General features: G+C 67.1%; 220 protein-coding genes, 3 tRNA genes, 1 other RNA gene and 2 riboswitches (2 of these 226 running past the window's edge). Of the genes, 106 read left to right on the forward strand and 118 right to left on the reverse strand.

Translation table 11 applies throughout. The features are described from left to right. Positions 1–193: the beginning of a metallopeptidase family protein gene (locus AC3A5Z_RS17675; RefSeq protein ID WP_136791308.1), read on the reverse strand. The gene continues 212 nt to the left of window position 1, outside the view; 193 of the gene's 405 nt are visible here — the first part of the coding sequence; the start codon lies at positions 191–193; its stop codon lies beyond the left edge, outside the window. 111 nt (positions 194–304) lie between these two features. On the opposite strand from AC3A5Z_RS17675, the gene gltX reads away from it, so the two are divergent. The 5 genes from gltX to gcvP all read left to right on the forward strand — a co-directional run bounded on the left by gltX (position 305) and on the right by gcvP (position 6,786). Next, positions 305–1,630, forward strand: coding sequence for a glutamate--tRNA ligase (gene gltX / locus AC3A5Z_RS17680; RefSeq protein ID WP_487520638.1), 1,326 nt, complete (start codon positions 305–307; stop codon positions 1,628–1,630). Positions 1,631–1,796: 166 nt separating this feature from the next. Continuing rightward, positions 1,797–1,894: riboswitch (glycine riboswitch) on the forward strand. Positions 1,895–1,898: 4 nt separating this feature from the next. Next, positions 1,899–1,962, forward strand: a riboswitch (glycine riboswitch). 75 nt (positions 1,963–2,037) lie between these two features. After that, on the forward strand, positions 2,038–3,171 hold the full coding sequence (gene gcvT, locus AC3A5Z_RS17685; protein ID WP_487520639.1) for a glycine cleavage system aminomethyltransferase GcvT: 1,134 nt from the start codon (positions 2,038–2,040) through the stop codon (positions 3,169–3,171). Between the two features lie 11 nt (positions 3,172–3,182). After that, the gene (gcvH, locus tag AC3A5Z_RS17690; RefSeq protein WP_487520640.1) at positions 3,183–3,539 is read left to right on the forward strand and encodes a glycine cleavage system protein GcvH; all 357 of its coding nucleotides are present in this window, start codon (positions 3,183–3,185) and stop codon (positions 3,537–3,539) included. 4 nt (positions 3,540–3,543) lie between these two features. Beyond that, a complete protein-coding gene (locus AC3A5Z_RS17695; RefSeq protein WP_487520641.1) occupies positions 3,544–3,924 on the forward strand; it encodes a RidA family protein in 381 nt (126 codons plus the stop codon). A gap of 24 nt (positions 3,925–3,948) precedes the next feature. After that, the gene (gcvP, locus tag AC3A5Z_RS17700; protein ID WP_487520642.1) at positions 3,949–6,786 is read left to right on the forward strand and encodes an aminomethyl-transferring glycine dehydrogenase; all 2,838 of its coding nucleotides are present in this window, start codon (positions 3,949–3,951) and stop codon (positions 6,784–6,786) included. A gap of 39 nt (positions 6,787–6,825) precedes the next feature. On the opposite strand, the gene AC3A5Z_RS17705 is transcribed toward gcvP, so the two are convergent. From AC3A5Z_RS17705 to AC3A5Z_RS17745, 9 genes are all read right to left on the reverse strand, one after another. Then, the gene (locus tag AC3A5Z_RS17705; protein ID WP_487520643.1) at positions 6,826–9,027 is read right to left on the reverse strand and encodes a 3-hydroxyacyl-CoA dehydrogenase NAD-binding domain-containing protein; all 2,202 of its coding nucleotides are present in this window, start codon (positions 9,025–9,027) and stop codon (positions 6,826–6,828) included. A gap of 55 nt (positions 9,028–9,082) precedes the next feature. Continuing rightward, positions 9,083–9,553, reverse strand: coding sequence for a cupin domain-containing protein (locus AC3A5Z_RS17710; protein WP_487520644.1), 471 nt, complete (start codon positions 9,551–9,553; stop codon positions 9,083–9,085). Further along, positions 9,553–10,764 (reverse strand): acetyl-CoA C-acetyltransferase, encoded by a 1,212-nt coding sequence (locus AC3A5Z_RS17715; RefSeq protein ID WP_487520645.1) that lies wholly within the window; start codon positions 10,762–10,764, stop codon positions 9,553–9,555. Before AC3A5Z_RS17715 ends, AC3A5Z_RS17710 begins: the two co-directional genes overlap by 1 nt. Before the next feature lie 13 nt (positions 10,765–10,777). After that, positions 10,778–11,419: a glutathione S-transferase family protein gene (locus tag AC3A5Z_RS17720; protein WP_487520646.1), complete on the reverse strand. Its 642-nt coding sequence runs from the start codon at positions 11,417–11,419 to the stop codon at positions 10,778–10,780. Positions 11,420–11,552: 133 nt separating this feature from the next. Continuing rightward, positions 11,553–11,765 (reverse strand): hypothetical protein, encoded by a 213-nt coding sequence (locus AC3A5Z_RS17725; RefSeq protein ID WP_487520647.1) that lies wholly within the window; start codon positions 11,763–11,765, stop codon positions 11,553–11,555. Further along, entirely contained in the window at positions 11,765–12,211 is a 447-nt protein-coding gene (locus tag AC3A5Z_RS17730) for a GFA family protein (RefSeq protein ID WP_487520648.1), read from the reverse strand. The genes AC3A5Z_RS17725 and AC3A5Z_RS17730 overlap by 1 nt, the downstream gene beginning before the upstream one ends. Positions 12,212–12,256: 45 nt before the next feature. Beyond that, entirely contained in the window at positions 12,257–14,035 is a 1,779-nt protein-coding gene (locus tag AC3A5Z_RS17735) for an acyl-CoA dehydrogenase C-terminal domain-containing protein (protein ID WP_487520649.1), read from the reverse strand. A gap of 16 nt (positions 14,036–14,051) precedes the next feature. Beyond that, a complete protein-coding gene (locus AC3A5Z_RS17740) occupies positions 14,052–14,444 on the reverse strand; it encodes a MerR family transcriptional regulator (protein WP_487520650.1) in 393 nt (130 codons plus the stop codon). A gap of 124 nt (positions 14,445–14,568) precedes the next feature. Continuing rightward, positions 14,569–14,949, reverse strand: coding sequence for a MerR family transcriptional regulator (locus tag AC3A5Z_RS17745; protein ID WP_487520651.1), 381 nt, complete (start codon positions 14,947–14,949; stop codon positions 14,569–14,571). Positions 14,950–15,066: 117 nt separating this feature from the next. On the opposite strand from AC3A5Z_RS17745, the gene AC3A5Z_RS17750 reads away from it, so the two are divergent. The 3 genes from AC3A5Z_RS17750 to AC3A5Z_RS17760 are packed head-to-tail and all read left to right on the forward strand — an operon-like array spanning position 15,067 to position 17,325. Further along, positions 15,067–15,489, forward strand: coding sequence for a PaaI family thioesterase (locus AC3A5Z_RS17750; RefSeq protein ID WP_487520652.1), 423 nt, complete (start codon positions 15,067–15,069; stop codon positions 15,487–15,489). Next, complete coding sequence (locus tag AC3A5Z_RS17755) at positions 15,486–15,989, forward strand: PaaI family thioesterase (protein ID WP_487520653.1); 504 nt, start codon at positions 15,486–15,488, stop codon at positions 15,987–15,989. Before AC3A5Z_RS17750 ends, AC3A5Z_RS17755 begins: the two co-directional genes overlap by 4 nt. 13 nt (positions 15,990–16,002) lie before the next feature. Beyond that, complete coding sequence (locus AC3A5Z_RS17760) at positions 16,003–17,325, forward strand: MATE family efflux transporter (RefSeq protein WP_487520654.1); 1,323 nt, start codon at positions 16,003–16,005, stop codon at positions 17,323–17,325. On the opposite strand, the gene AC3A5Z_RS17765 is transcribed toward AC3A5Z_RS17760, so the two are convergent. The 12 genes from AC3A5Z_RS17765 to AC3A5Z_RS17820 form a co-directional block, all read right to left on the reverse strand. Then, positions 17,322–18,083, reverse strand: coding sequence for a TIGR02186 family protein (locus AC3A5Z_RS17765; RefSeq protein ID WP_487520655.1), 762 nt, complete (start codon positions 18,081–18,083; stop codon positions 17,322–17,324). The two genes, AC3A5Z_RS17760 and AC3A5Z_RS17765, sit on opposite strands and share 4 nt — an antisense overlap. Further along, entirely contained in the window at positions 18,080–19,000 is a 921-nt protein-coding gene (locus AC3A5Z_RS17770; protein WP_487520656.1) for a sulfite exporter TauE/SafE family protein, read from the reverse strand. Before AC3A5Z_RS17770 ends, AC3A5Z_RS17765 begins: the two co-directional genes overlap by 4 nt. 85 nt (positions 19,001–19,085) lie before the next feature. After that, on the reverse strand, positions 19,086–19,886 hold the full coding sequence (locus tag AC3A5Z_RS17775; protein ID WP_487520657.1) for a purine-nucleoside phosphorylase: 801 nt from the start codon (positions 19,884–19,886) through the stop codon (positions 19,086–19,088). Then, positions 19,887–20,852: an ABC transporter permease gene (locus tag AC3A5Z_RS17780; RefSeq protein ID WP_487520658.1), complete on the reverse strand. Its 966-nt coding sequence runs from the start codon at positions 20,850–20,852 to the stop codon at positions 19,887–19,889. Beyond that, positions 20,852–21,946 (reverse strand): ABC transporter permease, encoded by a 1,095-nt coding sequence (locus tag AC3A5Z_RS17785; protein WP_107663432.1) that lies wholly within the window; start codon positions 21,944–21,946, stop codon positions 20,852–20,854. The genes AC3A5Z_RS17780 and AC3A5Z_RS17785 overlap by 1 nt, the downstream gene beginning before the upstream one ends. Continuing rightward, positions 21,946–23,526, reverse strand: a complete 1,581-nt coding sequence (locus AC3A5Z_RS17790; RefSeq protein ID WP_487520659.1) for an ABC transporter ATP-binding protein — start codon at positions 23,524–23,526, stop codon at positions 21,946–21,948. Before AC3A5Z_RS17790 ends, AC3A5Z_RS17785 begins: the two co-directional genes overlap by 1 nt. Continuing rightward, the gene (locus AC3A5Z_RS17795; protein ID WP_487520660.1) at positions 23,527–24,522 is read right to left on the reverse strand and encodes a BMP family lipoprotein; all 996 of its coding nucleotides are present in this window, start codon (positions 24,520–24,522) and stop codon (positions 23,527–23,529) included. Positions 24,523–24,703: 181 nt separating this feature from the next. Beyond that, a complete protein-coding gene (locus tag AC3A5Z_RS17800) occupies positions 24,704–25,114 on the reverse strand; it encodes a GNAT family N-acetyltransferase (protein ID WP_487520661.1) in 411 nt (136 codons plus the stop codon). After that, positions 25,111–25,722, reverse strand: coding sequence for a tRNA (adenosine(37)-N6)-threonylcarbamoyltransferase complex dimerization subunit type 1 TsaB (gene tsaB / locus AC3A5Z_RS17805; RefSeq protein WP_487520662.1), 612 nt, complete (start codon positions 25,720–25,722; stop codon positions 25,111–25,113). The genes AC3A5Z_RS17800 and tsaB overlap by 4 nt, the downstream gene beginning before the upstream one ends. Beyond that, a complete protein-coding gene (locus tag AC3A5Z_RS17810) occupies positions 25,712–26,272 on the reverse strand; it encodes a NifU family protein (RefSeq protein ID WP_136793373.1) in 561 nt (186 codons plus the stop codon). The genes tsaB and AC3A5Z_RS17810 overlap by 11 nt, the downstream gene beginning before the upstream one ends. 225 nt (positions 26,273–26,497) lie before the next feature. Further along, a complete protein-coding gene (locus AC3A5Z_RS17815; protein ID WP_487520663.1) occupies positions 26,498–26,953 on the reverse strand; it encodes a universal stress protein in 456 nt (151 codons plus the stop codon). 57 nt (positions 26,954–27,010) lie between these two features. Then, complete coding sequence (locus AC3A5Z_RS17820) at positions 27,011–27,874, reverse strand: branched-chain amino acid aminotransferase (RefSeq protein WP_487520664.1); 864 nt, start codon at positions 27,872–27,874, stop codon at positions 27,011–27,013. A 359-nt stretch (positions 27,875–28,233) separates the two neighbouring features. Here AC3A5Z_RS17820 and AC3A5Z_RS17825 point away from each other — a divergent pair, with 359 nt between their 5' ends. After that, entirely contained in the window at positions 28,234–28,755 is a 522-nt protein-coding gene (locus tag AC3A5Z_RS17825; RefSeq protein ID WP_487520665.1) for a L,D-transpeptidase, read from the forward strand. On the opposite strand, the gene AC3A5Z_RS17830 is transcribed toward AC3A5Z_RS17825, so the two are convergent. After that, positions 28,752–29,759, reverse strand: a complete 1,008-nt coding sequence (locus tag AC3A5Z_RS17830; protein WP_487520666.1) for a hypothetical protein — start codon at positions 29,757–29,759, stop codon at positions 28,752–28,754. The two genes, AC3A5Z_RS17825 and AC3A5Z_RS17830, sit on opposite strands and share 4 nt — an antisense overlap. Before the next feature lie 53 nt (positions 29,760–29,812). Beyond that, a complete protein-coding gene (gene trpS / locus AC3A5Z_RS17835; protein WP_136793376.1) occupies positions 29,813–30,856 on the reverse strand; it encodes a tryptophan--tRNA ligase in 1,044 nt (347 codons plus the stop codon). 83 nt (positions 30,857–30,939) lie between these two features. On the opposite strand from trpS, the gene AC3A5Z_RS17840 reads away from it, so the two are divergent. Then, positions 30,940–31,626: a rhomboid family intramembrane serine protease gene (locus AC3A5Z_RS17840; protein ID WP_487520667.1), complete on the forward strand. Its 687-nt coding sequence runs from the start codon at positions 30,940–30,942 to the stop codon at positions 31,624–31,626. Here the strand turns inward: AC3A5Z_RS17840 and murJ are convergent, their stop codons facing one another. From murJ to AC3A5Z_RS17855, 3 genes are read right to left on the reverse strand one after another with little or no spacing between them, the layout of a single operon-like run. After that, positions 31,627–33,165: a murein biosynthesis integral membrane protein MurJ gene (murJ, locus tag AC3A5Z_RS17845; RefSeq protein WP_487520668.1), complete on the reverse strand. Its 1,539-nt coding sequence runs from the start codon at positions 33,163–33,165 to the stop codon at positions 31,627–31,629. Continuing rightward, positions 33,162–35,978, reverse strand: a complete 2,817-nt coding sequence (locus tag AC3A5Z_RS17850) for a [protein-PII] uridylyltransferase (protein WP_487520669.1) — start codon at positions 35,976–35,978, stop codon at positions 33,162–33,164. Before AC3A5Z_RS17850 ends, murJ begins: the two co-directional genes overlap by 4 nt. Further along, complete coding sequence (locus tag AC3A5Z_RS17855) at positions 35,938–37,116, reverse strand: penicillin-binding protein activator (protein ID WP_487520670.1); 1,179 nt, start codon at positions 37,114–37,116, stop codon at positions 35,938–35,940. The genes AC3A5Z_RS17850 and AC3A5Z_RS17855 overlap by 41 nt, the downstream gene beginning before the upstream one ends. Positions 37,117–37,203: 87 nt before the next feature. On the opposite strand from AC3A5Z_RS17855, the gene rsmI reads away from it, so the two are divergent. From rsmI to gshB, 3 genes are all read left to right on the forward strand, one after another. After that, positions 37,204–38,145 (forward strand): 16S rRNA (cytidine(1402)-2'-O)-methyltransferase, encoded by a 942-nt coding sequence (gene rsmI, locus AC3A5Z_RS17860; protein ID WP_487520671.1) that lies wholly within the window; start codon positions 37,204–37,206, stop codon positions 38,143–38,145. Between the two features lie 11 nt (positions 38,146–38,156). Then, positions 38,157–38,510: a YraN family protein gene (locus AC3A5Z_RS17865; RefSeq protein WP_487520968.1), complete on the forward strand. Its 354-nt coding sequence runs from the start codon at positions 38,157–38,159 to the stop codon at positions 38,508–38,510. A 65-nt stretch (positions 38,511–38,575) separates the two neighbouring features. Next, positions 38,576–39,520: a glutathione synthase gene (gshB, locus tag AC3A5Z_RS17870; RefSeq protein ID WP_487520672.1), complete on the forward strand. Its 945-nt coding sequence runs from the start codon at positions 38,576–38,578 to the stop codon at positions 39,518–39,520. A 6-nt stretch (positions 39,521–39,526) separates the two neighbouring features. Here gshB and AC3A5Z_RS17875 read toward each other — a convergent pair whose 3' ends face one another. The 4 genes from AC3A5Z_RS17875 to cobU all read right to left on the reverse strand — a co-directional run bounded on the left by AC3A5Z_RS17875 (position 39,527) and on the right by cobU (position 43,162). After that, the gene (locus AC3A5Z_RS17875; RefSeq protein ID WP_487520673.1) at positions 39,527–41,038 is read right to left on the reverse strand and encodes a YifB family Mg chelatase-like AAA ATPase; all 1,512 of its coding nucleotides are present in this window, start codon (positions 41,036–41,038) and stop codon (positions 39,527–39,529) included. A 45-nt stretch (positions 41,039–41,083) separates the two neighbouring features. Next, complete coding sequence (locus tag AC3A5Z_RS17880; RefSeq protein ID WP_487520674.1) at positions 41,084–41,947, reverse strand: glutathione S-transferase; 864 nt, start codon at positions 41,945–41,947, stop codon at positions 41,084–41,086. Positions 41,948–42,023: 76 nt separating this feature from the next. Further along, a complete protein-coding gene (locus AC3A5Z_RS17885) occupies positions 42,024–42,602 on the reverse strand; it encodes a histidine phosphatase family protein (RefSeq protein ID WP_487520675.1) in 579 nt (192 codons plus the stop codon). After that, on the reverse strand, positions 42,599–43,162 hold the full coding sequence (gene cobU / locus AC3A5Z_RS17890; RefSeq protein WP_487520676.1) for a bifunctional adenosylcobinamide kinase/adenosylcobinamide-phosphate guanylyltransferase: 564 nt from the start codon (positions 43,160–43,162) through the stop codon (positions 42,599–42,601). The genes AC3A5Z_RS17885 and cobU overlap by 4 nt, the downstream gene beginning before the upstream one ends. A 53-nt stretch (positions 43,163–43,215) precedes the next feature. Here cobU and AC3A5Z_RS17895 point away from each other — a divergent pair, with 53 nt between their 5' ends. The 7 genes from AC3A5Z_RS17895 (at position 43,216) to AC3A5Z_RS17925 (ending at position 49,454) form a co-directional block, all read left to right on the forward strand. After that, positions 43,216–44,094: an RNA polymerase factor sigma-32 gene (locus tag AC3A5Z_RS17895; RefSeq protein ID WP_487520677.1), complete on the forward strand. Its 879-nt coding sequence runs from the start codon at positions 43,216–43,218 to the stop codon at positions 44,092–44,094. Further along, entirely contained in the window at positions 44,091–44,900 is an 810-nt protein-coding gene (locus tag AC3A5Z_RS17900) for a ChaN family lipoprotein (RefSeq protein ID WP_487520678.1), read from the forward strand. The genes AC3A5Z_RS17895 and AC3A5Z_RS17900 overlap by 4 nt, the downstream gene beginning before the upstream one ends. Positions 44,901–45,043: 143 nt before the next feature. Next, entirely contained in the window at positions 45,044–46,234 is a 1,191-nt protein-coding gene (gene coaBC, locus AC3A5Z_RS17905; protein ID WP_487520679.1) for a bifunctional phosphopantothenoylcysteine decarboxylase/phosphopantothenate--cysteine ligase CoaBC, read from the forward strand. Between the two features lie 58 nt (positions 46,235–46,292). Continuing rightward, positions 46,293–46,760, forward strand: coding sequence for a dUTP diphosphatase (gene dut, locus AC3A5Z_RS17910; protein ID WP_107663455.1), 468 nt, complete (start codon positions 46,293–46,295; stop codon positions 46,758–46,760). Between the two features lie 9 nt (positions 46,761–46,769). Beyond that, entirely contained in the window at positions 46,770–47,801 is a 1,032-nt protein-coding gene (locus AC3A5Z_RS17915; protein ID WP_487520680.1) for a HesA/MoeB/ThiF family protein, read from the forward strand. Positions 47,802–47,864: 63 nt separating this feature from the next. Next, entirely contained in the window at positions 47,865–48,653 is a 789-nt protein-coding gene (locus AC3A5Z_RS17920; protein WP_487520681.1) for a transporter substrate-binding domain-containing protein, read from the forward strand. 6 nt (positions 48,654–48,659) lie between these two features. Beyond that, positions 48,660–49,454, forward strand: coding sequence for an amino acid ABC transporter permease (locus AC3A5Z_RS17925; protein WP_487520682.1), 795 nt, complete (start codon positions 48,660–48,662; stop codon positions 49,452–49,454). Positions 49,455–49,475: 21 nt separating this feature from the next. On the opposite strand, the gene dtd is transcribed toward AC3A5Z_RS17925, so the two are convergent. Genes dtd through AC3A5Z_RS17940 form a run of 3 tightly spaced genes read right to left on the reverse strand, consistent with a single transcriptional unit; the run spans position 49,476 to position 51,837 of the window. Further along, on the reverse strand, positions 49,476–49,913 hold the full coding sequence (gene dtd, locus AC3A5Z_RS17930) for a D-aminoacyl-tRNA deacylase (RefSeq protein ID WP_487520683.1): 438 nt from the start codon (positions 49,911–49,913) through the stop codon (positions 49,476–49,478). Further along, positions 49,913–50,833, reverse strand: a complete 921-nt coding sequence (locus tag AC3A5Z_RS17935) for a carbohydrate kinase family protein (RefSeq protein ID WP_487520684.1) — start codon at positions 50,831–50,833, stop codon at positions 49,913–49,915. Before AC3A5Z_RS17935 ends, dtd begins: the two co-directional genes overlap by 1 nt. A gap of 32 nt (positions 50,834–50,865) precedes the next feature. Further along, positions 50,866–51,837 (reverse strand): phosphoribosylaminoimidazolesuccinocarboxamide synthase, encoded by a 972-nt coding sequence (locus AC3A5Z_RS17940; RefSeq protein ID WP_487520685.1) that lies wholly within the window; start codon positions 51,835–51,837, stop codon positions 50,866–50,868. A gap of 1,149 nt (positions 51,838–52,986) precedes the next feature. On the opposite strand from AC3A5Z_RS17940, the gene AC3A5Z_RS17945 reads away from it, so the two are divergent. Both AC3A5Z_RS17945 and AC3A5Z_RS17950 read left to right on the forward strand, forming a co-directional pair. Next, complete coding sequence (locus AC3A5Z_RS17945) at positions 52,987–53,841, forward strand: DUF2189 domain-containing protein (RefSeq protein ID WP_487520686.1); 855 nt, start codon at positions 52,987–52,989, stop codon at positions 53,839–53,841. A gap of 184 nt (positions 53,842–54,025) precedes the next feature. Then, positions 54,026–54,733, forward strand: a complete 708-nt coding sequence (locus AC3A5Z_RS17950) for a phosphatase PAP2 family protein (protein ID WP_487520687.1) — start codon at positions 54,026–54,028, stop codon at positions 54,731–54,733. Here AC3A5Z_RS17950 and AC3A5Z_RS17955 read toward each other — a convergent pair. The 6 genes from AC3A5Z_RS17955 to AC3A5Z_RS17980 all read right to left on the reverse strand — a co-directional run bounded on the left by AC3A5Z_RS17955 (position 54,730) and on the right by AC3A5Z_RS17980 (position 61,558). Further along, entirely contained in the window at positions 54,730–55,827 is a 1,098-nt protein-coding gene (locus AC3A5Z_RS17955; RefSeq protein WP_487520688.1) for a TFIIB-type zinc ribbon-containing protein, read from the reverse strand. The genes AC3A5Z_RS17950 and AC3A5Z_RS17955 overlap by 4 nt on opposite strands. A gap of 1 nt (position 55,828) precedes the next feature. Next, positions 55,829–56,926: an SPFH domain-containing protein gene (locus AC3A5Z_RS17960; protein WP_487520689.1), complete on the reverse strand. Its 1,098-nt coding sequence runs from the start codon at positions 56,924–56,926 to the stop codon at positions 55,829–55,831. Positions 56,927–57,066: 140 nt separating this feature from the next. Continuing rightward, positions 57,067–58,023: a DUF2927 domain-containing protein gene (locus AC3A5Z_RS17965; RefSeq protein WP_487520690.1), complete on the reverse strand. Its 957-nt coding sequence runs from the start codon at positions 58,021–58,023 to the stop codon at positions 57,067–57,069. 11 nt (positions 58,024–58,034) lie between these two features. Continuing rightward, entirely contained in the window at positions 58,035–59,225 is a 1,191-nt protein-coding gene (locus AC3A5Z_RS17970) for a toxic anion resistance protein (protein WP_487520691.1), read from the reverse strand. 173 nt (positions 59,226–59,398) lie between these two features. Continuing rightward, the gene (locus AC3A5Z_RS17975) at positions 59,399–60,289 is read right to left on the reverse strand and encodes a 5-bromo-4-chloroindolyl phosphate hydrolysis family protein (protein WP_487520692.1); all 891 of its coding nucleotides are present in this window, start codon (positions 60,287–60,289) and stop codon (positions 59,399–59,401) included. Between the two features lie 162 nt (positions 60,290–60,451). Next, positions 60,452–61,558, reverse strand: coding sequence for a pseudouridine synthase (locus AC3A5Z_RS17980; RefSeq protein ID WP_487520693.1), 1,107 nt, complete (start codon positions 61,556–61,558; stop codon positions 60,452–60,454). A gap of 139 nt (positions 61,559–61,697) precedes the next feature. On the opposite strand from AC3A5Z_RS17980, the gene AC3A5Z_RS17985 reads away from it, so the two are divergent. Further along, the gene (locus tag AC3A5Z_RS17985; protein ID WP_487520694.1) at positions 61,698–62,150 is read left to right on the forward strand and encodes a nucleoside deaminase; all 453 of its coding nucleotides are present in this window, start codon (positions 61,698–61,700) and stop codon (positions 62,148–62,150) included. Positions 62,151–62,172: 22 nt separating this feature from the next. Here the strand turns inward: AC3A5Z_RS17985 and AC3A5Z_RS17990 are convergent, their stop codons facing one another. Further along, positions 62,173–62,865: a metal-dependent hydrolase gene (locus AC3A5Z_RS17990; RefSeq protein WP_487520695.1), complete on the reverse strand. Its 693-nt coding sequence runs from the start codon at positions 62,863–62,865 to the stop codon at positions 62,173–62,175. A gap of 58 nt (positions 62,866–62,923) precedes the next feature. Between AC3A5Z_RS17990 and AC3A5Z_RS17995 the strand changes: the two genes are divergently transcribed. The 9 genes from AC3A5Z_RS17995 (at position 62,924) to AC3A5Z_RS18035 (ending at position 68,251) form a co-directional block, all read left to right on the forward strand. Then, the gene (locus AC3A5Z_RS17995; RefSeq protein ID WP_487520696.1) at positions 62,924–63,580 is read left to right on the forward strand and encodes a ceramidase domain-containing protein; all 657 of its coding nucleotides are present in this window, start codon (positions 62,924–62,926) and stop codon (positions 63,578–63,580) included. 27 nt (positions 63,581–63,607) lie between these two features. Next, on the forward strand, positions 63,608–63,895 hold the full coding sequence (gatC, locus tag AC3A5Z_RS18000) for an Asp-tRNA(Asn)/Glu-tRNA(Gln) amidotransferase subunit GatC (protein WP_107664302.1): 288 nt from the start codon (positions 63,608–63,610) through the stop codon (positions 63,893–63,895). Continuing rightward, on the forward strand, positions 63,892–65,370 hold the full coding sequence (gene gatA, locus AC3A5Z_RS18005; protein ID WP_487520697.1) for an Asp-tRNA(Asn)/Glu-tRNA(Gln) amidotransferase subunit GatA: 1,479 nt from the start codon (positions 63,892–63,894) through the stop codon (positions 65,368–65,370). Before gatC ends, gatA begins: the two co-directional genes overlap by 4 nt. 38 nt (positions 65,371–65,408) lie before the next feature. Next, positions 65,409–66,155, forward strand: a complete 747-nt coding sequence (locus AC3A5Z_RS18010) for a hypothetical protein (RefSeq protein ID WP_487520698.1) — start codon at positions 65,409–65,411, stop codon at positions 66,153–66,155. Between the two features lies 1 nt (position 66,156). Next, on the forward strand, positions 66,157–66,819 hold the full coding sequence (locus tag AC3A5Z_RS18015; RefSeq protein ID WP_487520699.1) for an N-acetylmuramoyl-L-alanine amidase: 663 nt from the start codon (positions 66,157–66,159) through the stop codon (positions 66,817–66,819). An 11-nt stretch (positions 66,820–66,830) separates the two neighbouring features. Further along, positions 66,831–67,253, forward strand: an RNA gene (gene rnpB, locus AC3A5Z_RS18020) — RNase P RNA component class A. Positions 67,254–67,523: 270 nt separating this feature from the next. Continuing rightward, entirely contained in the window at positions 67,524–67,691 is a 168-nt protein-coding gene (rpmG, locus tag AC3A5Z_RS18025; protein WP_002722806.1) for a 50S ribosomal protein L33, read from the forward strand. 68 nt (positions 67,692–67,759) lie between these two features. Next, positions 67,760–67,990 (forward strand): hypothetical protein, encoded by a 231-nt coding sequence (locus AC3A5Z_RS18030; RefSeq protein WP_487520700.1) that lies wholly within the window; start codon positions 67,760–67,762, stop codon positions 67,988–67,990. Positions 67,991–68,017: 27 nt separating this feature from the next. Next, on the forward strand, positions 68,018–68,251 hold the full coding sequence (locus AC3A5Z_RS18035; RefSeq protein WP_487520701.1) for a GNAT family N-acetyltransferase: 234 nt from the start codon (positions 68,018–68,020) through the stop codon (positions 68,249–68,251). Between the two features lie 57 nt (positions 68,252–68,308). On the opposite strand, the gene AC3A5Z_RS18040 is transcribed toward AC3A5Z_RS18035, so the two are convergent. Next, positions 68,309–69,082 carry a Bax inhibitor-1/YccA family protein gene (locus AC3A5Z_RS18040; protein WP_487520702.1) on the reverse strand — a complete coding sequence of 258 codons (774 nt, stop codon included), beginning with the start codon at positions 69,080–69,082 and terminating at the stop codon, positions 68,309–68,311. 129 nt (positions 69,083–69,211) lie between these two features. Then, the gene (locus AC3A5Z_RS18045; protein ID WP_487520703.1) at positions 69,212–69,442 is read right to left on the reverse strand and encodes a YjiS-like domain-containing protein; all 231 of its coding nucleotides are present in this window, start codon (positions 69,440–69,442) and stop codon (positions 69,212–69,214) included. 140 nt (positions 69,443–69,582) lie between these two features. Between AC3A5Z_RS18045 and AC3A5Z_RS18050 the strand changes: the two genes are divergently transcribed. Then, entirely contained in the window at positions 69,583–70,446 is an 864-nt protein-coding gene (locus AC3A5Z_RS18050) for a LysR family transcriptional regulator (protein WP_487520704.1), read from the forward strand. Positions 70,447–70,530: 84 nt separating this feature from the next. Here the strand turns inward: AC3A5Z_RS18050 and AC3A5Z_RS18055 are convergent, their stop codons facing one another. Further along, complete coding sequence (locus tag AC3A5Z_RS18055; RefSeq protein WP_487520705.1) at positions 70,531–71,490, reverse strand: NADPH:quinone oxidoreductase family protein; 960 nt, start codon at positions 71,488–71,490, stop codon at positions 70,531–70,533. Between the two features lie 359 nt (positions 71,491–71,849). Between AC3A5Z_RS18055 and AC3A5Z_RS18060 the strand changes: the two genes are divergently transcribed. The 4 genes from AC3A5Z_RS18060 to AC3A5Z_RS18075 all read left to right on the forward strand — a co-directional run bounded on the left by AC3A5Z_RS18060 (position 71,850) and on the right by AC3A5Z_RS18075 (position 74,944). Continuing rightward, a complete protein-coding gene (locus AC3A5Z_RS18060) occupies positions 71,850–72,215 on the forward strand; it encodes a helix-turn-helix domain-containing protein (RefSeq protein WP_487520706.1) in 366 nt (121 codons plus the stop codon). Positions 72,216–72,293: 78 nt separating this feature from the next. Beyond that, the gene (locus AC3A5Z_RS18065) at positions 72,294–73,097 is read left to right on the forward strand and encodes an inositol monophosphatase family protein (RefSeq protein WP_487520707.1); all 804 of its coding nucleotides are present in this window, start codon (positions 72,294–72,296) and stop codon (positions 73,095–73,097) included. Between the two features lie 134 nt (positions 73,098–73,231). Then, positions 73,232–74,569: an 8-oxoguanine deaminase gene (locus AC3A5Z_RS18070; protein WP_487520708.1), complete on the forward strand. Its 1,338-nt coding sequence runs from the start codon at positions 73,232–73,234 to the stop codon at positions 74,567–74,569. Between the two features lie 60 nt (positions 74,570–74,629). Beyond that, positions 74,630–74,944 (forward strand): hypothetical protein, encoded by a 315-nt coding sequence (locus tag AC3A5Z_RS18075; protein ID WP_107663123.1) that lies wholly within the window; start codon positions 74,630–74,632, stop codon positions 74,942–74,944. Here AC3A5Z_RS18075 and guaD read toward each other — a convergent pair. Continuing rightward, a complete protein-coding gene (gene guaD, locus AC3A5Z_RS18080; RefSeq protein WP_487520709.1) occupies positions 74,914–76,218 on the reverse strand; it encodes a guanine deaminase in 1,305 nt (434 codons plus the stop codon). The two genes, AC3A5Z_RS18075 and guaD, sit on opposite strands and share 31 nt — an antisense overlap. Before the next feature lie 130 nt (positions 76,219–76,348). On the opposite strand from guaD, the gene mgtE reads away from it, so the two are divergent. Together mgtE and AC3A5Z_RS18090 are read left to right on the forward strand one after the other, a co-directional pair. Next, complete coding sequence (gene mgtE, locus AC3A5Z_RS18085) at positions 76,349–77,731, forward strand: magnesium transporter (protein ID WP_487520710.1); 1,383 nt, start codon at positions 76,349–76,351, stop codon at positions 77,729–77,731. Continuing rightward, entirely contained in the window at positions 77,728–78,285 is a 558-nt protein-coding gene (locus AC3A5Z_RS18090; RefSeq protein WP_487520711.1) for a 5-formyltetrahydrofolate cyclo-ligase, read from the forward strand. The genes mgtE and AC3A5Z_RS18090 overlap by 4 nt, the downstream gene beginning before the upstream one ends. 57 nt (positions 78,286–78,342) lie before the next feature. Here AC3A5Z_RS18090 and AC3A5Z_RS18095 read toward each other — a convergent pair whose 3' ends face one another. The 13 genes from AC3A5Z_RS18095 to AC3A5Z_RS18155 form a co-directional block, all read right to left on the reverse strand. Further along, on the reverse strand, positions 78,343–79,653 hold the full coding sequence (locus AC3A5Z_RS18095; RefSeq protein WP_487520712.1) for an ATPase: 1,311 nt from the start codon (positions 79,651–79,653) through the stop codon (positions 78,343–78,345). A 52-nt stretch (positions 79,654–79,705) separates the two neighbouring features. Then, on the reverse strand, positions 79,706–80,209 hold the full coding sequence (locus AC3A5Z_RS18100; protein WP_487520713.1) for a prepilin peptidase: 504 nt from the start codon (positions 80,207–80,209) through the stop codon (positions 79,706–79,708). Positions 80,210–80,211: 2 nt separating this feature from the next. Beyond that, a complete protein-coding gene (locus AC3A5Z_RS18105) occupies positions 80,212–81,072 on the reverse strand; it encodes a tetratricopeptide repeat protein (protein ID WP_487520714.1) in 861 nt (286 codons plus the stop codon). 27 nt (positions 81,073–81,099) lie between these two features. Next, positions 81,100–81,669 (reverse strand): tetratricopeptide repeat protein, encoded by a 570-nt coding sequence (locus AC3A5Z_RS18110; RefSeq protein ID WP_487520715.1) that lies wholly within the window; start codon positions 81,667–81,669, stop codon positions 81,100–81,102. 9 nt (positions 81,670–81,678) lie between these two features. Next, on the reverse strand, positions 81,679–82,656 hold the full coding sequence (locus AC3A5Z_RS18115) for a type II secretion system F family protein (protein ID WP_487520716.1): 978 nt from the start codon (positions 82,654–82,656) through the stop codon (positions 81,679–81,681). Between the two features lie 7 nt (positions 82,657–82,663). Continuing rightward, a complete protein-coding gene (locus AC3A5Z_RS18120; protein ID WP_487520717.1) occupies positions 82,664–83,632 on the reverse strand; it encodes a type II secretion system F family protein in 969 nt (322 codons plus the stop codon). An 8-nt stretch (positions 83,633–83,640) separates the two neighbouring features. Beyond that, complete coding sequence (locus AC3A5Z_RS18125; protein WP_487520718.1) at positions 83,641–85,095, reverse strand: TadA family conjugal transfer-associated ATPase; 1,455 nt, start codon at positions 85,093–85,095, stop codon at positions 83,641–83,643. Positions 85,096–85,121: 26 nt separating this feature from the next. Continuing rightward, positions 85,122–86,417 (reverse strand): CpaE/TadZ family protein, encoded by a 1,296-nt coding sequence (locus AC3A5Z_RS18130; protein ID WP_487520719.1) that lies wholly within the window; start codon positions 86,415–86,417, stop codon positions 85,122–85,124. Positions 86,418–86,648: 231 nt separating this feature from the next. Next, on the reverse strand, positions 86,649–87,284 hold the full coding sequence (locus tag AC3A5Z_RS18135) for an OmpA family protein (protein WP_487520720.1): 636 nt from the start codon (positions 87,282–87,284) through the stop codon (positions 86,649–86,651). Positions 87,285–87,287: 3 nt separating this feature from the next. Beyond that, positions 87,288–88,691, reverse strand: a complete 1,404-nt coding sequence (locus tag AC3A5Z_RS18140; protein ID WP_487520721.1) for a type II and III secretion system protein family protein — start codon at positions 88,689–88,691, stop codon at positions 87,288–87,290. A 209-nt stretch (positions 88,692–88,900) separates the two neighbouring features. Next, positions 88,901–89,737 carry a Flp pilus assembly protein CpaB gene (gene cpaB / locus AC3A5Z_RS18145; protein WP_487520722.1) on the reverse strand — a complete coding sequence of 279 codons (837 nt, stop codon included), beginning with the start codon at positions 89,735–89,737 and terminating at the stop codon, positions 88,901–88,903. Between the two features lie 40 nt (positions 89,738–89,777). Then, complete coding sequence (locus AC3A5Z_RS18150; protein ID WP_487520723.1) at positions 89,778–89,969, reverse strand: hypothetical protein; 192 nt, start codon at positions 89,967–89,969, stop codon at positions 89,778–89,780. Positions 89,970–90,096: 127 nt separating this feature from the next. Then, positions 90,097–90,291 carry a Flp family type IVb pilin gene (locus AC3A5Z_RS18155; protein ID WP_487520724.1) on the reverse strand — a complete coding sequence of 65 codons (195 nt, stop codon included), beginning with the start codon at positions 90,289–90,291 and terminating at the stop codon, positions 90,097–90,099. Positions 90,292–90,645: 354 nt separating this feature from the next. Here AC3A5Z_RS18155 and AC3A5Z_RS18160 point away from each other — a divergent pair, with 354 nt between their 5' ends. Further along, a complete protein-coding gene (locus AC3A5Z_RS18160; RefSeq protein ID WP_487520725.1) occupies positions 90,646–91,518 on the forward strand; it encodes a lytic transglycosylase domain-containing protein in 873 nt (290 codons plus the stop codon). A gap of 101 nt (positions 91,519–91,619) precedes the next feature. Here AC3A5Z_RS18160 and AC3A5Z_RS18165 read toward each other — a convergent pair whose 3' ends face one another. The 4 genes from AC3A5Z_RS18165 to AC3A5Z_RS18180 form a co-directional block, all read right to left on the reverse strand. Continuing rightward, on the reverse strand, positions 91,620–91,910 hold the full coding sequence (locus AC3A5Z_RS18165) for a GNAT family N-acetyltransferase (RefSeq protein ID WP_487520726.1): 291 nt from the start codon (positions 91,908–91,910) through the stop codon (positions 91,620–91,622). Next, positions 91,903–92,532, reverse strand: a complete 630-nt coding sequence (locus AC3A5Z_RS18170) for a 3-oxoacid CoA-transferase subunit B (RefSeq protein ID WP_487520727.1) — start codon at positions 92,530–92,532, stop codon at positions 91,903–91,905. The genes AC3A5Z_RS18165 and AC3A5Z_RS18170 overlap by 8 nt, the downstream gene beginning before the upstream one ends. A 13-nt stretch (positions 92,533–92,545) precedes the next feature. Beyond that, on the reverse strand, positions 92,546–93,244 hold the full coding sequence (locus tag AC3A5Z_RS18175) for a CoA transferase subunit A (protein ID WP_487520728.1): 699 nt from the start codon (positions 93,242–93,244) through the stop codon (positions 92,546–92,548). A gap of 77 nt (positions 93,245–93,321) precedes the next feature. Next, the gene (locus AC3A5Z_RS18180) at positions 93,322–93,969 is read right to left on the reverse strand and encodes an META domain-containing protein (RefSeq protein WP_487520729.1); all 648 of its coding nucleotides are present in this window, start codon (positions 93,967–93,969) and stop codon (positions 93,322–93,324) included. A gap of 97 nt (positions 93,970–94,066) precedes the next feature. Between AC3A5Z_RS18180 and AC3A5Z_RS18185 the strand changes: the two genes are divergently transcribed. Then, a tRNA-Leu gene (locus tag AC3A5Z_RS18185) sits at positions 94,067–94,152 on the forward strand. 207 nt (positions 94,153–94,359) lie between these two features. Here AC3A5Z_RS18185 and AC3A5Z_RS18190 read toward each other — a convergent pair. Next, positions 94,360–95,388, reverse strand: a complete 1,029-nt coding sequence (locus AC3A5Z_RS18190) for a Gfo/Idh/MocA family protein (protein ID WP_487520730.1) — start codon at positions 95,386–95,388, stop codon at positions 94,360–94,362. 64 nt (positions 95,389–95,452) lie between these two features. Then, positions 95,453–96,475, reverse strand: coding sequence for an acyltransferase family protein (locus tag AC3A5Z_RS18195; RefSeq protein WP_487520731.1), 1,023 nt, complete (start codon positions 96,473–96,475; stop codon positions 95,453–95,455). A gap of 528 nt (positions 96,476–97,003) precedes the next feature. Between AC3A5Z_RS18195 and AC3A5Z_RS18200 the strand changes: the two genes are divergently transcribed. Then, positions 97,004–98,161 carry a GGDEF domain-containing protein gene (locus tag AC3A5Z_RS18200; RefSeq protein WP_487520732.1) on the forward strand — a complete coding sequence of 386 codons (1,158 nt, stop codon included), beginning with the start codon at positions 97,004–97,006 and terminating at the stop codon, positions 98,159–98,161. Positions 98,162–98,231: 70 nt separating this feature from the next. Here AC3A5Z_RS18200 and phnE read toward each other — a convergent pair whose 3' ends face one another. From phnE to AC3A5Z_RS18215, 3 genes are read right to left on the reverse strand one after another with little or no spacing between them, the layout of a single operon-like run. Continuing rightward, a complete protein-coding gene (phnE, locus tag AC3A5Z_RS18205) occupies positions 98,232–99,032 on the reverse strand; it encodes a phosphonate ABC transporter, permease protein PhnE (RefSeq protein WP_487520733.1) in 801 nt (266 codons plus the stop codon). Then, the gene (locus tag AC3A5Z_RS18210; RefSeq protein WP_487520734.1) at positions 99,016–99,819 is read right to left on the reverse strand and encodes a phosphonate ABC transporter ATP-binding protein; all 804 of its coding nucleotides are present in this window, start codon (positions 99,817–99,819) and stop codon (positions 99,016–99,018) included. Before AC3A5Z_RS18210 ends, phnE begins: the two co-directional genes overlap by 17 nt. 46 nt (positions 99,820–99,865) lie before the next feature. Then, complete coding sequence (locus AC3A5Z_RS18215) at positions 99,866–100,714, reverse strand: PhnD/SsuA/transferrin family substrate-binding protein (RefSeq protein ID WP_487520735.1); 849 nt, start codon at positions 100,712–100,714, stop codon at positions 99,866–99,868. A 95-nt stretch (positions 100,715–100,809) separates the two neighbouring features. Between AC3A5Z_RS18215 and AC3A5Z_RS18220 the strand changes: the two genes are divergently transcribed. Genes AC3A5Z_RS18220 through phnA form a run of 3 tightly spaced genes read left to right on the forward strand, consistent with a single transcriptional unit; the run spans position 100,810 to position 103,913 of the window. Continuing rightward, positions 100,810–101,928 carry an alpha-D-ribose 1-methylphosphonate 5-triphosphate diphosphatase gene (locus AC3A5Z_RS18220; RefSeq protein ID WP_487520736.1) on the forward strand — a complete coding sequence of 373 codons (1,119 nt, stop codon included), beginning with the start codon at positions 100,810–100,812 and terminating at the stop codon, positions 101,926–101,928. Next, the gene (phnF, locus tag AC3A5Z_RS18225; protein ID WP_487520737.1) at positions 101,921–102,688 is read left to right on the forward strand and encodes a phosphonate metabolism transcriptional regulator PhnF; all 768 of its coding nucleotides are present in this window, start codon (positions 101,921–101,923) and stop codon (positions 102,686–102,688) included. Before AC3A5Z_RS18220 ends, phnF begins: the two co-directional genes overlap by 8 nt. A gap of 1 nt (position 102,689) precedes the next feature. After that, entirely contained in the window at positions 102,690–103,913 is a 1,224-nt protein-coding gene (phnA, locus tag AC3A5Z_RS18230; RefSeq protein ID WP_487520738.1) for a phosphonoacetate hydrolase, read from the forward strand. Positions 103,914–104,051: 138 nt separating this feature from the next. Here the strand turns inward: phnA and AC3A5Z_RS18235 are convergent, their stop codons facing one another. Further along, complete coding sequence (locus AC3A5Z_RS18235) at positions 104,052–104,507, reverse strand: Lrp/AsnC family transcriptional regulator (protein WP_487520739.1); 456 nt, start codon at positions 104,505–104,507, stop codon at positions 104,052–104,054. Positions 104,508–104,617: 110 nt separating this feature from the next. Here AC3A5Z_RS18235 and putA point away from each other — a divergent pair, with 110 nt between their 5' ends. The 3 genes from putA to AC3A5Z_RS18250 are packed head-to-tail and all read left to right on the forward strand — an operon-like array spanning position 104,618 to position 109,165. After that, entirely contained in the window at positions 104,618–108,034 is a 3,417-nt protein-coding gene (gene putA / locus AC3A5Z_RS18240) for a bifunctional proline dehydrogenase/L-glutamate gamma-semialdehyde dehydrogenase PutA (RefSeq protein WP_487520740.1), read from the forward strand. Between the two features lie 31 nt (positions 108,035–108,065). Then, on the forward strand, positions 108,066–108,812 hold the full coding sequence (locus AC3A5Z_RS18245; protein ID WP_487520741.1) for a rhomboid family intramembrane serine protease: 747 nt from the start codon (positions 108,066–108,068) through the stop codon (positions 108,810–108,812). Continuing rightward, on the forward strand, positions 108,809–109,165 hold the full coding sequence (locus AC3A5Z_RS18250) for a GFA family protein (RefSeq protein WP_107662802.1): 357 nt from the start codon (positions 108,809–108,811) through the stop codon (positions 109,163–109,165). The genes AC3A5Z_RS18245 and AC3A5Z_RS18250 overlap by 4 nt, the downstream gene beginning before the upstream one ends. Before the next feature lie 54 nt (positions 109,166–109,219). On the opposite strand, the gene AC3A5Z_RS18255 is transcribed toward AC3A5Z_RS18250, so the two are convergent. Then, positions 109,220–110,005: an inositol monophosphatase family protein gene (locus tag AC3A5Z_RS18255; RefSeq protein ID WP_487520742.1), complete on the reverse strand. Its 786-nt coding sequence runs from the start codon at positions 110,003–110,005 to the stop codon at positions 109,220–109,222. 161 nt (positions 110,006–110,166) lie between these two features. Between AC3A5Z_RS18255 and AC3A5Z_RS18260 the strand changes: the two genes are divergently transcribed. The 3 genes from AC3A5Z_RS18260 to map all read left to right on the forward strand — a co-directional run bounded on the left by AC3A5Z_RS18260 (position 110,167) and on the right by map (position 112,661). Beyond that, on the forward strand, positions 110,167–110,364 hold the full coding sequence (locus tag AC3A5Z_RS18260) for a CsbD family protein (RefSeq protein ID WP_487520743.1): 198 nt from the start codon (positions 110,167–110,169) through the stop codon (positions 110,362–110,364). A 164-nt stretch (positions 110,365–110,528) separates the two neighbouring features. Next, entirely contained in the window at positions 110,529–111,803 is a 1,275-nt protein-coding gene (locus tag AC3A5Z_RS18265) for a DUF2254 domain-containing protein (protein WP_487520744.1), read from the forward strand. A 96-nt stretch (positions 111,804–111,899) separates the two neighbouring features. Beyond that, positions 111,900–112,661 carry a type I methionyl aminopeptidase gene (gene map / locus AC3A5Z_RS18270; protein WP_487520745.1) on the forward strand — a complete coding sequence of 254 codons (762 nt, stop codon included), beginning with the start codon at positions 111,900–111,902 and terminating at the stop codon, positions 112,659–112,661. An 84-nt stretch (positions 112,662–112,745) separates the two neighbouring features. On the opposite strand, the gene AC3A5Z_RS18275 is transcribed toward map, so the two are convergent. After that, entirely contained in the window at positions 112,746–113,651 is a 906-nt protein-coding gene (locus tag AC3A5Z_RS18275) for a LysR substrate-binding domain-containing protein (RefSeq protein WP_487520746.1), read from the reverse strand. 92 nt (positions 113,652–113,743) lie between these two features. On the opposite strand from AC3A5Z_RS18275, the gene metF reads away from it, so the two are divergent. Both metF and AC3A5Z_RS18285 read left to right on the forward strand, forming a co-directional pair. Further along, entirely contained in the window at positions 113,744–114,610 is an 867-nt protein-coding gene (gene metF / locus AC3A5Z_RS18280; RefSeq protein ID WP_487520747.1) for a methylenetetrahydrofolate reductase [NAD(P)H], read from the forward strand. A gap of 59 nt (positions 114,611–114,669) precedes the next feature. Further along, the gene (locus AC3A5Z_RS18285) at positions 114,670–115,431 is read left to right on the forward strand and encodes an HpcH/HpaI aldolase family protein (RefSeq protein WP_487520748.1); all 762 of its coding nucleotides are present in this window, start codon (positions 114,670–114,672) and stop codon (positions 115,429–115,431) included. Positions 115,432–115,445: 14 nt separating this feature from the next. Here AC3A5Z_RS18285 and AC3A5Z_RS18290 read toward each other — a convergent pair whose 3' ends face one another. The 4 genes from AC3A5Z_RS18290 to AC3A5Z_RS18305 form a co-directional block, all read right to left on the reverse strand. After that, positions 115,446–115,988: a biotin transporter BioY gene (locus AC3A5Z_RS18290; RefSeq protein WP_487520749.1), complete on the reverse strand. Its 543-nt coding sequence runs from the start codon at positions 115,986–115,988 to the stop codon at positions 115,446–115,448. Between the two features lie 31 nt (positions 115,989–116,019). Then, entirely contained in the window at positions 116,020–116,613 is a 594-nt protein-coding gene (locus tag AC3A5Z_RS18295) for a CbiQ family ECF transporter T component (protein WP_487520750.1), read from the reverse strand. Then, complete coding sequence (locus AC3A5Z_RS18300; RefSeq protein WP_487520751.1) at positions 116,588–117,331, reverse strand: energy-coupling factor ABC transporter ATP-binding protein; 744 nt, start codon at positions 117,329–117,331, stop codon at positions 116,588–116,590. Before AC3A5Z_RS18300 ends, AC3A5Z_RS18295 begins: the two co-directional genes overlap by 26 nt. Positions 117,332–117,440: 109 nt before the next feature. Further along, positions 117,441–118,718 (reverse strand): 4-aminobutyrate--2-oxoglutarate transaminase, encoded by a 1,278-nt coding sequence (locus AC3A5Z_RS18305; RefSeq protein ID WP_487520752.1) that lies wholly within the window; start codon positions 118,716–118,718, stop codon positions 117,441–117,443. A 203-nt stretch (positions 118,719–118,921) separates the two neighbouring features. On the opposite strand from AC3A5Z_RS18305, the gene dprA reads away from it, so the two are divergent. Together dprA and topA are read left to right on the forward strand one after the other, a co-directional pair. After that, entirely contained in the window at positions 118,922–120,073 is a 1,152-nt protein-coding gene (dprA, locus tag AC3A5Z_RS18310) for a DNA-processing protein DprA (protein ID WP_487520753.1), read from the forward strand. A 111-nt stretch (positions 120,074–120,184) separates the two neighbouring features. Then, a complete protein-coding gene (gene topA, locus AC3A5Z_RS18315) occupies positions 120,185–122,872 on the forward strand; it encodes a type I DNA topoisomerase (RefSeq protein ID WP_487520754.1) in 2,688 nt (895 codons plus the stop codon). A 4-nt stretch (positions 122,873–122,876) separates the two neighbouring features. On the opposite strand, the gene choV is transcribed toward topA, so the two are convergent. From choV to choX, 3 genes are all read right to left on the reverse strand, one after another. Further along, entirely contained in the window at positions 122,877–123,905 is a 1,029-nt protein-coding gene (gene choV / locus AC3A5Z_RS18320) for a choline ABC transporter ATP-binding protein (protein ID WP_487520755.1), read from the reverse strand. Beyond that, the gene (gene choW, locus AC3A5Z_RS18325; RefSeq protein WP_136791675.1) at positions 123,902–124,738 is read right to left on the reverse strand and encodes a choline ABC transporter permease subunit; all 837 of its coding nucleotides are present in this window, start codon (positions 124,736–124,738) and stop codon (positions 123,902–123,904) included. Before choW ends, choV begins: the two co-directional genes overlap by 4 nt. Positions 124,739–124,818: 80 nt before the next feature. Further along, positions 124,819–125,745, reverse strand: a complete 927-nt coding sequence (choX, locus tag AC3A5Z_RS18330; protein WP_487520756.1) for a choline ABC transporter substrate-binding protein — start codon at positions 125,743–125,745, stop codon at positions 124,819–124,821. An 83-nt stretch (positions 125,746–125,828) separates the two neighbouring features. Between choX and betI the strand changes: the two genes are divergently transcribed. The 5 genes from betI (at position 125,829) to AC3A5Z_RS18355 (ending at position 130,549) form a co-directional block, all read left to right on the forward strand. Continuing rightward, positions 125,829–126,413: a choline-binding transcriptional repressor BetI gene (gene betI, locus AC3A5Z_RS18335; protein ID WP_136791677.1), complete on the forward strand. Its 585-nt coding sequence runs from the start codon at positions 125,829–125,831 to the stop codon at positions 126,411–126,413. Continuing rightward, positions 126,410–127,861 carry a betaine-aldehyde dehydrogenase gene (gene betB, locus AC3A5Z_RS18340; protein WP_487520757.1) on the forward strand — a complete coding sequence of 484 codons (1,452 nt, stop codon included), beginning with the start codon at positions 126,410–126,412 and terminating at the stop codon, positions 127,859–127,861. The genes betI and betB overlap by 4 nt, the downstream gene beginning before the upstream one ends. Before the next feature lie 9 nt (positions 127,862–127,870). Then, positions 127,871–129,517: a choline dehydrogenase gene (gene betA / locus AC3A5Z_RS18345; RefSeq protein ID WP_487520758.1), complete on the forward strand. Its 1,647-nt coding sequence runs from the start codon at positions 127,871–127,873 to the stop codon at positions 129,515–129,517. 61 nt (positions 129,518–129,578) lie between these two features. Further along, on the forward strand, positions 129,579–130,229 hold the full coding sequence (locus AC3A5Z_RS18350; protein ID WP_487520759.1) for a thermonuclease family protein: 651 nt from the start codon (positions 129,579–129,581) through the stop codon (positions 130,227–130,229). Positions 130,230–130,303: 74 nt separating this feature from the next. Then, entirely contained in the window at positions 130,304–130,549 is a 246-nt protein-coding gene (locus AC3A5Z_RS18355) for an HP1242/YdcH family protein (protein ID WP_487520760.1), read from the forward strand. Positions 130,550–130,552: 3 nt separating this feature from the next. Here the strand turns inward: AC3A5Z_RS18355 and AC3A5Z_RS18360 are convergent, their stop codons facing one another. The 3 genes from AC3A5Z_RS18360 to AC3A5Z_RS18370 form a co-directional block, all read right to left on the reverse strand. Then, on the reverse strand, positions 130,553–131,950 hold the full coding sequence (locus tag AC3A5Z_RS18360) for a helix-turn-helix domain-containing protein (protein ID WP_487520761.1): 1,398 nt from the start codon (positions 131,948–131,950) through the stop codon (positions 130,553–130,555). Between the two features lie 47 nt (positions 131,951–131,997). Continuing rightward, positions 131,998–133,218 (reverse strand): multidrug effflux MFS transporter, encoded by a 1,221-nt coding sequence (locus AC3A5Z_RS18365; RefSeq protein WP_487520762.1) that lies wholly within the window; start codon positions 133,216–133,218, stop codon positions 131,998–132,000. 62 nt (positions 133,219–133,280) lie between these two features. Then, positions 133,281–133,631 carry a DMT family protein gene (locus AC3A5Z_RS18370; protein ID WP_487520763.1) on the reverse strand — a complete coding sequence of 117 codons (351 nt, stop codon included), beginning with the start codon at positions 133,629–133,631 and terminating at the stop codon, positions 133,281–133,283. A gap of 130 nt (positions 133,632–133,761) precedes the next feature. Between AC3A5Z_RS18370 and AC3A5Z_RS18375 the strand changes: the two genes are divergently transcribed. The 6 genes from AC3A5Z_RS18375 to AC3A5Z_RS18400 all read left to right on the forward strand — a co-directional run bounded on the left by AC3A5Z_RS18375 (position 133,762) and on the right by AC3A5Z_RS18400 (position 139,318). Beyond that, positions 133,762–135,294, forward strand: coding sequence for an acyl-CoA carboxylase subunit beta (locus tag AC3A5Z_RS18375; RefSeq protein WP_487520764.1), 1,533 nt, complete (start codon positions 133,762–133,764; stop codon positions 135,292–135,294). An 83-nt stretch (positions 135,295–135,377) separates the two neighbouring features. After that, a complete protein-coding gene (locus AC3A5Z_RS18380; RefSeq protein ID WP_487520765.1) occupies positions 135,378–135,767 on the forward strand; it encodes a DUF6497 family protein in 390 nt (129 codons plus the stop codon). A 214-nt stretch (positions 135,768–135,981) separates the two neighbouring features. Then, positions 135,982–136,116, forward strand: a complete 135-nt coding sequence (locus tag AC3A5Z_RS18385) for a hypothetical protein (RefSeq protein ID WP_107662777.1) — start codon at positions 135,982–135,984, stop codon at positions 136,114–136,116. 81 nt (positions 136,117–136,197) lie between these two features. Continuing rightward, positions 136,198–136,596, forward strand: coding sequence for a hypothetical protein (locus AC3A5Z_RS18390; RefSeq protein ID WP_487520766.1), 399 nt, complete (start codon positions 136,198–136,200; stop codon positions 136,594–136,596). Between the two features lie 319 nt (positions 136,597–136,915). Continuing rightward, positions 136,916–137,200: a hypothetical protein gene (locus AC3A5Z_RS18395; RefSeq protein ID WP_487520767.1), complete on the forward strand. Its 285-nt coding sequence runs from the start codon at positions 136,916–136,918 to the stop codon at positions 137,198–137,200. Between the two features lie 117 nt (positions 137,201–137,317). Then, the gene (locus AC3A5Z_RS18400) at positions 137,318–139,318 is read left to right on the forward strand and encodes an acetyl-CoA carboxylase biotin carboxylase subunit (RefSeq protein WP_487520768.1); all 2,001 of its coding nucleotides are present in this window, start codon (positions 137,318–137,320) and stop codon (positions 139,316–139,318) included. Between the two features lies 1 nt (position 139,319). Here the strand turns inward: AC3A5Z_RS18400 and AC3A5Z_RS18405 are convergent, their stop codons facing one another. Continuing rightward, positions 139,320–139,757 carry a DUF4174 domain-containing protein gene (locus AC3A5Z_RS18405; protein WP_487520769.1) on the reverse strand — a complete coding sequence of 146 codons (438 nt, stop codon included), beginning with the start codon at positions 139,755–139,757 and terminating at the stop codon, positions 139,320–139,322. 92 nt (positions 139,758–139,849) lie between these two features. Between AC3A5Z_RS18405 and scpA the strand changes: the two genes are divergently transcribed. Beyond that, positions 139,850–141,979: a methylmalonyl-CoA mutase gene (gene scpA / locus AC3A5Z_RS18410; protein ID WP_487520770.1), complete on the forward strand. Its 2,130-nt coding sequence runs from the start codon at positions 139,850–139,852 to the stop codon at positions 141,977–141,979. Between the two features lie 74 nt (positions 141,980–142,053). Here scpA and AC3A5Z_RS18415 read toward each other — a convergent pair whose 3' ends face one another. The 9 genes from AC3A5Z_RS18415 to AC3A5Z_RS18455 form a co-directional block, all read right to left on the reverse strand. Beyond that, positions 142,054–142,443, reverse strand: a complete 390-nt coding sequence (locus tag AC3A5Z_RS18415) for an AAA+ family ATPase (RefSeq protein ID WP_487520771.1) — start codon at positions 142,441–142,443, stop codon at positions 142,054–142,056. Between the two features lie 36 nt (positions 142,444–142,479). Next, positions 142,480–143,490: an endonuclease/exonuclease/phosphatase family protein gene (locus tag AC3A5Z_RS18420; protein ID WP_487520772.1), complete on the reverse strand. Its 1,011-nt coding sequence runs from the start codon at positions 143,488–143,490 to the stop codon at positions 142,480–142,482. Beyond that, complete coding sequence (locus AC3A5Z_RS18425) at positions 143,487–144,170, reverse strand: TerB family tellurite resistance protein (RefSeq protein ID WP_487520773.1); 684 nt, start codon at positions 144,168–144,170, stop codon at positions 143,487–143,489. The genes AC3A5Z_RS18420 and AC3A5Z_RS18425 overlap by 4 nt, the downstream gene beginning before the upstream one ends. A gap of 32 nt (positions 144,171–144,202) precedes the next feature. After that, positions 144,203–144,691, reverse strand: coding sequence for an N-acetyltransferase family protein (locus tag AC3A5Z_RS18430; RefSeq protein WP_487520774.1), 489 nt, complete (start codon positions 144,689–144,691; stop codon positions 144,203–144,205). Beyond that, positions 144,688–145,299 (reverse strand): VOC family protein, encoded by a 612-nt coding sequence (locus AC3A5Z_RS18435; protein ID WP_487520775.1) that lies wholly within the window; start codon positions 145,297–145,299, stop codon positions 144,688–144,690. Before AC3A5Z_RS18435 ends, AC3A5Z_RS18430 begins: the two co-directional genes overlap by 4 nt. Continuing rightward, positions 145,296–146,852: a Ppx/GppA family phosphatase gene (locus AC3A5Z_RS18440; protein WP_487520776.1), complete on the reverse strand. Its 1,557-nt coding sequence runs from the start codon at positions 146,850–146,852 to the stop codon at positions 145,296–145,298. The genes AC3A5Z_RS18435 and AC3A5Z_RS18440 overlap by 4 nt, the downstream gene beginning before the upstream one ends. A gap of 67 nt (positions 146,853–146,919) precedes the next feature. Then, positions 146,920–149,106, reverse strand: coding sequence for an RNA degradosome polyphosphate kinase (locus AC3A5Z_RS18445; RefSeq protein ID WP_487520777.1), 2,187 nt, complete (start codon positions 149,104–149,106; stop codon positions 146,920–146,922). A gap of 63 nt (positions 149,107–149,169) precedes the next feature. Further along, entirely contained in the window at positions 149,170–149,847 is a 678-nt protein-coding gene (locus tag AC3A5Z_RS18450; protein ID WP_487520778.1) for a P-loop NTPase family protein, read from the reverse strand. Then, positions 149,844–150,923 carry an AI-2E family transporter gene (locus AC3A5Z_RS18455; protein WP_487520779.1) on the reverse strand — a complete coding sequence of 360 codons (1,080 nt, stop codon included), beginning with the start codon at positions 150,921–150,923 and terminating at the stop codon, positions 149,844–149,846. The genes AC3A5Z_RS18450 and AC3A5Z_RS18455 overlap by 4 nt, the downstream gene beginning before the upstream one ends. Before the next feature lie 202 nt (positions 150,924–151,125). Between AC3A5Z_RS18455 and proS the strand changes: the two genes are divergently transcribed. The 4 genes from proS (at position 151,126) to AC3A5Z_RS18475 (ending at position 155,049) form a co-directional block, all read left to right on the forward strand. Next, complete coding sequence (gene proS, locus AC3A5Z_RS18460) at positions 151,126–152,463, forward strand: proline--tRNA ligase (RefSeq protein ID WP_487520780.1); 1,338 nt, start codon at positions 151,126–151,128, stop codon at positions 152,461–152,463. Positions 152,464–152,541: 78 nt separating this feature from the next. Continuing rightward, on the forward strand, positions 152,542–153,828 hold the full coding sequence (locus AC3A5Z_RS18465) for a lipoprotein-releasing ABC transporter permease subunit (RefSeq protein WP_487520781.1): 1,287 nt from the start codon (positions 152,542–152,544) through the stop codon (positions 153,826–153,828). Further along, the gene (locus AC3A5Z_RS18470) at positions 153,821–154,498 is read left to right on the forward strand and encodes an ABC transporter ATP-binding protein (protein ID WP_487520782.1); all 678 of its coding nucleotides are present in this window, start codon (positions 153,821–153,823) and stop codon (positions 154,496–154,498) included. The genes AC3A5Z_RS18465 and AC3A5Z_RS18470 overlap by 8 nt, the downstream gene beginning before the upstream one ends. 152 nt (positions 154,499–154,650) lie before the next feature. Further along, positions 154,651–155,049 (forward strand): c-type cytochrome, encoded by a 399-nt coding sequence (locus tag AC3A5Z_RS18475; protein WP_487520783.1) that lies wholly within the window; start codon positions 154,651–154,653, stop codon positions 155,047–155,049. 275 nt (positions 155,050–155,324) lie between these two features. Here the strand turns inward: AC3A5Z_RS18475 and AC3A5Z_RS18480 are convergent, their stop codons facing one another. From AC3A5Z_RS18480 to AC3A5Z_RS18510, 7 genes are all read right to left on the reverse strand, one after another. Further along, positions 155,325–155,996, reverse strand: coding sequence for a DUF1194 domain-containing protein (locus AC3A5Z_RS18480; RefSeq protein WP_487520784.1), 672 nt, complete (start codon positions 155,994–155,996; stop codon positions 155,325–155,327). Between the two features lie 43 nt (positions 155,997–156,039). Next, positions 156,040–156,351, reverse strand: a complete 312-nt coding sequence (locus tag AC3A5Z_RS18485) for a BrnA antitoxin family protein (RefSeq protein WP_487520785.1) — start codon at positions 156,349–156,351, stop codon at positions 156,040–156,042. Then, positions 156,327–156,599, reverse strand: coding sequence for a BrnT family toxin (locus AC3A5Z_RS18490; RefSeq protein WP_136792628.1), 273 nt, complete (start codon positions 156,597–156,599; stop codon positions 156,327–156,329). The genes AC3A5Z_RS18485 and AC3A5Z_RS18490 overlap by 25 nt, the downstream gene beginning before the upstream one ends. A gap of 83 nt (positions 156,600–156,682) precedes the next feature. Continuing rightward, the gene (gene parE, locus AC3A5Z_RS18495; RefSeq protein ID WP_444668279.1) at positions 156,683–158,638 is read right to left on the reverse strand and encodes a DNA topoisomerase IV subunit B; all 1,956 of its coding nucleotides are present in this window, start codon (positions 158,636–158,638) and stop codon (positions 156,683–156,685) included. A gap of 76 nt (positions 158,639–158,714) precedes the next feature. Then, a complete protein-coding gene (locus AC3A5Z_RS18500) occupies positions 158,715–159,089 on the reverse strand; it encodes a type II toxin-antitoxin system death-on-curing family toxin (RefSeq protein ID WP_487520786.1) in 375 nt (124 codons plus the stop codon). A gap of 35 nt (positions 159,090–159,124) precedes the next feature. Then, positions 159,125–159,373, reverse strand: a complete 249-nt coding sequence (locus AC3A5Z_RS18505; protein WP_487520787.1) for a hypothetical protein — start codon at positions 159,371–159,373, stop codon at positions 159,125–159,127. A gap of 88 nt (positions 159,374–159,461) precedes the next feature. Continuing rightward, entirely contained in the window at positions 159,462–160,121 is a 660-nt protein-coding gene (locus AC3A5Z_RS18510; protein WP_487520788.1) for a glutathione S-transferase family protein, read from the reverse strand. 143 nt (positions 160,122–160,264) lie between these two features. Here AC3A5Z_RS18510 and AC3A5Z_RS18515 point away from each other — a divergent pair, with 143 nt between their 5' ends. The 4 genes from AC3A5Z_RS18515 to AC3A5Z_RS18530 all read left to right on the forward strand — a co-directional run bounded on the left by AC3A5Z_RS18515 (position 160,265) and on the right by AC3A5Z_RS18530 (position 165,266). Next, positions 160,265–162,016 carry a bifunctional helix-turn-helix transcriptional regulator/alpha/beta hydrolase gene (locus AC3A5Z_RS18515; protein ID WP_487520789.1) on the forward strand — a complete coding sequence of 584 codons (1,752 nt, stop codon included), beginning with the start codon at positions 160,265–160,267 and terminating at the stop codon, positions 162,014–162,016. Positions 162,017–162,282: 266 nt separating this feature from the next. After that, positions 162,283–163,251 (forward strand): polyphosphate kinase 2, encoded by a 969-nt coding sequence (gene ppk2 / locus AC3A5Z_RS18520; RefSeq protein ID WP_487520790.1) that lies wholly within the window; start codon positions 162,283–162,285, stop codon positions 163,249–163,251. Beyond that, positions 163,248–163,850 carry an SAM-dependent methyltransferase gene (locus AC3A5Z_RS18525; RefSeq protein ID WP_487520791.1) on the forward strand — a complete coding sequence of 201 codons (603 nt, stop codon included), beginning with the start codon at positions 163,248–163,250 and terminating at the stop codon, positions 163,848–163,850. Before ppk2 ends, AC3A5Z_RS18525 begins: the two co-directional genes overlap by 4 nt. A gap of 63 nt (positions 163,851–163,913) precedes the next feature. Continuing rightward, positions 163,914–165,266, forward strand: coding sequence for an MATE family efflux transporter (locus AC3A5Z_RS18530; RefSeq protein WP_487520792.1), 1,353 nt, complete (start codon positions 163,914–163,916; stop codon positions 165,264–165,266). Positions 165,267–165,393: 127 nt separating this feature from the next. On the opposite strand, the gene AC3A5Z_RS18535 is transcribed toward AC3A5Z_RS18530, so the two are convergent. After that, on the reverse strand, positions 165,394–165,795 hold the full coding sequence (locus AC3A5Z_RS18535) for a hypothetical protein (RefSeq protein WP_487520793.1): 402 nt from the start codon (positions 165,793–165,795) through the stop codon (positions 165,394–165,396). Positions 165,796–165,804: 9 nt separating this feature from the next. Beyond that, entirely contained in the window at positions 165,805–167,007 is a 1,203-nt protein-coding gene (locus AC3A5Z_RS18540) for a pyridoxal phosphate-dependent aminotransferase (protein WP_487520794.1), read from the reverse strand. A gap of 108 nt (positions 167,008–167,115) precedes the next feature. Between AC3A5Z_RS18540 and AC3A5Z_RS18545 the strand changes: the two genes are divergently transcribed. From AC3A5Z_RS18545 to AC3A5Z_RS18555, 3 genes are all read left to right on the forward strand, one after another. Further along, on the forward strand, positions 167,116–167,517 hold the full coding sequence (locus AC3A5Z_RS18545) for a helix-turn-helix domain-containing protein (RefSeq protein ID WP_487520795.1): 402 nt from the start codon (positions 167,116–167,118) through the stop codon (positions 167,515–167,517). Beyond that, entirely contained in the window at positions 167,514–167,786 is a 273-nt protein-coding gene (locus tag AC3A5Z_RS18550; protein ID WP_487520796.1) for an FAD assembly factor SdhE, read from the forward strand. Before AC3A5Z_RS18545 ends, AC3A5Z_RS18550 begins: the two co-directional genes overlap by 4 nt. Before the next feature lie 95 nt (positions 167,787–167,881). Then, positions 167,882–168,376 (forward strand): MarR family winged helix-turn-helix transcriptional regulator, encoded by a 495-nt coding sequence (locus tag AC3A5Z_RS18555; protein ID WP_487520797.1) that lies wholly within the window; start codon positions 167,882–167,884, stop codon positions 168,374–168,376. Here the strand turns inward: AC3A5Z_RS18555 and AC3A5Z_RS18560 are convergent. From AC3A5Z_RS18560 to AC3A5Z_RS18570, 3 genes are all read right to left on the reverse strand, one after another. After that, on the reverse strand, positions 168,370–170,415 hold the full coding sequence (locus tag AC3A5Z_RS18560; RefSeq protein ID WP_487520798.1) for a capsule polysaccharide biogenesis protein: 2,046 nt from the start codon (positions 170,413–170,415) through the stop codon (positions 168,370–168,372). The two genes, AC3A5Z_RS18555 and AC3A5Z_RS18560, sit on opposite strands and share 7 nt — an antisense overlap. A gap of 2 nt (positions 170,416–170,417) precedes the next feature. Further along, entirely contained in the window at positions 170,418–171,557 is a 1,140-nt protein-coding gene (locus AC3A5Z_RS18565) for a polysaccharide biosynthesis/export family protein (RefSeq protein WP_487520799.1), read from the reverse strand. 90 nt (positions 171,558–171,647) lie between these two features. After that, entirely contained in the window at positions 171,648–172,937 is a 1,290-nt protein-coding gene (locus tag AC3A5Z_RS18570) for a capsule polysaccharide biogenesis protein (protein WP_487520800.1), read from the reverse strand. A 188-nt stretch (positions 172,938–173,125) separates the two neighbouring features. Between AC3A5Z_RS18570 and AC3A5Z_RS18575 the strand changes: the two genes are divergently transcribed. Both AC3A5Z_RS18575 and AC3A5Z_RS18580 read left to right on the forward strand, forming a co-directional pair. Next, complete coding sequence (locus AC3A5Z_RS18575) at positions 173,126–173,719, forward strand: riboflavin synthase (protein WP_487520801.1); 594 nt, start codon at positions 173,126–173,128, stop codon at positions 173,717–173,719. Continuing rightward, entirely contained in the window at positions 173,719–174,285 is a 567-nt protein-coding gene (locus tag AC3A5Z_RS18580) for a hypothetical protein (RefSeq protein ID WP_487520802.1), read from the forward strand. Before AC3A5Z_RS18575 ends, AC3A5Z_RS18580 begins: the two co-directional genes overlap by 1 nt. Positions 174,286–174,291: 6 nt before the next feature. Here the strand turns inward: AC3A5Z_RS18580 and AC3A5Z_RS18585 are convergent, their stop codons facing one another. Next, complete coding sequence (locus AC3A5Z_RS18585) at positions 174,292–175,347, reverse strand: phosphatase PAP2 family protein (protein ID WP_487520803.1); 1,056 nt, start codon at positions 175,345–175,347, stop codon at positions 174,292–174,294. Then, entirely contained in the window at positions 175,344–175,466 is a 123-nt protein-coding gene (locus tag AC3A5Z_RS18590) for a hypothetical protein (protein WP_487520804.1), read from the reverse strand. Before AC3A5Z_RS18590 ends, AC3A5Z_RS18585 begins: the two co-directional genes overlap by 4 nt. An 80-nt stretch (positions 175,467–175,546) precedes the next feature. Between AC3A5Z_RS18590 and ribB the strand changes: the two genes are divergently transcribed. The 7 genes from ribB (at position 175,547) to AC3A5Z_RS18625 (ending at position 181,208) form a co-directional block, all read left to right on the forward strand. Next, on the forward strand, positions 175,547–176,650 hold the full coding sequence (gene ribB / locus AC3A5Z_RS18595) for a 3,4-dihydroxy-2-butanone-4-phosphate synthase (protein WP_487520805.1): 1,104 nt from the start codon (positions 175,547–175,549) through the stop codon (positions 176,648–176,650). A gap of 3 nt (positions 176,651–176,653) precedes the next feature. After that, the gene (locus AC3A5Z_RS18600) at positions 176,654–177,187 is read left to right on the forward strand and encodes a 6,7-dimethyl-8-ribityllumazine synthase (RefSeq protein ID WP_487520806.1); all 534 of its coding nucleotides are present in this window, start codon (positions 176,654–176,656) and stop codon (positions 177,185–177,187) included. Further along, positions 177,184–177,654, forward strand: coding sequence for a transcription antitermination factor NusB (gene nusB / locus AC3A5Z_RS18605; protein WP_487520807.1), 471 nt, complete (start codon positions 177,184–177,186; stop codon positions 177,652–177,654). The genes AC3A5Z_RS18600 and nusB overlap by 4 nt, the downstream gene beginning before the upstream one ends. Before the next feature lie 181 nt (positions 177,655–177,835). Further along, complete coding sequence (locus AC3A5Z_RS18610) at positions 177,836–178,156, forward strand: hypothetical protein (protein WP_487520808.1); 321 nt, start codon at positions 177,836–177,838, stop codon at positions 178,154–178,156. Between the two features lie 216 nt (positions 178,157–178,372). Further along, on the forward strand, positions 178,373–179,236 hold the full coding sequence (locus tag AC3A5Z_RS18615) for a DUF481 domain-containing protein (RefSeq protein WP_487520809.1): 864 nt from the start codon (positions 178,373–178,375) through the stop codon (positions 179,234–179,236). 461 nt (positions 179,237–179,697) lie between these two features. Beyond that, positions 179,698–180,690, forward strand: a complete 993-nt coding sequence (locus tag AC3A5Z_RS18620; RefSeq protein ID WP_487520810.1) for a glycosyltransferase family 2 protein — start codon at positions 179,698–179,700, stop codon at positions 180,688–180,690. 44 nt (positions 180,691–180,734) lie between these two features. Next, positions 180,735–181,208 carry an MmcB family DNA repair protein gene (locus AC3A5Z_RS18625; protein ID WP_487520811.1) on the forward strand — a complete coding sequence of 158 codons (474 nt, stop codon included), beginning with the start codon at positions 180,735–180,737 and terminating at the stop codon, positions 181,206–181,208. Here AC3A5Z_RS18625 and AC3A5Z_RS18630 read toward each other — a convergent pair. Then, complete coding sequence (locus tag AC3A5Z_RS18630) at positions 181,192–181,410, reverse strand: DUF6324 family protein (RefSeq protein ID WP_107665284.1); 219 nt, start codon at positions 181,408–181,410, stop codon at positions 181,192–181,194. The two genes, AC3A5Z_RS18625 and AC3A5Z_RS18630, sit on opposite strands and share 17 nt — an antisense overlap. Positions 181,411–181,523: 113 nt before the next feature. Between AC3A5Z_RS18630 and AC3A5Z_RS18635 the strand changes: the two genes are divergently transcribed. The 9 genes from AC3A5Z_RS18635 (at position 181,524) to AC3A5Z_RS18675 (ending at position 189,695) form a co-directional block, all read left to right on the forward strand. Further along, complete coding sequence (locus tag AC3A5Z_RS18635) at positions 181,524–182,015, forward strand: GNAT family N-acetyltransferase (protein ID WP_487520812.1); 492 nt, start codon at positions 181,524–181,526, stop codon at positions 182,013–182,015. Between the two features lie 63 nt (positions 182,016–182,078). Further along, positions 182,079–182,155, forward strand: a tRNA-His gene (locus tag AC3A5Z_RS18640). Between the two features lie 213 nt (positions 182,156–182,368). Next, positions 182,369–183,631 (forward strand): glycerate kinase type-2 family protein, encoded by a 1,263-nt coding sequence (locus AC3A5Z_RS18645; protein WP_487520813.1) that lies wholly within the window; start codon positions 182,369–182,371, stop codon positions 183,629–183,631. Between the two features lie 58 nt (positions 183,632–183,689). Continuing rightward, positions 183,690–184,352, forward strand: coding sequence for a lysophospholipid acyltransferase family protein (locus tag AC3A5Z_RS18650; protein ID WP_487520814.1), 663 nt, complete (start codon positions 183,690–183,692; stop codon positions 184,350–184,352). Then, positions 184,349–185,293 carry a phosphatidate cytidylyltransferase gene (locus AC3A5Z_RS18655; protein WP_487520815.1) on the forward strand — a complete coding sequence of 315 codons (945 nt, stop codon included), beginning with the start codon at positions 184,349–184,351 and terminating at the stop codon, positions 185,291–185,293. Before AC3A5Z_RS18650 ends, AC3A5Z_RS18655 begins: the two co-directional genes overlap by 4 nt. A gap of 25 nt (positions 185,294–185,318) precedes the next feature. Further along, complete coding sequence (locus tag AC3A5Z_RS18660) at positions 185,319–185,960, forward strand: CDP-alcohol phosphatidyltransferase family protein (RefSeq protein ID WP_487520816.1); 642 nt, start codon at positions 185,319–185,321, stop codon at positions 185,958–185,960. Beyond that, positions 185,961–186,401: a YqaA family protein gene (locus AC3A5Z_RS18665; protein ID WP_107665278.1), complete on the forward strand. Its 441-nt coding sequence runs from the start codon at positions 185,961–185,963 to the stop codon at positions 186,399–186,401. 49 nt (positions 186,402–186,450) lie between these two features. Continuing rightward, positions 186,451–187,692, forward strand: coding sequence for a peptidase T (gene pepT / locus AC3A5Z_RS18670; protein ID WP_487520817.1), 1,242 nt, complete (start codon positions 186,451–186,453; stop codon positions 187,690–187,692). A gap of 248 nt (positions 187,693–187,940) precedes the next feature. After that, complete coding sequence (locus tag AC3A5Z_RS18675; protein WP_487520818.1) at positions 187,941–189,695, forward strand: hypothetical protein; 1,755 nt, start codon at positions 187,941–187,943, stop codon at positions 189,693–189,695. 66 nt (positions 189,696–189,761) lie between these two features. Here AC3A5Z_RS18675 and AC3A5Z_RS18680 read toward each other — a convergent pair whose 3' ends face one another. Then, positions 189,762–190,688 (reverse strand): dihydrodipicolinate synthase family protein, encoded by a 927-nt coding sequence (locus AC3A5Z_RS18680; protein WP_487520819.1) that lies wholly within the window; start codon positions 190,686–190,688, stop codon positions 189,762–189,764. Further along, complete coding sequence (locus AC3A5Z_RS18685) at positions 190,688–191,401, reverse strand: ribonuclease activity regulator RraA (RefSeq protein WP_487520820.1); 714 nt, start codon at positions 191,399–191,401, stop codon at positions 190,688–190,690. The genes AC3A5Z_RS18680 and AC3A5Z_RS18685 overlap by 1 nt, the downstream gene beginning before the upstream one ends. Positions 191,402–191,527: 126 nt before the next feature. On the opposite strand from AC3A5Z_RS18685, the gene AC3A5Z_RS18690 reads away from it, so the two are divergent. Then, complete coding sequence (locus AC3A5Z_RS18690; protein WP_487520821.1) at positions 191,528–192,394, forward strand: LysR family transcriptional regulator; 867 nt, start codon at positions 191,528–191,530, stop codon at positions 192,392–192,394. A gap of 185 nt (positions 192,395–192,579) precedes the next feature. Then, positions 192,580–194,130, forward strand: a complete 1,551-nt coding sequence (locus tag AC3A5Z_RS18695; protein WP_487520822.1) for a tyrosine-type recombinase/integrase — start codon at positions 192,580–192,582, stop codon at positions 194,128–194,130. Between the two features lie 105 nt (positions 194,131–194,235). Here AC3A5Z_RS18695 and AC3A5Z_RS18700 read toward each other — a convergent pair whose 3' ends face one another. Continuing rightward, a complete protein-coding gene (locus tag AC3A5Z_RS18700; RefSeq protein WP_487520823.1) occupies positions 194,236–194,430 on the reverse strand; it encodes a hypothetical protein in 195 nt (64 codons plus the stop codon). A 665-nt stretch (positions 194,431–195,095) separates the two neighbouring features. Here AC3A5Z_RS18700 and AC3A5Z_RS18705 point away from each other — a divergent pair. The 5 genes from AC3A5Z_RS18705 to AC3A5Z_RS18725 all read left to right on the forward strand — a co-directional run bounded on the left by AC3A5Z_RS18705 (position 195,096) and on the right by AC3A5Z_RS18725 (position 199,726). After that, complete coding sequence (locus tag AC3A5Z_RS18705; RefSeq protein WP_487520824.1) at positions 195,096–195,431, forward strand: hypothetical protein; 336 nt, start codon at positions 195,096–195,098, stop codon at positions 195,429–195,431. Beyond that, entirely contained in the window at positions 195,431–195,655 is a 225-nt protein-coding gene (locus AC3A5Z_RS18710) for a hypothetical protein (protein ID WP_487520825.1), read from the forward strand. The genes AC3A5Z_RS18705 and AC3A5Z_RS18710 overlap by 1 nt, the downstream gene beginning before the upstream one ends. Before the next feature lie 60 nt (positions 195,656–195,715). Continuing rightward, the gene (locus tag AC3A5Z_RS18715; protein WP_487520826.1) at positions 195,716–195,952 is read left to right on the forward strand and encodes a hypothetical protein; all 237 of its coding nucleotides are present in this window, start codon (positions 195,716–195,718) and stop codon (positions 195,950–195,952) included. Beyond that, on the forward strand, positions 195,949–196,350 hold the full coding sequence (locus tag AC3A5Z_RS18720; protein ID WP_487520827.1) for a hypothetical protein: 402 nt from the start codon (positions 195,949–195,951) through the stop codon (positions 196,348–196,350). Before AC3A5Z_RS18715 ends, AC3A5Z_RS18720 begins: the two co-directional genes overlap by 4 nt. 172 nt (positions 196,351–196,522) lie before the next feature. Continuing rightward, positions 196,523–199,726, forward strand: coding sequence for a DUF927 domain-containing protein (locus AC3A5Z_RS18725; protein ID WP_487520828.1), 3,204 nt, complete (start codon positions 196,523–196,525; stop codon positions 199,724–199,726). A gap of 747 nt (positions 199,727–200,473) precedes the next feature. On the opposite strand, the gene AC3A5Z_RS18730 is transcribed toward AC3A5Z_RS18725, so the two are convergent. Then, positions 200,474–203,416 carry a hypothetical protein gene (locus tag AC3A5Z_RS18730; protein WP_487520829.1) on the reverse strand — a complete coding sequence of 981 codons (2,943 nt, stop codon included), beginning with the start codon at positions 203,414–203,416 and terminating at the stop codon, positions 200,474–200,476. A 212-nt stretch (positions 203,417–203,628) separates the two neighbouring features. Here AC3A5Z_RS18730 and AC3A5Z_RS18735 point away from each other — a divergent pair, with 212 nt between their 5' ends. Continuing rightward, a complete protein-coding gene (locus AC3A5Z_RS18735; protein WP_487520830.1) occupies positions 203,629–204,309 on the forward strand; it encodes a recombinase family protein in 681 nt (226 codons plus the stop codon). 800 nt (positions 204,310–205,109) lie between these two features. On the opposite strand, the gene AC3A5Z_RS18740 is transcribed toward AC3A5Z_RS18735, so the two are convergent. Beyond that, the gene (locus tag AC3A5Z_RS18740) at positions 205,110–205,760 is read right to left on the reverse strand and encodes a hypothetical protein (protein ID WP_487520831.1); all 651 of its coding nucleotides are present in this window, start codon (positions 205,758–205,760) and stop codon (positions 205,110–205,112) included. Further along, positions 205,757–206,938: a PIN domain-containing protein gene (locus AC3A5Z_RS18745; RefSeq protein ID WP_487520832.1), complete on the reverse strand. Its 1,182-nt coding sequence runs from the start codon at positions 206,936–206,938 to the stop codon at positions 205,757–205,759. The genes AC3A5Z_RS18740 and AC3A5Z_RS18745 overlap by 4 nt, the downstream gene beginning before the upstream one ends. A 1,160-nt stretch (positions 206,939–208,098) precedes the next feature. Here AC3A5Z_RS18745 and AC3A5Z_RS18750 point away from each other — a divergent pair. Then, positions 208,099–209,106 carry a sugar transferase gene (locus tag AC3A5Z_RS18750; protein WP_487520833.1) on the forward strand — a complete coding sequence of 336 codons (1,008 nt, stop codon included), beginning with the start codon at positions 208,099–208,101 and terminating at the stop codon, positions 209,104–209,106. 533 nt (positions 209,107–209,639) lie between these two features. Here AC3A5Z_RS18750 and AC3A5Z_RS18755 read toward each other — a convergent pair. The 5 genes from AC3A5Z_RS18755 to AC3A5Z_RS18775 form a co-directional block, all read right to left on the reverse strand. Beyond that, positions 209,640–210,410, reverse strand: coding sequence for a DUF4145 domain-containing protein (locus AC3A5Z_RS18755; protein ID WP_487520834.1), 771 nt, complete (start codon positions 210,408–210,410; stop codon positions 209,640–209,642). A 238-nt stretch (positions 210,411–210,648) separates the two neighbouring features. Beyond that, a complete protein-coding gene (locus tag AC3A5Z_RS18760) occupies positions 210,649–211,179 on the reverse strand; it encodes a hypothetical protein (protein WP_487520835.1) in 531 nt (176 codons plus the stop codon). Positions 211,180–211,413: 234 nt separating this feature from the next. Next, positions 211,414–211,503 (reverse strand) — tRNA-Ser (locus tag AC3A5Z_RS18765). Positions 211,504–211,543: 40 nt separating this feature from the next. Then, the gene (locus AC3A5Z_RS18770; protein WP_487520836.1) at positions 211,544–214,687 is read right to left on the reverse strand and encodes an efflux RND transporter permease subunit; all 3,144 of its coding nucleotides are present in this window, start codon (positions 214,685–214,687) and stop codon (positions 211,544–211,546) included. Positions 214,688–214,694: 7 nt separating this feature from the next. Beyond that, complete coding sequence (locus AC3A5Z_RS18775; RefSeq protein ID WP_487520837.1) at positions 214,695–215,873, reverse strand: efflux RND transporter periplasmic adaptor subunit; 1,179 nt, start codon at positions 215,871–215,873, stop codon at positions 214,695–214,697. A gap of 248 nt (positions 215,874–216,121) precedes the next feature. On the opposite strand from AC3A5Z_RS18775, the gene AC3A5Z_RS18780 reads away from it, so the two are divergent. Beyond that, positions 216,122–216,793 (forward strand): hypothetical protein, encoded by a 672-nt coding sequence (locus tag AC3A5Z_RS18780; protein ID WP_487520838.1) that lies wholly within the window; start codon positions 216,122–216,124, stop codon positions 216,791–216,793. On the opposite strand, the gene glgX is transcribed toward AC3A5Z_RS18780, so the two are convergent. After that, positions 216,794–218,860, reverse strand: a complete 2,067-nt coding sequence (gene glgX, locus AC3A5Z_RS18785; protein ID WP_487520839.1) for a glycogen debranching protein GlgX — start codon at positions 218,858–218,860, stop codon at positions 216,794–216,796. It lies immediately after the preceding gene. Then, positions 218,857–219,620 carry the 3' portion of a sugar phosphate nucleotidyltransferase gene (locus AC3A5Z_RS18790; protein ID WP_487520840.1) on the reverse strand. Its footprint extends 481 nt past the window's final position, so 764 of the gene's 1,245 nt are visible here — the last part of the coding sequence; its start codon lies beyond the right edge, outside the window; the stop codon is at positions 218,857–218,859. The genes glgX and AC3A5Z_RS18790 overlap by 4 nt, the downstream gene beginning before the upstream one ends.

Below are 219,620 nucleotides of genomic sequence, written 5' to 3' on the forward strand. Positions count from 1 at the left end.
CGTAGAGGCCGGTCAGTTCGAACGGGTCGTCGATCTCCATCGAGGTCAGGATCTCGTCGGAGGGAAACTCCTCCACCCGCAGGAGGATCGCGGCGGCGGCGACGCGATACGGCTCCGGCAGCGCGCGGACCGTTTCCCGCGCGAGGTCTTCGATCAGGGCGAGGTCGGGCGCGAGCGCGTCATGCGGTGTCATGCGCTAAGGATAGCAGGACCGGGGCCGCAGGGAAGGGGCCGCAGGCGGGCTCCCCGCGATATGGACAATTTGCGCATGCTGTGAGACAGCAAAGGCGATCAGGAGAACGCCATGACCACCGTAACCCGTTTCGCCCCGTCCCCCACCGGATATATCCATGTGGGCAATCTGCGCACCGCACTGATGAACTGGATGATCGCCCGAAAGAACGGCGGCACTTTCATCCTGCGGCTGGACGATACCGATCAGGAACGCTCGAAGCAGGAATATTCCGACGGGATCATGGAAGATCTCGAATGGCTCGGCCTGACCTGGGACCGGGTGGAGCGGCAGTCGGCGCGGCTCGACCGCTATGCCGAGGCGGCGGATCAGCTGCGTGGCGCCGGGCGGTTCTACGAATGTTTCGAGAGCCCGGTCGAGCTGGACCTGAAGCGCAAGAAGCAGCTGAACATGGGCAAGCCGCCGGTCTATGACCGCGCGGCGCTGCGGCTGACCGAGGCGGAGAAGGCCGAGTTGCGCAAGGAGCGCGGCGGCTACTGGCGCTTCGAGCTGGTGCAGGAGCGGATCGAGTGGGAGGACGGCATCCTCGGCCCGATCTCGATCGATGCGGCCTCGGTGTCGGACCCGGTACTGATCCGGGCCGACGGGCAGGTGCTGTATACCTTCGCCTCCTCGGTGGACGATATCGACATGGGCGTGACCTCGATCGTGCGGGGGGCGGACCATGTGACCAACACCGCGACGCAGATCCAGATCATGCAGGCGATGGGCGGCACGCCGCCCGCCTTCGCGCACCACTCGCTGCTCACCGGGCCGCAGGGCGAGGCGCTGTCGAAGCGGCTCGGCACGCTCAGCCTGCGCGACCTGCGCGCGCGGGGGGTGGAGCCGCTGGCGCTGCTGTCGCTGATGGCGCGGCTCGGGTCGTCGAAGCCGGTCGAGGTGGCGTCGAGCCACGACGAGCTGATCGCGGGCTTCGATGTGTCGAGCTTCGGCGCGGCACCGACCAAGTTCGACGCCGAAGACCTGTTCCCGCTGACGCGGCATGTGGTGCAGGCGATGCCTTTCTCCCAAGTCGCGGACCGCATCCGCGCGCTCGGCGTGCCGGACGATCTGGCCGAGGGCTTCTGGCGGGTGGCCAAGGACAACATCACCGTGCTGGACGATCTCGGCGCCTGGTGGGTGCTGTTCCGCGACGGGGCCGAGCCGATGATCGAGCCGGAGGATGCCGAGTTCATCGCGCAGGCCATGACCCTGCTGCCGGAAGGGCCCTATACCCAGGCGACCTGGGGCGAGTGGACCGCGGCGGTGAAGGAGGCGACGGGGCGCAAGGGCAAGGGGCTGTTCATGCCGCTGCGCAAGGCGCTGACGGGCCAGGCGCACGGGCCGGAGATGGCCGATGTGATGCCGCTGTTGCAGACCGTGCGCGCCAAGGGCTGACGTTGGGAGATCTGGATGGACATGAGGGGAGGCCGTGAGGTCTCCCCTTTTGCGTGCATTCCGGGCGGCGTGGTCGCTTTTGCCGCAGCCGCATGTCGCCTTTTCCCGACGATGCGTCGTCTTTCGATTTGGGCTTGCCTTGCGCTTGTGGCGCGGGCTAGGTGGTCGCGTCAGTTCGGGAGAATCCGGGGCGGGAAACCGCGCCGGTGCCGAAGGAGCAACCGCCCCGGTAAACTCTCAGGCGCAAGGGACCGTTCTGACACAGGAACTCTGGAGAGTGGCGCCATGCGCGCCCGCCGACGGGATAACGATCTCAGGCGCAAGGGACAGAGGGGGCATCGTGGGACAGGCCGTGGCCTGTCCGGGCGGTGCCGCGCATTGGGCCGGCGCCATACAGGAGGGGCGGCGTGAGCGATCTTGACACGGGGCTGAAGCGGCTGGCGCTGCACGATCTGCATGTTTCTCAGGGCGCCAAGATGGTGCCCTTCGCCGGCTACGAAATGCCGGTGCAATACCCGATGGGCGTGATGAAGGAGCACCTTCACACCCGCGCCGAGGCCGGGCTCTTCGACGTCAGCCACATGGGCCAGATCCTGCTGCGCCCGACGCATGGCATGGAGGTGCTCTGCCTCGCCTTCGAGACGCTGATGCCGGTCGATGTGCTGGGGCTGAAGCAGGGCCGCCAGCGCTACGGGCTTCTGACCAACGACACCGGCGGCATTCTGGACGATCTGATGTTCGCCCATCGCGCCGAGGATCTCTTCGTCGTGGTGAACGCGGCCTGCGTTGCCGCCGACACCGCGCATCTGCGCGACTATCTGTCGGATGTCTGCGAGCTTGTCAGCCTGCAGGACCGCGGCCTGCTGGCGTTGCAGGGCCCCAAGGCCGAGACGGCACTTGCGCGGCTGGTGCCCGGGGTGGCGGCGATGCGCTTCATGGACGTGATCTCGGCGGAATATGAGGGCGCGGAGCTGTGGATCTCGCGCTCGGGCTATACCGGCGAGGACGGGTTCGAGATCTCGGTGCCCGAGACGGTGCTGACCGGCTTTGCCGAGGCGCTGCTGGCGATGCCCGAGGTGGCGGCCATCGGTCTTGGCGCGCGCGACTCGCTGCGGCTGGAGGCGGGGCTCTGCCTTTATGGTCATGACATCGACACCACGACCTCGCCGGTTGAGGCCGGGCTCGATTGGGCGATCCAGAAGGTGCGGCGGAGCGGCGGGCCGCGCGAGGCCAATTTCCCCGGCGATCTGCGCATCCTGAAGGAACTGGACGAGGGCCCCGAACGTCTGCGTGTCGGGCTGCTGCCCGAGGGCCGTGCGCCGATGCGCGAGGGCACCGAGCTTTTCGCCAGCGACGGCACGCCCATCGGCACCGTCACCTCCGGCGGTTTCGGCCCCTCGGTTGGCGCGCCGATCGCCATGGGCTATGTCGCCGCCTCGCATGCCAAGCCCGGCGAGATGCTTCTGGGCGAGGTGCGCGGCAAGCGGTTGCCCGTGACCGTCTGCCCGCTTCCCTTCCGACACTCCACCTACAAACGCTAAGGACGATGGCGATGAAATACACCAAGGAACACGAATGGCTGCGCGTCGAGGGCGATCTGGTCGTCGTCGGCATCACCGAACATGCGGCCGAGCAGCTGGGCGATGTGGTGTTCGTCGAACTGCCGGAAGTCGAGACCATGGTCGCCGAGGGTGACGAGGTGGCGGTGATCGAAAGCGTGAAGGCCGCCTCCGACATCCTCGCCCCGGTGGATGGCGAGATTGTCGCGGTGAACGAGAAGCTGGTCGACAGGCCCGGTCTGGTGAACGACGATCCGACCGCCGCCTGGTTCTTCAAGATCAAGGTCGACGATCTGGGCGTGCTGGACGACTTCATGGACGAAGACGAGTACCAAGACCTCATAGGGTGACATCATGAACATTCACGAGATCAACGCCCCGGACGCTCCGGCGGCGAACGGATACGCACAGGCCATGGTCGTGCCGGGCCCGGCACGCATCCTGTTCATCAGCGGCCAGATCCCCGCGGACCGCGAGGGCAATCTGCCCGAGAGCTTCGAGGATCAGGCGCGGCAGTGCTGGGCCAACCTCTTTGCCCAGCTGCGCGCCGGCGGCATGACGGTCGACAATCTGGTGAAGGTGACGGTCTTCCTGGCCGACGCCAGCCTCGTGCCCGCCAATCGCGTGGTCCGCGCCGAGATGCTGGCGGGCAAGCACATGGCGCTGAGCACGGTGATCGCCGGGCTGGTCGATGACCGCTGGTTTCTCGAGATCGAGGCCGTGGCTGCGGCCTGAGCCTCTTCGGATAGGATGAACGACGTGACCTACACCCCCACAGACTACAACGCCTACGATTTCGCCAATCGCCGCCACATCGGGCCCTCGCCCTCCGAGATGGACGAGATGCTGCGCGTCGTGGGGGTGGGCTCGCTCGACGAGCTGATCGGCCAGACCGTGCCCGACACGATCCGGCAGAAGGACCCGCTGATCTGGGAGCCGCTGGCCGAGCATGAGCTGCTGGCGAAGATGCGCGCCGTGGCGGCGAAGAACCGGGTGATGGCCTCGCTGATCGGGCAGGGCTATTACGGCACGGTGACGCCGCCGGCGATCCAGCGCAACATCCTGGAAAACCCGGCGTGGTATACGGCCTACACGCCCTACCAGCCCGAAATCGCCCAAGGCAGGCTCGAGGCGCTGCTGAACTACCAGACCATGGTGGCCGATCTCACCGGCCTGCCGGTGGCCAATGCCTCGCTTCTGGACGAGGCGACGGCGGCGGCGGAGGCGATGACCATGGCCGAGCGGTCGGCCAAGTCGAAGGCCAAGGCCTTCTTCATCGATCAGGACTGCCATCCGCAGACCATTGCCGTGATCCGCACCCGCGCCGAGCCGCTGGGCATCGCGGTGGTGGTGGGCGATCCGGCCGAGATGGTGGCCGCCGAGGTCTTCGGCGCGATCTTCCAGTATCCCGGCACGCATGGCCATGTGCGCGACTTCACCGCGGAGATCGCCGCGCTGCACGAGGCCAAGGCGATTGCCGTGGTGGCGACCGACCTTCTGGCGCTGTGCCTCTTGAAGGAGCCCGGTGCGATGGGGGCGGATATCGCCATCGGCTCGTCGCAGCGCTTCGGGGTGCCGATGGGCTATGGCGGGCCGCATGCCGCCTTCATGTCCTGCCGCGACGAGCTGAAGCGCTCGATGCCCGGGCGGATCGTCGGCGTGTCGATCGACTCGCGCGGCAACAAGGCCTACCGGCTGGCGCTGCAGACCCGCGAGCAGCATATCCGGCGCGAGAAGGCGACCTCCAACGTCTGCACGGCGCAGGCGCTGCTGGCGGTGATGGCGAGCTTCTATGCCGTGTTCCACGGGCCGAAGGGGCTGCGCGCCATTGCGGAGCGGGTGCATTTCAATACCGTCCGTCTGGCGCAGGCGCTGCGCGACGCGGGCGCACGGGTGGAGCCCGAGGCGTTCTTCGACACGATCACCGTCGAGGTGGGCGTGGGGCAGGCGGGGATTCTGGCCGCGGCCCGGCATCGCGGCATCAACCTGCGCAAGGTGGGTCGCGACCGGGTGGGAATCTCGCTGGACGAGACCACCAACGCCGATGTGATCGCCCGGGTGCTGGACGCCTTCGGCATCCACGAGGCGGCGGCGGCGACAGTGGGGCTCGGCTTCCCCGAGACGCAGCTGCGCCAGAGCGACTATCTGACCCATCCGGTCTTCCAGATGAACCGGGCCGAGTCCGAGATGATGCGCTACATGCGCCGCCTGTCGGACCGCGACCTCGCGCTGGACCGCGCGATGATCCCGCTGGGCTCCTGCACGATGAAGCTGAACGCCGCTGCCGAGATGATGCCGATCACCTGGCCCGAGTTCGGTACGCTGCACCCCTTCGCGCCCGCGGATCAGGCGGCGGGTTATCACGAGGCGATCGGCGATCTCTCCGCGCGGCTCTGCGAGATCACCGGCTATGACGCGATGTCGATGCAGCCGAACTCCGGCGCGCAGGGCGAATATGCGGGGCTCCTGACTATCCAGGCCTATCACCGGGCGAATGGCGATCACCGCGACATCTGCCTGATCCCGGTTTCGGCGCATGGCACGAACCCGGCCTCGGCGCAGATGGCGGGGATGAAGGTGGTGGTGGTCAAGTCGGCGCCGAACGGCGATGTCGATCTCGACGATTTCCGCGCCAAGGCCGAGGCAGCGGGCAACCGGCTGGCGGCCTGCATGATCACCTATCCCTCGACGCATGGCGTCTTCGAGGAGACGGTGACCGAGGTCTGCGCGATCACCCACCAGTACGGCGGGCAGGTCTATATCGACGGGGCCAACATGAACGCCATGGTCGGGCTGGTGCAGCCCGGCAAGATCGGCGGCGATGTGAGCCACCTGAACCTGCACAAGACCTTCGCCATCCCGCATGGCGGCGGCGGTCCGGGCATGGGGCCGATCGGGGTGAAGGCGCATCTGGCGCCCTATCTGCCGGGGCATCCGGAGACGGGGGGCGAGGAAGGGCCGGTTTCGGCGGCGCCCTATGGCTCGGCCTCGATCCTGCTGATCTCCTGGGCCTATTGCCTGATGATGGGCGGGGCGGGGCTGACGCAGGCGACACGGGTGGCGATCCTCAATGCCAACTACATCGCGGCGCGGCTGCGCGGGTCTTACGATGTGCTCTTCATGGGCAACCGGGGGCGGGTGGCGCATGAGTGCATCCTCGACACCCGGCCCTTCGCCGAGGCGGGCGTGACGGTGGACGATATCGCCAAGCGGCTGATCGACAACGGGTTCCACGCGCCGACGATGAGCTGGCCGGTGGCTGGCACGCTGATGGTGGAGCCGACCGAAAGCGAGACGAAGGCCGAGATCGACCGGTTCATCACCGCGCTGCTGGCGATCCGCGAGGAGATCCGGGCGGTGGAGGCGGGCGAGATCACCGCCGAGGCGAGCCCGCTGCGCCATGCACCGCATACGGTCGAGGATCTGGTGGCCGAGTGGGACCGCAGCTATCCGCGCGAGCAGGGCTGCTTCCCCCCGGGGGCGTTCCGGGTCGACAAGTATTGGCCGCCGGTGGGGCGGGTCGACAATGCCTATGGCGACCGCAACCTGATCTGCATCTGCCCGCCGTTGGAAAGCTATCTCGACGCGGCGGAATGAACGTGTGCGCCTGCCCGGGGTCCGGGCAGGCGCTACACCTTAGGCGGCGCGGCTCTGCGGGGCGAAGCGGCTGTAGAAGCTCTCGCCCTTGTCAGCCATCTCGCGCAGCAGCTTCGGCGCGGCGAAGCGGTCGCCATGCCGCGCCGCCAGCCCGTCGCACAATTCCACCGCCCGCGCAGCGCCCAGCATGTCGAGCCAGCTGAACGGCCCGCCCGACCACGGCGCGAAGCCCCAGCCGAGGATCGCGCCGACATCACCCTCGCGGATGTCCATCAGCACGCCCTCCTCCAGCGCCCGAACCGCCTCCAGCCCCTGCACGAAGAGCAGGCGATGTTGCACCTCGGTCAGCTCCGGCTGCGCATCGGTGACCGGCCAGAGCCCCTCCAGCCCGTCCCACAGCCCCTGCCGCTTGCCCGCCGCGTCATAGGTGTAGAAGCCCGCGCTGGCCTTCTTGCCCAGCCGCCCCTGATCGGCCATGGCGAAGAGCACCGGATCCACCGCCCCGTCGGGATAGGCGTCGCCCATCGCGGCGCGGGTGGCCTTGGCGATCTTCACCCCGAGGTCGATCGAGGTCTCGTCGACCAGTTGCAGCGGCCCCAGCGGCATGCCGACCAACTTGGCCGCATTCTCGACCAGCACCGGCTCCACCCCTTCGGCCACCATGCGGATGCCCTCGTTGATATAGGGGATGATGCAGCGGTTGGCGTAGAAGAAACGGGCGTCGTTCACCACGATGGGTGTCTTGCGGATCTGGCGCACGAAGTCGAGCGCCTTGGCTACGGCGCGGTCGCCGGTTTCCTTGCCGCGGATGATCTCCACCAGCATCATCTTGTCGACCGGCGAGAAGAAATGGATGCCGATGAACTGCTCCGGCCGCTGGCTGGCCTTCGCGAGGCCGGAGATCGGCAGGGTGGAGGTGTTGGTGGCGAAGATGCAGTCGGGGCCGACGGCGGCCTCGACGCGGGCGGTGACCTCGGCCTTCACCTTGGGGTCCTCGAACACAGCCTCCACGATCAGGTCGCAGCCTGCCAGCGCCGCGTAATCGGTGGTGGCGGTGATGCGGGCCAGAACCTCGGCCTTCTTCTCGGCCGTCACCTTTCTGCGCTGGATGCCCTTGTCGAGCAGCGCCTCCGAATGGGCTTTGCCACGGTCCGCCGCCTCCTGCGCCGCGTCGATCAGCACGACCTCGATCCCCGCGTTGGCGCTGACATGGGCGATCCCGGCGCCCATCATCCCGGCGCCGATGACACCGAGTTTCCTCACCGACTGCTCGGGCAGGGCAGGGCGCAGCGCGCCCTTCTCAAGCGCCTCCTTGTTGATGAAGAGCGAGCGGATCATCGCCGTGGAAGAGGGGTTCATCAGCACATTGGTGAACCAGCGCGCCTCGATCTTCAGCGCCGTGTCGAAGGGCACCATCGCCCCTTCATAGACCGCGCTGAGCAGCGCCTTGGCCGCCGGATAGACGCCCATCGTCTTCGAATGCACCATGGCCGAGGCGCCGACGAAGGTCATGAAGCCCGCCGGGTGATAGGGCGTGCCGCCGGGCATCTTGTAACCCTTCTGGTCCCAGGGCTTCACCAGATCGGCTTCCTTCGCCGCCAGCACCCAAGCCTTCGCCCGGGCGAGCAACTCGTCGGCCGGCACCACCTCATCGACCACGCCCGCGGCCTTGGCCCCCTTCGGGTCCGACAGCTTGCCTTCCAGCAGCAGCGGCGCCGCCATCATCGCGCCCATCTTGCGCACCAGCCGCGTCGTGCCGCCGGCGCCGGGGAAGATGCCGACCATGATCTCGGGCAGGCCGATCCTGGCCTTCGGGTTCTCGGCTGCGAAGATGCGGTGGCAGGCGAGCGGCAGTTCCAGCCCGATGCCCAGAGCGGTGCCGGGCAGGGCGGCGGCGATCGGTTTGCCGCCCTTCAGGGTCTTCGGGTCCATCCCGGCGCGCTCGATCTTGCGCAGCACGGCATGCATCATCATCACGCCCTCGAAGACTGCCTTGGCCGGCTCCGCGCCGCCCTCCTCCTTCATCCGGGCGATGACGTTGAGATCCATGCCCCCCGCGAAATCCTTCTTGCCCGAGGTCAGCACCACCCCCTTCACCGCCGCATCGGCCAGAGCGCGGTCGATCATCCCGTCCAGCTCGGCAAAGCCCGCCAGCGACATGACGTTCATCGACTTGCCCGGCACATCCCAGGTGATGGTGGCGACGCCCTCGGCATCGACGGCATAGGTGAAATTGGTCATCTCGTCCTCCTCGCAGCCGGGGCTGCACATCTGTCTCGTCACCCAAGGCCGCGGTTCAGCGCGGCCCCTGCCACTCCGTCCCGTCCTTGTAGGTCAGCCGCACCGCGCCCTGATCGACCTCCAGTATCAGGTCGTGGTCGGAATAGACGCAGGTCTCGCGCGGGGCCCTGCTGCCGACCACGAGAAACCGCGCCTCGCTGTCGCTGCGGTTCAGGAAATGGTGGCCGTCGGGGTTGCCTGCCGGAAAAGCCGCGCAGTCGCCCGCGCGCATCACCGTCTCGCCCGCGTCCTGCACCAGCACGCATTCGCCTTCGGTCACCATGACGAACTCGTCCTCGGCATGGTGCCAGTGCCGCAGCGACGACATGGCGCCGGGCTGCAGGATCACCAGGTTGGCGCCGAACTGCGTCAGCCCGCCTGCGTCGCCCAGCCGGATCGATGAACGTCCGGCGACCATTTCGGCATAGGGCGAAGGATAGAGGGTTCCGGTCTTCACCGGACAGTTTGCGATATCGATGATGGGCATCACATCCTCTCGATGATGGTGGCCGCCCCCATGCCGGAGGCGATGCAGAGTGTGGCGAGGCCGACGCCCTTGCCGCTGCGTTCCAACTCGTCGAGCAGCGTGCCGATGATGATCGCCCCGGTGGCGCCGAGCGGATGGCCCATGGCGATGGCGCCGCCGTTCACGTTGACGATGCCGGGATCGACGTCGAAGGCCTGCTGGAAGCGCAGCACCACCGAAGCGAAGGCCTCGTTGACCTCGAAGAGGTCGATGTCGGAGACCTGCATGCCGGCGTCGCGCAGGATCTTCTCGGTCACCGGCACCGGGCCGGTGAGCATGATCGTCGGGTCGGTGCCGATCTTGGCCGTGGCGCGGATGCGAGCGCGGGGCGTGAGCCCGTGCCGCTCGCCGAAGGCCTTCGAGCCGATCAGCAGCGCGGCGCCTCCGTCGACGATGCCCGAGGAATTGCCGGCATGGTGAATATGCTCGATCCGCTCCAGATGCGGATACTTCATCATCGCCACCTTGTCGAAACCGGGCATCACCTCGCCCATGTCCTTGAAGGCGGGTTTCAGCGCGCCGAGGCTCTGCATGTCGGTGCCGGGGCGCATGTATTCGTCGCGGGACAGGATCGGCAGGCCGTTCTGGTCGCGGATCTCGATCACTGACCGGTCGAAACGCCCTTCGGCCCAGGCGGCGGCGGCGCGGCGCTGGCTTTCCACCGCCAGCGCATCGGCGTCGTCGCGCGAGAAGCCGTATTCGGTCGCGATGATGTCGGCAGAGATGCCCTGCGGCACGAAATAGGTTTTCATGGCAAGGCTCGGATCGACGGCGATCGCCGCCCCGTCCGAGCCCATGGCGACCCGGCCCATCATCTCGACCCCGCCGGCGATGTAAGCCTCGCCCGCGCCGCCGCGCACCTGGTTGGCGGCGAGGTTCACAGCTTCCATGCCGGAGGCGCAGAAGCGGTTGATCGAGAGGCCGGGGATGCGCTCGTCGAGATCCGACAGCAGCACCGCCGAGCGGGCAAGGCAGCCGCCCTGCTCGCCCACCTGGGTGACGTTGCCCCAGATCACATCCTCGACCGCGTGACCGTCGAGCCCGTTGCGCTCCTTCACTGCGTTCAGGAGCTTTGCCGACAGCGCCACCGAGGTCAGCTCGTGCAGCGCGCCTTCGGGGCGGCCCTTGCCGCGCGGGCTGCGCAGGGCGTCGTAGATATAGGCCTCGGTCATGGGGTCCTCCAGATCACGCGGTCGCCCGGTCCGACGGATTGCCGGGCATCAGGTCGTAGGGATGTTTCCACAAGGGCAGCGCCTCGAGCCGGCCGAGCCAGGCGTCGATGTTCGGCCAGTCGGCGCGGGTGAAGCCGAAGGGCTCGGGGTAGAAGAGATAGCCGCAGCAGGCGGTGTCGGCGATGGTCACCTGATCTCCCACCATCCAGCTGCGGCCGGCGAGGTGGTCGTTCAGCACGGTATAGGCCGTCTTCAGCCGGCCCTGCTGGAAGGCGATCACCTCGGCCGGGCGCTTCTCGGGCGGCAGGAAGTTCATCAGGAAGCGGGTGGAGCCCGCCTGTCCCGAGAGCTTGTGGTTGTCCCAGAACACCCAGCGCAGCACCTCGCGACGTTCCGCCGCCGAGCGCCCGCCGAGCTTGCCGGTCTTGGAGCTGACGTAGTCCTGGATCACTCCGGATTGCGTCAGCACCAGATCGCCGTCGGTGAAGACCGGCACCTCGCCCATCGGGTTCAGCGCCCGGAACTCCGGCGTGCGCGCCGCGCCGTTGAAAAAATCGACGAAGACCGGCTCCCACTCCATGTCGGCCAAGGTCAGGGTCAGCGCCGCCTTGTAGGCGTTGCCGGATTCGCCGAAGCAGTAAAGTTGGGCAGTCATGTCAGTCCCCTCCGCACCGGCGTTGCGCCGATTGTTGTCGTTGCTCCCAAAGTGGGTATCTGGGCCAGTAAGATGCCTCGGAGAAGCCGCCCCGGCCGGCATTGGTCATGCCCCTTCCGGGCTTGGCACCTCCTCATCGCTTGCGCGCCTCCAGTTCCGAGTTGAACAGGCGCAGGCGGTGGGTGAGGTTCTCTTGATCGGTCACCGAGGAGAAATTCTCGAAGAGGAAGGACAGCGCCTCGCCCTCGTCGAGCCCGGCCTCCTGGGCGAAGCGGCGCAGGTTGCGGTAGCCGTCCTCGGTCATGGCGACCGGAAAGCGGCGGGTGAGGCGCAGGCGCTTCGGCATCACGACTCCTCCGACTGGTGGGAGGTGACGCTGGCGACGAGCTCGGGGCGGGTCTCGCGGTCGGGGAGGGCGGCGATGTGGTTGACCCAAGGCGTGCGCGCCTCGACCCCGTGGTTCGCGGTCGGCGTGAAGGTGAAGCCGGGGGCGAGGCTGCCTGCCATGATCTCGGTCGTGTCTCCGCTGCGGTAGAACAGAGGCGTGCCGCAGGTGGCGCAGAAGCCGCGCTCGGCGAGGCTGGAAGAGGCCCAGGTGGCGGGGGTGCCATGCCAGACCACCTCGGAACTCAGCAGCTCCAGCAGCGGCACGAAGGCATTGCCGCTGGCGCGCTGGCACATGCGGCAGTGACAGAGCGTCGCCTTCTTCGGCCCCGCGGGCAGGCTGTAGCGGACGGCGCCGCATTGGCAGCCGCCCTTCGCCGCGGGTTCATGGCTCCAGCCGTCTCTCATCCGATCCTCCCGATCTCCTGGCCCGATCCTCTGGCCGGACCGAGCCTAGAACGCCTCGGCGGCGAGCGCCATGACAGGTTCGGCCCCGCTGCGGATGCGGGCAAGATGCATCGCCGTCGCCGGAAGCTGGCGCGCCATGTAGTAGCGCCCGGTGGCGATCTTGGCCTGATGGAAGTCGCGGTCCGCCGTTCCGGCATCGAGCGCCTCGATCGAGGCCTTGGCCATCCGCGCCCACATCAGCCCGAAACAGACATGCCCCATCATGTGCATGAAGTCGTAGGAGCCCGACAGCGCCGCGTCGGGGGTCTTCATGCCGTGCTCGGCAAAGAACATCGCCGCTTCCTGCAGATCCTTCGAGCCGGCCTTCAGCGGGTCGAGGAAGCCGGGCTTCAACCGCGCCTCGGCCTCGTTCTCCTTGATGAAGGCCTTGACCATGGCGAAGAAGGCCATGATCGGCTTGCCACCCTCGGCCGTCAGCTTGCGCCCGACCAGATCAAGCGCCTGGATGCCATTCGCGCCTTCGTAGATCATGGCAATCCGGGCGTCGCGGGCGAACTGGCTCATGCCATATTCCTCGATATAGCCGTGGCCGCCGAACACCTGCTGCGCCGCCACCGCCATCTCAAAGCCCTTGTCGGTCTGGAAGCCCTTGATGACCGGGGTCAGGAGCGAGATCATCCCCTCCGCCTCGGCATCGCCCTGCCGCACCGAGCGGTCGATCAGCTGCGCCCCCCAGAAGGTGAAGGCGCGGGCGCCCTCGACGAAGCTCTTCTGGTCCATCAGGTTGCGGCGGATGTCGGGATGCACGATCAGCGGATCGGCGGGGCCCGAGGTGGTGGCACCGCCCGAAACCGAGCGGCCCTGCAGACGGTCGCGGGCATAGAGCGCGGCGTTCTGATAGGCGGCCTCGGCCACGGCATAGCCCTGCAGGCCGACGCCGAGCCGCGCCTCGTTCATCATGGTGAACATGGCTTTCATGCCCTTGTGCAGATCGCCCAAAAGCCAGCCCTTCGCCCCGTCATAGTTCATCACGCAGGTGGCATTGCCGTGGATGCCCATCTTCTGCTCGATCTTGCCGACGGTCACGCCATTGCGCGCGCCGAGCGAGCCGTCGGGATTCACGAGGACCTTCGGCACGATGAAGAGCGACACGCCCCTGGTGCCCTCACCGCCGCCGGGAGCCTTGGCCAGCACCAGATGGATGATGTTCTCTGCCAGATCGTGATCGCCCGCGGAGATGAAAATCTTCTGGCCGGTGATGGCATAGCTGCCGTCATCCTGCGGCTCGGCCTTGGTACGCATCATGCCAAGATCGGTGCCGGCATGCGGCTCGGTGAGGTTCATGGTGCCGGTCCAGTCGCAGGTGACCATCTTCGGCAAATAGGTGCGCTTCTGCTCTTCCGTGCCATGGGTGTGGATCGCGGAATAGGCGCCGTGGGTCAGGCCCTGATACATGTTGAAGGCCATGTTGGCGCTCACGAACATCTCGTTCACCGAGGTGTGCATGAGATAGGGCAGGCCCTGGCCGCCGTATTCGGGGTCGCAGTCGAGCGCGGTCCAGCCGCCCTCCTTCATCGCCGCAAGCGCCGTGTCGAAGCCCGTCGGGGTGCGCACCACGCCGTTCTCCAGCCGGCAGCCCTCGCGGTCTCCCACCGGGTTCAGCGGTGCCAGCACGTCGCGCGCCACCTTGCCCGCCTCTTCCAGCACCGCCGCGGTGAAGTCGCGCTCCAGATCGTCGTAGCCGGGAATGCCGGTTTCGGTCACTTTCAACACGTCGTGCAGGATGAATTGCATGTCCTTGGCGGGGGCAGTGTAGCTCGGCATCGGTGTCTCCCTGTGATTATTCGGCGGCGCGGCGGAAGGCGGCAAGCGCCGTCTCCCCCCAGGCAAGCTGGTCCTTGAGTTCGGAAATCGCCTCGTCCAGTTCGGCGCGCTGCGCCTCCATCTGGGCAAGGCGGGTGCGGGCAACCTCGTAGGTGCGCATCAGCTGCACCTCCTGGCTGCCGTCGCGGTCGTAGAGGTCGAGCAGCTGGCGGATGTCCTCGAGGCTGAAGCCGAAGCGCTTGCCGCGCAGGATCAGCTTCAGCCGTGCGCGGTCGCGCCGGGTGAACAGGCGTTTCGTCCCGTCGCGGATCGGGAACAGCAGCTCCTTCGACTCGTAGAACCGCAGGGTTCGCGGCGTCACTTCGAACGCCTCGCACATCTCGCGGATCGTCAGCACATCGCGGGTCATCATCTCTCTCGCAGCTCTCTGAAGGCCAGTATCGGCGATCAGATGGGGCTCCGGGACAGCGTTACCAGATCAGTTGACGTTTACGTAAACGTGACGTGACGTCAAAATGCCGCGTGACGTCATGTCAGCTGGAGGGGCTCTCCAGCGCCGCCGCCGCCTGCTCGCGCAGCACCCTGAGATCGGCGATGGCGAGGTCCAGTTCGGTGCGCTGGCGGGTCAGTTCGGCCAGCTGGCGGTCGGCCATGTTCAACCATTCCTCCATCTGCGGGCGGGTGCCCTTCTGCTGGTAGATCAGCAGCCACTGGCGGATTTCCTCGAGGCTGAAGCCGAAGCGGCGGCCGCGCAGGATCAGCGTCATCCGCGCCACCTCGCGCGGGCCGTAGAAGCGCGACCGTCCGTCCTTCTCGGGCTGCAACAGTTCGATATACTCGTAATAGCGCAGCGTCCGGGGCGTGACTTCGAACTTGGCGCACATATCCTTGAAGGTCAGGCGGGTGTCGGGCATGGCGATCCTCCTTGGCGCAGGTTACGGCCAACCGGCAGGGGGCGCAATCGCGTCGCTTTGGGGTTGCGGGCGACGGCGGATGGGCGATGATGCGGCATCTTCCGAAAGGTCAGCCGGATGCCAGACAAGACCGACTTCGCCCGCCAGTTCATCGAGAGCATTCCGCATTCGCGGGCACTGGGGATGGAGCTGGACGAGCTCGGCGAGGGCACGGCGGTGATCTCGATGGCCTATGACAAGCGCTTCGTTGGCGATCCGGCGACCGGGGTGATCCACGGCGGCGCGGTCTCGGCGCTGATGGACACGGCGAGCGGGGCGGCGGTGATGTCGCGCCCCGAGGCGGGAGGCGCCACGGCGACACTGGATCTCAGGATCGACTACATGCGGCCCGCGACTCCGGGCCAGCGCATCGTCGCGCGGGCCGAATGCTATCACGTCACCCGCTCGGTCGCCTTCGTGCGCGTCACCGCCACCGACGAGGATGTGGCGCGCCCCGTGGCCACCGCCACCGGCGCCTTCACCGTGGAGCGCGGGGCATGAGCCGGCCTGCGCCCGAGCCGGTGCAGGTGATCAAGCAGCGCCGCGACGCCGCCCTGCGCGCCCTGGTCGGCGGCGTGCCCTACATCACCTATCTGGGCATCCAGTTCGACCGGCGCGGCGACGAGTTGACGGCGATCCTGCCCTTCGACGAAAAGCTGATCGGCAACCCGATCCTGCCCGCGATCCACGGCGGGGTGACGGCAGCCTTCCTCGAGGTCGCGGCGATCATCGAGCTGAGCTGGTCGACGCTCTGGCAGGAGATGGAGCAGGGCCGGCTCGACCCCGCCACCATCGAGGCGCATCTGCCGAAGCTGCCCAAGACCATCGATTTCACCGTCGACTACCTGCGCTCCGGCCTGCCGCGCGACGCCTACGCAAGGGCGCGGGTGAACCGTTCTGGGCGGCGCTATGCATCGGTGCATGTCGAGGCCTGGCAGGACAATCGCAGCCGCCTTTTTGCCCAGGCGACCGGGCATTTCCTGATGCCCGACCCGGCCTGAGCCCGGCCAGCCCATGCAGCCCGCGTCCTCCGAAGCCATTACCCATGCCCGCGTGCTGCGCATGGCGGTGCCGATCGTGCTGTCGAACGCGACGGTGCCGCTCCTCGGGGCCGTCGATACGGCGGTGGTGGGGCAGATGGGGATGGCCGCGCCGATCGGGGCGGTGGGCCTGGGCGCGGTGGTGCTGGCGACGGTCTACTGGATCTTCTCCTTCCTGCGCATGGGCACCTCGGGCCTTGCCGCTCAGGCGCATGGGGCGGGGGACGAGGCCGAACGCTCGGCCATCCTCTTGCGCGCGCTGATCATCGGCTTCGGCGCCGGGCTCTGCTTCATCCTCGCGCAGGTGCCGCTGGTCTGGGCGACCTTCAAGGTCGCCCCCGCCTCGGCCGAGGTCGAGGCGCTGACGCGGCAGTATCTGGCGATCCGGCTCTGGGGGGCGCCCGCGACCATCGGGCTTTTCGCCGTCACCGGCTGGCTGGTGGCGCTGGAGCGGACGCGGGGCATCCTGCTTTTGCAACTGTGGATGAACGGGCTGAACATCGGCCTCGACCTCTGGTTCGTCATCGGCTTCGGTTGGGGCGTGCCCGGCGTGGCCGCGGCCACGCTGATCGCCGAATGGAGCGGCCTCGCGCTCGGTCTCTGGCTCTGCCGCGAGGCCTTCGGGCCGGTGCTGCGCCGGGCCTGGGCGCGGGTCGGCGACCGGGTGGCGCTGGCGCGGATGGTGCTGGTCAACCGCGACATCATGGTGCGCTCGGTGCTGCTGCAGGCGAGCTTCACCACCTTCGTCTTCCTCGGCGCGGGCTTCGGCGACGTGACGCTGGCCGCCAACCAGGTGCTGCTGCAGTTCCTCGAGATCTCGGCCTATGCGCTTGACGGCTTCGCCTTTGCCGCCGAGGCGCTGGTGGGGCAGGCGGTGGGGGCGCGCTCGGTCGCCGGGGTGCGGCGGTCGTCGGTGATGCTCGGGCAATGGGGCGTGGGCGGGGCGGTGCTGCTGGCGCTGCTCTTCGCGCTGGCCGGGCCGCAGATCATCGACATCATCACCACCGCGCCCGAAGTCCGGGCCGAGGCGCGGCAGTTCCTGCCCTGGCTGGTGGCGGCGCCGCTGATCGGGGTGGCGAGCTGGATCCTCGACGGCATCTTCATCGGCGCCACCCAGACCCGAGCGATGATGCGGGCGATGCTGATTTCGGTGCCGATCTACGGCGCGGCGCTTCTGCTGCTCGTGCCGCTGATGGGCAATCACGGGCTATGGGCGTCGCTGATGGTGCTGAATGCTACCCGCGGCGTGACGATGCTGCTTGCCTATCCGAGGGTTGAACGGCAGGCGATGCTTTAACGGATCAGCCGGAAGGCCGCCGAGGCGCCCCAGCCTGCGATCACCGCCATGACCAGCGACAAGAGCCCGTAGATCAGCGGCTGCTCATGCGCCAGCGTGTAGACGAAGCGCTCCATCCCCGCCTTCTCGACGCCGATGCCGCTTTCCAGCGTATCGACCACCTCGCCGTCGCGGGTCAGGAAGATCCGCACCCGGTAGTTGCCTTCGACGAGGTTCGAGGGCAGCCGCACATCCGCGCGGAACAGCGTGTCTTCTGTCAGGGTGACGGTGCCCTCGTCCAGATGGTAGCGCCCCTCGTTCTCGCGGATGCGCTGCAAGGCATCGACGAAGGTCGGCGCCTCCTTGGCCTGGGCGCTGATCCCGACCGAGCTGATCAGCCGCGGGATGCTGATCTCGTAGCGCAGGTCGTTGGTGTCCGACAGGATGTCGCGCAGCGGCGCGGTGGTGGCGATGGCATAGAAGCTGGGCGCGCGATTGATCCGCACCTTGTCGCGGTTGATCCAGATGCCGACCCGCCGCTCCTTGCGGCGCACCACGACCGGCGTCGGCGGCCCCTCGACCGTGACGATCACCTGCAGCTGCCCGCCCTCGGGCTGGGGCTTGTCGCGCTTCACCGCGCCGTAGATCAGGATCTCCGACCCGGTGAAATCGGCGGTGATCGAGACGTTGTTCTGGCTCAGACCCAGCACAATGTTCTCGTCCTGCGCCAGCGCGGCGCAGGGCAGGAGAGCAAGCAGCAGGGTCAAGAGGCGGATCACGGCAGCATCCCCGGCGTCACCGAGTAGAACTCGGACGGGGTGATCAGCAGATCCAAGGCGATCTTGATGCTGACGACCAGAACCAGCAGCGCGAGCAGGATGCGCAGCTGCTCGGCCTTCAGCCGCACCCCGAGCCGCGCGCCGATCTGCGCCCCGATCACCCCGCCGACGATCAGCAAGAGCGCCAGCACCATGTCGACGGTCTGGCTGGTGACGGCATGCATCACCGTGGTGAAGGCGGTGACGAAGATGATCTGGAACAGCGAGGTGCCGATGACGACCTTGGTGGGCATGCCCAAGAGGTAGATCATCGCCGGCACCATGATGAAGCCGCCGCCGACCCCCATGATCGCCGCCAGAAAGCCGACCAGCCCGCCGACCATCATCGGCGGGATCACCGAGATGTAGAGACCCGAGGCGCGGAATTTCACCTTGAACGGCAGCCGGTGCACCCAAGTGTGGACATGCGACCGCTTCACAGGCTGGCCCGGCTTCTTCGACCGGCGCAGCGAGCGCAGGCTTTCCTGCAGCATCAGCGCGCCGACGAGGCCGAGGAAGAAGACATAGGCCAGCTGCACGAAGAGATCGACCTGCCCCAGCACCGAGAGGCGGGCGAAGACCCAGATGCCGATGGCCGAGCCGAACATCCCGCCCACCAGCAGCACCAGCCCCATGCGGAAATCGACCGCCTTGCGCTTGAGCTGCGCCAGCACGCCCGAGATGCTGGAGGCCACCACTTGATTGGCGCCGGTGGCCACGGCCACGGCGGGGGGGATGCCGATGAAGAACAGCAGCGGCGTGATGATGAACCCGCCGCCGACCCCGAACATGCCCGACATGAACCCGACGATGCCGCCCAGTCCCAGCAACAGGAATGCGTTTATGGAGACCTCGGCTATGGGCAGATAAAGCTGCATCGGATCGGGCTGTGCGGGAAAGGAATGGTGCGACAGACTTGCGCGCTGCGGCGAGCCTTGTCAAACAGATGTCAGGACTTAGCGATCATCGCAGCCGACGCAGGAATTCCCGCAACACCCGCTCCAGCTTGGCCGCGCCCAAGGGGGCCATCGCCTTGGTGTGTTCGTGGCTGATCGCCTCGTCGCTCATCCCCGCCGCCATGTTGGTGATGGTCGAGATCGCCGCCACCTTGAGCCCGAGGAAGCGCGCCAGGATGACCTCCGGCACGGTGGACATGCCAACGGCGTCAGCTCCGAGGATGCGGATCGCGCGGATCTCGGCGGGGGTCTCAAAGGAGGGCCCGGAGTACCAGGCGTAGACGCCTTCGGGCAGCGCCACGCCCACGGCCTCGGCGGCGGCGCGCAGGCCCGCCCGCAGATCGGGGTCATGCGCCGCCGTCATCGGCACGAAACGCGCGTCGGTCGGCTCGCCGATCAGCGGGTTCAATCCCGAAAAGTTGATGTGGTCATCGAGCAGCATCAGGTCGCCCGGCGGGATGTCGGGCCGCAGACTGCCCGCCGCGTTGGTGGCGATCAGCGACTCGGCCCCCAGCGCCTTCAGCACCTCCAAGGGCAGCCGCATCGCCGCCGGATCGCCCTTCTCGTAGTAATGCGCCCGCCCGCCGAAGACTGCGACACGCACGCCCTCCAGCTGGCCGATCATCAGCGTCGGGTTGTGCCCCGAGACGCCGCCCTGCGGAAAGCCCGCCAGTTCCTCGTAGGGGATCGCCACGCCCTCGACGGCGCTGGCGAGATGGCCGAGGCCGGAGCCGAGGATCAGCCCCAGCCGGACCGGCTCGTGCCCCGCCTTGGAGCGGATCAGCGAGGCAAGCATCTGGGCAGGCATTCAGCGTTCCTTCACATAGGGTTCGCCACCGGCGCGCGGCGGCGTGGCCTTGCCGACGAAGCCGGCGAGAATGACCACGGTCAGGATGTAGGGCAGGGCCTGCATGAACTGCACCGGGATGACGATGCCGCCGAGGTCGATGTTCTGATAGCGGTTGGAGATCGCCTCGAGGAAGCCGAAGAGCATGGTCGCTCCCAGCGCATACCACGGTCGCCATTTGGCAAAGATCAGCGCTGCCAGCGCGATATAACCGCGCCCGGCCGTCATCTCCTTGACGAAGCCCGCCGAGAGTCCGGTGGCAAGATAGGCCCCCGCCAGCCCGGTCAGCACGCCGCAGATCGCCACGGCGGCAAAGCGGATGCCCACCACCGAGACGCCCGCCGTATCAACCGCCGCCGGGTTCTCGCCCACGGCGCGTAGCCGGAGGCCGAAGCGGGTGCGGTAAAGCAGCCAGGCCGAGAGCGGCACCATCGCCACGGCGACATAGACGAGCGCCGTGTGGCCCGAGATCAGCTCGTAATAGATCGGGCCGATCACCGGCACCTCGCGCAGCGCCTCGGCGCCCCAGAGGGTGATGGGCGAGAAGCGCGCCGCGCCTTCCAGCGACGGGGTGCGGCCGCCGAGCGCGAACCAGTATTGCCCAAGCAGCACCGTCAGCCCCGAAGCGAGGAAGTTGATCGCCACCCCCGAGATTAGCTGATTGCCGCGGAAGGTGATCGAGGCGAGGCCGTGGATCGCCGACATCAGCAGCGCGGCGAAGACGCCCGCCGCAACTCCCAGCCAGACATCGCCGGTGACGAAGGCCGCCGCCGCCGAAAGGAAGGCCGCGGCCAGCATCTTGCCCTCGAGCCCGATGTCGAAGATCCCGGCACGTTCCGAGAACAGCCCGGCGAGACAGGCCAGCAGCAGCGGCGTGCCGAGGCGGATGGTGGAATCGAGGATCTGCAGAACCGTGTTCAGGTCCATCACTTCGCCCCCCGCCCTGCGCGCGCGAACAGCCATTCCACGGGTTGCCGCACCATGTTGTCCAGCGCCCCGGTGAACAGGATCACCAGCGCCTGGATGACGGTGATCAGCTCGCGCGGGATCTTGGTCCAGAGTGCCAGTTCCGCCCCGCCCTGGTAGAGGAAGCCGAAGAGGATCGCCGCGAGGAACACCCCGAACGGATGGCTGCGCCCCATCAGCGCCACCGCGATGCCGATGAAGCCCGCGCCCTCGACCGAGTTCAGCACCAGACGGTTCGCCTCCCCCATGACGTTGTTGACGGCCATCATCCCGGCGAGCCCGCCGGAGATCAGCATGGCGTACATGGTGATGCGGACTGGCCTGATCCCGGCATAGACGGCCGCCTTTTCCGACTTGCCGAAGGCGCGGATCTGATAGCCGAGCCGGGTGCGCCAGATCAGCACCCAGACCAGAACGCAGCAGGCCAGCGCGAGGAACAGGCTGACATTGGCGGGGGTGCTGGTGGAGAAGGGGATGCCGACCGCGCCGAGAATCTCGCCCAGACCGGGCAGGTTGGTCTCGGCCGGAAAGCGCGCCGTCGCCGGGTCCATCGAGCCCACCGGGCGCAGCATGTTGACCAGCAGGTAGTTCAAGAGCGAGGCGGCGATGAAGTTGAACATGATCGTGGTGATCACGATATGGCTGCCGCGCTTCGCCTGCAGCCAGGCGGGCAGGGCGGCCCAGAGCGCGCCGAACAGCGCGCCGCAGACCACCGCGCCGATCAGCGCCAGCGACCAGTGCGGCCAAGGCACCATCAGGCAGACCAGCGCCACGCCCAGTCCGCCGAGGCTCGCCTGCCCCTCGCCGCCGATGTTGAAGAGCCCGGCATGGAAGGCCACCGCCACCGCCAGCCCGGTGAACATGAAGTTGGTCGCGTAATAGAGCGTGTAGCCCCAGCCGTAGCTGGAGCCGAGCGCGCCGGTCACCATCAGCTTCATCGCCTCGACCGGGTTCTCGCCGATGGCGAAGATCACGACCGAGGAGATCGCGAAGGCGATGAGCAGCGACAGCAGCGGCACGAGCAGTGCGTCGGCCCAGGGCGGCATCTTCTGCATCAGGCGGCGCCCTTCACATCGTCGACCCCGGCCATAAGCAGCCCCAGGTCGCGTTCATCGGTGGTGGCGGGATCGCGGAAGCCCATGATCCGGCCGTCGAACATCACCGCGATCCTGTCTGACAGGCTCATGATCTCGTCAAGCTCCACGCTCACCAGAAGCACCGCCTTGCCCGCGTCGCGCAGCGCCACGATCTGCTTGTGGATGAACTCGATCGCGCCGATGTCCACCCCCCGCGTCGGCTGGCCGATCAGCAGCAGGTCGGGGTTGCGCTCGATCTCGCGCGCCACGATCAGCTTCTGCTGGTTGCCGCCGGAGAAGTTCTTGGCCGCCAGCGTGCAATCCGGCGGGCGCACGTCGAAACGCTCCATCTTGCGGCGGGTATCCTCGCGCAGCGCCTCGTTGTCCATGAGGAGCGCGTTCTTCTGGTACTCCGGCTCGTTGTGATAGCCGAAGGCCACGTTTTCCCATGCGGTGAAATCCATGATCATGCCGAGGTGCTGGCGGTCCTCCGGCACATGGGCGATGCCCTGCAGCCGCCGTGACTGGCCGTCGGAATGCTTGCCGCTGAGGTCGAGCTCGGTTCCGTTCAGCTTCACCGTGCCGGTGCCACGCGCGATGCCGCCCAGCACTTCCAGCAGTTCGGACTGCCCGTTGCCCGCCACCCCGGCGATGCCGAGGATCTCGCCCGCACGCACCGAAAGCCCGATGCCCTTCAGCCGCTCCACCCCGGTCTCGTCGCGCACATGCAGGTCCTGCACCTCGAGCACGGTGCGCCCGGGCGTGGCAGGCGCCTTGTCGACGCGCAGGAGCACCTTGCGCCCCACCATCAGCTCGGCCAGCTCCTCGGGGCTGGTCTCGGCGGTCTGCACCGTCGCCGTCATCTGCCCGCGCCGCATCACGCTCACCGTGTCGGTGATCTCCATGATCTCGCGCAGCTTGTGGGTGATGAGGATGATCGTCTTGCCCTGCTCGCGCAGCCCCTTGAGGATGCGGAACAGGTGGTCGGCCTCGGCGGGGGTCAGCACCCCGGTCGGCTCGTCCAGAATGAGGATGTCGGCCTGCCGATACAGCGCCTTCAGGATCTCAACCCGCTGCTGATGCCCGACCGAGAGATCCTCGATCCGCGCATCGGGATCGACCTCCAGCTCGTATTCGCGGGCGAGATCGGCAAGCGCCTTGCTCGCCTTGGCCAGCGAGGGGCGCAGCAGGCGGCCTTCCTCGGCGCCGAGGATCACGTTCTCCAGCACGGTGAAATTCTGCACCAGCTTGAAATGCTGGAACACCATGCCGATGCCGGCGCGGATGGCGCTCTGGCTGTCGGGGATGGGGGTGAGCCTGCCGCCGATGTAGATCTCGCCCGCATCGGCCCGGTAGAAGCCGTAGAGGATCGACATCAGCGTCGACTTGCCCGCGCCATTCTCGCCGATGATGCCGTGGATCGACCCGCGCCGCACCTGGATCGAGATGTCCTTGTTGGCCTGCACGGGGCCGAACGATTTGGAGATCCCCCGCAATTCGATTGCGAGGGAGTCCGGGGCGGCAGCTGCCTGTCGCCCCTGTTGCCGTTCAGCCGCCATTCAGAACGACGCGGCCGGGCAGGTGTTATCGGTCATGTAGTCATGCACCTTGATCTCGCCCGACTTGATCTTGGCGGCTGCCTCGTCCACCGCGGCCTTCATCTCCGGGGTGATGAGGGCGGCGTTGTTGTCGTCCAGCGCGAAGGCCACGCCGTCGTTCGACAGGTCGGCCATCGTGATGCCCGGTTCGACCGCCTCGCCCGCTGTGAAGGCGTCGAACACGGTGTTGTCGACGCGCTTGACCATCGAGGTCAGCACCTTGCCCGGGAACAGGTGGTTCTGGTTGCTGTCGACGCCGATCGAGAGGATCCCCTCGTCCGCGGCCGCCTGCAGCACGCCCATGCCGGTGCCGCCCGCCGCGGCATAGATCACGTCCGCGCCCTGCGATTTCTGCGACTTGGCGAGCTCGCCGCCCTTCACCGGGTCGTTCCACGCCGCCGGGGTGGTGCCGGTCATGTTCAGGATGACATTGGCCTCGGCCTTCACCGCCTTGACGCCCTGCGCATAGCCGCAGCCGAACTTGCGGATCAGCGGGATGTCCATGCCGCCGATGAAGCCGACGGTATCGGTCTTGGAGGCCATCGCCGCCAGCATGCCGACGAGGTAGGAGCCCTGCTCCTCGGCGAAGACCACCGATTTCACGTTGGGCTGCTCCACCACCATGTCGATGATGACGAACTTGGTGTCCGGATAGTCCGGCGCCACCTGACCCAGCACGTCGCCGAAGGCGAAGCCGGTCATCACGATCGGATTCGAACCGGTCTCGGCCAGCCGACGCAGCGCCTGCTCGCGCTGCGCTTCCGACTGCATCTCCAGCTCCTTGTAGGTGCCCCCGGTCTCGGTCACCCAGCGGCTCGCGCCACCGAAGGCGGCCTCGTTGAAGGACTTGTCGAACTTGCCGCCCAGATCGTAGATCAGCGCCGGTTCGGCGAGCGCCATGCCAGCGGTCAGCGCCAGCGTCGCCGCCCCGCCTGCAAGAGTTTTCATCAGGGTCATAAAGCTCTCCCGGTTGTCGTTTTTTCCTGGCGACTGCCGGCGCCCGGGCCTCCGGCCGCCTCAGTCTCGGAGACACTGTAGGGCGGAAGCGGAGGAAACGGTCAACAGATATTTGTGAGACGCTGCGGCGGAATTGACCTTCGGATCAAAGAACTGGCGCCGCCCTGCGGCTGCCGCAGCGTCAGACCGGCGCGCGGGTAAGCACCAGCGCATCGACCGGCCCCGCCGCCGTTGCGTAGTAGCCGCGCCGCCGCCCGGCCTGCCGGAACCCCGCCGCATCGTAGAGCGCAAGCGCCGCGCCATTATCCGCCGCGACCTCGAGAAAAACGCTCTCGGCCTGTCGCGCCCGTGCCTCGGCGAGAAAGCCCGCCACCAGCCGCGCGCCGATCCCCTGCCGCCGCGCCTCGGGCGCCACCGCGAGCGTCAGCAGCTCCGCCTCGCCGGCGATGGCGCGGCCCATCAGGAACCCCTGCGGTTCGGCCAGAAGGAACACCCCGGTGCTCTCCAGCAACGCCGCGATCTCTGCCGCCGACCAGGGCCGCGGCACGGTGAACACTCGGCCATGCAGCGCCGCGAGGGCGTCGGGCGTCATGGCAGGATCACTGGCGGCGGGTCGGAGGGCGGGGCGGCATCGGCGCCGCGCAGGTAGAAGGGCGCCGGCCGCGGCTGTTCGCTGCCGAGCCGCCCCAACGCCACCCGGGCAATCGCCTCGGCCAGCGGATAGAGCGGCGCCAGCGCCCCGTCACCCGCGGCACTCCCCACGCGCCACGACGCGCCGACCTCCAGACCCTCCAGCACCGCCATCCGCGCCGTCGCGTCGCCGTCGCGCAGATAGACCTCGCCGCGCCGTGCATCCTCCATCACCGCGACCGGCTCCGGCAGCCCCAGCGCCAGCGCGTCGAAGCGCGTGACCCCGATCGCCGGAACGCCGAGCCCCAGCGCCAGCCCGCGCGCCGCCGCCACCGCGATCCGCACCCCGGTGAAATTCCCCGGTCCCGTGCCCACCGCCAGCGCCGCCAGATCGCGCCAGCCCGCCCCGGCCTCGGCCAGCAATTCCTCCAGCAGCGGCATCAGCCGCTCGGCCTGACCCTTCTCCATCGGCTCCAGCCGCGAAGCGACCAGCCGCTCGCCCGACAGCAAAGCGGCCGCGCAATGCGCGGCCGATGTGTCGAAGGCCAGGATCAGCGGATCAGGCGGCAACCGGACGCACTTCCAGCACTTCCGGGATGTAATGCCGGAGCAGGTTCTCGATCCCCATCTTCAGCGTCAGCGTCGAGGAGGGGCAGCCGGCGCAGGCGCCCTGCATGTGCAGGTAGACCACGCCGCGGTCGAAGCCGTGGAAGGTGATGTCGCCGCCGTCCTGCGCCACGGCAGGCCGCACGCGGGTGTCGAGCAGCTCCTTGATCTGGCGGATCACGTCGCTGTCCGGCCCTTCGGTCACCGCATGGCCCGAAGCCGCCTGCTCGCCCTCGATCACCGGGGCGCCCGACTGGTAATGCTCCATGATCGCGCCGAGGATCGACGGCTTGATGTGATCCCAAGCCACGTCCTCGGCCTTGGTCACGGTGACGAAATCGGTGCCGAAGAACACGCCGCTTACCCCGCCGGTGGCGAAGATGCGCCGCGCCAGCGGCGAGCTGCCCGCGGCCTCGGCCGAGGCGAAATCGGCCGTGCCCATCTCCAGCACGGTCTGGCCGGGCAGGAATTTCAGCGTGGCGGGGTTCGGCGTGGATTCGGTCTGGATGAACATGGCAGGGCCTCCGGGGTCAGTCACCGATATGCGCCCGGCAGGGCCACATGTCAATATTTGGAACCGTTCTAAAGTGCGCCCGACCCGGAAACCCCGCCCCCTGCCGCTTCTTCCTGGCCCGAATACTCACGGCAGGTCCGCCCTTGGCGCCACGCCCGGCGTCTCGCGCCAAGGCGCCCGTCAGGGCGGCAAATTCCTTTCTTCAAGGAATTTGTCCTGCCCTTCTCAGGTGATCGCCTCCAGCCGCTCCTTCGACATCTCGCCCGGCACGATGGTGATCGGGATCGGCAGGTTGCCGGAGTTGCGGCTCATCTGCGTGACGAGAGGCCCGGGGCCCGCCTTGTCGGTGCCGGCCCCCAGCACCAGGATGCCGATCGCCGGATCGTCGCGCACTTGTGCCAGGATCTCCTGAACCGGATCGCCCTCGCGGATCACCAGCTCCGGGTCGATGCCCTGCCGGTCGCGCATCCATTTGGCGAAGACCTCGAAATGCGCCTCGATGCGCTCACGCGCCTCGGTGCGCATCAGGTCCGCGACCCCCATCCAGTGCTGGTATTCCTCCGGCGGGATGATCGACAGGATCTGAACCCCCGCGCCGGTATGGGCGGCGCGCAGCGCGGCAAAGCGCATGGCGTTCAGGCATTCGCGGCTGTCGTCCAGCACGACCAGAAACTTGCGCATCATCTTCCCCCTGTAACCGCCGGATCATGGCCGATCCGCCCAGCCTCTGGCAAGCACTCACCCGGCGGAATGCGCCCAGTCCATGTAGAGCGAGCGCACAAGACGGGTGATCGGCCCAGGCTGGTAGCGGGTGCCGTCGAACTCCGACACCGCCATCACCTTGGAGAAGTTGCCCGACAGGAACACCTCGTCCGCCGCGTGGAAATCCTCGAAGCTCAGCACCGTCTCGACGACATCCATACCGTCGGCCCGCAGGTTGGCGATGTGCCGCGCCCGGGTGATGCCCGACAGGAAGGTGCCGTTGGCGATCGGGGTGAAGACCACGCCGTCCTTCGCCATGAAGACATTGGCGGTCGCCGTCTCGGCCACGTTGCCCATGGCATCGGCCACCAGCGCATTGCCGAAGCCCTTGGCCTTCGCCTCGACCAGCATCCGCGCGTTGTTGGGGTAAAGGCAGCCCGCCTTGGCGTTGCAGACGTTGTCCTCCAGCACCGGGCGGCGGAAGCGGGTGCGGGTGAGGGTGGTCGTGGCCTCCGCCGAGGGCATCGGCACCTCCTCGAGGCAGAGCGCGAAGCCGGTGGAGCCTTCCTTCGGCGCAACGCCCAGATCCGAGCCGTCCAGCGCCCAGTACATCGGCCGGATATAGACCGCCTGCCCCGGACCGTAGGCCTTCAGCCCCTCGCAGGCGATGGCGACCATCTCTTCGGTTTCGACGGTCGGTGTGATCATCAGGGCTTCGGCGCTGCGGTTGACCCGGGCGCAATGCAGCTCCAGATCCGGCGCCACCCCGTCGAACTGGCGCGCCCCGTCGAAGACGGAGGAGCCCTGCCAGAGCCCGTGATCGGCGGCGCGCATCACCGCCACGTCGCCGTCATGCCATTTTCCCTCGAAGAAGGTGCGGATATTGGTGCCGAATGCCATGCTGGCTCTCCCTTTTGGTGGCGGCACTAAACCACTCCCGCTCGCCGGGGTCCAGCGGGGGAGGGCCGCAGGGCAGGGGCGGGAAAGGGAAAATCCCGGACCTGCGCAAGCGGCAGGCCCGGGCGATCGGGGCAGGGCGACGTCGGGGGGACAGGACCGGCCCGGATCGGCGATGGCGTCGCTGGAGACTTGTCGCAGATCAATGAATCCGGGGCGTGACAAAGGCCTCGCACGGCGGCGGGAATCCCCTCCGCACGGCTTCGTGAATTGTCCGGTATCGGCGGATGCTGCCAGAGTTCGGGCAATCGCCACGAGAGCTTCAGGATGGCGAAACAGGCAGTCGAATCAGCAGGTTTACCATGAAACAACGTGGCATCTTTTCCTTCGCGGCGGCGGCCCTCGCGGGCGTTGCCCTCGCCTCTCCCGCGGCAGCACAGGCGGAGCCGGTCACGGGCCCGGCCCCCGCCTCCTGGCGCGCGCATTTCGCGGCGCTGGATCAGGGCGCGATTCTCGCCGACCGCAGCGCGCAAGTGATCCATTTCTGGTCCGAGTCCGGGGCGGAGTACCGGGTCTTCCCGCTGCTCGCCGGGCAGGAGCTGCGCTCGGGCGAGACGCGGGTGATCCGCAAGGTCGAGGGGCCGACGTGGCGGCCCTCGCCGCTCCTGCGCTCGCGCAACCCGCGCCTGCCTGCGATGGTGCCGCCGGGGCCGGGCAATCCCTTGGGCAGCCACGCACTCTATCTGGCGCAGGAGGGGCTGCGGATTCATGGGGTCGCCGAAGACCCCGAGGCCCGGGCCGAGGAGAGCATCGCCCTGGCCAACGCCCATATCGCCGAGCTTTTCGCGCTGGTACGGGTCGGGGCCCCGGTCCGGCTGATCTAGGCGAGCCGCCGCAGCATCCGGAGCGAGGCACTCTGCACCAGCCCGGCCAGCACCCCGGCGAGCGACAGGAGCAGCCCTGCCACGGCCGCCGCCAGTTGCCACATCACCTCCGACCAGCGGATCGTGGCGCGCAGGAAGCGGGCCTTGCCCAGCACCTCCAGCCGTCCGACCGTGCGCGGCCCCAGCGCCTCGGCGCCATTGGCAAGCCGGCGGGCGTCGGTGGCGTCATCGACGTAGCGCAAGAGGTGCAGCGTCTGCGCAGGGGGCAGGGCGGTGCCGAGGCGCTGCACGCCCTGCATCACCTCGGCCAGAGGGCGCACCTCGGCCTGCCGCACCAGCCGCGAGAGGTCGTCGGTCGAGCGCGCGGCAGGCAGCGCCGCCCAATCCACGCCACTGCGCAGCGAGCGCTCCATCATCCCGACCAGCCGAGGCGAGAGAAGCCGCATCCTGCGCGCGATCCGCACGGTTCCGGCGCCGAGCTTCAGCGAGACGGTCGTGCCACCGCTGGCGACCACCGCCGCCGTCGCCGTCAGCCCCACGGCGGAGAGCGCGAAATCGAGCTGGTCCACCTCGGTTCCGGTCATATAGTTCCAGCCCGCCCGCCCGATCCCCATCACGTCGCCGGCGCTGGTCAGCACCATCGGCGCTTGGCACAACAGCTCCGCCGACAGCGCGCATTGCGCCGGATCGATGGCACAGCGGGCGCAGGAGTCGGCCATGGCCAGCAGGCTGGTATCCTCGGCCCTGAGCGCAGCGATCCGGTCGGTCAGTTGCACGGGCAGCGGCCGGGCGCGCTCCTCGGCCACCTCCAGCAGCGCGTCGATCACCACCCAGTTTCGCGGGTCGTCATGCAGCGCCAGCCGCAGCTTCTCGGTCAGCGCATCCGGCGTGGCATGGGTCGCCATCAGCCGCTCGGTCGCCGCCTCGATCCCCGCCGCGCCGCGATCCACGAAGGGCCGCAGCGCGGGGTCACGGGCGATCTGCATCCCCGTGAGCAGCGTCATCGCCAGCGACGCCGCCAGAAGCAGCGTCAGACCGGCGCGCGCCGCGCGGCGGATCAGCGCCGTCGCGATCGGATCATGCCCACGATCCCGTAGACATCCTCCAGAATGGGCCGGGCGATCGCCTCGGCCCGGTCGGCCCCGTCGCCGAGGATGCGGTCGATCTCGGCCGGGTCCTGCATCAGCCGGGTCATCTCGGTGGTGATCGGCGACAGATGCGCCACCGCCAGATCGGCCAGCGCCGGCTTGAAGCTGCCGAAGGGCGCGCCCGCGTGTTCGGCCATCACCGCCTCGGGGGTGATCCCGGCGAGGGCGGCATAGATGTTCACGAGGTTGCGCGCCTCGGGCCGGTCTTTCAGGCCTTCGACCGTCTCGGGCAGGGGCTCGGGGTCGGTCTTGGCCTTCTTGATCTTCTTGGCGATGGTGTCGGCGTCGTCGGTCAGGTTGATGCGCGACTGGTCCGAGGGATCGGATTTCGACATCTTCTTGCTGCCATCGCGCAGGCTCATCACCCGCGTCGCCGCGCCCTCGATCATCGGCTCGGTGATCGGGAAGAAGTTCACGCCGTAATCGTTGTTGAACTTCGCCGCGATGTCGCGTGTCAGCTCCAGATGCTGCTTCTGATCCTCGCCCACCGGCACATGCGTCGCCTTGTAGGCAAGGATGTCCGCCGCCATCAGCGCCGGATAGGCGAAGAGCCCCAGCGAGGCGTTCTCGGAGTTCTTGCCCGCCTTGTCCTTCCACTGGGTCATGCGGCCCATCCAGCCCATCCGCGCCACGCAGTTCAGGATCCACGCGAGTTCGGCATGGGCCGAGACCTGGCTCTGGTTGAACAGCACCGAGCGTTTCGGATCGACGCCCGAGGCGATGAAGCCCGCCGCTGCCTCGCGCGTCTGCTGGCGCAGCTTTTCCGGGTCCTGCCAGACGGTGATCGCATGCATGTCCACGAGGCAGTAGACCGTCTCGATCCCGTCGTTCTGCTTCTCGGCGAAGCGCTTCAGCGCGCCGAGATAGTTGCCAAGCGTCAACCCGCCCGAAGGCTGGATGCCGGAGAAGATGCGGGTCGGGAAAGCCTGAGGCGTTTGGACCGGCTCGGCCATGGGGATGCTCCGTCTGGAAAAGGGTTCGGTTTCGGCTTATCGCTGGGGGGAAGGCCCGTCAATCAACTGGGCATGAGGCAAGAATGCACAAAGACCTGAACGCGCCGCCGCTCAATCCGCTGCCGACGGCGGTCTGGCTGCTGGCCCTGCCCATCGCCGCGATGGAGGTGGTGCTGAGCGCCGGAGCCAGCGGGCTGCTGGCCAACCCCGCGGCCGAGGGCTGGCGGCTGGATGCGGTGCAGCGCTTCGCCTTCTTCCCCGACCTCATGCGCCGCATGATCGAGGCGGGCCAGTTCCCCTGGCAGGGCATGCTGCGGCTGGTGAGCTATCCGCTGGTCCATGGCGGCTTCACCCATGCGCTGATGGCGGTGGTGATCCTGCTCGCCCTGGGCAAGATGGTGGGAGAGGTATTCAAGACCTGGGCGATGGTGCTCGTCTTCCTCGGCTCGGCACTCGTGGGGGCGCTGGCCTATGCCATGGTGCCGGGGCTTTCGACGCCGCTGATCGGCGCCTATCCGGCGGTCTACGGGCTGATCGGCGCCTTCACCTTCCTGCTCTGGGTGAACCTCGCCGCCAAGGGCGCGAACCAGTATCGCGCCTTCTCGCTGATCGGGCTCCTGCTGGGGATCCAGCTTCTGTTCGGGCTGCTCTTCGGTGGCGGCTTCGAATGGGTGGCCGATATCGCGGGCTTTGCCACCGGCTTCGTTCTGTCCTTCGTGGTCAGCCCCGGCGGCTGGGCCCGGGTGAAGGCCAAGCTGCGCCGGCGCTGATCAGCGCCGCCGCAGGTTGCGCAGGTCGGACAGGCGGAAGGCGCCGATCAGGCTGCCGATGCCGAAATAGGCGACGATCCCCAGCCCGACCAGAAGCGCGAGCCCAAGGTAGCGCCAGCCGGCGCTGCCCAGAAGCGGCCCCAGCAGGATGTTGCCGGCGACCAGCACGCCCCCCATCGCCAGCGCGGCGAGCAGGATGCGCGGCATCCGCTGGCGAAACCGCTCGTCCAGCCGCGAGGCCGAGCCCATCGCGCGCGAGCCGAGCCAGAGCTGCCAGACCATGACCCAGGCCGAAACGGTGGTGGCCAGCGCCGCCGCCAGAAAGCCGATCACCGGCATCAGCGCGACGGCGAAGGCCACGTTCACCACCATCGAGATCAGCGCATAGTAGAAGGGGCGGCGGCTGTCCTCGCGGGCGTAGAACAGCGGCTGCAGCACCTTGTGCAGCACGAAGGCCGGCAGCCCGAGGCCGTAGGCCGCCAGCGCCAGCGCGGTATTGGCTGTATCGTCCGGGCCGAAGGCGCCGCGCTCGAACAGCACCGAGATCAACGGCATCGAGATCACCACCAGCGCCACGGCGGCCGGCACCGTCAGCATCAGCGCAAATTCGGCACCCCGGTTGAACGAGGATCGCCCGCCGTCCTCGTCCCCTGCGCGCAGGCGGCGCGAGAGATCGGGCAGAAGCACCGTGCCGATGGCGATGCCGACGACGCCCAGGGGCAGCTGATAGAGCCGGTCGGCATAGGAGAGCCATGCCACCGCGCCGTCGGTGAAGCTCGCCACCTGACGGCCGACCAGCAGGTTGATCTGCACCACCCCGCCCGACAGCACCGCGGGTGCCGCGATGATCGCCAGCCGCTTCAGCTCCGGCGTCAGCCGCGGCAGGCCCGGCGTCAAAGCAAAGCCGATCCGCTTGGCCGCATACCAGGTGAAGGCCAGTTGGGCCACGCCCGTCACCGGCACCGTCCAGGCCAGCGTCAGCCCCATGTCCCAGCCCGCCGCATCGGCCATCAGCATCGCGGCGATGAACATCAGGTTCATCAGCACCGGCACGAAGCTCGCCTCGGTGAAGCGCCCGAAGGCGTTGAGCACCCCCGACAGTAGCGCCACCAGCGAGATGAACAGGATGTAGGAGAAGGAGATCCGACCGAAGGTCACCGCCATGTCGAAGCGCGCGTCTCCCACGAAGCCCGAGGCCATGGCCCAGACCAGATAGGGCATCGCCAGCGTGCCGATCAGCGTAAACAGGATCAGGATGCCCGCCAGCCCGTTGAAGGCGTCGCGGGCAAAACGCTGCGCATCCTCGCCCGCCTCCAGCTTCTTGGCGAACATCGGCACGAAGGCCATGTTGAAGGCGCCCTCGGCGAAGAAGCGGCGGAACATGTTGGGCAGCGAGAAGGCGATGAGGAAGGCCTCGGCCACCGGCCCGGCACCCAGATAGGCCGCCATCATGATGTCGCGCGCAAAGCCCACGCCACGGCTCAGCAGCGTCCAGCCGCCCACCGTGACGAAGCCCTTCACCAGTCCCACGGGCTTCACGAGCGCGCCCGTTCCGCGCCTTCGGCGATCGCCTGCCGCAGCTTGCGGTCCAGCGTCTCCTGCCGGGACTTGGTGTGCAACTTCAAACCGAACATGTCTTTCACATAGAAGGTGTCGACCACCTGCGCCCCATAGGTCGCGATCACGGCGGACGCAATGTAGATGTTGTTCGCCGCCAGCGTCCGCGTCAGGTCATAGAGCAGCCCCGGACGGTCGCGGGTATCGACCTCGATGATCGTGTAGATCTCCGATCCCTCGTTGTCGAAGGCGATATGCGTCGGGAAGCGGAACTGGCTGTCGCGCTTCTTGATCTTGTCGCGGTCCTTCAGCGCCTCGCGCGCCACGACCTCGCCCTTCAGCGTCTTGTCGATCATGCTGCGCAGACGGGGCAGGCGGGCGATCTCGTAGGGCGAGCCCTCGGCATCCTGGATCCAGAACACCGCCGTGGCATAGCCGTCCTTCGATGTGTAGGTCCGCGCATCCACGACGTTCGCCCCGACCAGCGCCAGCGCGCCTGCGAGACGCGAGAAGATGCCGGGATGGTCCTCCAGCGCGAAACAGGCGCGGGTGGCATCGCGATGCGGATCGGGGTGCAGGTCGATGCGGATCTCGTTGTCGGGCAGGTCGAGCAGCATCGAGGCGAAGACGGTGTGCGTCGCGGTGGACAGCGCCTGCCAGTAGGGCGGGTAATGCCGGGCGAGCTCGGCGCGCAGGTCCTTCGGGTCCCAGTCCGCCAGCGCCTCGCGCAGCGCGCGCTTGGCCTCGTCGGCCCGGTTCTCGCGGTTCAGCGTCTCGAGCCCGCCCTCCAGCGCCGTCGCGGTGTCGCGATAGAGCTGGCGCAGAAGCTGTGCCTTCCAGTTGTTCCATGTTCCCGGCCCGACGCCGCGGATGTCGCAGACCGTGAGCACCGTCAGCAGGTCGAGCCTGCGGCGGGAACGGACGATCTTGGCGAAGTCGCGCACCGTGCGCGGATCGCCGATGTCGCGCTTCTGCGCCATGTCCGACATCACCAGATGGTAGCGCACCAGCCATTCCACCGTCTCGGCTTCCTCGGCGTTCAGCCCCAGCCGCGGCGCCAGCCGGCGCACGATCTGCGCGCCGAGGATCGAGTGATCCTCGGGCCGCCCCTTGCCGATGTCATGCAGCAGGAGCGCCACATAGAGCACCCGCCGGTTCACCCCCTCGGTCAGGATGCGCGAGGCGATCGGCAGCTCCTCCACCAGCTCGTTGCGCTCGATCTGGGCGAGGGTGGAGATGCACTGGATGGTGTGCTCGTCGACCGTGTAGTGATGGTAGACGTTGAACTGCATCATCGCCACGATGCGCTCGAATTCCGGGATGAAGGCGCCGAGCACGTCGAGCTCGTTCATCCGCCGCAGGCAGCGTTCCGGGTTGCCGTGCTTGAGCAGCATGTCGAGGAAGATGCGGTTGGCCTCGCGGTCGTTCTGCATCTCCTCGTCGATCAGCTCGAGATTGGCCGCGATCAGCCGCATGGCGTTCGGGTGCAGCAGGAGCCCGGTGCGCAGCGCCTCCTCGAAGATGCGCAGCAGGTTCAGCTTGTCTGCGAGGAAGGCCTGCGGGTCGACCACCTCGATCCGGCCCTGCTTCAGCCGGTAGCCGGGTTTCAGCTTCTTGCGGCGGCGGAACAGGCCGATCAGCGGGGGCTCGCTTTTTGCGTGCCGCGCCTCGAGCTCTGTCAGGAAGACCCGGGTCAGCTCGCCCACCTTGGTCGCCTGCCGGAAGTAATCCTGCATGAAATGCTCGACCGCCCGCCGTCCCCCGGCATCGCGATAGCCCATCCGCGCCGCCACATCGACCTGCAGATCGAAGGTCAGCTGGTCGGTGGCGCGGGCGGTGATGTAGTGCAGATGGCAGCGCACCGCCCAGAGGAAATCCTCGGCCTTCTCGAAGGTGCGGTATTCGTCCAGCGTCAGCAGCCCGGCCTCGACCAGCCCCTCGACGCTGGAGACGCGGTTGAGATACTTGCCGATCCAGTAGAGCGTCTGCAGGTCGCGCAGCCCGCCCTTGCCCTCCTTCACGTTGGGTTCGAGCACATAGCGCTGCCCGCCCTGCCGCTTGTGGCGCGCGGCACGCTCGGTCAGCTTGGCGTCGATGAAGGCTGCGCCAGAACTGCGGAACAGCTCCTGCCACAGCCGCTCACCGAGCTCCGCCGCCAGGGGCTCGTGCCCGGCGAGGAAGCGGTGTTCCAGAAGGGCGGTGCGGATCGTCATGTCGTCGCGCCCGAGCCGCAGGCAGTCCTTCACCGTGCGGCTGGCATGGCCGACCTTCAGCTTCAGATCCCAGAGCATGTAGAGCATGCTCTCGATCACCGACTCCGCCCAGGGCGTGATCTTCCATGGCGTGAGGAACAGCAGGTCGACGTCGGAATGCGGCGCCATCTCGGCCCGGCCATAGCCGCCGACCGCCAGCACGGCGATGCGCTCGGATTCGGTGGGGTTCGACAGCGGATGCAGATGCTCACAGGCGATGGTGAGGGCGGTGGTCACCAGCCCGTCGGTCAGCACCGCCTGCGCCCGGATCAGGGCGCGGGCGGCGGTGGGGCGGGCGGCGAAGGCCTCTTCCAGCGCCGCGTTGCCTCTGGCCTTGGCCTCGGCCAGATGCCGCACCGCCACGCTCCGCGCGGCGCGCGGATCGAGCTCGGGAGTGGCTGCGAGTTCGGCGGCGATCGCGCCTGTCAGCGCGACCGGATCGACGATGGCGGTGCGGGGCAGGAGCAGGTCCTGCGCGGGGAGGGTCTGGGCAGATGCCGGCTCAGAAGCCGGCACCGCCGAAGCTGCGGGGCGCCGGGTCAATCACTGCCACCTGGTTGTTGCGGATCTGCGCTACGGCCAGTCCGCGCTCGTTGGTGCCGTCGCCCAGAAGGCGGAAAATCCCGTTCACTCCCACAAAACCCGAGCCCTGCGTCAGCCGCCGCCCCGTCAGGGCATCGGACTGCCCCTGTTTCACCAGCGCGCCGATCGCGGCGATCCCGTCATAGGCCAGCCCCGAGATCGGATGCGGCGCCTCGCCGAAGGCGGTCTGGTAGCGCGCCTGATACTGGCTGTAGAGCCCCGGATCGGGCAGCGCGAACCAGCCGCCCTGCACGCTCGGCAGCGCCAGCGTCGCCGCCGGAATGTCCCAGCGGGTCAGGCCGATGAAGCGCGTAACCTCGGGGCTCACGTTGTTGTCGCGCACGAGCTGGGTCAGCAGCGGCAGCGCGCCCGCGGTATCAGCGGTGAGGAACATCGCCTGCGCGTTGCTGGAGCGCGCCGTGTCGGCGATGCCCGGCACTGCGGCGACAAGGCCGTTCTGCGAGAACTCGTAGCCCGAGGTCGCGACGACACTTCCGCCCGCCCGCTGCACGCCACGCTGGATCGCCGCCTTGCCGCTCTGGCCGGCGGTGGTGTTGTCATGCACCACCATGATCCGCGTCGTGCCCTGCCGCACGGCATAGCGCGACAGGCGGTCGGCGGTGTTCTGGAAGGTCGGCCCCAGCACGAAGACGTTGCCGCCCGCGATGTCGCCGTTGTTGGAGAAGCTCAGCACGTTCACGCCGCGCGAGGCCACGGCATTGCCCGCCGCATTGGCTTCCTGCGCGAAGACCGGGCCGAGGATGATCTTGGCCCCCTCGTCCACCGCCTTGGTCGCCATGGCGGCGGCCTGCGCGGGCTGGCCCGAGGTGTTGTAGACCCGCAGGTCGATCTTCACGCCGCCGAGATCGGAGATCGCCAGCCGTGCGGCGTTCTGCAGGCTGCGGGCGAGAAGCTCGTCGCTCGCCTGTCCCGAGCCCGCAGGCACGAGAAGCGCCACCGGCACGGCGGCGGAGGTATCGATCGAAGGGCCGCCCGCCCCGCCCGGGCCAACAGGCTCGCAGGCGGCGACGGTCAGCGCGGTTATGGCAATTACGACGCGGCTCAATGACTTGCGGGCAAGCCCTAAAAGGGACAACATGCGAACTTCCTCTTCCCGTGGGGGCAGCAATGGGCGGCAGGTTATGCGTTCCGGCCGCTGATGGCAACTTTCGAAGGAGTCCCGCAGATGAGCACCGGCAAGGCGGAGCCGCTCCCCGACGAGGGTGCCGACAGAGCCCCCGATGACACGCAGGAAAGCCGTGCGCCGCTGCACCAGCCCGACCGCCGCAGTCTGCCGCCGGGCCTGCATTTCATCGCGACGCCGATCGGTGCGGCGCGCGACATCACGCTGCGCGCGCTCGACATCCTCGCCACCGCCGACGTGCTGGCCGCCGAGGACACCCGCACCCTGCGGCATCTGATGGAGATCCACGGCGTACCGCTCGGCGGACGTCCGCTTGTCGCCTATCACGACCACAACGGCGAGCAGATGCGCCCGCGGCTGCTGCGCGCGCTGGAGGAGGGCAAGTCGGTGGCCTATGCCTCGGAGGCCGGAACCCCGCTGGTGGCCGATCCGGGCTATCAGCTGTCGCGCGCCGCCATTGCCGCGGGCTTTCCCGTGCTGGCCGCCCCCGGCCCCTCGGCGGTGCTGGCCGCGCTGACGGTCGCGGGGCTGCCGAGCGACCGCTTCCTCTTTGCGGGCTTCCCGCCGGCGGCGGCGGGCGCGCGGCGCCGCTTCTTCGCCGATCTCGCCGCCGTGCCGGCGACGCTGGTGTTCTACGAATCGCCCAAGCGCGTTAGCCGAACATTAAGGGAAATGGTGGAGAGTTTCGGCAACCGGGAGGCTGCGGTGTGTCGGGAACTGACCAAGCGATTCGAGGAAGTGACGCGCGGACCGCTGCAGGATCTGGCGGCGGCCTTCGCGGATCGCTCGGTGAAGGGCGAGATCGTCGTGCTCGTGGACCGGGCGCAGGCAGTGGTGGCCGATGCGGCCAGTCTTGAAGCGGCGCTGGAGGCGGCGTTGCAGGTGATGTCGGTGAAGGATGCGGCGGCGGAGGTCTCGCAGAAGCTGGGGCTGCCGCGGCGCGACGTGTATCAGGTGGCCCTGCGGCTGGCGGAGGAAGAGTGATGGCAAAGGATGTGCGCGGCGAGGTGGCCTATCTGTCGGGGCTCCATGCCGAGGATGCGGTGGCGCGGATCTATGCGCGCTCGGGTCGCCCCATCGCCGCCACCCGCTGGCGCGGCACGGCCGGCGAGATCGACCTGATCGCCCGCGACGGCGCCGAGGTGATCTTCATCGAGGTGAAGAAAAGCACGAGCCATGCCGAGGCCGCCCAACGCCTCAGCCGTCGGCAGATGGACCGGATCTATGCCTCGGCCTCGGAATTCCTCGCTGGCGAACCGGCGGGCCAATTGACCGAGGCGCGCTTCGACGTGGCGCTGGTCGATGCGCGGGGCGCCGTCGAGATCATCGAGAACGCCTTCGCCGCCTGAGCCCACCGCATTGCAACCGCGGGCGGCTTCCGTCATCAAGGGGGCCTTACCGGCGGGAGACAGCCATGGGCTTGAAAGTTGCATTGCAGATGGACCCGATCGGGTCGGTCAATATCGACGCGGACAGCACGTTCCGCATCGCGCTCGAGGCGCAGGCGCGGGGGCACGAGCTGTTCTTCTACACGCCCGACAAGCTGGCCTTCGACGAGGGTCGGGTGACGGCGCGGGGCTGGCCGATCGAGCTGCGGCGCGAGCAGGGCAATCATGTGAGCTACGGGCCAGAGACCGAGGTCGATCTGGGCGAATATGACGTGGTCTGGCTGCGGCAGGACCCGCCCTTCGACATGGGCTACATCACCACCACCCATCTGCTGGAGATGATCCATCCGAAAACGCTGGTGGTGAACGACCCTTTCTGGGTGCGGAATTCTCCCGAGAAGCTCCTGGTGCTGCGCTTCCCGCAGCTGATCCCGCCCACCGCCATCGCCCGCGATCTGGCGACGATCCGCGCCTTCAAGGCGCGGCATGGCGACATCATCCTCAAGCCGCTCTACGGCAATGGCGGTGCCGGGGTGTTCCGGCTCGATCCGAACGACCGCAACCTCGGCTCGTTGCACGAGCTCTTCACCTCGATGAGCCGCGAGCCGCTGATCGTGCAGAAATTCCTGCCCGACGTGGCCAAGGGCGACAAGCGGGTGATCCTCGTCGAGGGCGAGCCGATCGGCGCGATCAACCGGGTGCCGCAGGCGGGGGAGACGCGGTCGAACATGCATGTCGGTGGTCGGCCCGAGAAGATCGGGCTCAGCCCGCGCGATCTGGAGATCTGTGCCGCCATCGGCCCGGTGCTGCGCGAGAAAGGGCAGATCTTCGTCGGCATCGACGTGATCGGCGACTACCTGACCGAGATCAACGTCACCTCTCCGACCGGCCTGCAGGAGCTGGAGCGCTTCGACGGCACCAACGGCGCCGCGCGGATCTGGGAAGCGATCGAGGCCCGGCGGGCGGCTTGAGCCCGTTCAGCCCTTGGTAAAGGCGATGCGGAAGCTCACCGCTTCCGCAACATGCGGCTGGCGCACCGTCTCGGCCCCGTCGAGATCGGCGATGGTGCGCGCCACCCGCAGCACCCGGTGATAGCCGCGCGCCGACAGCCCGAAGCGTTCCGCGACCCGCGCCAGCAGCGCCCGGCCCTCGGCATCGGGCGTTGCCACCGCCTCGAGCAGCGTGCCCTCGGCCTCGGCATTCACCCGCACCGACCCCGTCCCGGCATAGCGCGCACCCTGCCGCTCGCGCGCCGCCGCCACCCGCGCCGCAACGCTGGCCGAGCTTTCGCCCGCGCTCGGCAGATGCAGGTCGGTGTAGGCGACGGGCGGCACCTCGACCCGCAGGTCGAAGCGGTCCATCAGCGGGCCGGAGATCCGGCCCAGATATTCCTCGCCGCAGATCGGCACCCGGGCACAGGCGCGTTCGAGTTCGGCCAGATGCCCGCATTTGCAGGGGTTGGCCGCCGCGATCAGCAGGAAGCGGCAGGGGTAGCGGATATGGGCATTGGCGCGCGACACCATGACCTCGCCCGATTCGATCGGCTGGCGCAGTGTTTCCAGCACCGAGCGGGGAAATTCGGGAAACTCGTCCATGAAGAGCACGCCGTTATGGGCGAGGCTGATCTCGCCCGGCTTGGCACTGCGGCCGCCGCCGACGATGGCGGCCATCGAGGCGGTGTGATGCGGCTCGCGGAAGGGCCGCGCCCGGCTGATGCCGCCCTCGGTCAAGAGCCCAGCGAGCGAGTGGATCATCGAGGTCTCCAGCGCTTCCGCCGCAGAACGCGGCGGCAGGATGCCGGGCAGCCGGGCGGCGAGCATCGATTTGCCCGAGCCGGGCGAGCCGACCAGCAGCGCGTGATGCCGCCCCGCCGCGGCGATCTCCAGCGCGCGCTTGGCGCGTTCCTGCCCCTTCACATCCGCCATGTCCCGGCCCTGCGGCGGCACCTGCACCTCGCCCGCCTCCGCGGGGCTGAGCGGCGACTGGCCGGTGTAATGCCGCACCACCTCCGACAGCGAGGCCGCGGCCAGCACTTCGGTGGCGCCGACCCAGGCCGCCTCGGCACCGCAGGCCCTGGGGCAGAGCAGCGCGCGGTGTTCGGCCGCGGCGGCCATGGCGGCGGGCAGGGCACCGATCACCCCGATCAGCCGCCCGTCAAGCGACAGCTCCCCCAGCGCCACGGTCTGCTCGACCTCGTCCATCGGGATGATCTCCAGCGCCGCCAGTAGCGCCAAGGCGATCGGCAGATCGAAATGCGAGCCCTCCTTGGGCAGGTCGGCGGGCGAGAGGTTGACGGTGATCCGCTTCGAGGGCAGGGCGATGGCCATGGCGGCCAGCGCCGCGCGCACCCTTTCGCGCGCTTCCGACACCGCCTTGTCGGGCAGGCCGACGATGGTAAAGGCCGGCAGCCCGGCGGCGACCGAGCATTGCACCTCCACCATCCGTGCCTCTACCCCCTCGAAGGCCACGGTAAAGGCCCGCGCCACCATCCCTGTACCCCGCCCGCTGCGGTTAACGGGTAAGGCAGGAGTGGTTTACGAATGGTAAACGGTCATGAACTTCGGCCAGGCTTCCGGGTCGGCGGCGGTCTTGTCGCGGCAGAAGGCGTTGCAGAAGCCGAAGACCCGGCGGTCGAGCCGCAGGAAATGCGTGACCGGCTTGCCGGAATAGGGGCAGGTGGCGTTCTCCGACGGCCCCTCCGAGGGCACCGCCGCGAGCGGCTGCGGCCCCGGCCAAGGCCTGGTGGGATGGTCGCGGCGATAGGCCTCCTGATCCGGGCCTTCCGCCAGCCCCATCGCCCGCCAGCGCCGGAACGAGGGATGGGCGAGATGGGCCGCGACATAGGCCGCGGTCTCCGGCCCGACCGGCAGGCCATAGCCCGCGATCCGCGCGGCCACAGGGGCGAAGAAGACATCGGCGGCCGAATAGCCGCCGCAGAGCCATGGCCCGCCGCTCTTCTCGCGCGCCCAGGCCCAGATCGTCTCCAGACGCGCCAGATCGGCAAGCACCGCCTCGGTCGGAGCGCAATCCTGATAGCTCACCCGCAGGTTCATCGGGCAATGGCTGCGCAGCGCGGCGAAGCCTGCATGCATCTCGGCAGCCAGCGCCCGGGCCATGGCGCGGAAGGTGGGGTCGACGGGCCAGATCCCGGCTTCGGGATGGCGCGAGGCCAGTTCCTCGGCGATGGCGATGCTCTCGGCCACCACCGTGCCGTCGGGCAGGCGCAGCGCGGGGACGGTGCGGGCGGGAAAGAAGCTTTCCAGCAGCTTCGGCAGCGCATCCGTATAGAGGCGCGCAGTATGGGTCTGCACCGGAAGGCCGAAGGCGTCGAACAGCAGCCAGCCGCGCAGGCTCCAGCTCGAATAGCTGCGGTCACCGATGGCGAGATCGTGGGTCATGCGGGGCTCCCTTGCTGCAGCGACAGAGTAGCGGCAAGTGAGCGCCCCGCAAAACGCAAATCCCTGCTGCCGCGCATCACGAAATCTGATTGACCGCCTCGACCGACCACCGCCCCCCGGCGCTGGTCATCCGCGTGAGCGACAGCGGCTCGATCCGGTGGGCGAAGGCCTGCTGCACCGTCAGTCCCAGCGCGCGTTGCAGCGCGGTGAGGATGGTGCCGAAATGCGCGACGATGACCACGTCCTGATCGGGCCAGGCTTCCACCAGACTGTCGACCGCCTGCCAGACCCGGGTCTGCAGCTCGTCCCATGTCTCGCCCCCCGGCGCACGGCTGGGCCCGGCATTCAGCCAGAAATCCCGCACCCGGAGCGGCGTGCCCGCCTCGATCTCGGCAAAGCTGCGGTCCTCCCAGGCGCCGAAATGGATCTCGCGCAGCCGCGGGTCGCTGGGCAGCCGGGTGCGCGGGCCGCGCAGCATGTCGGCGGTGGCGGCGGCGCGCGACAGGTCGGACGAGACGATCACTGCCGGGCTCGGCAGCGCCGCCGCAATGCGGGCGAGGGCGGCGATATCGCTGAGATCGGCGGCGCGGTCGGTCCAGCCCAGCATGGTCCGGGCATGGGTCGGGGCGTGGCGCACCCAGTGCAGACGGGTCATGCCGCCATCCGTGGCATCTCGCCCTTCAGCACCATCGGCAACCCGGCCATCACCCCCAGCACCAGATCGGCCTGCGCGGCGAGGCGCTGGTTCAGCCGGCCCTGCTCGTCGCGAAATCGCCTTGCCAGAACATTTTCGGGAACTATGGACCAACCGACCTCGTTTGACACCACGACAACCGGCGCTAGGCAGCCCGCGAGGGCCCGCAGCAGCGCGGCGCTCTCGGTCTCGAGGTCGCTTTCGGCAAGCAGATGATTGGACAGCCACAGCGTCGCGCAATCCAGCAGGACGCAGGCACCGGAGGGAACGCGTGACAACGCAGAGCAGAGATCCAGCGGCACTTCCAGCGTCGTCCAGTCTTCTCCGCGATCCCGGCGGTGTTGGGCGATTCGTTCACCCATCTCGGTATCCCATGCCTGTGCTGTGGCAAGGTAGAAGCGGGGAGACTGCGTGCCCATGACCAGACTTTCGGCGATGCGCGATTTGCCCGATCTCGCGCCACCTAACACGACTGTGAGCGGCGGCAACGCGGCTTTCTGCATATCTTGTGATCCAGACATAGTTTTATTCCGTAACATTTACCGAGCCGCGTAGAGGTCGACAGGGGGTCGTGATGGCACTGGACGGATATACCGATCAAACCATGTCCCGCCAAGCAATGAAGGCGGAACTTCTGGACGCCGAAACCGAATTGCGGCTGGCCTATGCCTGGCGCGACCAGCGCGACGAGGCGGCGCTGCACCGGTTGATCACCGCCTACATGCGGTTGGCGATCTCGATGGCCTCGAAATTCCGCCGCTACGGCGCTCCGATGAACGACCTCATCCAAGAAGCCTCGCTGGGCCTGATGAAGGCCGCCGACAAGTTCGATCCCGACCGCGGGGTGCGGTTTTCCACCTACGCCGTCTGGTGGATCAAGGCCTCCATCCAGGACTATGTCATGCGCAACTGGTCGATGGTGCGCACCGGCTCCACCTCCAGCCAGAAGGCGCTGTTCTTCAACATGCGCCGCGTCCAGGCGAGGTTGGAGCGCGAGGCGAGCCAGCGCGGCGAAACGCTCGATGGCCATCAGCTGCGAGAGTTGATCGCGCATGACGTGGGCGTGCCGCTGGCCGATGTCGAGATGATGGAGGGCCGGCTCTCCGGGTCGGATTACTCGCTCAACGCCACCCAATCCTCGGAGGACGAGGGGCGGGAGTGGATCGATGCGCTGGAAGACGATTCCGCGCAAGCCGCCGAAGTGGTGGAAGGCGCGCATGATGCGGCCCGGCTGCGCGATTGGCTGGTGACGGCGATGGGCCAGCTCAACGCGCGGGAACGCTTCATCGTGACCGAGCGCAAGCTGCGCGATGCGCCCCGCACGCTGGAATCGCTGGGCGAAGAGCTGGGTCTGTCGAAGGAGCGCGTGCGTCAGCTGGAGGCCGCGGCCTTCGGCAAGATGCGTCGCAGCCTTGAAGCGCAGTCGCGCGAGGTGCATCACTTCCTTCTATGACGCGGCTACTGCTCCTCGGCCTCCTCGCCTGCGCCTCTCCGGTGGCGGCCGAGCGGATCATGCCTGCCGATCTGCAGGCGCTGCCGCCTGCCGATGTGGTGATCCTGGGCGAGGTGCATGACAACCCGCTGCACCATGACCATCAGGCGCAGGCCGTGGCCGCGCTGCGCCCTGCGGCACTTGTCTTCGAGATGCTGACCCCGGAAGACGCCGCCCGCGCCACGCCCGATCTGCGCGACGATGCGGCGGCGCTGGCCGAGGCTCTGGGCTGGACCGGCTCGGGCTGGCCGGAGTTTTCGATGTATCACCCGATCTTCCTTGCTGCGCCCGGGGCCCGGATCTTCGGCGGCGACGTGCCGCGCGATCTCTTGCGCCGTTCCGTCTCGGACGGGGCGGGGGAAGCCTTCGGCGCCGAAGCGGGACGCTACGGGCTCGACCAGCCGCTCGAGGCCGCCGATCAAGCCGCGCGGGTCGAGGAGCAGCGACTGGCGCATTGCGATGCGCTGCCGCCCGGGCTTCTGCCCGGCATGGTCGAGGCGCAGCGCCTGCGCGACGCGGCGCTGGCCCGGGCGGTGGTGGAGGCAATGGCGGCCACCGGCGGCCCGGTGGCGGTGATCACCGGCAGCGGCCACGCCCGCCGCGACCGGGGCGTGCCCGCAGCCTTGGCTCAAGCCGCGGCGGACCTCTCGGTGCTCGCCATCGGTCAGCTTGAGGAGGACCCGGGGGAGGACGCGCCGTTCGACCTCTGGCTGGTGACGGCGCCCGCCGAGCGTGACGACCCCTGCGCGGCCCTTCTGGCGCAATGATCTTGAGAAAGATCATTGCGAAGACTTTTGGGAAAAGTCTTCGGTCCCGCTGATCCCGCCCGTCGCGCCCCATCCCCGCCCCGAGGGATTGCGCCCCGCGCCCCGGGCTCCTACACCAGAGGCTCTGACTTCGGAGGGCGGCGATGCTTGCGGGACAACGCATTCTTCTCATCATCGGCGGCGGCATTGCGGCCTACAAGTCGCTCGACCTGATCCGGCGGCTGCGCGAGCGCGGCGCCGCGGTGACCCCGGTGCTGACCCGGGCGGCGGCCGAATTCGTGACGCCGCTCTCGATCTCGGCACTGGCGGGGCAGAAGGTCTTCACCGAGCTCTTCGATCTGACCGACGAGGCCGAGATGGGGCATATCCAGCTCAGCCGCTCCGCCGATCTGATCGTGGTCGCCCCGGCGACGGCGGATCTGCTGGCGAAGATGGCGCAGGGTCGGGCCGACGATCTCGCCTCCACCCTTCTGCTCGCGACCGACACCGAGGTTCTGGCTGCCCCGGCGATGAACGTGCGGATGTGGCAGCACCCGGCGACGCAGCGCAATCTCGCGGTGCTGCGCGGCGACGGGCTGCGCGAGGTCGGGCCGAACGAGGGCGACATGGCCTGCGGCGAATACGGCCCGGGCCGGATGGCCGAGCCCTTGGAGATCGTCGCCGCGGTGGAAGCCCATTTCACCGCCGGTCCCCTGACCGGCAGGCATGTGCTCGTCACCTCGGGCCCCACACATGAGCCGATCGACCCGGTGCGCTACATCGCCAACCGCTCTTCCGGGGCGCAGGGCACGGCGCTGGCCGCGGCGCTGCGCGATCTGGGCGCGCGGGTGACCTTCGTCACCGGCCCGGCTTCCGTGCCGCCGCCTTCGGGGGTGACCGTCGTGCCGGTCGAGACCGCGCGCGAGATGCTTTCGGCGGTCGAGGCGGCGCTGCCTGCCGATGCCGCCATCTTCGCCGCGGCGGTGGCCGACTGGCGGGTGGCGAATGCCGGAAGCTCGAAGATGAAGAAGGGCGCGGGCAGGCTGCAGCTCGACTTCGCCGAGAACCCGGACATTCTGGCCACCGTCTCGGCCATGGGGGCGGGGCGGCCGGCGCTGGTGGTTGGTTTCGCCGCCGAGACCGACGATGTGCTGGCCCATGCCGCCGCCAAGCGGCTGCGCAAGGGCTGCGACTGGATCGTGGCGAATGACGTCTCGCCCGCCACCGGCATCATGGGCGGGCGCGAGAATGCGGTGACGCTGATCACCGACGAGGGCGCCGAGGATTGGCCGCGGATGAGCAAGCAGGCCGTGGCAGAGAAGCTTGCGGCGCGGATCGCCACGGTGATCGCATGAGGCGGGCCTGCGCCTCCGGCGGGCGTATTTTGTCTGGGAAGAAACAGGAGGGGCGGGCATGAGGCCGGTGCTGCGGGTGCTCTGGGAAGATTGGGCCGACCGGGCTCTGGGTCTGCCGCGCTACGAAACGGCGGGCGCGGCCGGGGCCGACCTGCGCGCCAACCTGCCCGAGACGCAGCGCGGGGCAGGGCTGGAGCTTGCGCCGATGCAGCGGATGGTGGTCCCGACCGGGCTGCGGCTGGAGATCCCCGAGGGGTTCGAGGCGCAGATCCGCCCGCGCTCGGGGCTGGCGCTGAAGCACGGGCTGACGGTGCCGAACACGCCGGGCACCATCGACAGCGATTATCGCGGCCCGCTGGGGGTGCTGCTGATCAACCTCGGCACCGAGCCCTATCGCGTCGCCCATGGCGACCGGATCGCGCAGATGGTCGTGGCGCCGGTGGTGCAGGCCGACTTCCTGACGGTGGAGGATCTGGGCCAGACCGCGCGCGGCGCGGGGGGCTTCGGCTCCACCGGGAAGGGCTGAGCGGTGCTGATGGTCTTTGTCCTGGCCGGGGCGCTCTGGGCGGTCGGCTGGGCGCTGAAGACGCCCTTGCGGCTGCGCTGGGGCATGATCCTCGCGCTCTGGCTCGGCGTCGTGGCGGGGCATCTGCTGCTGCCCGCCGGTCATCCCCTGCGCATGGCGACCGGAGAGCGGGCCGAGGTCTGGCTGGCGGTGGGCGTCGTTGCGCTGGTCGTGGCGCTCTACCGCGCCGGGCTGACCCGGCTGAAGCGGCGGGTCGCTGCACGGGCCGCGCCTGACAAGCCCGGCACCTTCCGCCCGGCGGAGCTGGAGCGCTATGCCCGTCACATCATGCTGCGCGAGATCGGCGGGCCGGGGCAGCGGCGGCTGAAGGATGCGAAGGTGCTGGTGGTGGGGGCAGGCGGGCTCGGCTCGCCGGCGCTGCTCTATCTGGCGGCCTCGGGCGTGGGGACCATCGGCGTGATCGACGGCGACCGGGTGGAGAATTCCAACCTGCAGCGGCAGGTGATCCACACCGATGCGCGGATCGGCCTGCCCAAGGTCGCCTCCGCCGAGGTGCAGATGCGCGCGCTGAACCCCTTCATCGAGGTGTGCCCCTATCACCGCGACCTGACCGAGGAGACGGCGGCGGCGCTCCTCGCCGAGTACGACCTGATCCTCGACGGCACCGACAATTTCGACACGCGCTATCTGGTGAACCGGGCCGCGGTGGCGGCGGGCAAGCCGCTGATCGCCGGGGCCATCGCGCAATGGGAGGGGCAGGTGAGCCTCTACGATCCGGCGCGGGGCGGGCCCTGCTTCGAATGCGTCTTCCCGGTGCGGCCCGCGCCGGGCCTCGTGCCCTCCTGCGCCGAGGCGGGGGTGGCGGCGCCGCTGCCGGGGGTTGTCGGCTCGATGATGGCCGTGGAGGCAGTGAAACATCTGACCGGCGCCGGGGCAAGCCTGCGCGGGGCGGTGGTGATCTATGACGCGCTCTGGGGCGAGACCCGGCGCATCACGACCAAGCCGCGCCCCGGCTGCCCGGTCTGCGGCGGCCACGGCTGACCGCTGGACAGCGCCAAGCCCTGCGGCGTAATCTCGCAGCGTCCCCCGCAACGGAGCTTCCCCATGATCGCCCCCCTTCTGCGCGCCGCCGCCCTCGCCACACTGCTGCCCGGCCTCGCTCTGGCGCAGGCTCTGCCCGATCTGCAGGGCCGCGAAGTGGTGGTGGTGACCGAGAACGCCTATCCGCCGCTGCAATTCGTCGATGCCTCGGGCAAGGCCGTGGGCTGGGAATACGACGCCATGGCCGAGATCGCCAAGCGGCTGAACATGACCGTCAGCTACCAGAACTCCAGCTGGGACGCGATGATCCCGGCGGTCGCGGCCGGGGAATACGATATCGGCATGACCGGCATCACCATCCGCGACGACCGCAAGGAGCAGGTGGATTTCTCCGACCCCTACATGCGCTCGGAAATGGTCATGCTGGTGCGCGGCGACGAGGATCGCTTCACCGACGCCAAAAGCTTCGCCGCCGATCCCGACCTGCTGATCGCCGCCCAGCCCGGCACGACGCCCTTCTATGTGGGCATCTACGAGGTGCTCGACGGCAACGAGGCCAATCCGCGGATGAAGATGTTCGAGACCTTCGGCGCGGGCGTGCAGGCGCTGCGCGCGGGCGACGTCGATCTGGTCCTGACCGACGGCACCGCGGGCAACGGCTATGTCGCGGCCTCGGAGGGCGGGCTGAAGATCGTCGGCGAGAAGCTCGGGGCCGAGGATTTCGGCTTCATCTTCCCGAAGGGCTCCGATCTGGTGGCCCCGGTCAATGCGGCCATCGCCGCGATGAAGGCCGATGGCGCCACGGCGGCCCTCGACGAGAAATGGTTCCTCGACTTCAAGATGGGCGAGTAGGCCTGCGTGAGGCGTCGTCCCGGGCAGGAGGATTTCCCGTGGTGGCTGCTGGCGCTTGCCGGGATCGCGGGCTGGCTGTTCTGGGAGGTAGCCAGCGCCCCGGTCTATGCGCAGGTGCTGGCGACGCTGGCCAAGGGCATCGGCATCACCGTCTTCGTCACGCTGACCGCCTTCGGGCTGGCATGCCTGCTGGGGCTCGGCCTTGCCATGGCGGCGCTGTCGCGCTGGGTGGTGCTGCGGCAGCTGGCGCGCTTCTACGTCGAGGTGGTGCGCGGGGTGCCGATCATCGTGCTGCTGCTCTACGTTGCCTTCGTGCTGGCCCCTGCCGGGGTCGCGGCATGGAACTGGCTCACCGGCTGGACGGGGCTGGAGCCGCTGCGCACCCGTGACGTCTCACTTTTGTGGCGGGCGGTGCTGGCGCTGACGCTGGCCTACGCCGCCTTTCTGGCCGAGGTGTTCCGCGCCGGCCTTCTGGCGGTGGACGAGGGGCAGGTCGAGGCTGCCGAGGCGCTCGGCATGTCGGGCTGGCTGCGCTTCCGCCTCGTCGTCTTCCCGCAGGCCTTCCGCACCATCCTGCCGCCTCTGGGCAATGACTTCGTGGCGATGGTGAAGGATTCGAGCCTCGTCTCGGTGCTCGGCGTCACCGACGTGACCCAGCTCGGCAAGGTGACGGCGGCGGGCAACTTCCGCTATTTCGAGACCTACAACGTGGTGGCGCTGATCTATCTCACGATGACCGTCACGCTGTCGCTCGCGCTACGCCGGTTGGAGCGGCGGCTGCGCGGGCGGGGGGAACGCTAGCTCGCGCGGGTGGGGCGAACGTCAGCTTTCCATCCAGATCGTCACCGGCCCGTCGTTGAGCAGGCTCACCGCCATGTCGGCACCGAATCTGCCGTTGGCGGTGACGATGCCCTCGGCCTTCACCCGGTCGGTGAAATACTCGTAGAGCCTGCGGCCCTCGTCGGGCGCGGCGGCGGTGGAGAAGCCGGGACGGTTGCCGCGGCTGGTGTCGGCGGCCAGCGTGAACTGGCTGACGATCAAGGCCGCCCCGCCGATGTCCTTGACAGAGCGGTTCATCTTGCCCGCCTCGTCCTTGAAGATGCGCAGCTTGGCGATCTTGGCGGCAAGCTGGTCGGCCGCCGCCTCGGTGTCGCCCTGCATGGCGCAGATCAGGATCAGGAGGCCCGGGCCGATCTCGCCGATCGTCTCACCCTCCACCACCACCGAGGCGTGGCGCACGCGCTGGATCAGGGCGCGCATCAGAGCTCGTCGGCCCAGGGCGGGTTGGCCCCGGCGCGCGAGACGGTGATCGCCGCCGCCCGGGTGCCGAGGCTCAGCGCCGCGTCCAGCGTCTCGTCGGACAGCTCCGCCAGCGCCGCCTTGCTCAAGGCCCCGGCCCGATGCAGCGCGGCCAGCACGCCCGCGTTGAACGTGTCGCCCGCGCCGACCGTATCGGCCACGGTCACGGCGGTGGCGGCAACGAAGCGGTCCTGCGTCAGGGTGATCGCCCGCGCCCCCTTGGAGCCCTCGGTGATCAGCACCAGCTTCGGCCCGCGCGCGAGAATGCAGCGCGCCAGCCCCGTCAGGTCGCCCGGACCTTCCAGCCAGTGCAGGTCCTCGTCCGACAGCTTCACGATATCCGCCATGGCGATCATCTCGGCGATGCGGGCGCGGTAGGCCGTGGCGTCGGTGATGAAGCCGGGGCGGATGTTGGGGTCGATCATCGTCACCCGCGACGCCGCCTCGCGCGCCATCATCGCGGCATAGGTGCTGGCGGCGGGATCGTTCACGAGGGAGATGCCGCCGAAGAACAGCGTCTCCGCCGTCTCGGGCAGGGCCGGCAGCTCGTCGCGCGACAGGAGCCGCCCGGCGGTGTTCTCGTCATAGAAGGCATAGGTCGCCTGACCCTCCACCAGCCGGACGAAGGCCAGCGTTGTGGGCCGGTTCGAGCGGGCGCAGAGCGAGGTGTCGACCTTCGAGGCCGCCAGCGTCTCGGTCAGCTGGGTGCCGAAGAGGTCGTTCGAGAGACCCGAGAAGAACCCCGTCGGCGCGCCGAGGCGGCCGAGGGCGATGGCGGTGTTGAACACCGCGCCGCCCGCGTGGGGGGCGAAGGCGGGCTCGCCCGCGCTGGTTTCGCGGGGCAGCATGTCGATCAGGGCTTCGCCGCAGCAGAGGATCATGGGGGCTCCTGTCAGGGTTGGCGCGCGGAAGGTCAGCGGAAATAGGGCGCGAGATTGCCCCGCACCCGGTCGAGCGGGGTGGCCCCGCTGGCGTCGGGCACGAAGGTCTCGCCGGTGATCGCCTCATAGGCGTCGATATAGGCTTTCGCGGTGGTGGCGATGATCTCGGCGGGGATCTCGGGGATGTCGTCGGTGTAGGGGTCGCAGCGGGCGGCGACCCAGGAGCGGATCACGTCCTTGTCGAAGGAGGGCGGGCGGGCGCTGTCGCGGAAGGCCTGCTCGTAGCCCGAGGCGAGCCAGTAGCGGCTGGAATCCGGGGTGTGGATCTCGTCGGCGATCAGGATCGTGCCTGCCTCGTCGATGCCGAACTCGTATTTCGTGTCGACGAGTATCAGGCCGCGCTCGGCGGCCATCGCCTGGCCCCGGGCGAAGAGGGCGAGGGATTTCTGCGACACCTCCTCCCATTGGGCGGGGGTGAGCAGGCCCTGGGCCAGGATCTCTTCCGCCGTCAGCGGCTCGTCATGGCCGCCGTCGAAGGCTTTCGAGGTGGGCGTGATGATCGGGGTGGGGAGGGGGGCGTTGTCGGCCAGCCCGTCGGGGAGGGTGTGGCCATACATGTCCCGCACACCCTTCTTGTAGAGGGTGAGGATCGAGGTGCCCGTCGTCCCCGCGAGGTAGCCGCGCACCACGATTTCCACCGGAAGGATCGTCAGGCGGCGGCCGATCACAACGTTGGGGTCGGGGTAGGAGAGGACGTGGTTGGGGCAGATGTCGGCGGTCCGGTCGAACCAGAAGCGGGCGACCTGGGTCAGGACCTGTCCCTTCCACGGGATCGCGGCGAGGATGCGGTCGAAGGCGGAGATCCGGTCGGAGGAGATCAGGATGCGCCGGGCCGGGTTTTCCGCATCCGCGGGCAGGTCGTAGCAGTCGCGGACCTTGCCGTAATAGGGATTGGGAAGCTCGGGGATGTGGGCGTGATCGAGGACTCGGGTCAGGTCGGTCATCAGGGCCTCCGCTTGGATGCAGGTTCTATCGGGGGCGGGGCAGGCGGTGTCAACGGGGCAGCTTCGGGGGAGGGCGGATTTTCACACGTGAAAATCGGGGTAAGGGTTTGAGAAAAATAGACTTTGTCAATCGTGTTCGTGAATTCTTAAGCATTTGTTCTGAGGGTGCCAGCGAAGCGCTGCTGAACTCTCGCGAATAGCCCAAGCAAGGGGCAGCGCTTCTCCTCGTCCAATGCAGCGCAATGGCCGGCTAGGCCGCTGGCGAAGGCTGTGGACCAAGGTAACCAAATTCGTCCTGCCTGTGATTACTCTGCATGTAACCGCAAATCGGCAACGCTGATCTTCGTTGTCTTCCTGCTGGGTATGCCGCTCATCCTTGCCTCGTAGCGAGTGAGCAACCGGCGAGCATTCCAGAGCTTGGATCCGCGCGCCGCAATACGGCATCTGTTGAATCTCCTAGCACCAACAGACCTCCTACGGGTCAAGCCGAAAATCGCTGGGTGAGACAAATTATCCCGATTGCACCCGCCCGGGATATAACTCTACCGTCAGATCAGGGCACCGCTCAAACGTCCACCTACAAACAGAAGAACCGATCGTAGGGGTCATACCCGAACAGGTGTCCTTGAGAACGCAAAATGCCGCCCGGCATCGGACGGCATCAGCGTAGTCGGTTAGGGATAGTCTGCAACTTCCTTAGACCAGCCATCTCTCATCGGGTCAATAACTCCCTGTCCGGGGCACGCTCGGGCAGGAGCTTCTTCCCTGTATGGAGTGCCACATGGCTACTCACGCGCCTTCGATAAACTACACCTTTCGCCCCGGCGGCTTTTCGGCTCATGGAACGGGATACGCCGGTATCATCTCCGCAACTTTGATCTTCGTGATCTTCCTGCTGGGTCTGCCGTTGATCCTAGCGTCGTAGAACGTCCCTTTCGCGCATATTTGGTGAAGGTGATGCGGGGGGAGGGCCGGGCTTTATCCTGGCCCTCTTCCAGGACCGCCTATCGAGGGCGTAGAAAAAATTACGAACGGAAATCTCATACTTTTGTGCTAGGCTCATCGCAGGACCGGGGCGTCACCCGGCCTGCCATTCACTCTGCCGCGGGCGGAGAGATCCGGCTCCGCGCGCTTGCGAGGAGTTGAACCATGCCCAAGACAATCGGAAATCCCCTGTCGTGGTCTGCCGATGCCGTCGGTTCGGCGGTCGGCTATCTGTCGCAGGCCACGGTCTCGACGGGGCGCGACCATGCGGTGGACATGCCGCGCGTGCAGCGGATCGACACCGACGACCTGCGCGACGCGCTGCGCAAGGGGCTGGAGGACACGGGATATTTCCGCTCCGACGTGATCTTCGTCTGCCTGATCTATCCGATGATCGGCCTGCTCTTGGCGACGGCGGCGGTGCAGGGCAGCCTGCATCTGCTGTTCCCGATCCTGTCGGGCTTCGCGCTGGTCGGGCCGGTGGCGGCGGTCGGGCTTTACGAGATGAGCCGGCGGCGCGAGGCGGGGCAGGAGACCGACTGGTCGGCCTTGGCCGATGTGGTCCGCTCGCCGCGCTTCGGGGCCATTCTGGCGCTGGCGCTGTTCCATCTGGTGATCTTCATGGCCTGGATCATGGCGGCGAACCTGATCTTCAAGGCGACGCTCGGCTCGGACCTGCGCTGGACCTTCGGCAGCTTCGCGCAGGCGGTGACCGGCACGCCGGAGGGCTGGGCGATGATCGGGCTCGGCATGGTGGTCGGCTTCGTCTTCGCCACGGCGGTGCTGGCGATCAGCGCGGTGTCCTTTCCGCTGCTGCTCGACCGCGACGTGGGGCTGGTGCAGGCGGTGGTGACCTCGGTCCGGGTGGTGCTGCGCAACCCGGGGACGATGGCGGTCTGGGGGCTGATCGTGGCCCTTGGGCTGCTGATCGGCACGGTGCCGGCGCTTCTGGGGCTGGTGCTGGTGATGCCGGCGCTGGGCCATGCGAGCTGGCATCTTTACCGCGCGGCGGTTGCCTGAGCGCCTGTTCAGGAGGCCAAACGGGCCGATCGGGGCGAAAACCGGCGGGATCACGCCTGTTTTCCGCGTGAACCCTCACTTCGGGGGAATAAAAGCTGCTTGCCGGTTGTTTATCCAACGTATCGCAATAGAAATGATTATGTCATTTCTGTGACGTTTTGATAAAGATTGGATGAAGAACGCAATGCTCGAAGCCCTTTTCGCCCTGGACCTGAGACTCTCGCTCTTCATCAACAGCTTTCTGGGCACCTTCCCGGGCTTCGATGCCTTCATCCACATCGTCGAGCGCAACCCGCTGTTCAAGGGGCTGGCGGTGATGATGCTGTTCTGGGGGCTGTGGTTCTCGGGGCAGAAGGCGTCGCTGCTGTTCCGCGCGCGGCTCCTGTCGGTGCTGGTGGTCTCGGTGCTGGCGGTCTTCGTCGGGCGGGGGCTGGCGACGATGCTGCCCTACCGCCCGCGGCCGATCCATGACCCGGAGCTGGGCTTCCGCCTGCTGCCGAGCCTGAGCAGCGAGACGCTGGACGGCTGGAGCTCGATGCCGAGCGACCACGCGGTGCTGTATTTCGCCATCGCCACCGGCTTCTTCCTCGTGCATCGCGCGGTGGGCACGGCGGCGCTGCTGCATGCCGCGCTCATCATCTGCCTGCCGCGGATCTATTTCGGACTGCATTACGCGGGCGATGTGCTGGTTGGCGCGGCGGTGGGCGTGGGAATGAGCCTCTTGCTGATCCCGCTGCTGACCCGGGCCTTCCTGAAGCTCGATGTCGAGGCGATGGCACGTTCGCATGCCACGCTGTTCTATCCGCTGGTGTTCTTCTGCACCTGGCAGATCGCCTCGATGTTCGCGCCGCTGCGCGATCTGCTGTCGAGCCTCGTCGCGATGTTCGTCTAGCGCATCTGGCTGAGCGCTGCGGCGATGCCCGCGGCGATGAGGGCCAGAAGCACGGCGAAGGCGATCTTCCACGCCGACCACGGCCGTTCGCCCTGCACCCGGCCGGACTGGCCGTTGACGACGAAGCGGTAGGTCTTGCCGTTGTACTTGTAGGCCGCCATCCAGATCGGCAGCAGGATGTGCTTGAAGGTCTCGGCCGAGTGCTCGGTCTCGACCCGCGTCACCCGCTGCTCGTCGCCGCCGATGTCGGCGCGCACGTCCTGCTGGATGACCCCCGCCATGATCTCATGCGCGCGGGTCTGGCCGTCGCCGAGGCTGACGGTATAGCCTACGGCGGTGAAGCCCGCGAGATAATCGGGGCGGTAGGCGGTGAGCGCCGTCAGATCCCAGGGTTCCAGCGCCTCGGTATAGCTCTGCGGCAGGCTGGTGGAGGCCAGCACCAGCACGTCGTCGAAGGCGCGCGACACCCAGCCCGAGGCGGCGGCCCAGCGGGTGTGGCGCACCTGTTCGGTCCGGCGCTGCGGCTTGCCGTCCACCTGCACGGTGACGGTGCGGGTGGTGTAGTAATAGGTGCCGCGCTGGCCCTGGTAGCGGCTGCGGGTGGCGGCATCGAAGGTCCAGTAGGGGACATAGAGCCCGTCCAGCGCCCGGCCCTTGCGGGCGTATTGCACGAGGCCGTTCGGCGCGAACCACAGGCTGCCGAGCCATTTGGTCATCGAGGCCCGCGCCTCCCGCTCGGTCAGGGCGAAGGGGATCAGCGCCTGCGGCTTGATCTGCCGCGTCTCGCCGGTGCCGGCGACCACGGGGGTGGCGCAGAACGGGCATTGGGTGGCATGGGTCGCGCCCTGGAATTCGACCAGCGCGCCGCAGGAGGGGCAGCGGGTGGTGCGGACATCCTGGCTTTCCGAGGCCGGCAGCTGGTTGGCCAGCGCCTCCTGCAGGTCGAGCTCGCCCAGGGCGAGGCTGCGGCGGGCGGGCAGATCGGGGATCGTCTGGACATGGCCGCAATGGCCGCAGCGCAGCTCGGTCTGGCCGGGGGCGAAGCGCAGATCGGCCCCGCAGCTCTCGCAGGGCCAGTGGGTCGCCTGCACCACCTCAGGCCCCGGGCGGCGGGGGCGGCGGGACGGTGGCGAGCAGCGCGGCAAGCGCCGGGATCTCGCCCGCGGCTTTCCAGCCCTCCTGCCCGGGGGTCCAGACGAGGGTGGCAGCGGTCAGGCCGCGCGCGAGCAGCGCCGATTGCGCGAAGGGGCCCTCGGTGGCGCCATTGGCAGCGACATGCCACTGCGGCTCCATCGGGGGCGGCGGCGGTGGGGGAGCCGCGGCGGCGGGGGCGGCGCCCCAGGGCCCGGGCTGGCCCATGCCCTGCGCCATCCCGAGGCCCATCGCCGCCCCCATGCCGGTGGCCATGGCCGAGCCTGCCGCGGATTGCGGCGAGCCCATCGCCTCGGCGGCATTGAACTGCATGTATTTCGTCAGATCGCCCGCGATCCCCGCAGAGGTGCGCTTGTCGAGCACCTTCTCCACCTCCTCGGGCAGCGAGATGTTCTCGATGTAGAACTCCGGCAGGGTCAGCCCGTAGCCCGCGATGGTGGGGGCGATGGCGGTGGTCACCAGCCGCGACAGATCGGCGGTGTTCGCCGCCATGTCGAGCACCGGGATGCCCGAGGCCGCCAGCACGCGCGACAACTCCTGCAGGATGACGTTGCGGATCTGGAAGCTGATCTCGTCCGAGGTGAACTCGCCATCGGTGCCGACGATGTCGGTCATGAAATGGCCCGGATCGGTGACCCGCATCGAATAGGTGCCGAAGGCGCGCAGCCGGATCGGGCCGAATTCGGGATCGCGGCAGATGATCGGGTTCTTGGTGCCCCATTTCAGGTTGTTGAACCGGGTCGTGTTGACGAAGTAGATCTCGGACTTGAACGGCGACTGGAAGCCGTGGTCCCAGTGCTGCAAGGTGGTCATGATCGGCAGGTTGTTGGTTTCGAGCTGGTAGAGCCCGGGGCCGAAGACATCGGCAAGCTGCCCCTCGTGGATGAAGACCGCCGCCTGACCCTCGCGCACCGTCAGCTTGGCGCCGTACTTGATCGCATGGCCCTGCCGCTCGAAACGCCAGACCATCGTGTCGCGGGTGTCATCGACCCAATGGATGACGTCGATGAATTCGCCTTTGAGGAAATCGAAGATCGCCATGGTTCGTCCTTATGTCTTCGGAACGGAGAGCGGGGGAAGCGGCCCCGCCCCGATCATATAAGTCCCCGTGCCCGAGGCAACGGGAACCGCCCCCCGGCCGGAGCCGCGACGTAGCCCGGAGGGGTGGGCCCGGCCATGTCTCAGCTTTCGCCGCCCAGAAGTTCGTAGGCGATGGTCTGGACGATGGGCCGCGCTTCTGCCGGGGTCATGCCGGGGCGCAGCCGCGGGTCGTAGAGGATCTTCAGCATCAGCTCGTCCTGCACGGTCAGCAGCGCGAATTCCTCGTCGTCGTTGAAGATCGAGGGCCGGGCGCGCGGGCTGTCATTGGCGAGGCCGAGACCCTGGGCGATCTCCTCGTGCAGGCAGGAGAGGCGCAGGAGGTCGGGGTGTTCGGCGCGGATCACGGCGAAGGCGCGGGTATAGGTGCCGGTCTGGTCCTGCGACAGCGCATAGACCAGGCAATAGGTCGAGGGCGGCATCTCGGTGATGCCCGCCACCTCGACCGGCGAGAGGCCGGGGAGGGCGGCGTTGATCGTGGTGCCGAGCGCGCGGCGCTCGTCCTCGTTGACGATGTGCAGGAAGAAGTTCGGCGCGGCTTCCGAGAGGCCGATGGGATGGCCGGTCAGGCTGGAGAGCTTGGCCAGATAGGAGCCGATGCGGGCACGGTCGGTGGCGCGGCGTTCCGCCGGGACCGAGGCGCCGAAATTCAGCCCGACGCGCACCGGCACCGTCCAGCGGCGCAGGCGGCTCTCGTTCTCGCGCTGGGCGAAGCCCGCGGCGCCGCGCTGGTATTCGTCGTAGAGCGCGATGCGGATGAAGTTGTCGGCCAACATCCGGTCGGTATAGGGCGTGTCCTGCCCGCCGCCGTCGGTGCGCAGCAGCCCCTGCGCCAGAAGGTCGGACTGCACCTTGTCGTAATAGGCGCGCATCATCCGGCTCTGCGTCGATTCGGGCTTGGGCTGCGACAGGCCTGCGGGCCGCGCCACCGGGCTCACCCGCGGGGCCTCGGGGGGGGGCACGGCCGTTTCGCAGGCGGTCAGCGCCAGCAAAGCAAGGCCCGTGATCAGGGCGGAACTGCGGTGCTGGCCTGCGCGCATGGCGGGACTCCTCAGGGGCGGACGGACGTGCCGGTCGTGTCGCCGAGACCCGTCTTGCGCGCACGGGCCGAGGCGAGCGTGTCGCGCAACTCGGCTTCCATGCGCTTCAGATCGACCTCGGCGGCTGCGCGTTTTGCCTTGCCTTCATCGGCAATGGCAAGGCTCTCGTTGATTGTTGCGATGAGTGTGGCATTTGCCTTCTTCACCGCCTCGATGTCGAAGACGCCGCGCTCCATCTCGGTGCGGATCGCGCGGTTGGCCTGCTGCAGGTTCTCGGCATTGGCGGTGAGCAGTTCGTTGGTCAGGTCGTTGGCGGCCTTCACCGCCCCCGCCGCCTCGCGCGAGCGCTGGATTGTCACCGCCTGCGCCAGCTGGGTCTCCCAGAGCGGCACGGTGTTCACCAGCGTCGAGTTGATCTTCATCACCAGCGACTTGTCGTTCTCCTGCACCAGACGGATCGAGGGCAGCGACTGCATGGTGACCTGACGGGTCAGCTTGAGGTCGTGCACCCGGCGTTCCAGATCGTCGCGGGCGGCGCGGATGTCGCGCAGCTCCTGCGCCTGCATCACCTGATCGGCCTCGGGGGCCGCGGCAAGCTCCGCTTCCTTCCGCGGGATGTCGGTGGTGTCGATCTGGCGCAGCTTCTCCTCGCCGGCGGCGATGTAGAGCGCCAGCTCGTCGTAGAAGTTCAGCGTCTTGGCATAGAGGTTGTCGAGCGACTTGATGTCTTTCAGGAGCTTGTGCTCGTGGCCGAGCAGGCTTTCGGTGATCCGGTCGATCTGGGCCTGCACGTTCTCGTATTTCGCGACGAACTTGGCGAAGGGCGCGGCGCGGCCCAAAAGGCGTTCCCACCAGCTCGGCTTGCGGCGCACGTCGAGTTCGGAAACCGAGAAGCCGCGGATGGTGGCGACGATGGAGCGCAGCGAGTCGCCCGCCGGACCGACGTCCTTGTTCTTCACGTCGCTCAGCATCTGCTGGCTGATGGTCTGCAGTTCCGCCTGCGCGCCGGAGCCGAAGGAGATGATCGACTGGGTGTTGGACATGTCGAGCTCGGCGATGCGCTGGCGGATCGTCTCGGCCACCGGGGCGGGGGCTTCGGAGAGCGGCGTGACCTCCTGCCCGGGGGTTGGCAGCTGGGTCGCGGTGACCTGCTCGACTTCGGCATGCGCTTCGGCGGCCTTGCTGCGGACGGTGTCGGTCATCAAATGCCTCGCTCTGAAAAGGCTGCGCTGTCCGATGCGGGACAGGGAGGGACTACAGGGTAAGTCTATACGAAAGGTGAAATGGCGCCACAATCATCCGTGCCCCGGAAGAACGCCCCCGGGGCGGGGCCGTTCCCGCCATCGGCGGATTTCCGTGCAGAATCCGCGATCTGCTAGTGCTCCCGCAGCAGTCTTTCGCGCAGGACGCCGATTTCGACATCGAGATCGCTCCGGTTGTTGGTCAGCAGCGCCTGGGTGCGGCTGGCGAAGTTGGTCTCCAGATCGCCGAGCAGCGCCTCGTAATCGGCGCGGGCCGAGGCGTCGCGGTTCTGGGCGTAGAGATCGGCGAATTTCACCGTCGCGTCGCGGGCACCCATCAGGTAGACGCCGAGATACTTGCGCGCCGCCGTCAGATCGCCCGGGTCGCTTTCCACGCCGCGGAACAGGCTGCGCGCCGTGCTGGCGAAACCGTCGACGCGGGTCGTCAGCGCGCGGTCGTCGAGCCGCAGGATCGCCTCGCGCATCGCGGCAAGATGCTTCTCGCCTTCGTCCACGGCGCGGGCGACGCGGTCGGTCTGGAACGACTCCACCCCGTCGGTGCCCTTGTCGGAGAGCGGATCGAGACCGAAGGCGAGGCTGTGCAGCCCGGCGCCGATCAGGCCGATGGCGGCGGCGGCGATGCTGCCCGCGTCGCCCATCAGGCTGCCGGCAAACAGGCCCGCGCCGGTCAGCACCGAGCCGAAGATCTTGCGCGGGATCGCCGGGCGCTTGGCCATGCGGCGGGCGTCATAGGCCTCCTGCGCGTGGATGCCCTCGCGGGTGAGCCATGCGGCGAGGATCAGCGCGGCGGCGGCGCCGAGGCCGAGGATCAGCTCGGACGGGTCGCCGCGGAAGGCGTTGATGACGAAGAACACCGGCAGGAAGAAGAGGAAGGTCGAGCGCGTGCCCACCTTGCTGCGGCGCTTGCCGTCCCAGGCGTTGGGGCGGCGCCCGGGCGGCGCGGCGGCGGCGGGATCGGGCTTGGCATTATCGGGGCTGTATCTGCCCCCGAACCGCTGGGCCATCAGGCGCCTCCCAGCGAGGCGACATAGATCGTCAGCCCCACCAGCATGAGGAAGGCCAGGGTCTGAACGCCTTTTGCAGACATGAGCGCCTCCTGTGACTGTTGCGGCTCGCCTGCCGAATATAGGCAGGCGCCGGGACCGTCGCCAGTGGCGGCGCGGAAATCAGCCGCGCGGCTTGGGGCGGGGACCGGGTTTGCCGGCACCGGGCCGTGCCGCGCCGGGTTTCGGCGCCATGCCGCGCGCGCCGGTCTTGCCCTTGGGAGCGGCGGGCTTGCGCCAGGCCTTCGGCGCGTCGATCGCCTCGGCGGCGAGGGTCGGCGCGGTCTCGGGCCGGGGCGGGCGGCGGGAGAAGGTCTTGACCGTGGTCTTGCCGGCGGGCTTGGCCGGATCGGCGCCGGAGCGGCCCGGCTTCGCTTCGGGCTTGGCGGCAGCCCAGCCGGCGCGCGGCGCCTTGCCGGGGGTGCCGGGGCGCACGGGGTCGGCCTTGGGCAGGGGTTTCGGCGCGGGCTTGCGGCCCGAAGCCTCTTCCGAGCGCGGATCGAGGCCGAGCTGGTCGCGCAGCACGCGGCCCTTCACCTCTTCGACCTCGCCGGGCTGCAGCTCGCCCAGGCGGAAGGGGCCGTAGCTGACCCGGATCAGCCGGTTCACGGTGAGGCCGATGGCGCTCATGGCGCGGCGGATCTCGCGGTTGCGACCCTCGCGCAGGCCGACGGTGAGCCAGGCATTGGCGCCCTGGATCCGGTCGAGGCTGACGCTCATCGGCTGGAACTTCTCGCCCTCGACGGTGATGCCCTTGCGCAGCGGCTCCAGATCCGGCTCGGCCGGGTTGCCCTTGATGCGGACGCGGTACTTGCGCAGCCAGCCGGTCGAGGGCAGCTCCAGTTTGCGCTTCAGCTCGCCGTCGTTGGTCAGGAGCAGGAGGCCCTCGGAGTTGAGGTCGAGCCGGCCGACCGACATGACGCGGGGCATGTCCTCGGGCAGATGGTCGAAGACCGTCTCGCGGCCCTTCTCGTCGGAGGCGGAGGTGACGAGGCCCTCGGGCTTGTAATAGAGCCAGAGCCGCGCCGGTTCGGGCGCGGCCAGCGGCTTGCCATCGACGGTGATCCGGTCGGCGGCGGTCACGTTCAGCGCCGGGCTGTCGATCACCTTGCCGTTCACCGCGACCTGACCGAGCTCGATCATCCGCTCGGCCTCGCGGCGCGAGGCGACGCCTGCGCGGGAGAGGACTTTGGCGATGCGCTCGCCGTCGGGTGTGGTCGCTTCGGTCATGGAGGGTCCTGGATTGGAGGAGTTCCGAGGGCGGAACGCGCCGGGGGTTTTCCACCCCCGGACCCCCGGAGGATATTTGAGCAGAGAAGAAGGGGCAAGGCCGCTTGATTTGCCGCAGGGCTTTGGGCATCAGGTCGGGATGGAATTCCGCAGTCACATGGGCCTGGCGCTGGAGGAGGCGCGTGCCGCCGCCGCGCGCGGCGAGGTGCCGGTGGGGGCGGTGGTGGTAGGCCCCGACGGCGCGGTGCTGGCGCGGGCCGGGAACCGGACGCGGGAACTGCGCGACCCCACGGCCCATGCCGAGATGCTGGCGATCCGGACGGCCTGCGGGATCTTCGGCGAGCGGCTGACGGGCTGCGATCTCTACGTGACGCTGGAGCCCTGCGCCATGTGCGCGGCGGCGATCGCGGCGGCGCGGATCGGGCGGCTCTATTACGGGGCGGGCGATCCGAAATCGGGCGGGGTGGCGCAGGGGGCGCGGGTCTTTGCCCATCCGCAATGCCATCATGTGCCCGAGGTCTATGACGGCATCGCGGGTGAGGCTTCGGCGGCGCTGCTGCGCGCCTTCTTCGCCGGGCGGCGGCAGGGGTAGCCCGCCGCCGCCCGGGAGTGGCTCAGGGGGTGATCGGCTCCAGCACCTCGGGCTCGATGACCCGCGCCAGCGGCAGGGCGGCGCGCAGGGTGTCGGCATTTTGCTCCAGCGCCGCGAAGGTGCGGTAGTGGCAGGGGATCAGCGTCTTGAAGTCGAAGTATTTCTTGGCGGCGAAGGCGGCGCGGTCCATGTCCATGGTGAAATGGCCGCCGCAGGACAGGATGCCGATGTCGGGCTTGTGGTATTCGCCCATCCAGCCCATGTCGGCCATGATGTCGGTATCGCCGCTGAGATAGATCGTGTGGCCTTCGCCCGCGATCATGAAGCCCGCCTCGGCACCGGCATAGACCGGGCCATTGTCGGAGCTGACCGAGGAGGAATGCACCGCGTTCACCATGGTGACCTTCGCGCCGTTCAGCGTGACGGTGCCGCCCTTGTTGAAGCCGATGCCCTCGACGCCGTGCTTTTCCTGCCACCAGCTGATCAGGTCATAGATGCCGACCAGCGGCGCGCCGAGTTCCTTCGACAGGGCGAGCGCGTCGCCGGCGTGGTCGCCATGGCCGTGGGTCAGGAGGATATGGGTCGCACCGGACAGCGCCTCGGCGCGGCGGTCCTGCGGGAACATCGGGTTGCCGGTGAGCCAGGGATCCACCAGCAGAACGGAGTCCTCGATCTCGATGCGGAAGCTGGAATGGCCGAGCCAGATGATTTTCATTTGCGTCCCTCGCGTTGGTTACCGACTGTCTGTTCTAGGGCAGACGGGGGCGAGGTAAATGGAGTGGTTGCAGACGGTCGACGGCTATTGCGAACGGCTGGGGCCGGGATACTGGGCCGAGCCGGTGAATGCGCTGACCAATCTGGCCTTCGTGCTGGCGGCGAGTCTCATGTGGCGACGGGTGCGGGGGCTGCCGCTGGCGCGGGCGATGTGTCTGGTGCTGGGGGTGATCGGGGTCGGGTCCTGGCTGTTCCACACCCATGCCAACAGGCTGACCGGGCTGATGGACGTGCTGCCGATCCTCGGCTTCATCCTGCTCTACGTCTTCGCCGCGAGCCGCGACATGCTGGGGCTGCGCTTCTGGCAGGCGGGGCTCCTGACGCTGGGGTTCTTTCCCTGGACGGCGGCGCTGCTGCCCGTGTTCCGGCTGGTCCCCGGTATCGGGTCTTCGGCGGGCTATGCGCCGGTGCCGGTGCTGATCCTACTTTATGCGCTGCTGCTGCGGCGGCGGGCGGCGGGCACGGCGTGGGGGCTGGCGATCGGGGCGGGGATTTTGTGCCTGTCGCTGCTGGCGCGGTCGCTCGACGGGCCGCTCTGCGGGGCGCTGCCGGGGGGCACGCATTTCCTCTGGCATCTCATGAACGCCGCGATGCTGGGGTGGATGATCGAGGTTTACCGGCGGCACATGCTTGCAGCCTTCTCCCCTCGCGGATAAACGGGGCGAAACAAGCGGAGTCCTCCCATGTCCATCGACATCGATACCGCGCGCAAGGTGGCGCATCTGGCCCGTATCCGGGTGGAAGAGGCCGATCTTCCGGCCCTGGCGGGTGAGCTTTCCGGCATCCTGACCTTCATGGAGCAGCTGAACGAGGTCGACGTGGACGGCATCGAGCCGATGACCTCGGTCACGCCGATGCGGCTGAAGCGGCGGGCGGATGTGGTGACGGATGGCGACATCCAGGGCAAGGTGCTGGCCAATGCGCCGGATGCGCGGGAAGGCTTCTTTGCGGTGCCGAAGGTGGTGGAATGAACGCGAACGAGTTGACGATTGCGGCGGCGCGCGACGCGCTGCGCAAGGGCGAGCTGACGGCGGTCGATCTGACGATGTCCTGCCTCACGGCGATCGATGCGGGCGACCCGCTGAACGCCTTCGTGCACAAGACCCCCGAGATCGCGCTGGAGCAGGCGCGGGCGGCGGATGCGCGGCTGGCCTCGGGCGAGGCGCCGGCGATGTGCGGCATCCCGCTGGGGATCAAGGATCTGTTCTGCACCAAGGGTGTGGCATCGCAGGCGGCGTCGAACATCCTCAAGGGCTTCAAGCCCGAGTATGAGTCCACCGTGACGACGAAGCTGTTCGACGCGGGCGCGGTCATGCTGGGCAAGCTGAACATGGACGAATTCGCCATGGGGTCGTCGAACGAGACCTCCTGCTATGGCGATGTGGTCAACCCGTGGAAGGTGGACGAGCGCCGCCTGACGCCGGGCGGATCCTCGGGCGGTTCGGCCTCGGCCGTGGCGGCGGATCTGTGCCTTGGCGCCACCGGGACGGACACCGGCGGGTCGATCCGGCAGCCTGCGGCCTTCACCGGCATCGTCGGGATCAAGCCGACCTACGGGCGGGTCAGTCGCTGGGGCGTGGTGGCCTTTGCCTCCAGCCTCGATCAGGCGGGGCCGATGACCAAATCGGTGCGCGACGCGGCGATCTTCCTCGGCGCGATGAGCGGGCATGACCCGAAGGATTCGACCAGCGCCGAACTGGCGGTGCCGGATTTCGAGGCGGCGCTGACCGGCGATATCCGCGGCAAGAAGATCGGCATTCCGCGCGAATACCGCATGGACGGGATGCCGGACGAGATCGAGGCGCTCTGGGCCAAGGGCCGCGAGATGCTGAAGGATGCGGGGGCCGAGATCGTCGACATCAGCCTGCCGCACACGAAATACGCGCTGCCGGCCTATTACGTCATCGCGCCGGCCGAGGCGTCGTCGAACCTCGCGCGCTATGACGGGGTGCGCTATGGCCATCGCGCCAAGCCGGCGCAGGGCGACGGCATCACCGAGATGTACGAGAAGACCCGCGCCGAAGGCTTCGGCAAGGAGGTGCAGCGCCGGGTGATGATCGGCACCTATGTGCTGTCGGCGGGCTTCTACGACGCCTATTACAACCGGGCGCGCAAGGTGCGGGCGCTGATCAAGCGCGACTTCGAGCTTGCCTTCGCCGACGGGATCGACGCGATCCTGACGCCGGCCACCCCGTCGTCGGCTTTCGGTCTGGGCGAGATGGCCAGCGCCGATCCGGTGCAGATGTATCTCAACGACGTGTTCACCGTGACGGTGAACCTCGCCGGTCTGCCGGGGGTCTCGGTGCCGGTCGGGCTCGATGCGAAAGGGCTGCCGCTGGGGCTGCAGCTGATCGGCCGGCCGTGGGAAGAGGGCGATCTGCTCAATCACGCCCATGTGCTTGAGCAGGCGGCGGGCTTTGTGGCCAAGCCGTCGAAATGGTGGTAATGGCCGCCTTTGACCTTTGATCTAGCGGGATTCGTCTGATGCGCGCGCCTATTGCCCTTTTGGTTGCCTGTGGCCTCACTGCCTGTGCGCCCGAAGTGCCGGAGTCCGGCGTGGGCTTCGGCAATTACTCGGACTACATGCAGAGCCGCGAGGCGCAGCTGGCCGGTCAGGGTGCCGCTGGAGCCGCTGTCGGCGCTCCGCTGGTCACCGCCCCCGCGCCGGTCTTCTCGACCGAGGCGATCGCCTCGGCCATCGACAATGCGCAGACCGGCGCTCCGGCCAGCGCGCCCTTCCCTCCGGCCACGGCGGCGCCCTATGCGGCGCCGATGGCGACCGGGGCTGCCCGTCCGCGCGGCGACGCGCCTGCGGGCATCCGGGTGGAATCGGGCGAGATGCAGGCGGACCATTCCGCCATCTCGGACGAGAACGACTTTGCGGCCGTTGCGGCGCGCGAGACGATCCAGAGCGACGCCGAGCGCATCGCGCAGAACCGGGCGCAGTATCAGGTGATCCAGCCGACCGCCCTGCCGCAGCGCAGCGGCAGCGAGGGGCCGAACATCGTGCAATTCGCCATCTCCACCAGCCACCCGCCGGGGGCGCAGATGTACAAGCGCTCCTCGCTGCGGCTGAGCAACCCGGCAGCGGCCTGCGCGAAATTCGCCTCGCCCGATCTGGCGCAGGAGGCCTTCCTCGCCTCCGGCGGGCCGGAGCGGGACCGCAAGGGGCTGGACGCCGATGGCGACGGCTATGCCTGCGGCTGGGATCCGCGCCCGTTCCGCAACTGAGGTGAGCCTGTCGCCCAACTGCGGGCCTCGGCGGGGCGGCATGCTGCCCTCTCTCATCGTGCTGCATTACACTGCGATGCGCAGCTTCGAGGCGGCGCGCGAGCGGCTGTGCGACCCGGCGGCGGAGGTTTCCACGCATTACCTGATCTCGGAGCGCGGCGAGGTGCTGGCGCTGGTGCCGGAAGAGCTGCGCGCCTGGCATGCCGGGGCGGGGAGCTGGGGCGGGGCGGAGGATGTGAACTCGCGCTCCATCGGCATCGAGCTGGCAAACCGGGGCGTGGAGCCCTTTGCCGCGCCGCAGATGGCGGCGCTGGAGCGGCTGCTGCCCGAGGTCATGGCGCGCTGGGCGATCCGGCCCGAGGGGATCATCGGCCATTCCGACATGGCGCCGGGGCGCAAGACCGATCCGGGGCCGCGATTCGACTGGCGCAGGCTGGCGATGGCGGGGCTTTCGGTCTGGCCGGAGGCGGGGACGGCCTCGGGCGACTTCGCGGCGGCGGCGCGGGCCTTCGGCTATCCCGAGGCGGCGCCGGAGCTGATGCTCGCGGCCTTCCGGCTGCGCTTCCGGCCCTGGGCGCGGGGGCCGCTCGATGCGACGGATGCGGCGCTGGCTGCCGATCTCGCCCGGCGCTTTCCCGTTGACGGGGCGCGGGGGGCGGCGTAAGCCCGCCACGCGCGGATGGCCGGATGACCGCGAGCCGCAAGGCGCGAGGAAAGTCCGGACTCCATGAGGCAAGGGTGCCGGGTAACGCCCGGCCGGGGCAACCCGAGGGAAAGCGCCACAGAGAAGAGTCTGCCGTGGTGTCGGAGGTTCGCCTCCGGCGTCATCCACGGTGAGGGTGAAACGGTGGGGTAAGAGCCCACCGCGGACCTGGCAACAGGGACGGCACGGCAAGCCCCACCCGGAGCAATGCCGAATAGGGGCCTCGCGCGGGCTGATCCGGGCAACCGGATATCGCTGCAGGGACGCTTCAGCCCAGAGGCCCGGGTTGGCAGCCAGATCCCGTCGGTAACGGCGGGGCCAGAGGAATGGTCATCGATGGGGTGTCGTGCAAGCGCGCCCCGGAACAAAATCCGGCTTACAGGCCATCCGCGCAATCACCTGTAATCCAGCGGAGCCGCCTGCGGCGGCACGCCTTCTTCTGGAGCCGCCTTGCGGCGGCTCGCGCCTGCGGCGGGCGGATATTTGCACAGGGAAGACCGGCAGGGGCGTGCGGGAGCGGCCGTGGCGGGGCAGGGGCCCGGCGGTGATGGCAAACTGTGCGGCGGGGGGCGTTTGGCTGTTGACTCTGTGGCCTGCCTCGGTAAAAGGCGGGCTTCAAGGATTTCGCGGGGGGCTTCGGCTCGCCGGCTGCAGGAGATACCATCATGGCGAAGCCGACGACGATCAAGATCCGGCTGAACTCGACGGCGGGCACCGGGCACTTCTATGTGACCAAGAAGAACGCCCGCACCATGACCGACAAGATGGTCGTGCGTAAGTACGATCCGGTCAAGCGCGAGCATGTCGAATACAAGGAAGGCAAGATCAAGTAAGATCTGCCGTCACGACAGCTGACAGGGCCGCGCCGTTTGTGCGCGGCTTTTTGTCGTTCGGAGGGGCGATGGCCGAGGCTCTGGTGCTGCATTACCGGCTGGCCGGGCCGGGCGATCTGGCGGCGGTCGACGCCTTGCTGGCGCGGAGCTATGCCCGGCTGCTGAAGGCGGATTACCCGCCCTCGGTGCTGGTGACGGCGCTGCCGATCCTGTCGCGGACGCGGCCGGAGCTGATGCGCAGCGGCAGCTACTGGGTCGCAGAGGCCGCAGGCGGGGCGCTGGTGGCGGCGGGCGGCTGAACGCCGCGCGGGGCCGGGGTCGGCGAGGTGCGGCATGTGGTGACCGATGCGGGCCATGTGCGGCAGGGGATCGGCACGGGGCTGATGCGGGCGGCGATGGCGCAGGCGCGCAACGCGGGCGTCGGGCGGCTGGATTGTCTCGCCACGCGGACAGCGGTGCCCTTCTATGCGGCGCTTGGATTCGTGGCGCGGGGCGAGCTGGAGATCGCGCTGCGGCCCGGGATCGGGTTCCGGGTGGAGCGGATGGACTGCAGTCTTTGAAACGCAAAAGGGCCGGTCCTGCGACCGGCCCTTTCCGTTGTCCGGGGCGAGGCGAGGTTACTCGCGGTTGCCCATGAAGTTCAGCAGGAACATGAACAGGTTGATGAAGTCGAGGTAGAGTTGCAGCGCGCCCATGATGGCGGCCTTGCCCAGCCACTCGCTGTCACCCATCTGCGCATGCTGCAGGTAGGTCGTCTTGATGTTCTGCGTGTCATAGGCGGTGAGACCCGCGAAGATCAGCACGCCGATGGCCGAGATGGCGAAGGACAGCGCCGAGGAGGCGAGGAAGATGTTCACCACCATGGCGACCAGAAGACCGATCACGCCCATCATCAGGAAGGTGCCGAGACCCGAGAGGTCCTTCTTCGTGGTGTAGCCGTAGAGCGAGAGGCTCGCGAAGGCGATGGCGGTCACGAGGAAGGTCTGCGCGATCGAGGCGCCGGTGAAGACGAGGAAGATCGAGCTGAGCGAGAGACCCATCAGCGCGGCATAGACATAGAAGAACAGCTGCGCCGAGGCGGTCGACAGCCGGTTGATCACCGCGCCGAAGGCGAAGACCATGATCAGCGGCAGGAACATGATCACCCATTTCAGCGGGGTGGCATAGAGCAGCTCGCCGAGGTCGGTCAGATAGCGGCCGCCGCTGATCGCCATGTCGCCGGGCACGGAGGTGACCGCGAGGCCCGAGACGGCCCAGGCGGCACCGCCGGTCAGCAGCATGCCGACGGACATCAGCCCGTAGACCTTGTTCATGTGGGCGCGCAGGCCCTCGTCGATGACACCAGCCCGGGCGCCTGCGCCGACCGAACGGATATTCTGGTATTCAGCCATGTGAAGCACTCCCATGTTGTTCAAAGGGCGCCCCCGGAGACCGGAGACACCGCTTGCGCTCAATATTGGGAAGGGCTTCCGGCAATTCAAGCGTTTCCGCCCGTCCGGGGCTGCGATTGTTGCGACCGCTCAGCGCAGCCAGGTCGAGGGCACGTCCCAGATCGGCCGCGATGCCTCGCTGCGCGCCTGATCGGGCGTGAGGCCGATATCGGCCAGGGCGGCGGCATCGAGCCGGGCCAATTGGCGGCGCTGGTGGCGGGCAATGAGCCCGAGGCGCAGGGTTCTTGCGAGCCGCGCCAGAGTCCCGCTCTGCTGCACGCGACCGAGGGTCAGCTGTGCGGTGTGAAGCGAGGCGAACATGGTCTTTCCTTTCGGGTTGCGATTCTTCGGCGGTGACGGCCCGACCGATGGGAGAGGGCTCAAATCACTTGCCGACTATGCCCGAATCGCTCACATTTGGAAAATGAATGGTTTTGACGTCTCACATCAGGAACCGTGATATGGCGCGCAATCTCGACCTCACCGCCCTGCGGTCCTTCGTGGCGGTGGCCGATGCCGGGGGGGTGACCCGGGCGGCGGGCTTTCTCAATCTCACGCAATCGGCGGTGTCGATGCAGATCAAGCGGCTGGAGGAGGTGCTGGACCTGCCGCTGCTGGACCGGTCGGCGCGGCGGGTGGGGCTGACGGCCTCGGGCGAGCAGCTGTTGAGCTATGCGCGGCGGATGCTGTCCCTGAATGACGAGGTCTTCGGGCGGCTGACGCATGATGCCTTCGAGGGCGAGGTGGTGCTGGGCGTGCCGCATGACATCGTCTATCCGGCGATCCCGCAGGTGTTGCAGCGCTTCAACGCCGAATTTCCGCGGATGCGGGTGACGCTGCTGTCTTCCTTCACCCGGGCGCTGAAGGTGCAGTTCGCGCGCGGCGAATGCGATGTGATCATGACCACCGAAGACGGGTTGGACGTGGGCGGCGAGACGCTGGCCGAGCTGCCGCTGGTCTGGGTGGGCGCGCCGGGCGGTACGGCTTGGAAGCAGCGGCCGCTGCGGCTCGCCTTCGAGCACAACTGCATCTTCCGCACCGGGGTGCAGGCGGCGCTGGACGCGGCGGGGATCGGCTGGACCATGGCGGTGGAATCGGACAGCTCGCGCACCATCGAGGCGAGCGTGGCGGCGGATCTGGCGGTGCATGCGGCGCTCCTGGGCACCGAGCCGCCGCAGCTGGAGCGGATCGTCCATGGCGGGGCGCTGCCGGATCTGGCGACGACCAAGGTCAATCTCTATGTCGCCGATCCGGCGCACAGCCCGGCGGTGCAGATCCTGGGCGACCTGATCCGCCGGGCCTATGCGGGGCGCGCGGCCGGGTGAGGGGGGAAAAATCTTGAGGAAGATTTTTCCGCGCCCGGAGGACGGGGCGGGGTGACCCTGTCTGGCCCGGGAGCAGCCGGACGCTCAGGGCAGGATGACGACCTTGCCGGTGGCCTTGCGGCTGCGCAGGAGCTCCATGCCCTCGGAGGCGCGCTCCAAGGGCAGGCGGTGGCTGATATGCGGGTGCAGGCTGCCTTCGGCGAGCCAGCCGAAGAGCGTGGCGAGGCTCTCGCTCAGCGCCTCGGCGGCGAAGGTCAGGTAGCCGCCCCAGTAGAGGCCGATGACGCTGAGGTTCTTGACCAGGAGGTGATTGGCCGGGATCTGCGGCACCTCGCCTGCGGCAAAGCCGATGGCGAGAAGCCGGCCCTCGGGGCGGGTGGCGCGCAGCGCCTCGGTGAAGGCGGGGCCGCCGACCGGGTCGTAGACCACATCGACGCCGCCCAGGGCCTTCAGCGCGCCGCGCAGGTCGGGGGCGTCGCTGTCGATCAGGTGGTCGGCGCCGGCGCGGCGGGCGATCTCCAGCCGCTCGGCGCCGCGGGCCGAGGCGATGACGCGGGCGCCCATCCGCTTGCCGATCTCGACCGCGGCGAGGCCGACGCCGCCCGCGGCGCCGAGAACGAGCAGCGTCTCGCCGGGGTGCAGCCGCGCCCGGCGCTCGAGTGCCAGATGGCCGGTGCCATAGGCGATCTGCAGCGCGGCCGCCTCCTCGAAGCTGACCGCGTCGGGCAGGGGCAGGCAGCGGGCGGCGGGGAAGCAGCCCTGCTCGGCGAGCCCGCCATGGGTGCCGAAGACCGCGACGCGGCTGCCGAGCGCCGGGGCGGTGACTCCGGGGCCTTGCGCGATGACGGTGCCGGCAAGCTCCATGCCCAGCGTGTAGGGGAGGGCGGGATGCTCCTGATACTTGCCGTCCTGCTGCAGGAGATCGGCGAAATTCAGCCCGCAGGCGGCGATCTGCAGGCAGACCTCGCCGGGGCCGGGGCTGGGCGGTGGCAGGGTTTCGAGGCTGGGCGGGGTGCCGATCCGGCTCAATTGAAAGGCGCGCATGGTTAACTTTCGTCAATCGAGAGAGGAAGCATGTGGCGCAATCAGGCGCCTCGCCGTCGTTTTTTCAAGTCATGCGTGTGTTACATTGCAATTTGCACAGTGCCGTCGGGTGACCCTTTGCGGAATGCATTGCATTTTGCAAATGTCGCTAAGGGCGAGTTGAAGGCAGCGCACGCTCTTCTCAAGCGATCCTGCCCGTCAAGCTGTAAACTCTTCTCCGCCTGTATAATTGGACATATCCAAAAAGACAGGTTCATGCCTCTGCTCCGGTTAATTTGTGGATAACTGCCCTTCGGCCGATTTTGGCACGGAACTTGCTTATAGAAGGGCAGGGACAGCAAATTATTGGAGAGATTTTTATGAAACACCCCGTCGATGCGCATGTGGGCAAACGTATCCGTCACCGTCGCTGGATGGTCGGCATGACGCAACAGCAGCTTGCCGATTGCGTGGGCATCAAGTTCCAGCAGATCCAGAAATACGAGACCGGCATGAACCGCGTCAGCGCCTCGCGCCTGTGGGACATCGCCGAGGCTCTGGGCGTGTCGATCAGCTTCTTCTTCGAAGGGCTGGAAGGCGCGGGCGATGCCGCACGTCAGGCCGAGGGCGACCGGATCACCGACAAGGAAGCGCTGGAGCTCGTGCGGTCCTATTACGCGATCCCCGAGGCGCAGCGCCGCCGCCTGTTCGATCTGGCGCGGGTGCTGAGCGAAGCCGCCGCCTAGCTCGACCCGTGAGCGCCGCGCGCGGCGCTTGACCCCATCCCCGCGAGGCGGTAGCGCCTTGCGAGACAAGGGGGCCGCATGACACGTCTCGACCGGGCCGAAGAGGCCGATCTGATCGCAACGGCAGGAGCACTTGCCGATGCCGCCCGAGAGGCCACGCTGATGCATTTTCGCAGCGTCGGTCTTTCGGCGGAGACCAAGGAAACAACCCATTTCGATCCGGTGACCATTGCCGACCGGCTGAGCGAGGAGCGCATGCGCGCCATCCTCGCTCTCCGTCGTCCGCAGGATGCGATCCTCGGCGAGGAGATGGGGGAGACCCCGGGGACGAGCGGCCTGACCTGGGTGCTCGACCCGATCGACGGCACGCGCTCCTATCTCTGCGGCACGCCGACCTGGGGGGTGCTGATCTCGGTCGCGGATGCGACGGGGCCGATCTATGGCCTGATCGACCAACCCTATATCGGCGAACGCTTCGAGGGCGGCTTCGGCCGGTCGGAGATGACGGGGCCGTTGGGCCGGCGCAAGCTCGGCACGCGGGCGGCGCGGCCTCTGGCCGAGGCGATCCTGATGACCACATTCCCGGAAGTCGGCACGCCCGAGGAGGGCGCGGCCTTCCGCAAGCTTGCCTCGCAGGTGCGGCTGACCCGCTACGGCACGGATTGCTACGCCTATGCGCTGGTCGCGGCGGGGCAGATCGATCTGGTGGTGGAGGCGGGGCTGCAACCCTATGACGTGCAGGCGCCGATGGCGGTGGTCGAGGCCGCGGGCGGGATCTTCACCGACTGGCAGGGACGGCGCGATCCGCAGGGCGGGCGGGTGATCGCTGCGGCCAATGCCGAGATCCACGCGGCGGCGCTGGAGGTCTTGCGCGGCGCGTGAGGCTGGCGTCCGGGGGCTGTCTGCCCCCCCCAGCCCGGCCATGGGCCGGGCGTTCTTCGCTTGAAATCCTCCACAGGAGGATTTCAATGCGCTCATCACCCCCGAGGATATTTCTGGACAGAAAATGGGTAGGCATGTCTGAGGTATTGATCCGGGGCGCGGAAGTCGTCGTGACCATGGACGGGGCGCGGCGCGAGATTGCCGGGGGCGATGTGCTGGTCCGGGGCGGGGTGATTGCTGCCGTGGGGCAGGGGCTGACCTCGGCGGGGCGGGTCGTGGAGGCCAAGGGCTGCGTGGTCACGCCGGGGCTCGTCAACACGCATCACCATCTCTACCAGACGCTGACGCGGGCGGTGCCCGGCGGGCAGGATGCGCTGCTCTTCGGCTGGCTGAAGACGCTCTATCCGATCTGGGGGCGCTTCGGGCCGGAGGAGATCTTCGTCTCGGCTCAGGTCGGGCTGGCGGAGCTGGCGCTGTCGGGCTGCACGCTGACTTCGGATCATCTCTATCTCTATCCCAATGGCGCGCGGCTTGACGACACGATCGCGGCGGCGCGGGAGGTGGGGCTGCGGTTTCATCCGACACGGGGGGCGATGAGCATCGGCGAGAGCGCCGGGGGGCTGCCGCCGGATACGCTGGTGGAGCGGGAGGCGGCGATCCTCGAGGACAGCATCCGGGTGGTGGATGCCTTCCACGACGCCTCCGAAGGCTCGATGCTGCGGGTGGGGCTGGCGCCCTGTTCGCCCTTCTCGGTCAGCCGCGACCTGATGCGCGAGGCGGCGCTGCTCGCCCGCGACAAGCGGGTGATGCTGCACACCCATCTGGCCGAGAATGACGAGGATGTGGCCTATTCGCTGGCGCAGTTCGGCTGCCGCCCGGGGCAATATGCCGAGGATCTGGGCTGGACCGGCCCGGATGTCTGGCATGCGCATTGCGTGAAGCTGGATGCGGGGGAGATCTCGCTCTTTGCCCGCAGCCGGACCGGGGTGGCGCATTGCCCCTGTTCCAATTGCCGTCTCGGCTCGGGCATCGCGCCGCTCCGGGCGATGCGGGATGCCGGGGTGCCCGTGGGGCTGGGGGTGGATGGCTCCGCCTCCAACGACGCGGGCAACCTGATCGGCGAAGCGCGGCAGGCGATGCTGTTGCAGCGGGTGGCGCGCGGGGCCGATGCGATGAGCGTGCGCGAGGCGCTGGAGGTGGCGACGCTGGGCGGGGCGCAGGTGCTGGGGCGGCCGGATTGCGGGTCGCTGGAGCCGGGCAAGCGCGCCGATCTGGCGATCTGGGATCTGTCCGGGATCGAGGCGGCGGGGGCCTGGGACCCGGTGGCGGCGCTGCTCCTTTGCGGGCCGACGCGGGTGCGCGATCTCTTCGTCGAGGGGCGGCAGGTGGTGGGCGATGGCCAGATGCTGACGCTCGATCTGCCGCGGGTGATCGAGCGGCAGCGGCAGCTGGCGCGGGCCTTGGCGCTCTGAGCCCTTGCGGGGCAGGGGGGCGAGCGGCTAGGACACGGCAGAAGCGGTCCGGGGGAAGCCATGTCGCATGATTACGGGGCGCAGCGCGCCGATACCTACAAGACCTTCGCCGAGATCGGCAAGAACGAGTCCTGGCCGAAGAAGGCGGTCGTCGTCTTCCAGTTCTACCCCGAGGATATCGAGGCGAAATGGGCGGCGGTGGAGAAGGCGCTGCGGGCCAAGGGCTTCCGCACCAGCCATGACGAGCATCTGCTCGATGCCCGCATCGGCCCGATCGACATCAACCCCGACGAGATCTGGCGCTACGAGCGCATGGCGACCGAGGCGGCGCTGCCCTTCGAGTTCTACCCGGAAGGCTGGGAGCTCGACGACTGAGCCACCGGCTTGCCCGCGATCCGCACATCGCGGATCGCCCGGTCGTCGCCCATCATGATGGTGGGGAACAGCGCCTGCCAGATGCCTTCGGCCCGCCGCGTCGCCTGTTCGATGGCGGGGGTTGAGGCGAGGTCGATCACCACCAGATCGGCCTCCATCCCGGGGGCGATGTTGCCGATCCGGCTTTCGGCATGCAGCGCCCGGGCCGAGCCCTGCGTCGCCAGCCACCAGAGCTGCGCCGGGTGCAGCGCATGGCCACGCAGCTGGCCGACCTCATAGGCCGCCGCCATCGTGTGCAGCATGGAGAAGGACGACCCGCCGCCGGTGTCGGTGGCGAGCCCGACCCGCAGGCTGGTCGCCAGACCCATGTCGAAGAGCCCCGAGCCGATGAAGGTGTTCGAGGTCGGGCAATGGATCAGGCTCGCCCCGGCCTCGGCCAGCCGGTCCTTCTCGCGCTGGGTCAGGTGGATGGCATGGCCGTAGATCGCCCCCTCGCGCAGCAGGCCTTGCGTCTCGTAGGTGTCTAGGTAATCGCGCGACTGCGGGTGCAGCCCCTGCACCCAGTCGATCTCGTCCAGCTGCTCCGACAGATGCGTCTGCATCAGGCAGTCGGGATGCTCGCGCCAGAGCGCGCCGAGGGCGGCGAGCTGTTCGGGCGTCGAGGTGGGCGAGAAGCGCGGGGTGATGACGTAATTCAGCCGCCCGCGCCCGTGCCAGGCTTCGAGCAGGCGCTTGCTGTCGTCATAGGCGCTCTGGGCGGTGTCGCGCAGGCCTTCGGGAGCGTTGCGATCCATGCAGGTCTTGCCGGCATAGGCGCGCAGGCCGCGCGCCTCGGCTGCGGTGAAGAAGGCCTCGACGCTGCAGGGATGGATCGTGGCATAGCTGCAGACGGTGGTGGTGCCGTTCGACAGCGTGAGGTCGAAATAGCGGTTGGCGATCTCGGCCGCATAGGCCGGATCGGCGAAGCGCATCTCCTCGGGGAAGGTGTAGCTGTTCAGCCAGTCGATCAGCCGCTTGCCCCAACTCGCGATGATCGCGGTCTGCGGGTAATGCACATGGGCATCGACGAAGCCCGCCGAGATCAGCGCCCGGCCATAGTCGGTCACCAGCGCCTGCGGATGCGCGGCGCGCAGCCGCTCCGCCGGGCCCACGTCGGCGATCCGCCCGTCCTGCACCAGCACCGCGCCATGGCTCTCGTGCCGGGCCGCGGCCTCGCCCTCGACGAAGGGATCGCCGGCGAAAGAGATCACCTGTCCCAGCAGCAGTTCGGCCATGCGTGTCTCCTTCGTCGCGGCATCCGGCGCAGAGCCTAGCCCCTTTCGCGCCAATGGTAAATTTGCCTTGCGCCCCTGTTTATCCGATCCGGCTTTGAGTATGGTCGCGGCCAAACGGATCGGAGGCGGCATGGCTCAGCACGAAGCATCAGACGCGCGTGACGACGAGCTTCAGGGCCTGACCGGCCGCCGGGTCGATCTGATCCTCGACGCGGTCGAGGCGCGCGACACCGATGCGCTGTCCGGGCTTCTGGAACCGCTGCACCCCGCCGACATCGCCGACTTGCTGGAGCAGATCGGCCCGGTCGAGCGGCGCGGGCTGCTGACGCTGTGGTCGGGCGAGATCGACGGCGAGATCCTGTCGGAGATCAGCGATTCCATCCGCGAGGAGGTCATCGACTACCTGCCGCGCGACGTGCTGACCGAAGCCGTGCGCGAGCTCGACACCGACGACGTGGTGGACATCCTCGAAGACCTCGAGGTGCCGCAGCAGGAGATCATCCTCGGCGCGCTGGAGATGGTCGACCGCGTGGCCGTCGAACAGGCGATGGCCTATCCGGAATATTCCGCCGGGCGCCTGATGCAGCGCGAGGCGGTGGTGGCGCCGATGCACTGGACGGTGGGCGAGGCGATCGACTTCCTGCGCGCCAACGACCGGCTGCCGGACCAGTTCTATCACGTCATCCTCGTCGATCCGAGGATGAAGCCACAGGGCTATGTCACGCTGGGGCGGCTGTTGTCGTCGCGGCGCGAGGTGAAGCTGACCGAGATCGAGGAAGAAAGCTTCCGCACCATCCGCGCCTCGCAGGAAGAGGCGGATGTGGCCTATATCTTCAACCAGTATCACCTGATCTCCTGCCCGGTGGTGGATGACAGCGACCGGCTGGTCGGCGTCATCACCATCGACGACGCGATGAACGTGCTGGACGAGGAGCACGAGGAGGACATCCTGCGTCTGGCCGGGGTGGGCGACGAAAGCTCGATCTCGGACGGGGTGTTCGACACGGTGAAGCAGCGCTTCCCCTGGCTCTTCGTCAACCTGCTGACCGCCAACATGGCGGCGCTGGTGATCGGCCAGTTCGAGGCGACGATCTCGGTCATCGTGGCGCTGGCGGCGCTGATGCCGATCGTGGCCTCGATGGGCGGCAATGCGGGCACCCAGGCGCTGACCGTGGCGGTGCGGGCGCTGGCCACGCGCGATCTGACCACCTCGAACGCCATGCGGGTGGTGCGGCGCGAGGCGGTGGTGGGGCTGCTCAACGGGATCGGCTTTGCCATCATCATGGGCGGGATCGGCTGGATCGGCTATGGCTCGGCCATGCTCGGGGTCGTGCTGGGGCTGGCGCTGATCGTCAACCTGCTGGTGGCGGCGCTGGGCGGCATCCTCGTGCCCCTGACGCTGAACCGGATGGGGCTCGACCCGGCGCTGTCCTCGGGCACCTTCGTGACCACGCTGACCGACGTGATCGGCTTCTTCGCCTTCCTGGGCCTCGCCACGGTGATCCTGCTATGACAGCCATTCTCGACAAGACCGAGGCGCGCCGCGCCGCCTTCGCCGCCCGCGCCGCGGCGCATGCCGCAGGGCAGGGGCAGGCGGCAGCGCTGCTGGCCGACTGGCTCGCCCCGCAGCGCGGCAAGGTGCTGGCGGGCTACATGGCGATGCGGACCGAGATCGATCCGACGCTGGCGATGGCCGCGCATGACGGGCCGGTCTGCGTTCCGGTGATCGTGGCGCAGGGCCAGCCGCTGCGGTTCCGCGAGTGGAGCCCCGGCTGCCGCATGGTGCCCGGCACCTTCGGCGCGCTGGTGCCGGAGGAGGGCGCGTGGCTGGAACCCGAGGTGCTGATCGTGCCGCTCCTGTCCTTCGACCGGCGCGGTTTCCGGCTGGGCTATGGCGGCGGCTTCTATGACCGCACGCTCGAAGGACTGCGCGCCCGGCATCCGGTGCTGGCGGTGGGTTTCGCCTATGCCGCGCAGGAGGTGCCCGAGGTGCCGACCGAAGCCACCGACCAGCCGCTCGACGCGCTGATCACCGATAACGGCCCCTTCGCCCTTTCATCCTGGTGAAAATATCCTGCAGGGGGGGCGGGGGGATGCAAAATCGCCCCGCGGCCTCCGCCTCGATCACCGGGCGATCTTCTCGTCCCGCACGAACATGTTGTCCCAGGCCCGGTCGATCAGCTCCGGCGTCATCTGGTAGGGGATGCCCTCGAACTCGCAGACCGAGATCATCTGGTCGATCAGGTAGACCGGCTGGTAGTTGGCGAAGTTGTTTTGGATCGTCGGGAACTTCACCTTCATCAGATGCACCATCGCCCGCTCGTCCAGGGGCATCTTCTTCTTCCGCGCGATCATCGCGAAGATCTTGAGAAAGTTCTCCTGGCTCGGCCCGTCGATCTTGATCTTGAAGAAGATCCGCCGCAGCGCCGCGCCGTCGAAGATCTCGTTCGGGTGGAAGTTGGTGGAGAAGATCACCAGCGTGTCGAAGGGCACGGTGAACTTCTCGCCCGATTGCAGGGCGAGGATGTCCTTGCTTTCCTCCAGCGGCACGATCCAGCGGTTCACCAGCTTCTGCGGCGGCTCGGCCTGACGCCCAAGGTCGTCGACGATGAAGATCCCGCCGGTGGATTTCAGCTGCAGCGGCGCCTGATAGGTCCGCGCCGTAGGGTTGTAGGTGAGGTCGAGCATGTCGAGGCTCAGCTCGCCCCCGGTGATGACGGTGGGCCGCTCGCAATAGACATAGCGGTTGTCGAAGCGGTTCGAGGTGCGGCGCAGGCTGGTCGGGTCGTCGACCGCCGCCTCGGCCGAGCGGTGCACGATCGGGTCGTAGACGGTGATGACCTGCCCGGAATATTCCAGCGCGCGCGGCACGTAGATCTTGTCGCCGAGCGCGTCGCGGATGCCGTTGGAGATCGAGGATTTGCCGTTGCCCGGCGGTCCATACATCAGGATCGACCGGCCCGAGGTCACCGCGGGGCCGAGGTGGTCGAGCAGGTCGTCGGGCAGGATCAGATGGCCCATGGCCGAGGTCAGCTGCTGGCGCGTCAGCTTGATGTTGCGCACCGACTGGCGCTTGACCTGCTCCTTGTAGATGTCCAAGGGCACCGGCATGGCGCCGAAATACTCCGACTGGCTCAGCGCGTCGAGCGCGCGTGCCTTGCCGTTGTCGGTCAGCTGATAGCCCATCTCGTTGCCCGAGGTCGCATGCAGCGTGCCGGTCGCCTCCAGCAGGCGCTGGCCGCGCGCCGCATCCACCAGCTCCTGCGTCAGCTGCACCGGCAGGCAGATCACCCGGGCGATCTCGGTCACGAGGTCGAGATTCATGCGGAACATGGTCTTGAGCAGGATGTCCCGCATCATCACCGGCGACAGGCCGGTCTCGGCCAGCGTGCGGGCGGCGGGCGGGGCGGTCACGGAAGCGGTCTGCATGTTCATCACATCACCTCGGGCCGGCGCGGGCGCGCCGGAAGTCGTGAAAGGGGCGGGCTCAGGCAACAATCAGCGCCGTGAGCAGGTAGAAGATCAGGGTGCCGGCCAGCGCCAGACCCATCGGGAAGTCCTTGTGGGTCCAGCTGGCCCAGCTGGCGGTGGCGGCACGGAAGGGCCCCACCATGCGCAGGCCGCGGTGGCTGACGAAGGCGCCGAGCAGGCAGGCCGCGAAGAGCGCCAGCCCGAAGCGCAGATCGCCCAGCGCGAAGAAGGGCGCCATGGCGGCGGCGAACTTGGCATCCCCCGCCCCGACCAGCCGCGCCGCGTTCATCAGGAAACCCACCACCAGCACGGCGGCGAATTGTGCCCAGCGCCAGAGCCAGACGTCGAGCGGCAGGGCGAGCGGGCCGACGAGCAGGAAGACCACCAGCAGGGCGAGCACCGCCTTGTTGGGGATTTTCATGAATTTCATGTCGCTCCACGCCACCCAGACACCGATGGGGATCGCGAAGGGAAGGAACCAGAGCGCCGTCACATGCGAGGTGGCGATCATCGAGTTCATGGTCAGTTCGTCACATTCGCGTCGAGCGTTTCCAGACTGCGCGCCGCCGCCTCGAAATATTGCGGATGGGTATCGACCGCCTCCTGCATCAGCCCCTTGCCTACGGTCACGTCGCCCTGCTTCACCGCGGTCAGCGCCAGCGTGTAGAGCAGTTGCGCCCGTTCGGTCTGGGTCATCTGGATCACCGGCATGTCATATTTGCGCTGCGCGCCGCGGGCGAGGATCAGGTTGTTCTTCGAGGTGAAGAGCTTGGAGTCGTAGGTGATTGCCTCGAGGAACAGCTTTTCCGCTCCCGAAGCGTCGCCACGCGTCAGCTTGGAATAGCCCCAGTTGTTCAGCACGCCCGCAGGCCGCGTCGTCAGATCGGTGGCGATCTCGTAGAAGCTGTCGGCCTTGTTCCAGTTCTTGTTGCTGTCGGCCACCATCGCCTCCAGCCGGTAGCGCTGGAAGGTCTCGTGCGTCGGCGGGATCTTGTTCAGCTCGGCCTCGGCGCGTTTCCACTCGTTGGCGCGGATCAGCGCATCGGCGTAATCCACCCGGTCCTCGTTGGTGGCGCCGGAGCTGGCGACGATCTCGGACCAGATGACGATGGCCTCGGCGGGGCGGTTGGCGCGCACCAGCGATTTCGCCAGACCGCGCTTCAGGTCCACCCGCTCGGGCGCCTTGGCCGAAGCACCGCGGAAATAATTCACCGCCTCGTCGGGAGCGCCGACGGTCAGCATGATGTCGTTGAGGTTGCTTTCGTCGATCACGTTCACGCTTTTCAGCGCGCGATCCACCTCGGCATCCGAGTTTCGGCCGCCGCATGCAGCGAGGAACGCCGTGCCCGCAAGGCACAGCGCGATCAGGACAGGGTGGCGCATTCTGCGTCCTCTTTCTGCTCGATGACCCTAGAGCTGCGAGAGGAGCACATATTCGCCTTGCCCGCGCCGCACGAGGGAGAAGTCATGCCGTTCTTCCTCGTCGGTATAGCCGGTTTTCTCGGATCGCGCGATAGCGAGGCGCAGATTTTCCCGGATGGAGTCCGTCGCGCCACTGTCGAGCGCATAGGCCTGCTGGAACACCAGCCGCGCCTCGCCCACCATGTCGCGCTCCATCAGCACCACACCGAGGTTGTTCATTGCCGGAACGAAGCTCGGATCGAGCTCGATGGCGCGGCGCAGCAGCTGTTCGGCCTGTCCGAGCCGCCCGAGCCGCAAATTGGCCGAGCCGAGCGCCGAAAGCACGTCGACATTGATGCCCTGCTCGCTCGCGGCGCGCAGATAGGCCTTCAGCGCCAGCTCGTTCTCGCCCGCGGCCAGCAGCCGGTGACCCACGAGCAGCCCGTCCACGCCCTCGGCGCTGCCATCGGCGGCATAGGGCGCATTGCGCGCCGCCGCCTCGGGCGAGAGCTCGCCGGGCCTGTCACAGCCCGCCAGCAGCAGAAGGGCCGCCATCGCTCCCAGCATCCCGCGTCCCATGCGTCTCCTTCAGTTGCCGCCGAGTTGCGTGGCGATCCCATGGATGGAAGGGCCGATCAGGATGATCATCAGTGGCGGCACGGTGAAGAGCATAGTGCCGAGCGTCAGCTTGGTCGGCAAGGTGTTTGCCTTTTCCTCGGCCCGCATCACGCGCTTGTCGCGCATCTCGGCGGAATAGACCCGCAGCGCCTCGGACATTGAGGTGCCGAAGGTTGCGGACTGGATCAGCGTGGTGACGAAGGACGAGACGTCGGGGATGCCGACCCGGTCGCCCATGTCCTTGAGCACCACCGAGCGTTCCTTGCCGGCCTTCACCTCATGCGAGACCATCTCGAACTCCTCGCCCAGCGCCGGATAGCCCGCCGACGTCTCCTTGGCGACGCGCATGATCGACTGGTCGAGCGACTGCCCTGCCTCGACGCAGACCAGCATCAGGTCCAGCGCGTCGGGAAAGCCTTCGACGATCTGGTCGTGCCGCTCCTGCGCGCGGCGCTTGACCCAGTAGATCGGCAGGTAATACCCGATGACACCCGGCATGAGGCTGTAGAGCAGCATCTGCTGCGTGGTCAGCGGCGCCTTGGCCTGGGCGATCATCGCGTAGATCACCCCGAGCAGCAGGAAGCCGATCCCGAGCGCGAATTGCGAGGCGTGAAAGATCCGCACCGCGTTCTTGGCGCGGTAGCCCGCGCGCAGCATCTTCAGCCGCGAGGCGCTCAGCTCCTCGGCATTCTGCGGCTCGAGGAAGGTCGCGAATTTCTCCAGCTTGTCGGTGCCGCCGCCCCGGCGCAGCGTCGGCGCGGCATCGGCGGCCTTGGCCGGCCCTGCCTGCTGCTGGCGCAGCTTCTCGAAGGGCTCGGGCTGCTTCTTCAGCATGAAGGGCAGGGTGACGGCGATCAGCAAGAGGCCCAGCCCGCCGAGGGCGTAGAGCGGCCCCATCGGGCCGAACTTGTCGACCAGCAGGGCCGAGACCGTATTCAGCAGCTCCATGGCGGGCTCATACCTTGATGTTGACCATGATCTTCATGAAGACCACGTTGGCGACGAGAAAGGCGCCGACGACCAGTGCCGCCGGAATGAAGGCCGGGCTCTCCTTGACCCCGTCGTAATAGTCGGGTTTCAGCACCGAGATCATCACCAGCGCCGCGATCGGGAAGCCCGAGAGGAACATCCCCGACCACTTGGCTTCCGCGGTGATCGCCTTGACCCGGCGGAACAGCTTGAAGCGGGCGCGGATCACCTTGGCCAGTCCCGCGAGGATCTCGGCAAGGTTGCCGCCCGACTGCTGCTGGATGGTCACGGCCACGGCAAGGAAGCGCAGGTCCTGGCTGTCCATCCGCTCGGCGAAGGCCTTGAGCGCTTCGGCCACGTCGCGGCCGTAGGCGGCCTCGTCGGCGATCACCCCGAATTCGGTGCCCAAGGGGTCGGGCACCTCCTTGGCGACGATGCCGATGGCCGAGGAGAAGGGGTGGCCCACGCGCAGCGAGCGCACCATCAGCTCAACCGCATCGGGCAGTTGCTCTTCCAGGAGCGCCATGCGCTTCTTGGCCTTGCCGTTCACCCAGACATAGATGCCGCCGATGCCCATGGCGATGGCCACCATGATCCGCACCGGCGTCTCCGCCGAGGTGCCGACCGTCAGGCCGAAATAGCTGAACACCGCCAGCACCCCCATCAGCCCGATCAGCGCCTTGGGCGAGAAGGCGATGTTGGCCTTCTGTGCCTTGGCGGCGAGGATCGAGTAGAGCGGGATACCGTTGGATTTCAGATGCTGGCTCATCTCCTTGCGGAGCTGTTCCAGCACCTGTTCGCGGTTGTGGTTCTTCTCCAGCAGCGCGAGACGGCGGCTCATCCGGTTGTTGAGGCTGATCGACTTGCCGAAGACGGTCAGATAGATCCCCTCGACCAGCAGCAGCACGGCCACGAAGATCAGGATATAGATGATGGGGGCGGCGCTGATCTGCATGCTCTGCCTCAGATGATCGGTTCGTAGATGCTGGCAGGCAGGTTGTAGCCCCATTGCCGGAAGCGGTCGGAGTAATGCGAGCGCACGCCGCTGGCATTGAAGCGACCGATGATCTTGCCGTTCGGCTCCATCCCCAAGCGCTCGTAGCGGAAGATCTCCTGCATGGAGATCACGTCGCCCTCCATCCCGGTGATCTCGGTGATCGACACCATGCGGCGCGAGCCGTCCTGCAGGCGCGAGGCCTGCACGATCAGGTTGACGGCCGAGGCGATCTGGGCGCGCACCGCCTTGATCGGCATCTCGATCCCGGCCATGGCGATCATGTTCTCCAGACGGCTGATGCCGTCGCGGGCCGAGTTGGCGTGGATCGTGGTCATCGACCCGTCATGGCCGGTGTTCATCGCCTGCAGCATGTCGATGACCTCCTCGCCGCGGGTTTCGCCGACGATGATCCGGTCGGGCCGCATCCTGAGCGCGTTCCGGAGACAGTCGCGCTGGGTGACGGCGCCCTTGCCCTCGACGTTGGCGGGGCGGCTTTCCATCCGGCCGACATGGACCTGCTGCAGCTGGAGTTCCGCGGTATCCTCGATGGTCAGGATGCGCTCGGAGTTGTCGATGAAGGACGAGAGCGCGTTCAGCGTCGTCGTCTTGCCCGACCCGGTGCCGCCCGAGACGATCACGTTCAGCCGCGTCGCCACCGCCGCCTGCAGATAGGCCGCCATCTCCTCGGTGAAGGCGCCGAAACGCACCAGATCGGGGACGCCGAGCTTGTCCTTCTTGAACTTCCGGATCGACACCAGCGAGCCGTCTACCGCGATCGGCGGCACCATGGCGTTGAAACGGCTGCCATCGGCCAGACGGGCGTCGACGTAAGGATTGGATTCGTCGACCCGCCGTCCCACCGCCGAAACGATCTTGTCGATGATCCTCAGGAGGTGGCGCTCGTCCTTGAAGGTGATGTCGGTCAGCGTCAGCTTGCCGTTGCGTTCGACGAAGATCCGGTTCGGCCCGTTCACCAGGATGTCGTTGACCGTCTCGTCCTTCAGCAGCGGCTCCAGCGGGCCGAGACCCATCACCTCGTCGTAGAGCTCCTGGAACAGGACGGTGCGGTCGTCCTTGTTCAGCGCCACGCTCATCTCGTCCAGCGCCTCGGAGGCGATGGCGGCGATCTCGGCGCGCAGGTTCGCCTCGGAGGCGTGCTCCAGCGCGGCGAGGTTGAGGCTGTCGAGCAGGCGGCGGTGAAGCTCCACCTTCAGCTCCATCAGCCGGTCCTTGCGCTTCTTCTCCTTGTCGACGGCCACCGCCTCGGCCGAGGCGCGGGGCGGGGCTGCGGCAGGGCGGCCCTGCATCACGGACTTCGCTTGCGGGTCGGCTGCGGTGATCGTGGGCGTGGCCGCGCCGACGGCAGCGCTGGGCGCAGCCTTCGGGGTGGCATCGGTGGATTTCTTGTAGCGGGAGAACATCGGATATTGCCCCTCGCCGAGTCCGGTCAGCCTTTGCCGGATTCGACGGATTTGTTCAGGTCATGGAGGGATTTGGCCAGCTTCTGCAATTCGCGCCGCAGCGGGTTCTTCGCTGCGGTTTCCGAGAGCGGCAGGCCATGGTCATTGGCCTGCGTCACCGCCACACCGCCGTCCGGCAGCTGGATTTCGATATCGATGTCGAGGCTTTCCGCCATGCGCTTCACCCGGCTTTTTGCCGAGAGGTCGGTAAAGCGCGGCGCGCGGTTCAGCACGTAGCGCAGTTTTTCATGCGGCAGGCCCTCGGCCTTCAGCGCGCGCACCAGCCTGAGCACGTTCTGCGCCGAGCGCAGGTCGAGCTCCATCAGCCCGAAATACACATGCGCCCGCGCCAGCACCGTTTCCGTCCAGGCGACAATGGTCGTGGGCATGTCGATGACCACGAAGTCGAAATTCGCCTGCGCCATGTCGAGAAGCCGGCTAATGTCCTCGGCCCCCACGATGTCGAGCGGCAGCATGTCGGAGGGGGCGGTGAAGACGTGGAGCTTTTCGTTGAAGCTCAGCATCGCCTGCAGGAAACTGTCGCTGTCGGCGCTGGCGGTATCGGAGAGGATGTCGAACACCGCCTCGCGCCGCGGCAGGTCGAGATAGGTCGAGGCCGCGCCATACTGGAAGTCGAGGTCGATCAGGCAGACCCGTGGCCCGTCGGTCTTGGCGACCGTCGCCAGTTCCCAGGCAAGGTTGCAGGCGAAGGTGCTGGCCCCCACGCCGCCGGCAAGCCCGTGCACCGGCAGCAGCACTCCGTCCCGATCGCCCTTGGCCTTGAAGGCCGGGGCATGCAGCGCGCCCGCCACGGGCTCCGGCGCCGCCGGGGCAGGGGCGGCAGCCGGCACGGCCGCGACAGCGGCGGCAGGCGCCGGGCGGCGCATCCGCGCGATCGCGTCATGCAGCGCGCCTTCCGGCAGCGGGTAGGGCACGAAATCGTCGGCGCCGAGCCGCAACAGCTGGTGCAGCGCGATCGGGCTCACCTGATCGGCGATCAGCACGATCTTGATGTCCTTGGCCTTGGCCATGCGGATGATGTCGGTGATCCGGGAAAGATCGGTCTCGTCCTCGCCGTCCACGGCGATGGCGATGAACTCCAGCATGGCCGATTCGAGTTGCTCGAGAAACAGCAGCGCATCCTCGAAGGTGAGGTCGCCCCAGCTCTCGCCCAGCTCCAGCTCCATGTCGTCGATCAGCAGGTCGAAGTTCTGGACGTCGCGCGAGATGGTGCAGGCCACGATGGGCGCGGGTTCTGGCTGAAGCGTTGCCACACTGCTCATTGCATCGTCCTTCCTGAGACGGGACACCGGGGGAGCGATCCGCGGACCGTCTGCCGCGCGACAGCCCCGGACCCTGCCCACCCGGAAACCCGTGCGCGGCCCGGATTGGCGCGACTGTTTCCTGTTCCGCAGAAGGTGGTCGGGAATGGTGGCAGGATTGGGGCTAAAAAAACGTCATTCTTGGGTATTCGGGACGTTTGTTGCCAGCTCACACTGCTGTGACCCGGCGTCTCAGCCGCCGGGGTTGGTCTGCGTCTGGATCACCGTGTTGGCCGGATGCGGCGGTATGGCGGAATTGACATATTCGCGGAAAATGACCTGCGCATATTTGCCGTTCATCACCGTGGGATGCCGCCCGACGAAGCCCGAAACCTCGGTCACGGTGCGGCGGTTGCGCTCCTCGGGCTGGGCCACGGGAATCACCGGGCGCGTTTCGCCGTAGGAAACAAGCGCCTCGAGCCGCGACGGGCTGATGCCCTGGGTGGCGAGGAAGGCGACGACCGCCTTGGCCCGCCGCAGGCCCAGCGCCTTGTTGTAGGCATTGCTGCCGACGAGGTCGGTATGGCCGTAGACGCGGAAGCGCACCTCCGGAAACTGCCGGATCCAGTTGGCCTGCCGCTGCAGCACCGCCTGCGCCGCGGGATCGATCTGCGCGCTGTTGAAGGCGAAGGTGATCGTGGTCGGCACCTCGGCAGCGAAACGCTCCCCCAGAAGCTGGGTATAGCTCGCCTCGCCGCTCTGCAGCATCGTGTTGTGCATCGTGGCATTGCCGAAGCTGCCATCGTCGCTCAGCCTGCCGACCTCGGTCTCGCAACCCGCCACGGCCAGAGCCGCTGCGAGCACCAGAAAGCGCATCCGTCCCGGCATCGCCTACTCCATCACATAGCCGTAGGAGCCGCTGAAGTCCTGACGCGCCACTTCACCCGCCGGACCGCGACCATTCACCTTGCCGAACAGGAACAGCTCCTTCTCGGTCGGGATGCGCACCCGGTCGGTCGGCAGGGCCAGCGCCTCTCCCCGGGTCGGCGTCACCAGATGTGGTGTGACGATGATCACCAGCTCGCTCTGCGCCCGCTGATACTCGCTGCTGCGGAACAGCGCCCCGAGCACCGGAATGTCGCCCAGCCACGGCACCTGACCGTTCAGATCGCGGAAATCGTCCTGCAGCAGCCCGGCGATGGCAAAGCTCTCGCCGTCGCGCATCTCGACCGTGGTCGAAGTTTCGCGCCGCTTGAAGGCGTTGATGGTGAAGCCCGCGCTCTCCAGCGTCACCGAGTTGTCGATGGAGGAGACGGCGGCATTGATCGTCAGGTTGATGATGTCGCCATCCACCACGACGGGGGTGAAGTTCAGCTCGACGCCGAAGGGCTTGTACTCGATCGAGATCGAGTCGTCGCCGCCCGCCACGGGGATCGGATATTCGCCACCGGCAAGGAACTTGGCCTGCTGGCCCGAAAGCGCCGTCAGGTTCGGCTCGGCCAGCGTGCGCACCACGCCCTTCGATTCGAGCGCCTCCAAGAGCACCGCGAATTGCAGCGACCCGGCCGAGAAGCCGACCGTCGCCACGCCTTCGGCCCCTGCGGAGCCGCTGATATTGCCGCCGTCGAAGACATTGCCGCGCGTCGTCGCATCGGTGAAGCCGCCGGTGCCGGCGTTCAGCCCGACCGTGCTGCCGGCATCGTTGATCGCCAGCGAGGCGCTGAGGCTTTTCGAGACAGAGCGCTGCATCTCGGCAAAGCGCACCTTCAGCATGACCTGCTGGGTGCCGCCGACGCTCATCAGGTTCGACACACGCTCGGGCGCATAGCGGTTGGCCAGATCCAGCGCGCGGTCGAGCTTCTCGATGCTGGAGACCGTGCCCGACAGCACGATCCCGTCATTCGCGGTCCGCACCTCGATGATCTCGCCCGGCAGGATCTGCCGCAGCCGTTCCTTGAACTCGGCGATGTCGGGAGTGACATGCACGTCGACGTTGGAGATCAGCCGCCCGTCGGCCCCCAAGAGCGTCAGCGTTGTCCGCCCCGGCGCCTTGCCCAGCACATAGATCGAGCGGTCGGAGAGGGTGGAGATATCGGCGATCCCCGGATTGGCGATCGACAGCTCGGCGAAGGGCACGTCGCTCTCGACCACCACCGCGCGGTTCATCGGCACGTTCAGCGCGCTGGCGGGCGAGCCCTGCATGACCCGCAATGTCTGAGCAGACACCGGCATCAGCGGAGCCGCAGCGAGCGCAACGCCCAGCAGCCCTGCCGTCCAGAGTGTTCGCATCCCCATGAGAACTGCCTTTCCGATCTCGCCCCGACGCAGGTCTTGATATGCCCGCTCGGACTGCAGGATGCAGGAACACTTGTTTTATTGCAATAATCAAATGGTTGGGCGCTGTTCCGAATGTGGATAACGGGCAACAGGCGTCAATATTCTGTCATTTTTGAAAGAATAACGGCGGGCCTCGGGCGCCGCCGCATCTGCTTTGTCCTGACTGATCAATTGGTGCAGGCTATTGGAATCTCGACCACATCCGGGCCCTTGCGCATCTTGATGAAGCAGGCTTTCGCCACTTCGGCCTCCGGCTGCGGCGTTGCGGCAACGACGCCGGTGATCGCGGCATTGTCGACCGGCGTCACATCGGCGCTCTGGTCATCCTCGAGCCCGACCATCGACAGCGACAGCTGCCCGGAGGATTGCGCTTGCGCCAGGATCGCCACCTGCTGCGGCGTCACCTCGACCGTGACGGTGCGTGCGACAATGGCCTGGCTCAGCCCGTCGTCATTGGCCGTCTGGTCGACGGCGATGACGCGCAGCTTGCTCTCGATCTGCCGCGTCAGCCCGCCTCCCTCGGCATTGCCGGTCCAGATGACGTCGACATAGCTGCCCGGTTGCAGGAACCCCGACACGCCGGTCTGGGCGTTGACGCTGATGGCAAACGCCCGCATCCCGCTGGACACCACGAGCCCCACTTGAACCCCCGGCTCCGTAACGCGCGAGGCAAGCACCGGCTCGAACGCCTCCATCTGCCGGTTGACGTAGCGCGGCCGCGATTCGCCCTCGGGGAAGAGCAGTGCTTCGTCCTGGAAGATCTTTTCGGGAAGGGCATTGGCGGGCCAGAAGATCTTCTGGACGTCATCCTTGGTCAACGCGTCGCCGTAGTTCAGCGGCTTGTTGACGACGTAAACCTCCGCCATGGGGCCCACCTTCGCTCGCGCAGCGCGTTCGGCGTCGAGTTGGGCCTGGGTCGTTGCGATGAAGCCTTGCGCCAAGTAAACCGCGGCGCCCGCCAAGGCGAGACCCACGATAAGAACTAGTCCGAAGATGGTGCGCATCAAAAGCCTCTTGTAAAACTTTGCTCAGCCGATCGAAAGACTAAGACCCCAAAAAGAGCGAAACCATATAGTCGATCTGCCGCGAAATATTGCTGCCGGCTTCCGACAAGATCCCGCGCGTGATGATGGAAAAAACTCCGATGGCCATCACGACTACAGCTGCTGTCAAGACAACCCAGTCAACCGTCACCGCGCCGTCGTCTTCGGCGAAGAACTTGCGCCAATTATTCATTGTCAGGTCTCCGCAGCTGGACGGTTCGCTTGGAAAGTTGGTCATATTTTACGATAATGGAGACCGGCTCGAAGTTGCACGAGCCGGTCTGTTTATCTGAGGCCCTGATAGAAGAACACCTGGCGTCTTACGGCGTGTTCATCGTCGTTGCGGTTCCGATGTTGGTGGCGATGGTGCTGGCGGCGGTGCTGATCGAGCCGCTCACGGTCGTCATCACAACCAGCCCCAGGCCCACGATCGCCGCGGTCAGCACGACCCAGTCGACCGTCACGGCGCCGGATTCGTCGTTGTGGAATTTCTTGAAGAAGTTCATCAGTTTCATGGTCTCTACCTTTGTTTCACAGGGTGCGCGGTCGGTGTCTTCGCCTCTCGGTGTCTTCGCGGCCTCTGCTCCGGTCCGACCACCCTTTCGGCATGTGCTTAATAAGCCCTTCGATTGTGGCGGCACTTTGGTGTTGCATGGGTTTTTTTCTGAACCTGAAAGATCGTTAAGAGCCAGGCCAAGGTGTTGATGTAAAAAGAAAATCCGTGGACTGGTCGGCTCTCGGTCCTTCCCGCCTGTGGGAAATCAGCCGATTTCCGGCACTTTTGCCACCTTCCGCCCGCAAAACCTTGGTCCCGCGGCCTCTCCTCCCTTAGGCTTTCCGCAAAAGAAGAAACGAGCAGGCAGCGCCCGATGCGGACAGCGACACGAGCCCTGATTCTCTCCCTTGCCCTGATCACCCCGGCGGCGGCCCTGGCCGAGCTTGCGCCGGGCCCGACCGATTTCACCTTTCGCCGGGTGAAGCCGCCCGGCGCCACTCCCGGCAAGCGGATCACGGTGCAGATCGATCCCGCCGAACAGGCCCGCCGCCTCGCGGCCCTGCCCAAGGTGGAGCCGCGCAAGCCCACCGATCCCGAGACGCTGCCCCCGGTGGCCGAGGGCGGGCCGCTGCCGGCGACGCCCGCCGGCACCGCCTATGGCTGGTTCTGGGAGACGGTGCCCCCGGCGCAGAACGCCGTGCAGGGCCGCTTCCCGCTGGCGCTGGCGACGCTGTCGCAGGGGCCGGGCGGGGCGACGGTGCGGGCGCCGCGGATGCAGCACATGCAGGAGATCGCCGGCAAATACGGCACCGACATCCTGAAGGCCACGCTGGGCACAAGGGTCTCGCCCGCGCTGGTGCTCGCCGTGATCGGGATCGAGAGCGCCGGGCGGTCCGACGCGGTCAGTTCCGCCGGGGCACAGGGGCTGATGCAGCTGATCCCGGCCACCGCCGCCCGCTTCGGGGTCAGCGATTCGAAGGACCCGGTGCAGAACATCGCCGGAGGGGTCGCCTATCTCGACTGGCTGATGAACGAATTCGACGGCGATCCGCTGATGGTGCTCGCGGCCTACAACTCGGGCGAGGGGGCGGTGAAGGCGAACGCCGGCGTGCCGCCCTATGCCGAGACGCGGGACTATGTGCCCAAGGTGCTGGCGGCCTGGCAGGTGGCGCAGGGGCTCTGCCTGACGCCGCCGGAACTGGTCTCGGACCCTTGCGTATTCAAGATATTGTCGGCGGGGCTTTAGGGCCGTGGGGACGAAGAAGGGGGGCTGTCTGCCCCCCTCGGGCTTCGCCCTCACCCCCCGAGGATATTTTCGGACAGAAAAATTCCGTAGATCGAAAACCGTCAGACCGAGAAGGCGTCGGCCCAGTCGGGGTGTTTCTTGCGCTGGGCGTTGACGAAGGGGCAGAGCGGCATGATGCGGAAGCCCTCGGCCCGCGCGTCCTCCACGAGGCGGGTGACCAGCGCCAGACCGGCGCCGGCGCCGCGGAAGCTGTCAGGGACGGCGGTGTGGTCGGCGATGACCAGCACCGGCGAGGTGATGGAATAGGTGAGCTCCGCCTCCTCGCCGCCCTTACGGATCACGTAGCGGCCCTTGGAGCCGCTGACCTCGCGGGTGATCTCGACCTCAGCCAACGATGGTCGCCTCGGTCGCGGCGCGCAGCTCGGCCTCGGTCACGCCGTCGGCGGTTTCGACGATGCGGAGCCCCCCTTCCACCACATCGAGCACGCCCAGATTGGTGATGATCCGGTCCACCACCGCCTTGCCGGTCAGGGGCAGGGTGCAGGCCTTGAGCACCTTCGATTCGCCATGCTTCGAGGTATGGTCCATCACCACCACCACGCGGCCGACGCCCGCGACCAGATCCATCGCCCCGCCCATGCCCTTCACCAGCTTGCCCGGGATCATCCAGTTCGCCAGATCGCCGTTCTCGGCCACTTCCATCGCGCCGAGGATCGCCATGGCGATCTTGCCGCCGCGGATCATCGCGAAGCTCTGCGACGAATCGAAATAGGCGGTCTGCGGCAGTTCGGTGATGGTCTGCTTGCCGGCATTGATCAGATCGGCATCCTCCTCGCCCTCATAGGGGAAGGGGCCCATGCCCAGCATGCCGTTCTCCGATTGCAGCGTCACCGAGACGCCCTCGGGGATGTAGTTCGACACCAGCGTCGGAATGCCGATGCCGAGGTTCACATACCAGCCGTCCTGCAGCTCCTGCGCTGCGCGGGCGGCCATCTGGTTGCGGTCCCATGCCATGTCCGGTCCTCCCTCAGGCGCGCTTGCGCGTGGTGCGCTGTTCGATGCGTTTCTCGTGCTGGCCCTGGATCAGCCGGTGCACGTAGATCCCCGGCAGGTGGACCGTGTCGGGATCGAGCGCGCCCATCGGCACGATCTCCTCCACCTCGACGACGCAAATCCTGCCGCAGGTTGCCGCCGGTGGGTTGAAGTTGCGCGCCGTCTTGCGGAACACGAGATTGCCCGAGGGGTCGGCCTTCCACGCCTTGACGATCGACAGATCCGCCACGAGGCCGCGCTCGAGGATATAGGTCTGGCCGTCGAAGTCGTGATGCTCCTTGCCCTCGGCGATCACCGTGCCGACGCCGGTCTTGGTGTAGAAGCCCGGGATGCCCGCGCCGCCCGCCCGCATCCGCTCGGCCAGCGTGCCCTGCGGGTTGAACTCCAGCTCCAGCTCGCCGGACAGGTACTGACGCATGAATTCCGCGTTCTCGCCGACATAGGAGGAGATCATCTTCTTCACCTGCCGGCTCTCCAGCAGCACGCCGAGCCCGAAGCCGTCCACGCCCGCATTGTTCGAGGCCACCGTCAGGTCTTTCGTCCCCGCCTCGCGGATCGCCGCGATCAGCAGTTCGGGGATGCCGCACAGGCCGAATCCCCCCGCCGCGATCAGCATGCCGTCGAACAGCACCCCCTCCAGCGCCGCCGAGGCGCTGTCATAGACTTTCTTCATGTCTCGCTCCCCAAACACTCCGGACAGTTGTGGCGAAGCCTCCCCAAGCTGTCAATCGCCGCACCGCAGCGCGAGGCTCAGCGGGTGGCGCGCAGCAGCTCCTTGCCCTCACCCAGAAGCAGCAGCGCCCCGTCGGAGCCGAGGTCGAAGCCGCTGACCCGGCCCAGGAGCGCGAAGAAGGCGGTCTCGGTCTGCATCGCCGCTGCCGGGCAGGCCATGCGGGTGGCAGCGGGGGCAGCGATGGTCAGCGTCTCGCCGGTCAGGGTCAGCGCCGTGGTGTAGCGGTTGCAGGCCGAGCGTCCGGCGAGCCGGTCCCCCGCGACCTCCAGCGTCAGGCCCGAGCTCGGCATGCCTTCGAGCCGCGTCACCTGCCAGTCGCCCTGCAACAGCGACAGGGGATCGCCGCCGCAGCCGGTCAGCCGCTCCTCGCCGCGGATCACGCTGACGCTTTTGGGATAGGGCATCCCGGTCATGCTGTCGTGGCAAAGGAGCGGCAGCACCTCGGCGACCAGATCGGGCGACGCGTCATAGCGCAGCCCCATGCCGAAGGGCAGCGCCTGCGGCAGCGGGGTCTCCACCCGCTCGCCGCTCTCGGTCGAAAGCACCATCCCCTCCGGCGCGAGGGTCAGCACCCAGCCGGGCTCGTTGCCGCGCGCGATCAGCGGCGCGTCCTGCGCGAGGGCGGGGGTGGCGAGGATGAGGCAGGCAAGGAGGGGGCGGATCATGCGGAACTCCCGTTTTGCCTCGAGTGTCGCCTTCAGCCCCGCGCGCGTCAATCGGTGCCTTTACCCCGCCGTTCCGCCCGTTATGGTGCGCAGGCCTGCCCGCGTGGTGAAATGGTAGACACTGGGGACTTAAAATCCCTTGGCCGGAAGGCCGTGCCGGTTCGAGCCCGGCCGCGGGCACCATCAGACAGATCAGCGCCCAGGGCGGTAGTGGCAAACGGTCGTGAGGGATCGTGAGGCGCGGCGCGTCGACAAGGGACCGGAGATCGACAGGATGCCACGCCTCACCCGCCAGCCTAGCCCGCCCCGGCTGCGGCGGGAAACCTGACGGAAAGCGGTAGGGGCTGAGCCTTTCGTCCAGTCAAGCTGCGGACAGGGCGGAGATTTCGCTCAGGCGTCCAGCACCACCCGCACGCCGCTGGCGGCCGAGCGGGTGATCGCCTCGATCAGCCCATGCACGGCCAGCGCCTCGCGCCCGGTGATCCGCGGCGGGCGGCCGTGGCGGATCGCCTCGGCGAAATCGAGGATCAGCGCGCGGTGCCAGTCGCAGGGGAAGGCCATCGGATCGGCACCGCCGCCGGTGCCCGAGGTCTCGCCCAGCGTCTCGCTCCGCCCGTCGCGCCAGCGCAGCACCAGCCGCCCGCCGCAGAGCGCCGCCGTCCCCAGCGTGCCGTCGAGGATCAGGCTCTCCTCCTCGCCCGGAAAGGTCGCCGTGGTCGCCACCACCGAGCCCACCGCGCCGTTGCGAAAGCGCAGCCCGGCGCAGGCGAAATCCTCGGTCTGCATCCGATGCGCCGCCGTGGTCGCGGCGAAGCCCTGCACCTCGGCCACCGGCCCGGTCAGGCTCAGCATCAGGTCGAGCACATGGATCGCCTGAGAGATCAGCACCCCGCCGCCGTCGCGGGCAAGTGTGCCGCGCCCGGACTGGTCGTAATAGGCCTGATCGCGCCACCACGGCACCTCGGCCCGGACCAGAACCAGCTCTCCCAGCGCGCCCTCGGCCAGAAGCGCGCGCAGCCGCTCGGCCCCGGCGCGGAAGCGGTGCTGGAAGACGATCCCCAGCGGCACCCCCGCTGCTTCGCAGAGCGTGACGATCCCGGTCGCCGCCGCCAGCGTCCGCTCCACCGGCTTCTCCATCAGGATCGGCTTTCCCGCCGCCGCCAGCGCCGTGACGATCTCGCGCCGGGCGTCGGGCGGGGTGGCGAGGATCACGCCGTCGGTCCCCCGATCTGCGGCAATCGCCGCGATGCTGTCGAAGACCGCAAAGCCATAGCGGTCCCGCACCGCCTCGGCCTTGACGCGGTCGCGGGTGAAGACGCCCGACACCTCCACCTCCGCGAGTCCCGCCAGCGCCTCCAGATGCGGCCGGGTGGCCATGCCGAGACCGATCACGGCGAGGCGGGGCTTGGTCTGGCTCATCTGCGGTCTTCCTGTCCTGCGGCGCGGGCGAGACTGGCAGAGCCGCACCACGGGGGCAACCGCCTCAGCGCAGCCCGACCCTGAGCGGCAGCGCCTCGGGGGCAGGGGGCCGGTAGAGCCAGCCCGCCACCGCCCGCTCCGCCACGACCCGCAGCCCGAGCGACAGCGGGATCGTCACCGCCACCAGCACGGGCACAGACCAGAAGCGCACCAGAGGCAGCCCCGCCAGCGCCGCCGCCATCACCGCGCTCAGCGCGCTCACGATCAGCACATGCGCGACATAGATCGGCAGCGTGTTCTGCCCCAGGTAGCTGAACCCCCGCTTCAGCGGCCCGACCCGCGCCAGCAGCACCGCCGCCGCCGCGCCGAGCAGCACCCCGAACAGGCTGAGCCCCAGCAGCAGAGGCCCCAGCAGCGCCGCGGGCAACGCCCGCTGGGCCAGCATCAGCGCGACGAACCCCGCCAGCCCCAGCAGCACGCAGCGCCACGGCGCCCGGCTCACCGCCTGCACCAGCAGCCCGCCCTGCCACGCCCCACCCAGAAAGAACGGCGCATAGAGCAGCACGTTGCGCTGGGCGAAGTTCTCCGGCCGGATCAGCCCGCCGAAGGCCGCGACCGACAGCACGATGGCCAGCGCCAGCCCCAGCCGCTGCACCGGCAAGAGCGCCTTGGCCGCGAGGAAATACAACCCCAGCGCCCAGATGAACCAGAGCCCCGAACTCGGCGCGACCCAGCTCGTCAGCAGTTCGGCCAGCGAACTTCCCTCGGCAGGCGTCACTACATTGACCTGCACGAAGTGGTAGTAGAGCCAGCGGATCAGCGTCCAGAGCCCGAAGAGATAGGCGAAGACCCAGATCTTGCGCCCGAGCATCTCGGCCCAGCCGGCCCGGATCGCCCGCGCCGCCAGGATCCCCGAGACGGTGAAGAACACCGGCATCCGGATCGGCTCGAACAGCTTGTTCACCAGCGTATAGCCGTAGGAGGCCAGCCCCGCCGCCTCCAGATACATCGTGGCATGCAGGCAGACCACCAGCAGGATCGAGCCGCCGCGCGCCACATCGAGCCAGTCGACTCTCTCCTTGGGCATCCGAGTCCTTCCCGAAAAACGTGTCAGGCGCCGTCGCAATGCAATCTAGGCGGGAAATGCGACAAGGCGACGCGGGGTCTGCGCCTCGTGGGGGAAGGAGTCGAGTGTTGCGCGGAATTTCATCTGCGGGACGCGGCGCCTCCGCATGTTTGGGCCGAAGGCCGCTGGCGCCGGGGCGCCGACCCCGCGGTTTCCTGCCGAGGGACCCGGAGCATGGAAGTCGGCCGCAGGAAGGTCAGCCCCCCTGCGGCCTCGCCTCGACCCGCGCCGAAGCGCAGGGCGGGGTTGTCTCCAGAGTGGGTAAGAAAACCGCGTCGGGCAACAGCGCCCCGCTGCGTCAGGGTGACGCGCGCGCCCCTCGGGCACCGCCAAGTCCCCGCAACCACAGGGCGACGTCTGCGCCCGCAGGGGTGGAAACGCCCGTGCCGGTTAAGGTGATCTTTATCAGGATGACAGGAAAAGCTTGTATTTTTCCGCGTTTGGCGCATCTTCGCGCCGTCGGCGTCTGCCCTCTGGAGGACATGCGGCATGAGCCTATCCATCGCCACGCATCAGGCCATCCTCGCGCTTCTGCAGGGTGTGGGTCTTCTGGCCATCATCGCCGTGGTCGCCGGAACCCTGCGCCGCGGCGGCATGGGGCTGCTCCAGCAGTCGACCGTGCTCGGCGCGATGTTCGGCGCGGCCTCGCTGGTGCTCTCCACCCTTGCGGGCGGCCCGCAGGACGGGGTGGTGATGGACGGCCGCTTCATGTGCGTCGGCATGGCCGCGGCCTTCGGCGGCCCCGCCGCGATGCTCGCCGCCGCCGTGGTCGGCGCGCTGGGCGAGCCGTGGCAGGCCGATATCGCCGGGCTCACCAACCTGTTCGGCCCGCTCGGCACCGGGCTCATCGCCCTTGGCTGGCACCGCTGGATCCGCGGCAGGCATGGCACCAGCGTCGCCACGCTGATCGTGCTCGGGCTGATGCTCTCGGTCCCCGTCCTCGTCTTCCAGAGCCTCGCCACCAACGGCTTCCAGCCGGTGCGATTCGTCCTCTGGCCGGTCGCCGCCATCGCCTCGGTGCTCCTGACGCTGATGGTGGGCATGTTCCTCGAACGCGAGAAGGGCATGCTCGACCGGGAGGAGGCGCTGCTCAAGGCCTCGCTGCGCGACCCGCTGACCGGGCTGCAGAACCGCCGCAGCTTCGATCTGGCGCTGACCGCCGCGATGCTGCGCCCGGGCGATCACTACCTGCTCTACGTCGACATCGATCACTTCAAGACGGTGAACGATCGCTACGGTCACAGCTTCGGCGACGAGGTGCTCTGCTGCATCGCCCGCACCATGAGCCAATGCGTCCGCGCGGGCGATGTCGTGGCCCGCATCGGCGGCGAGGAGTTCGGCATCATCCTGCCCGACATCGGCCACCGTGGCGCGCAGGCCCTGGCCGAGCGGCTGCTGAGGGAAGTCGCCGGCTGCGACATCCGCTCGGAGGGCGAAAAGGTCAGCGTTACCATCAGCATCGGCGCCGCCCGCCGCAAGCTCGAGCATTCGGCCAGCACCCTGATGCGCGCCGCCGACACCGCGCTCTACGAGGCCAAGAACCTCGGCCGCCGCCGCGTCGCCTTCTGCGAAGCACATCTCTTCGACCCGACCCCGCTGCCCGAAGCGGCCAACGACCCCACGCCGAAAGAGGTCGCCGCACTCTGAGCGGGCAGGGGAAGCCGGCTGTTGGGCAGAGCGGCCACCCAGGCTCGACCGGGCGAACCGCACGCAACCCTCACTGCAGCTTGCGGCGCAGCCTGTCCGTCATCCACTCCATCCCCAGAACGATGGCGAAGATCACGAGGATGATCGTCGAGGCGTTGCGATACTGGAACATGTCGAAGGCCACCTTCAGCTCCTGACCGATCCCGCCCGCACCGACGAGGCCGAGCACGACCGATGACCGCACCGCCTTCTCCAGCGCGAAGAGCGAGGAGTTGATGAGCGAGGGCATCACATCCGGGATGATCGCTCCGAACAGGATCGAGAGCCGATTGCCGCCGATGGCCGAGATCGCCTCCTGCGGCTCCTTCTCGCTGTCCTCCATCGCTTCGGCAAAGAAGCGGCCGCAGAAGCCGACCGTATCCACCACGATCGTCATGGTCCCCGCGACCGCCCCGAGGCCGACCGTCGCCACGAAGAGCAGCGCCCAGACCAGATCCGGCACGGTGCGCAGGAAGGACACGAAGGCCTTGGTCAGGAAGGCGCCGACATTGCCGAACGGTCCGACGCCGCGCGCGGAGATCCAGGCGACCGGCAGGCTGATCGCGATGCCGATCACGGCCCCGGCCAGTGCGATCTGGAAGGTCTCGAGGATGCGCCAGAAGACGCGTTGCAGGAAGGCCGGGTCGGTATTCGGCGGTGCCATCCGCGAGACCAGATCGACGAGGTTCGGCACGCCTTCGGCCATCTGGCCGATCGACGGCGCCACCTGTCCGATCGACACCAGCACCAGCGAGGCCGCGCCAATGAAGAGCGCGAAGGACAGCGGCGAGAGGCGCGAGAAGCGCGGCGGCAGGTCAGCGGGTCTCGACACGGAACGTCTCCTCCAGATCGGCCTCGGTGGTGGTGGCGGCAGGCTTGTCGAACAGGATGCGCCCCGCCTTCACGGCAACGATCCGGTCGGCATAGTCGCGCACATGCGCCATGTCGTGCGAGGTGAACAGCATGGTGATCCCGTGATCGGCGCAGAGGCGCGCGAAAAGCGCCATGACGTCATGGCCCGAGACGGGATCGAGGCTCGCCGCGGGTTCGTCGGCGATGAGAAGCTGCGGGCGGCGCACAAGGGCGCGGGCGACCGCCACGCGCTGCTGCTGCCCGCCCGACAGCGCATCGGCGCGGGCATTGGCATATTCCGCCAGGTTGACCTCGGTCAGCGCCTCCAGCGCTGCCTGCCGCCAGGCGGCCGGGGCGAGGCATTGCGCGAAGCCGCGCCAGCTTCCCGGCTCCGACAGCATCCCGTGGACGACATTCGACAGCACCGTGCGGCGACGCACCAGGCAATGCTTCTGGAAGACGAAGCCCGTCTCGCGCCGCAGCCTCGCGCGCTGTGCCGGGCTCGGTGCGCCAGAGAACGTCTCGCCGAGCGCGGTCACTTCCCCGGCCGTCACGTCATGCAGGCCGATCAGGCAGCGCAGCAGCGTGGACTTGCCGCAGCCGTTCGACCCGATCAGCGCGATGCGCTCGCCGCGGCGGATGGTCAGGTCGATGCCCTTCAGCACCTCGCGGCCGTTGGGATAGGTCTTGCGCAGGCCGAGGGTGGCAATGACGGGCGCGGTCATGGCATCGGCGCGGACGGGCCGCTCTGGCAGATGGTCAAGCATGGTCATTCCCTCGGCAAGGGGCGGGGCCTTGCGGCCCCGCCGCCGGTCATTCGATGAACTGGGCGGTATCGACGCCGACGGTCGCATACATCGCGCGGACATAGTCGTAGTCGCTGTCGGTCACGTCGGTCAGGAAGAACCCGCCCTCGTATTTCTTGTTGTCGTCGCCCTGCAGGATCGCGGCCATCAGGTCTTCGCCCTGCGTCTGGAACACGTCGCGCAGCTTCGCCAGCATGTCGGCATCGATCCCGGCGCGGGCCAGCAGCACGTCGTTGGGCAGGTCGCGGCCGCGCGCGATCACGGTGAAGGCGTGATCGGGGAAGGCCCCGCGGATCGACTGCAGATGCGCCTCGCTCATCCCGACCGCTGCGACGTCGCCGCGCAGCAGGGCCTCGATGGCGACGTTGCGGGCGATGATCTCGGGCTGGTAGTCGGTGCCATAGGCCAGACCCAGATCGGCCAGAACCTGCGCCGGCCCGATGTGCTGCGAGGTGGAGCCCACCGCACCGAAGGTCACGCGCTTGCCGCGCAGATCCTCGACGCTGCGCACCTCACCGGCGGCCATCGTGACGATCTGGGCATAGTAGTTCGGGCGCTGCCAGGCCGCGACGATCTCGGGCGAGGTCAGCCCCTTGATGACGACATATTCGGCCGGGCCGGTCAGGATCAGATCCACCTGCTCCTGATTGATCGCCTCGACCGCTGCCGTGCGCGACGACACGGGGAACAGTTCGACATCATAGCCGGTCGCCGTCTCCAGCGCGGTCTCGAAGGCGCCGAACTCCTGTTCCATGGTCTCCATCCCGTCGATGTCGGTGACGGCAAAGCGGATGGTCTCGGCAAGGGCCGGGCTGGCCAGAAGCAGCGCGACGGTGGTCAAGGCGGGGCGGATCATCGGTTTCTCTCCAGAGGGTTTGCTGTATACACAGCGTTGTCACAATGGCCTGATAGTCGATTCGCATGACATGTGTGTGACTGGCGGAGACGGCGATGCCCGAGGCTTTGAACTGGATTTTGAAAAACGGGTCCGTCCTGCGCGACGGCGCCCTGCAGCCGGAGGATCTGCATCTTGCGGACGGCCTGATCGCGGATGCGGCGCCCGACGCGCAGGTCTTCGACGCCGCGGGTCTGTGGCTCCTGCCCGGGATCGTCGATGTGCATGGCGACGCCATCGAGCGCATCGTGATGCCGCGCCCCGGCGTGACCTTCCCCCTGCCGCTGGCACTGGAAGAGGCGGATCGGCAGATGCTGTCGAACGGCATCACCACCGCCTATCATGGCCTGACCATCAGCTGGGAGCCGGGCCTGCGCAGTCTCGCCGCCGCCCGCGCCTTTGTCGACGCGCTGGAGACCGCAGACCTTGCCTGCGACACCCGCGTCAACTTCCGCTGGGAGACTTTCGCGATCGACGCGGCAGAGGAGGTCGCAAGCTGGTTCCTCCGGCGTCCCGGCTGCATTTTCTCGCTGAACGACCACACGCTGACCCATCTCGGCCTGCCGCCCTCCTCGCGCAAGATCGTGCGCATGGCAGAACGGAACGGCTTTTCCCCCGAGGAATGTGTGGCGCGACTGAACGAGGTCGCGGCGCGCCAGAGCGAGGTGCCTGCCGCCGTCGCCCGGATGACGAAGGCCGCGCGCGCGGCCGGGATGCCACTCTTTGCACATGACGAGACCACCCCCGCGATGCGCGAGGAGAACCGCGCGCTCGGCATCGGCATCTCCGAATTCCCGATGACCGAGCCGACCGCCACCGAGGCGCGGCGCCTGCGCGAGCATGTCATCTTCGGCGCTCCGAACGTGCTGCGCGGCGGCAGTCACAACAAGGCGGTCGATGCGGGCCCGGCGATCCATTCCGGGTTGGGGACGGTTCTGGCCTCGGACTACTACTACCCCTCGCAGTTCCAAGCCGCTTTTCTGTTGGCCGATCAGGGCCTGCCCTTCGCCTCCGCCTGGGCATGCGTCTCGGGCTCGGCCGCGGCAGCGGCGGGCCTGACCGACCGCGGCAGGATCGAGACGGGCCTGCGCGCCGACATCATCGCCATCTGCCCCGGAACGCGCCGGCTGCGCGCGGTCTTCGTGGCTGGCAAGAGGAGGCTGCAGCGTGACTGACACCAGCGCCACGATCGCCGAACTGGCCGCCGCGCCCTTCGAGGCCCGCAACGAGACGTCGATCTGGCAGCAGATCTCCGACCGGATCGAGGCGGCCTGCCTCGACGGGCGCCTTCTGGGCCGTCTCCCCGGCGAAAACCACATGGCCGAGGCCTTCGGCGTCACCCGCGTCACCATGCGCCGGGCGCTGACCCGGCTGCAGCACGAGGGGCTGCTTCAGGCGCGCAAGGGCGTCGGCATCTTCGTCCGGCCCTCCCCGCTGAAATATCGTGTCGATCACGGACGGCGCTTCGCCGACGGGCTCCAGTCCGATGCGCGGATCGAGACCATCACGACCTCGGTGTTGCACGGAACCGCCACTGCGGAAGAGGCCGAGGCGCTCGGCATCGCCGCGGGCGCGTCGGTCCTGCGGCTGTCGCGCGTGCGGATCGTCGACGGCGCCCCGGTCTACTACAGCGAGAAGACCTTCCCGGAGCAGCTTTTCCCCGGCTTCGAGGCAAGCTACGCCCCGCGCCAATCCGTCCGCGACGCCTATGTGGCCCATGGAATCGAAGACTACCGCCGCGCCGAAACCCGCGTGAGCGGCGGCTTCGCCACCCCCGCCGAGGCCGGGGCCCTCCGCCTGACCCCCCAGACCCCGGTGCTGCGCAGCGTCGCCATCAACGCCGCGCCCGACGGCACCCTCATCGAATTCAACCGGGGCACCTGGCCGCTGACGGCCGTGGAACTGGTGATGAAAAATACAACCAAAGGACAGTGACATGACGATCCGCATCAACGACCGCGACTATCCGATGCCGGCAAAACCCGCGGTGGTGATCTGCCTCGACGGCTGCGAACCCGACTACATCGACGCGGCGATCGGGGCCGGGGCGATGCCCGCGCTGGCCCGCGTCATCGCGGAAGGCACCCGCACCCTCGCGCGCTCCGCCATGCCCAGCTTCACCAATCCCAACAACCTCTCCATCGCCACCGGCGTCCCCTCGTCGGTCCATGGCATCTGCGGCAACTTCTTCCTGAACCCCGAGACCGGCGGTGCGGTGATGATGAACTCGGTCGAATTCCTGCGCGCCCCCACGATCTTCGCCGCCTTCCAGCAGTCAGGCGCGAAGGTCGCGGTGGTCACCGCCAAGGACAAGCTGCGCGAACTGCTCGGGGCGGGGCTCGACTGCACCGCCGGCGCCATCTGCTTCTCGGCCGAAAAGGCGGATGCCGCCACCGCTGCCGTCAACGGTCTCGACGATGCCGCCGCCTGGCTCGGCCTGCCAGTGCCGGCGGTCTATTCGGGCGATCTGTCGATCTTCGTGCTGAAGGCCGGAGTGAAACTGCTGCAAGAGCGGCGCCCCGACATCCTCTATCTCTCCACCTCCGACTACATCCAGCACAAGCACGCCCCCGGAACCGCCGAAGCCAACGCCTTCATGGCCGAGGTGGACGCGGCAATCGCCGGGCTCATCGCGCAGGACATCCGTCTGGTGCTGACCGCCGACCACGGCATGAAGGCCAAGCATACCGCCAGCGGCCAGCCCGACGTGATCTACCTCAAGCCGCTGCTCGACGATCTCCTGGGCAGCGGCAAGGCCCGGGTGATCCTGCCGATCACCGATCCCTACGTCGCGCATCACGGCGCGCTCGGCGCCTTCGCGACGATCCATCTGCCGGCGGGCACCGACCCCCTCCCGGTGGTCAGGGCCTTGAAGCAGATCGAAGGCATGGACGAGGTGCTGACCCGCGATCAGGCCTGCGCCGCCTTCGATCTGCCTGCGGACCGCATCGGCGACCTCGTTGTGACCTCTGTTGCGGGAAAGGCCTTCGGCACGGCCGAGGCAGAGCACGATCTCTCGGGGCTCGACGTCCCCCTGCGCTCGCATGGCGGCCGCGACGAGCAGGTGGTGCCCTTCATCGTGAACGGCGCCATGCGGGAAGCCGATCCGGCCACCCTGCGCAACTACGACGCCTGGATCACCGCCGTCGCCGCGGGGTGAGGGGGGCACGCCAAGCCGTTGCGATGCCGGAGCCGAGGCGTCCTCAGGCATGACTCGCCGCCACACAGCACCAAGGCCACCCACCTGGGGTGGCCTTCGTTGCGTCTCGGGCTGCCTCTGGCCAGTCGTCCAAAGCCCTCACACCGGCGCCTCCTTCACCGTCTCCATCGCCACATAGGTCGAGGTCGAGGCGACATGCGGCAGGGCCGAGAGCTTCTCGCCCAGCACCCGCCGGTAATCCTGGATGTCCGAGGTGCGCACCTTCAGCAGGTAGTCGAAGCGGCTGGCGATCATGTGGCATTGCTCCACCTCGGGGATCGTCTGCACCGCGCGGTTGAAGGCCTGCAGCGCCGCCTCGCGCGTGTCCGAGAGCTTCACCTCCACGAAGGCCACATGCGCCTGACCCATCCGGATCGGGTCCAGCCGCGCGCCGTAGCCGGTGATGATCCCCGCCTCCTCCAGCCGTTTCATCCGCGCCTGCACCGGCGATTTCGACAGGCCGATCCGTCGCGCCAGCTCCGTCGCGCTGATCCGCCCCTCGGTCGCCAGCACCCGCAGGATCGCCCGGTCGAACTTGTCCAGCTCCGTATCCATCCGTCCCGCCAGCCTCCTCATCTTCAGCCGTTTCGCCTGCCGTTTTCCCCACATCGGGACAATCGGCTTTTCGTTCCCCTGTATGATAGGCAAAACAGGAGAGTGACACCATGCTCGACAGCCGCGCAGCGCCTTGGACCGTGATCGAAACCGCCAGCCTCGCCGACGAGGACGAGCTGGTGGCGCGGCTGATCGGCGAGGCGGGGCTCGACAGCGCGGCCCGCGCCCGCATCACCGCCGCCGGCGCCGACCTCGTGCGCCGCATCCGCTCCGGCGCGAAGCCCGGGTTGATGGAGGTCTTCCTCGCGCAATACGGCCTCTCGACCGAGGAGGGCATCGCCCTCATGTGCCTCGCCGAGGCGCTCCTGCGCGTGCCCGACGCCGAGACGATGGATGCGCTGATCGAGGACAAGATCGCCCCCTCGGACTGGAACCGCCACCTCGGCAAATCCGCCTCCAGCCTCGTGAACGCCTCCACCTGGGCCCTGATGCTCACCGGCAAGGTGCTGGAAGACCGCGAGCCCGGCATCGCCGGCCATCTGCGCGCCGCGGTCAAGCGGCTGGGCGAGCCGGTGATCCGCTCCGCCGTCGCCCGCGCCATGAAGGAGATGGGCCGCCAGTTCGTGCTGGGCGAGACCATCGACGCCGCGATGACCCGCGCCCGCGAGCTTGAATCGAAAGGATACACCTACAGCTACGACATGCTGGGCGAGGCCGCCCGCACCGAGGCCGATGCCCGCCGCTACCACCTCGCCTACAGCCGCGCCATCACCGCCATCGCCGCCGCCTGCACCAGCCGCGACATCCGCGAGAATCCCGGCATCTCGGTGAAACTCTCGGCCCTGCACCCGCGCTACGAGGTGGCCAAGCGCGAGCGGGTCATGGCCGAGCTCGTCCCCCGCGTCCGCGCGCTGGCGGGTCTCGCGAAAGCCGCAGGCCTCGGCTTCAACATCGACGCCGAGGAGGCCGACCGCCTCGCCCTCTCGCTGCAGGTGATCGAGGAGGTGCTGAAAGACCCCTCGCTCGCCGGCTGGGACGGATTCGGCGTCGTGGTGCAGGCCTATGGCCGCCGCGCCGGGGCGGTGATCGACTGGCTCTACGCCACCGCCACCCGGCTCGACCGCCGCATCATGGTGCGGCTGGTGAAGGGCGCCTATTGGGACGCCGAGGTGAAGCGCGCACAGGTGCTGGGCCTCGCAAGCTTCCCGGTCTTCACCCGCAAGCAATCCACCGATGTCAGCTACATCGCCAATGCGCGCAAGCTCCTCGGCATGACCGACCGGATCTACCCGCAATTCGCCACCCACAACGCCCATACTGTCGCCGCCGTGCTCGAGATGGCGCCCGACACCACCGCCTTCGAGTTCCAGCGCCTGCACGGCATGGGCGAACGGCTGCACGATATCGTGCTGACCGACCGCGGCACCCGCTGCCGGATCTACGCCCCGGTCGGCGCGCATCGCGACCTTCTGGCCTATCTCGTCCGCCGCCTCCTGGAAAACGGCGCCAACTCCAGCTTCGTCAACCAGATCGTCGACGAGGATGTGGCCCCCGAAACCGTCGCCGCCTGCCCGCTGACCGCGATGGAGAACCTTCGCCCAGTCGAAAGCCCGGCGATCCCGCCTGCGCCGCAGCTCTTCGGCAGAAGGCAGAACTCGCGCGGCCACGACCTGACCGACAGCGCCGACCTTGCCGGGATCGAGGCCGCCCGCACCCCGCACCGGACTGCCAATTTCGAGGCCCGGCCGATCCTCGCCGAAGGCCTCGCCGGCGGAGCGCGCGCCGAGATACGCAACCCCGCAACCGGCGAGCGGGTCGGCCACGTCCTGCCCGCCACCGCCCCCGACATCGACGCCGCGCTGCATCACGCCCTGCCATGGGAGGCCGCACTGGAAGAGCGGGCCGAGGTGCTGCGCCGCGCCGCCGATCTCTATGAAGCCGAATCCGGCACGATCTTCGCCCTCCTCGCCCGCGAATCCGGCAAGACCCTCGCCGATGCCGTGGGCGAGCTGCGCGAGGCCGTCGATTTCCTGCGCTACTATGCCGCCGAGGCGAAGCCCGCCCAGCCGCGCGGCCTCTTCGCCTGCATCAGCCCGTGGAACTTCCCGCTCGCCATCTTCACCGGCCAGATCGCCGCCGCCCTCGTCACCGGCAACGCGGTCCTCGCCAAGCCCGCCGAGCAGACCCCGCTGATCGCCGCCTTCGCCACCTCCCTCCTGCACCGCGCCGGGGTGCCGCGCACCGCGCTGCAACTGTTGCCGGGCGAGGGCGCCAGTGTCGGCGCGGCCCTGACCCGCGATCCCCGCGTGAAGGGCGTCGTCTTCACCGGCTCCACCGAAACCGCGCTGACCATCCGTCGCGCCATGGCCGACCACCTCGACCCCGGCGCACCCCTGATCGCGGAAACCGGCGGGCTCAACGCCATGCTGGTCGATTCGACCGCCCTGCCGGAACAGGCGGTGCGCGACATCCTCGCCTCGGCCTTCCAGTCGGCAGGCCAGCGCTGCTCGGCGCTGCGCTGCCTCTACGTTCAGGAAGACGTCGCCCACACCGTGCAGGAGATGCTCTTCGGCGCGATGGACGAACTCACCTTGGGCGATCCGTGGGATCTGGCGACCGACATCGGCCCGGTGATCGACGCCGAGGCGCAGGCCGACATCCAGGCCTACATCGGGGCGGCGCGCGGCGAGGGCAGGGTGCTCAAGCAGCTGCAAACCCCCGCCAGCGGCCATTTCATCCCGCCCACCGTGATCCGGGTCGGCGGCATCAAGGACATGCCGCGCGAGATCTTCGGCCCGGTGCTGCACATCGCGACCTTCAAGGCGTCGGAGATCGACGCGGTGATCGACGCGGTGAACACCACCGGCTACGGCCTGACCTTCGGCCTGCACAGCCGGATCGACGACCGGGTGCAGCGCATCGTCGAGCGGCTCTGCGTCGGCAACACCTATGTCAACCGCAACCAGATCGGCGCCGTGGTCGGCAGCCAGCCCTTCGGCGGCGAAGGCCTCTCGGGCACCGGCCCCAAGGCGGGCGGCCCGGCCTATCTCGCCCGCTTCACCACCACCCCGGCGCCGCAGGGCAGCCCCGACGCCAGCACCGCGACGCTGCCGCCCCTGCCGCAGCCCGCCGAAGCCCCGCTCGCCCGCCACAACCTGCCCGGGCCCACCGGCGAATCGAACCGCCTCTCCACCGTGCAGCGCCCGCCGCTCCTTTGCCTCGGCCCCGGCAAGGCGACCGCCGCGGCGCAGGCCGAGGCGATCCGCGCGCTGGGCGGCCTTGCGGTCGAGGCGCCGGGCCTCGCGCCGGAAATCCTCACCACGGCAGAAGGCTTCTCCGGCGCGCTCTTCTGGGGCGAGGGGGCGCGGGCCTATGCGCAGGCGCTCGCCGCGCGCAAGGGGCCGATCCTGCCCCTGATCTGCGACCGCCCCGACGCGGCCCATGCCACGCTGGAGCGTCACCTCTGCATCGACACCACCGCCTCGGGCGGCAACGCCCAGCTTCTGGCGCAGGTCGCCAAGGCTTGACGCTGCAAGGCGGATCGGGAACGCTGCCGCGATGTTCCCGATCCGCGATCACAACCCCTCCGGCCGCACGCCCTATGTCACCTACGCGCTGATCGCGGCGAATGTGGTGATCTTTCTCGGCTATTGGCTGGTGCTGCCTACGGAAGAGGCGCTGAACGGGTTCTTCTTCCGCTTTGGCCTCGTTCCCGCCGCCGTGACCTCGGGGCAGGGCTGGGCGGGCTTCCTGACCTCGATGTTCCTGCACGGCGGCTGGATGCATCTCTTCGGCAACATGCTGTTTCTCTACATCTTCGGCGACAATCTCGAAGACCTGATGGGGCATGTCGGCTTTCTTGTCTTCTACCTCGCCGCGGGCCTTGCGGCGGCGGCGGGGCAGGTGCTGGCCGACCCGTGGTCGCCGCTGCCGATGGTCGGCGCCTCGGGCGCCATCGCCGGCGTGATGGGCGGGTATCTCCTGCTCTTTCCCCGAGCCAAGGTCGATGTGCTGATCATCTTCGTGATCTTCTTCCGCATTTTCCCGATCCCCGCCTGGATCATGCTGGGCCTCTGGTTCGGCCTGCAGCTCATCAGCGGCCTCTCCGCCCCCTCCGACATGGGCGGCGTTGCCTATTGGGCCCATTCCGGCGGCTTCCTTGCCGGGCTGGTCTTCACCCTGCCGTTCTGGCTCCGCAAGGGCGGCCCCGCCTTCTGGAGCGTGACCCACGGCCAGCCGCCGCATCCGCATCCCGATTACGCGCTGCAGCGCAGCCGCATCCCTGTCGTGAGGAGAAGACGATGAAAGGCACCTGCCACTGCGGCGCCGTCGAGATCGAGGTGACGCTCGCCGACGGCCTCGCCACTGCCCGCCGCTGCGACTGTTCCTTCTGCAGCCGCCGCGGCGCGATCGCGGTGACGGCGAACATGGGCGATCTGACCGTGGTGAAGGGGCAGGACAACCTGACCCTCTACCAGTGGAACACGAAGGTCGCGAAGCACTGGTTCTGCAAGACCTGCGGCATCTACACCCATCACCAGCGCCGCTCGAACCCGAACGAATACGGCGTGAACGTCGGGATTCTCGAAGGCGTGAACCCCCGCGATCTGGGCGAGGTGCCGTGGTCGGACGGGGTGAACCACCCGTCCGACCGCTGAAACGAAAAAGGGAGGGCCGAAGCCCTCCCTCACGTCAGAACCAAGCCTGCGGTCTCAGCCGCGGATCACTTTGCGGAACTCCTCGAAGAGATTGGGGTTGCCGCAGATCAGCGCGCCCTTCTCCAGGGGCTCGTCGCCCTCGCGGATGCCCGACAGCATGCCGCCCGCCTCGCGCACGAGGATGATCCCCGCTGCCACGTCCCACGGAAAGAAGCCGCGCTCCCAGTAGCCGTCGAAGCGCCCCGCCGCCACATAGGCCAGATCCAGCGAGGCCGTCCCCCAGCGCCGCACGCCCGCGCAGATCGGCATCAGCCGCGCCAGATCCTGCAGGCTCGCGGGCAGCGGCCCGCGCCCGGCGAAGGGAATGCCCGTGGCAAAGATCGACTCGATCATCGACCGACGCCCCGACACCCGCAGGCGGCTCTCGTTCATCCAGGCCCCGGCGCCCTTCTCGGCCCAGAACATCTCGTCCTTGGCCGCGTCGAACACCACGCCCGCCACGATCTCGCCCTTGTGCTCCAGCGCGATCGAGATCGCCCAGTGCGGCAGGCCGTGCAGGTAGTTGGTCGTCCCGTCCAGGGGATCGACGATCCAGCGCCGCGTCGGGTCGGCCCCGTCGGTCTCGCCGGTCTCTTCGCCGAGCCAGCCATAGGTCGGGCGCGCGCCCATCAGCTCTTCCCGGATGATCCGCTCCGCCTCGCGATCCGCGCGCGACACGAAGTCGCCCGGACCCTTGGCCGAGACCTGAAGGTTCTCGACCTCGCGGAAGTCCTTCACAAGGGCGCGGCCAGCCTTGCGGGCCGCCTTGATCATCAGGTTGAGGTTCGCGCTGCCTTGCATCCGGGGGCTCCATCCGTTCAAGGGCGTGTCTATAGCCACCGCAGGCCCGGAAGGGAAGGGGATCGCGCACCCGCCTTGCCGGAAAGGGCCGGAAGCCCAAGGGAACGCGCACCCGCCGCGCCGCGTTGATCCGCCGTAGCAACCCTGTAAGGAGAGACTCCATGAACTGGGATCAAGTGCAAGGCAACTGGAAGCAGATGACCGGCAAGGCCAAGCAGCAATGGGCCGACCTCACCGACGACGATCTGGCCCATGCCAACGGCGACCGGGAAGTGCTGGAAGGCAAGATCCAGGAACGCTACGGCGACAGCAAGGAAGAGGCCAAGCGCAAGGTCGACAGCTGGATCGACTCGCTCTGAGCCTTCACCGACGACACGAACGACCGGCCCCCTCGCGGGGCCGGTTTGCCATCCCGGTCGCCGCGCCCAAGGCAAGCCCCGCCGAAAGCCCCCTCGAAAGCCCCCTCGAATCCGCGCTGCGGATCCGCTAGCCTGTCCAGATCTTCCCCAACGCGGAGCGGCGCATGTCCAAGCTCAGATGGCTCTTGTCGCGCACGCTGAAGGAGCTGTGGGTCCGGGTCTCGCTCTTCGCCCTGCTCGGCGTGGCCGCCGCAGCCGCCGCCTGGCTCGCCAGCCGCTTCCTCGAAGGCAAGGCCCCGCTCGAGATCAGCTCCGAGGCGATCGACAGCCTCCTGACCATCATCGCCTCCAGCATGCTCGCCGTCACCACCTTCTCGGTGGGGGCGCTGACCTCGGCCTATGGCTCGGCCACCTCCAACGCCACGCCGCGCGCCACGCCGCTTCTGACCGAGGATCAGGTGGTGCAGAATTCGCTCGCCACCTTCGTCGGCTCCTTCCTCTTCAGCATCGTCGGGCTGATCGCGCTGAAGGTCAGCTTCTACGGCCCCGAAGGCCGCGCCGTGCTGTTCCTCGTCACCCTCGTCGTCATCCTGCTGATCGTGCTGGCCCTGCTGCGCTGGATCAACCAGCTGACCAAGCTCGGCCGCGTCTCCGACACGATTTCCCGGATCGAGGATGCCACCAGCGCCTCGATGACAGCCCGCATCGCCCTGCCGTTTCTCGGCGGGCGCTCGCTGCCCGATTACGACGAGGGCCGCCCGGTGCATTCCGAGGCGGTGGGCTATGTGCAGTTCGTCGATACCGACGCGCTCTCCGATCTCTGCGAAGCGCATGACATTGACATCGACGTGCATGTGCTGCCCGGAACCTTCGCCTATTCCGGCTCCGATCTCGCCCATGTCCGGCATCTGCCCGACGGCGGGCGGCACCCCGGCCCGCTCCCCGACGAGATCGCCAAGGGCATCCGCGCCGCCTTCACCATCGGCATCGCCCGCACTCTCGATCAGGATCCCCGCTTCGGCCTCGTGGTGCTGAGCGAGGTGGCGCAGCGCGCCCTCTCTCCGGCGGTGAACGATCCGGGCACGGCGATCGACGTGATCGGGCGCCAGACCCGTCTGCTCAGCTTCTGGGTCGAGGCTTGGCAGGAGGCGGAGAAGACCGAGCCGGATTATCCCCGCGTCCGCGTGCCCGCCCTCGGCTATGACGATCTCTTCGAGGATGCCTTCAACCTGATCGGCCGCGACGGCGCGGCGCAGGTCGATGTGATGCTGCGTCTGGTGAAGGCGCTGCAGGCGCTGACCCGCATCGGCCCCCCCGCCGCCCGCGCGGCAGCCGCCCGGCAGCTGCGCCTCACCCTGTTGCGCGCCAGCGAGAACCTGCCCGACAAGGACGACCTGCGCCGCCTTCACGCTGCGGTCGATCCGGCAGCGGCGGGTTAGGGGCGCCCGTCACGAATCGCGGCGCGCTGCCCCGGGCCGGGCGACAAGCACGCCGGGCTCTGCTAAGACCGAACCCGCCGCCGCAGGGAGCAGAACATGACGATCACCCATCAGGACGAGCTCGAGGGTCTGAAGGACATCGGTCGCATCGTCGCCAACACGATGCAGGCCATGGCCCGGGCGATGGAGCCCGGCATGACCACGCGCGAGTTGGACGCCATCGGTCGCGCCCTCATGGAGCGCGAGGGCGCCACCTCCGCGCCCGAGGCGACCTACGATTTTCCCGGCGCCACCTGCATCAGCGTCAACGAGGAAATCGCACATGGCATCCCCGGCGACCGGGTGCTGGCGGCGGGCGATCTGGTGAACATCGACGTGTCCGCCTCGAAGAACGGCTTCTTCGCCGACACCGGCGCCAGCTTCCGCCTCGCACCTCCGGCCCCCGCGCGCGCCACGCCGGAACTCGACCAGCTCTGCCGCGACGGCCGGCGCGCCATGCAGATCGGCATCGCCGAGGTCGGCAGCGGCAAGCCCTTGGCCGGGATCGGCAAGGCCATCGGCCGCTTCGCCTCGAAACGCGGCTACACCCTGATCCAGAACCTTGCCAGCCACGGCGTCGGCCGGGCGCTGCATGAATACCCCGAGGAGATCGCCACTTGGCCGACCCGCGACCGGCGGCGGATGCACAAGGGTCTCGTGCTGACGGTGGAGCCCTTCCTGTCGCGGGGCGGCGTGCTCGCCACCGACGGCGACGACGACTGGACGCTCTACAGCCACCCCCGCGCCCCGGTGGTGCAGTATGAGCATACCGTGGTCGCAACGGATCGCGGGCCGATCATCGTCACCCTGCCGGCGTGAGCCGCGAAATCCCTGCGAAACGGTTAACGCTCTGAGGGTTTCCCTGTAGTTTCAGCGCCTTGCCCCGATTTTCACGCGTGAAATTCACCCCCGCTGCAGCTTCACCGGCTCGCTCCGCCCCAGCTTCAGGAAATGCGCCATGAAGGGCTTGGTGGCGTCCTCTTCCCTCGTGGCCGCATAGAGCCGCTTCGTGATCACCCCCGGACCCAGCGGCCGGGTGATGTAATCGGCATGGCTCTTGATGTCCCGCAACACCCAGTCCGGCAACACCGCCACCCCCCGGTCCGAGGCCACCAGCATCAGGATCACCGCCGTCAGCTCCACCTGCCGCGTCCCCCGAGGCTCCACCTTGGCCGGGGTCAGCAATTCGGTGAACACGTCCAGCTTGTCGCGCGAAACCGGGTAGGTGATCAGCATCTGGTCGCGGAAATCCTCCGCCTCCACCACCTCCTTCGCCGCCAGCGGATTCCCCGCCGCCCCGACGAAAACCGGGTGGTAATCGAACAGCGGGTTGAAGATCACCCCATCGAGCGTCACCGGATCAGACGAGATCACCAGATCCACCTCCTCCCGCATTAAGGCCGGCAAGGCCCCGAAGGCCAGCCCCGCCCGGATATCCACGTCCACCTCCGGCCAGGCCCGGCGGAACAGTTCCAGCACCGGGAACAGCCATTCGAAACAGGCATGACACTCGATCGCGATATGCAGCCGCCCGGTCTTCCCCGACTTGAGCCCGCGGAATTCCTCCTCCAGCGCGTCGATCTCCGGCAGGATCCGCTCCGCCAGCCGCAGCATCCGCATCCCGGCGGCGGAGAGTTTCAGGGGCTTCGAGCGCCGCACGAAAAGCTCGATCCCCGCCTGATCCTCCAGCCCCTTCACCTGATGCGACAGCGCCGACTGGGTCATGTTGAGCATGTCGGCAGCCCGCGCCAGCCCCCCCGCCTGATGGATGGCGCGGATGGTGCGGAGGTGGCGGAACTCCAAGTGCATACTAGCATGAACCTCATATTGATCTTGAGTATTATGAATTTGTCTCACATCGCCCAAGCTGCGACAAGGGTGGCAGGAAACAGGAGTGTGCCATGACCCGTCCCCGCATCTCGTTCGAATTCTTCCCGCCGCAGACGCTGGATGCGTCCTTCCGGCTGTGGGAGACGGTGCAGATGCTGGCGCCGCTGAAACCGACCTTCGCCTCGGTGACCTATGGCGCGGGCGGCACCACCCGCAAGCTGACACATGAGGCGGTGACGACCATCGGCAGGAACTACGGGCTGAACGTCGCGGCGCATCTGACCTGCGTCGATGCCACCCGCGCCGAGACGCTGGAGATCGCCGCCGCCTATGCCGAGGCGGGCGTGACAGAAATCGTGGCCCTGCGCGGCGATGCGCCGAAGGGGGCGGAGCGCTTCACCGCCCATCCCGAGGGCTTTGCCAATTCGATCGAGCTGATCGAGGCCTTGGCCGCGACCGGCAAGTTCACCCTGCGCGTCGGCGCCTATCCGGAGCCGCATCCCGAGGCAGCCGACACGCTGGCCGATGTGCGCTGGCTCAAGCGCAAGATCGACGCCGGGGCGAGCAGCGCCATTACCCAGTTCTTCTTCGAGGCCGAGACCTTCCTGCGCTTCCGCGACGCCTGCGTGGCCGAGGGCATCACCGCGCCGATCATTCCCGGCATCCTGCCGATCGACAACTGGGCGGGGGTGAAGAAATTTGCGCAGCGCTGCGGGACGGCCGTGCCGCAATGGCTGGACGATGCCTTCGACCATGCCAAGCGCGACGGGCGCGAGGAGCTTCTGTCGGTGGCGCTCTGCACCGAGCTTTGCGACACGCTGCGCGCCGAAGGGGTGGAGGATCTGCACTTCTACACGCTGAACCGGCCGCACCTGACGCGCGAAGTCTGTCACGCTCTGGGCGTGGTGCCGGAGCTGGCGCTGCAGAACGTCGCCTGAGGCTTGCCGCTGCGGCAGGATCGGCTACCCTCGGCCCCCCGGGAGCCGAGGAGAACCGCATGACCCTGCCGAAAAACGCTTTCAAGCAAGCCCTTCTGGACGGGAGGCAGCAGATCGGGCTGTGGAACGCCCTGACCGGTCCGCTGGTCGCCGAGGCGCTGGCCGGCTGCGGCTTCGACTGGATCGTCATCGATACCGAACATGCGCTGACCGATGTGCCCGACACGCTGGCGATGATGCAGGCGATGGCGCCCTATCCGGTGAGCCCGGTGGTGCGGCCCGCCTCCAACGACGTGGTGCTGATCAAGCGGCTTCTGGATCTGGGGGCGCAGACGCTGATCGTGCCCTATGTGCAGGATGCCGAGGAGGCGCGGGCGGCGGTGGCGGCGATGCGCTATGCACCGCGCGGCATCCGGGGTGTCGCGGGCATGACCCGGGCCGGGCGCTTCGGCGCGATCCCCGATTACACCCAGCGCGCCGAGGAGGAGCTTTGCCTGATCGTGCAGGTGGAGACGGCCGAGGCGCTGTCGCGGATCGAGGAAATCGCGGCGGTCGATGGGGTGGACGGGCTGTTCATCGGCCCGGCGGATCTGGCGGCCAGCATGGGCCATCCGGGGCAGCTGATGCATCCCGAGGTGGTTGCGGCGATCGAGGATGGCATCCGCCGCATCGCCGCCGCAGGCAAGCCGCCGGGCATCCTGACGGCGGATGCCGCATTCGCGCGGCAATGCATGGCCTGGGGCACGCGCTTCACCGCGGTGGGGATCGACATCTCTCTCATGGTGAACGCCGCGCGACAGCTGTCGGCGGCGTTCAGGTAGCGCAGAAACGAGGGTCAGGGGCGCGAGAGCAGCGCCCCGGGCCGCACCCGGGCCAGACCGTTGGTGATGAGGCCTGCGAGCACCGTCTTGATCAGGTCGCCGGCAAGATAGGGCAGGTTGAGCAGCGCGGCTTCGGGCAGGGTCTTGCCCAGCACCACCGCCATGCCGATCGTGCCGAAGGCATACATCACCACGATCCCGCCGAGCACCGCGCCGAGAAAGGCGGCGATGCCGACCGGCAGGCTGGATTTCTCGACCACCAGACCGGCGAGGAAGGCTGCCACCGGGAAGCCGATGATATAGCCGACCGTCGGCCCCGCCAGCACGCCGATGCCGCCACGCCCGCCCGAGAGGAGCGGCAGGCCGAGCATCACGAGAAGCAGGAACAGAAGCACCGCCAGCGCCCCCTTGCGCGCCCCGAGCACGGTGCCGCAGAGCATCACGCCCAGGGATTGCGCGGTGATCGGCACGCCCGTGACCAGCGTGATCTGCGGCACGAGGCCGAGAACGGCGATGAGGGCGGCGAAGAGCGCGATTTGCGTGACGGACCGTTCCATGAGTTCTCCCGGGTAAGTGTGGCGGCAGGGCTCAGAGCCCGCCGCGGGCGCGCAATGCTTCGGCGACGTGATCGGCATCGTCAAGCGCCGTCAGCGCCACCGGCACCACGATGCGCCAGTTCGCCCGCCCCGCCGCCCGGGCACGCCAGGCCTCGGCCAGTTGCGCCACGCGGGCGAGGAAGACCGGGGTGAAGCGGATCACCAGCGCGATGGAGACCGCCAGCACCCGCGGCGACAGGCCGAAGCGGGCGAGGGGGGCGGCGAGACGCTCCACCACGGAAATCATGTCCTCGAGCCGGGTGGTCATGGTCACGAGATTGGCCAGAGCCACCGCCGTCAGGAGCCGCAGCCCGACCTCGATGCCGCGCGGCAGGTCGGCGGTCCAGACGTGCCAGACCAGCAGCACCAGAAGGAAGGGCCAGAGCGGCCGGATCATCCTGAGCCCGTGGCGGGCAAAGACCATGCCCTGCGCGGGATAGAGCGCCAGCACCGCTGCCGCCGCCAGCACCAGCCCGCCGACCGGCAGCAGGGTGAGGGCGATGGCGAAGAGTGCCAGCAGTGCCAGCTTCAGCCCGGCGGGCAGCTGGTGCAGGCGGGTCTCAACCGGGGAGGTCAGAGTCAGCATCGGAGGCCCCCAGTCGCGTCATTTCGGATTTGTATTCTGCGATCACCGGCTTGGCCGGCCCGTCGCGCAGGATGCGACCGGCCTCGAGCCAGATCACCCGGTCGTAGCCCGCGAGCAGCGCAGGATCGTGGGTGATGGTGACGAGCCGCTGCGGCAGGGCGGCGAGTTGGCGGGAGAGGCGGATCTGCATCGGCAGGTCGAGCGCGGTGAAGGGCTCGTCGAGCAGGATGGTGCGCGGTTCCATCACCAGGATCGACAGCAGGCAGAGGAAATGCCGCTGGCCCTGCGACAGGGTGGCGACCGGCGCCTTGGCCCAGTGCGAGCGTCCGTGGCGGGCGAGGGCGGCCAGCGCCGCCGCCTGCGCCTCGGCGGGGGTGCGGCCCTGCTGGCGCAGACCGAAGGCCAGTTCCTCCTCCACCGTGGGGAAGATGATCTGGTGGTCGGGGTTCTGGAACAGGATGCCGAGCGCCGAGAGCATTTCGCGCCGATCCTTCTCGGGGCGCAACCCGTCGACGGTCACGGCGCCGGTGGTGGGCGAGATCAGCCCGGCGATCAGCCGCAGGAGCGAGGTCTTGCCCGAGCCGTTGCGGCCGAGGATGCCGATGCGCTGCTCGACCAAGGTGGTCGAGAGTTCGGACAGGATGACCCGGCCATCGACGGAGTAACCGGCATTCATCAGGGAAATGCCGGGCGAAGCGGCAGGGGCGGTGGTGTTCATCGCAAGCCTTCTAACAAACGAAAATCGAGAAATTGCCCGGGCTGTCTCCGAAATAATGGTCGGAGCGACGCGGGGGCCGGGGGCCCCCGCATGCCGGAAAGTGGTGCTCTCAGCCCTGGCGCGCGGCGGCGACCGAGGCTTCGAGGATGTCCATCGCCTCGGCGAAATGCGCGTCGGGGATGGTGATCGGTGCGAGGAAGCGCACCACATTGCCGTAGACGCCGCAGGTCAGCAGGATCAGCCCGCGCTTCTGCGCCTCGAGCCGGACGCGGTTGGTGAAGCCCGCGTCGGGCTCCTTGCTGCCCGGGTCGGCGAATTCGACCGCGACCATGAAGCCTGGGCCGCGGATGTCGGAGATCTCGGGCGTGGTGGAGCGGATCTGCTCCAGCCGCTGCTTCAGCCGGCTGCCGAGCTCGTTGGCGCGGGCACAGAGGTCCTCCTCCTCGATCACGTCGAGCACGGCGTGGGCGGCGGCGATGCCCAGCGGGTTGCCGCCATAGGTGCCGCCCAGACCGCCGGGATGCGCCGCATCCATCATCTCGGCCCGGCCGGTGACCGCGGCGATCGGCAGGCCGCCGCCCAGACCCTTGGCCATGGTGGTGAGATCGGGCGCCACGTCATAGCCGTGCATCGCGAACAGCGTGCCGGTGCGGGCGAAGCCGGTCTGCACCTCGTCGGCGATCATCACGATGCCATGCTCGTCGCAGAGCTTGCGGATGCCGCGCACCAGATCCGCGGGGGCAGGGTAGAAGCCGCCCTCGCCCTGCACCGGCTCGAAGATGATCGCGGCGACGCGGCTTGGGTCGAGATCGGCCTTGAAGAGCTTGGTGAGCCCGGACATCGCATCGGCGGTCGAGACGCCATGCACCTCCTGCGGGAAGGGGACGTGGTAGACATCGGGCATCATCGCGCCGAAGCCCTTCTTGTAGGGCTCGACCTTGCCAGTCATCGTCATGGTCATGAAGGTCCGGCCATGGAAGGCGCCGCCGAAGGCGATGACGGCCGAGCGCCCGGTGTGGATGCGGGCAATCTTGATCGCATTTTCGACCGACTCGGCGCCGGTGGTGACGAAGACGGTCTTCTTGGCGAAATCGCCGGGCGCCGCGGCGTTCAGACGCTCGGCCAGACGGATGTAGGATTCGTAGGGCAGCACCTGATGGCAGGTGTGGGTGAAGCGGCCCATCTGCTCGGCCACGGCGGCCATGACCTTGGGATGGCAATGGCCGGTGTTGACCACGGCGATGCCTGCGGCGAAGTCGATGTAGCGCTTGCCCTCGATATCCCAAACCTCGGCGTTCAGCGCCCGGTCGGCATAGATCTGGGTCTGCATCCCCACCCCGCGAGAGATCGCGTCGTCACGGCGGCGGCTTACGTCGGCGTTCAGCATGTCAGGCTCCGTTGGTTGCACCGCTCCGGGTGCAGGTCTGGTTCTCTTTGCTCTTGTTTTGCTGCAAGTTCAATCGTGATCCGTGTCACAAGACCGTCTGGATGCGGCAGAAAGCCTGTATCCCCGGTGCGGGAGCGCGATGATTCATCCGGCGTTAACCTTGCTCGGGCCATGCTGCGGGCAGCGAAGGCGGCGAGGGTGCGATGGCGGTTGCGGTTCGGGACGAAGGGCCTGCCACGGCAGGCGAGGAGGCGCTGGAGCGGCTGCGGCTGATCCGCTCGCGCCGCGTGGGGGCCGTGACCTTCCACCGCCTGCTGCAGGAGCATGGCACGGCCGCGGCGGCGCTGGAGGCGCTGCCCGAGATCGCCCGTGCCGCCGGGGTGGAGCATTACGCCCCCTGTCCCGAGGAAGTCGCGCGCAACGAGCTGTCGCTGGGCCGGGTCGCCGGAGCGCGGCTGCTCTGCCACGGCGGGGCAGGCTATCCGCGGGCGCTGATGGATCTGCCCGACGCGCCGCCGGTGCTCTGGGCGCAGGGCGATGTGGGGCTGCTCGCCCGGCCGATGGTGGCGCTGGTGGGGGCGCGCAATGCCTCCAGCCTCGGGCTGCGTATGGCGCGGCGGCTGGCCGGGCAGCTGGCGGAGGCCGGCTATGTCATCGTCTCGGGTCTGGCGCGCGGCATCGATGCCGAGGCGCATCAGGCGGCGCTGGCGGGGGGCACGGTGGCGGTGCAGGCAGGCGGGGTGGAGGTGGTCTATCCCGCCGAGAACGCCAAGCTCGCCGCCGAGGTGGCGGCGCGGGGCTGCCGGATTTCCGAGCAGCCGATGGGGCTGGAGCCGCAGGCGCGGCACTTCCCGCTGCGCAACCGGATCATCTCGGGGCTGGCCCGCGCGGTCATCGTGGTGGAGGCGGCGGCGCGTTCGGGCAGCCTGATCACCGCCAAGGATGCGCTGGATCAGGGGCGCGAGGTTTTCGCCGTGCCCGGCCATCCCTTCGATGCGCGGGCGGCGGGCTGCAACATGCTGCTGCGTGACGGCGCCACGCTGATCCGCCATGCCGCCGATGTGATCGAGGCGATCGGCAAGGCGCATCCCGACGTGGTGCTGCCGGTGGCCCCGCCGCTGCCGCCCGCCCCGCCGCCCCTGCCCGGCCCGGTGCCGGAGCGGCGGCCGCTGCGCGAGGTGGCGCTGCTGCATGGCCGCATCCTCGAGCGTCTGGGGCCAAGCCCAATGGCCGAGGACCAGCTGATCCGCGATCTGGCGCTGCCCGCCGCGCATGTCGCGCCGGAGCTTCTGGCGCTGGAGCTGGAGGGGCGGATCCAGCGGCAGGCGGGGGGCCTGCTGTCGCGACTCGACTGACTGCGGGCCCCGGGGCGGCGATCTGGCGCGACCGCGGGTCCATTGACAATCGCGATCAATCCCCCACATCTTGCCGCGCTATCGCCGGGCTTGGTCGCAGAAGAGGTTTTCATGGCAGTCGTCGTCGTCGAGTCCCCGGCCAAGGCCAAGACAATCAACAAGTATCTGGGCTCCGACTATACGGTTCTCGCCTCCTACGGCCATGTCCGCGACCTGCCGCCGAAGGACGGGTCGGTCGATACCGAGCATGACTTCGCCATGAAATGGGAGGTCGCGGCCGACAGCAAGAAGCATATTCGCGCGATCACCGATGCGCTGAAGACCGACAATGAGCTGATCCTCGCCACCGACCCCGACCGCGAGGGCGAGGCGATCTCGTGGCACCTGCAGGAGGCGCTGGCTTCCAGCATCAAGAAGGGCGTGACCGTCAGCCGCGTGACCTTCAACGCCATCACCAAGGAAGCGGTGACGCAGGCGATGAAGGCCCCGCGCGAGGTGGATGCGGCGCTGGTCGACGCCTATCTGGCGCGGCGGGCACTGGACTATCTGGTGGGCTTCACCCTGTCGCCGGTGCTCTGGCGCAAGCTGCCGGGGGCGAAATCCGCCGGGCGGGTGCAGTCGGTCTGCCTCAGGCTGATCGTCGAGCGCGAGATGGAGATCGAGGCGTTCCGGGCGAAGGAATTCTGGACGGTGGGCGCGCTGCTCAGCACCCCGCGCGGGCAGGAGTTCGAGGCGCGGCTGACGGTGCTCGGCGGCAAGAAGCTCGACAAGTTCGACATCCCGACGGCCGAGGCGGCGGAGCTCGCGGTGCATGCCGTCACCTCGCGCAGCCTGAGCGTGCAGTCGGTGGAGGCCAAGCCCGCCGCCCGCAACCCCTCGGCCCCCTTCATGACCTCGACCCTGCAGCAGGAGGCCAGCCGCAAGTTCGGCATGGGCGCCAAGCAATGCATGAACGCGGCGCAGCGGCTCTACGAGGCGGGCTACATCACCTATATGCGGACCGACGGCATCGACATGGCGCCCGAGGCGGTGATGGCGGCGCGCGACGAGATCAAGCGGCGCTTCGGTGCGAACTACGTGCCGGACAGCCCGCGCATGTACAAGAACAAGGCCAAGAACGCGCAGGAAGCCCACGAGTGCATCCGGCCCACCGACATGTCGGCCGCGCCCGACAGCCTGCGACTGACCGAGGCTGACCAGCGCAAGCTCTACGAGCTGATCTGGAAGCGCACCATCGCCAGCCAGATGGCGGCGGCGCGGCTGGAGCGGACGACGGTGGACGTCGGCAGCAAGGACGGGCAGGTGGTGCTGCGGGCAACGGGGCAGGTGGTGCTGTTCGACGGCTTCCTCAAAATCTACGAGGAAGGCCGAGACGACGATGCCGATGACGAGGGCCGTCTGCCGCAGATCATGCAGGGCGAGCCCGCCGAGAAGAAGTCGGTGACGCCCGAGCAGCATTTCACCCAGCCGCCGCCGCGCTACACCGAGGCGACGCTGGTGAAGCGGATGGAAGAGCTCGGCATCGGCCGGCCCTCGACCTACGCCAGCATCCTGACGACGATCGTCGACCGGGAATATGTCCGCAAGGACAAGAACCGGCTGTTCCCCGAGGACAAGGGGCGGCTGGTGACGGCCTTCCTGACCAACTATTTCCGCAAGTATGTGGAATACGATTTTACCGCCGATCTGGAAGGCGAGCTCGACGACGTGTCGGCAGGTGAGCGCAATTACAAGGACGTGCTGGCCCGATTCTGGCGCGACTTCTCGGCGGCGGTGGCCGAGACAGCGGATCTGCGCATCGGCGAGGTCCTGAGCCGGATCGACGATTTCCTCGCGCCGCACCTTTACCCGCCGCGCGCCGACGGGTCGGACCCGCGGGTTTGCCAAGTTTGCGGCACCGGGCGGCTGCACCTGAAGACGGCGCGCTCCGGCGGGGCCTTCATCGGCTGCGGCAACTATCCCGAATGCCGCTACACGAGGCCGATCTCGGTCGGTGGCGAGGAGTCGGGGATCTCGCCCGATGGCAAGGTGCTCGGCAATGACGAGAACGGCCTGCCGATCAGCCTGCGCGCCGGGCGCTTCGGGCCCTATGTCCAGCGCGGCGAGGCCTCGGAGGCGGAGCCCAAGCCGCCGCGCTCCAGCCTGCCGAAGGGCTGGGCGCCGGACAGCATCGATCTGGAACGGGCGCTGATGCTGCTGAACCTGCCGCGTCAGGTCGGCCCGCATCCCGAGGATGGCGCGATGATCGAGGCGGCGCTGGGGCGCTACGGGCCCTACGTCAAGCACAACAGCACCTATGCCAACCTCGCGGATGCCGAGGAGGTCTTCACCATCGGCATGAACCGTGCGGTCGAGGTGCTGGCGCAGAAGGCGACGCGGGGTCGGGGCGCCACGGCGGCGGCCGCGCCGATCAAGGAGCTGGGCGAGCATCCGGATGGCGGGCTCGTGCAGGTCATGCCGGGGCGCTACGGGCCCTATGTCAAATGGGGCAAGGTGAACGCGACGCTGCCCAAGGAGCTGGCACCCGAGGCGGTGACCCTGGACGAAGCGCTGGCGTTGGTGGCCGAGAAGGCCGGCAAGTCGGGCAAGAAGAAGGCTCCTGCCAAGAAGGCGGCGGCCAAACCGGCGGCGAAGAAGCCGGCGGCCAAGGCTGCGGACGGGACGGCGGCGAAGAAGACCGCCGCCAAGAAGCCTGCGGCCAAGGCGGGCGAGGCGGCGGCAAAGAAGCCTGCCGCCAAGAAGCCGGCGGCGAAGAAACCCGCAGCCAAGAAGACCGCGTCGGAGCCCGACGCGGCCTGAGGGCTCAGACGGTGCCGCGCGGGTCGATGAGCCGCGCCATCACCGCCTCGGAGCGGATCGTGCCGCAGACGCCGGTCTCGTCGGTCACGGCGATCTCCGACGCGCCGTCGCGCAGCATCTCCATCACCTGCCGCACCGGCGTGGTGCAGGCGACGCTGTGCAGCCCGGAAGACGGCCCCGCCACCATCACGTCGCGCGCCGTCAGCACCCCGAGCGGGTTCATGTGGGCGACGAAATCGGCCACGTAATCCGACACCGGATTGGCGATGATCTCGCGCGCGGTGCCGCATTGCACGATCCGCCCGCCCTCCATCAGCGCGATCCGGTTGCCGATCTTGAAGGCCTCGTCGAGATCGTGGCTGACGAAGATGATGGTGCGCTTCAGCGAGGATTGCAGCTCCAGGAGCTCGTCCTGCAGCCTGGCCCGGATCAGCGGGTCGAGCGCCGAGAAGGGCTCGTCCATCAGGAGGATCGGCGCATTGGTGACGAAGGCGCGGGCGAGGCCGACGCGCTGCTGCATCCCGCCCGAGAGCTCGCCCACCTTGCGATCGGCCCATTGGCTGAGGTTCACGAGCTTCAACTGCTCGTCCACCCGGGCGCGGCGCTGCGCTGGCTTCAGGCCCGCCATCTCCAGCCCGAGGCCGACGTTGTCGCGCACCGTGCGCCAGGGCAGCAGGCCGAAGGCCTGGAACACCATGGCGATGCGGCTGAGCCGCAGGCTGCGCAGGTCATCCTTGCTGGCATGGGTGACCGAGACCATCTTGTCGCCGTCATTCACCCGCACCTCGCCGCGCACCACCGGGTTCAGCCCGTTGACGCCGCGCAGGAGGGTGGACTTGCCGGAGCCGGAGAGACCCATCAGCACGAGGATTTCGCCCTCGGCCACGGTCAGCGAGCAGTCGTGCACGCCCAGCACCTGACCGGTGGCGGCCTGGATCTCGGACCGGCTCTGGCCCTTGTCCATCAAGGGCAGGGCGCGTTCGGGGTGATCGCCGAAGACGATGGAAACCTTGTCGAATTCGACAGCCGTCATTTGCGCGTCACCCTCAGCATGCGGTCCAGAATGATCGCCACGACGACGATGATGAAGCCCGATTCGAAGCCGAGCGAGGTGTTGACCGAGTTCAGCGCCCGCACCACCGGCACGCCGAGCCCGTTGGCGCCGACCAGCGCCGCGATGACGACCATCGACAGCGACAGCATGATGGACTGGGTGAGCCCGGCCATGATCTGCGGCAGGGCATAGGGCAGCTCCACCTTCCAGAGCCGCTGGCTCGGGGTGGCGCCGAAGGATTCTGCGGCCTCCATCAGCGCGGGCGGGGTGGAGGCGACGCCAAGCCAGGTCAGGCGGATCGGCGCGGGCAGCACGAAGATCACCGTGGCGATCAGGCCGGGCACCATCCCGAGACCGAAGAAGACGATGGCGGGGATCAGGTAGACGAAGGTGGGCAGCGTCTGCATCAGGTCGAGGAGCGGGCTGATGCCGCGTTGCAGCTTGGGGCTGTGCGCCGCGAGGATGCCGATCGGCACGCCGATGGCCATGCAGGTGATGCAGGACATCAGGATCAGCGTCATGCTCTGCATCGTCTCTTCCCAGTAGCCCTGGTTGAGGATGAAGGCGAAGCCGACCACCACCAGCAGGCAGACCCGCCAGTTGCGCTGCAGATACCAGGTCAGCGCGGTGAGCACGGCGATGATGATGAGCGGATGCGCGCCCTCCATCACCACGAGGCAGGCATCGATCACCGCTTGCATCGTGCTGCGGATGAATTCGAAGACGGGTCCGCCATGTGCGTTCAGCCAGTCGAACGCCAGCTTCGACCATCGGCCGACGGGTATCTTGTAATCGGTCAGCCAGTCGATCATGCGGCCCCCTGATGATGTGGAAATTGGGTCCGGGTTGTCCCGGTGGCCCCGCGATCAGCGACCGCGGGGCAGGGGGCGGATCAGAGACCCAGCGCCTCTTTCACGACCGGCAGGCCTTCCTTGCCGTCGACGGTGGTCACCCCGGCCAGCCAGGGCTCGATGGTGGCGGGATTGGCCTTCAGCCATTCCAGCACGGCCTCGTCGGCTTCCTGGCCGTCATCGAGGATCTTGCCCATGATCTCGTTTTCCATCGGCAGGGTGAAGGTCTGCTGACCCAGCATCTTGGCGACGTTCGGGCAGGCCTCGGCGAAGCCCTTGCGCACAACGGTGTTCACCACGCCTTCCGAGCCGAAGAAATCCTCGCCGCCGGTGAGGTATTTCAGCTCGAAATTGGCGTTCATCGGATGCGGTTCCCAGCCGAGGAAGGCCACGCCCTTCTCGGTCGGGTAGATCCGCGCGACTTGGGCCAGCATGCCCTGTTCGGAGCTTTCGACGATCTCGAAGCCTTCCAGCGGCCCGCCCGGCTCGGTCAGGCTGATCAGATAGCCGTTGCCCTCGTTGCCGGCCTCGATGCCGTAGACCTTGCCGTCGAGGTCATCCTTGAACTTGGCGAGGTCGGCGTAGGACTTGACGCCCTTGTCATAGAGGTAGCCCGGAACGGCGAGGGTGTACTTCGTGCCGGTCAGGTTGGTGGTCAGCGTCTCGATCGTGCCGGAGTCGAGGTAGGGTTTGATCGCCCCTTCCTGCGCGGGCATCCAGTTGCCGAGGAAGACGTCGATATCGCCCTTGTCCATCGAGGCATAGGTCACCGGCACGCCGAGGATGTCGACCTCGACCTCGTAGCCGAGCGCTTCGAGCACCTGCTTGGTCGCCGAGGTGGTCACGGTGATATCGGTCCAGCCGACATCGGAAAAGCTGACCGCGGTGCAGTCGGATTGCGCCAGGGCAGGGGCTGCAAGGGCGAAGGCGGCTGCCGAAGCGAGCAGCGCCGATCTGAAGGACGTCATGTAGGTCTCCCCGTTTTTTGTTGATTGACGAGTCAATAAACTTCACGATAGCTCGGCTTGGCAAGGATTATATGGGCGGGCCGATGCCGAAACTTGGGATGGAGCCTATTAGAAAGGCAGCGCTTGTCAAAGCGACGATTGTGGAGATCGGTCGCACCGGCAGTCTGGACGTGACCGTGAGCCAGATCGCCAAGCGGGCAGGCATGTCTTCGGCTTTGGCGCATCACTACTTCGGCGGCAAGGAGGCGATGTTCCTCGCCGCGATGCGCCATGTCCTGTCGCTCTACGGCGCCGAGGTGCGCGGCGCGCTCTTGTCGGCCGAGGGGCCTGAGGCGCGGCTGGTGGCGATCCTGCGGGCCTCGTTCTCGCCGACCAACTTCCGCCGGGAAGTGGTGGGGGCGTGGCTCAACTTCTATGTGCTGGCGCAGACCGTGCCCGAGGCGCGGCGGCTGCTGGCGATCTATCAGCGGCGGCTCAGGTCGAACCTGCTCGTCTGCCTGCGCCCGCTGGTGGGCCGCGAGGCGGATGCGCTGGCCGACGGGCTGGGCGCGATGATCGACGGGGTCTACCTGCGCGAAGTGCTCAAGGCCGGGCCCCCCGACGGCGCGGCGGCAGTATCGATGCTGCTCGCCTATCTCGATGCAGAACTGAAAGGCAACCGTCAATGAAAGCGCAACCCGAAGCCAGCCATTTCGTCGATGGCCGTTACCTTGAGGATGCCGCGGGCGCCGAGATCGAGGTGATCTTTCCCGCGACCGGCGAGGTGATCGCCCGGCTGCACGAGGCCACCCCCGCCGTCATCGAGGCGGCGCTCGCCTCGGCTGCGCGGGCGCAAGCCGAATGGGGCCGGATGCGCCCAGTGGAGCGTTCGCGCATCCTGCGCCGCGCCGCCGACATGATCCGCGACCGCAACGAGGCGCTGAGCCTGTTGGAGACGCTCGATACCGGTAAGCCCTTGCAGGAAACCACCGTGGCCGACTGGCCCTCGGGCGCCGACGCGTTGGAGTTCTTCGCGGGGCTGGCTCCTTCGGTCACCGGCGAAACGATCCCGCTGGGGCAGGATTTCGTCTATACCCTGCGCGAGCCGCTGGGCGTCTGCGTCGGCATCGGCGCTTGGAACTACCCCAGCCAGATCGCCTGCTGGAAGGCGGCCCCCGCGCTCGCCCTTGGCAACGCGATGGTGTTCAAGCCCTCCGAGGTGACGCCGCTGGGCGCCTTGAAGCTGGCCGAGATCCTGATCGAGGCCGGGCTGCCCGCCGGGCTCTTCAACGTGGTGCAGGGCCGTGGCGCCGTGGGTGGTGCGCTCGTCACCGATCCGCGGGTCGCCAAGGTCTCGCTCACCGGCTCGGTGCCGACCGGGCGCAAGGTCTATGCGGCGGCGGCCGAGGGCGTGCGGCATGTGACGATGGAGCTGGGCGGCAAGTCGCCGCTGGTGATCTTCGATGATGCCGATCTGGAAAGTGCCGTGGGCGCGGCCATGCTCGGCAACTTCTACTCGGCGGGGCAGGTCTGTTCCAACGGCACGCGGGTCTTCGTGCAGCGCGGGCTCAAGGAGCGCTTCCTGAAGCGGCTGGCCGAACGGTCGGAGGCGATCCGCATGGGCGACCCGCTCGACCCCGAGACGCAGATGGGTCCGCTGGTGTCGCAGGCGCAGCTCGACAAGGTGCTGGGCTATATCGGCAAGGCAAAGGCCGAAGGCGCGCGGCTGGTCTGCGGCGGCGAGGCCTCGGTTAGCCCCGGCTGCTATGTGCAGCCCACCGTCTTCGCCGATGTGACCGACGGGATGACGCTGGCCTGCGAGGAGGTCTTCGGCCCGGTGATGGCGGTGCTCGATTTCGACACCGAGGAAGAGGTGATCGCGCGGGCCAATGCCACAGACTTCGGTCTGGCGGCGGGGGTGTTCACCGCCGATCTGGCGCGCGGCCATCGGGTCGTGGCGCAGCTGCAGGCCGGGACCTGCTGGATCAACGCCTACAACCTCACCCCGGTCGAGAGCCCCTTCGGCGGCTCGAAGATGTCGGGCGTGGGCCGCGAGAACGGCAAGGCCGCCATCGAGCACTACACGCAGGTGAAGTCGGTCTATGTGGGAATGGGCCCGGTCGATGCGCCCTACTGAGGTATTGTGATGACCGATTATGTGATCGTGGGCGCCGGGTCCGCCGGATGCGCCATGGCTTACCGTCTGGGCGAGGCCGGGAAATCCGTGCTGGTGATCGAGCATGGCGGCACCGACGCCGGGCCGTTCATCCAGATGCCCGCCGCCTTGTCCTATCCGATGAACATGCCGGTCTACGACTGGGGGCTGAAGACCGAACCCGAGCCCAATCTGGGCAATCGGGTGCTGGCCACGCCGCGCGGCAAGGTGATCGGCGGCTCGTCCTCGATCAACGGCATGGTCTATGTGCGCGGCCATGCGCATGACTTCGACCATTGGGCCGAGCAGGGCGCGCAGGGCTGGGGCTTTGCCGATGTGCTGCCCTATTTCAAGCGGATGGAGAACTGGCAGGTGCCGGGCGATGTGGAGTGGCGCGGCCATGACGGGCCGCTGCACGTCACGCGCGGGCCACGCTCGAACCCCCTCTTCAACGCCTTCATCGAGGCGGGGCGGCAGGCGGGCTATCCGGTGACGGATGATTACAACGGCGCGCAGCAGGAGGGCTTCGGCCCGATGGAGGCGACGATCTGGAAGGGCCGGCGCTGGTCGGCGGCCAATGCCTATCTGCGCCCGGCGATGAAGAAGTTCGGCGTGAAGCTCACCCGCGCGCTGGCGCTGCGGGTGGTGGTCGAGAACGGCCGCGCCGTGGGCGTCGAGGTGTCGCGCAACGGCCAGCGCGAGGTGATCCGGGCCGGGCGCGAGGTGATCCTCGCCGCGTCTTCGATCAACACGCCCAAGCTCTTGATGCTCTCGGGCATCGGCCCCGGCGCGCATCTGGCCGAGCATGGCATCCCGGTGATCGCGGACCGTCCCGGGGTGGGGGCCAACCTGCAGGATCATCTCGAGATCTACATGCAATATGCCAGCCTCCAGCCGATCACGCTGTTCCGGCACTGGAACCTGCGCGGCAAGGCGATGGTCGGGGCGCAGTGGCTTTTCACCGGGCGGGGGCTCGGCGCCTCGAACCAGTTCGAGGCCTGCGCTTTCATCCGCTCGAAGCCGGGCGTGGATTATCCGGACATCCAGTATCACTTCCTGCCGATCGCCGTGCGCTACGACGGCAAGGCGGCGGCGGGCGGGCATGGTTTCCAGGCCCATGTCGGGCCGATGCGGTCGAAGTCGCGCGGGGCGGTCACGCTGCGCTCCGCCGATCCAGAGGCGGCGCCGGTCATCCGTTTCAACTACATGTCGCATCCCGACGACTGGGACGACTTCCGCCGCTGCATCCGCCTCACGCGCGAGATCTTCGGGCAGGAGGCGTTCAAGCCGCATGTGAAGCACGAGATCCAGCCGGGGCCGGGCTTCGAGACCGACGACGAACTCGACAGCTTCATCCGCGAGCATGCGGAAAGCGCCTATCACCCCTGCGGCACGGCGCGGATGGGGCGGCGCGACGATCCCGGCGCGGTGGTCGATCTGGAGTGCCGGGTGATCGGCGTCGAGGGGCTGCGGGTCGCCGACAGCTCGATCTTCCCGCGCGTGACCAACGGCAACCTGAACGGCCCGTCGATCATGGTGGGCGAGAAGGCGGCGGATCACGTGCTGGGCAAGACGCCGCTGGCGCCGCAGAACCTGCAGCCGGTGGTGAACCGGAACTGGCGGGTCAGCCAGCGCTGAGATTAACCTTTCGTTAAGAATTGGCTTGATTTCCGGCTGAGAAGGCCGGAGATCTCGGCGGATGTTAATCTTTCGTTCGCTCCTTGTTCTGATGCTGAGCCTCGCGGCGCTGCCATCGCTTGCCGCCTCGGTCACCGGGGAGGTGCGGGTGATCGACGGCGACACGCTGCATGTCGCGGGCCAGAAGGTGCGGCTCTTCGGTATCGACGCGCCGGAGCGCGACCAGTCCTGCGGCGCCAAGGGCGCACGCTGGGACTGCGGCCGCTGGGCCACGGCGGAACTGGCCGCCCGGGTCGAGGGGCGGCGCGTCGTCTGTGCCGGCGGGGAGGAGGACCGCTACGGCCGTCTGCTCGCGGTCTGCCGGGCCGATGGCGAGGACATCAATGCGGCACTGGTCCGCAACGGGGCGGCGCTGGCCTATCGCAAGTATTCCGGGCGCTACGTCGCCGAGGAGGGCGCTGCCGAAAAGGCGGGGCTCGGCATCTGGTCGGGGGCGATGGTCACGCCCGAGGCGCATCGCCGGGGCGCGGATGCGCCCGAAGCGCCGGTGACGGGCTGCGAGATCAAGGGCAACGTGTCGAAGAATGGGCGGATCTACCACATGCCGGGCAGCCGCGACTATGGCAAGACCCGGATCAGCGGGCCGGAGGAACGCTGGTTCTGCACCGAGGCCGAGGCCCGCGCCGCCGGATTTCGCCCGACCCGGGGCTGAGTTGATCCGGGTCAAGGTGGCGGGGCCGGGCGGCTCCTAGGCTTCTCTCGACGGCAACGAAGAGGGAGAACCGCATGACCCACACGCCACACGAGCTTGCCGAGGATTTCCCGGCGGAGGCGGAGCGTATCCGCGATCTCAGGATCAGCGACCCGCATTTCGCCCGGCTCGTGGAAGAGTATTACGCGGTGAACAAGCAGGTGCACCGCGCCGAGACGCTGATCGAACCGACGGACCCGCTGCACGAGGCTGACCTGAGAAAGCAGCGCGTCCGCTTGAAGGACGAGATCCGCGCCCGGCTCATGGTGCCGGAAGGCTGAGGATCAGCCGACGATCTCGTAGGGCAACAGGCCGCGCCGGTCGGGATCGACCCTGAGCTGCCGCTCGAGCGGCGGCACGGACCGCTGATGACACTCCTGCCGGTCGCAGATCCGGCAGGAGATGCCGATGGGCTCGAACTGGCCTTTCAGGTCCAGCCCATCGGCATAGACCAGAGCCCCGGCATGCTGCACCTCGCAGCCGAGCCCGATGGCGAAGCGCCGGACCGGCGCATGGAACGACCCGCCAGATTTCGACACGTCGCGCGCCAGCAGCAGATAGCGCACCCCGTCCGGGGTCTGCGCCAGTTGCCGCAGGAAATGACCCGGAGTCTCGAAGGCGCGATGCACGTTCCACAAGGGGCAGGCCCCGCCATAGCGCGCGAACTGGAAGCGCGTGGCGGAATGGCGCTTGGTGATGGTGCCCGCCTGATCGACCCGCACGAAGAAGAAGGGCACGCCCTTGGCCCCGGGCCGCTGCAGCGTGGAGAGCCGGTGCGCCACCTGCTCGATCGAGGCGCCGAATATGTTGGCCAGACGCTCCAGATCGTGCCGCGTCTCCAGCGCCGCCTGCTGGAACGGGCGGTAGGGCAGCAGCGCCGCCCCGGCGAAATAGTTGGCCAGCCCGATCTTGGCGATGTCGCGCGCCTCGGTGGTCTGGAAGCGGGCGAGATCGAGCGTCGCCTCCAGCAGGTCGTTCTGGGTCAGCAGCGCCACCTGATGCAGCATCTGGAAGCGCTGGGTCGCTCCGGTGGAGCGTGCCGACAGCTCCAGCGCCGCCGTGCCCGGATCGAAGCGGCGGATCGCGGAAATGTCGGAGAGATGCAAGCTGATCCCGGCCTTCGCCAGCGTTTCGGACGCGGTGAGAACGACGTCTTTCCGGATACCTCCGGGCGCCGTGTAATGTTCGGCGGCACGGTCGATGGCATCGAGGTAATTGTCGCAATAGTGAAAGAAATCACGCACCTCTTCCCAGGGCGAGGGGCGCAGCACCGTCTCGTCGCGACCCAGAACCTCATCGAGCGAGGCGAGCCGCTCGTGGCTCTGGCGGTAGGCGCGGTGCAGGTCGAGGAAGGCGCGGGCGAGCGCCGGGGCGTTGGAGGCCGCCAGCCGCAGGTCGGCCAGCGGCGGCGCACCCGAGGCGAAGACCGGATCGGCCAGCGCCTCGCGCATGTCGGTCACCATGCGCTCGGCCTCGCCGGTGGTCAGCACCGTCACGTCCAGCCCGAACTCCTGCGCCAGCGCAAGCACCACGGTGGCCGAGACCGGGCGGTGGTTGTTCTCCATCTGGTTCAGATAGGGCAGCGAGGCGCCCAGCTTCTCGGCGAAGACCTTCTGGGTCAGGCCAAGCCGCTTGCGCAGGTCGCGCAGCTTGGCCCCGGCATAGAGTTTCTGCGCGGTCATGGACCCCTCTTTTGCAAATGCCAGCTAGGCAGTTGCAAAGCCGCCTGTCAACAGTCGAGCCCAAGCCTGCGGCTGCGGCGGATCACCGCGAGGATCGCCAGCACCGCGCCGAGCGCCGAGGCGAGCATCAGCAGGATCAACGGCATCTCGCTGCTGCCCGGGCCGAGGAGGGCCCCCGCCGCCGCCGCCAGCGCCGCACCGCCGCCGATCATGATCGCGCCGCCGAGGCCCGAGGCCGTCCCCGCCAGATGCGGGCGGATCGACAGCATCCCGGCATTGGCATTGGGCAGCGACATGCCGTTGCCGATGCCAACGAAAGTGGTCATGCCGAAGAACACCGCCGGATGATGCAGCCCGGCCAGCGTGAGCAGGAGAAGGAGCAGGATGCCGCCGCTCGTCACCAGCACCCCGCCCAGCACCATGCGGTTCATCCCGACGCGGACCGAGAAGCGGCCCGAGAGGAAGCTGCCGAAGGCGTAGCCGACCGCGGGGAAGGCGAAGTAGAGCCCGACCTCGGAGGAGGATAGGCCGAAGACCTCGGTGCCGACGAAGGGCGCGCCGCCGAGATAGGCGAAGAAGCAACCCGAGACGAAGGCGGCGCAGAGCACGTAGCCCCAGAAGCGCTGCGAGCTCAGAAGCTCGGGATATTGCCTCAGCTGCGCGGCAAAGCTCACCGGCTGCATCGCCGCCGTCTCGCCGAGATCGGCCCAGACCAGCGCCGTCACCAGAAGCCCGAGCGCCAGCAGCAGCGCGAAGTTCGCCTGCCAGCCGAAGACCTCGTCCAGCAGCCCGCCGACGATCGGGCCGATCATCGGCACCAGCGACATGCCCATGGTGACATAGCCGATCATCGAGGCGGCCTGCGCATCTGGCACCATGTCGCGCACCACCGCCCGGCTCAGCACCATGCCCGAGGCGATGACGGCCTGCGCCATGCGGAAGACGAGAAAGACCGTTGCATTCGGTGCCAGAAGCGTGCCCGCCGTGGCGATGAGGAACAGCGCCAGCGAGCCGAGGATGACACTGCGCCGCCCGTAGCGGTCGGAGATCGGCCCGATCACCACCTGCAGCACCGCGCTCAGCCCCAGATAGAGCGCGACGGACAGCTGCATCAGCCCGTAATCCACCCCGAACCACGCCGCCATTCCGGGCAGCGAGGGCAGGAAGATGTTCATGCTGAGGGCGGAAAGCCCCGTCAGCAGCACCAGCGTCATGATGTGCGGCGGCGAGGCGCGGTGCAGAAAGCGGGGGAGGGGGAGGTCTGACATTGCGATGAGCTAGGCCGGGGGCCGGGCGAAGTCCATCGCCCTGACGCACAAGGGCTTGTGCGTTACCATTTGTGGAAGATGAAGAAGGCACCGCAGGCGATGAAAGCGAAGCCGACGAAGTGGTTCCAGGTCAGGGGCTCCTTGAGGAAGAAGACCGAGAACAGCGCGAAGACCAAAAGGGTGATGACCTCCTGGATGGTCTTCAGCTCGGCCGCCGAGAAATGGCTGTGGCCGATGCGGTTGGCGGGCACCTGCAGCAGATATTCGAAAAAGGCGATGCCCCAGCTGATGAGGATGACCGCAAAGAGCGGTGCCGCCTTGAACTTCAGATGGCCATACCAAGCGAAGGTCATGAAGACGTTGGAGGCCACCAACAGCAGGATGGTGACGACGGGGACGGGGAGGCTGGGCATGGCGGCTCGATGTTAACAGGTTTTGCATTTTGCAGATTGTTGGTCGCAGAGAGTTTGCAAATTTACCGAAAATTGCTTTCTGCCCGCGGGTGGCGCCACTATGGTGCCTGAAATTTCGAGGGGCAAGGTCATGACGGACATTCTGCGGCAGCTTGAAGATCGGCGCGAGATGGCCCGCGCGGGCGGCGGCCAGCGTCGGGTCGATGCGCAGCACGCCAAGGGCAAGCTCACCGCGCGCGAACGGATCGAGCTTCTGCTCGACGAGGGCTCCTTCGAGGAGTTCGACATGTTCGTGCGCCACCGCTGCACCGACTTCGGCATGGAGGAGGACCGGCCTGCGGGAGACGGGGTGGTGACCGGCTGGGGCACGATCAACGGCCGCATGGTCTATGTCTTCAGCCAGGACTTCACCGTCTTCGGCGGCTCGCTGTCGGAGACCCACGCCCAGAAGATCTGCAAGATCATGGACATGGCGCTGCAGAATGGCGCGCCGGTGATCGGGATGAACGATTCCGGCGGCGCGCGGATCCAGGAGGGCGTGGCCTCGCTGGCGGGCTATGCCGAGGTGTTCCAGCGCAACATCATGGCCTCGGGCGTGGTGCCGCAGATCAGCCTGATCATGGGCCCCTGCGCGGGCGGGGCGGTCTATTCCCCGGCGATGACCGACTTCATCTTCATGGTGAAGGACACCTCCTACATGTTCGTGACCGGCCCCGATGTGGTCAAGACCGTGACGAACGAGGTGGTGACGGCAGAGGAGCTCGGCGGGGCTTCGACCCATACCAAGAAATCCTCGGTGGCCGACGGCGCCTTCGAAAACGACGTGGAGGCCCTGGCCGAGACGCGCCGCCTCTTCGATTTCCTGCCGCTGTCGAACCGCGACCGCGCGCCGACGCGACCGTTCTTCGACGATGTGAGCCGGGTGGAGCCGAGCCTCGACACGCTGGTGCCGGACAATCCGAACCAGCCCTATGACATGGCCGAGCTGATCCGCAAGATCGCCGACGAGGCGGATTTCTTCGAGATCCAGAAGGATTTCGCCGCCAACATCATCACCGGCTTCATCCGCATCGAGGGCCAGTCTGTCGGTGTGGTGGCGAACCAGCCGATGGTGCTGGCGGGCTGCCTCGACATCGACAGCAGCCGCAAGGCCGCCCGCTTCGTGCGCTTCTGCGACGCTTTCGAGATCCCGATCCTGACGCTGGTCGACGTCCCGGGCTTCCTGCCGGGCACGGGGCAGGAACATGGCGGCGTCATCAAGCACGGCGCGAAGCTGCTCTTCGCCTATGGCGAGGCGACGGTGCCCAAGGTGACGGTCATCACCCGCAAGGCCTATGGCGGCGCCTATGACGTCATGGCCTCCAAGCACCTGCGCGGCGATTTCAACTATGCCTGGCCCACGGCGCAGATCGCGGTGATGGGGGCCAAGGGCGCGACCGAGATCCTTTACCGCTCGGAACTGGGCGATCCCGAGAAGATCGCGCAGCGCACCAAGGATTACGAGGACCGCTTTGCCAATCCATTCGTCGCGGCGGAAAAGGGCTTCATCGACGAGGTGATCATGCCGCATTCGACGCGGCGCCGCGTCGCTCGCGCTTTTGCCAGCCTGCGCGGCAAGAAACTGACGAACCCGTGGAAGAAACACGATAACATTCCCCTGTAACGCAGCATTCAGGGAACCGACATGTCACCATCCACCAGAGCAGAGGGTCGCGCAGCCCCCGCTAGCAAAGCGGGGCTTGGCGCGTGACCAAGCCCGATGCTCCCTTCACACCGGCCCAGACCGACAGCGCGCCCGATGCGCTGGTGCCGGTGCCTTCCGGCCAGCCGGTCACCTTGCAGGAGGTGATCTGGAACGAGCCCGGCCCCTCGGGGCTGACCATGCGCTTTCGCTTCCTTGCCCCCGAGATCGGCCCGGGCGGCAGCATCGCCTTCGAGGCCGCCTCGGCGGACATCCAGGCGCTGTGCGAGAGCTACGTCCTGCCCCGCATCGCCGAGCAGGGCCCGGCCCCGGCTCAGGTGGTGATTTCGATGTCCGACGTTCCGGTTCCGTTCGGGCAAGCGGCCCCCGAGGCCACACAGTTTTTCGAAGCCTTCACGATCCGCGATGGCATCTGCATATGGGAGCCATTCTGATGGAACCACAATATCTTGCTAAGTTTGACCAGTCGGGTGAGCCGTCTGATGTAGTTGAGTCACAGGTGGGCATCTTGGGCACATCGCTGTGTCAAATGCCTGTTGGATCAGATACGATTGATAAAGACCGAACCCAAGCGGTCTTCACCTCGCAGAGGGTCCACGCCGACGAAGGTTCGACGGCGGGCGCCTTCAATGAAAAATGGAGTAGAGGATGTCGAAGAGCACTGTCGTATTCGCACTGTGCATGGTGGCTTTCGTTGCCGCCTGCGCGAAAAAAGAAGAAGTTGTCTACGTTGACCAGCCGGCCGTCACGACCGAGCCGGTGTACACGGGCAAGTACAAGTAATCTTCTTCCGGGGCGGGCTGCTGCGACCCTCAGGGTCCGGCCCGCCCCAGTTGTCGCCCTCCGTTCCGGGGAGGGTGCACGATGATCAAGCATCGCGGCTTCCCCGGCCGTCTCACCGGCACCGATTTCCAGTATGTGATCCGGCGCGCCAGCAAGGCGGGCCCGACCAAGATCATCAAGCGCGAGCGTTACCGCGACCGCAAGGCGATGGACCGCGCGGCTGACGCGGGCTTCCTCGCCGCCCTCTGGCATCATTTCGGCGAAGACCCCTTCGAGCGCGGCAATCTCGATGCCGGGCGCATCTCGTGGCTCTTCGGGCGCGAGGTGGTGCCTGCCGAAGATCCCTTCGATCCGCAAAGCTACGACGCCCTGTTGCGGGTCGACCGCAAGCGGGCCGAGGCTGCCTTCCCCGAAATCTTTGCCCCCGATGCGCCGCCGGTCCCCGACGGCGACTGGGACGACGAAGACGAGGACGAGTAGGCATGTTTCCGCGGCACGCTTCGGCAACCGGGCAGGACTCCGCGCATCGCGCCGGGGCCGCTGCCTTTGGCTTTGCCTTGCGGGCGCCTGCGCACCATCTTCCCGCGAGGGCGGCGGCTCAACCTCCCGTTGCCGCCCTCCGTCAAGACTGCGACCCTTCCCTTGACTGCCGGTCCGGCCCTGCAGAGGCCGGACCGGACTTTCCGACAGCTTGGCGCCGATTTGCCGATGGCCTTGGGACACGCGGAATTCACTTTTCCGCGGGGCGTTTTCCGATATTGTCGGGCGCGATAACAATCCTGAACGGAGATCGAGCAGCATGCTTCGCAACCCCCTCATTCTTATGGCTATTCTGGCCAGCACCGTCGCAGGCTGCGCGCAGCAGCAAGGCTACGGCGGCGGCTATAGTGGCGGCTACGGCGGCGGCTATGGCGCCCCGACCGGCAACTATCAGGAAAGCGCCGCGGTGCGCACGCTGGGCGGCGCCGTCGCCGGTGCGGTCATCGCCGACGCCACGGGCGGCAGCAAGACCAAGGGCGCTCTCATCGGCGCGGTTGCCGGTGGCGTGTCCTGCGGCATCCAGGGCCTGCCCGCCTGCCGCTGACCTGACCTGCGCCGCCCCGCGCGGTTTCCGCAAATTTCCATGGACCACCCGGGCCGACCGCCCGGGTGGTCCTTTTCATTTTCGCGCCATGTGGGCGCCGCTGACGAGGGGACGATGATGTTCAAGAAGATCCTGATCGCGAACCGGGGCGAAATCGCCTGCCGCGTCATCAAGACCGCCCGCAAGATGGGCATCGCCACGGTCGCCGTCTATTCCGATGCCGACCGCAACGCGCTGCACGTCAAGATGGCCGACGAGGCGATCCACATCGGCCCCTCGCCGGCGAATCAGTCCTATATCGTGATCGACAAGATCATGGAGGCGGTGCGCCAGTCCGGCGCCGAGGCGGTGCATCCGGGCTACGGCTTTCTCAGCGAGAACATGAATTTCGCGGCGGCGCTGGAGGCGGCGGGCGTCGTCTTCATCGGGCCGCCGTCCCCGGCGATCGAGGCGATGGGCGACAAGATCACCTCGAAGAAGCTGGCGCAGGAGGCGGGCGTCTCCACCGTGCCGGGCTACATGGGGCTGATCGCCGATGGCGACGAGGCGGTGAAGATCTCGGGCGAGATCGGCTATCCGGTGATGATCAAGGCGAGCGCCGGCGGCGGCGGCAAGGGCATGCGCATCGCCTGGAGCGAGGCCGAGGTGAAGGAGGGGTTCGAATCCTCCAAGAACGAGGCGGCGAGCTCCTTCGGTGACGACCGCATCTTCATCGAGAAATTCGTGACCCAGCCGCGCCATATCGAGATCCAGGTGCTGGCCGACAAGCACGGCAACTGCGTCTACCTGCACGAGCGCGAATGCTCGATCCAGCGCCGCAACCAGAAGGTCATCGAGGAGGCGCCGTCGCCCTTCCTCGACGAGGCGACCCGCCGAGCGATGGGCGAACAGGCCTGCGCCCTGGCCCGCGCCGTCGGATACACCAGCGCCGGGACGGTCGAGTTCATCGTCGACGGCAACCGCAACTTCTACTTCCTCGAGATGAACACGCGGCTGCAGGTCGAACATCCGGTGACCGAGCTGATCACCGGCATCGACCTCGTCGAGCAGATGATCCGCGTCGCCGCCGGCGAGGCGCTGCCCTTCGCGCAGTCCGACCTCAGGATCAACGGCTGGGCGATGGAGAGCCGCCTCTATGCCGAAGACCCCTACCGCAACTTCCTGCCCTCCATCGGCCGGCTGACCCGCTACCGCCCGCCGGTCGAAAGCGCCACGCCGACAGCAGTGGTGCGCAACGATACCGGCGTCTTCGAGGGCGGCGAGATCAGCATGTATTACGACCCGATGATCGCCAAGCTCTGCACCTGGGCCCCGACGCGGGCAGGGGCCATCGAGGAGATGCGGCTGGCGCTCGACACATTCGAGGTGGAGGGCATCGGCCACAACCTGCCCTTCGTCGCCGCCGTGATGGATCATCCGCGCTTCGTCAGCGGCGACATCACCACCGCCTTCATCGCCGAGGAATATCCCGAGGGCTTCCAGGGCGCCACGCTGGACGAGCCCACGCTGCGCCGCGCCGCCGCCGCCGCGGCCGCGATGAACCGCGTCGCCGAGATCCGCCGCACCCGGATCACCGGCACGATGGACAACCACGAGCGCAAGGTGGGCGTCGACTGGGTGGTGACGCTGCAGGGCCAGTCCTTCCCCGTCACCATCGCCGCCGACCGCGAGGGCTCCACCGTCTGCTTCGCCGATGGCGAGGCGCTGCGCGTCGCCTCCGACTGGACGCCGGGGCAGCCCTTGGCGCGGGTCAGCGTCAATGGCGCGCCTCTGGTGATGAAGGTCGGCAAGATCCCCTCGGGCTTCCGCCTGCGGCTGCGCGGCGCAGATCTCAAGGTGCATGTCCGCACCCCGCGTCAGGCCGAACTGGCGCTCTTGATGCCGGAGAAACTGCCGCCCGACACCTCGCGCTTCCTGCTCTGCCCGATGCCCGGGCTGGTGGTGAAGATCAACGTGGCCGAGGGCGACGAGGTGCAGGAGGGTCAGCCGCTGGCGACAGTCGAGGCGATGAAGATGGAGAACATCCTCAAGGCCGAGCGCAAGGGCGTGGTCAAGAAGGTCTCGGCCACCGCGGGCGCCAGCCTGCGGGTGGACGATGTGATCATGGAGTTCGAATGAGCTACCGCCCCGCCGGATTGCGCTCCAGCATCTCTTCCCGGCGGATCGGGAACTTGTCGATGGCGCGGCTGATCTCGCGCACCGACCAGGGCAGCGGCTTGCGCAGCGCGACCCGCCCGTCCTTGTCGAGGATCACCAGCGAAAAGCCGCGGGGCCGCAGCGCCTTGCGAATCTCGCTGGGGTTGGCGGGATCGGTGTCGGTGATGACGATCACGTCGCGCAGCTCCAGATCGCCGAAATTCTCGGCCAGATTGCGCATCTGCGCGTCGAAGGATGGATCGGCGGCCGTGTCGGCGAAGACCACCAGCGGGCGCTTTTTCCAGACGAACTCCGACAAGGTGAGCCCCGCCGCATCGACAGGGCCGGTGGTGATCGGCTCCTGCGCCGGGGCGGCCAGCGGCAGGAAGGCTGCAAGGGCAAGAATATAAAGGGGTTTCATACGTCCTCCGTCACCTCAGCATATAGGGGCGGCTGGCCGGAAACCAAAGCATGTATCCCGGTTGTGACCGGGCGGTTCGAGAGGACGAGGATATGACCGACGATCTGGACGGCTGGCGCAAGCTCGCGGAGAAGGAGCTGAAGGGCCGCAGCCCCGAGGCGCTGACCTGGAACACGCTGGAGGGCATCCCGGTCAAGCCGCTCTACACCGCCGACGATACCGCGGGGCTGGCGCATATGGGCAGCGTCCCCGGTCTCGCGCCCTTCACCCGGGGGGTACGGGCGACGATGTATGCGGGCCGCCCCTGGACGATCCGGCAATATGCCGGTTTCTCCACCGCCGAGGAGTCGAACGTCTTCTACCGCCGCGCCTTGGCCGCGGGCCAGCAGGGCGTCTCGGTCGCCTTCGACCTGGCGACGCATCGCGGCTACGACAGCGACCATCCGCGCGTGGTGGGCGATGTCGGCAAGGCGGGTGTCGCCATCGACTCGGTCGAGGACATGAAGGTGCTGTTCGACGGCATCCCGCTGGAAAAGGTCAGCGTTTCCATGACGATGAACGGCGCGGTCATCCCGATCCTCGCCAGTTTCATCGTCACGGGCGAAGAGCAGGGCGTGGATCGGCGCCTCCTGTCGGGCACCATCCAGAATGACATCCTCAAGGAGTTCATGGTCCGCAACACCTATGTCTATCCGCCCGAACCCTCGATGCGGATCATCGCGGACATCATCGAATACACCTCGGCCGAGATGCCGAAGTTCAACTCGATCTCGATCTCCGGCTATCACATGCAGGAGGCGGGCGCGAACCTGGTGCAGGAGCTGGCCTTCACCCTGGCCGACGGCCGCGAATATGTCCGCACCGCCATCGCCCGCGGCATGGATGTCGATGCTTTCGCCGGCCGGCTGTCGTTCTTCTTCGCCATCGGCATGAACTTCTTCATGGAGGCGGCGAAGCTGCGCGCGGCGCGGCTGCTCTGGCACCGGATCATGACCGAATTCGGCGCGCAGAAGACCGAGAGCCTGATGCTGCGCACCCATTGCCAGACCTCCGGAGTCAGCCTGCAGGAGCAGGATCCCTACAACAACGTGATCCGCACCGCCTACGAGGCGATGGCGGCGGCGCTCGGCGGCACGCAGTCGCTGCATACCAACGCGCTCGACGAGGCCATCGCCCTGCCGACCGAGTTCAGCGCCCGCATCGCCCGCAACACCCAGCTGATCCTGCAGGAAGAGACCGGCATCACCCATGTCGTCGATCCGCTGGCCGGCAGCTACTATGTGGAGAGCCTGACGGCGGAGCTGGCCGAAAAGGCCTGGGCGCTGATCGAGGAGGTCGAGGCGATGGGCGGCATGACCAAGGCCGTGGCCTCGGGCATGCCCAAGCTCCGGATCGAGGAAAGCGCCGCCCGGCGGCAGGCGGCAATCGACCGGGGCGAGGATGTGATCGTCGGGGTCAACAAGTATCGGCTCGGCAAGGAGGACCGGATCGAGATCCTCGACATCGACAATGACAAGGTGCGCGAGGCGCAGGTGGCAGGCCTCGCCCGCATCCGCGCCAGCCGCGACCAGGTCGCCTGCGACGCGGCGCTGGCCGAGCTTACCCGCCGCGCCGCCGAGGGCGGCAATCTTCTCGAAGCCGCCGTCACCGCCTCGCGCGCCCGCGCCACCGTCGGAGAGATCAGCATGGCCATGGAAAAGATCTTCGGCCGCCACCGCGCGGAAGTGAAAACCCTCTCCGGCGTCTATGGCGCGGCCTACGAGGGCGACGCGGGCTTCGCCGCAATCCAGAAGGATGTCGAGGCCTTCGCCGAGGAGGAGGGCCGCCGCCCGCGCATGCTGGTGGTGAAGATGGGCCAGGACGGCCACGACCGCGGCGCCAAGGTGATCGCCACGGCCTTCGCCGACATCGGCTTCGACGTCGATGTGGGCACGTTGTTCCAGACCCCCGAGGAAGCCGCGCAGGACGCCATCGACAACGACGTGCATGTCATCGGCATCTCGTCGCTCGCCGCCGGGCACAAGACGCTGGCGCCGAAGCTGATCGAGGCGCTGAAGGCCAACGGGGCGGGGGACATCCTGGTGATCTGCGGCGGGGTGATCCCGCAGCAGGATTACGACTATCTCTACAAGGCCGGGGTGAAGGCAATCTTCGGGCCGGGGACGAACATCCCGGCGGCGGCGAAGGACATCCTGACGCTGATCCGCCAGGCGCGGGCCTGAGCCGGGCGATCCTTCTGCGAAGGATCGCTCCTGACCGGCGGGGGAGGGGCCTGATCCTTCGCAGAAGGATCGGGCTAGAGCTCGATCTCGCCGCTTGGCGCTTCCGGCTCCGCCGTCTCGGGCAGCGGCTCAAGCGGCGGCGCGTCGGCCTTGCGGCGGATCAGGATGTCGCCGTTAGGCAGCCGCTCCGGCGCCTCGTAATGCCGCAGGTCGCCGATCATCGTCAGCAACTCGCGCGCGGCGGGCTGCAGCTCCTGCAGGGCCTGGCCCATGTCGTCCATCATCGGCTCGGCCTCGTCCATCAGGCCGCGGAACAAGAGCCGCGCGCCCTCGCCGAGCAGGCTGAAGCCTTCATCGACGTCGCCCGGAGACTCCGGGGCGGGATCGATCTCGGGCACGGACTCCTGCGCCTGAACCGCGGTCAGCGAGAGACAGAGGGCGAGGGGGGCAAGGATCTGTTTCATGTTCCGGATATAGGGCCCGCCCGCGGGAAAAAAAGATCACAGATCCAGCGTGACCGGGAAATGATCCGACGCCACCAGCAGCGCGTCGCGCAGCTCGGGCACCTTGAAGCAGCCCGGGTCGTTGAACGGATGCCAGATCCGCCAGTTCGGCGCCCGGGCGGCGAGATCGGGCGAGACCATGATGAAATCGAGCAGCGCCTCGAAATAGCGCTCCTGCGGTGCCAGCCAGAAACGCGCCGTGCTCGGCACCACGCCGACGCGCTGGCTCAGCGCCATCCTTGCATGCGGGTCGGTCAGCTGCAGCGGCGGATCGGCCTCCGGCCCCAGCACGATCTCGATGCCAGACTGGCCGAAGAGCTTCTCGTATTCGTCCAGCCCCGGCCCGTCGTTGAAGTCGCCCAGAACGATCAGGCTGTCGCCCCGCTCCAGATGTGCCACCACCCGCCGCCGCAGCCAGACGCATTCCGCCAGCTGCTTGCGGCGGTTGTCGATCGAGATGCGGGTGAACTCGGCAGTGTTCCGCGCCCGGTGCGGCGCTTTCGACTTGGCATGCACGCCGATCATCCGCAACGGCTGGCCATCGGCGGTCAGTGCCAGCTCCAGCGGCGGCTTGGAGAAGCGGATCGGTTCGGGCGTGGCATCGGCGTCGATGTCGAAGCGGAACACCCCGTCGAAGCGCGGCGCCTTGGCCTCGGCCTGCGGGTCGTGCCGCGCCGTGATCCGGGCGGGGTCGTAGAGCAGGGCGATCTCCTGCTCGGTGCCGCTGGTGAAGCCGTGGATCGCCTTCGCCGCCCGGAGGCCGAAGGTCTTGGCAAAGCGTTCCAGCGCCTTCACCGTGCTGCGGCGGCTGCCATGGTCGGGCGCCTCGATCACCATCACCGCATCGGCGTCGAGCGCGGTGAAGACGATGCCCAGAGCCTCGATCTGCTGGCGCCGGGAGATGTCGTAGCGGGCCGAAAGCTCGTCATCGGCCAGAAGGCGCCCCCTGTCGTCGAAGAGCGCGTTGAACCATTCCACGTTGTAGCTGGCAATGCGCAGCCGCGTCATGCCGCCTGTTTCGCGCTGATCTCTTCCCAGGCGCGGTTGATGTCGATCATCCGCTTCTCGGCCAGCTTCACCGCCTCTTCCGGCACGCCGCGGGCGATCATCCGGTCGGGGTGGCTGTCGCGCACCGCCTGTTTCCACGCTGCCCGCACCTCGGCCATCGTGGCGCCGATGTCGACCCCCAGCACGTCATAGGGGTCGCGCGGCGCGTCCTTGACGAAGCGGGCGCGCAGCGCACGGAAGCAGCGGTCGCTGAGCCCGAAGATCCGCGCCACTTCGGTCAGGAAGGCCTCTTCGTCGGGGTGATAGTCGCCATCCGCCATCGAGATGTGGAACAGCCCTTCCATCAGGTCGATCAGGATGCGGTCGTCGTCGCGGAACATCGCCTTGATCTTGCGGGCATAGGCGTCGAACCCGGCCACGTCCTGCCGCGCGAGGTTGAAGACCCGGCCCGCGTTCATCTCCTCGCCCTCGGGGATGGCGAAGACCTGACGGAAGGCGGTGACCTCGGGCCGCGTCACCTCGCCATCGGCCTTCGCCATCTTGGCCCCCAGGGCGATCACCGCGATGGTAAAGGCGACCGAGCGCTCGGGCGGGCTGCGCAGGCGGTCGAGCACACTCGACAGGCCTTCGCCGGCGGCGAGGGCAGAGAGGGCTTCGGTGATGCGGGTCCAGATCGACATGGGCGGCAGCATAGACCGGGACGGGCGCGCTGTCAGGAGAGGATTTTCTGCATCAGCACAAGCTCGAAGAGCTGGCCGAACTTCCAGCCGACCTCGGGCAGCCGGGCGATCTCGCGGTAGCCCAACGCGGCATGGAAGGCGCGGCCCTCCGGGTTGCCGCCGCTGACGCCCGCGATCATCGAATGCGCCCCGCTCGCCCGGGCGTGATCTTCCGCCGCGGCCATCAGCGCGCGGCCGATTCCGCGACCCCGCGTCCCGGGGCCGAGGATGATGGTATGCTCCATCGTCCGCCGATACCCCACGCCGCCGCGGAACTGGGCATAGGTGACGAAGCCCGCGATCCCCTCCGGCGCCTCGGCCACCAGAAAGCAATGCCCCGCCGCCTCACGCTCGGCGATCATCGCCGAAAGCTCGGCCTCGGTCTTCTCGGCGGCGTTGAAGGTCACCAGCGTGTCGCGGATCAGGGGGTTCCAGATCGCGAGGATCGCAGGGGCATCGGTGTCGGTCGCGGGGCGGATCATCGGAGCAGGCGCGTTCCCTGCGGCGTGGCGAAGCTCGCCTGCATCGCCAGCCGCTCGCCCGGCACGATGACCAGCCGCACCTCGTCGATCCGGCCCGCCAGCGCCTCGGCCAGCGCCGCGGCCTCGGGATGGGCAATCTCCAGCCGGGTCAGGCGCAGGCCCGGATCGGGCAGGCGCTCGACCGGGTGCGGGCCGTCCCACTGGATCAGCGCCGGGAAGCCACCGCCGAAGGGCAGCCGCCCGTCGCCGGGCACCGCCATGCACCAGTGCAGATCGCCGCGCGACAGCGCCACCGGCGTGCCCGTTCCTTCGGGGCTCAGCGCCAGCTCGGCGCCGAGGTCGTCGCAGCGGGCGACCCAGTTGGTCAGGCGGGGAGGGCCCGCGAAACGATCCAGATCGAACCAGCGCGGCCAGGCCGGGGCAGGGGCCGCGGGGTCGATGGCGATCACCTCGAGATAAAGATCGCCGAGCCCCAAGAGCCGGTTGTGCGTGCCCATATGCGCATGCTGCCCGCCGCCCGCCAGCCGCACCCCGAGAGCCGCCTCCACCTGCGCCACGCCCTCATCGAGTGTCGCCGCCGAGACCGCGAGATGGTCGAGCGCGATCATCGCGGCGTGATCACTTCGGGCCTGCCGCGCAGCGCCGCCGCGAGCGCCTTGAACCGCGCCTGCGCCACCTCGCCATAAAGCGCCTCGCCATCGGTGGTCAGCTTCAGCTGCAGCACCTTCAGCTTCGGCATCCAGCGCAGCGTGCCTGCCGCCGTCGGATCAGCCACCGAGAACATCGCGCCGAAGCGCATTGCCTTGCCCAGCACCTCGGCATCCTGGATCTCGTCATCGGTCAGAAGCCGGAACAGCGGCTCCAGCCGCGAGCCAGAGCGCGAGTTCTTGTAGCGGTGCAGCAGCGCCAGCCCGAGGAACACCCGCCCCGGATGGTCGAGCCCGCCGAGATTGGCGCGGGTGGCGTTGTCGAAGCAGACCTCGGCGCGGTAGTCGGGGTGGGCGCGCCATGTCGTGTCATGCAGGAGGCAGGCCGCCTTGATCAGCCGCTGCCGCGCGGGCGGGGCGTTCTTGAACAGCGGCAGCAGGAAGCTGTAGAGCTTCTTGCCGAAACCCGGGATGCGGGCCGAGGTCGCCTCGGCCACCCGCGCCGCCTCGATCAGCGGGTCGCGGGCGCGCAGCTTGTCGGGCATCTGCTCGTAGAGCAGCCCCTCGCGAATGCCATAGGCCGAGACGTCGATCTCCTTCGGCTTGAAGATGCGGATCAGCTCGCGCAGCACCTCGCAGGCCAGGGGCACCAGCTCCATCCGGTCGGTCGAGGTGCCGGTGCGCACGCGCAGCGCGGTGAGGTCGCTTGCGGCGATCCAGTCCAGCGTCTCCATCAGCGATTTCGGCTGCATGCGGTATTCGTGCAGCACGGTCAGCGGATAGCCGCGCCGCTCCATGTCGAGCCGTCCGATCACCCGCCACGACCCGCCGACCAGATAGATCCGGTCGCCCTCGGGCTTGATGATGTCCTTCAGCCCGCGCAGCACGCTGACGATGTGCTTCTGCCGCACCGCAGGGTCGGAGGAGACCTGCTGCAGCCGGAACGGGCCCAGCGGCGACGTGGCGCGCACGCCCACTTTCCCGCCGCCGATCCGCGCGAGCTCCATCGAGTTGCCACCGATGTCGCAGACGATGCCCCGCGCATCCGGCCAGCCCAGAAGCACCCCCTGCGCCGAGAGCCGCGCCTCCTCGTCGCCGTCGACGACGAAGAGCTTCAACCCGGTCTCGCGCAGCACCTCTTCCTGAAACGCCGGCCCATCCTCGGCCTCGCGCACCGCCGCCGTGGCGACGACGGTCATGGGCGAGACTTCCATCCCCTTGGCCAGCAGCGCGAAGCGTTTCAGCGCCACCAGCGCCCTCTCGCGCCCGCGCGGGTTCAGCCGGTTGGTCTCGGCCAGACCGAGGCCCAGACCGCACATGATCTTCTCGTTGAAGAAATAAGCGGGGCTGCGCGCGGCGCCGTCGAAGACCACCATCCGCACCGAATTCGAGCCGACATCGACCACGCCGACCCGCGACAGCGCGCGGGCCGAGGGGTCTTCGAACAGCGGCCGGCCGAAGGGTCCGAAATCGTCAGGGGCGGCGTCGGCAAGGGCGGGGTCGACGTCGGTCATGCAGATATTCTCCCATCGGACTTGCCGGGCAAAGTAACCGTCGCGAGCCTCCGGTCAATGCCGAAGCTCATGCGGCGGTCTCGTCCCGGATCGCGGCCAGACGCGGCACGTCCTTGGCCCCGGCGGTTCCGCGCCCTGAAAGCGAGGGATTTTCCATGAAGAAACGATGGCAGTTGAACAGCGTGCCTTCCTCGCCCGAGAGGTGGCGCAGATAGCGCCCGTCCGGCTGCAGCACCCAGCTCTGCGCCTCGTCGGCGAGGTTGGCGGCCATGATCTGCTGGACGATCTGCGATTTCACCGTCGGGTTATGCGCCTCGACCAGCGTCTCGACCCGGCGGTTCATGTTGCGCCCCATCCAGTCCGCGGAGGAGAAGAACACCCGCGCCTTCTTCGAAGGCAGGCCGTGGCCGTTGCCGAAACAGACGATCCGGCTGTGCTCGAGGAACCGCCCCACCACCGATTTCACCCGGATGTTTTCGGACAGCCCCTTCACCCCGGGGCGAAGCCCGCAGATGCCGCGGATGATCAGGCTGATCTTCACGCCCGCCTGACTCGCGGCATAGAGCGCGTCGATCAGATCGGGGTCGATGATCGAATTGACCTTCAGCCAGATCTCCCCCGGTCGCCCCGCCTGCGCATGCGCCGCCTCGGCGGCGATCAGCTCGTGCAGCCGCGGGCGCAGGGTGATCGGCGAGATGGCGAGGTTCTCCAGCCCCTCGGGCTGGACGTAGCCCGACAGGTAGTTGAACACCTTGGTCGCATCGCGCCCCAGCGCCGCATCGCAGGTGAAGAACGAGAGATCCGTGTAGATCCGCGCGGTGATCGGGTGATAGTTGCCGGTCCCGTAATGGGTGTAGGTCACGAGGTTGTCGCCCTCGCGCCGCACGACCGTGCTGATCTTGGCATGGGTCTTGTAGTGGATGAAGCCGTAGACGACATGCGCCCCCGCCCGCTCCAGCCGGCGCGACTGGCGGATATTGGCGGCCTCGTCGAAACGTGCCTTCAGCTCCACCAGCGCCGTGACCGATTTCCCCGCCTCCGCCGCCTCGCAGAGCGCCGAGACGATCGGGCTGTCATGCGAGGTGCGGTAGAGCGTCTGCTTGATCGCCAGCACGTTCGGGTCGGTCGCCGCCTGCTGCAGGAAGCGGATCACCATGTCGAAGGTCTCGTAGGGGTGATGCAGCAGCATGTCCTTCTGCCGGATCGCCGCGAACATGTCGCCCTCGTGATCCGTCACCCGCTCCGGCACGCGGGGGGTGAAGGCGGGCCACAGCAGGTCGGGCCGCGACGAGATCACCAGCTCCTTCAGATCCGCGACCCCCAGCAGCCCCCGCACCTCCACCACCTCGTCGGGGGTGACGCCCAGCTCTTCCATGATGAGCGCATGCAGGTCGTGCGGCGCGCCGGCCGAGATCTTCATGCGGATCACCTCGCCGCGGCGGCGGCGCTTCAGCGCGGTCTCGAACTCGCGCACCAGATCCTCGGCCTCGTCCTCCACCTCCAGATCGCTGTCGCGCAGCACCCGGAAGGCGCAATGGCCGCGGTCGGTATAGCCGGGGAAGAGCATGTTCAGATGCAGGAGAAGCAGCTCTTCCAGGGGCAGGAAGCGGTGCTCGCCCGGTTTCGCCGGCAGCGCCACGAAACGGGCGATCTGCTGCGGGATCGGCAGCAGCGCCTGCAGGCTGCGCCGGTCCGAACCACGCTCCAGCTCCAGCCCCAGACAGAAGCCGGTATTGGGGATGAAGGGAAAGGGATGCGCCGGGTCGATCGCCAGCGGCGACAGCACCGGGAAGACCTTGTTGAGGAAGTGATCCTCCAGATGCTTCAGATCGCGCGCCGTCAGCTTGGAGCGCGTCAGGATCGATATGCCCTCGGCCTCCATCTCGCGCTTGAGCTTGTTCCACACGCTCTGCTGGGTCTGCATCAGCCGCCGCGCATCGGCGTTGATCAGCACCAGCTGATCGGCGGGGCTGCGGCCATCCTCGGAATGGGTCGGGTTGCCGCTGCGCGCCAGCGCCCTCAGCCCGGCGACGCGGACGGTGTAGAATTCGTCGAGGTTGGTGGCCGAGATCGACAGGAAGCGCAGCCGCTCCAGCAAGGGCACCTTGGGGTTGGAGGCTTCGTCGAGCACGCGCCAGTTGAAGGCCAGCCAGCTGAGCTCCCGGTTGAAGAAACGCCGCGCCCCGGTGGTCTCGGCCTCGCTCATCTTCACGGGTTCCGGAAAGGGTGCCTTGAGGAAGTCTGCCTGTGTCATCCGTCTGCCTTCAATCTTTCGCCTGCTTATCGATATGCAGCGTGAAGCTTTGGTGACATCAGATCATCCGACGTCGGGCCTGTCCAGAACCGCCGCGGCGAGGGCGCGCGTGACAGGCCGCCCCTCGGCCAGCGAGCGCGCATCGAGTGCCGCGACCAGCCCGCGCGCCGCCTCGAACGACCTGTCCATCCGTTGCACGAGATAGGGGATCAGCGCGGGCGGCACCGCGATCTGGCGGTCGGAGAACAGCTTGATCAGCACCGCCGACAGAAGCGCGTCGTCCGGTGGCTCCAGCCGCGTCACCGCCGCCGCCTGCACCCGGCTTGCCAGATCGGGCAGCCCCAGCCGCCAGTCGCGCGGCGGGCCGTCGGCGGTCATCAGCAGCGTGCCGCCCTGCGCGGCCAGCAGGTTGTGCAGGTGAAACAGCGCCTCCTCCGCCGCGCGGTCGGGCAGGGCGTCGGCATCCTCCACCGCGACCGAGCCCGCAGCGGCAAGCAGGGGGATCTCGGCGGCGGCAAGGGTGCCCGCCGGCACGATCTCCGCCCCGGTCATCGCCGCCCAGACATGCACCAGATGCGTCTTGCCCGCACCGGCAGGGCCGACCAGCACCATCTTGCCGCGCGGCCAGTCGCGCCAGCCGTCCAGCGCCGCCAGCGCCAGCGCATTGGCGGGCGAGACGAAGAAATCCTCCCGCCGCAGCGCGGGCCGCACCGGCAGGTCGAACGCAAGCTGTCCCTTCACCGATCTTCCTCGAGAAGCACGATGCTTTCCTTGCCGCGATAGAGCCGGCTGCCGGTGTATTGCGTGATGCCAAAGCGCATCAGCACCCCGATGGCCGCCGCAACCGGCACTGCCACCAGCATGCCGACGAAGCCGAAGAGCGTGCCGAAGGCCGAGAGCGCAAAGAGCAGCCACAACGGATGCAGCCCGACCGAGCCCCCCACCAGACGCGGGGTGATGACATTGCCCTCGAGGAACTGCCCCAGCGCGAAGATCCCGGCGATCAGTCCGATGGAGAACCAGTCGCCCCAGAACTGGAACAGCGCGAGCCCCAGCGCCAACGCTCCGCCGATCAGCGCGCCGACATAGGGGATGAAGGTGATCGCCCCGGCGATCGCCCCGACGATCAGCCCGAATTGCAGCCCCGCCGCCATCAGCGCCACCGAATAGAAGGTGCCGAGCACCAGACAGACCGAGATCTGCCCGCGCACGAAGCCCGCCAGCACCTGATCGATCTCGCTCGCCAGCCGCCGCAGCGTCGGCGCATGGTCGCGCGGCAGCCAGCTGTCGACCTTGGCCACCATCTTGTCCCAGTCGAGCAGCAGATAGAACGCCACCACCGGCACCACGACCATGAACACCACCGCGTTGATCACGCTGTAGGCCGAGAGCAGCAGCGTATTGGCGAGCTCGCCGCCCCGCTCCTTGATCGTGTCGCCGATCGACAGCAGCGTCTGGCGGATCGTGCTCGTCTCGTCGTTCAGGTCGGGGAAATGCTCGGTCAGGAAGGTCTGCAGCTGGCGGAAGATCGCGGGCGCCTGATTGATCAGCGCGGTCAGCTGCGAGATCAGCGTCGGGATCACCGCCAGCACCAGCAGCACCACCACCAGCAGCATCGCCACCGAGATCACCGCCGTCGCCATCACCCGGCTCATGCCCGCCCGCTCCAGCCGGTCCGCAACCGGGTCGAGGAAATAGGCGATGGCGCCGCCGACGAGGAAGGGCAGGATCGTGTCGCCCAGAAGCCAGAGCACGAGGAAGAAGCCCACGGCGGCGAGGCCCCAGTATCTGGCTTGATGGTTGACCGGCAGAACCATGGTGACACCCCGAAGTTGCCAAAGACAGATGGCCCAAGCCCCCGGCCCATGCAAGGGCAGAGCCCGCCTGAGCCGGGAAATCGGCCCGCGCGACCGGCCTTTGCCCGCCGGTGCCGCAGCCTGCCTGCACCGCTGGCGCTTGCCTGCCCCCCGCCCGTCGCCTAAACCCCTCTCAACCACGCCAGTTCACAGGGGCTTCCTCATGCGTCTCAGCCGTTATTTCCTGCCCGTCCTGAAAGAGAACCCCGCCGAGGCGCAGATCGTGTCGCACCGCTACATGCTGCGCGCCGGGATGATCAAGCAGCAGGCGGCGGGCATCTATTCCTGGCTGCCGCTCGGCTTCAAGGTGCTGCGCCGGATCGAGCAGATCGTGCATGAGGAACAGGCTCGCGCCGGGCACATCCCGCTCCTGATGCCGACGCTGCAGCCGGCCGACCTCTGGCGCGAGAGCGGGCGCTACGACGATTACGGTCAGGAGATGCTGCGCATCAAGGACCGGCAGGAGCGCGAGATGCTCTACGGGCCCACCAATGAGGAGATGATCACCGACATCTTCCGCAGCCATGTCGGCAGCTACAAGGACCTGCCGCTGACGCTCTACCACATCCAGTGGAAGTTCCGCGACGAGATGCGCCCCCGCTTCGGCGTGATGCGCGGCCGCGAGTTCCTGATGAAGGACGGCTACAACTTCGACCTGACCAAGGAAGACGCGCTGCACGCCTACAACCGCCATCTGGTGAGCTACCTGCGCACCTACGAGCGCATGGGCCTTCAGGCGATCCCGATGCGCGCGGATTCGGGGCCGATCGGCGGCGATGACACGCATGAGTTCCTCGTGCTGGCCGCGACCGGCGAATCCGAGGTGTTCTACGACAGCGCCGTGACCGACATCCGTCTGGGCCAGCGCGAGATCGACTACGACGACAAGGTGCAGTGCCAGGCCGTGATGGAGGAGTTCACCTCGCTCTACGCCCGCACCGACGAGACCCATGACGCGGCCCTGTTCGACGCGATCCCGGAAGAGCGCCGCAAGTCGGCGCGCGGCATCGAGGTCGGGCAGATCTTCTACTTCGGCACCAAATATTCCGAGCCGATGGGCGCGACCGTCGTCACCCCCGACGGCAGCCGCGTGCCGGTCCACATGGGCTCGCACGGCATCGGCGTATCGCGCCTGCTCGGCGCAATCATCGAGGCCAGCCATGACGACAAGGGCATCATCTGGCCCGAGGGCGTCACGCCGTTCGGCGTCGGCATCGTCAACCTCAAGCAGGGCGACAGCTCGACCGATCTGGCCTGCGAGGGGCTCTACCGCGATCTCAAGGCCAAGGGTCTCGACCCGCTCTATGACGACCGCGACGAGCGGGCCGGGGCGAAATTCGCCACGATGGACCTGATCGGCCTGCCCTGGCGCATCACCGTCGGCCCGCGCGGCATCGCCAATGGCAAGGTGGAACTGACCTCGCGCCGCACCGGCGTCAGCGAGGAGATGTCGGCCGGCGATGCGATCGAGCGGCTGGTCCAGATCTACGCCGGGATCTGAGCCGGAAAAATCTTCAGAAGATTTTTCCCAAGATCCTTCTGAAGGATCTTGGGTCCCGGTCTTCAACAGGAGCGACCCATGGCCAAGCGCACCGCGCCTTTCGCCGGATTCGAGTGGATGATCGCCTGGCGCTACCTGCGCGCCCGGCGCGCCGAGGGCGGCGTGTCGGTGATGACCTGGATCAGCCTGATCGGCATCACCCTCGCCGTCTTCGCGCTGATCGCCACGCTGGCCGTCCGCGCCGGCTTCCGCGCCGAATTCGTCGACACGATCCTCGGCGCCAATGCCCATGTCACCGTCTACTCGGCGGGGCGCGTCACCGAGACCGGTCAGATGATCCGCGGCTTCGAGGATTATGACGCCGTGGCCGAGCGCGTCGCCGCGGTTCCGGGCGTCACCCGCGCCGCCCCCCTTGTGAAAGGGCAGGTGATGGTGACGGCGGGCGAGACCAATCTCGGCGCCGAGGTCTTCGGCATGCGGGCCGAGGATCTGAAGTCGATCCCCCGGGTCGGGATCGGCGCCGACGCCTTCGGCGATATCGCGCGTTACGGCGAGGGCATCGCCATCGGCTCCGGCATCGCGCGCGAGCTGGGGGTGACGGTCGGCGACCGGATCCGGCTGATCTCGCCCAACGGGGTGAAGACCGCCTTCGGCACCTCGCCGCGGGTCTCGGCCTATGAGGTGGTCTATGTCTTCACCGCCGGGCGCTACGACATCGACCGGACCCGGATCTACCTGCCCTTCGCCGAGGCGCAGAGCTATTTCAACCGCGAGGGCGTCGCCGACGAGATCGAGGTGATGGTGGCCGAGCCCGAAGAGGTCGACGCGCTGGCGCTGCCCCTGATGCAGGCGGCGGGCGAGGGCTCGATGCTCTGGACATGGCGGGATTCGGCGGGGAGCTTCCTCAGGGCGCTGGATATCGAGGACAACGTGATGTTCATCATCCTGTCGATCCTCGTGCTGATCGCGGCGATGAACATCATCTCGGGGCTGATCATGCTGGTGAAGAACAAGGGCCGCGACATCGGCATCCTGCGGACCATGGGGCTGACCGAGGGCTCGATCCTGCGGGTGTTCTTCATCTGCGGCGCCTCGACCGGGCTGATCGGCACGGCGATGGGGGTGCTTCTCGGCTGTCTCTTCGCGATCTACATCGACCCGATCTTTTCCCTCGTGAACTACGTCGCCGGGGGCGGGGTCTGGGATCCGTCGATCCGTGGCATCTATGCCCTGCCGGCCAAGCTGCAGCCGGTGGATGTTCTGTCGGCGGTCTCGCTGTCGCTGGGCCTGTCCTTCATCGTCACGCTGTTTCCGGCGCGGCGGGCGGCGCGGATGAACCCGGTGGAGGCGCTGCGCTATGAGTGAGACGATGCTGCGGCTGGAGGGGCTCCGCAAGGCCTACAACAAGGGCAAGCCCGGCGAGGTGACGGTGCTGCGCGGGGCGACGATCTCGGTCGCGCGGGGCGAGGTGGTGGCCCTGGTCGCGCCCTCGGGGGCGGGGAAGTCGACGCTGCTGCATATCGCGGGCCTGCTCGATACCGCCGACGAGGGGGTGGTGGAGATCGGCGGGGAAGACATGGCGGGCCTGTCGGACCGGGCCCGGACCGAGGCGCGGCGGGCGGATGTGGGGTTCATCTACCAGTTCCACCACCTCCTGCCCGAGTTCTCGGCGCTGGAGAACATCGTCCTGCCGCAGCTCGCGAACGGGGTGTCGCGGGCGGCGGCCGCGGCGCGGGCCAGGGAGCTCTTGGAACGGGTCGGGATCGCGGCACGGGCGGGGAATCGGCCGGCGGCGCTGTCCGGGGGCGAGCAGCAGCGGGTGGCCTTCTGCCGGGCCATGGCGAACGGGCCGCGGCTGTTGCTGGCGGACGAGCCGACCGGGAACCTCGATCCCGGCACCTCGGATCAGGTTTTCGGCGTGCTGATGGATCTGGTGCGCGAGACCGGGCTTTCGGCGCTGATCGCCACGCATAATCTGGAGCTGGCGGCGCGGATGGACCGGGTGGTGCGGCTGGAGGCGGGGCGGGTCGTGTGATTTTCACGCGTGAAACGGGCGGCAAATGTCTGATTTCACGATAAAAGCTGATTTCGCTTAATCATTTGTAAACCCATTTGCTTTGCCATGATATGCATCATGGAGCGGCGGCGCCGGTTCTGTTGTGCTCTGCCGAGCCTCAGGAGGACATCATGCGCCTGCCAACCCCCCTCATCCTCGCCATCGCCGCCGCGACGCTCGCGGCCTGCGTTCCGCTCGAGACCCCGACGGGGAAATCAGACTTCAACGCGCTCTGCGCCGGGTGCCACGGCATCGGCGGCAAGGGCGATGGCGACATGGCGGCATTGCTGGATCAGGCGCCCGCCGATCTGACGACGCTGTCGGCCCGGAACAACGGGGAATTCCCGGGCACCGCGACCATGGCGCAGATCTGGGGCTATGCGAAGCCGGAGGGACGGGTGATGCCGGAATTCGGATCGCTCCTTGAAGGGGATGTGGTGCCCTATGACGGGGGCGACGGGATATTGACGCCGACGCCGATCCGCCTGGTGCAGTTGGAACAGTATTTGCGGGGGTTGCAGGGGGAGTGAGGGGGACGGGCGGCGGCGAGCGGCGCGCAATGACTGCGCACCGTGCGGAGCGCGGCGACGGGTGATTGGCGGGAAGGGTGGGGTGGAACCCCACCCTACGGAGCGCGGGGATGTGCCGGCGACAGGCGATGCCCGGGGAAGGTGGGGTGGAACCCCACCCTACGAGGCGTGGGGGATGCTGCGCCGATGGGAGGTGCCGTGGAGACGCGTGTCTTTGGTGACGCGTAGGGTGGGGTTTCACCCCACCATGCGTGCCATCCGTCGGCAGGGCGCCTTCAGCGCGCCGCGATTTCGAGGATGAGTTTGCGGCGGACGGCGGCGGCGAAGCTGGCGCGGCCGTCGGCGGTGACGACGAAGGCACCGGGGCCGCCGATGATGCGGTCGGCATAGGCCTGTTCGAGGTTCGGGCCGGAGCGGCCGGGGCAGTCCTCGCAGAGGATCGGCAGGCCGTTGATGGTGATCCCGGTGGCGACGACGCGGTCGCGGGCCTCCTCGATGCCGATGCCGCCGCCGTAGTTGGCGATGCTGTCGCCGGAGAAGTCGATGACCTGTCGCAGGCTGCGGACCTCGTTGCGCTCGATCAGGCGCTGGCCCTCGATCAGCGCGGCGCCGATGGCGTTGCGGCCGTAGGCCTGACGCGGCGGGGGGATCAGGGCGGCGGCGAAGGCCTGCGCGGTCTCGGGGCCGTCGATGATCGTCCAGTCGACCACGGTGGCCTGATTGGCGGCCCATTCGACGTATGTGACGGCGATGGTGCCGGTCAGGGTGCTGGCGATGGCGTTGAGCACCGCCGGGTCGGTGATGGCCGTGGCGTAGCCCTGGCGCTGGAACTCGATCTCGGACTGGGTGATGGAGCCGGAGGCATCGGCAAGGAGCACAAGCTCCAGATCCACCTCCTGAGCGGCGGCGGGGGCGGCGAGGAGGAGGGCGAGAACCACGGCGCGCATGGGAAGAAGGGTAGGGCGCGGGCGCAGGGCGGCAAGGCGGGTGTCAGAGCCCCAGCGCCTCGCGCAGCTTGGCATTGGCGCGGGTCTGCCAGCCTTTGCCGCCGGCCTTCAGCCGGGCCAGCACGTCGCGGTCGAGATACATGGTGACGCGCTGCTTGCGCTCCTCCTCGGGCAGCACCGGGCGGCCGTGGCGGCGCAGGATCTCCACCAGTTCGGGGAAGTCGGTGACCGGGCGGGCGCGTGCGAAATCCTCGTCGGTCCAGATCCAGGTGTCCGGGTCCGACTCGGCGGCGGCGGTGATCGCGGCGTCTTCCTCGGCGGAGACCGGCGCTAGCTTCCTCGTTCTGCGATCCATAGCTTTTCCTCCCGGCCATTCGCCTTGCGCAGGCAGATTATCCGAATGCGCCCGCTTCGGCGCGTGAACGCGACGAAGTGCACTCTCGCTCCGATCAGGCCGAGAGCAGCCTCGCGAAGTTCACTGTAGTCGCGTCGCGCGTCGGTTCGGATCAGCGCCGAAGACCATTCGAAATCTTCGATAGCCGCGAAATCCACGCCGTGCTTGGCGAAGTTGCTGCGGCGCTTTTTCTCGTCCCAGTCCCACATTTAATATGCATACATTAAGGCGTCAAGCGTGACGCCCATCCTGTCGGAGACGTGGTTACCGGGCGGTTAAGCCCCGGGGGAGATCAGACGTCGAGTTCCTCCACGAACCGCGCGTTCTCCTGGATGTACTGGAAGCGCAGCTCGGGTTTCTTGCCCATCAGCCGCTCCACCAGATCGCCGGTCTCGCCCGGTTCGTCCTCGTCGATGCTCACCCGGATCAGCTTGCGGGTGAGGGGGTTCATCGTGGTGTCCTTGAGGTCCTTGGCGTCCATCTCGCCCAGACCCTTGAAGCGCTGCACGTCGATCTTGCCCTTGCCGCCGAGACCCTTGGCGAGCCAGAGCTCCTTCTCTACGTCATCGGCCACATACATCCGCCGCGCGCCCTGGGTCAGGCGGTAGAGCGGCGGGCAGGCGAGGTAGAGGTGGCCCTTGTCGATCATCGGGCGCATCTGGGTGTAGAAGAAGGTCATCAGGAGCGAGGCGATATGGGCGCCGTCGACATCGGCATCGGTCATGATGATGATCTTGTCGTAGCGCAGGTCGTCGACCTTGAAGCGGGTGCCCATCGAGACGCCGAGCGCCTCGCAGATGTCGCGGATTTCCGAATTGTCGTTCAGTTTCGCCGAGGCGGCGCCGAGGACGTTGAGGATCTTGCCCTTCAGCGGCAGGAGGGCCTGGGTCTCGCGGTCGCGGGCGCCTTTGGCCGAGCCGCCGGCTGAGTCGCCCTCGACGATGAAGAGCTCGGTGCCCTCGCGGGTCTTCGAGGTGCAGTCGGTCAGCTTGCCGGGCAGGCGCAGCTTCTTGGTGGCGGTCTTGCGGGCGGTTTCCTTTTCCTGACGGCGGCGCAGGCGTTCCTCGGCGCGCAGTACGAGGAAATCGAGGATGGCCCCGGCGGATTTGGTGTTGGCGGCGAGCCAGTTGTCGAAGTGGTCGCGCACGGCGTTTTCCACCAGGCGCGCGGCCTCTTCGGTGGCGAGGCGGTCCTTGGTCTGGCCGACGAATTGCGGCTCGCGGATGAAGACCGAGATCAGCGCGCAGCCGCCCGCGAGCATGTCGTCGCGGGTGATCTGGTCGGCCTTGCGGTTCTTGACCAGCTCGCCGTACGCGCGGATGCCCTTGAGGATGGCGGACCAGAACCCGCTTTCATGCGTGCCGCCCTCGGGGGTGGGGACGGTGTTGCAATAGGACTGGATGAAGCCGTCGCGCGCGGGCGTCCAGTTGATCGCCCATTCGACCGAGCCGGGGACGTTGAACTTCTCCTGGAAGCCGATCTTCCCGGCGAAGGGCTTCTCGGCATAGGTGGTGGCGCTGCTGAGCTGCTCGGCGAGGTAGTCGGCGAGGCCGCCGGGGAAGTGGAACACGGCCTCCTGCGGGGTGTCGCCGTCGGCAATGGCGGATTTCCAGCGGATCTCGACGCCGGAGAAGAGATAGGCCTTGGAGCGGACCATCTTCAGCAGGCGGGCGGGCTTGAACTGGAGGTGGCCGAAGATCTCGGGATCGGGGTGGAAGGTGACCGAGGTGCCGCGGCGGTTCGGAGCGGGGCCGATCATCTTGACGGGGCCCTGCGGGATGCCGCGGGAGAAGCTCTGGGCGTAGAGCTCGCGGTTGCGGGCGACCTCGACCCGCATGGTGTCGGAGAGGGCGTTGACCACCGAGGCGCCGACGCCGTGCAGGCCGCCGGAGGTCTGGTAGGCCTTGCCGGAGAATTTCCCGCCCGAGTGCAGCGTGCAGAGGATCACCTCCAGCGCGGATTTCGTCGGGAATTTCGGATGGGGGTCGATCGGGATGCCGCGGCCGTTGTCGCGGATGGTGATGGAGTAATCGGCGTGCAGCTCCACCTCGATCCGTGTGGCGTGACCGGCGACGGCCTCGTCCATCGAGTTGTCGAGCACCTCGGCGACGAGGTGGTGCAGGGCGCGCTCGTCCGTGCCGCCGATATACATGCCGGGGCGTTTGCGGACGGGCTCCAGCCCTTCCAGCACCTCGATGGAGGAGGCGTCATAGGTTTCCGGCTGGCCGGAGAGGAGATCGTTGGCCATTGGGTGCTCGATTCTCTTTAAGTCTTGTTGGGGTAGCAGTAGAGCATCCCAAGCGAGGTGTTCGCAAGATCTGGGGTCAGCGGGATTTCGCACGCAGCCAGTCGGCGAGGGCGGATTCGTCCATGTGACCCTGCGCCACGCGGATGATGACGGGGCCGACATCCTCTGCCTGCCATGCGATCTGGACACCGTTGAGGTCAAGACAGACGTCCATGGACTGATGGGCGGTGCGCTTGTTGGCGTCGTTGAAGCAATGGCCGCGGGCGATGGCGACGGCATAGGCGGCGGCGAGGTCGAAGACATCGACGATGAGACCGTAGGCCAGCCGGTTGTCCACGCGTGCAAGCGCCCCTTCGAGAGAGGCGCCGCCGGCGCGCCCGGTGAGTTCCCCGGGGTTCAGAACGGCATCATGAATCGCTTCGACCAGATCGAGGGTCAGCACTTGGAACATCTGCACAATCTCAAAACGGGCTCAAAACAGGAAAATCACTTGTCCTTGAGGTAGTCGAGGACGGGCTGGTTGACCGCACGACGGCGCGCGAGGCTTTCCATCACCTCTTCGCGGGTGGCAGCACGCGGCTCTTCGCTGGCGACGGCATCGGCGGGGACGAGGTAGCCGACCAATGCCGAGTTCTTGAGGATCGCCACCGGCTTGCCGCCCGAGCGTTCCAGGACCTTATGCGGTTCACGCAGTTCGGTCATCGTGGCGATATGTGGCGTCAGAAGACGGGCCATGCGGACCTCCTGTGCATTGTGCGGTGGAATATACACTGAAATGCACAAAAGGCAAGCTGCGCCCGCCGGGAGGGCGGGCGCGCAGGGCTCATGCAGGCTCTTCGAGGCGCTTCTGCATCATGCTCTGGAAGCCGGGGCGCGACTGGCACCGTTCGAGCCATGCCTTGACCTTCGGGAACGCGTCGAGCAGCGCGGTATGGCCTTGGGCATAGCGCAGGCACTCGGCGGTGTTGATGTCGGCCACGGTGAAGCGGTCGCCCACGAGGTAGTCGTGGTCGGCCAGATGATCCTCCAGCCGCTTCAGCGGGCGGCGCAGCTTCTGCGCGGCGATGGCAAGACCGGCCTGACCCTCGCGGGTGGCTTCGCCGCCGTCCTGCTGGATGAACAGGATCTCCAGCGCCGGACCCTCGATGGCAGTGGCGGCGAAGAGCGCCCATTGGGTCATCAGCGCACCCTCGGGGGCGGAGGTCGGGCCGAAGTCGCCGCCGTGGTTGCGGGCGATGTAGAGCGTGATGGCGAGCGACTCGGTCAGCACCAGACCTTCGGCATCCATGCAGGGGATCTGGCCCAAGGGGTTCACCGCGAGGAAGTCGGGCGAGGCGGTGTTCAGCGGTGCGTCGGGGGCGCCGGCATCGGCAAGCCGGTAGGCCTGAATCACCGGCACATGGCGGAAAGGCAGGCCAAGCTCGGCCAGAAGCCAGAGCGGGCGCGAGGCGCGCGAGCGATAGACGCCGTAGATCGTGAGCATGGGAACCTCCAAGGGACGGGGCGAGCCTAATCCTGACGCGGGTGGTGGAAAAGGGGCCGTGCAGCGGAGGGGGTGGCAAAGAGAGTTTAACCAAAGGTGCTAATTTTGTTTGTCAAAATCGGCATCTCGCGTAACATTGTTGCATGGGGGAGCGCGCCGACAGCCTGTTGCAGGAAGGCCCCGACCGCGGACAGCGGGCGCTGATCATTGACCGGCTCTATGACGTGGCGCTGGACCCGATCCGGCTGAAGGATCTGCTGGAGCTGTGGGAGGCGCATATCGCCGGCTGGTCGCTGCTGGGCGGCGGCGCGGCGGGGGCGCTGGACGATCCGGAGATCGACCTGCATCTGGCGCGGGCCTCGGTGTTCCTGCAGCGTTTCGATACGGCGCGGGGCGAGGTGGGCTATCGCGCGCTCTTGGCCGAGATCCCGCGGCTGGCGGCCTTCATCTGCGATGGCAACGGCAGGGTGGTCGCCTGCAACCGGGCAGCGACGGTGGCCTTTCGCGTGGCCGAGGATGCCTCGCTCGCCGCGCTGCCGGTGGAGCCTGCCGATGTGATGACGCTGGGCGCGGTGGTGCGCCGCGTGGCTTCGGGCCGGGCGGAGGGGGTGGCGACGCTGCGCATCCGCTCCACCGTCACCGGCGGCCCGGTCATCGTGCGGGTGAGCCCGGTCGACGGCGGCGACATGCGCCCGCTGGCGCTGGTGCTCTCGACCGAGCTGGTCTGGCCGGAGGGCTTTGCCGCAACGGTGCAGGAGGCCTTCAGCCTGACGCCTGCCGAGGTGGAGATCGTGCGCGGCATCACGCTGGGCCTGCCGATCCGCGACATTGCCGAGGCGCGGCGGCGGTCGGTCGATACGGTGCGGACGCAGATGCGCTCGATCCTCGCAAAGACCGAGACCCACTCGCAGGCCGAGCTGGTGCGGGTGGTGCTGGGGCTGATGGATGTGACGCTGACGCCGCTGGGGCCTCTGGAGCCCGCGCCTCTGGGCGGGGCGCTGGAGCCGGTGCCGCGCGGCTCGCTGCTGCTGCCGGACGGGCGGCGGCTGGACTGGCTGGAGTTCGGCGATCCGGCGGGGGCGGCCTGTCTCTATCTGCATGGCGAGCTGGGGCTGAGCCGCTGGCCCGCCAGTGCCGAGCGCGAGGCGAAGGCCCGCGGCATCCGGGTGATCGTGCCGATCCGCGCGGGCTACGGGCGCAGCGACGCGCATCCCAAGGGCTCCGAGCCGCTGACGGCGGTGACGCTGGATTGCGCGGCGGTGCTGGATCATCTGGGGGTGGAGAGGGTGGCGGTGCTGGCGCTGGCGGGGGATCTGCGCTTTGCCGCCAATCTGGCGCTGCTGCTGCCGGGGCGGGTGTCGGGCATCCTCGGCTGCGCGGCGCGGCTGCCGTTGCGGACGGCGGTGCAGCACGAACGGATGGAGCGCTGGCAGCGGCTGATCCTGACCAGCGCGCGTTTCGCGCCGAAGATGCTGTGCTTTCTCGCGCAGGCGGCCTTCACCCTGGCGCGGCGGGTCGGCAAGACGGCTTTCCTGACCGATGCCTATGGCGCCTCGCCCGCCGATCTGGCGGCCTTCGCCGAGCCCGAGGTGCGCGATGCGGTGCTCGAAGGCTCGGGCATCTGCATCGGTGCGCGGGGAGCGGCGCATGAGGCCTTCACCCGCGACAGCATCGGCGCGCTGCGCGACTGGGGCGGCATCCTGCGCTCCTGCCGGGTGCCCGTGCTGCTGTTGCAGGGCGATCAGGACCCGCTGGCCCCGGAGGCAACGATTCGGGAGCTGCTCGCCGATTATCCTGAGGTTGAGGGCGAGTTCTTGTCGCACACCGGGCAGTTGCTCTTCTTCTCCCGGTGGTTGCACGCCTTGGACCGGCTCGAAGATATTCTTCCGCGTTAACGGCTGTTAACAGCCCTGCTTACCGCAGATTGGGTATGCGCGAAAACCTGCCGAAGCCTACGAAGGTGGGGTGCCGAAGACCTTTTCGAACCACCGTTTTCAACAAGACATTTAGCGCGGGGGGCGGCGGTGCCACAAGGTTCCGTCGCCCCTCTTGCGTAGCGGGTTTCGCCGGGTTTTCCTTGACGCGGATCAAGGATGTCTTGCCTCGGGATTGTCAGGTTCGGCCTTGGGCCGGGCGCCCGAGGGCGAGGAAGGACAACCGCATGGATGATCTGCCGATCGAACTGCCGAAGGACGAAGCCGCGGTCGCGCCGCCCGTGCCGCAGCCGGACGAGGACGATGCGCAGGTGCAGGGCCCGCGCCGCTTTCCCGCCGTCTCGCCCGACGCGATCCGTCAGGCGTTCGAATCCGGCCACTACCCCTATGCCCGCCGCATGGGCACCCGGGTCTACGAGGCCGAGAAGGCGCGGCTGCAGGCGGAACTCCTGAAGGTGCAGATCTGGGCGCAGGACACCGGGCAGAAGTTCGTCATCCTGATGGAGGGCCGCGATGCCGCGGGCAAGGGCGGCACCATCAAGCGCTTCATGGAGCATCTGAACCCGCGCTACGCCCGCGTCGTCGCGCTCACCAAGCCCGGCGAGAAGGAGACCGGGCAGTGGTTCTTCCAGCGCTACATCGAACACCTGCCGACCCGCGGCGAGATCGTGTTCTTCGACCGCAGCTGGTACAACCGTGCCGGGGTGGAGCGGGTGATGGGCTTCTGCACCCCGTCGGACTATCTGGAATTCATGCGACAGGCGCCCGAGCTGGAGCGGATGCTGGTGCGCTCGGGCATCCGGCTCTACAAATACTGGTTCTCGGTCACCCGCGAGGAACAGCGCGCCCGCTTCCTCGCCCGCGAGACCGATCCCCTGAAGCGCTGGAAACTGTCGCCGATCGACAAGGCCAGCCTCGACAAATGGGACGATTACACCGAGGCCAAGGAGGCGATGTTCTTCTACACCGACACCGCCGACGCGCCCTGGACCATCGTGAAGTCGAACGACAAGAAACGCGCCCGGCTGAACTGCATGAAGCATTTCCTCTCCTCGATCGACTATCCCGGCAAGGATCTCTCGGTCGTCACCGCCCCCGACGCGCTGATCGTCGGCCGCGCCTCGCAGGTGATCGGCGGCGCAGGCCATATCCTTGATGCGGCGCTGCCGCCCGAGCTGCGCAGGGCCCGGGCATGACCCGCTGGGACGAAAGATTCGCCGGGCCGGACTATCTCTTCGGCACCGAGCCCGCGGCGTTCCTGCGCCGGGCCGAGCCTCAGCTTGCCCCCGGCAGCCGGGTGCTCTGCCTCGCCGATGGCGAGGGGCGCAACTCGGTCTGGCTGGCCGGGCTCGGCCATCGGGTGACGGCGATGGAAGCCTCGGCGGTGGCGCTGGCCAAGGCCGCGGCGCTGGCCGCAGACCGGGGCGTCGCGGTGGAGCGGCGGCAGGAAGCGATCGAGACATGGGACTGGTCGCAGCCCTATGACGCGATCCTCGGCATCTTCATCCAGTTCGCCGATCCGGCACTGCGCCGCGCCATCCATGCGGGGATGCGGCAGTCGCTGGTGCCCGGGGGGATGGCGCTGTTGCACGGCTATGCGCCGCGGCAGGTGGGCTACGGCACGGGCGGGCCCTCGGCGGAGGAGAACCTCTACCGGCTGGAGGATCTGCGCGCCGATTTCGCCGGCTGGGAGGTGCTCATGGCCGAGGACCGCGACGCCGAGATCGCGGAAGGCAGTGGCCATGTCGGACGCTCGGCGCTGGTCGATTTCATTGCCCGGAAGCCCGCCGGCTGATCTTTCCACTCTGCCCATTTTTCCCGCACTTGCCGTGGCATGCGCCGCGCGGTAGGGGAGGGCATGACCCGCGCCCTCACCCTCACCGGCCATGCCCGCGCGACGCTGGCGCTCGGGCTGCCGCTGATCGGCAGCCATCTGGCGCAGATGTCGCTGCATGTCACCGACACGGTGATGCTGGGCTGGTACGGGGTCACCGAACTGGCCTCGGTGGTGCTCGGCGCCTCGCTCTTCTTCGTGGTCTTCATCCTCGGCTCGGGCTTCGCGCAGGCGGTGATGCCGATGGTGGCGCAGGCGCTGGGGCGCGGTGACGAGGCGCAGGTGCGGCGCGACACGCGGATGGGGCTCTGGCTTTCCATCGGCTTCGGCGTGCTCTGCTATCCGCTGTTCTGGCAGGCCGGGCCGATCCTGATCGCCGCCGGGCAGGACCCGGAGGTCGCGGGGCTGGCGCGCGACTATCTGCGCATCGCCGGGCTCGGGATGATCCCGGCGCTTCTGGTGATGGTGCTGAAGAGCTATCTGGCGGCGCTGGAACGCACCCAGGTCGTGCTCTGGGCGACGCTGGCGGCGGTGGCGCTGAACATCGTGCTGAACTGGCTGCTGATCTTCGGCAACGGCGGCGCGCCGGAGCTGGGCGTGCAGGGGGCCGCGCTGGCCTCGCTGGCGGTGCAGTTCATGACGCTGGCGGTGCTCGGCGCCTATGCGGCGCTCTTGCCGGATCTGCGGCGCTTCCACCTCTTCCAGCGCTTCTGGCGCCCCGACTGGCAGGCGCTGCGCCAGGTCTTCGCGCTGGGCTGGCCGATCGGCCTCACCGGGCTGGCCGAGGGCAGCATCTTCCAGGCCTCGGCGCTGATGATGGGCTGGATCGGCACGGTGCAGCTGGCGGCGCATGGCATCGCGCTCGAAGTGGCGGCGCTGGCCTTCATGGTGCATCTCGGCCTCTCCAATGCCGCCACGGTGCGCACCGGCCGGGCCGAGGGCCGCGGCGACGCGCGGGGGCTGCGCGACGGCGCCACGGTCGCCATCGGCCTGTCGCTCGGCTTCGGCTTCTGCATGGTGCTCCTGTTCCTGACGCTGCCCGAGCCGATCATCGCGCTGTTCCTCGACCGCGCGAACCCGGATTCCGCCGCGATCATCGCTTTCGGCACCACGCTTCTGGCGCTGGCGGCGCTGTTCCAGATCGCCGATGCGGTGCAGGTGATGGCGCTGGGCCTGCTGCGCGGTCTGCGCGACACGCGGGTGCCGATGTGGCTGGCCACCATCAGTTACTGGGTGATCGGCATCCCCGCGAGCTACCTGCTCGCCTTCCCGCTGGGTCTGGGCGGGGCCGGCCTCTGGCTGGGCCTCGTCATCGGCCTCACGGTCGCGGCAGCCCTGCTGATGACCCGCTTCTGGCGCCGCGCGCCCAGGGCCTGAGCCCCTCACCTTGCACAAATATCCTCGGGGGTGAGCCGCGCAGCGGCGAGGGGGCAGACAGCCCCCTTTTTCGAATTTTCGCAGAAAATTCGTGCGTCGGGGGGCGAATTTTCTGCGAGTATTCGGCTCAGCCCTTCATCAGCCGGTCGGCCTTGCGCCGCACCAGCACGGAGCGCAGATCGTGCATCGCCAGGAGCAGCCGGTCAGTGATCTCCTCGAGTTCCGCCTCGCTGGCCCGGCTCTGCGCCCACTGCGCGGTGAGATTCAGCCGGTCCACCGTGCGCTCGATCTCGTCGATCTCGCGCCGCGCCTGCAATGCGCTGCGGCGGGCGATCCAGCCGCGGATCTCGGCCAGATCGGCCTCGCTCAGCACCCGGTCGCCCTGCGGCCGGATCTCGCCGTTGCGCAGGGTGACGGTGGCGATCTGCTCCATCTCGATGCGGCGCTGGCGGTTCTCGGTATCGAGGCGGAACACCGCCGCTCCCGTCTCGCGGATGCGGAAGTAATACTCCGGCAGATCGCCCGCCACCGCCGGGCCTCAGCTCAGCCCGGCGCAGAAGCTCTGGATGCGGGCGCAGGCCTCGCGCAGCTGCTCGTCCGAGGTGGCGTAGCTGATGCGGAAGTTGGGCGAGAGGCCGAAGGCCGCGCCGAAGACCACCGCGACGCCGGTTTCCTCCAGCAGCGCCGTGGCGAAGGCCTCGTCATCGCTGATCGCCGCCCCGCCGGCCGAGGTCTTGCCGATGCAGGCCGAGATGTCGGGATAGACGTAGAAGGCGCCCTCGGGCTTGGGGCAGACGATGCCCCTGGCCTCGTTCAGCATGCCGACCACCAGATCGCGGCGGCGCTGGAACAGGGCGCGGTTGCTGGCGAGGAAGTCCTGCGGCCCGGTCAGCCCTTCGAGCGCGGCATATTGCGAGACCGAGCAGGGGTTGGAGGTCGATTGCGACTGGATCGTGCCCATGGCCTTGATCAGCTCCACCGGGCCCGCGCAATAGCCGATGCGCCAGCCGGTCATGGCATAGGCCTTGGAGACGCCGTTGCAGGTGAGCGTGCGGTCGTAGAGGCCGGGTTCGACCTGCGCCGGAGAGGTGAATTCGAAATCGTCGAACACCAGATGCTCGTACATGTCGTCCGACATGATCCAGACCTGCGGGTGGCGCATCAGCACGTCGGTCAGCGCCTTGAGCTCGTCGCGGGTGTAGCCCGCGCCCGTCGGGTTGGAGGGCGAGTTGAAGATGAACCACTTGGTCTTCGGCGTGATCGCCGCCTCGAGCTGCGCCGGCGTCAGCTTGAAACCGGTCTCGATCCCCGCTGCCACCGGCACGGGCGTGCCGCCCGCCAGCAGCACCATGTCGGGATAGCTGACCCAGTAGGGCGCCGGGATGATCACCTCGTCGCCGGGGTTCAGCGTCGCCATCAGCGCGTTGTAGAGGATCTGCTTGCCGCCGGTGCCGACCGAGACCTGCGCGGGCGTGTAGTCGAGCCCGTTCTCGCGCTTGAACTTCGCGCAGATCGCCTTCTTCAGCTCGGGGATGCCGTCGACGGCGGTGTATTTGGTCTTGCCCTCGTCGATGGCGCGCTTGGCGGCATTCTTGATGTTCTGCGGCGTGTCGAAATCCGGCTCGCCCGCGCCGAGGCCGATCACGTCGCGCCCCGTCGCGGCCAGTTCGCGCGCCTTGTTGGTCACGGCGATGGTTTGCGAGGGTTTGACGCGGGCGAGCGTGTCGGACAGGAAGGCCATTCTGGGATGCTCCGGAAGCTGATCTGGGCGCCGGTTTGAACTTTTCGGCCCTTTGTCTTAGGGTGCGGTCTGGAAGCGATCAAGCGATATCACAAAAGGAGAGGCAGGATGGCAGAAGATCAGGGCGCAGGCTGGTTCAGCGACAAGACGGCGACCTTCGGCGACCGGCTGGCCGGGGCGCGCGAGGCGGCGGGGCTGAGCCAGGAGGATCTGGCGCGCAGGCTCGGGGTCCGGCTGAAGACGGTGCAGGCCTGGGAGGACGATCTGGCGGAGCCGCGGGCCAACCGGCTGCAGATGGTGGCGGGGATGCTGAACGTGTCGCTGCGCTGGCTGCTGACGGGCGAGGGCGAGGGGCTGGAAGGTCCGGGACAGCCCGGCACGCTGACCGGCAAGGCGCGCGACGCATTGGCCGATCTGGCGCGGATGCGGGCGCAGATGCTGGCGCTGGCAGGGGAAATGGGGCATCTGGAAAAGCGCGTGCGCAGCCTGATGCGAGAGGAAACCGAATGACCGAACTGCCGGAAGCGCGTCTGAAACGTCTGTCGATGCGCTCCTGGCGGCGCGGGACCAAGGAGATGGACCTGATCCTCGGCCCGTGGTCGGATGCGCATCTGGCCGGGCTCGACGAGCCGCGGCTGGCGCTTTACGACGTGCTGCTGGAGGAGAACGATCAGGATCTCCTGCCCTGGGTCCTGGGCCAGCGGGCGGCGCCCCCCGAGCTTGCGGGGCTGATCGCCGAGATCGGCAGCTTCGCCCGGACGCGTCTGGCGCGGAACTGACGGGGGTCCGGCGCGTAACCCGCGCCGGTTTACCGGATGTTTGCGTTTTGTGCCGATTCTGCCTTTCGCAACCGCGATCGGGAGAGACGCAGATCATGATTCACGCAAGCCTTCTGGATGGCTCGCAGAAAGCCTTCATTCTCGGCTATCTGGAAAGCCTGGCGCTGGTCGAACGTCTGCATCGGCTGCTGCTCGACGTGGTGAAGGACGAGTTCGAGCGGCTGGGCGTGCTGGAGATCAACGCGGTGCAGGCGCTGCTCCTGTTCAACATCGGCGACAACGAGGTGACGGCGGGGGAGCTGAAGACCCGCGGCTACTATCAGGGCTCCAATGTCAGCTACAATCTGAAGAAGCTGGTCGATCTGGGCTACATGCACCACCAGCGGTCGGAGATCGACCGCCGGTCGGTGCGGGTGCGGCTGACCGACAAGGGGCGGCGGGTGCGCACCATCCTGTCCGAGCTGTTCCTGCGCCATGCCGAGGGGCTGGAACGGCGCGGCATGCTGGGGCCCGCGGGGATGGAGGACATCAATCAGGCGCTGAAGCGGATGGAGCGCTACTGGACGGAGCAGATCCGCTACATCTACTGACGCCAGAGCGGCGCGAGGCTGGCAAAGCGGCCCTGCAGGCGCGACAGGGCGCGGTTCAGCGGGCCGGGGGCGGGCAGCGGGCCGTGGGCCAGCCGGTCGAGGATGACCTCGGGCGGGCAGGGGCGGCGGCTGACGGGGTCGAAGCAGCGCGGATAGGCGATCAGCACGGCATGGACGAGGGCGATGAGCCCCGGGCGCGGCAGGGCGCTGCCGTCGGGGCGGCGCAGGCGGCGGGCGGGCACCGGGCCCAGGTCGCGCGTGAGGCCCCAGCCGGCGTAGAACGGGGCGCCGAGGCAGGTGACGGGCCTGCCACGGATCAGCGCCTCGAAGCCGAGGAGGGAGGTCATCGTCCAGACCTCGTCGCAGGCCTCGATCAGGGCGATCGGGTCGGCGTTGCGGGCGATGATGTCGGCTTCGGCGGCGTCGAAGGCGCCGGGGCGCAGACCGGCCTCGACATCGGGATGCGGCTTGTAGACCAGCATGGCCTCGGGATGCGCCTGCCGGACGGCGCGCAGCAGGGCGGCGTTGCTGCGGATCTCTCCGGTACCGAGGCGGATCGAGGCGTCGTCCTCCACCTGACCGGGGATCAGGATGCGGTGGCCTGCGGGCAGATCGGGCAGGGCGCCGCCGAGGTTGTATTTGCTGAGGCCGCCGGCGAGGAGCTTTTCCAGCAGGCGCCCGGCCCGGCTTGACCCGCCGGGCGGGAGGGGGCTGGAAATCAGGCGCTCCAGCCGGCTCTCGCGGCTGGGGTCGTAGTAGATGCCGAGATCGTCGGCGACGAGGCTGAGCGGCGGGACGAGTGCCGCGCCGAGGCCGCGCGAGCGCAGGAAGCCGTCCTCGACGCGGCAGAGGCGGGGGGCGGCGAGGCCGGGCGGCTCGGCCCCGGCCCAGACCAAGAGGCCGCGGTTTTCGGCGAGGGCGCGGGCGGTGGCGCGGGCGGGGTCGCTCTCGAAACGCACCGGGGTTTCGCCGCCGAAGACCGCCTGTATCCGGCGCCGTTTCCATAGCCGCATGCCGAGCGCCACATGGCCGTCGCGGTCCTCGCGCTGGGCGCGGGTCTCGGCCTCGAGCTGGTCCACCGCCTCTTCGAAGCTGCAGAGCCTGTCGCGGCAGGGGTCGTACCAGAGCGGGGCGAGGATCATCGCGGCGGCGAAAAGCTGGGCGCGGGTGAGGCTGCGGCGGCGGCGCGGCACCGGAGTTTCGTCGGTGCTGAGGCCCCAGCCGGCGTAGAACGGCTGGCCGAAGACCCGTGGGCGGTGACCGGCGAGGATCGCCTCGAAGCCGAGCTGGGAGGAGACGGTGTAGACGGCGACGGCACCCTCGAGCAGCGCCCAGGGCGACACGGGATCGGCGAGGAGCGTGATATGCGGGCGGACGTCGGCGGGGCCGTAATGGCCGGGGCGCAGACCGGCCGCGGTTTCGGGATGGGCCTTGATGACGATGCGCGCGCCGGGGTTTTCCTCCTGCGCGAAGACCAGCATCTCGCGGAAGGTGCCGGGGCTGGCGCCGGAGTGCCGGATCGAGGCGTCGCCCTGGGTCTGATCCACCACGAGTACGTAGCCCGGCGGCGGGACGGGGGTCTCGGGCACGAAATTGTTGTATTTCGACAGGTGCAGCGCCTGAAGACGGGCCATTCCATCGCGGGCGCGAAGGAGGAGGTTCGAGTTGTCCAAGGGGTCGCTTGCCAGCAGGCGCTCCAGATCCGAGGGCGCGCTGCTGTCGAAATGCGCGCCTCGATCGAGAAGCAGGCCCATCGGCGGCTCGCCGAGACGGCCCGGGCGGATCGAGCGGAGGAAGGCATCCTCGACGCGGAAGAGCGGCACGCCGCGGCGGGCGGCCACAGCCTCGCCGCGCGCGGCGAAGGGGCTGCGGCCCCAGACCAGCACGCCGTCCCGGGGGCCGGGCAGGCCCAGACGCAGCTCGTGCCCGGCGAGAGCGAGGATGCGCCGCAGGCGGGGCTGGCGCAGGAAGCCCGCGTTGTAGAAGAAAAGCCGCCGGGGGATCGCCCCGGCGGCCTGAGGATCGGGCGATCCGGCCAAGATCAGCCGCCGGGGCCGACGGTGCTGAGCGAATCCGCAGCCCCTGCCGTGCCGGTGATGGCGCCGAGCGTCTTCTGCCACTGCACGAAGGGCGCCTCGGTGACATAGACGGTGTCGCCGTCGCGGATCATGAAGTCGCGTGCCTCGAACATGCCGGTGGGCTGGGTGAGATCGAGCACGTAGATCATGCGCTGATCGCCCTGCAGGTCGCGGCGGCCGAGCACGGCATTGGCGACCTCGGCGCTCTCGTTGCGGAAGACGAAGACGCCGGTCGGATCGGCCAGAGAGGTGTTCAGCCCGCCGACCTGCGCGATGGCCTCGAGCGCCGAGAGGTTCTGCGTCTCGAAGGGGATGCGGCTCTGCGCGCCGGTGGCGCCGAGGGCGACGAAGGCGCGGGTGTCCTCCTCGACCACGATGATGTCGCCGGGGCGCAGCGCGATGTCGAGGCCGGGGTTCTGGTAGAGATCCTCGAGCCAGACCTTGCCGGTCTGCCCGGCGCGGGTGACGCGGACGATGGCGGTGGTGGTGGGGATCGAGACGCCGCCGGCGCGGGCGAGCATGGTGGAGAGGGTGCGCGTCGGCCGTTCGATCGGGAAGACGCCCTGACCGCTGACCGCGCCCGAGACGGTGACGGTGGAGCCGTCGCCCGCCAGACGCTGCACCGTCACCTGCGGATCGGGCGTCTGGGTGTCGAGCTTGCGGGTGATGGCCTGCCGCAGCCCGTCGGGCGTCTGGCCCGCGGCCTTGATGCGCCCGGCATAGGGGACGAAGATGTAGCCCTGACCGTCGACCTGCACCTGATCCAGCGCCGAGACGCGCTGGCCGGTGTTGCCAAGGAGCGGGTCGTCGCGGACGTTCTCGAAGACGGTGAGGCCCAGCGTGTCGCCCGCGGCAATGGTGTCGGAGCCGATGAGCCCGGCGTTGCGGAAGCTTGAGCTGAAGCCGAAGGCGGGGGTCACGGCGGTGGTCCGGCTGACCTCGCGGGTGACGCTGACGACGAAGGCGTCGCCTTTCTCCAGCACGGAGCCCGCGAAGATCTCGCGTTTGTTGGGGCCCGAACGCGGCAGGCCGCAACCCGCCACCGCCGCAACAAGCACGAGAAGGGCCAGTGCTCTGGCCCCCTTGGTCACCGATGATTTCACTGCTCGGGCTCCTTCGATGGAGAGTGCCTCATGTTTTTTTACACAAACCTACATAAATCGGGACGGTTTAGCCAGCATGGCATGTTGGGCTCAGGTGACGAGGCGCAACTGTTGCCGAGGCGCCGCGTTGCCCGAGATCAGCGCGTCATAGGGGTCTTCGGCAGCGAGCATCATGTCGACCACCTGCCGCAGCAGGGCACGACGCCCGGCCGCCGCGTAGAAGCCGCCGGGGATCTGCGAGGTTTCGAGCAGGAAATGCCGGTAGGCCCGGTAGGCGCGGCTGTCGGGGCGGCGGGGGCGGGCGAAGAAGGCAGCAAGCGGCTGGGGCGAGACGAGCTCGGGCTTGGCATAAACTGCCGCGCCGAGGCATTTCAGCGGCAACCCGCGCCAGAGCGCCTGCTGACCCGCGGTGGAATTCACGGTGACGGCGCTGCAGGCCTGCGGCAGGAGGGCCGCGAGCTTGCCGCCACGCACGAAATGCACCCGGTCCGTCAGGCCGTGCTGCTGCGACAGGCGGCGGATCTCGGGGCCGAGCGGGGCGCGGCCATCCTCCAGCGGATGTGCCTTGAGAACGAGGTGGTGATGCGGCGGCGCGCCCTCGGCAAAGCCCTGCATCACGAGGGCGAGGAAGTCGGTCAGGCTGGAGAAGGGGCTGTGGCTGAGAAAGCTGCTGTCATGTTCGAGCTGCAGGAGCACCAGATGGAAGGGGAAGCCGCCGCGCACGATCCGCCGCGTGGCCAGATGGCGCTGGGCAGCGTGAACGGGCAGGAGGGCGAGCCGGGCGAGGTGCAGGCGCAGCTCCGCCGCCACCGGCAGCCTGCGGTGCGGGCGGTAGTCGGGGTAGCGGCGCTGCCCGGCCAGCACGCAGGCGTGGTAGAACGCGCCCCAGATCATGTGCTGCTTCAGGTCGCCCCAGCGCGCCGGGGCATCGGGCAGGTCCATGTCGGACTGTTCGAGGGCGGCGCGCATCTGCGGCACCGAGAGCTGCATCAGCCGCGAATGGCCGTTGGCGCCGCCGCGTTCGTAGCTGACCCAATGCGGGCGCAGATACCCCTCCTCGAAGACGTGGAGGGTGAGCCCCGCCGCCCGCGCAACCCGCAGCGCCTCGGCATGGAGCGGGCGCGTGTCGCCGTAGAGCACGAGATCGGTGACCGCGTGGCGGGCGATGAGGTGTTGCAGGGCGGCGGGCCAGTGTTCGGGGGCGTCGGTAAAGGGCAGGTAGCTCTGCCGGTCGGGCCAGAGGGCGCGGTCGCCGCCGTTGAAACCGACGCGCAGCACCCGCGCGCCCGAGGCCTGCAGCCTGCGGCCGAGCTGGGCAAAGAACGGGCCATGCGGCCCTTGCAGCAGCAGAAAGCTCCGCCCCTTTCCCGTCAGACGCATCGGCCCCTCGTCCCTCACCGACAGCGGGCGTAGCATCCCCGCGCCATGGGTAAAGCGAAATCGCCGGGCCTGCGGGGGGAGCGACAATTGGCAGCGGGGGGCGCTGCGGCGCGCGCGCGCCGCTGGGCGCTTGCGCGATGGGCCTCGGGGGGCTACGTCCTTCGGGTCACTGACAGGAAGGGCATGTCATGTTCACGGGGATCATCACCGACATCGGTCTTGTGCGCGAGGTGGAACAGGCGGGCGATCTGCGCGCGCAGATCACCACCGGCTATGACGTGGCGGGGATCGACATCGGCGCCTCCATCGCCTGCGACGGCGTCTGCCTGACGGTGGTGGCGCTGGGCGAGGACTGGTTCGAGGTGAACATCTCGGGCGAGACGGTCTCGGTCACCAACATCGGCCACAACGGCTGGCAGCCGGGCAAGCGGCTGAACCTCGAGCGGGCGCTGAAGGTGGGCGACGAGCTCGGGGGGCATATCGTCTCGGGCCATGTCGACGGCGTGGCCGAGGTGGTGGCGGTGCAGCCCGAGGGCGACAGCCTGCGGGTGACCTTCCGCGCGCCGGAGGCCTTGGCGAAGTTCATCGCGCCGAAGGGCTCGGTGGCGCTGAACGGCACCTCGCTGACGGTGAACGAGGTCGAGGGCTGCGACTTCGGCATCAACTTCATCCCGCATACCCAGGTCGCGACGACCTGGGGCGATGTGGCGGTGGGCCAGCGGGTCAATCTGGAGATCGACACGATGGCGCGCTATGTCGCGCGGCTGCGGGACTGGGCGTGATGCCGGGCCCCGCCTTGCCAGGGCCGGGCCACAACGGCGGGCCGACGATGGAGCCCGGGGCGAGCTGGCGGCGGCACTGCTGGGGCCAGGCGCGGCGCGATCTGTTGCCGCACCTGCCGATCGAGGTGCTGCGCACCCGCGTGCGGCGGGCGAAGGAGCTGGGACTGGAGTATCGCACCTATGCCTCCGTTCGCGCGGCCTCGGGACATGACGTGGTGGCCTTCCTGTTCTCGTCGAACGCGCTGCGGGTGTTCCCGGGGCAGGCGATGCCGGAAGACCGGGTGGTGAAGCTGGCCGATCTGCGCGCGACCCGGATCGGACTGGCGCAGGGCCGGCTCGCGCCCGAGACGCTGCTGCAGGCGGGGCAAGGGCAGGTGGATGCGGCGCATCCGGCGCCACTAGCGCTGGCGAGCTTCGCCGAGGCGCGGGCGCGGCTGCGCGCGGCGCTGGGCCGGCTGCCCGCCGATGGCGTGCTGCTGGTGGGCGATGCGACGCTGGAGGCCGAATGGTGCGCCGCGGGGCGGCTGGCGGGCTATGTTCCGGCTGCCGCCTATTTCGGTCGTTGATCGCCGTTACAGTGTCGAACCATGCGGGGCGGTAAGGCGCCGGGCCAAGAGCCAGCATAGCACCGCGATTGCGGCGCCCGCGATGCCGTCGACGAGATAATGCCAGCCCAGAAGAACCGAACCTATCACGATGATAAGGGCGAAGACGGTCATGACGACGCCGGCCCACCGCGCATAGGTGAAAGCATAGAGAGTTAGGACCATGGTGCTGGCGACGTGCATGCTTGGCAGCGCGGAAATGCCCATGAAGGGGCCCTCGCCGATATAGCCGCGCCAGAGCATGGCCTGAACGTCCAATGCCATGACCGGGCTAATCTCATGCGAGGCGGCGAGCTTCTGCATCAGCGGGGCGAAGCGGTCGCCGTAGCCGAGCAACTCGTAGTAGACCGGCCCTCCCGAGGAAAAGACGGTGGCGAGCAGGTTGCCGCCCACCATCCAGGTCAGGATGAAGGCGAGGAGGAAGGTGTTCCGCGCATGCATCTGCGACCGGGAGAAGCAGGCGAGGAAAAGGATGAAGTAGAGGAGCAAGGCCCAGGCGTGGTAGAAGCCGTTGATCACCGTTACGATGTATGGATGCCCGAACAGGGGCAGCAGAAGAGTGTAGGCATCGTGGCCGCCGAGCAGGGCTGCGTCCAGATCGGCGAAGAGTTGGTCCCAAGAGAAGGGGTTGAGCAGCGGTAGCACGGCCTTGAAATAGGCGAAGCTGCTGCAGAACAGTGTGAAAGCCGCAAAGGCCACGACGCCGGAGTAGGGTGTCTCGCCGCCGGCGACGATCGTGCGGATATCCTTCAGCACCCAGAGCAGCGGTCTCGCGGGCCGCACTGCGAGCACCATGTGGATGACGCGCCACAGGAGCAGGACAAAGGCCGCCACAGGCAGCAGCAGGGTGAGCACATTCGCGACCGTCTTTAGCACTTCCTTGGGAAAAGGCAGATCGAAGGCCGCGGCGAACAGGAACATCGAAGCCATGTGCAAGAGCACGAGCCCGACCATCCATCGGTTTTCGCGCAGGGCAGCCATAGGGATGCTTTGGGGGCGGCCAATGGCCGTGATCGACATCATCCGTGCTGCTCCGCCTTTTCGGTCTTGCCGAGGAAGCCGGGCGAATGCGGCATCAGCGCGGCGAGAAGATGGAAATTGCCTGCGCCGGGCGGGGAGAGGTCACTTTCGCGCACAGTCATTTCGCGGTCGCGCCAAGGCGAGCCTCTGGCCTTCGGGCGCGTGGCGCGCTATTGCGGAGCGCATTCCGGGGAGCCAGGCGATGACCGACATGTCCGACGACTATTCCAACGCGATCTCCTCGATCGAGGAGATCATCGACGATGCCCGCAACGGGCGGATGTATATCCTTGTCGACCACGAGGATCGCGAGAACGAGGGCGATCTGGTGATCCCGGCGCAGATGTGCACGCCTCAGGCGATCAATTTCATGGCGACCCATGGTCGCGGGCTGATCTGTCTGGCGATGCCCACGGCGCGGATCGATGCGCTCGGGCTCACGCTGATGCAGCCGAAGAATTCCAGCCGTCACGAGACGGCCTTCACCATCTCGATCGAGGCGCGCGAGGGGGTCACCACCGGAATCTCGGCGGCTGACCGGGCGCTGACGGTGGCGGTCGCGATCGACCCCACGAAGGGTGCTGCCGATATCGCCACGCCGGGGCATATCTTTCCGCTCAGGGCGCGGGATGGCGGGGTGCTGGTGCGTGCAGGCCATACCGAGGCGGCGGTCGACGTGTCGCGGCTGGCGGGGCTGAACCCGGCCGGGGTGATCTGCGAGATCATGAACGACGACGGCACCATGGCGCGGCTGCCGGACCTGATCAGCTTTGCCCAGAAGCACGGGCTGAAGATCGGCACCATCTCGGACCTGATCGCCTATCGCCGCCGCCACGACAATCTGGTGGCCGAGAAGGCGGTGAAGCGGGTGACCTCGGCCTTCGGCGGCGACTGGCTGATGCGGGTCTTCGCCGACGAGACGCAGGGCGCCGAGCATGTGGTGCTGTCGAAGGGCGACATCACCTCGGGCGAGCCGGTGCTGGTCCGGATGCATTCGCTCAATCCGCTGGAGGATGTTCTGGGCATCGGCCCGGCGCATGCGGGCGATCTGCAGGGCGCGATGCGGCTGATCGCCTCCGAGGGGCGCGGCGTTGTGGTGCTGCTGCGCGACACGACGATGAAACTGGCGATGGATGACGAGGCCTCGCCGCAGACGCTGCGGCAATACGGGGTCGGCGCGCAGATCCTCTCGGCGCTCGGCTTGTCGAAGATCGTGCTGGTCACCAATTCCAAGGCACCCAAGGTCGTCGGGCTGGAGGCCTACGGCCTGTCCATCACCGGCACCCATACCATCACGGAGGGCTGAGCCATGGCCGCATCTGAAACACATTACACCCTGCCGCTGCCCACCTTCGACAAGCCGGTGAAGCTGCTGATCGTCGTGGCGCCCTACTACAAGGACATCGCCGACGATCTGGTGGCGGGTGCCAAGGCGATGATCGAGAGCTGCGGCGGAACCTGGGATCTGATCGAGGTGCCCGGCGCGCTGGAGATCCCGACGGCGATCTCGCTGGCCGAGCGGCAGTCGAACTTCGACGGTTTCGTGGCGCTGGGCTGCGTCATGCGCGGCGAGACCACGCATTACGATACGGTCTGCAACGATTCCAGCCGGGGGCTGATGCTTCTGGGGCTGCAGGGCTCCTGCCTCGGCAACGGCATCCTGACGGTGGAGACGCGCGAGCAGGCGGTCGTGCGGGCCGATCCGGCGGGGCAGAACAAGGGTGGCGGGGCGGCAGCGGCGGCGCTGCATTTGATCGCGCTGTCACGGAAATGGGCGGGGGTGCGCAAGGGCATCGGGTTCCGCCCGGAAGAGCTGCGGCTGGCAGGAAAGACGAACGCATGACGAAGCCCGACAAGCGGCAGATGAAATCGGCCTCGCGGCTCTACGCGGTGCAGGCGCTGTTCCAGATGGAAAGCTCGGGCCAGACGGTCGAGGCGGTGGTGCGCGAATTCGCCGATCACCGCTTCGGCGCCGTCTACGACGAGGAAGAGATGCTCGAGGGCGACGTGGAGCATTTCCGCCGTCTGGTCGATCATGCGGTGAACCGTCAGGGCAAGATCGACCAGATGACCGATCGGGCGCTGGTGGCGAAATGGCCGATCGACCGGATCGACCCGGTCTTGCGCGCGCTGTTCCGCGCGGCGGGCGGCGAGATGCTGGAGCAGGAGACGCCGCCGAAGGTGGTGATCAACGAGTTCGTTGATATCGCCAAGGCCTTCTTCCCCGAGGGGAAGGAGCCGAAATTCGTCAATGCCGTGCTCGACCACATGGCACGCGAGGCCAAGCCCGAGGCCTTCGGGCTGCTCTGAGCCCGCGCCGGGAACTTTGCAGGCCGGTTGCGGTTTGGCTCCCGACACCACGACATGTCCTGGCGCGCGATCCTGCCCTTTTGGCAGGGGGTGCGGCGGGTGTTGACGCAGCCCGTTTTATCGAGATTGTGATGGCGGGTTGCGCGGCAGGCTGTATCGTGTCGCGTAAGGGGGTGCCGTCATGCCGAAACTTGTCCGTCTCTATATCGTCAACGTGCTGATCGGCTTCGGGCTGGCGGTGGCTTTCGTGGCGCTGCTGGTCTGGCTGGATGTGGCGGGCCTGCAGCATCTGGTGCTGGAGACCGAGGGCGGTTGGCTCGGCGGGGCGATGCTGGTGATGTTCAATGGCGTGGTCTTCGCCGGGGTGCAGTTCGCCATCGCGGTGATGCGGATGGCCGAACCCGAGGAAAAACACCCCCCGCGCGGCAAATTACGCTTGTCACAAGCACGTGAGCCTGTTCTTGTTCCGGTAGCCCAATCCGGGCGAAAGTGGAGGGGATAGCTGATTAGACGCATTAATTCAGACAATTAGTTTCATTTTCAGCCCGTATTTCCCGCTTAAGTTGTTGCAGTTTTGCGACAGTTTTGGCCATCGACCGTCCAAAGCCGACGGTTCTGCCCCCTTTTCGGAACATGGTTTCGGTCTTTTCGTTGTCACCCCGGCAGCCTTGCCGATCTGTGCAGGGCACCGCGAACTTCGCTTCGAAAGGGACACACCATGAAAGAAACTCTCCGCTTCGCCGGTATCTCGGCCGTGGCGCTGCTGCTGGGCGGCACCGCCGCCTTCGCGCAGGTCGGCACCATCACCGGCACGCGCGCCCTCGATGAGCGCATCGAGGACATCGAAGAAGATGTTCAGGAAGACATGGAGAACGCCAACGACTCGTTCCGCTATGGCAGCCCGGAATACCGCCCGGGCCTGTCGGGCAGCGCCTCGATCGGCTACTCCGGGTCGGACGGCAACACCGAAGACCAGGACTTCACCCTCGGCGCGCGCCTGCGTTACGCTCAGGGCCAGTTCCTGCACAACCTCGGCGTCGCCATGGAATATTCGGAAACCGACGGCGACAGCACCGAAGAAGACACCTTCATGGTGTATGACGGCAACTACTACCTGAACGACCAGTTCTACGTCTTCGTGCTCGGTCGCGCCGCGACCGACGGTCTGGCCGACGAGGTCAACCCCGATGACGACGTTGCCGTGGCCGACAAGGTCAAGACCGACGCCTTCATCGGTGTGGGTCCGGGTTACCGCGTCATCAACACGCCGGATCTGGCGTGGCGCGTGCAGGCCGGTATCGGTCTGAGCTACCTGAAGTTCGGTGACGACGAGAGCGAGACCGAGACCGGCTACCTGGCCTCCTCGCGCTTCTACTGGAAGTTCAACGAGAACGTGTTCATGACCAATGACACGGACATCCTCGACTCCGACACCGCGCTGCGCGTGAACAACGACTTCGGCATCAACTTCAAGATGACCGACGCGTTCTCGACCCGCGTCAGCTACCTGACGGACTACAACGAGGCCCGCGAGATCCGCACCGACAACAAGCTCGGTGTGTCGCTGGTCTACGGGTTCTGAACCCAAACCTGAGACGATCTTTTTCATAGACCTGGGGCAGGGAAACCTGCCCCTTTTTTTCATGTGCGCCGCGTCGCGGGGCAACGCCTTTCAGGCGGCAGGATGCCGCCCGGGGATCATGGGGGAGAGAGGAAAGTGGCGGGATCCGCGGCAGCCGTGGAAACGTGAATTTCCCGAGAGCCTGAGTGTTCAGGTTGGTCGCCAGATACCAGAGCCAGGACCCTGACAGAGCCAGCTCCCTCGGAGATGCTTATCGGCCACTGGAAAAGGGCTTCGCACGAGAGGGGCAGAACCCGCCACCGCTCAATCTAGGGCGCGGGACCGCGGGGCGCAAGGGGCTGTGCCGGGGCGCGAGGTGCTGGACTTTTGCCGCCTCTCCGCTAGCTTTGCCCCTCGTTCCTTCGGCCCCCCATTTTCCTCGCCCGCCGCTCCGCGCGGCGCCGCGCAGACAGCAGGTATCCATGCCGCCGCTTCCCTCCGACAGCACCGCGCTCGTTCAGGTGCGCACCCCGACCTACAAGCGCCCCGAGATGCTGCGGCGCTGTCTGGGGTCGCTGCAGGCGCAGACCTGGACGAACTGGGTCTGTGACGTGCAGGACGACAGCCCGGATTCCTCCTGTGCCGATGTGGTGGCGGCGATGGACGACCCGCGCATCCATTACCGCCGCAACGAGCCGCGGCTGTTCGCGTCGAAGAACATCGACAGCTGCTTTTCCCGCAAGAACCCGCGCGACGCCGACTACTTCTGTCTGGTCGAGGATGACAACTGGCTGCTGCCGACCTTCATGGAGGCCAACATCGCTCTCGCGCGGCGCGAGAATGTCGAGGTGGTGCTGCGCAACCAGCTGGTGGAGCTGGACAGCGGCACGCCGCAGGCGCGGCTCAGCGACTTCGGGATCATGGACGACAAGTTCGTCGAGGGGCGCTACGAGCCCGGCCAGTTCCGCCTGTCGCTGATGGCCGATATCGGCATGTCGCATGGCGGGCTGTTCTGGTCGCGCAAGGCGAAGTCGGATTTCGAGATCGGCTTTCCGGTCAGCGCCACGCTGCAGGAATACATGCGCACCTATGCGGTGGAGGAGCCGATCTATGCGGCGATCGAGTCGCTGGCCGTCTGGGCCGAGAACGGCGCGGGGACGACGCGCGATCTGGGGGCGGGGGTCGGCTATCTGCGGCGCGAGCTGGATGTGAAGCGGTCGATCGCGGCCCTGCAGCAGCGGGCGTGGCAGCGGGCGACGCCGCAGGATCGCGAGGGCTTCCTGATCTCGCCGCGCTTCCGCTATCCCAAGGCAGACCGGGCGCGCGGCATGGTGAAATCGCTGACCAAGCTGGCGGTGGGCGATGCGCTGCCGGCGAAGGAGCGGGCGCGGCTGGTGCTGCGCGGCGGGCTGATCCGGGCGGCGGGGCGGATCGAGCCGGGGCTGCAGGAGTTCTTCCGCTCGCGGGGCGCCTGAGCCCCGGGCTGGACACCCGTTCACCCTTCGTTCATAATCTGGCGATGCAAATCGCTCCCTCTCTTCCGCCCGACGGCATTGCGGGCCTCACCCCCGGCCAGCGGCTGGCGCGGGGGGTATGCCGGCATCTGCGCGGGCATGACTTCGTCAGCGTGGTGGAGCTGGTGCCGGCACCCGGGCTACGGGTCGACGTGATGGCGCTGGGGCCGCGGGGCGAGATCTGGGTGGTGGAGTGCAAGTCGAGCCGCACCGACTACCTGACCGACCGCAAGTGGCAAGGCTATCTGGAGTGGTGCGACCGCTTCTTCTGGGCGGTGGATGCCGAGTTCCCGACCGATCTCCTGCCGGACGGCACCGGCCTGATGATCGCCGACAGCTATGACGCCGAGATCCTGCGCATGGGGCCGGAGGGGCGCTTGCCGCCCGCGCGGCGCAAGGCGCTGACGCATGGCTTCGCCCGCCATGCCGCCGCGCGCCTGCACGGGCTGCGCGATCCCGGGTTTACTTTCGGCCCTTAGGCCCCTTGGCCGGAGCGGCGCCCATGGCGCGGGCGCGTTCGGCGGCGGCGCGCAGCTCTTCCGCGATCTCCTCGGCCTCTTCCGGTTCGAAATCCAGCGGGATGTCGATCCCGTCGCCTTCGATATAGATCCGCACCATCCCGAGCGTGGTCGGCCCGATCTGAAGGTTGGTCACGCTGTCGCTCTGCTTGTCGATGCCCATGGTCCGTCTCCGCTGGCTGTGGGGGCGGGGTAGCGCCGAATGCGCCATGTGGCAAGGCATCTTGACTTGATCGGCGGCGGGGAATGCCGTCTGATGACTCAGGGGGAGCCATCATGCGCACCGCATCCGGGGTCGAGCTGCGGGATCTGGCGATTGGCGACGCGGGCTGGCTCATCGCCCGCCATGCCGAGACCTATGCCGCGGAGGAGGGCTTCGACATCAGCTTCGAGGCGCTGGTGGCCGATGTGCTGGCCCGCTTCATCCGCAGCCGGGACCCGGCGCGGGAGCGCGCCTTCATCGTCTGGAAGGACGGGCGGCGGATCGGCTCGATCTTCTGCGTGCGGCTGACCGACGAGATCGCCAAGATCCGCCTGTTCTTCCTCGAGCCCGACATGCGGGGCCGGGGGCTCGGCCGCGATCTGTTGCAGACCTGCATGGGCTATGCCCGCGACAAGGGTTACCGGCGGATGGAGCTCTGGACCCTCGAAAGTGCCCATGCCGCCGGGGCGCTCTATCTCTCCTCCGGCTTCACGCTGGTGACCTCGCATCCGACCCACGCCTTCGGCTGCGAGGTGGTGGAGCAGGAGTGGGAGATCGTGCTTTAGCCGAGGCAGTGCAAATCATGCTCTTGCAATCCCGGGGAAGCGGCGGTAAATCGCGCCTCAAGTGCCGATGTAGCTCAGTTGGTTAGAGCACTAGATTGTGGATCTAGGGGTCCCCCGTTCGAGCCGGGGCATCGGTACCATTTCCCTGATATTGCTGGACCAAACGCCGTCGCGCGTGGAAGCGTCTTCGGTGTCTTGCGTGGCGAATCCCGAGGTTTGTGCCGGCGGGACTTCCCTTTGCCGTGGCAACGGGGTCAGATCGGTCGATCTCCCTTGCGGAGAGGCGATGACGGGAAGACCGGGATGACCCTGACGACGACGCCGTTCCCCCTGACCTGCGGCCCGGTGCGGCCATGACTGGCGCCGAGGCCCTGCTGCGCCGCCTGTTCGACCGGGCGGTCGAGGCGGCCGACCCGATGCGCTCGCTGGCGGGGCATCTGCCGGAGCGCCCTTCGGGCCGCGTGGTCGTCGTCGGCGCGGGCAAGGCCAGTGCGCGGATGGCCGAGGCGGTGGAGGCGGTCTGGGGCCCTTGCGAGGGGTTGGTGATCACCCGCTACGGCCATGGCCGCCCCTGCCGCGGCGTCGAGATCGTCGAGGCGGCGCATCCGGTGCCGGATGCGGCGGGGCAGGCGGCGACGGCGCGGATGCTGGCGCTGCTGGAAAGCCTCGGCGAGGCCGATTTCGTGCTGGCGCTGATCTCGGGCGGGGCTTCGGCGCTGTTGGTGGCGCCTGCCGAGGGCGTGACGCTGGAGGAGAAGCGGGCGGTGAACGCGGCGCTGCTGGCTTCGGGCGCGCCGATCGACCGGATGAACACGCTGCGCAAGCATCTGAGCCGGGTGAAGGGCGGGCAACTGGCGGCGGCGGCGCATCCGGCGCGGATGCTGTGCCTGATGATCTCGGACGTGCCGGGGGACGACCCGGCCTTCATCGGCTCGGGGCCGACGGTCGGCGATGCCTCGACCGCCGAGGAGGCGCGGGCGGTGCTGGAGCGCTGGCAGGTGGCGGCGCCCGACTCGGTGCGGGCGGCGCTGGCGCGGCCGACGGGGGTGGTGCGACCGGGCGATGCGCGGCTGGCGCGGGTGGAGAACCGGATCTATGCCGCCCCGGCGCAGTCGCTGGCCGCCGCCGCCGCGCTGGCCGAGGCGGAGGGCTACGAGGTGCGGCTGTTGGGCGATGCCTTGGAGGGCGAGGCGCGCGCGGTGGCGGCGGTACAGGCGGCGGAGGCGTTGCGGATCGCCGCCGAACTGCGGCCCGGCGACCGGCCGGTGCTGCTGCTGTCGGGCGGCGAGCTGACGGTGACGCGGCGCGGCGATGGGGTGGGCGGGCCGAATGCGGAGTTCTGTCTGGCGCTTGCCGTGGCACTGGAGGGCGCGGCGGGCATCCATGCGATTGCCTGCGACACCGACGGGGTGGATGGCGCGGCGGAGGTGGCGGGGGCGGTGATCGGGCCCGAGACGCTCGCCCGCGCGCAGGCGCTGGGGCGCGACCCGGCGGCGGCGCTGGCGGCGAATGACGCGCATGGCTTCTTCGCGGCGCTGGGGGATCAGGTGATCACCGGGCCGACGCTGACCAATGTCAACGATTTCCGCGCAGTGCTGATCGCGCCGCCCGGCTGAGGCGCTTGCGCGGCGCTGCGGGCTCTGGTCTATCTCGGCGGACGAGGGGGGAGGGGCCATGCCGGGAACTGCGGGCGGTATGCGACGGGCGGCGGCGGGCGCGATGCGCGCCGCGATCGTGCTTCTGGCCCATGCGATCACGGCAGTGCGCGGCATCTTCCAGGGTATCGCGCCGGAGCCGGTGCAGCGGGTCTATTTCGCCAATCACGCCAGCCACGGCGATTTCGTCCTGATCTGGACAGTGCTGCCGCCCCGGCTGCGGCAGGTGACGCGGCCTGTCGCCGGGGCGGACTACTGGCTGGCCTCACGCCTGCGCCGCTTCATCGGGCGCGAGGTCTTCGACGCGGTGCTGATCGACCGCAACCCCGCTACCCGCAGCGCCGATCCGGTGACCGAGATGGCTCTGGCGCTGGATGCGGGCGCCTCGCTGATCGTCTTTCCCGAAGGCACGCGCAACATGACCGAGACGCCGCTGCTGCCGTTCAAGAGCGGGCTCTACCATCTGGCGAAGGCGCGGCCCGGGGTCGATCTGGTGCCGGTCTGGATCGACAACCTGAACCGGGTGATGCCGAAGGGCGGGATCATCCCGATCCCGCTGATCTGCACCGTGACCTTCGGCGCGCCGCTGCATCTGGAGCCGGAGGAGCCGAAGCAGGCGTTCCTCGATCGGGCGCAGGCGGCGCTGCTGGCGCTGTCGCCCAAGCATGGAGAGACCGCATGACCTCGGCCCACAGCGATCTGGCCTGGCTGCTGGCGGGGCTCGGCTTGGTGCTGGTGCTGGCCTCTGCCATCGGCTTCGTGCTGGAGCGGCGGCTGTCGCCCCAAGGCGGCAATGCGGTGATCGAGAACCTCAACGCAAGGATCAAGGCCTGGTGGGTGATGATCGCGCTGATGGCGGTGGCGCTTCTGGCGGGCAAGACCGGGGTGACGCTGCTCTTCGGGCTCTGCTCCTTTGCCGCGCTGCGCGAGTTCGTGACGCTGACCGACACGCGGCGCGGCGATCACTGGGCGCTGGTGGTGGCCTTCTTCCTCATCACCCCGCTGCAATACTGGCTGGTCTGGACCGGCTGGTACGGGCTCTGGTCGATCTTCATCCCGGTCTACGGCTTCCTCTTGATGCCGATCCTCGCCGCCGTGCTGGGCGATACCGAGCGCTATCTGGTGCGGGTGGCCGAGGTGCAATGGGCGCTGATGGTCTGCGTCTTCTGCATCTCGCATGTCCCGGCGCTCCTGTGGCTGGAGATCCCGGGCTATGCGGGCCGCAACGTGCTGCTGATCGCCTTCCTCGTCGTCGTGGTGCAGGGCAGCGACGTGATGCAATATGTCTGGGGCAAGCTCTTGGGCCGCCACAAGATCGCGCCGCGGCTCTCGCCCTCGAAGACATGGGAGGGGTTCCTGGGGGGCGCGCTCAGCGCAATGCTGATCGGGGCGGGGCTCTCATGGCTCACGCCCTTCACTGCGTTGCAGGCGGCGGGGATGTCCCTGGTCATCGTGCTGATGGGGTTCTTCGGCGGGCTGGTAATGTCGGCCATCAAGCGCGACCGCAAGGTGAAGGACTGGGGCCACCTGATCGCCGGGCATGGCGGCTTCATCGACCGGCTGGATTCGGTGATCTTCTCGGCGCCGATCTTCTATCACCTGACGCGCTACTGGTGGACATGAGCCGCCCCCGGATGGAGACCCCGCAATGACCGGCAAGACCGACCGCCGCCCCCTTGCCAGCCGCGATACAGGCTGGGCACGCTGGCTGACGCGGAAGCTGGCGGCGACCTCGGTGACGCCGAACCAGATCTCGATGGCGAGCATGGTGGCGGCGGCGCTGGCGGGCGCGGCCTTCTGGGGCGTGGCCCACGCCGAGGGCGCGGCGCGGGTGCCGCTGCTGCTCCTGGCGGCGCTGGGGTGCCAGCTGCGGCTGCTCTGCAACCTGATGGACGGGCTGGTAGCGATCGAGGCGGGGCGGCAGACGGCGGATGGCGCCTTCTGGAACGAGTTTCCCGACCGGGTGGCGGATCTTCTGATCCTCGTCGGGCTTGGGCTGGCGGCGGGTCTGCCTGCGCTCGGCTGGGCAGCGGGCGCGCTGGCGGTGCTGACGGCCTATGTCCGCGAGCTGGGCCGCGCCTGCGGGCTGCCTGCCGATTATTCCGGCCCGATGGCCAAGCCGCAGCGCATGGCGGCGGTGACGCTGGCCGCCGTGCTGGCGGTGCTGGAGCCCTTGTGGCGCGGGCAGGGCGATGTCTTGGCACTGGCGCTTTGGCTGATCGTTGGCGGGACGGCGCTGACGGCGCTGCTCAGGGCGCAGCGGATGCTGGCGCAGCTGCGGGCGCGCTGAATGGGCGATCTCGCCGCCTACGGGCTCTTGTGCCTTAGCGCGCTGGCCTCGGCCACGCTGCTGCCCGGCTCGTCGGAGGCGGCGCTCTTGGGGCTGCTGGCGGCGGGGCAGGGGGAACCCTGGCTTCTGGTGCTGGTGGCGACTGCGGGGAATGTGGCGGGCTCCACGGTGAACTGGTTTCTCGGGCGCGGCATCGCCTCGGTGCGCGACCGGCGCTGGTTCCCGGTCTCGCCCGCGGCGTTGGCGCGGGCCGAGGGCTGGTACCGGCGCTTCGGGGTGGCGACGCTGCTGCTGGCCTGGGTGCCGGTGGTGGGCGACCCGCTGACGGTGGTCGCGGGCATCTTCCGCACCGATCTGCGGCTGTTCCTCCTCCTCGTCACGCTGGGCAAGGCCGCGCGCTATGGGCTGATCGCGCTGGCCTTTCTCGGCTGGTCGGCTTGACACTCCGGGCGCAAGCGGCGCTGATCGGGGAAAGACCCCGGAGGCACCAATGACCGATTTCACCGCCGAACTCGAAGAGCGCCTGCTGCGCTACACCGTCCTCGACAGCCAGAGCGACGAGACCTCGGCCAGCCAGCCGAGCACGGCGATCCAGCTCGACATGGCGCGGCTTCTGGCCGAGGAGCTGACCGGGATCGGCGCGGCGGAAGTGCGGATCACCGACTACGGCACGGTGCTGGCGACGATCCCGGCCACGGTCGAGGGCCTGCCGGTGGTGGGGATGCTGGCGCATGTCGACACCGCGCCCGCCTATCGCGCGACGGGAGTGAAGCCGGTGGTGCATCGCGGCTACAACGGCGGACAGATCGGCTTTGCCGATGCGCCGGCGCTGGTGCTGTCGCCCGAGGTCTCGCCCTATCTGGGCGAGAAGCTGGGGCACGATATCGTCACCGCCAGCGGCACGACGCTGCTCGGCGCCGATGACAAGGCGGGGGTGGCGATCCTGATGACCGCGGCGCGGCATCTGCTGGCGCATCCCGAACTGCCGCATGGCGCGATCCGGCTGGCCTTCACCCCGGACGAGGAGATCGGGCGCGGCGTCGATCCGCGGCTGCCGGAGGATCTGGGGGCGGATTTCGCCTATACGCTCGACGGCGGCCGGGTGGGCGAGATCGAATACGAGAGCTTCTCGGCCGATGGGGCTGTGGTGACGATCACCGGGGTTTCGGTGCATCCGGGGATCGCCAAGGGCAAGCTGGTGAACGCGCTGCATCTGGCGGCGAAGCTGGTGGCGACGCTGCCGCAGGCGACCAAGACGCCCGAGACGACCGACGACCGCGAGGGCTTCCTGCATGTCTACGAGATGGGCGGCACGGCGGCGGAGGCAACGGTGAAGCTGATCCTGCGCGACTTCGAGCGCGAAGGGCTGGCCGCCAAGGGCGCGCTGCTGCGACAGGTCTGCGATGCGGTGCAGGCGACCGAGCCGCGCGCCACGGTCGTCTGCGAGATCCGCCCGCAATATCGCAACATGCGCTACTGGCTGGAGCAGGACATGACCCCGGTCGAGCTTGCCCGCGAGGCCTGCCGCGCCGAGGGGATCGGGCCGGTCTCGGTGCCGATCCGCGGCGGCACGGATGGCTCTCGGCTGACCGAGATGGGCGTGCCGACGCCGAACGTCTTCACCGGCATGCAGGAAATCCACGGGCCGCTGGAATGGATCAGCGTGCAGGACATGGCGGCTGCGACGCGGGTCTGCCTGCGGCTGGTCGCGCTGGTTACGTCGAAAGGCTAGGGAGGGTCGGCGGTTCTCCGCAGGCTTCCGCTCATCCGGCCCGGCATCAAGCAGGGTTCCGCCCATCCTCGCGGATTGGGCGGAACATCCCTCTCCTCCCGGCGTCTCTCGTCGCTACATAGGAAACAATTCCGCCTCTGCGGAATTGGTCAGCATGAGAGAGAGGGAGCCTGCCATGCCGTCTGACGCTGCACGCCTTGCGCCGCACCTCGCTGCTGACCGCCGCAGCGCCCCGCGCGGGGTCTGAGATGTCGTTGTTGCGCAACTTCCGCGGCGAGGCCTCGGTGGCCGAACTGGTGGTGCCGACCCCTTGGGACACGGCACCCGCTCCGCAGCGTCCGCCGGTCTGGCGCCGGCTGCCGGTGCTGATTGTTGCCGCGGGAGCGGCCTATCTGACCGTGGGCCTTGCCCTGACGCTCGGGCCGGAGCTGCGCGGCGAGGTGACGAGCTCCGACGCGGAAGCGCCCGCGGAGCTGGCAGAGGTGCCGAGCGATCCGGTCGGATGGAGTTCCGGCGAGACTGCAGGGCTGGCGGAGCCGTCGGCTGATGTCGGACAGGGGGCTGGTGCGCCCTTTTCTCCGGGGGCGGAGGACTTTGCCGCGATGGAGCCTGCGCCTCTGGCCGATGCCGCCGTCGAGCCGCTGCCGAGCGTCTCTGACGATCTGGTGCCCATCGCGCCGACGGGGGAAGATTTCGCGGCGGCTGAACCTGCCGAGGCTGCGCCTCTGGTCGATCCCACTGTCGAGCCGCTGCAGGGCGGGGCTGACGATTTGGTGCCTGTAGCGCCGACGGGCGAGGATGTCGCGGCGGCTGAGCCCGACGAGCCTGCGCCTGTGGCTGATGCCGCTGTTGTGCCGATGGAGGGCGGCGCCGACGGTCAGGCGCTCGTGACCCCGGACGAGGAAGACCTCGCGGCGGTTGCCCCTGCCGAGATCTCGCCTCTTGCCGATGCGGCTCCTGCGCCGATGCAGGGCTCTGCTGAAGATCAGCCATCGCCCACTGCAACGGAAGAGCTGGCGGCAGTCGACGTTCCGGCGCTTTCCGATCTTCCGCCCGCCCCGCCTGCGGCTGCTCCGCTGCAGAGCCGGGTGAACGATCTGGCGGGGGCTTCCGCTGGCCTCGATACCGAGGCCATGGCGGCCGTCGACCCGGCGCTGCAGGCCGAGGCGCCCTCGGGGCTGGCGATGCCTTCGGCCGCGGCTCAGGCGCCTGCTGCGCAGCCTCTGCCGCCTGCACCGCCCGCCGAGCCGCCGCAGGTGGTGGCCTTGGCGCCTGCGATGCCGGCTCCGCCGGTGGCTGCGACGATGGAGACGCAGCTTGCGGCCCTCTCCGCGCCGTCCCGCCTCGCGGCCCTGCCGCGCCTGCCGGAACCCGCTGCGCCTGAGCCGTTGGCGCTCGATACGCAGCCGCCGTTGCCGCGCCTCGCCTACGCACTCGATCCGGCGGCGCCCGAGATCCTTGCCCCTGCGCTCGACTTCCCGGCGGAGATGCCGCGCGCCGTGGAGCCCGGCGCGACGCTGCCGTGGCAGGCTCTGGTGGAGCCGGAGCCCGAGCCCGTGCTGCCGCAGGAGCCGCCCGAGGCGCTGGCCGAGGCCGAACCCGCCGCGGAGGCCGAGGTGGCTGCCGCTCCGGCCGAGGACAGAGCCGCCGCAGCGGTGGAACCCACCGGCTATTCCATTGTGGTCCATGCGCAGGGCAGGCTTTTCGACGATGCCTGGGCGGCGCAGTCGATCCTGTCGCAGGCGGGCTATGATACGCAATTCGCCCCGGCGCGCGGCGTGCGGCAGAATTCGGTGCGCTATTTCTATCCCGAGGATGCCGACGAGGCCCGCGCCGTGGCCGAACGGCTGGGCGTCGGGCTGGTGCTCCGGATGGACATCGTCACCGCGGCGCCGCCGGGATCGCTGGAGGTCTGGCTGTCGGATTCGCTGGGCCTCCCGGCGGACGAGACCCGCGCCGAGGGCGTGCGCGGCGGGCGGGCCGGGCGGATGGCACTGCGCTAGGCTCGGGCGCCCCCGGAGGGAGCGCCTGAGCGGGTTGTCAGGCGCGCCGAGCGCCCGACAAGGCCGTCAGAGCCGGGCGCGCGCATCCTTCCGCGCCAGACGTTCCAGCAGATAGCCCACCTCCGCCAGTGCCTGCGGCGAGAGCTTCGGCCCCGGGCGGCGCAGCGCGTCATGCGCGATCAGCCCGCGCCGCATCAGCACATGCTTGCGCACAGAGAGCCCGATGCCCGGCTGTTGCTCGTAACGGATCAGCGGCAGATGGGCGTCGAAGAGGTCATGCGCCGCCTCGCGCTCGCCCGCCTCCTGCAGATCGTGCAGCGCCACCAGCATGTCGGGGAAGGCATAGCCGGTCATCGAGCCACCGGCGCCGCGCCCGGCCTCGAAATCGAGGAACAGCCCGCCATTCGCCGTCAGGATCGAGAAGGGCCGCAGCTCGCCCTTCGCCTGAAGCGCCCTTAGCGCCGAGATCTTCTCCAGCCCCGGCCAATCCTCGGCCTTCAGCATGACGCAGGAGGGATGCGCCTGCATGATCCCGGCGATCACCGGCACCGACATCTGCACCGTCAGGGTCAGCGGATAATCCTGCAGCACCCATGGCACCTCCGCGCCCACCGCCTCGACCGCCTGGGCGAAATAGGCGGCGATCTGTTCGTCGGTGCGCAGATGCGGCGCCGGGGCGATCATCACCCCGGCGGCACCGGCCTGCATTGCCTCCTGCGCCAGCGCGCGCATCGCGGCAAAGCCGGGGGCCGAGACGCCGACGACCACCGGGATGCCCGCCCGGCCGATCACCCGGCGGGCGATGGCGCGGGATTCCTCGGGCTCGAGCTTGGCAGCCTCACCCATGATGCCGAGGATGGTGACGCCCGCGGCGCCGCTGTCGCGGTAGAAATCCACGAGCCGATCGAGCGAGGCGAAATCGACGCCGCCCTCCGGCAGGAAGGGCGTCGGCGCGATGGGGTAGACCCCGCGGGTGCTGGTTCCAAAGCTCATCACGCCTCCGGGTTGGCGGCTTTGAACGCGGCATAGCGCGCCTTGGTGTCCTCGTTCATCGGATAGAGCCCGGGCAGCTCCACCCCGCGATCGACTTCGGTCATGATCCAGGCCTCCATCCGCTCCTGCTCCGGCGCCTCGGCCAGCACCGCGTCGAGCATCGCCCGCGGGATCAGCACCGCGCCATCCTCGTCCACCACCACGATGTCGCCGGGGAAGACCGCGACGCCGCCACAGGCGATCGGCTCCTGCCAGCTGACGAAGGTGAGGCCCGCGACCGAGGGCGGGGCGGCGATGCCGCTGCACCAGATCGGCAGGCCGGTGCCGAGAACCCCCGCCGCATCGCGCAGCACGCCGTCGGTGATCAGCGCCGCCACGTTGCGCTTGGCCATGCGGGCGCAGAGGATGTCGCCGAAGATCCCGGCATCGGTGACGCCCATCGCGTCGGCCACTGCGATGCAGCCCTCGGGCATCGCCTCGATGGCGGCGCGGGTGGAGATCGGCGAGGCCCAGCTGGCCGGGGTCGCCAGATCCTCGCGCGCGGGCACGAAGCGCAGGGTGAAGGCCTCGCCGACGATGCGCGGCTGGCCGGTACGGATCGGCCTGGTGCCGCGCATCCAGACGTTGCGCAGGCCCTTCTTCAGCAGGACCGTGGTCAGCGTCGCGGTGGAGACTTTTTCAAGCGTTGCGACGATTGCGGGATCGAGTGCCATGGGACGTCCTCAAGCAGGAAGGAAGCCCGCGCGCAGGCGGGCAGGGATGGGCCTGTCCTTGCCCATGCCATTCTGGCATTGGAAAGGAAATATGCATAATGCTTGGTTCAGAAGACAGGTCTGCTTATGGATACCCGATTTCTCGACAGCTTCCTCGAAGTGGTGGATCGCGGCTCGCAGGCCGAGGCGGCGCGGCATCTGGGCATCTCGCCCGCCGCCGTGGCGCAACGGATGCAGGCGCTTGAGGCCGAGATCGGCGTGCCGCTTTTTATCCGCGTCGGCCGCCGGGTGCAGCCGAGCGAGGCGGGGCGGGCGATCTATGCCCAGTGCCGCCGCATCGTCGGCGAGGTGCGGGCACTGCGCGGCCTGGCGCAGAGCGATGCCACCGTGGGCGAGCTGCGGCTGGGGGCGATCTCCACCGCGCTCACCGGGCTGCTGCCGCCCGCCCTGCGCTGGCTGAAGCAGGGGATGCCGCAGCTCGACCTGTTCCTGTTGCCCGGCACCTCGCCCGAGCTGTTCCGCCAGCTGACCGAGGACCGGATCGACGCGGCCATCGTGGTGCGGCCGCCCTTCGAACTGGCCAAGACCTACAACTGGTGCAGCCTGCGCCACGAGCCGCTGCGGCTGATCTGCCCTGCCGACATGGCCGTGACCGACCTGCGCGAGACGCTGCGCCGCGAGCCCTTCATCCGCTACGACCGCAACAACTGGGGCGGGCGGCTGGTGGAGGGCTGGCTGCGCCGCGAGGGCCTGCGCCCGCGCGAATGGCTGGAGCTCGACTCGCTCGACGCGATAGCGGTGATGGTGAGCAGCGGCCTCGGCATCGCCATCGTTCCCGACTGGGCGCGGCCCTGGCCGGAAGGCCTGGCGCTGCAGGTGCTGCCGCTGCCCGGCCCCGAAACCACCCGCGAGATCGGCGCCGTCTGGCCCCGCGGCTCGGGCGCCGAACGGCTGGTGCAGGCGATGCTGACGGGGCTGCGGGCGGGGGAGTGAGGTGGCGGAAGCGGTGGGATTCGAACCCACGTGTGACCAAAGTATCACAGTGTGTCCTTTACACATTTCCAGTAAGCATATGATAAGATTGTATTACATTGAATTGCCAGCGCTTCAAGTGTGGCGTATGGAGGCATTCTAGGTCCAATTCGGTTCCAATAACGTGTCCAATAAGGACCCAGCACATGGCATATCGACCCCGCAAGGCTGACTACATCAAGGTCCGCGCCGGACGCTACTACTACCGCCGTGCCATCCCGGAATCCCACCGCGAGCTATTCGGTGGCAAGACCGAGTGGGTCATCGCCCTGACGGGCTTGAGCGACACGGAACGCCACACCGAAGCCCAAGTCATCGCGGCGAGGCATAACCGCGCGTTGAGCATGGTGAAGGGGAGGGACGTCGAGGCCCCATCGGACGCCGCCATGATCATCATCGACCTTCAGCCGGACGGCTTGCCCCTCACGGGGCCACAACCCGAGCCGCTGACTTTTCTCCGCGATGGTCGCGTGGAAGCTGTCCACCGATACGCTGTCACCGACGATGCTCGCCTCCGCCGTCAGGCGGAAGGTGAGGGCCTGTTTGTCATGTCGCAAGAGGAAGCCCGCAACCAGTTGAATTGGCAAGCGGCGCAGTCGGCGTCAGCCGAAGGCACGGCCCAAGATCGCGAGATTGCCGACCTGAGGATGCAACTCGCCGCCCGGAAGATCGAAGACGCCGCCGCCGCCACGGGATCGACCGAGACATTGCTGTCGGTGCTACCACGTTGGCGAGAGCGGAAATCGCAACAGCATTCGAGCTGGCGGAAGCACGTCCAGTACGTCGAAGACTTCGCAGCGCTCCATGGTGATCTCCCACTCTCGTCAGTGACCGCGCGACACGTGGACGAGTACATGGCACACGCGCAGGCACAGACGTACCGAGGGGTACCACTCAGCCCCACGTCGATCACCAAGCGCTTGGATACCATCAAGGCGCTGATGGCCTTCGCGAAGAGAGCTGGCTACATCACCACCAACCCAGCGACCGACATCGCGCCGCCGAAGGATACGCGGCCCAAGGTGCAGCGGAGCTGGAAGGCGCTAACGCTGCCAGAGGTTCGATTGCTGGTGGCGGCGGCGTCCGCGCGGTGGGCGGTGAAGAGTCCGCGCCGTCATGACATGGCGACCGCTCTACAGATCCTGATCTGGTCCGGCGCGAGAGGCGAAGAGGCTTGCCAACTCCGGCGGAGCGACGTGGACCTAGAGCGCAGGGCGTTACGGATCACCGACACGCCGGACGATGATGAAGAAGATGAGGCACGCCCGCGCCGGATGAAGAACGCGAACAGCGTTAGAGAAGTGCCGATCCACAGCGCGCTACTGCCAATCCTTGCCGAGCACCTCCAGCGGCACAACTCGCACCTCCTGTTCCCAACCTTCGAGCCGAGGCTGTTCGATGCGTCGGCTAACGCCGACCGTGGCTTCCAATTGGAGAACAGAGGCCGCTACTCTAGGCCAATGTCGCGGGAATGGTCCGAATACCTCCGGGACAAGGTGACCGCCGACCCAAGGAAGGTCCTGTACAGCCTGCGGCACTCGTGGGCAGCGGAGTCCCGGCGGACGGGCATGCCGGAGCACGTGCGCAATGCAATCATGGGGCACGTGAACGACAACCCACACGCTGCGAGGTACGGCGGTGATGCCGACTGGCTGGCGGTTAAGCAACGCCACCTTGAAGCGATGATCTGCGCGTAGGCGTCGCTACAGGCCCCCTCCGTGGGCAGGGGCACCAATCCTCATACCGATCAGCGCTCAGCCTCACAGGTCGCTCCTGTGAGGCTGTAGGCATCGCCACGGTGCCTACACCGTCTCGGTAGGCCGAAGGGTCACGACGTTGTCTCCATGATCGACAATGAGCGAGGCCAGCAGCTCTGTGATGCGGGAATTCACCCATGAAAGATTTTCCACGGTTGCGACGCTCATTGGCTTGAGGCTTGCGTTAGCAAGCTGGTGCGCCAGCCTGATGATTTCCTCGATATCACCTTCCCGAATCATCCCATTCTCCTTGTTGCTCCGTAGCTTGTACGCGAGGGCGTCCCGATTCGGCGAGGATAGACTGCCTGACATTTACTATGAATCTGTAAGGTAGATTTCAGCTTGAAGCGGAAATTACCTATTGCGTCCAGAATGTTATTGTGTGGCGACTCGGTCGCAGTCCATTGCGGAATGACCCGTTTCTTCCCGGCTGCTAGGAGATGCTGACGGCATCTGATATAACGTAGGAACAGTGCAATTTCTGGCGTCAAGTGTGAAAATGACCCGTTCGGTCGATTTCCTTTACATTCGCGTCAGAATCTGCCAATATCATCTTATGAAAAGTCAAGAGGAAATATCGATGAAAACGAAACCCACGGTCCCCGTCCGGTCGAGCGAAGAGCTAGGGCTCGTTCTGACAATGGCAGACATCGCCGCAAGCGTTGGGGCGAGTCTGGCCCAGATGAAAAACCTTCGGACGCTAACTGCTGCGGATATCCCCTGCTTTCGGGCTGACTCCCGGACTCCAACCGGAAGATTTCTCTACTTTCGCGTCGGCGATGTAATTCCGTGGCTCCGCCGCGTTATGAATCGATTGACGCCAGAACAGGAGCTTTCTTTGATTAACGCCTCTTCTCCGTCAATCCCAACTCTCTCACAACACAACCCTTACAAGGAATACCACCATGCCTGATATCCAAGTCGTCAAGAGTAATCTCCGCTTTCAGCTCGACCGTAAACTCAGCGAAGCTGGCATGACGTCGCCCAAGCATAGAGACTTTGCAATCGATTACCTTTTTGCAGTCCCGACTCCATCAATGCAGGCGTTGTTTCATGCGGTTCCGGACACGGACATGAATGATATCTACGCCGAGGTGGCTCAAAGTCAGGTCGTCCGCCAGATCAACAGCGCGCGCGCGGTTACCAGCGCGGCGGAAATCCTCGCGAAATCGGCCCAAGACTTCTCGAATCTCCCCCGGAGCGAACGCATCGCGGCTTGGCGGGCAGCGGGCAACCGTTAATGTTCTCGGACATGCAGCTAATTCCCAGCGGATTGGGCCGCACCACACCCGAGGCGTCCAAGCTGGCTCGGGCACGATCTCTGCGGATTAGACGTTTCCTCGCCAAAAGAGATACGCTCACCGCGACTGAACTGGAAGAAGAAGCCGAACGTCTCGCTTTGGAAGCAGCGGCGATCATCGAGTCAAAGGGCGGGCTGACCGCCCGGACCGGCCCGATCCACTAAACCTCCGTCAAATTGACTGAAGGCAATCAAGGGGCATCCGCCCCATTAAGGAACCATGTCATGACCGCTACCAACGCCGACACAAGGCAAACCAAGCTCTTCGATGTCCTCAACGGACTCGGCGCGCTCAGCTGGGTTGTACACGATATCTCGCAGTCTCTCTCGCCAGAGGAAGCCGAACGACTGAAAAAGGGGGTCGCGGCGTTCAAGAAGACAGTCCTGGCCTACGTCATCCCTGAACCTGTCACCGTAAGATACCTCCCAGCAGCCAAGCGTAAAAGAAAGACCACCGAATGATCTTCTCAAGCATTGAAACAGCGATCCTCATTTCAGCCATGGTGACGGCCCTCAGCCTCCCGTATGGAAGCGCGCCGACGACGCGGGCTGATCGCCAGAAGATAGAAGCGGTCTCGCTCATGGTCGAGGAACCCACGTACGCCGCCGCTGTCTACGGATTGGCGGATGCGCTTCAAGCTCATCTGAGTAGTATGGATAGAACAGACTGGACCGCTGATGTCCTGCAAATCCACAAGGCGGCGGATAGGCAGTATTCTAAAGGTACCATTGAATCAGCGCTCCGCCTGATGGGAGCCGGAAAGCGTGTCGAGAGCGGGAAACTGTACTCGACACAACCGCTCGCCGTCATGACCATAACGTCTTTCCCCTCCACCCTATTTGACTTCCAGCCCGAATAGGCCCCGCCAAAGAAATGGGCGGCGAGATTACTCCCGCCGCCCCATCACTTCGCCAGTCTCCACCACAAAGACCTTACACCAAGAGCCTAGCCTGAACCGACCGTGCCCCTGATAAGAACGTATCAGACTTCGATCGGAATTGCAAACTTACACACCGATAGGATCGCCCGAAATGACTGATAATACTAACTTCGACTTTGAGGTAATCGAGGAATCGACACCGGCGCAGTCCGCAGAAGTTGAGACGACACCAAAGGAAGGTGACAAGCCAGCCAAGATTTTCGATGCCGTTCTCTACGGCAACGAGACGCCTGCCATGGCGGAGCTGCTGAACAAGACTGCGTCGCTGCTGATCGGCGAATTGTGGGGCGCACGTGACCGGCGCAACACGCAGGACGAGGGATGGAATCCCATCGAAATGCCGTGGACGTCATGGATCGTCGGTGGCGAGGGCGACAAGAATACCCCGGCTTGGGGCTTCTCCCGTCTGCCGGTAGGCAAGCAGAAGGAAGGCTCCTGCGTCGTACTTGGATCGTCCATTGGCAAGGCTCGCAAGGCCAAAGCCATGGAAAACATGTTCGCAATGGGGCTGGACATTGACTCTGGTGCGCGTCTTGATGATGTTATTGAAAATCTGGAGAAGCTTAATATCTTCACGCTTATCTATACTTCATTCAACCACGGTAAGCGCGGACTGCAGCTTAAAAGGGATGACGTACTCCGCAAATTGAAGATCACTTCTGATCCGACGTTGATCGAGATCAAGACGTATTTGATGCTCCATGATAAGAACCGTTATGATGACGATTTTATCTCGCGGATCACCATTAAGAATGGCAAGAAGCAGGTAAAAGATGGTGTGGTAATCGAGCTGGACACGCCACCGCTCGAAAAGTTCCGCCTTATTTTTCCGCTGGCGGAACCTGTTAATATCGTCTCGCTTGCCCAGACCCATGAAGCGGCTCTGGCTGTTTGGGAGGATTCGATTACGGGTCTGGCCCAGAACATGCTTGGTATCCATTTCGACAGTTCTTGTTCAGACCCCTCTCGCTTGTTCTACACGGGTCGTCGTCCGAAAGATGCCGAGGATTATTACTGTGCAATCGTTCAGGGTGATCCACTGAAATTCAGCGACGTTGTTCCGATGAAGAAGGCGCAATACCTGTCAACGCGTATGGCTCAAAACCCGTACGAAATGGCTGGAGCGGGGTGCGGGATTGAAGTCTCGCCGGAGTACTTTACGCCTTCTGGGAAGTCCCTCAACGAGTGGCACGCGGAGTACAAGCAGCGGTTCTTGATTGCTGACCTGATCGAAGCAGTTTGCCCTGATCGTGTCCGGCAGCATGGATCAGGCAAGATCGATATCGAATGTCCCTTCGAGGATGAGCACTCGAAGCCGGGTGGCAACGGATGCATGGCCATCAATTGCGAGGATGGTGCATATGACGTCTGGGTCATCTCGTGTCGGCACGACGCCTGCGCCGGACGCAAGAGCCTCGCATACTTGGAGGCGGCATTGCGGCAGGGGTGGTTCCCTGAGGAATTGCTTTACAACGATGACTTCATGCTGCCACCCGAAGACTCCGATTACATGACGGAAGATGATGCGCCGGTGGTTGCAACCGGGGCATCAACCGTGGCGACACCCGGAGTAAAAGCCGACAGCGAATTCGAACCGGAAAGGGATTGGCTCCGTCCGAACTATAAAACAAAGTACGGGTTTTTCACCATCAAGGAAGGAGATGACTGGGAGCCAATCTGTGGCGTGTTCGATGTGGTCGGCCGTTCGGCTAACGCCGACGGGACTGAAACTGCAGGCCGCATCATCTCCTTCGTCAACGAGAACGAAAAACGGGTTGAATTGACGCTCAGCCGCGCCGCGATTTATGGAGACCCCAACGCGATCCTGACCATGTTGGCAAACCGGGGCCTCAAGCTCGCTAGCGGCGGAAGGCAGCAGGCAGGGCGCGTTGCCGAATTGCTGCAGAGCATCACGCCCAAGCGCTTCATCGCCACGGTCCCGTCCGCCGGTTTCATTCGGGATGAGAACGGAGACATCACGAGCTTTATGACGCCGACGGGTCTGCACCTCACCGGGGGCCGCAACGTGCCACCTGTGCGCCTGTACGAGGGCACACAGGTCGAAGTCGTGAAGGCGCGGGGTACACTGGCGGGCTGGCAGGTAGCGGCGTTAGCCGCCACCAAACAGGCGGACACGAACCCCCACTTCCTGCTGAGCCTCTGTGCGGGCTTCGCTGGTCCGCTGATGGGCATCTTGGGTGTCTCACCATGTGGCATCACGCTGTCGGGACGCACCAGCAAGGGCAAGACGCTGTCGCAGACTCTGGGGGCGTCGGTCTGGGCATCACCGCAGGCAGGCCACGGTCTTTTGTTCGGATCGAACACGACGCCGAACGCCATGGAAGACTTGTCGTTGCGGGGGAATGAAACTGTTCTCATGATGGATGAGATCGGGGCCATGAGCGACAAGAAAGCCCTTGAAGCGCTCCTGTTCCAGATTGCGCAGGGACGCTCCAAGGCTCGCAAGTCCGGTCGCAACATTGGTTTGAGTGCTGGTTGCGACTTTAAAACCTTCGTGGTCTTTTCGAGCGAGAATGGTCTTCGGAACGAGATCAAGGACGCTGGTGGTCGCTACCGCGCCGGGACGAGCGCGCGCTTCTGCGATGTCGATGTGACAAGCGGAGAGACGGTGGACGCGAGCGTCATCGCAAAGTTGGAGTCTGTGAAAGTCAACTACGGGCATGCGGGGCCAATCTACGTGGAATACCTGCTCAAGTCCGCCATTGATCCGGCGCGCCTTCAGCGCGAGATCGACGCCATCGCCGTATCTCTGACCAGCGCCAGCAACTCGGCGATGCTCCGGGCGGCGCGGGTGTTTGCCCTCGCCCAGCGCGGCGGAGAACTGGCCTGTGACGCCGGTATCTTGACCGACGTCGAAGCCGTTCGCGCGGCGGTCAAGAAATGCTGGGTGGCATTCTCAGGATCGGAGGAAGCTGGGGCGACCAGCAGTGACAACCTGCTCGACAAGGTCGCATCGTTCCTCAACGGCAACATGGACCGGCGCATCATCGGCGAGGGGACGGACAACAGCGAGTCGCAGGGACGCCCCATCGGCTGGTATGACGATGAGTACATCTATCTGGACTGGCAGCAACTGGATAACCCTGCGGCGCTGGGGATCGACTTTATCAAGCGCGAAGAACTCTGCAAAGTGTTGAAGGAGGCTGGTGCACTCGACAAACCGGCAAAGGGCTACCCCCACTCCAAGATGCCTGCGGTGTTCGGGCGGGTAGGCGTCGCGGACGGGCGGAACGTCAAGAACCTGCGGATTAAGAGAGATGTCGTCGGTATCTAAAAGGTAGCTGAGACGGCGAGTGGGATGAGGGGTGCGTTAGCGCCCCTTTTCCATTTGTAGAGGGGTGCGTCAGCACCGTGGTGGGCTGGGTGCGTCAGCACCGTGGTGGGCTGGGTGCGTCAGCGTGGTGGGTTGGGGCGACCCGTGGGGCGACCTCCACCCCACAGGTCGCCCCAGAAATTCCCCTTGTTTTGTTGGCTTGGGGCGACTGGGGCGACTGGGGCGACCTAAAGTTGTGGCCCAGAGCAATAGCGCGCCAGAGCCTCCCCTGCGTGGGGGCGAGCATCGGGTGAGACAGGCTTATTAGAAAGGTATCTATATTATTTTATACTTAGGTCGCCCCAGTCGCCCCAAGCCTTATTTTGTTGACGATTAGGTCGCCCCAAAGGGTCGCCCCAAGGTCGCCCCAAGGTCGCCCCAAGGTCGCCCCAAACCGCCGGTGCCCAGCGCGCTGCGGCTTTCCGCCGCACCATCGGCGGAGTTGCATCCACGCTTCAAGCGGTTGCATTCCACGGTCGAGAAGTTGCGCCCCGCCCGCCAAATGTTGCACGGCAACCGCGTACCGGACCCGAATACGCGACTAAATAAGTCGTGTATTCGGGTCCGGTCGTCAGAATGGGGCGGAAGTGCCTGCCGAGGATCGACAATGCAACTCGAAATAAAGTTGCACTGTATGATTGCACCGCGCAATTTTATTACGTCATGAAAAAGGCCCCCGAAGGGGCCATTTCGGGGGCGCTGGGTGGATCAGTAACCGCGTGGGCGCAGAAGGCCCCCATACTCCATTTCACGCGCGACCGTTTCCCGAATCTTACCTTCAAACGTGGCGTCTATAGTCTTGATGATCGAAGCAGACACCGCCTCGCCGTCACCGGCATCCGCTGTAACGTTGATGGTGTTCTGCATGCTGACCGAAACCGCCAAGCTGCCTCCACCTTGGTCAGCCCCGCCCAGTTCGACCGGAATCTTGCGGCCTTTGCTGAGCGGGATGACTGCCTCGTTCGGGTGGAGTACCGCAGGGATGCCGGAGGTGTTCGGCGTACCCTGTGCGAAGTGCGGTGCATTGCGGAACGCTGCCGGAGATACCAGCCCCGATGACATCGGCTTGCCGTCGCTGTAACCACCTTCGGAGAAGAACCCCGATACAAGCCCTACAAGCGAGCCCAGAAAGCCGCCGCCTGCACCCGCCCCCGCTGCACCGCCAGCGGCGGGCAAGCTGCCCAGCGTCGCGCCAGAGAGAGCCGCCTGCATCATCTGTGCCGCCTGCATACCCCCGGTGACGATACCGGTCTGCATCGATGCTGACGCCGCCATACCAGCGGACTGAATCGCAGCCGCTTCCTTTGACCCGCCGCCAAACACCGAACCCTTGATGCCCAGCGCATCGGCACCGAGCTTGATCGTTTGCTGTGCAAGCACCGACGCAATCTGCGAGCGCAATTTGTCCGCCAGCCCTTTGGCGTCCATACCATCGCCGGAGAACAGAGACTCCAAGGAACCCTGGACTCCTTCCACGAGCGCCATTTCAATCGCGCGCGAGCCTTCGACCCACCCCGGAACCGTGGCAAGGAATTCCTTCAGCGGATCGTTAGCGGCCTTTTCCAGTGCCGCAGCTTGCAAGCCCAGCGCGTCGATCTGAGCCAGCACTGTCATGTTGGCTTCGCCGACCTTTCCGCCACCGACTGCCATGGCTTCCGCATACAGGCGAGCCGCCTCTTCTGTGCCGTACAGCCCGGATTGCAGGTAGCCCAGCGCGTCGTTTTGCACTTTCGTCGAGGCCAACGCCTCCGTCAGCTTGTTACGCAGCTCTTCCGCTGGAGTCTCTTTTTTACTCCCACCACCACCACCGCGCGGTTTCGGAGGTTCTTTCCATTCTGGCAAGCCGTAGGATGACTCGCCACCAAACTCTAGCGTCCGCCCGGTCCCCACTCCCGCGTCCGGCGCTCCCGAGCTACCAAAGCCAAGCCTTGGCTTCGCCTGAGGCGTCCAAGCCGATTGCTTGGCGATAGATGCGGCAAGGCCTGCGCTGATACCCAGCCAGCCCGCAAGGTACTGTGCCTCCGCCGAAGCATCGGCAATGCCCCCTGCCATGTTGGTAGTAGCTAGCGCTGCCGCCGCCTGCTGCGATGCTTCCAACGGCCCAGCGAGCTGCAAGGCGGCGACAGCGGCCTCGCCCGATGCCTTTGCCGCGTCATACAGCCCCGATGGAATCGCGCCAGCCTTGTCTCGCACGGCGATCAGGGTCCGGTTAACTTCGATCAACGCTGCCGCGAACTGCTCTGGCCCACGCGCAGCTCCAAGCTGGTCGAGCGCCAGTTTCGTCTGGTGAGCTTCGGCTTGGGTCATACCAAAGTCACGCTTCAACTCTGTCAGGTGCTGAGCCACCACCATCTCACCACCAGCGGTATTCTGCATCTGGCGGATAACGGCGAGCTGTGATGTTAGACCGGAGAGATTGCCGGTCACCGTCGATGCGGCGCTGCTCAACGTTCGCATGGCGTCGAGACGCTCAAGGCCTGCAAGCACGTTGTAGAGGTTCCGAGCCTCGCCCGCCTGCGCTCCAAACTGCGCCACCAAATCAGCACTGCGCGTCTTGGCGCGGTCGAGGCTGGACTCGTAAGAGCTGAGCGAACCCGTCAGGCCTTCGACCGATTTCTTGAGCGCCTCTGCCCCGCCGGATGCCTTCATCAGAGCTGGCAGGATGGCGGCAGTGACGGCGACGGCGGTACCGGCGAGCGAACCATACAGCGCAAGCTTACCGGCGAAACCAAATGCCCCCAGCAGTTGTGGGAGCTGCTGGGCGAAGGCCGTGGTAGCCGACCCCCCACCAGCGATCTGGACGGCGAAGTCTTGGACTTGGAAGCTGGCATTCGTCGCAGCCTGCCCGTAGCGGCTCAGGTTCGCTCCACCAGTGGCAAGAGCGGTGTTGGTGGTGACCAGCCCCCGTGCTGCATTCTCCCGAGCCGCAGTGGCCTGCTGAGACGTGAGGATGCCACGCTCCTCCGCCCTTGTGATCTCACCCAGGGCGACAGCGTAACGCTGGCTCTCCGCATACAAGGGAATGTACGCCGCTCTGAGCCGGTCAGCTTCGACGGCAGCGTTCCGCGTGGTACGAGCCGCCTTTTCCTGAATCTCTGTCTGCTGACGCAGACCCGCAACCTCGTCAGCGAATCCAGATCGACCGACCCGGACATCAAGGCCTGTCTCCACTCCAGCCAGTCCGGATTTAAGCCTAGTAAGCTCCGCGCTCAGTTTCTGGATACCCGACGTGTTGCCCACGGCATCCAGCCTCGTGCCGAGATAGGTTGCCTCGCGCGACGACGTACGCAGCGCCTGCGCTACACTGAGCTGGAGCCGGGTCAGTTTGGCGGCGTCGCTCGCTTGTCGTGCGGCACTTGCGGTGACCTTAGCGGTTGCCCGCTCGTACTCGGCAAGGGTGTTGAGACCCGATTTGTCGATGACCGGCGTCAGCCGGAGGTTAGCTGACTTGTCTTTCAGCTTCGTAAACGTCCCGTCGGTTTCTCGGTCGAGATCGGCGACGGCTTTCTTGATAGCCAAGACGGCTGCTGCGAATTGAGCAGCGCCAGCCTTCGCGGCGCTGGCGTCGATCTTTAGCGCGAGGCTGTGTACTTCAGACATGGTGGTGGTGCTTTCGGTCTTTAAGGTGAGGTAATAATGTAATGATATCACATCACGTATGTCCGACCTACTTGCCGCGCCAGAACGGTTCGGTACGCTTGAGAGCGAATGGAACGAAACAAGAACGATTCGTCATGTATCCACCTCGTGATCCCGTCCGCTGTCAACACATTTAGTTTCCGGTCTTTTTCGTAAAGCCCGTATAAGGCCTTTACGAATCCTGTAAGCCTCATCATACATAGATAGCTAACAGGGAGCACGTCATGGCCGTCTACATCTACACTCGCGTCTCGACCACGGACCAGATCGACGGCACCTCGCTGGATGAACAACTCCGCAAGGCGAAAGGCGCGGCAATGATGTACAGCGCCGAGGAACCCGTGACATTCACGGACGCAGGCATATCGGGCAGCATAGCGCTTGCAGACCGGCCTGAGGGGCGCAAACTTTGCGACATGCTGCAGCCAAACGATACTGTAATCGCTTCGAAAATAGACCGCCTCTTCCGCTCCGCCTCTGACGCTCTGGTGACATCTCAGGATTGGAAAGCACGCGATATACTTCTCGTGATTACAGAGTTCGGTGACAAGCCGGTCACAGAGAACGGCACCGCCCGACTCCTGTTCGGAATCCTCTCGATGACGGCTGAGTTCGAACGTGAACTGATCCGGACCCGTGTACGTGAAGGCAGGGCGGCAAAGAAGGCCAAGGGCGGGCACATCGGTGGCTCTGCACCCTTCGGATACCGCAAGGTCGGAGCAGGCCGTGGGGCCTATCTGGAAGCCGTACAGGCGGAGCAGGACGCCATCGCGCGGATGGTCGTGCTCAAGGGCGAAGGTGCGAGCCTCCGTGCCATCGCGGCACTGATCGAAGCGGAGTTTGGGTTCAAGGTCAGTCACGTCGCAGTAGCAGGCGCGCTAACGCGCGCGCAAGAAAGCAACTGACACGCCAAGCCGCCGATGCCGCACTTGCTCGCTGGGGCATGTAGGCGCGGCAATACATCAAGATGTCTTGGCCTGCCTCGCTCAACTGCGATGCGGTTTCACGTCGCCATGGCGACTTGACGATTTGGGGCAGACCGCGTGAGCGGAAACTATCGTTTAATATCAACGACTTATGGTACCTTAGACGGGGTACCACTCCCCGCCCGGTCCCGCCTGTAGTCACTGCGCCTCGGTCGCTGTGCAACTTCAACAATGTTGCTCCGGAGCATTTTCCGTAAAAGTGAATCACGGTCGCCCAGAATTTTTTCAAATTTCCGGACGATATTTGCTTGCCTTTTTACGACCCAGTCGAGCCGTCAACGCCTTAGCTCTCCAACGCCTGCGTAGCAGGCCCTACCATCGACCGCGCCTGATTGAGGGCGAACAACCGGGACGGAATTTCGTCGTCAGTCATCAAATTAGCCCGCCAATCATCGCCCCACCCGGATGCCTCAGCCACAGCCTCGTCCAATGTCTCGTGCGCCTTGGCCAGCCACGGTGGTCGCGCGTTGTACAAGTTGGTCAAGGTGCGCTTCCTCAAAACCACCTCGGCGTCCGGTGACATCGGCGCAAGTCGTAGAGGGTATCCGATTACAACCTCAGACTCCCGCCGGACGAGACTACGCACATTGCCACTCTTTCTTGTTCGGATATCTAGCCATTAGATGGCACTCATGTCGGCAATCGGATAGCAATGCCACCTAGACGAAACGACTGTTACGATTGCAGGCAGCTTACGAGATTGACGGGCTCTATACAAGCTAGTCGGCTTCCATTTTCCATCCCATTATATCGACCATCGCGGATGGGATAGTGACGTTCAGGATGTTCGACAGAATTAAATGGTCAAGGATGTATCCATCTTTGTCGTCTGCGAGATCGTCCATACCAGCAGCCTTTAAATGTCCGAAAATTGCCCCATCGCTTTGATGATAGCAGCTTGCAACCTTGGTCCAATGGAACATTTCCGTGTCGTTTTGATCGGGCGCGTTGAAAGCCAATAGCAGAGTTTTCGCAGCGAGCACACATTGATCGGAGAGGTTCGCAAGTTTCCAGAAGTGGAACTCTCGCGTCTCGTATGCGCGTCCCATCCGCGCCATATCTGCTGCATCCAGCTCGCCAGTCAACCAGGACAATTCGGCGGGTGACAACCTAGGCAATCGCCCGCTGAAGTCTTCCCAATACTCAAAAACGCCTTGAGCCATTTCTTTTCGCTGCGCGACGTCTGCATAGAATTCAGAGAATGGTATAGCACGATACGTGCGCCGCGCAGCCTCAACACTCGTATATGCGCTGGAAGGCGTCCCTATGCAGGTGATCAGAACGGCAAAAAGTAACGTTGCCCCACGTTGCCTAAACCGGTATGAGCCGACCGACCAATCTACGCTATCTTTAACCACCAGAAGCTTCAATTCTCATCTCCTCCGTCCCAGTAATCCTCTGGCTCAAAGACATCAACTTCCCCTAAATCGATCTCGCGAAATCGGGACTCAAGCTCGCACTCCAATAATTCAATATTCTCATCATCACTCCCGAGGTCGGATACAATCAGAGTAATTGTGGCCCGTTCGTAAAGTTCTTCATCCACTTCAACTGAGCGCCCCCCCATACCAACAGACTCTTTGTCAAAGCTATCCCAGACTGCAAAACTCATTTCGACCGTCACGCGGACGACAAGAACGAGGTTAAGGCTAATAACGAGACGAAGTTGTTTAGGTGTATCAGAATCAATGTTCTCAATTATGTCGATGTCAATCGGATTTGGCCATTTGATGTCTTGTAGTTCACCCGCCCAAGTGGATAGCTCGACCTCGCCATGAGTCGGATGAGCATTTGCCGCAAACTCTATGCGCTCTACGCTACGCCCTACTTGTTCGCGGACTTCTCTTTGCCCGTCACCGTCCGCAGAGAGCCACGCCACTATGGCCTTCCTAAGTCCCAACGGGGCGTTGGTAATAAGATTGAGCGCACGTTCTATTTCAGGAACGATGAATAACCTCTGCGATCTTTCGCAATAGGCCTTCCAGTCTCCATCGCTCGAAACGACTAAGAAGCTTGTGTCTCTTTCTGCAGCAGTGCGTTCGAGTGCATTTAGAGCAAGTGCATCCGGAAACTCATCTTTTTTTCGCCCCGACCCAAACGGTGGCTCTCCCGAGAAATAGGCATTAAAAAGAGTACGAGTATCCACTAGATCCGTATCAGCTAGAACCTCGCATCCTGTGTCGTGAATGTATTTCTCCCAGCGATCATGTGATGCCTGAATTGCCGTTTTACCGCCGGAAATCAGCTCAAGTAATTCATCGCGTTTCGGCGTGACTGTCTCAAAAGCAAAAATGGCCCTTCCTATTCCCCTTTTCGCTGCTGCCATAACTTCATTCGCAGACCTTTCAAGATGGGACAGGACTTCCTGTGCGACTGTCGCGGACAGCACAAAGTTAAATTGCTTTCCCTTTAGCGCCGACAGCGACTGCATTGTGGCCGAATTCAGTTGGAGGCGCTTCTGGTCGAATATGCTTGTATCGATAGTAATTGCGGTTATGCCGCCATCAGCAAGCATCGTCTTGATTTGCTCGTCTTCCGCTATTGGCATAATTACACTCTATCGCCTTCTATGGATGTCGATGATCGCTCTTCGATAGAGCCTTCTCCTTGACAGGGTATGGCCTACGCCCAGTCGTTTACAGTTGCAAGTTTCTGAAGGACACGGACGCGATTCCGGAAGGGAAACAGCGCCGTCGACACCGCGTCATGGCGCAACGGTGATCGCATGTGTATGCGGCAGTCGGCCGCGAACTGCTGAGGGCGAAGGTTCTTTAAGAGCAACGCAATTCTCGTGGACAAGGTGAGGCGCGAGTGCTGACCTCCTGAGTTGAGCAGGCTCCGGGGGTCAGGCTACGTTGTCGACCCCTTGGGGTCCCTTATGTGTGACGTTCGCCATAGATGCTGACGCTTGGCGGATCGTTGACTGTCGCATCAGGTGAAAATTTGCCACGGAGACCTCGGGAGCAGTTCACGAACGATAGGGAAGCCAATGCCGATCCACCAGCGAAGCCGAACGGTGACGAGTGTGGCCACTGGACCTGCGGTAGGGAGTGCTGGCGACAGCTATAGATCTCGCCCTACGGCTTGTGCGGAGTTACTCAAGTTCTTGGTACCTATACGAAATATGTCATCGTTAGAGGCCTCCGGGACGGCGTAGGGCAGTGCACCATAAGACCACCACATCCGCCGTCCCGTGACTGACTTGCCTCTTGCCCCGGCTACGACGAGGCCCGCATCCGCACCGCACGAGGCTTGCCAGCCTTCATTACCGTGACCCGTAGCAACTACGTACTTGTAGACAACATCATGCCACAAACCTACCGTACATCAGACGTCAGCTTGGTGAGGGTTCGATGATTTCTGATGGTAGTGAAGTCCAAGCGGGAGCAGGTGAATCCGGTCTACGGGAGCGCGCGCAGCCTGCAGGCCAAGCTTTGCGAGATGGCCCCGTATGGCACTTCATCGAGTCGGAGATTTCCATGGGGCTGGCAACGCTGGTTCTCTACGCCTTCTTCCGGGTCATAGCGTACGCTAGCGAGTACGTCGGAAGTGTACTGCCTCTGCATGATGAGCAACCTTCGCTGGTGATATCGTGGGTCTTCAACTGGTTCGGCGCCATTAGCATGTTAACTGCGTTTGTCTTCGTGACAATCTTCCAGATTGCCATCCTCATCAGAAGGTTGAGATCGCAATATAGGAGACCCCATCATGAGTGATGCTGTGATCAATCTCACCTTTAAGGCGACCGGCAAGGAGCCAATTAAATATCGCAGAAGGTATAAGCGTCCGGACTTTGGGGACGGCTTTGTTTTCGGCTTTGCGGTGCGCCTCGTGATATTTTTGATCGCCGGTTTATCCGGTGCCTTCCTGGCGATATTGTTGATCTGGCTAAACAGTTGGGAGCCTTCCCTCGTCGCAATCTTGCCGCCCGCCCTTATCACGGTCATCACCATCGTTGGCGGGGAGTACCTTCGGAACCGGCTTCTGGATCAAATACATCTGCTGTCGAGCAACGAAGTCGAAATTGAAATCACCTCAGAGGGAGTCAAAGCTTACGAGGCAAACAAAAGCCGTAAACCTGAGGTATCCCAGTACGCCCAGCCTCTCGTCGAGCCGCCCAGTCATTATCCAGACGCCTTAAAGCGTGCACTGGATTTATATATAGCAATTTCAAGTGGCATGCTTTTGTTGCCATTACTTTTGGTCGCAGCGTTCTTAATTTGGATTAGTGATGGTGGTCCGGTCCTCCAGAAGCACGCCCGTTTAGGCAAGAATAATCGGGTCTTCTATTTGTACAAACTGCGAACATTAAGATCAGATGCCGGTGAAGTTTTGGAGCGTTATCTCGCAGATCATCCAGACGCTTCCGGCGCAGATTTTAGTTTGAGGAATGACCCGAGGGTAAGCAGTTTCGGCGCACTCATGAGGTCGCTTTCTATTGATGAGCTTCCACAACTATATAATGTAATCGTCGGAGATATGTCTATCGTCGGTCCTGCTCCGAGAGCTATCGGAGAGAACAGCGATACATCCCACTGGTACGGCGCTGCTAATATAAGGCCGGGTCTGACCGGCCTTTGGCAATTATCTCGCAGCGAACATTTGCGGGATCGTGAAGCACTTGATCATCTTTACGCAGAGACGAGAACGCTCTTACTCGATTTGAAGATCATCGCGATGACCGTGCCCACCGTCCTTGGGTGGCGCTCCCTATAAGCCCGCGTCTTTTATCGTATCACGCCTACAGAGTCTGGTTCGCCGATTAAGTTAGGCCTAAATGAAACTGGGCTTTTGGTGCGTGATACCTAGCTGCCTCGCAGTGCCAGTGCCAGTGCCAAGTGCCGGTCCATGCGGATTGGCAGCCGGCGTGCACGGGAATGTCAACTGAGGAATTGTTCAAGCTTTTCCGAACTATGAGATCAATCTTGATCGGAGCGATGACTATGTAAACGGTTTGAAGGCGTTGTTTAAGGTAACGGGAAAGACCGGTAGCGTTGGGACTACGGCGTCCTTCATGATGAGGAGCAACAGCCTGCGGGCTGTGCAGATTGACGCTAGTATTCGCCACCTGACACGAGATACCCATGACGGCTATGAGCCCTTAGCGGACTGCAGACCCACCTCCAATATTGCGGGCGCGGCGAACGGCTCCGAACTTCGGGGCGGCCGCCCAACGTTTGACCAAATCCTGCGATGACTGACATTATACCGTGCTTGTCGCGACCCATCCAAGCTAACGGAGTTTAACCTTACTTCTTCAGCGCAATAAGTGCCGCTTTCTTGGCTTTGAGCTTGGCCGTTTTCTGGTCGTATATCTCTGCAAGCGCGTCTTCGTAGACATCCAACAAATCGAGGTAATCACCTTCAACAACGTCGTCGCCGTGTGTTCCGAGATTTCCAACAATGCGCATTGCAGTCATCGACTCGGCTGTGTCTACATCTTGTGACGCATTTTCAAAACGATCTATCCGTTCGAAGAGTGTGAGGCGCCGCAGTTTTCCGCTTTTGTCTGGTTCGCTCGTCGCAACACCTTGATCGTCAAGGACACGCTCAAGACTTGTGCGTAGTCTTGATGTTGATGCCGAACGATCTGTCCAAAAAAGTTGGAATGCCAACTTCAGTTCGTCCTTGACCTTCTGAGGTAAATTTTTGGCTATTGGAAAAAGCGGAGGAGCAGGGAACATGCTGGTTGGCTGCAACCATGTCGCGTATCCACTGTCCTCCGGTTCTCCATCGTATCCGTACTGACAATAGTGTTCAGCACCTGCGCGACCGCTGACCGCAACAACTTCACCACAACTTTCTTGGTCGCAGATCAACATGGTCGTGAATGACATTCTGATCCAGTCAGGGTCCCAATCATCTCTCCCATGTTCTCGTTTTGAATGATGTGGTTCAACTAGAACAACTTGGTTATTTCCACGCTGAACCCGCCCCTTGGTGCAACGCGGGCATGGATAGGAGTTGCTGAAATTTTCGTCGACGTGTCTCTGCCAAATGGACCGGTCAATTGCCATCATAGAACTCCGTTCCGTCCGTTAGTTTACGCTAATATCACGGTTTCTGTTTTCTCGCCAATTCGAAAAGGTGCCGTATCCGGTACAAGGCCCAGATTTGGTAAACTGGACGCAACCGTCGCTTAAGAAGACCCATTTCATCCCTCTTTTTTGAGAACGTCCGCTTCGCCCGCATAGCTGACCTTCGTCAATGATGGCGTTGGCGCGCGGGAACTATGTGTCAGACGGCGAGCACCTGTTGTTAACGCCTTGACGTGTTGCTTAACCGATGAAAAAAGCCCAACCGCGTCCGGTCTTCATAAGACGCAAGGTCATTGCGCGCTATCTTCTTCAGGTCCGCAAGCCCCACGTCAAGGATAGCTCTTTGCCGCTTGTAATATTCAGTATCATTGATCTCCGCTTCTAGCGCCAATATGTCCGTGATCATTCGTTCGAAGCGAGTATTGAAGCCCTCCGAAGCATGTATATAGAAAACGGACGCTTCCGAACGTAAGGACATCAGCGCGGCGTAGGCGCGATCCATGACGTCTTGCTTCTCGTCCGTACCGATCAGGAATGCGGCGCGACTAGCGAGGCGTCTGCACTCTAGTAGGAGGCTTAACAGCCGCCCGTACGACACATCACGCTTGTCCCACAACTTCTCCCGTGCGTATCGACTGCGTTCAGACACCATCGCGATGCGCGCCTGATGAGTCGTAAACAGAGCACCTATAATCACACCCAGGAGTGCGCTCCCAGAGTCACCAAGAGAAACCCACTGATCTACACCCATGCTTCTGACCTGCCGACGTTGATGATTCCACGGGACCAAGATACCGCCCAACCTACGGGATGTTGGGCGGATGCGAAGACTCATCTGTGCCGCTGGCTAACGTTGTAAACTCCAGGCGGGACCACCTGCTGCGCCCGGTATTGTGTCCAATAACGTTCCAATAACGTTCCAATAGGCTGACTCGAGGTTCTTGCAATTAGTTGTTTTTGCGAGGAAATATCGGTTTACGCGTGTTGGCGGAAGCGGTGGGATTCGAACCCACGGTGGAGTCTCCCCCACGCTGGTTTTCAAGACCAGAGCCTTAAACCACTCGGCCACACTTCCGGCGGGGCGAGGAGTAGTCGGGGCCGTGGGGGAAATCAAGCTATTCGGCGGGAGGCGGGGCGGTGGCGGCCTGGATCTCGCGGATGAGCCGGGCCTGTTCCTCGGCCTTGGGTTTCGAAAGCCCCGCGAGCAGCAGATAGGCCACCGGCGTGAGGTAGAGCGTCGCCACCGTGGCAAGGCCCAGCCCCCCGACGATGATCCAGCCCAGCACCTCGCGCGCCTCGGCGCCAGCTCCGAAGGCGAAGACAAGCGGCAGGCCGCCCAGCACCGTGGCGATCATCGTCATCATCACCGGGCGCAGCCGGATCACCGAGGCATCCTCGATCGCCTGCCGCACCGAGGCACCCTCGTCGCGCAGCTGGTTGGCGAATTCGACGATGAGGATGCCGTTCTTGGCCATGATCCCCACCAGCAGCACCAACCCGATCTGGCTGTAGACGTTGAGGCTGCCCCCCGTGAGCACCAGCGCGAAGATTGCGCAGGCGAGGCCCAGGGGCACGGTGGCCATGACGATCACGGCCGAGACGAAGCTCTCGAACTGCGCCGCCAGCACCAGAAGCACGATGACGATGGCGAAGCCGAAGGTCAGGAACAGGCCGGAGGAGGTCTCGCCCAGCGTCGCCGCCTCGGCCATCGGCAGGATGCGGCTGTCGGTGGGCAGGATCTCGGCGGCCAATGCTTCGACCTCGGTGAGCGCGGCGCCGAGCGAGAGTTCGGGCGTCAGGCTGGCGCTGATCGGCACCGAGCGCATCTGCCGCTCGCGGCTGAGCTCGGGCGCCACGGCGCGTTCGGTCAGCCGCACGAAGCTCGAGATCGGCACCATCTGCCGCTCGCCCTCGGCATCGGGGCCGCCCTGCACGAAGATCCGCTCCAGATCGCCGGGATCGTTCACCGGGTCGGTGGCGGAGATCATCTTGATGTCGTAGCTGTCGTCGTCGAGGAAGACGGTGCCGACGGTGCTGCCGTCGAGCACGGCCTGCAGCGCCTCGCCCAGACCGTCGATGTCGATGCCGAGGTCGGAGGCGCGGGCGCGATCGACCTCGATGAAGAGCTGCGGCTGCGTGGTGTCATAGCCCAGACGCACCTGCCCGAAGGCCGGGTTCTGCTCCATCCGTTCGACCAGCGCGCGGGCGCTGTCGCCCAGCGTGGCATAGCTGTCGCCGACGATGGCGAAGCTGAGCCCGTTGCCGGCGCCGCGGATGCCCAGCGAGTTCGGCTGAATGGCGAAGGCGCGCAGGCCGATGACGTTGCGCAGCGAGGCGGTGATCTCGGCGGCGATCTCCTGCTGGCTGCGGTCGCGCTCGGCCCAGTCGGCCAGACCGATTACCATGAAGCCGCGGTTGTCGTTGCCCCCCTGACCGGCATTGGCAAAGACGCTGACCACCTCGCCGCTGTCGCGCAGCGGCTGCAGCAGATCCTCGATCTCGCGCATCTTGGCGTCGGTATAGTCGAGCGCCACGCCCTGCGGCGCCTGGATGCTGAGCAGCACCAGCGAGCGGTCCTCGGAGGGTGTCACCTCCTGGCGTAGTGTGGTGAAGAGCATGCCGGCGGTAAGCGCGAAGCCCAGGGCTATGGCAATCACCACCATCGGTGCGTTCAGCGCCCAGCGGAGCGTGCGGGCGTAGAAATTCGACAGCAGCGTGCCGAGCCGCAGCATCGGCCCGGTCTCTTCGTGACCGGCCTCGACGCCGCGCAGCATGCGGCTGGCGAGCACCGGGCAGAGGGTGAGGGCGGTGACGGAGGAGAGCAGGACGGCAATGGCGAGGGTGAAGCCGAACTCGCGGAACAGCCCGCCGGTCTGGCCGGGGAGGAAGGACAGCGGGATGAAGACGGCGGCGAGCGTGGTGGTGGTGGCGATGACGGCGAAGAACACCTGCTGGGTGCCGAGCACCGCCGCGGCCCGGGCGCCCATGCCCTCGGAACGGCGGCGCACGATGTTTTCCAGCACCACGATGGCATCGTCCACCACCATCCCCGTCGCCAGCACCAGCGCCAGCAGCGTCAGGATGTTGATCGAGAAGCCCACCAGCCAGAGTGCCGCCAGCGTGCCGATCAGCGCCACCGGCATGGCGATGGCAGGGATCAGCGTGGCGCGGATGTCGCGCAGGAAGATGTAGATGATGAAGGTCACGATCAGCACCGACAGGATCAGCGCGATCTCGACCTCGTGGATGGCGCCGTTGATGAAGGTGGCGTCGTCGGAGCTGACGAAGATGCTCACATCCTCGGGCAGCACCTCCTGCACCTCGGCCACGATCCGCGTCACCTCGGCAGAGATGTCGAGCGTGTTGCTCTGCGCCTGCCGGATGATGCCCATGCCGATGCCGGTCTCGCCATTGGCGCGCAGCACCGAGGCGCCGGTGTCCGGCCCCATCGAGACCGCAGCGACATCGCCGAGCCTGACGTCGGGGGTCACCTCCAGCGCCTCGAACTCGGCGGGGGTGGAGATGGCGGCGGTGGTGCGCACCACGATGCTGTTGCGGTCCGAGCTGAGCGCACCGGCCGGGGCATCGAAGGAAACGTTGCGCAGCGTCTCGCGCAGGTCGGCCAGCGTCAGGCCGCGGCTGGCCAGCTGCATCTGGTCGACATCGACCCGGAAGATCGGGGTGCGGTCGCCGTAGATCTGCAGATCGGCCACGCCGGGGGCGGAAAGCAGGCGGTTCTCCACCAGATCCTCGACCAGCTGGGTCAGATCCTGCGGCGAGCGGGTGGGGGAGGTGACCGAGATCCGCATCACCGCCGATGCATTGGCGTCAGCCTTGACGATGCGCGGGTCTTCGGCGTCTTCCGGCAGGCGCCCGGTGATGCGGGCGATGGCGTCGCGCATGTCGGTGGCGGCGACGTCGATATCGACATCGTCGTTGAACTCCACCGTTACCCGGCTGGAGCCGAAGCGCGAGGAGGAGGAGATGGATTTCACCCCCGCCACCCGGCCCGCCGCGCCCTCGATCTCGTCGGTGATCTCCTGATCGATGGTCTCGGGCGAGGCGCCGTCGAAATCGGTGTTGATCGTGACGACGGGGCGGTCTACGTCGGGCAGTTCGCGCACCTCGGCGCCGAAGAGGGCGGCGAGGCCTGCCATCACGATCAGCGCGTTCAGCACGAAGGCGAGGATCGGGCGGCGCACGAAGAGCGCGGTGTTGGAATTGGCGAGCGCGCGTTCGTCGGGAGCGTGATCTGACATGGCGGCCTCAGGTCTTTGGGTTGGCCGGATCGCCCTCGGGCGCGGCGCTGCGGGTGACGGGCTCGACCTCGGAGCCGGGCCGGAGCGCCTGCACCCCCTCGACCACCACCATGTCGCCGGGCTCGAACTCGGCCCGGACCAGCACGGCATCGCTGTTCCTCTGCAGGATGCGCACCGGCAGCTGGCTCGCCTTGCCGCCGCGCGAGATCCAGACGAAGGCGCCGTCCGAACCCCATTGCACCGCCAGGGGATCGACCGCCGGATAGCTCTCGCCCTCGAGCTGCAGGGTGATCGAGAAGGCCATGCCCGAACGCAGCCGGTCCTCGGCATTGGGGATCGCCGCCTGCACCCGCAGGCTGCGGCTGGTCTCGTCCACGCGGTTGTCGATGGCGCTGATCGTGCCCTCGACCTCGGTGCCGTTGGCGGCAAGCGGCGTGGCGCGGACCGGCGAGCCGAGCCGCAGGCTGCCCACGACCCGCTCTGGCACGCGGAAGTTCACGATGACGCTGGAGCGGTCGTCGATCTGGGTGATCTCGTCGCCCGGGCCGACCTGATCGCCCTCCTCGACGGCAAGGATGCCGACCGAGCCGGAGACGGGGGCGGTGATGCGGTGCTGCGACAGCTCGAACTCGGCCTGCCGCAATTCCAGCTCTGCGGTGCGGAACGCGAGCTGCGCGTCCTGCCGCTGGATGTCGGTGGCGGCGCCGGTGCTGTTCAGCCGCTCCAGCCGGTTGACCGTGGCCTCGGCATTGCTGCGCACCAGTTCGGCGCGATCGACGGCGATGGTCGCGGCCTCGCTGTCGAGCTCGACGATCGGATCGCCCGCGCGCACCTCGTCACCGGGCTGGACATGCAGCCGCATCACCTTGCCGGTCACCTCGGGCGTCAGCACCACGGAGCGCACCGCCTGTGCCGTGCCGATCGCCGTCACGATGTCGTTCATCAGCCGCGGCGCCGGTTCCTCGGCCATCACCCGCACGGGGCCGCCGCCACCACCGCCACCGCGCTGCGGCGGCTGCTCTGCATCGGCCTCGGTGGCGGGCGAGACGATGCCGATCCGGGCCAGGGGCTCCAGCAGACCCGCGCGGGCAAGCCAGGGTTGCGCCGAGGGCACGAAGAGCACCCAGAGCACCACTACGATGGCCGCCACCGCAAGTGTCAGCAGCGTCTGTTTTGCCAGCGTCATTCAGCCTCCGCAGCTTTCGGTTTTTACTGGAACGACGCCGCCCGCGCATTCCGTCGCATTGATTTGTACCCGAACTAACCGCAGGGGCGGCAAAGAAAAGCGGCAATTGCCCGGCGACCGCCCAACATTCGCGTGAGCGGGGATTTTCGTGCGGGCTTCGCGCGCCATCTGCCACAGGGTATGGCACCGCGCTTGCGTGGCAGGCGCGTCCCCTGTCTGATGGCGCTTGGTCTGTTGGTGAGGTGGGCATGTTCATCGTGAGCCCTGCGACGGTCTGGAACCGCAGCGCGCTGGAGATGCGTCAGGTTCCGCGCCGGATCTTCGGACGCGTCACCCTGTTTCCGCGCCGCGGACTGCCGCTGCGGATGATCTGGCGGCTGGTGTTCGAGACGCAGATCCTGCGCTACCTGCTGTCGCTTCTGCCATTCGTGCTGGCCGTGCTGATCTGGCAGCAACATGCGCTGGCCATCGCGCAGGCGCCGCTGATCATGGTGCTGGTGATCTACGGGATGGAGAGCCTGCTGTTCCGCATCCCCAAGGAGCGCCGTGCCGGGCTGATCGACCGGGCCGAGGCCGAGCGGGGGCTCGACCATCTGCAGGTGCGGGCGGTCTCGCTGTTGACGCGGATCGCGGCCAAGCGCGGCATGACCGAGGGGCGGCTGCATCTGGTGATCGAGCAGTCGACCCTCGCCCGTATCCCTCCGCTGACCTATGTCTCGGTCCAGTCCGAGGCGGGCCCCGAGGTGATGCGGCTGACGCGGGAAGAGGAGCGGTTGATCCGCGACACGCTGTTCGAGCCGCCCCTGAGCGAGCGGCTGCTGTTGCGGATCAACCTGTCGGAGAACGTCTTTCTGCGGGACATTCTGCTGGACGTGCGCCAGATCTCGGCGCACGCCCGTCTTGCGGCGATGCGGGACTGATCAGCCCGCGACGAAGACCTGCACCGACTGCCAGCCTGCCGGAACCTCGCCCTCGGCGGGCTCGTTGCAGGCGATGCTGTCGCGCGCGGTGTCGATCTTGCGCGTCCAGTTGCCCTCGGGCAGGGCGAAGGCGCCGTCGTCGCCGGTGTTGAACAGCACGAGGATGTCGCGTGCCTCGGGCAGCTGCATCCGCATGGCGAAGATCCCCAGCCCCTGATCCTCCCAGTCGCCCGGCTCCATCTCGCGGCCTGCGGGGTGGTGCCATGTGGCGATCGGCGTCGCCTCGTGCGGCGTGTCGGGACCGGTGGCGAAGCGCGGGCGCGACAGGCCGCCGTCGGCCTTGCGGAAGGCCACGAGGTCGGCCACGGCGCGCATCAGCTCGGGATTGGCGCGGTCCCAGTCGAGCCAGGCAATTTCGTTGTCCTGGCAATAGACGTTGTTGTTGCCGCCCTGGGTCTGGCCGAACTCGTCACCGGCAAGGATCATCGGCACGCCCTGGCTGAGGAAGAGCGTTGCGAGCATGCCCTTGACCCGGCGCAGGCGGGCGCTGAGGATGCCTTCGTCCTCGGTCTCGCCCTCGGCGCCCAGATTGTGCGAGAGGTTGTGGTCGTGCCCGTCGGCGCCGCCCTCGCCATTCGCATCATTGTGCTTGTCGTTGTAGGACACGGTGTCCCACAGGGTGAAGCCGTCATGCGCGGCAAGGAAGTTGACCGAGCTGGTTGCCGGGCGGCGCGAGTGGCTGAACTGCACCGGCGAGCCGAGCAGGCGCTGCGAGGTTTCCGACAGCAGTCCCGGGTCGCGGCGCCAGAAGGCGCGCAGGTCGTCGCGGGCCTTGTCGTTCCACTCGCGGAACGGCCAGGGGAAGCCGCCGACCTGGTAGCCGCCGTCGCCGATGTCCCAAGGCTCGGCGATCAGCTTGACCGTGGACAGCACCGGGTCCTGCCGGATCGCGCCGAAGAAGGCGCCCTCGCGCTCGAACCCATGCGGCTCGCGGCCAAGGGTGGAGGCGAGGTCGAAGCGGAAGCCGTCGACATGCATCACCTCGACCCAGTAGCGCAGGCTGTCCAGCACCATGCGCAGCACCATCGGATGCGCCATGTTCAGCGTGTTGCCGGTGCCGGTGGTGTCGAAGCTGTGCCGCGGCTCCTCCGGCGAAAGCAGGTAGTAGCTGGCGTTGTCGATGCCGCGGAAGCTGAGCGTCGGGCCCTTCTCGTTGCCCTCGGCGGTGTGGTTGTAGACCACGTCGAGGATCACCTCGATGCCGGCGTCGTGGAAGCGCTTGATCGCCTCTTTCACCTCGCGCATCGCGCCCGACTTCAGATAGGGGCGGTGCGGCGCGAAGAAGCAGAGCGTGTTGTAGCCCCAGTAGTTCGACAGGCCCTTGTCGGTCAGGTGCTGGTCGTTGACGAAGCCATGCACCGGCAGCAGTTCGATGGCGGTGACGCCGATCGACTTCAGGTGGTTGATGACCGGCTTCGAGGCGAGGCCCTTGAAGGTGCCGCGGTCCGCCTCGGGCACATCCTGGTGCCGCATGGTCATGCCGCGCACATGCGCCTCGTAGATCACCGTGTCTTCCCAGCGATGCCGCAGCGCCTTGTCGGCCTCCCAGTCGAAGGCCGGATCGACGACCACGGCCTTGGGCATGAAGGCGGCGGAGTCACGCTCGTCCTTTACGGTGTCCTCCTCGCCCATCGGGTAGCCGAAGAGCGAGTCATTCCACTCGAGCTGCCCGCGCAACTCGCGCGCATAGGGGTCGAGCAGCAGCTTGGCCGGGTTGAAGCGGTGGCCTTCCTCGGGCGCGAAGGCGCCGTGAACGCGGTAACCATAGGCCTGACCGGGGCGGATGCCCGGCAGGTAGCCATGCCAGATGCCGCCTTCCATGGCGGGCATTTCCAGCCGGTGGGTTTCTTCCTTGCCGGATTCGTCGAAGAGGCAGAGCTCGACCGCAGTGGCATTGTCGGAGAACAGCGCGAAGTTCGTGCCCTCACCGTCGAAATCGGCACCCAGACGGTTCGGGTGACCTGACGCTATGTCGAAAGCAAGGTCAGGTGTCGCGTGTTTGTTCATGCTGAACGTCCTAGGAATGCGTTGAGATTGGGGGAGAACACCGGCTTGCGGCGGTCGGCGCCGCGCCGGGCCAGCATTGCGGTGGTGATGAGGGTCGTGCCGCCTTCGGTGCGGCGGAACCAGAGCGCATCCTCTTCGGGGTCTTCGCCCACGACGAGCCCGCTCGGAACGGTGGTGCCGGGAGCGACGATGGCCTTGGTCAGCCGCACGCCGGGGGCGAGCCGCGCGCCGGGCATGACCACGGTCTCGTCGAGCACGGTCCAGCGCCCGGCCTCGCCCGCGTTCCAGCGCGGGGCGCGCAGCGACAGGCCGCCGGCCTGCATCTGATAGGCGAACTGGATCAGGTCGCCGTTGGCAGCTGTCAACTCGGCCTCCGAGGGCATCCGCCGCTCGGGCAGGGCGCAGGGCGGATCGGCGCGGAAGAACTCGAGCTGGGCGCTGCGATAGGCATCGAGCGTGCCCACGTCGCGCCAGTAAAGGGCGGCTGCCCCCGCCTGCGCCGGGGCGCGATAGGCGAAGGCCACGCCCTGCGCCACGGCGCGAGGCAGGATGTCATGGCCGAAATCATGCGAGGAGGAGGTCGCCGCGTCCTCGCGCAGCGTCTGGGCGAGCCAGGCGGTCGAGAAGACATAGATGCCCATGCTGACCAGCACCTTCCCCGGCAGGAGCGGATTGGCCGGCACATGCTTGGGCTTCTCGACGAAGGTGCGGATCATCCCCGCCTCGTCCGACATCACCACACCGAAGGACTGGGCCTGCG

The organism is Cereibacter sp. Soil_C_27 (genome assembly GCF_057657095.1).

Bases quoted from the DNA above. Each gene is read 5' to 3' on its own strand.
- AC3A5Z_RS18195 (WP_487520731.1), bottom strand. From the start codon at position 96,475: ATGCCCAAGGAGAGAGTCGACTGGCTCGATGTGGCGCGCGGCGGCTCG.
- AC3A5Z_RS17745 (WP_487520651.1), bottom strand. From the start codon at position 14,949: ATGCCCGACACCCGCCTGACCTTCAAGGATATGTGCGCCAAGTTCGAA.
- AC3A5Z_RS17800 (WP_487520661.1), bottom strand. From the start codon at position 25,114: ATGACGCCCGACGCCCTCGCGGCGCTGCATGGCCGAGTGTTCACCGTG.
- AC3A5Z_RS18475 (WP_487520783.1), top strand. From the start codon at position 154,651: ATGCGCCTGCCAACCCCCCTCATCCTCGCCATCGCCGCCGCGACGCTC.
- AC3A5Z_RS18010 (WP_487520698.1), top strand. From the start codon at position 65,409: ATGCGCGCGCCTATTGCCCTTTTGGTTGCCTGTGGCCTCACTGCCTGT.
- AC3A5Z_RS17780 (WP_487520658.1), bottom strand. From the start codon at position 20,852: ATGGACCTGAACACGGTTCTGCAGATCCTCGATTCCACCATCCGCCTC.
- gatA (WP_487520697.1), top strand. From the start codon at position 63,892: ATGAACGCGAACGAGTTGACGATTGCGGCGGCGCGCGACGCGCTGCGC.
- AC3A5Z_RS18690 (WP_487520821.1), top strand. From the start codon at position 191,528: ATGGATACCCGATTTCTCGACAGCTTCCTCGAAGTGGTGGATCGCGGC.
- AC3A5Z_RS18745 (WP_487520832.1), bottom strand. From the start codon at position 206,938: ATGCCAATAGCGGAAGACGAGCAAATCAAGACGATGCTTGCTGATGGC.
- AC3A5Z_RS18375 (WP_487520764.1), top strand. From the start codon at position 133,762: ATGACGGACATTCTGCGGCAGCTTGAAGATCGGCGCGAGATGGCCCGC.
- AC3A5Z_RS18780 (WP_487520838.1), top strand. From the start codon at position 216,122: ATGTTCATCGTGAGCCCTGCGACGGTCTGGAACCGCAGCGCGCTGGAG.
- AC3A5Z_RS18075 (WP_107663123.1), top strand. From the start codon at position 74,630: ATGTCGCATGATTACGGGGCGCAGCGCGCCGATACCTACAAGACCTTC.
- AC3A5Z_RS18190 (WP_487520730.1), bottom strand. From the start codon at position 95,388: ATGAGCCAGACCAAGCCCCGCCTCGCCGTGATCGGTCTCGGCATGGCC.
- AC3A5Z_RS18415 (WP_487520771.1), bottom strand. From the start codon at position 142,443: ATGAAACAGATCCTTGCCCCCCTCGCCCTCTGTCTCTCGCTGACCGCG.
- AC3A5Z_RS18585 (WP_487520803.1), bottom strand. From the start codon at position 175,347: ATGATGTCGATCACGGCCATTGGCCGCCCCCAAAGCATCCCTATGGCT.
- AC3A5Z_RS18430 (WP_487520774.1), bottom strand. From the start codon at position 144,691: ATGATCCGCCCCGCGACCGACACCGATGCCCCTGCGATCCTCGCGATC.
- AC3A5Z_RS17975 (WP_487520692.1), bottom strand. From the start codon at position 60,289: ATGGCCCAGCGGTTCGGGGGCAGATACAGCCCCGATAATGCCAAGCCC.
- AC3A5Z_RS18590 (WP_487520804.1), bottom strand. From the start codon at position 175,466: ATGACTGTGCGCGAAAGTGACCTCTCCCCGCCCGGCGCAGGCAATTTC.
- gltX (WP_487520638.1), top strand. From the start codon at position 305: ATGACCACCGTAACCCGTTTCGCCCCGTCCCCCACCGGATATATCCAT.
- AC3A5Z_RS17915 (WP_487520680.1), top strand. From the start codon at position 46,770: ATGGTCTTTGTCCTGGCCGGGGCGCTCTGGGCGGTCGGCTGGGCGCTG.
- AC3A5Z_RS18070 (WP_487520708.1), top strand. From the start codon at position 73,232: ATGTCTGAGGTATTGATCCGGGGCGCGGAAGTCGTCGTGACCATGGAC.
- putA (WP_487520740.1), top strand. From the start codon at position 104,618: ATGCTCGACAGCCGCGCAGCGCCTTGGACCGTGATCGAAACCGCCAGC.
- AC3A5Z_RS18650 (WP_487520814.1), top strand. From the start codon at position 183,690: ATGCCGGGAACTGCGGGCGGTATGCGACGGGCGGCGGCGGGCGCGATG.
- AC3A5Z_RS18600 (WP_487520806.1), top strand. From the start codon at position 176,654: ATGGCCGCATCTGAAACACATTACACCCTGCCGCTGCCCACCTTCGAC.
- AC3A5Z_RS18425 (WP_487520773.1), bottom strand. From the start codon at position 144,170: ATGTCGATCTGGACCCGCATCACCGAAGCCCTCTCTGCCCTCGCCGCC.
- AC3A5Z_RS18775 (WP_487520837.1), bottom strand. From the start codon at position 215,873: ATGACGCTGGCAAAACAGACGCTGCTGACACTTGCGGTGGCGGCCATC.
- AC3A5Z_RS18360 (WP_487520761.1), bottom strand. From the start codon at position 131,950: ATGACCGCGCAGAAACTCTATGCCGGGGCCAAGCTGCGCGACCTGCGC.
- AC3A5Z_RS17795 (WP_487520660.1), bottom strand. From the start codon at position 24,522: ATGACCCTGATGAAAACTCTTGCAGGCGGGGCGGCGACGCTGGCGCTG.
- dut (WP_107663455.1), top strand. From the start codon at position 46,293: ATGAGGCCGGTGCTGCGGGTGCTCTGGGAAGATTGGGCCGACCGGGCT.
- dtd (WP_487520683.1), bottom strand. From the start codon at position 49,913: ATGCGCGCCCTGATCCAGCGCGTGCGCCACGCCTCGGTGGTGGTGGAG.
- AC3A5Z_RS18365 (WP_487520762.1), bottom strand. From the start codon at position 133,218: ATGTCAGACCTCCCCCTCCCCCGCTTTCTGCACCGCGCCTCGCCGCCG.
- AC3A5Z_RS18060 (WP_487520706.1), top strand. From the start codon at position 71,850: ATGAAACACCCCGTCGATGCGCATGTGGGCAAACGTATCCGTCACCGT.
- AC3A5Z_RS18615 (WP_487520809.1), top strand. From the start codon at position 178,373: ATGAAAGAAACTCTCCGCTTCGCCGGTATCTCGGCCGTGGCGCTGCTG.
- AC3A5Z_RS17985 (WP_487520694.1), top strand. From the start codon at position 61,698: ATGGAATTCCGCAGTCACATGGGCCTGGCGCTGGAGGAGGCGCGTGCC.
- AC3A5Z_RS18245 (WP_487520741.1), top strand. From the start codon at position 108,066: ATGTTCCCGATCCGCGATCACAACCCCTCCGGCCGCACGCCCTATGTC.
- AC3A5Z_RS18110 (WP_487520715.1), bottom strand. From the start codon at position 81,669: ATGGGACGCGGGATGCTGGGAGCGATGGCGGCCCTTCTGCTGCTGGCG.
- AC3A5Z_RS18265 (WP_487520744.1), top strand. From the start codon at position 110,529: ATGTCCAAGCTCAGATGGCTCTTGTCGCGCACGCTGAAGGAGCTGTGG.
- AC3A5Z_RS18385 (WP_107662777.1), top strand. From the start codon at position 135,982: ATGTCGAAGAGCACTGTCGTATTCGCACTGTGCATGGTGGCTTTCGTT.
- AC3A5Z_RS17755 (WP_487520653.1), top strand. From the start codon at position 15,486: ATGAGCCGGCCTGCGCCCGAGCCGGTGCAGGTGATCAAGCAGCGCCGC.
- AC3A5Z_RS17880 (WP_487520674.1), bottom strand. From the start codon at position 41,947: ATGACCCACGATCTCGCCATCGGTGACCGCAGCTATTCGAGCTGGAGC.
- AC3A5Z_RS17770 (WP_487520656.1), bottom strand. From the start codon at position 19,000: ATGCAGCTTTATCTGCCCATAGCCGAGGTCTCCATAAACGCATTCCTG.
- AC3A5Z_RS17950 (WP_487520687.1), top strand. From the start codon at position 54,026: ATGCTCGAAGCCCTTTTCGCCCTGGACCTGAGACTCTCGCTCTTCATC.
- AC3A5Z_RS18120 (WP_487520717.1), bottom strand. From the start codon at position 83,632: ATGCAGATCAGCGCCGCCCCCATCATCTATATCCTGATCTTCGTGGCC.
- AC3A5Z_RS17815 (WP_487520663.1), bottom strand. From the start codon at position 26,953: ATGCGCAAGTTTCTGGTCGTGCTGGACGACAGCCGCGAATGCCTGAAC.
- AC3A5Z_RS18305 (WP_487520752.1), bottom strand. From the start codon at position 118,718: ATGCTGAACGCCGACGTAAGCCGCCGCCGTGACGACGCGATCTCTCGC.
- AC3A5Z_RS18490 (WP_136792628.1), bottom strand. From the start codon at position 156,599: ATGTGGGACTGGGACGAGAAAAAGCGCCGCAGCAACTTCGCCAAGCAC.
- AC3A5Z_RS18575 (WP_487520801.1), top strand. From the start codon at position 173,126: ATGTTCACGGGGATCATCACCGACATCGGTCTTGTGCGCGAGGTGGAA.
- AC3A5Z_RS18400 (WP_487520768.1), top strand. From the start codon at position 137,318: ATGTTCAAGAAGATCCTGATCGCGAACCGGGGCGAAATCGCCTGCCGC.
- AC3A5Z_RS17965 (WP_487520690.1), bottom strand. From the start codon at position 58,023: ATGCGCGCAGGCCAGCACCGCAGTTCCGCCCTGATCACGGGCCTTGCT.
- AC3A5Z_RS18685 (WP_487520820.1), bottom strand. From the start codon at position 191,401: ATGGCACTCGATCCCGCAATCGTCGCAACGCTTGAAAAAGTCTCCACC.
- AC3A5Z_RS17725 (WP_487520647.1), bottom strand. From the start codon at position 11,765: ATGCCGAAGCGCCTGCGCCTCACCCGCCGCTTTCCGGTCGCCATGACC.
- AC3A5Z_RS18275 (WP_487520746.1), bottom strand. From the start codon at position 113,651: ATGCACTTGGAGTTCCGCCACCTCCGCACCATCCGCGCCATCCATCAG.
- AC3A5Z_RS17945 (WP_487520686.1), top strand. From the start codon at position 52,987: ATGCCCAAGACAATCGGAAATCCCCTGTCGTGGTCTGCCGATGCCGTC.
- AC3A5Z_RS18455 (WP_487520779.1), bottom strand. From the start codon at position 150,923: ATGGTTCTGCCGGTCAACCATCAAGCCAGATACTGGGGCCTCGCCGCC.
- AC3A5Z_RS18735 (WP_487520830.1), top strand. From the start codon at position 203,629: ATGGCCGTCTACATCTACACTCGCGTCTCGACCACGGACCAGATCGAC.
- AC3A5Z_RS18040 (WP_487520702.1), bottom strand. From the start codon at position 69,082: ATGGCTGAATACCAGAATATCCGTTCGGTCGGCGCAGGCGCCCGGGCT.
- AC3A5Z_RS17715 (WP_487520645.1), bottom strand. From the start codon at position 10,764: ATGACCGAGGCCTATATCTACGACGCCCTGCGCAGCCCGCGCGGCAAG.
- AC3A5Z_RS18135 (WP_487520720.1), bottom strand. From the start codon at position 87,284: ATGCCGGGACGGATGCGCTTTCTGGTGCTCGCAGCGGCTCTGGCCGTG.
- AC3A5Z_RS18065 (WP_487520707.1), top strand. From the start codon at position 72,294: ATGACACGTCTCGACCGGGCCGAAGAGGCCGATCTGATCGCAACGGCA.
- dprA (WP_487520753.1), top strand. From the start codon at position 118,922: ATGGCGGTTGCGGTTCGGGACGAAGGGCCTGCCACGGCAGGCGAGGAG.
- AC3A5Z_RS17735 (WP_487520649.1), bottom strand. From the start codon at position 14,035: ATGCCGAGCTACACTGCCCCCGCCAAGGACATGCAATTCATCCTGCAC.
- AC3A5Z_RS17820 (WP_487520664.1), bottom strand. From the start codon at position 27,874: ATGGCATTCGGCACCAATATCCGCACCTTCTTCGAGGGAAAATGGCAT.
- AC3A5Z_RS17740 (WP_487520650.1), bottom strand. From the start codon at position 14,444: ATGACCCGCGATGTGCTGACGATCCGCGAGATGTGCGAGGCGTTCGAA.
- AC3A5Z_RS18045 (WP_487520703.1), bottom strand. From the start codon at position 69,442: ATGTTCGCCTCGCTTCACACCGCACAGCTGACCCTCGGTCGCGTGCAG.
- AC3A5Z_RS18100 (WP_487520713.1), bottom strand. From the start codon at position 80,209: ATGAACTCGATGATCGCCACCTCGCATGTGACGGCGCTCTGGTTCCTT.
- parE (WP_444668279.1), bottom strand. From the start codon at position 158,638: ATGGCCAACGATCTCCTCTCCGGCCAGCCGGAAACCTATGACGCCTCC.
- mgtE (WP_487520710.1), top strand. From the start codon at position 76,349: ATGGCTCAGCACGAAGCATCAGACGCGCGTGACGACGAGCTTCAGGGC.
- AC3A5Z_RS18260 (WP_487520743.1), top strand. From the start codon at position 110,167: ATGAACTGGGATCAAGTGCAAGGCAACTGGAAGCAGATGACCGGCAAG.
- AC3A5Z_RS17695 (WP_487520641.1), top strand. From the start codon at position 3,544: ATGAACATTCACGAGATCAACGCCCCGGACGCTCCGGCGGCGAACGGA.
- AC3A5Z_RS18700 (WP_487520823.1), bottom strand. From the start codon at position 194,430: ATGATTCGGGAAGGTGATATCGAGGAAATCATCAGGCTGGCGCACCAG.
- AC3A5Z_RS18250 (WP_107662802.1), top strand. From the start codon at position 108,809: ATGAAAGGCACCTGCCACTGCGGCGCCGTCGAGATCGAGGTGACGCTC.
- AC3A5Z_RS18580 (WP_487520802.1), top strand. From the start codon at position 173,719: ATGCCGGGCCCCGCCTTGCCAGGGCCGGGCCACAACGGCGGGCCGACG.
- AC3A5Z_RS18760 (WP_487520835.1), bottom strand. From the start codon at position 211,179: ATGGGTGTAGATCAGTGGGTTTCTCTTGGTGACTCTGGGAGCGCACTC.
- AC3A5Z_RS17750 (WP_487520652.1), top strand. From the start codon at position 15,067: ATGCCAGACAAGACCGACTTCGCCCGCCAGTTCATCGAGAGCATTCCG.
- AC3A5Z_RS18660 (WP_487520816.1), top strand. From the start codon at position 185,319: ATGACCGGCAAGACCGACCGCCGCCCCCTTGCCAGCCGCGATACAGGC.
- AC3A5Z_RS18285 (WP_487520748.1), top strand. From the start codon at position 114,670: ATGACCCTGCCGAAAAACGCTTTCAAGCAAGCCCTTCTGGACGGGAGG.
- AC3A5Z_RS18180 (WP_487520729.1), bottom strand. From the start codon at position 93,969: ATGATCCGCCCCCTCCTTGCCTGCCTCATCCTCGCCACCCCCGCCCTC.
- AC3A5Z_RS18755 (WP_487520834.1), bottom strand. From the start codon at position 210,410: ATGATGGCAATTGACCGGTCCATTTGGCAGAGACACGTCGACGAAAAT.
- AC3A5Z_RS18680 (WP_487520819.1), bottom strand. From the start codon at position 190,688: ATGAGCTTTGGAACCAGCACCCGCGGGGTCTACCCCATCGCGCCGACG.
- AC3A5Z_RS18610 (WP_487520808.1), top strand. From the start codon at position 177,836: ATGCCGAAACTTGTCCGTCTCTATATCGTCAACGTGCTGATCGGCTTC.
- nusB (WP_487520807.1), top strand. From the start codon at position 177,184: ATGACGAAGCCCGACAAGCGGCAGATGAAATCGGCCTCGCGGCTCTAC.
- betI (WP_136791677.1), top strand. From the start codon at position 125,829: ATGCCGAAACTTGGGATGGAGCCTATTAGAAAGGCAGCGCTTGTCAAA.
- AC3A5Z_RS18170 (WP_487520727.1), bottom strand. From the start codon at position 92,532: ATGGCATGGGACCGCAACCAGATGGCCGCCCGCGCAGCGCAGGAGCTG.
- AC3A5Z_RS18105 (WP_487520714.1), bottom strand. From the start codon at position 81,072: ATGCGCCACCCTGTCCTGATCGCGCTGTGCCTTGCGGGCACGGCGTTC.
- AC3A5Z_RS18500 (WP_487520786.1), bottom strand. From the start codon at position 159,089: ATGTTCCAAGTGCTGACCCTCGATCTGGTCGAAGCGATTCATGATGCC.
- AC3A5Z_RS18095 (WP_487520712.1), bottom strand. From the start codon at position 79,653: ATGAACATGCAGACCGCTTCCGTGACCGCCCCGCCCGCCGCCCGCACG.
- AC3A5Z_RS18255 (WP_487520742.1), bottom strand. From the start codon at position 110,005: ATGCAAGGCAGCGCGAACCTCAACCTGATGATCAAGGCGGCCCGCAAG.
- AC3A5Z_RS18695 (WP_487520822.1), top strand. From the start codon at position 192,580: ATGGCATATCGACCCCGCAAGGCTGACTACATCAAGGTCCGCGCCGGA.
- choV (WP_487520755.1), bottom strand. From the start codon at position 123,905: ATGACGGCTGTCGAATTCGACAAGGTTTCCATCGTCTTCGGCGATCAC.
- AC3A5Z_RS18420 (WP_487520772.1), bottom strand. From the start codon at position 143,490: ATGACGCGGCTGCGCATTGCCAGCTACAACGTGGAATGGTTCAACGCG.
- AC3A5Z_RS17995 (WP_487520696.1), top strand. From the start codon at position 62,924: ATGGAGTGGTTGCAGACGGTCGACGGCTATTGCGAACGGCTGGGGCCG.
- gatC (WP_107664302.1), top strand. From the start codon at position 63,608: ATGTCCATCGACATCGATACCGCGCGCAAGGTGGCGCATCTGGCCCGT.
- AC3A5Z_RS18540 (WP_487520794.1), bottom strand. From the start codon at position 167,007: ATGGCCTTCCTGTCCGACACGCTCGCCCGCGTCAAACCCTCGCAAACC.
- AC3A5Z_RS18220 (WP_487520736.1), top strand. From the start codon at position 100,810: ATGCCCGAGGCTTTGAACTGGATTTTGAAAAACGGGTCCGTCCTGCGC.
- AC3A5Z_RS18290 (WP_487520749.1), bottom strand. From the start codon at position 115,988: ATGGAACGGTCCGTCACGCAAATCGCGCTCTTCGCCGCCCTCATCGCC.
- AC3A5Z_RS17895 (WP_487520677.1), top strand. From the start codon at position 43,216: ATGGCACTGGACGGATATACCGATCAAACCATGTCCCGCCAAGCAATG.
- AC3A5Z_RS18485 (WP_487520785.1), bottom strand. From the start codon at position 156,351: ATGGATCGCAGAACGAGGAAGCTAGCGCCGGTCTCCGCCGAGGAAGAC.
- AC3A5Z_RS18200 (WP_487520732.1), top strand. From the start codon at position 97,004: ATGAGCCTATCCATCGCCACGCATCAGGCCATCCTCGCGCTTCTGCAG.
- AC3A5Z_RS18355 (WP_487520760.1), top strand. From the start codon at position 130,304: ATGACCCACACGCCACACGAGCTTGCCGAGGATTTCCCGGCGGAGGCG.
- AC3A5Z_RS17760 (WP_487520654.1), top strand. From the start codon at position 16,003: ATGCAGCCCGCGTCCTCCGAAGCCATTACCCATGCCCGCGTGCTGCGC.
- AC3A5Z_RS18300 (WP_487520751.1), bottom strand. From the start codon at position 117,331: ATGAACACCACCGCCCCTGCCGCTTCGCCCGGCATTTCCCTGATGAAT.
- AC3A5Z_RS18405 (WP_487520769.1), bottom strand. From the start codon at position 139,757: ATGAAACCCCTTTATATTCTTGCCCTTGCAGCCTTCCTGCCGCTGGCC.
- AC3A5Z_RS17775 (WP_487520657.1), bottom strand. From the start codon at position 19,886: ATGCCTGCCCAGATGCTTGCCTCGCTGATCCGCTCCAAGGCGGGGCAC.
- glgX (WP_487520839.1), bottom strand. From the start codon at position 218,860: ATGAACAAACACGCGACACCTGACCTTGCTTTCGACATAGCGTCAGGT.
- topA (WP_487520754.1), top strand. From the start codon at position 120,185: ATGGCAGTCGTCGTCGTCGAGTCCCCGGCCAAGGCCAAGACAATCAAC.
- AC3A5Z_RS18630 (WP_107665284.1), bottom strand. From the start codon at position 181,410: ATGGGCATCGACAAGCAGAGCGACAGCGTGACCAACCTTCAGATCGGG.
- ppk2 (WP_487520790.1), top strand. From the start codon at position 162,283: ATGGATGATCTGCCGATCGAACTGCCGAAGGACGAAGCCGCGGTCGCG.
- AC3A5Z_RS17875 (WP_487520673.1), bottom strand. From the start codon at position 41,038: ATGGTGGCGCGGGCCTTTACCGTGGCCTTCGAGGGGGTAGAGGCACGG.
- AC3A5Z_RS17855 (WP_487520670.1), bottom strand. From the start codon at position 37,116: ATGTTGTCCCTTTTAGGGCTTGCCCGCAAGTCATTGAGCCGCGTCGTA.
- AC3A5Z_RS18655 (WP_487520815.1), top strand. From the start codon at position 184,349: ATGACCTCGGCCCACAGCGATCTGGCCTGGCTGCTGGCGGGGCTCGGC.
- AC3A5Z_RS18210 (WP_487520734.1), bottom strand. From the start codon at position 99,819: ATGCTTGACCATCTGCCAGAGCGGCCCGTCCGCGCCGATGCCATGACC.
- AC3A5Z_RS18215 (WP_487520735.1), bottom strand. From the start codon at position 100,714: ATGATCCGCCCCGCCTTGACCACCGTCGCGCTGCTTCTGGCCAGCCCG.
- phnA (WP_487520738.1), top strand. From the start codon at position 102,690: ATGACGATCCGCATCAACGACCGCGACTATCCGATGCCGGCAAAACCC.
- AC3A5Z_RS17990 (WP_487520695.1), bottom strand. From the start codon at position 62,865: ATGAAAATCATCTGGCTCGGCCATTCCAGCTTCCGCATCGAGATCGAG.
- AC3A5Z_RS17885 (WP_487520675.1), bottom strand. From the start codon at position 42,602: ATGACCCGTCTGCACTGGGTGCGCCACGCCCCGACCCATGCCCGGACC.
- AC3A5Z_RS17960 (WP_487520689.1), bottom strand. From the start codon at position 56,926: ATGGCGATCTTCGATTTCCTCAAAGGCGAATTCATCGACGTCATCCAT.
- AC3A5Z_RS18550 (WP_487520796.1), top strand. From the start codon at position 167,514: ATGACCGAACTGCCGGAAGCGCGTCTGAAACGTCTGTCGATGCGCTCC.
- AC3A5Z_RS18645 (WP_487520813.1), top strand. From the start codon at position 182,369: ATGACTGGCGCCGAGGCCCTGCTGCGCCGCCTGTTCGACCGGGCGGTC.
- AC3A5Z_RS18390 (WP_487520766.1), top strand. From the start codon at position 136,198: ATGATCAAGCATCGCGGCTTCCCCGGCCGTCTCACCGGCACCGATTTC.
- AC3A5Z_RS17970 (WP_487520691.1), bottom strand. From the start codon at position 59,225: ATGACCGACACCGTCCGCAGCAAGGCCGCCGAAGCGCATGCCGAAGTC.
- AC3A5Z_RS18665 (WP_107665278.1), top strand. From the start codon at position 185,961: ATGGGCGATCTCGCCGCCTACGGGCTCTTGTGCCTTAGCGCGCTGGCC.
- AC3A5Z_RS17720 (WP_487520646.1), bottom strand. From the start codon at position 11,419: ATGACTGCCCAACTTTACTGCTTCGGCGAATCCGGCAACGCCTACAAG.
- AC3A5Z_RS18140 (WP_487520721.1), bottom strand. From the start codon at position 88,691: ATGGGGATGCGAACACTCTGGACGGCAGGGCTGCTGGGCGTTGCGCTC.
- AC3A5Z_RS17920 (WP_487520681.1), top strand. From the start codon at position 47,865: ATGATCGCCCCCCTTCTGCGCGCCGCCGCCCTCGCCACACTGCTGCCC.
- choW (WP_136791675.1), bottom strand. From the start codon at position 124,738: ATGATCGACTGGCTGACCGATTACAAGATACCCGTCGGCCGATGGTCG.
- AC3A5Z_RS18465 (WP_487520781.1), top strand. From the start codon at position 152,542: ATGGCCAAGCGCACCGCGCCTTTCGCCGGATTCGAGTGGATGATCGCC.
- AC3A5Z_RS18435 (WP_487520775.1), bottom strand. From the start codon at position 145,299: ATGATCGCGCTCGACCATCTCGCGGTCTCGGCGGCGACACTCGATGAG.
- cpaB (WP_487520722.1), bottom strand. From the start codon at position 89,737: ATGCGCACCATCTTCGGACTAGTTCTTATCGTGGGTCTCGCCTTGGCG.
- AC3A5Z_RS18515 (WP_487520789.1), top strand. From the start codon at position 160,265: ATGGGGGAGCGCGCCGACAGCCTGTTGCAGGAAGGCCCCGACCGCGGA.
- AC3A5Z_RS18570 (WP_487520800.1), bottom strand. From the start codon at position 172,937: ATGCGTCTGACGGGAAAGGGGCGGAGCTTTCTGCTGCTGCAAGGGCCG.
- metF (WP_487520747.1), top strand. From the start codon at position 113,744: ATGACCCGTCCCCGCATCTCGTTCGAATTCTTCCCGCCGCAGACGCTG.
- map (WP_487520745.1), top strand. From the start codon at position 111,900: ATGACGATCACCCATCAGGACGAGCTCGAGGGTCTGAAGGACATCGGT.
- cobU (WP_487520676.1), bottom strand. From the start codon at position 43,162: ATGTCTGGATCACAAGATATGCAGAAAGCCGCGTTGCCGCCGCTCACA.
- AC3A5Z_RS17980 (WP_487520693.1), bottom strand. From the start codon at position 61,558: ATGACCGAAGCGACCACACCCGACGGCGAGCGCATCGCCAAAGTCCTC.
- AC3A5Z_RS17785 (WP_107663432.1), bottom strand. From the start codon at position 21,946: ATGCAGAAGATGCCGCCCTGGGCCGACGCACTGCTCGTGCCGCTGCTG.
- AC3A5Z_RS18530 (WP_487520792.1), top strand. From the start codon at position 163,914: ATGACCCGCGCCCTCACCCTCACCGGCCATGCCCGCGCGACGCTGGCG.
- AC3A5Z_RS18130 (WP_487520719.1), bottom strand. From the start codon at position 86,417: ATGAGCAGTGTGGCAACGCTTCAGCCAGAACCCGCGCCCATCGTGGCC.
- AC3A5Z_RS18055 (WP_487520705.1), bottom strand. From the start codon at position 71,490: ATGCGCGCCTTTCAATTGAGCCGGATCGGCACCCCGCCCAGCCTCGAA.
- trpS (WP_136793376.1), bottom strand. From the start codon at position 30,856: ATGGCCGAGCCGGTCCAAACGCCTCAGGCTTTCCCGACCCGCATCTTC.
- AC3A5Z_RS18115 (WP_487520716.1), bottom strand. From the start codon at position 82,656: ATGGAGCTGCTGAATACGGTCTCGGCCCTGCTGGTCGACAAGTTCGGC.
- AC3A5Z_RS18620 (WP_487520810.1), top strand. From the start codon at position 179,698: ATGCCGCCGCTTCCCTCCGACAGCACCGCGCTCGTTCAGGTGCGCACC.
- AC3A5Z_RS18715 (WP_487520826.1), top strand. From the start codon at position 195,716: ATGACCGCTACCAACGCCGACACAAGGCAAACCAAGCTCTTCGATGTC.
- pepT (WP_487520817.1), top strand. From the start codon at position 186,451: ATGACCGATTTCACCGCCGAACTCGAAGAGCGCCTGCTGCGCTACACC.
- AC3A5Z_RS17705 (WP_487520643.1), bottom strand. From the start codon at position 9,027: ATGACCAATTTCACCTATGCCGTCGATGCCGAGGGCGTCGCCACCATC.
- AC3A5Z_RS17825 (WP_487520665.1), top strand. From the start codon at position 28,234: ATGAAACAACGTGGCATCTTTTCCTTCGCGGCGGCGGCCCTCGCGGGC.
- AC3A5Z_RS18050 (WP_487520704.1), top strand. From the start codon at position 69,583: ATGGCGCGCAATCTCGACCTCACCGCCCTGCGGTCCTTCGTGGCGGTG.
- AC3A5Z_RS18155 (WP_487520724.1), bottom strand. From the start codon at position 90,291: ATGAAACTGATGAACTTCTTCAAGAAATTCCACAACGACGAATCCGGC.
- AC3A5Z_RS17830 (WP_487520666.1), bottom strand. From the start codon at position 29,759: ATGACGCTGCTCACGGGGATGCAGATCGCCCGTGACCCCGCGCTGCGG.
- AC3A5Z_RS18440 (WP_487520776.1), bottom strand. From the start codon at position 146,852: ATGACCGACGTCGACCCCGCCCTTGCCGACGCCGCCCCTGACGATTTC.
- scpA (WP_487520770.1), top strand. From the start codon at position 139,850: ATGACCGACGATCTGGACGGCTGGCGCAAGCTCGCGGAGAAGGAGCTG.
- AC3A5Z_RS18705 (WP_487520824.1), top strand. From the start codon at position 195,096: ATGCCTGATATCCAAGTCGTCAAGAGTAATCTCCGCTTTCAGCTCGAC.
- AC3A5Z_RS18505 (WP_487520787.1), bottom strand. From the start codon at position 159,373: ATGGCCCGTCTTCTGACGCCACATATCGCCACGATGACCGAACTGCGT.
- guaD (WP_487520709.1), bottom strand. From the start codon at position 76,218: ATGGCCGAACTGCTGCTGGGACAGGTGATCTCTTTCGCCGGCGATCCC.
- gcvH (WP_487520640.1), top strand. From the start codon at position 3,183: ATGAAATACACCAAGGAACACGAATGGCTGCGCGTCGAGGGCGATCTG.
- AC3A5Z_RS18770 (WP_487520836.1), bottom strand. From the start codon at position 214,687: ATGTCAGATCACGCTCCCGACGAACGCGCGCTCGCCAATTCCAACACC.
- AC3A5Z_RS18625 (WP_487520811.1), top strand. From the start codon at position 180,735: ATGCAAATCGCTCCCTCTCTTCCGCCCGACGGCATTGCGGGCCTCACC.
- AC3A5Z_RS18545 (WP_487520795.1), top strand. From the start codon at position 167,116: ATGGCAGAAGATCAGGGCGCAGGCTGGTTCAGCGACAAGACGGCGACC.
- AC3A5Z_RS18030 (WP_487520700.1), top strand. From the start codon at position 67,760: ATGGCCGAGGCTCTGGTGCTGCATTACCGGCTGGCCGGGCCGGGCGAT.
- AC3A5Z_RS18720 (WP_487520827.1), top strand. From the start codon at position 195,949: ATGATCTTCTCAAGCATTGAAACAGCGATCCTCATTTCAGCCATGGTG.
- choX (WP_487520756.1), bottom strand. From the start codon at position 125,745: ATGACGTCCTTCAGATCGGCGCTGCTCGCTTCGGCAGCCGCCTTCGCC.
- coaBC (WP_487520679.1), top strand. From the start codon at position 45,044: ATGCTTGCGGGACAACGCATTCTTCTCATCATCGGCGGCGGCATTGCG.
- AC3A5Z_RS17840 (WP_487520667.1), top strand. From the start codon at position 30,940: ATGCACAAAGACCTGAACGCGCCGCCGCTCAATCCGCTGCCGACGGCG.
- AC3A5Z_RS18725 (WP_487520828.1), top strand. From the start codon at position 196,523: ATGACTGATAATACTAACTTCGACTTTGAGGTAATCGAGGAATCGACA.
- AC3A5Z_RS18635 (WP_487520812.1), top strand. From the start codon at position 181,524: ATGCGCACCGCATCCGGGGTCGAGCTGCGGGATCTGGCGATTGGCGAC.
- gshB (WP_487520672.1), top strand. From the start codon at position 38,576: ATGGGCTTGAAAGTTGCATTGCAGATGGACCCGATCGGGTCGGTCAAT.
- AC3A5Z_RS17900 (WP_487520678.1), top strand. From the start codon at position 44,091: ATGACGCGGCTACTGCTCCTCGGCCTCCTCGCCTGCGCCTCTCCGGTG.
- AC3A5Z_RS18555 (WP_487520797.1), top strand. From the start codon at position 167,882: ATGATTCACGCAAGCCTTCTGGATGGCTCGCAGAAAGCCTTCATTCTC.
- AC3A5Z_RS18710 (WP_487520825.1), top strand. From the start codon at position 195,431: ATGTTCTCGGACATGCAGCTAATTCCCAGCGGATTGGGCCGCACCACA.
- AC3A5Z_RS18150 (WP_487520723.1), bottom strand. From the start codon at position 89,969: ATGAATAATTGGCGCAAGTTCTTCGCCGAAGACGACGGCGCGGTGACG.
- AC3A5Z_RS18090 (WP_487520711.1), top strand. From the start codon at position 77,728: ATGACAGCCATTCTCGACAAGACCGAGGCGCGCCGCGCCGCCTTCGCC.
- AC3A5Z_RS18525 (WP_487520791.1), top strand. From the start codon at position 163,248: ATGACCCGCTGGGACGAAAGATTCGCCGGGCCGGACTATCTCTTCGGC.
- AC3A5Z_RS18750 (WP_487520833.1), top strand. From the start codon at position 208,099: ATGAGTGATGCTGTGATCAATCTCACCTTTAAGGCGACCGGCAAGGAG.
- AC3A5Z_RS18675 (WP_487520818.1), top strand. From the start codon at position 187,941: ATGTCGTTGTTGCGCAACTTCCGCGGCGAGGCCTCGGTGGCCGAACTG.
- AC3A5Z_RS18480 (WP_487520784.1), bottom strand. From the start codon at position 155,996: ATGCGCGCCGTGGTTCTCGCCCTCCTCCTCGCCGCCCCCGCCGCCGCT.
- proS (WP_487520780.1), top strand. From the start codon at position 151,126: ATGCGTCTCAGCCGTTATTTCCTGCCCGTCCTGAAAGAGAACCCCGCC.
- rsmI (WP_487520671.1), top strand. From the start codon at position 37,204: ATGAGCACCGGCAAGGCGGAGCCGCTCCCCGACGAGGGTGCCGACAGA.
- AC3A5Z_RS18510 (WP_487520788.1), bottom strand. From the start codon at position 160,121: ATGCTCACGATCTACGGCGTCTATCGCTCGCGCGCCTCGCGCCCGCTC.
- betB (WP_487520757.1), top strand. From the start codon at position 126,410: ATGAAAGCGCAACCCGAAGCCAGCCATTTCGTCGATGGCCGTTACCTT.
- betA (WP_487520758.1), top strand. From the start codon at position 127,871: ATGACCGATTATGTGATCGTGGGCGCCGGGTCCGCCGGATGCGCCATG.
- AC3A5Z_RS18295 (WP_487520750.1), bottom strand. From the start codon at position 116,613: ATGCTGACTCTGACCTCCCCGGTTGAGACCCGCCTGCACCAGCTGCCC.
- ribB (WP_487520805.1), top strand. From the start codon at position 175,547: ATGACCGACATGTCCGACGACTATTCCAACGCGATCTCCTCGATCGAG.
- rpmG (WP_002722806.1), top strand. From the start codon at position 67,524: ATGGCGAAGCCGACGACGATCAAGATCCGGCTGAACTCGACGGCGGGC.
- AC3A5Z_RS18235 (WP_487520739.1), bottom strand. From the start codon at position 104,507: ATGGATACGGAGCTGGACAAGTTCGACCGGGCGATCCTGCGGGTGCTG.
- AC3A5Z_RS17710 (WP_487520644.1), bottom strand. From the start codon at position 9,553: ATGCCCATCATCGATATCGCAAACTGTCCGGTGAAGACCGGAACCCTC.
- AC3A5Z_RS18350 (WP_487520759.1), top strand. From the start codon at position 129,579: ATGTTAATCTTTCGTTCGCTCCTTGTTCTGATGCTGAGCCTCGCGGCG.
- AC3A5Z_RS18160 (WP_487520725.1), top strand. From the start codon at position 90,646: ATGCGGACAGCGACACGAGCCCTGATTCTCTCCCTTGCCCTGATCACC.
- AC3A5Z_RS18125 (WP_487520718.1), bottom strand. From the start codon at position 85,095: ATGTTCTCCCGCTACAAGAAATCCACCGATGCCACCCCGAAGGCTGCG.
- AC3A5Z_RS17935 (WP_487520684.1), bottom strand. From the start codon at position 50,833: ATGATCCTCTGCTGCGGCGAAGCCCTGATCGACATGCTGCCCCGCGAA.
- AC3A5Z_RS17790 (WP_487520659.1), bottom strand. From the start codon at position 23,526: ATGGCGGCTGAACGGCAACAGGGGCGACAGGCAGCTGCCGCCCCGGAC.
- AC3A5Z_RS17940 (WP_487520685.1), bottom strand. From the start codon at position 51,837: ATGACCGACCTGACCCGAGTCCTCGATCACGCCCACATCCCCGAGCTT.
- AC3A5Z_RS17730 (WP_487520648.1), bottom strand. From the start codon at position 12,211: ATGAGAGACGGCTGGAGCCATGAACCCGCGGCGAAGGGCGGCTGCCAA.
- AC3A5Z_RS18175 (WP_487520728.1), bottom strand. From the start codon at position 93,244: ATGAAGAAAGTCTATGACAGCGCCTCGGCGGCGCTGGAGGGGGTGCTG.
- AC3A5Z_RS17810 (WP_136793373.1), bottom strand. From the start codon at position 26,272: ATGTTCATCCAGACCGAATCCACGCCGAACCCCGCCACGCTGAAATTC.
- AC3A5Z_RS18370 (WP_487520763.1), bottom strand. From the start codon at position 133,631: ATGCCCAGCCTCCCCGTCCCCGTCGTCACCATCCTGCTGTTGGTGGCC.
- AC3A5Z_RS18470 (WP_487520782.1), top strand. From the start codon at position 153,821: ATGAGTGAGACGATGCTGCGGCTGGAGGGGCTCCGCAAGGCCTACAAC.
- AC3A5Z_RS18395 (WP_487520767.1), top strand. From the start codon at position 136,916: ATGCTTCGCAACCCCCTCATTCTTATGGCTATTCTGGCCAGCACCGTC.
- AC3A5Z_RS18445 (WP_487520777.1), bottom strand. From the start codon at position 149,106: ATGACACAGGCAGACTTCCTCAAGGCACCCTTTCCGGAACCCGTGAAG.